Raw genomic sequence first — 166,525 nt, forward strand, 5'->3', positions numbered from 1 at the left:
GGTCACCGGGAACGAGCGGTACGCCGAGCGCGTGGCCGGGCACCTGCGGTCGTGGTGGGCGGGCAACGCGCCGTTGCGCGGGGTGCACTGGACCAGCGGCATCGAGCTGGGGATCCGGCTGCTGTCCTGGGTGTGGGTGCGCCGGCTGCTCGACGGCTGGCCGGGCGCGGCCGCCCTGTTCGAGGACAACCCGGTGGCACGGGCACAGATCTGGCACCACCAGCGCTGGCTGGCCGCCTTCCCCAGCCGGGGGTCCTCGGCGAACAACCACGTCGTCGCCGAGGCCGCCGGGCAGTTCGCCGCGGCCTGCGCGTTCGGGTGGTTCCCGTCGTCGGCGCGCTGGCGGGCCGACGCGCTGCGATCGCTGGAACGGCACCTGCGCGGCAACACCTTCCCCTCCGGTCTCAACCGCGAACTGGCCACCGAGTACCACGGACTCGTCCTGGAGCTGGGGCTGGCCGCGGTGGCCGAGGCGGACGCCGCGGGCGTGCCGGTGCCCGCGCCGGTCCGGCTGGTGCTGCTGCGGATGACCGACGCGCTCGCGGCCGTCGTGGACAGCCGGCTGCGGCCGCCGCGCCAGGGCGACGCGGACGACGGGCACGGTCTGGTCGTGGACGGCGCGGGCACCGACCGCTGGGCCTCGCTGCTGGCCACCGGGGACGCCGTGTTCGGCCGGCTCGCCTGGTGGCCGCGGGTGACCGGCACCGATGTGCGCACCCCGCTGCTGGCCGCGCTCGTCAAGCCCACGCGACCGTCCGTGACCCGCCCGGCGAGCCGGCCGGCCCACTTCGCCGACGCGGGGCTCACCATCCTGCGCGGTCCCGGCGGGATCTGGTGCCGCTGCGACGGCGGCCCGCACGGCTTCCTGTCCATCGCCGCGCACGCCCACGCGGACGCGCTGTCCCTGGAGGTCCGGCACGACGGGGTGGACGTGCTCGCCGACCCGGGGACGTACTGCTACCACGGTCAGCCCGAGTGGCGGCGGTACTTCCGGTCGACGCTCGGCCACAACACCCTGCAGCTGGACGGCGCCGACCAGTCGGTCTCCGGCGGCCCGTTCCTGTGGACCCGGCACGCCACGAGCCGCGTCCTGGCCGTGGACGCGGCCGACGAGGGCGTGGCCCGCTGGTGCGCCGAGCACGACGGTTACCCGGGCTCGGTGCACCGCCGCCGGGTGGAGCTGACGGCCGGGCGCCGGGAGCTGCGGGTGGTGGACGAGGTGCGCGGACCGCGCCGGGCCGCACGTCTGGCGTTCCACCTGGGGCCGGCGATCACCGCGGAGCTGGCGGGCCACCGGGCCGTCCTCACCTGGACCCGGGACGGCGAGGACCGCTCCGCGGTGCTCGACCTGCCGGCGCGGTTGTCCTGGCGGGCGCACCGCGGCGAGACGGATCCCCCGCTGGGCTGGTACTCGGCCGGCTTCGGGCGCAGGGAACCCGCCACCACGCTGGTCGGTACCGGTTTCACCGACGGCGCGGAGGGTTTCACCACCGTGCTCGGGTTCCGCGGCTAGGGGGGCGGGTGGGGACCAAGAGGCGGCACTGGGCGTCGGCGGCGGTACCGCTGGCGCTGGCCCTGCTGGTGGCGACCGGCTGCGAGAGCACCCCGGGGCCCCGGGCGAAGCCGGCCGCCGCGCCGACCACCGCGCCGTCCACGTCCGCGGCCCGCTCCGTGGCACGGGTGTGCGCCGAACCCGCGGCCGGGCCGGCGAAGGCGCCGGCGGGCGCGGTGACGGTCGACCCCGCGGTCGTCGGCGACCTCGCGGCGAAGACCAAGAGCCGTCCCCCGCACACCACGTTCTGGCTCCGGCCGGGCAGGCACAGGCTCGACCCGGACCGCTACGCCCAGGTCGTGCCCAAGGAGGGCGACCGCTATCTCGGGGCGCCGGGCGCGGTCCTGGACGGCCGGAGGAAGAACCAGTACGCGTTCGGCGGCACCGCCCGTGACGTCACGGTCCGCTACCTGACCGTGCAGGGTTTCGTCGCGCCGCAGAACGAGGGCGTGGTCAACCACGACTCGGCCGACGGGTGGGTGATCGAGCACGCGACGATCCAGAACAACTCCGGCGCCGGGCTGATGGCCGGCGCCCGGCAGCGGGTCCGCGCCAACTGCCTGCGCGACAACGGCCAGTACGGCATGAACGCGTACAAGGCCGGCGGCCCCCTGCGCGGCCTGGTGGTCGAGGACAACGAGATCACGGGCAACAACACCGGCGACTGGGAGCGGCGGCGGCCGGGCTGCGGCTGCACCGCGGGCGTGAAGTTCTGGGCCGTCGACGGGGCCGACGTGCGCGGCAACTGGGTGCACGACAACCGGGGCGCCGGGTTGTGGGCGGACACCAACAACAACGACTTCCGCATCGAGGACAACGTGCTGGAGGCCAACGACGGCGCCGCGCTGATCTACGAGACCAGCTACAACGCGGTCATCCGGAAGAACACGATCCGGCGGAACAACTGGGTCGAGGGCCGCAAGGCGGCCGACCGCGGCGACACCTTCCCGTTCGCGACGGTCTACCTGTCCGAGTCCGGTGGTGAACCACGGATCCGGGCCCGCACCGACCGGATCGAGATCTACGGGAACGTGCTGGAGAACAACTGGTCCGGGATCACCCTGTGGGAGAACGCCGACCGGTTCTGCAACAGCCCGGCCAACACCTCCTCCGGCGACTGCACCCTGCTGGTGAAGCACACCGGCCGTTGCAGGCAGCCGGCGATCGCCGCCGCACCGCTCTACGCGGACTGCCGGTGGAAGACCCAGCGGGTGGACATCCACGGCAACCGCTTCGTGCTGGACAAGTCCGTCGTCGGCTGCACGGTGCAGTGCGACCGGATGGCGGTGCTGGCCAACTACGGCACGTACCCGGACTGGTCGCCGTACCAGGGCGAGCGGGTGGCCGAGGCGATCACCCGCCGGCAGCACAACCGCTGGCACGACAACGTCTACGTCGGACCGTGGGAGTTCGTCGCCCACGACCCGAGCCGGACACTGGATTACGCGCAGTGGCAGAGCGCGCCGTACCGGCAGGACACGGGCAGCTCCTTCGACCCGCGGGCCGGTGGTTGAGATGCGCGAGGAGACACGGACACCGAAGGCGGTCGGGATCGTGTGGGGGCTGCTGGTCCTCAACACGCTGGGCTCCGCCGGGGCGAAGACCATCGTCCCGCTGCCCCGCTCCCTCATCCAGATGGTCACCATGGGCGCACTGGTCGCCGCGTTCGCGCTGGCGCTCGCGGTCAACCTGCGGCTGCGCGTCCGGGCCAGCGCCTACGTCTTCCTGCTGACCCTGCTGCTGGTGCCGAGCCTGATCTCCAGCGCGAACCTGGAGTCGGGGTTCGGCGCGCTGTTCCGCTGCGCCCGGCTGGCCCTCTTCGTCGGCACGCTGTGGCTGCTCAGCCGCTGGTGGGACGGCGGCCTGACGTTCGTGCGACACCACGTCCGGCTGTACTTCGCGGTGCTCGGGTCGGTGGCCGCCGGCCTGGTCGTCTCCCCGGGCGCGGCCCTGCCCGACCTCTACGGCGGGCGGCTGGTCGGCGCGTTGTGGCCGCTCACCCCGCCGCAGATCGGACAGTACGCGGCGGTGATCATCGGGCTCACCGTGCTGCTCGTCCTGGGCCGCAGGACCGACCGGACCAGCGCGGCGGTGGTCATCGTGCCGTCGCTCGTCCTGCTCGCGCTGACCCACACCCGGACGGCCACGCTGGGCCTGCTGGTCGGGCTGGCGCTGGCGATCGGCTCGCTCGTCCTGACCAGCGCCGCCGCCCGCCGGTTCTTCGCCTGGGCGGTGCTGTGCGCCACCGTGGCCGCGGTCGCGCTCGGCTCCGTGCTGCAGGCGTGGTTCCTGCGCGGGCAGAGCAAGGAGAACTTCTCCAGCCTCACCGGCCGGGCCAAGGTCTGGGACGCCCTGCTGGCAGCGCCCCGGACGCCCTCGGAGCAGTTGTTCGGCACGGGTCTGGGCGACAAGTCGTTCGGGGGGCTGCCGATCGACAACAGCTGGCTGGCCGTCTATCACGAGCAGGGTCTGACCGGTGTCGCCCTCGTGGCGGCGGTCCTCGCGGTGCTGGGGGGCGTCGCCCTGCTGCGGCCGCCGTCGCTGTCGAGGGCCTGCGCGATCTTCCTGATCAGCTACTGCGCGATCGCGTCGTACACCGAGGCCGGGCTGGGCGACGCCTCGCCGTACCTGCTGCACCTGGCGGTGGCCGCCTCGCTGCTGGCGGTGCCCGCCGCCGCTCCCCCGGCGACGCCCGGCGTGCCCCGACGGCGCGTCCCGCGCTGGGCCCGGAGATCGGAGGTGACCTGAGCATGCACGTCCTCGTGGTGCACAACCGCTACGCCTCGGCGCAGCCGAGCGGCGAGAACAAGGTCGTCGACCAGGAGGTGGAGCTGCTGCGCGGGGCCGGCCACCGGGTCGAGGTGTTCGAGCGGCGCAGCGACGACATCGCCGCCCGCTCCCTGCCGGGGAAGGCCGCGGTACCGCTCCTGGTGCCGTGGAACCCGGCGGTCCGCACGGAACTCGCCGCCCGGCTGCGCGCCGAGCGGCCCGACGTCGTGCACGTCCACAACGTCTTCCCGCTCCTGTCGCCCGCGGTCCTCGCCGCCTGTGCCGACGCCGGCGTGCCCGCCGTCGCCACGCTGCACAACTACACCCAGATCTGCCCGCCGGGCACGCTGCAGCGGGACGGCCGGCCGTGCACCGAGTGCGTCGGGTCCACACCGCTGCCCGCCGTCCGGCACGGCTGCTACCGGGGCTCCCGCCTCGCGACGGTGCCGCTCGCGGTCAGCCTGTCGGTCAACCGGCGGCGGTGGTGGTCCGGTGTGGAGCGGTTCCTGTGCATCTCCGCGGCGCAGCGCAACGTCCTGGTGCGGGCGGGCATGCCGGCCGAGCGGCTGGCGGTGAAACACAACTTCGTGCCGGATCCGGGCACGTGCCGCGCGGGCGAGGGAGAGCACCTGCTCTATCTCGGCCGCCTCGCGGAGGCCAAGGGCGTACGACTGCTCATGGCCGCGTGGGACGAGATCGCGGCGGGCGGCGGGCTGGGCGTGCCGCTCGTGATCGCCGGCGCGGGGCCGCTGGAGCGGGAGGTGACCGCGTGGGCGGCGGGCCGGGCCGACGTGCGCCCCGTCGGTCTGCTGGACCCGGCGGAGTGCCGCGAGGTCATCGCGCGCTCGGTCGCCGTGGTGGCTCCCTCGACGTGGCTGGAGGCGTTCGGCCTGGTGGTCGTGGAGGCGATGGCGGCCGGGGTCCCGGCCGTCGCCGCCGGTCACGGCGCCTTCGTCGAACTCGTCGAGGACGGCGTGACCGGGCTGCTGCACCGGCCGGGCGAGTCCGCCTCGCTCGCGTCCTGCATACGCCGGATCGCGGCCGAGCCGGCCCTGGGCCGGGAGATGGGCCAGGCGGCCCGGCGCCGTTACGAGCAGGGTTTCAGCCCGGCCGTCGGCCTGGAGCGCCTGCTGGAGGAGTACCGCACCGCGATCGCGGGACGGACGGAACCGTTGGGGGGCAGTACATGACAGGATGCCGACTCTGCGGCTCGGCGGCGCTGGCGAGCGTCGTCGACCTGGGGGCGACACCACCGTGCGAGAGCTTTCTCGCCGCGGACCGACTGGACCAGCCGGAGCCGGCGTACCCGCTGCACCTGCGGGTCTGCACCGACTGCTGGCTGGCGCAGATCCCGCCGCTGATCACGCCGGAGGACACGTTCAAGGAGTACGCGTACTTCTCCTCGTACTCGACCTCCTGGGTGGAGCACGCGCGCACGTTCGTCGACGGTGCCGTGCAGCGGCTGGGTCTGGGCCCCGACGCCTTCGTGGTCGAGGTCGCGAGCAACGACGGGTACCTGCTCCGGCACGTGGTGGACCGGGGGATCCGCTGCCTGGGCATCGAGCCGTCGGTGAACGTCGGTGCCGCGGCGCGGGACGCGGGTGTGCCCACGCTGACGGAGTTCCTGGGCCCGGACACCGGATCGGCCGTCCGCGCCGAGCACGGCCCGGCGGACCTGGTCGTCGCCAACAACGTGTACGCGCACATCCCCGACGTGGTCGGGTTCACGCGGGGGCTGCGCGCCCTGGTCGCCGACGACGGCTGGGTCTCCATCGAGGTGCAGCACCTGCTGACGCTGATCGAGGAGAACCAGTACGACACGATCTACCACGAGCACTTCCAGTACTACACGGTCGCGTCCGCGATCCGTGCCCTGGCGAGCGGCGGACTCGCGCTCGTGGACGTCGAGTTGCTGCCCACGCACGGCGGTTCCATCCGGCTGTGGGCCCGGCCGGCCGAGGCGGCCGGCGAGCCGGCGCAGCGGGTGGCCGACGTACTGGCCCGGGAGAAGGCCGCCGGACTGCAGGAGCTGTCCGGGTACACCGAGTTCTCCGCCCGGGTGGCCAAGGTGCGCCGGGACCTGCTCAGGTTCCTCGTCGAGGCGGCCGAGCGCGGCGAGACGGTCGTCGGCTACGGCGCCCCGGGCAAGGGCAACACCCTGCTCAACCACTGCGGCATCCGGCCCGACCTGCTCGCGTACACGGTCGACCGCAACCCCTACAAGCACGGCAGGTTCACCCCGGGCACCCGCATCCCGATCCTGCCGCCCGAGCAGATCGCCGCCGACAGGCCGGACTACGTGCTGGTGCTGCCGTGGAACCTGCGGGCCGAGCTGGTCGAGCAGCTGTCCTTCGTGCACGACTGGGGCGGCCGGCTGGTCTTCCCCATCCCGGAACTGAGCGTTGTCGAGGGTAGCGCCGTGAGAGAGGTCACAGCATGAAGGTCGTCCTGTTCTGCGGCGGTTACGGGATGCGGATGCGCAACGGTGCCGCGGACGACGTGCCCAAGCCGATGGCGATGGTCGGTCCCAGGCCCCTTATCTGGCATGTCATGCGCTACTACGCGCACTTCGGGCACAAGGAGTTCATCCTGTGCCTCGGCTACGGCGCGCACCACATCAAGGACTTCTTCCTCAACTACGAGGAGACGGCGTCCAACGACTTCGTGCTGCGCGGCGGACGCACCGAGCTGCTGTCCACCGACATCTCGGACTGGACGATCACGTTCGCGCAGACCGGCATCGAGTCGCCGATCGGGGAGCGGCTGCGCCGGGTACGGCACCACCTGGACGGCGACGAGATGTTCCTCGCCAACTACGCCGACGTCCTCACCGACGCCCCGCTGCCGGAGATGATCGACCGGTTCGCGCGGCGTGACGCGGGCGCGTCGATGATGGTGGTGCCGCCGCAGTCGTCGTTCCACTGCGTGGAGCTGGGCGAGGACGGCCTGGTGGGCGGCATCACCGCGGTGAGCGAGCTGCCGCTGTGGGAGAACGGCGGCTATTTCGTGCTCCGCCAGGAGGTCTTCGACCACATACCGGAGAACGGCGACCTGGTCGCCGACGGCTGTGCCCAACTGGCCAAGCGCGGACGGCTGGTGGCGCAGCGGCACCGCGGCTTCTGGAAGCCGACCGACACCGTGAAGGAGCGCGCCGCGCTCGACGCCGCCTACGCCCGGGGCGACCGCCCGTGGGCCGTGTGGGAGCACGACGCCGCCGGGGTGGGCGCGTGATCCGGCTGGGGGCGGGGCGCCCGGACCGGGTCGTCGCGGTGGGCGCGCACTGCGACGACATCGCCATCGGCGCCGGCGGCACCCTGCTGACGATGTGCCTCGCGCGGCCGGGCCTGCGCGTCGACGCGCTGGTGCTCTCCGGCGGCGGCAGCGAGCGGGAGCAGGAGGAGCAGGCCGCGCTCGCCGCCTTCTGCCCGGGCGCGGACCTGCGGCTGACCGTGCACAAGCTGCCGGACGGCCGGCTGCCCGCGCACTGGGAGGAGGCCAAGGCCACGGTCGAGGACCTGCGCGCGCAGACCGACCCGGACCTGGTCCTCGCCCCGCGCGCCGACGACGCGCACCAGGACCACCGCGGCCTGGCGCGGCTGATACCCACCGCCTTCCGCGACCACCTCGTGCTCGGCTACGAGATCGTCAAGTGGGACGGCGACCTCGGCCGCCCGGCGGCGTACCAGCCGCTGTCGCCGGAGACCGCCGAACAGAAGGTGCGGCTGCTGCAGGAGCACTACCCCTCGCAGCGGCACCGGCCCTGGTACGACCGGGAGGCCTTCCTCGGCCTCGCCCGGATCCGCGGCATCGAATGCCACGAGCGCTACGCCGAGGCGTTCGCCGTCACCAAACTCACGCTCAACCTGGGGGGTTGAACCTTGCGCGTACTGCTCACCGGACACCAGGGCTACCTGGGAACCGTCATGGCCCCGGTCCTCACGGCCGCCGGGCACGAGGTCGTCGGCCTCGACGCCGGCCTGTTCGCCGACTGTGTGCTCGGCCCGACGCCCGCGGACCCGCCGGGGCACCGGGTGGACCTGCGCGATGTCACGGCCGAGCACGTCACCGGGGTGGACGCCGTGATCCACCTGGCCGCGCTCTCCAACGACCCGCTGGGCTCGCTGGCCCCGGAACTCACCTACGACATCAACCACCGGGCGTCCGTGCGGCTCGCCCGGCTGGCGCGCGACGCCGGGGTGCGGCGCTTCCTGTACGCGTCGACCTGCTCGGTGTACGGCGCCGCCGGCGGCGAGGACCTGGTGGGCGAGGACGCTCCGCTGCGTCCGGTGACGCCGTACGCGGAGTCGAAGGTGCGGGTGGAGGACGACCTGCACGCGCTGGCCGACGGCGACTTCAGCCCGGTGTTCATGCGCAACGCCACCGCCTTCGGCTACTCGCCCCGGCTGCGCGCCGACATCGTGCTGAACAACCTGGTGGGCCACGCGTTGCTCTCCGGCGAGGTGCTGGTGCTCTCCGACGGCACCCCCTGGCGTCCGCTGGTGCACGCCGCCGACATCGCCCGGGCCTTCACGGCCGCGCTGACCGCGCCGCGGGAAGCGGTGCACGACCGGGCGTTCAACATCGGCAGCGAGGCCAATAACGTCACGGTCGCCGAGATCGCCGGGCAGGTCGCCGAGGCGGTGTCCGGCGCGAAGGTGGTGATCACCGGGGAGACGGGCGCCGATCCGCGGTCGTACCGGGTGGACTTCTCCCGGTTCCGCGCCGCCGTACCCGGCTTCGACTGCGAGTGGACGGTGAAGCGGGGCGCCCTCGAACTCGCCGACGCGTACCGGGCGTTCGGGCTGACCAGGGACGACTTCGAGCAGCGCTTCACCCGCCTCGCGGTGCTGCGCGCGGCGTCCGAGGCCGGCACCGTCGACGACACCCTGCGGTGGCGCCGGTGACCGCGGCCGGCGAACAGCCGGCGGCCACGCCGGGCGAGGAGATGTACGCGCTGGTGGAGCGGCTGTACCCGCTGTGCCGGAGCATCACGGGCGACGGGGTGCGCGCCACCCTGGACATCGTCGGCGAGTACGTCCCGCTGCAGGTGCACGAGGTGCCGACCGGGACGCAGGTGCTCGACTGGACGGTGCCGCGGGAGTGGAACATCCGGGACGCGTACATCGCCGACGGCGACGGCAACCGGGTGGTCGACTTCGCCGCGTCCAACCTGCACGTGCTCGGTTACAGCGTGCCGGTGTCGGCGACCATGCCCCTGTCCGAGCTGCGCGCGCACCTGCACACCCTGCCGGACCACCCGGCCTGGGTGCCGTACCGCACCAGCTACTACACGCCGGAGTGGGGGTTCTGCCTGGCCCAGGAGACCCTGGACGCGCTGCCGGACGGCGAGTACGAGGTGCGCATCGACTCCACGCTCGACGACGGCCACCTCACCTACGCCGAGCACGTGGTCCCCGGTCAGGTCCCCGACGAGGTCATCGTCTCCTGCCACGTCTGCCACCCGTCGCTGGCCAACGACAACCTGGCCGGCATCGCGGTGGCGACGTTCCTCGCCCGGGAGCTGGCGGAGCGGAGGCCGTACCACACCTACCGGTTCGTCTTCGCGCCCGGCACCATCGGGGCGATCACCTGGCTGGCCCGCAACGCGGAGAGGGTGGAGCGGGTCAAGCACGGACTGGTGCTGGCCTGCGCCGGCGACCCGGGCCGGCTGACGTACAAGCAGAGCAGGCGCGGCGACGCGGAGATCGACCGGGTGATGCGGCACGTGCTGGAGACCACGCAACGGCCGCACCGCATCACAGAGTTCACGCCGTACGGCTACGACGAGCGGCAGTTCTGCTCCCCCGGGTTCGACCTCGGCGTGGGCTCGCTCAGCCGGACCCCGTACGCGGGCTACCCGGAATACCACACCTCGGCGGACAACCTGGACTTCGTCTCCCCTCGCGCGATGGCGGACACGCTCGCCCTGTGCCGGGAGGCGTTCGCCGTGCTGGACCGCAACCGGCGGTACGTCAACCTCAGCCCCTACGGCGAACCGCAGCTGGGCCGACGGGGGTTGTACGACTCGCTCGGCGGGCGAAGCGACGCCAAGCAGGCCCAGATGGCCATGCTGTGGGTGCTCAGCCTCTCCGACGGCGAGCACAGTCTGCTGGACGTCGCCGAGCGCTCCGGGCTGCCGTTCGACACCGTCGCCGCCGCGGCCGACGCCCTGCACGACGCCGGGCTGATCAAGGCATGACGCCGACGACCGCCGAGGGGGAGGACCCGCGGACGACGGCACCGGCCGGATCCGCCAAGCGGGCCCTGGTCGGCCGGCTGTCCTGGGGACTGGCGGACCAGGCGGCCTCCAGCATGTCCAACTTCGCGGTGGGCATCTACGTGGCCCGCTCGCTGGGGGTGACCGCGTTCGGGGTGTTCAGCCTGGCCTGGGTGACCTACGGCGTGGTGCTCAACATCTCCCGCGGGCTGGCCACCGATCCGCTCGTGGTGCGCTTCAGCGGTGTGCCGGAGGCGTCCTGGCGCGGGGCGGTGGCCCGCTCGTCGGGTACCGCACTCGGTGTCGGTGCCGCCATCGGCGCGGTGTGCCTGGTGGCCGGGCCGGCCCTCGGCGGCGGTGTGGGGCCCGCGTTCGCCTGTCTCGGCGTCATGCTGCCGGGGCTGCTGCTCCAGGACGCCTGGCGGTTCTCGTTCTTCGCCGCCGGCGCCGGGCGCAAGGCGTTCGTCAACGACGTGGTGTGGGGCGTCGCGCTCGTCCCCGCCATGATTCTGGCGGCCCGCGTCGGCAGCGTGGCCGCCTTCGTGCTCGCCTGGGGCGCGTCCGCCACGGTGGCCGCGGGCTACGGCTACCTCCAGTCCGGTATCCGGCCCCGGGTGGCCGGGGCGCGCGGGTGGCTCCGCGAGCAGCGCGACCTCGGCTACCGGTACCTGGTCGAGAACACCTGCCTCAGCGGCGCGAGCCAGCTGCGGGCGTACGGGCTCGGCGCGATCGTCGGGGTCGGCGCGGTGGGCGCGGTGCGGGGCGCCGAGCTGCTGCTCGGCCCGTTCCTCGCCGTGCTGATGGGCCTGTCGCTGGTCACCGTGCCGGAGGCGGCACGGGTGCTGCGGCGGGCCCCGCACCGCCTCGGCTCGTTCTGTCTGCTATTGGGCGGCGGGCAGGCCGCCGGCGCGCTGCTGTGGGGCGGGGCGCTGCTGTTGCTGCCGGACCGGCTCGGCGCGCTGGTGCTCGGTGGGGTCTGGCACTCCGCCGCACAGCTCGTCGCGCCGGTCACCCTCGGCGTCGCGGGCGCGGGCCTCGGCACCGGCGCGGCGGCCGGGCTGCGCGCGCTCGGCGCGGCCCGGCGCAGCCTGCGCTCCCAGCTGTTCGCCTCCGCCGCGTACGTCGGCGGCGGGCTCGGCGGGGCGGCCGCCGCCGGCACCGTCGGCTCGGCCTGGGGCGTCGCCGCCGCGACCGTCAGCGGCTCGGCCGTGTGGTGGCTGCACCTGCGGTCCGCCCTGCGCGAGCGCCACCACGACTCCGTTCCCGAAGTGAGGACCCCATGACCGACCGCCCCAGGCTGAGCATCGGCCTGCCCGTCTACAACGGCGAGGAGTACCTGGCCGAGTCGTTCGACGCGCTGCTGGGCCAGACCTACGAGGACTTCGAGCTGGTCGTCTCCGACAACGCCTCGACCGACGGGACCGAGGACATCTGCCGCAAGTACGCCGCGCGGGACTCCCGTATCCGGTACATCCGGCTGCCCCGGAACGTCGGTGCCACGCCGAACCACAACTACGTCTTCACCGAGTGCCGCGGCGAACTGTTCAAGTGGGCCTCGCACGACGACCTGTACGCCCGCGATCTGCTGCGGCGCTGCGTCGAGGCGCTGGACGAGCGGCCGGAGGTGATCCTCGCGCACGCCGACCAGGCGGTCGTCGACGGCGACGGCCAGGTGAAGGTCCCGTACACGTACACGCTCGCCACCGCCTCGCCGCACGCCCCGGAGCGGTTCCGCAGCCTGCTGTTCGAGCCCGGCGGCGACGACTTCTACGGGGTGATCCGGGCCGACGTGCTGCGCCGGGTGAGGCCGCTGGACAGCTACCACCACGCGGACCGCACGTTCGTCGCCGAGATCGCCCTGCACGGGCGCTTCCACCAGGTGCCGGAGCTGCTGTACTTCCGCCGCGACCACCCCGCCCGCGCGGAGCGGGCGAACCCCTCCAAGCGCTCCCGGTGCGTCAACCTGGACCCGCGCCGGGCGGGCCCGCTGCACCCCACGCCCCGGCTGCTCGCCGAGTACGTCTGGGGCTTCGTCGCCGCGGTCCGGCGGGCGCCGCTGTCCGCGGCCGACCGGCGCTCCTGCTACCGCCATCTGGCCGCGTGGATGACCAGCCGGGCCCGGCCCGGCGCCGGCGAGCGGGTCGAGGACCGCGCCCCGGTCGACCCGTCCCTGCTCACCGTCTCCGTCGACGCACTCGTCGCCGGCCGTGAAGGGCGGCGGGCGTGAAGAGGGCGCTGAGTGTGGGGGTGTTCGGCCTGCTCGGCTCCGGCAACCTCGGCAACGACGGGTCGCTGGAGGCCGTGCTGGGGTACCTGCGGGCCGAGCACCCGGAGGCGGTCGTGGACGCGCTGTGCGGCGGACCCGAGGCCGTCGAGGCCCGGTTCTCGATCCCCGCGACACGGCTGCACTGGTACCGCGGGGAGTACCGGACCGCGTCACGGGCGGGTGCGATCGCGGCGAAGGGGGTCGGCAAGCTCGTCGACGTCCTCCGCACCGCCGCCTGGGTGCGCCGGCACGACGTGGTGATCGTGCCGGGCATGGGCGTCCTGGAGGCCACGCTGCCGCTGCGGCCGTGGGGGTTCCCGTACGCGCTGTTCCTGCTCTGCGCGAGCGGCCGGGTCTTCGGCACCCGGGTCGCGCTGGTCAGCGTCGGCGCCGCGCCGATCCGCGACCGGCCCACCCGGGCCCTGGTGCGCTGGTCGGCGCGGCTGGCCGCGTACCGGTCGTACCGGGACGCCCCGTCCCGAGACGCGATGCGGGCGATGGGCGTGGACACCGCGCGCGACGAGGTATACCCGGACCTCGCGTTCTGCCTGCCGACCCCGGAGCCGAGCGCGCCCTCGGGTGCGCCGGGCCCGGTCTGCGTCGGCGTCATGGACTTCCACGGCGGCAACGACGACCGTGCGCGGGCCGAGGAGATCTACCGGCGCTATCTCGACGGGACGATCCGGTTCGTGCGCGCGCTGGTCGAGGAGGGCAGGCCGGTCCGGCTGCTCACCGGCGACGAGTGCGACGCCTCGGTGGTCGCCGCGATCCTCGACGCGGTGGACTCGCCGCTGGTCACCGCCGCCGAGCCGGCCTCACTGGCCGACCTGATGAAGGAGATGGCGGCTGCCGACACCGTCGTGGCGGTCCGCTACCACAACCTGATCTGCGCGCTGAAGACCGGCACACCGGTGCTCGCCCTCTGCTATGCCGCGAAGAGCGACGCCCTCATGGAGCGGATGGGGCTGGGCGCGTACTGCCATCCGGCGCGCGAGGTCGACGCCGACCGGCTGCTGGAGCAGTTCCGTTCGCTGGAGCGGCGGTCGGCCGAGCTGCGGCAGGTCCTCGCCGAGCGGAACCAGGCAGCCGTCCGGCAGCTGGAACAGCAGTTCACCGCCTTGACCACCGCCCTGTTCCCGGCGGCCGACCACACCCACGCCCTGCGGGAGGCACCATGAAGGCGACCGAAGTCCCGGAGATCGCGGGCGCGTACCTCTTCGAGCCGACGCCGTACGCCGACGAACGCGGCTTCTTCTGCCGCACCTTCGACGCCGACGTGGTCCGCTCGGTGGGCCTGGACCCGCACGCGTTCGTCCAGGACAGCGTGTCCCGTTCGGTCCGGGGCGTGCTGCGCGGCCTGCACCTGCGCTCCGGGGCCGGCGAGGCCAAGCTGGTGCGGTGCTCGTACGGGAGGATCTTCGACGTCGTCGTGGACCTGCGCCCGGACTCGCCGACCTACCTGGGCCGCGCCTTCTTCGAACTGTCCGGCGAGACGCAGGCGACCCTGTACATCCCGGCGGGGTGCGCGCACGGCTTCCAGGCGCTGTCCGAGACCGCCGACACCTCGTACCGGATCGACCGCCCGCACGACCCGTCCGAGGACGTGACGATCGCCCACGACGACCCGGAGCTGGCCGTTCCCTGGCCGCTGCCGGTCACCTCGATGTCCCAGCGGGACCGGGAGGCGCCTAGCCTCGCCGAGGTCCTGAAGCACCAGGAAGGATGAAGTCGGCTTGGACACCGGAGAGTTCCACCTGCCCCGGTCGCGGGCGGCGAACGAACGACTGCACGACCTGGTCCCCGGGGGCGCGCACACCTACGCCAAGGGGGACGACCAGTACCCCGAGAACCTGGCCCCGGTCATCAGCCACGGCCGCGGTGCCCACGTGTGGGACATCGACGGCAACCGCTACGTCGAGTACGGCTCCGGCCTGCGGTCGGTCAGCCTCGGCCACGCCCACCCCCGCGTGGTCGAGGCGGTGCGGCGGGAACTCGACCGCGGCGGCAACTTCGTCCGGCCGTCCGTCGTGGAGCTGGAAGCCGCGGAGCGCTTCCTGGCCACGGTGCCGACCGCCGAGATGGTGAAGTTCGCGAAGAACGGCTCCGACGCCACCACCGCCGCGGTGCGCCTCGCCCGCGCCGCCACCGGGCGGCCGCGGGTGGCCCTCTGTGCCGACCACCCGTTCTTCTCCGTCGACGACTGGTTCATCGGCACCACGCCGATGTCCTCCGGCGTGCCGGCGGCGACCACCGAACTGACCGTGGCGTTCCCCTACGGGGACCTGGCCGCCACGGAGGAACTGCTCACCCGGTACGAGGGCGAGGTCGCCTGCCTGGTCCTGGAACCCGCCACCCACACGGAGCCGGAGCCCGGGTACCTCGCCGGCCTGCGCGAGCTGGCCGACCGGCACGGCTGCGTCCTCGTCTTCGACGAGATGATCACCGGCTTCCGCTGGTCCGAGGCGGGCGCCCAGGGCCTGTACGGCGTCGTCCCCGACCTCTCCACGTTCGGCAAGGCGCTGGGCAACGGATTCGCCGTCTCCGCGCTGGCGGGGCGCCGGGAGCTGATGGAGCGGGGCGGGCTGCGTCACTCGGGCGACCGGGTGTTCCTGCTGTCCACGACGCACGGTGCGGAGACGCACTCCCTGGCGGCCGCGACGGCCGTGCTCACCACGTACGTCGAGGAGGGCGTCACCGCGCGCCTGCACGCCCTCGGCGAGCGGTTGGCCGCCGGTGTCCGCGGCGCCGCGGCCGCCATGGGCGTCGGTGAGCACCTCGTGGTCCGGGGCCGGCCCAGCAACCTGGTCTTCGCCACCCTCGACGAGCGGGGGCGGCCGTCGCAGCGGTACCGCACCCTGTTCCTGCGCCGGCTGCTCACGGGCGGGGTGCTGGCGCCGTCGTTCGTGGTGAGCAGCGCGCTCAGCGACGCCGACATCGATCACACCGTGGACGTGGTGGCCGAGGCGTGTGCGGTGTACCGGAAGGCCCTGGACGCCGGCGACCCCACTCCATGGCTGGGCGGGCGACCCGTGAAGCCGGTGTTCCGCCGCTTGGCGTGACGTGACGGCGCGCCGTCAACGGCGGTCGGAGGAAGCGGAGTCGTCTCTCCGACCGCTCCTCCGGCCGGCCCCCGGACCAACCTGCCGGCCGGCCACCCGGTCGGCCATCCGATCGACCAGCCACGCGGTCGCCGGTATCACCACCAGCGCGGTGCACCAGCCGCCGAGGGCGTCGGTCGGGTAGTGGGCGCCCAGGGCGACCTCCGCCCAGCCCATGGCGGCGCCCGCCACCAGTGCCGCGGCGAGCACGAGTGAGGTGCCGCAGGCCCTGCCGAGGCCGAGCCGGCCGGCCTCGGGCAGCGCCACGGTGAGGGCGAGCGCGGTGAGGAAGGCGGTGTGCCCGCTCGGATACGACAGGTTGCCCTCGCCGTGGATGGTGCGTCCCACGAGGTGCTTGAGCAGCGTCGCCGCTCCCACGGCCGTGGCGGCGCCGGCGACGACGAGCACCGCCGCGCGCGGACGGCGAAGCAGCAGACAGCCCGTCACGACGGCCGCGACCAGCATCAGCGCTCCGGCGGGTTCCCCCAGGAAGTCCATGGCCAGAGCGACGCGCCGCCACGGCGGCCGCACACTGTCCGCCGTCGGCGGGACGATCCACCTGTCCGCTGTGCCGGGGCCGCCGTGGCCGGCGTACACCGCCCCGAGCGCGACGACCACCAGCGCGGCGAGGACCGCGACCAGTCCGAGCCACGCGCGCAACGGCCGGGGCAGCGTCGAGGATGCCGACCGGCCGCTCACACGCCCACCACGCCCGTCCGGCCCGCGGCCGGCCCCCGGAGCGCGCGCGCCTCCCGCCGTACACCGGCACAGGCCACCCGGCAGATGCGATGCACCGCGCCCTCCCGTGGGGGCTCGGCGTCCGGCCTGCCCCGCGCTCGCCCCAGTCTGTCCGCCACCCCGGCCGGGGCACGGGAGTTGGTCTCTGTTCGCCACCTTAACGAACGATTCCGCACGGCGGTTCCGAATGGCTCTTCCGGTGGTGCCGGCGTGGACGGCCGGCCACCGAGGCCGACGGACGCCCGGCGGCGACGGCGGCGTTGCGGGGCACGTTCCCGGCCGCCTCGGCCGGCCACCGCTCCGAGCGACCGGCAGCCGCCTCGTTCGGGCCCGCCGTCAGGCGCTGGAGCGGGGGACGAGACGGGTGGGGAGGATCAGCGGGGTGGGGTCCTGTCCGTCGATCAGCGCGACGAGCATCCGCGCCATCTCCCGGCCGAGAGCCGTGATGGGCTGATGGACGGTGGTGAGCGGCGGATCCGCGATCCGGGCGACGGTCAGGTCGTCGAAGCCCACCACGGCGACATCGGCGGGCACCGTTCGGCCGGCCTCCCGCAACGTGCGCAGCGCTCCCGCCCCCATGTTGTCGTTGGCGGCGAACACCCCGTCCACGTCGGGGTGGTGCGCCAGCAGTGCGGCCATGGCGGCGGCCCCGCTCGGCTCGGTGAAGTCCCCCTCCCACGGTGCGAACGGGTCGAGACCGGCCGCCAGCATGGCGTCCCGGTAGCCGCGGTAACGGGCGCGCCCGGCCTCGGTGTCCAGCCGCCCGCAGATCGCGGCCACGCGCGTCCGGCCGAGCGAGATCAGGTACTCGGTGGCCTCACGCGCCCCGCCGACGTTGTCGACGTCCACGTACCACCGGGGCGCCGGACCGACCGGGCGCCCGCCGAACACGACGGGTACCGCCGCCGCCCCGGCCATCCGCGCCAGCGGATCGTCCTCGCGCAGCGCCATCAGCATCACGCCGTCGGCCCCCCGGGACAGGAGGAGCCGCTCCACCCTCTCGCGGCCCCTGTCGGTGGCGGCCAGACACAGCATCAGGTGCAGGTCGGCCTCCTCCAGGGCGGCCGAGGCCCCCACGATCACCTGGGCGAAGAACGGATCCGCGAAGATCGAGGGGTCCTCTCCCGACACGACGAGGGCTGCCGCTCCGGTCTGGCGTGTGGCCAGTGCGCGGGCGGTCGGGTTGGGGACGTATCCGAGTTGCCGGACGGCCCGTTCGACCGCCTCCCGCTTGGCGCGGCTGACGTGCGGGGCGTTGTTGAGGGCACGTGAGGCCACGGAACGGGACACCCCCGCCAGACCGGCCACCTCGTCGAGCGTCGGGTGCCGACGCGCCGCGTCTTCCGCCATGGGCCACGAGCCTTTCCCCCTCGACCGGACGGGAAGCGTCTCACCCCGCCCCGCGCCGCCGCCACCCGTACGGTGCGGACGGCGGCCGGAACACGGCCGGTGGATCAGCACCTGGGAGCGCGACCTGGGAGCGCTTCCAGTTCCTTCCCGGGCGGTTGGGCCCCGTAACGCGCTCCGTGAGGAACGAGCCCTCGTACGCCGCCCCTTGACAGCTCTGGCGCCCCGCCACACGATACCGACCACACCCGGAAAGCCCTCCGACGATGGGAAGCGCTTCCAAGTGGGAGCGCTCCCAGGCCTCTGCCGGCCCGTGGGTGTGCCGTCCCCGGTGGAGCGATCGCCGACGCGACGGGACGTCGTACCACCGCACTTCCTCAGCGCGTCGCACGCTCGGGACCAGAGCGCGTGACGCATCCCCGCCCGGAAACCGAGGTACTCATGCGTCGCCGACTCCGCACCCTCGTCGCAGCGTTCTGCGCCCTGCCCCTCGCGCTCGCCTTCGCACCGTCCGCCCACGCCGCCGACCCGACCACCATGACCAACGGCTTCTACGTGGATCCCGACTCCAGCGCGAAGCGGTGGGTCGCCGCCCACCCCGGCGACGGCCGGGCCCCCGCGATCGACGCCTCGATCGCGGGCACCCCGGCGGCCCGCTGGTTCGGCTCCTGGAGCGGCGCCATCGGCACTGCCACGGGGGCGTACGCGGGAGCCGCGGACTCCCGGGACAAGCTGCCCGTCCTGGTCGCCTACAACATCTACAACCGCGACTACTGCGGCGGGCACTCCGCGGGCGGAGCCGCCTCGCCGTCCGCCTACGCGACCTGGATCGCCCAGTTCGCCGGCGGGATCGCGAGCCGCCCGGCCGTCGTCGTCCTCGAACCGGACTCCCTCGGGGACTACGGCTGCATGACGCCGGCCCAGATCGCCGAACGCCAGGGCATGCTCACCGGGGCCCTGGCCCAGTTCAACCGCCAGGCGCCCCACACCTGGGTGTACCTCGACGCCGGCAACCCGGGCTGGGCCGGCCCGGCGACGATGGCCCAGCGACTCCACGAAGCAGGCCTCCGACAGGCCCACGGGTTCTCGCTCAACATCTCCAACTACTTCTCCACGGCCGAGAACACCGCCTACGGCAACGCCGTCAACAGCGAACTCCAGGCCCGTTACGGCTACACCAAGCCGTTCGTCGTGGACACCAGCCGCAACGGCAACGGCTCCGACGGGCAGTGGTGCAACCCCTCCGGCCGCCGCATCGGCACGCCCAGCCGGCTGGGCGGAGGCGCCGAGATGCTCCTGTGGATCAAGACCCCGGGCGAGTCCGACGGCAACTGCGGCGTGGGAGCCGGCTCCTCGGCCGGCCAGTTCCTGCCGGAGGTCGCCTACAAGATGATCTACGGCTACTGACGGGCAGCGCACCCCATCTCCAGCGACTCCGAGGAGCAACCTTGAGAACACGCAGCTTCCGAGCCCGCGCGGCCTCCGTCCTCGCGGCGCTCGCCGCGTGCGCCGCCCTCACCACGGCACAGGCGCAGGCGCAGGCCGAACCAGCCCAGGACGGGATCACCCCGGCCACGAAGTTCTACGCGGACCCGCACAGCAAGGCGGCGAAGCAGGCGCTCGTGGACTTCGGGAACGGTGACATCGAGGACGCCACGAACATGGCCAGGCTCGCCAGCTGGCCGCAGGCCGAGTGGTTCACCGAGGGCACGCCCGCCGAGGTGCGCGTCGAGGCGAACCGACTCGTCCGCCGAGCCGGGGCCGTGAACCGGACCCCCGTCCTGGTCGCGTACAACGTCCCGGGCCGGGACTGCACGCAGTACTCCAGCGGCGGAGCGACGGACTCCGCCGCCTACCGACAGTGGATCGACGCCTTCGCGGCCGGCATCGGCGACCACAGGGCGGTGGTCGTCGTCGAACCGGACGGCGTGGCCATGCTCCCCCAGGACTGCGGTCCCGCCACCGACCCGACCGGCGAACTCACGGCCGCCCGCCTCGCCGACCTCGCCTACGCGGTCAGGACCCTGAAGGCCAACCCGCGCACCGCGGTCTACCTGGACTCGGGCAACGTCCAGTGGCGCTCCGTCGGCGACATGGCGCGGCGGCTGCTGGACGCCGGGGTCGAGTACGGCGACGGCTTCGCCCTCAACGTGTCCAACAACCACCCGACCGACCACAACGCCCGGTACGGCACCTGGACGGCCAAGTGCATGTGGTTCGCCACCGAGGGACCCGAGCAGGCACGCGGTCACACCGACTGGTGCGCCAGTCAGTACTACTCGTCCGCCGCCCCCAACGACGGCACCCCCGGCAACAGCGTCTCCTCCGCCGACCCCGCCACCTGGCGGTGGACCGACGCCTGGTTCGACCAGAACGTGGGCACCCCGCCCGCCGGCCGGCTGCGGCACTTCGTGATCGACACGAGCCGCAACGGCCGGGGCGCGTGGACCCCGGAGCCGGGCAAGTACAGCGGTGATCCGGAGGCTTGGTGCAACGCGCCGGGCCGCGGCCTCGGCCCGCGCCCCACCGCCGACACCGGCGTCCCCCTTGTCGACGCCTACCTGTGGATCAAGGTCCCCGGTGAGTCCGACGGCAGCTGCACACGGAACACCGGCGGCACGGTCGACCCGGAGTACGGCATCGTCGACCCGCCCGCCGGCGCCTGGTGGCCCGACCAGGTCCACGCGCTGGCCCGCAACGCGGCACCACGCCTGACGTTCAACCGCTGAGCCCGGTCCTTGTGCATCTGCCCTGCCCGCTGCGGCAGTTCAGGCCGTCGGCCCGCGTGGGTCGGCTCAGCCGAAGAACGTCAGCAGCTCCCGGGTCAGTTCCTCGGGCCTCTCCTGGGAGATGTAGTGGCCGGCGTCCTGGAGTTCCACGTAGCGCACGTCGGTGGCCTTGCCCTCCAGCAGGGCGGGGACGAAGGCGAAGTTCATCCCGCCCAGGGCCAGGACCGGCATGCTCAGCGGGGCGTAGGCGCGGGCGTCCTCGATGTCCTGGCCGAAGGTCTGGTACCAGGCGTTGGAGGCGCGGACCGCGCCGGGCTGTTCGTACGCGGCGGCGTAGAGGGCGCGGCTGGCCTCGTCGATCGCGTCCGGATCGAGGGCCTCCAGGCCGACGAGGTAGTCGATCAGGAGGCGGTAGCGGCCTTGGAGGAGCTGTTCGGGGAGCTCTTCGACCTGGTTGAAGGCGAACCACCACAGGTGGGGCCGGCCGGGCTGGGGCAGCATGCGGAGTTCGTTGAAGACGTCGCCGGGGTGGCCGACCTCCCACAGGGCGAGCTTGATGGTGGCCTCCGGGTGGTTGGCGGCGAAGGCGTAGGCGACCATGGCGCCGATGTCCTCGCCCGCGATGTGGGCCCGATCGTGGCCCAGGTGGCGGAGGAGCTCGTGGATGTCACGGGCCATCGTCTTCTTGTCGTACCCGCCGGCGGGCTTCGCGGAGCCGCCCATGCCTCGGTAGTCGACGGCGACGACCCGGTACCGCTCGGCCAGCGCGGGCATGATCTTGTGGAACTGCCACCAGGTCTGGGGCCAGCCCGACAGCAGGACCAGCGGTTCGCCGCTGTCTCCTGTCACGTAGTGCAGGCGGGTGCCGTTGACCTCGGCGTGGTGGTGCTCGAATCCTTCGAGGGCGGGCTCGGTGTAGGGGGGCGCGGTCATGGCGTGCGTGTCCTTGCGTGGGTCCGGTCGGTCACCGGGGGTCGGAACGTGGGGTGGGAACGTGGTCCGGGTCGGCGGGCGGGCCGACCCGGCCGGCGGGGGCAGGGCGTGCGTCGCCTTCGGGCGGAGGTGACCGGCCCGCGGGTCCGGAGCGGCCTGTCCCTCGCCCGCCCGGGGCGGCGGGCACACCCGCTGGACCGGCGAACGGTCAGGGAAGCAGGATGATCTTGCCGCGGTTGCGTCGGTGGTCGATGTCGTCCTGGGCCCGGGCCGCCTCGCTCAGGGGGTAGGTGCGCCAGATCTCGACGGTGAGACGTCCGGCGGCGGCGAGACCGGCGAGTTCGGGCAGTGCCTCGGGGGCGCGGTCGGCGGGGTCCGTGCCGGTGAAGCGCACCCCGTACCGAGCGGCGTTCATGTCGGCGATCGTGATGACGCGATCGGGTCCGCCGGCCAGCTCCACGGACTCGGGCAGGACACCGGCACCGGAGGTGTCGAACACCGCGTCCACGCCCTGCGGGGCCGCCGCGCGCACCCGCTCCGCCCAGCCCGGCCCGTACGTGACCGCCGTCGCACCGAGGCCGCTGACGCGGTCGAGGTCGCCGGCCCCCGCGGTGCCGACGACGGTGATGTCACGGGCGGCGGCGAGCTGCACGGCGATCGCGCCGACACTGCCGGCGGCGCCATGGACGAGCAGGGTCTGCCCGGAGTCGAGGCCGAGGTGCTTCAGCGCGCGGAAGGCGGTCTCCCCCACGGTCGGCAGCGCGGCGGCGACCTCCCAGGACAGTGCGGCCGGCTTGGCCACGGGGGCGGGCATCAGCGCGTACTCGGCGTAGGAGCCCGCCGGTGTGACGCCGAAGACCGCGTCGCCCACGGCGAAGCCGCTGACGTCGGATCCGACGGCGTCGACGACGCCCGCGGCGTCCACACCCGGCACGACGGGGAAGTCGACGGGGAAGAGGCCGGCCAGGTCACCCCGGCGCATCTTGTTGTCCAGGGGATTGATCCCCGCGGCCCTGACCTTGACCCGGACCTCGCCGGGCGCGGGCTCGGGCAGGGCGACCTCGGTGAGGGCGAGGACCTCGGGACCGCCGTAGCGGTCGAAGGTGACAGCGGTGGGCATGGGGGTCTCCTTACGGACAACGGTGGTGCGGAGAGAGGAACGAAAGCGCCGTGAAGTGCCGGCCCGGTGGGGCGGGCTCAGGCTGCGGCGGTGGTCTGGAAGGCGATCACGTAGGGCTGGCCGTCGCGCTGGAACTCCGGGATCACTCCCCGGCGGCTCATGGCGCCGGCGTCGGCCCGGAAGGCCTCGAACGCCTCACGGCTCGCCCACTGCGCGTAGTTGATCACCCTGGTGCCGTCCTGGCTGGTGTGCACGGTGGAGGAGACGAAACCCGGCCGGTGGCGCACCTCCTCCTCGACGAAGGTGCGGATCGCGTCCACCAGCTCCTCCCTGCGCTCGGCGGGGACGGTGAAGGACACCAGCACGGTGAAGGTGCCGGCGTCCGGATCGACGATGACGGCCACGATGGTCTCCCTTGCTCTGTCGAGACGGCCGGAGCCGACGACAATCACACAATCTGTATGAATCGAGTTAAACATACACCTCGTATGATTGTCGTGTGACTGACGCCTCCTCCGCCCGGCCCGACCTCTCCAACCCCCGGGTCCGCCGCACCCGCGACCGAGTGCTCACCGTCGCCCGCGAGCTGCTCGCGGACGTCGGGCCCACGGCACTGACCTACTCACTGCTCGCCGAGCGCGGCCAGGTCACCCGCCAGACCCTCTACCGGCACTGGCCCACCCGCGAAGCCCTTCTGGTCGACGTGATGCTCGAATCCGGCGACGGCTCCCTGTACCCCGAGCCCGGCAGCGACCCCCATGCCGTCGTCACCGCGTACCTGAAGAGCCTGCGGCACGGACTCGACGACCCCGCCACTGCCGGCGCGCTGATGGCCCTGGCCGCCCAGGCCGACCGCGACCCCGAAGCCGCACACGCCCTCGCGGGGATCAGCGAAGACCGCCACCAGGCCCTCAACCGGCTCCTCGAACCCTCCGGCACGCGGATCACCACCGCCGACTTCGCCCAGCTCGTCGGCCCCGTCATGTTCCAGCGCTTCCTCAGCCGCCGGCCCGTCACCGACGCCGACCTCGACCTCCTGGTCACCCGCTGGCTCGCCGGCGCGCGGCCACCGGGCGGCTCACCCGAACGTGCGTGAAGGTCCGGGGGCGGATGTCGTCCGCGCGGCGCCGCCCGTTCGACTGGACCGATACGTCCGCACGAACCGCCACTCGGTTCCGGTGAGGCTGATCGGCCGCACCGTGAGGGTGATGCTGCACGCCTCAGAGATCGTGGTCTACGACGGCCGCACGGAAGTCGCCCGGCACGAACGGCTGATCGCCAAGGGCCAGGCCGGGCTGGAACTGGACCACTACCGGCACTGGCCCGCAAACCCGGTGCGTTTCCCGGCGCGACCGCGCTGGAACAGGCCCGCTCCGCAGGCAAGTTCACCCCGTCCACGACGCGTGGTGGGCGGCGGCCTGCAAGGTCCACGGCGACCGCGACGGCACCCGGGCCCTGATCGAGGTCCTGCCGCTGGGTCGGCACCTTCACCACGAGCACCTGGTGGCCGGGCTCGCCGCCGCACTGCGGGCCGGGGCACTGACCTCGGATGCCGTCGCGCTGGAGGCCCGCAAGGCGGCCGAATCCGACGACACATCAGCCCCTGCCGTCGAGCCGGAGCCCGACCGGGCTGCGGTGACGTTCCTGACCGAGCGTCGCCTGGCCCACCTGCCGCCGGATACCCGGCCGCTGCCGTCGGTCGCGGCCTACGACCGATTGCTGCGACCGAGGCGGCCGGCCGACCGTTTCACTGCCGAGGGAGAGTTGCCGTGACCGTCAAACGCCACCGCGGACTGACCGAACAGGCCGCCGATGCCGAGGTCGACCAGGCATGCCGGATGCTGCGGCTGCCCACCATCCGGGCCCGGTTCCCCGACCTGGCCGAAGCCGCGGCCCGTGACCATCGATGAGCTGGGCTGCATGGAGCTGGACCGCAGGGGCGCTGAGCTGCTGTTCCAGGTTCTGACGGAACGTAAGGAGAAGAACAGCGTCGCCATCGCCTCGAACGAGAGTTTCAGCGGCTGGACCAAGACCTTCACCGACCCGAGGCTCTGCGCGGCCATCGCCGACCGGCTGACCTTCGGCGGCAACCTGATTCAGACCGGCACCGAATCCTACCGCCTCGCCATTACGCAGGCCCGTGCCGCGGCCCAGGACTCCGCCACAGGCTGAACCTTGCATGTGAATCGCCCACACCTGCCAGACTGGCCGCATGGGGAAGAACATGCCGGTGCGTCGCCTTGATCTGGGGTACTTCATCCGCCCCGCGTCGGAAACCGGCGGCCCGCAGCCGCGGGTCGAACCTGTGCTCGCCTACCTGGTGCAACACGATCACGGCCTGATCCTCTTCGATACTGGCATCGGCAAGGCGGACCCCGAGACCGAAGCCCACTACCGTCCCCGACGCCGGGGCCTGCAGGATGCCCTGTCCGCTGCCGGAGTCGCTCTTGACGACATCTCCCTCGTCGCGAACTGCCACCTCCACTTCGACCACTGCGGTGGAAACCCCCTCCTGGGCGGCAAGCCCATCCTGGTCCAGGACGTCGAGCTGGCCACTGCCCGCAGCGGCGACTACACCTTGGACGAGTTGATCGATTTCCCTGCCGCGTCCTATGAGGAACTCGCCGGTGAGGCGGAGGTCTGGCCGGGCGTCTGGATCATTCCGACACCAGGGCACACCCAAGGGCATCAGTCGCTGGTCCTCCGGCAAGCCGACGGCACGGTAGTCCTCGCCGGCCAGGCACACGACTTCGCCTCCCACTTCGCATCCGACCAGCTGGCCCGCCAAGCGGCACTTCACGGCGTGGAGCAGCCACTTCCCGCTTACCAGCACTGGCTGGAGCGACTCGCCGACTTCGACCCACGACGCGTTCTCTTCGCGCACGACTGCTCGGTCTGGGAACCGCCGCAGAGCACCCTCTAGGGCAGGTCGGACGACCCCAAACCGCATCGCCCAACCGGGCGCGGCCCCCACTGTCCACCGCTGCCAACGTCAACCGTCCCCACCGAAGTGGTGTCAGTCCTCATCGACATTTCGCGGCCCTGTGATCGGCAAGTGGTGTTCAGGCCCGTCGACAAGTGGTGTCCGTTTCCACCCACAAAGCCACGCACCCGCGCCGAGACGGGTGAGCAACGCGGCCAGACCGGCGTGCGCCACCAGGAACAGGCTGGCCTGCTCTTCCGCGGCCACCTCCAGGAGCCGTCGGTGCGCGTCCGCGGGGACGGTGAAGGCGACCGTGTCGCCGGTGGGGGGCGCCGGGCGCCCGGACGGCGCCCGCTCCACGCGGTCGGCGGGCAGCGGGATGCGTTCCGGCAGACCGTCCAAGGTCTTGTCCCAGTGGGCGAGCTGGCCGGTCCGCAGGGCGCTGGGGTCGTCGTCGGTGCCGAGCAGTTCGCGCTGCCACAGGGTGAAGTCGGCGTACTGGACGGGCAACGGGGGCCAGTCCGGGGCGTCACCACCGAGACGGGCCCGGTACGCGGTGCCGAGGTCGTCCAGCAGCCGGGGCAGCGAGGCGCGGTCGCAGGCGATGTGGTGGAGCAGCAGGAGCAAGGTCTGCACGCGCGAGGTCTCGGTGGTGAACAGGACCGCGCGAACGGGTAGTTCGCTCTCCAGGCGGAAGGGGCGGCCCGCCGCGGCGCTCAGCGCGGCCGGCAACCGGTCCGCGGTGACGGGCTCGACCGTGAGGACCGGGCGCGCGGCCGGCCGAGGAACGTCTCCTGGATCCGCGACTCCACCACCAGGGCGCCCAGATCACTGGCGTCGAGCCCCTCCTGTTCCAGGGCGCGCCGTGCGGCGCGTTCCGCGAGAGCGACGGAGTCGAGCCGGTCGTCCGCCCGGACCGTGTCGATGCCCAGGCCGTCCAGGGTGGCGCGCTCGGTCTCGTCGAACGCCTGTACACCGGAGACCGGCAGAGTGGGTTCGGGCAGGTACCAGGCGGCGCTGCGGACGGCGAGGGGTGCTGCTCCCTGCATATCGCCTCCGGGTGCGTGTGGTCGTCGGGACGTGCCCGATTCTTCCGACGGCCACTGACGCCGAACTGACGCGCCGCTGACGGCACCCGACACCGGCCTGCGTCGCGCACGGCGACCGTGGCGGGCACGTGCCTCCGGGCATGCCGGTGCGGCGGTCCCGGCGGCCACACCGGCGTGTTCAGCGCAGGGCGACGAGCGCGATGGCGGCGGCCGCGCAGACCAGTCCGGCGCCCTGGCGGCGGGTGAGCCGCTCGTGCAGGAAGGCCAGCGCCAGCAGCACCGGGACGGCCGGGTAGAGCGCGGACAGCACGGTGGCCACGGCCATCAACTGGTCGCGCGTCGCGGAGAGATACAGGATGACGGCGACCGTGCCGACCGCACCGGCCGCGGCGGCCACCGCCGCCGGCCGGCCGGGCATCCTCACCGGAGCCCGGTACAGGACGAGTACGACGGCGATCACCGCCACGGACGCGACCCGGCTGACGACGACCGGCCACAGGCCACCGTCCGCCCCCACCTGCGCCATCGCCAGGAACTGCACGCCGAACCCGGCGCTCGCCACCAGCGCCGCGGGCACTCCCGCGGTCACCGGCGGGTGGGTTCCCCGGTCCTGGCCCGGCCCGGACGCCTGCGCGACGAGCCACAACGCGGGGACGGCGGCCGCGATGCCGGCCCAGGCGACACCGGCGGGGCGTTCACCCAGGAAGGCCACGCCCACCAGGACGGGAAGGGCGACGGCACCCACGTCGCTGACCGGTACGACGACGCTCATCTGCCCCCGCGACATCGCCCGGTACAGGTACGCGACCCCGACGCCCGTACCGACGCCCGAGAGCGCCCCGAACCAGTAGTCGCCGGCCGTGCCGGGGCCTCCGGAGGACGACAGCGCCGGCAACACCGCCACGGCGGTCCCGGCGAGTTGTGCGTACAGGGCCACGGTGATTCCGTCGGCCCTGCGGGAGACGAGCCCGTTCACGAAGTGGGTGACACCGAAGCAGAGCGCGGAGGCCAGCGCCAGCGTCTCACCCACGCGAACTCCCGGCGGGCGTCGGGGTGTTCCGGGACGGCGAGGCATCGGCGCACAGAACCATACCGACGGCTCTACCCGGGATCCCGGTGACGATGACACCCGCGACGCGTCCGGGGCGTCCGGGCACCGCGCCGCCGGGCGACGACAAGCGCGAGGTAGCGCAACCCTCAGTCCGCGTCCTTCTTCCGGGCCGGCTTCTGCGGGGCCGTCTTCTGCCGGCCCGTCTTCTGCGGGGCCCCTTGAGCCTTCGGGGACTTGTGGGACCGCTTGCCGGCAGGGTTACCGGCGGAGTCCGCTCCCCTCTTGCCACGCGCTGCCGTTTCGGACGTTCGGGCGGCCTCACCGCCTGCTGCGCCCGGTGCTGCGTCGTCTGCGGGTGGGGGCGTGGTGCGGTGGACGGCTGTGCCGGTCGTCCGCTCCCGGCCGGACACGGCGGAGGCGGAGCTCGACGCTCGACCGGAGCCGGCACCGGGGCGGGGGGCATGAAGGCGTCCGGTGGGCTCGGCAGGGGCGGACCCGGCCGCGTCGCCGGGAGCGGACGCGTCCGGGGTGCCGGCTTTCCCGGAGGGGCTGCTCACCGCCCGTGCCGGCGTGTGGTGCGCGGATCCGTCGGACACGGCAGCGGACACGGCGACGGTGGCGGCCACGGCAGCCGCCAGCGCGGCGGCCGTACCGGCCACCCGGTGGCGTCCGCGCGCGGGCGGGGCCTCCGGCGCGGCCGTACCGGCAGCACGTGGCGCCTGCTGGTGCGTGCGGTCGACCCGCGCCGGTACCTGCCCGGGAAGCAGGCTCGTGACGCCGGCCGGGTGTGGGGCGGCCCTCGGACCGTTCGGCTCGGCCAGGGCGGCCAGCGCCCGGACGCAGTCGTCGGCTGACGGGCGGACCTGCGCGTCCAGCGCGGTCATGTCCCCCAGCAGGGCCGCGAACTCCTGCGGCAGGGACGCGGGCAGTTCGGGCCGCCGGTGCAGCCTCGCGATCGCGGCCTCCAGGGGAGCACCGTCGTATTCGAGTCGGCTCGTGAGGCATTCGAGGAGCACCAGCCCAAGGGCGTAGACGTCGGCGGACGGGCCGACGGGCCTCCCGAGCACCTGCTCGGGAGACAGATAGGCGGCCGTGCCGACGAGGGCGTCGGTGGCGGTACGGGTGGTGGCGTCCAGCAGCCGGGAGATGCCGAAGTCGGTCAGGTGGGGGCGGCCGGACGTGTCCAGGATGATGTTCGACGGTTTCACGTCTCGGTGCACGATCCCCGCGTCGTGCGCGTGGGCCAGGGCACGCGCGAGGCCGGCCCCGAGGGAAGCGGTCTCCCCAGGCGCCAGGGGGCCCTCGGCGATGCGCGCCTTCAACGTAGGGCCTTCGATGAGTTCCATCACCAGATAGGCACGTCCGTCGTGCCGGCCGGCGTCGTGGACGGTGACGAGGCCCGGGTGCCGCAACCGGGCGAGGATCACCGCCTCGTGGTGGAAGCCGTCCTCCCCGTCGTCCCCCGTGCCGACGTGGAAGACCTTGACGGCCACCGGTCGTCGCAGGCGCAGGTCGAAACCGCGGTGGACGTCGCCGGCGCCCCCCGAGCCGATGACCGCGTCCAGGCGGTAACGGCCGCCCAGCACGCGTGCGGAACACCGGAACGACGCCAGAGCCGACTGGCGGAGCCTCATCTGATCTCCCACTGCTTGTCCAGGTGCTGCCCAGGGGTGCGCCTGCGAGGGGGGCGCCGCACACGCGTACCCATGAGGTGCCGAAGTACCCCCGGGGTCACGTTCCGCGACTCGATCGATGAGGCTGCCGGTGCGGGTGCGCGGAATCTCGCGGTTCCCGCGCATTCCCGCTGTGCGCGATGTCGTGAGCCCTCGCACCCCGTTCCGGCGCAGGCGCTGAGGACGCGGTCGCCTACTGGTAGCAGGGAGGCGCGCACCGCACGGTGATCGTACCGTTCCCGCGGTCCGCCGTGGGGGTGCCGTGGGTGACGACCGTAGGGGTACGGCTGGTCTCCCAGGGCATGGGTACGGCCATGGCCTGCGGGCCGAGGGCGGTGAAGGCCGCGGTGGCCACGAACACCAAGGCCACCGCACGCTTGCACACGGTCATGGGAACTCCTCTACGAAATGGTGGGGTTGGGCCGCCGGAGCCTTCTCGGGGACGCTCACCCGGCCGACTGCCAGTCTCACCAGGCGCGTTCCTCCACGCCAAGGTGTCCGGCGTGGGCCTCGGCGGATCTCCCTACGATCACCGCGACCGGCGGACCCCGTTCCGCACCGGGTGGTCCGCAGCCCATCGCGTCGACGGGGCCTGACCAAGTGGCGAGAGGGGCGCCCCCGGGGCAGCCTGGGAAGGTCGATCGAACGACAGGACGGGAGACGCGCATGACCTCTGTACTCCGTCACCACTGCCTTCGCACGCTCGGCGCCGGTGCCCTCTCCGTGGCGCTGCTCTCCGGCGGGACGGCCGGAGCCCTGGCCGCATCCCCGGCCCCGGGCACCACGGCCTCGATCACCGTGAAGGCCGGGAAGACCGACGTGAAGGCCGGGGACAAAGTGACGTTCACCGGCCGCACCAAGGGCCTGAAAATCGGCTCCCCGCTCGTGCTCCAACACGAGAAGTCCGGCAAGTGGACCTCGCTCAAGGCGACCGCCAAGGTCCGGAAGGGCAGTTCGTACGCCCTGAACGCCAAGCTCAACACCAAGGGCACCGAACACCTGCGGATCGCGGGCGTGAGCGAGTCCGGGAAGGTCTTCTCGCCCACGGTCACGGTCAAGGTGAAGTAGGCCCCGCCCCGAAGGCGAGCAGTACGGCGACGAGTGTCTCCGGGACCCCCTCGGGCATGTGGTGTCCGGAGTCGACCGGAAAGCCCTCTGGTCGGCCTGCCGCCCGGTCGCTCCAGACCCCCGGCACGTCGCCGTAGAGGCCGGCATGCCGACGTGAACGGCCCACAGCACCTGCACGGGGCAGCCGATGCGCCGACCGGTCCGCCGGTCGGCGTCATCGCGTTCGCGGTCGATGCCGGGGCAGGCACGGGACTCCTCGCACAGGGTGCACGGTGGCCGGGTGGTGAACGGCGCGGCGGTAGTCGTCGTACGCGTCCGCGCCGATCTGCTCCGGCACGGGCGCGGCCGAGCAACAGCGCCAGAGCAAATGCCCTGTTTGCCCGCTTATCCTGTAGTGGTGGAGTCGTACCCAACTCCTTCGGGCAGCGACCAGGGCGACCGGACACCGCTGGTCACCGGGGTGCGCCCGGAGATCCTCGCTTCCTGGCAGCGCTCCCAGTCTCTCGGTATCGACCGCGAACGAGCGGCTCTGCCGATCGAGAGCGACCTGGATCCCGACTCCCGGCTGGTCAGGGCCGCGGCGCCGGTGCTGACCCGCTTGTACGAACGGTTCTCGGGCGTGCCGGTGACCGTGACACTGGCCGACTCGCGGGCGCACATCGTGGACCGCTGGGGCGACCCGGCGGGGCTGACTCTGATGGACGCCGCCTCCCTCGTGCCGGGCGCCAATGTCGACGAGCGGTTCATGGGCACCAGCAGCGTCAGCATGGTGCTCAGCACCAGGGCACCGTTCGTGGTCGTGGGCCACGAACACTTCCTGCACGACCTCAAGGAGCTCACCTGCATGGCCGCGCCGGTGCGCGACCCGGTCGGCGGCACCGTGCGGGGCGCCGTCAACCTCTCCGTGCCCAGGGAACTGGCCGACCCCGGCATGGCGCTGGTCCTTCAGGACGCCACCGAGCGCATCGGGGAACGCCTGCTCGAACTGGGCACGGCCCGCGAGCTCGAACTGACGCACTCGTTCCGCCGGGCCATGGAGCGTGGCGGGCACGCCGAGCTGGACCTCGACTCGGGAGAGCTGTCCCGGCGCGGCGGACCGCCGCCCCGGCTGGCCTCGCAGGAACGCCTGATCCTGCTGGAGCGTGCCGTCGAGCTGATCTCCTCGCCCGGCGAGGCATTCGCCGAGGTGCCGCTCGCGGGCAGCCGCCTGGCGGTCCTGCGCCGACGGGAACTGCACCACGGCGACGCGGAGGGGGCGGCGGTCGAGGTCACGTTCGAGGACGCCGGCGGTACGGGTCCGGCACGTCCGGCTGCCGCGACCGACTCCGGCCGTCGCGCGCCGCTTTCGAACCACCCCGCAGAGGCTGCGGGACCGCACCCCGCCGGAGCGACCGACGCGTGGCTGCTGCTCGTCGGCGAGCCGGGCGTCGGCCGGCTGGCCGCCGAGGCACGCGGACGGCTGGCCCTGCTGAACGAGGCGGGTGTCCGCCTCGGCACCGCCCTGGACCTGCGGCGTACCGCCGAGCAGCTGGCGGAGATCAGCGTGCCGCGCTTCGCCGACCTGGTCATCGTCGACCTGGTCGAAAGCGTCCTGGAGGGCGAGGAGCCGCCGCCCGGGCCACTGCGCCCCGACGTACCACTGCGCCGGGTGGCCGCCTGGGCCGGCGAGGACGCCCGCGACCTCCCGGCCGGCGGGGTGAACGAACCGACCGGCTACCCCGCCGGTACACCCCAGGCCCGGTGCCTGGAGACCGGGCAGCCGGTCACGGACTCGGTGGTGACCGCCGCCCTGGCCGGGCACCCGACCGGCGGGGCGCACCCCGTCGGCCTCCTCGGCGCGGGCGAGCACTCCTACCTGGGCGCTCCGCTGTCCGCACGGGGTTCCGTCCTCGGCCTGGCGGGGTTCTACCGCCGCGGCAGGACGAGGCCGTACGAACAGGACGACCTGACGCTCGCGGGCGAGCTGGCGGCCCGTGCCGCGATCGGCATGGACAACGCCCGCCGCTACGGCCGGGAACACCACGCCTCCCTCACCCTGCAACGCAGTCTGCTGCCGCACGCCCTGCCCCGGCTGGGCACCGTCGGCCTCGCCTCCCGCTATCTGCCCGCGGACGCCAGGTCGGGTGTGGGCGGGGACTGGTTCGACGCGATCCCGCTGTCCGGTATGCGCGTGGCGCTGGTCGTCGGTGACGTGCCCGGGAACGGGCTGCAGGCGGCGGCGACCATGGGCCGGCTGCGTACGGCGGTACGGACGCTGGCCGGTCTGGACCTGCTGCCCGAGGAGGTGCTGGCCCACCTGGACGACCTGGTCAGCCGCACCCCCGACGAGGAGGCCGACGAGGAGGACCCGGCAACGGGGACGACCTGCCTGTACGCGATCTACGACCCGGTGTCCTGCCGGTGCACGGCGGCCACGGCCGGTCATCCGCCGCCCGCCCTGCTGACGCCGGACGGGGAGGCACGGCTGATCGACCTCCCGACCGGCCCGCCCCTCGGGCTCGGCGGGATCCAGCCGTACGAGTCCGCCACCGTCGACTTGCCCGCGGGCAGTCTGCTGACGATGTACACCGACGGCCTGCTGAAGGAGAGCCGCGGTTACGAGGACACCGAAACACGCACCGCGCAACTGCTGGCCTCCCTGAAACTCGCCGGTCCGGAGCTGGAGGACACCTGCGACCGGGTCACGGGCACCCTGCTGTCCGGCGGCCCGTACGACGACGTGGCCCTGCTGATGGCCCGCGTGCACGCGCTGCCCGCGGACCGGGTGGCGTCCTGGGAATTCCCGTCCGACCCCGAGGCCGTGGCCCGGGCCAGGTCACTGACCCGGGCTCAGCTCGCCGCCTGGGGCATGTCGGAGCTGGACTTCAACACCGGGCTCGTGGTCAGCGAGCTGGTCACCAACGCCGTACGGTACGGCGGTCCGGGGCCGGTGGGCCTGCGGCTGCTGCGCGACGACTCGCTGATCTGCGAGGTCTCCGACGGCAGCAACACCTCTCCGCGTATCAGGCGCGCCGCCACGACCGAGGAGGGCGGGCGTGGCCTGTTCCTCGTGGCGCAGTTCACCAAGAGCTGGGGTGCCCGCTTCATGCCGCAGGGCAAGACGGTGTGGGCCGAGCAGATCCCGCAGCCGGAGCAGCCCGCACCCGAGACGGACGAGCAGACACTGCTGTCCCTGTTCGACGACCTCGGCTGACCGCCGGCCGGCAGGGCGAGGCCGGCGGTCGCCTCGCAGCCGCCGACGTCTGCGGCGCCGACCATGACGACTCCTGCGTCGGCCATGACGTTCCCGGCGTCGCTCACGGCGCGCGGGTACGGCCTGCTTGCGGTCGGTCAGTCGGGGACGGATTCCAGGGTGGCGTAGCTGTGCAGCACCCGGTCCGCTCCGGTCAGCGCCAGCATGCGCCGTACGCGTTCGCCGGGTGCGATCAGCGCCACGCGGGCACCGGTGCTCCGGGCCGTGCGGTAGACCGCGATCAGGCAGGTGAGCCCGGTGGAGTCCAGGAAGGGGACCTCGGACAGATCCACGAGCACGGTGTGCCCGCCGGTGAGCACCAGGGGTTGCAGAGCGTCGCCGAGGTCCGAGGCGGTGTGCAGGTCGAGGTCGCCCACGACCCTGACGAGGTGGCGGTCGGCGCTCAGACGGCGGACGTGCACCTGCAGGGTGTGCCGCCGACCGTGGAAGGCGGGCTGGTCGGTGTTCATCGCCGCTTCTTTCCGTGCGGGCCGGGGCTCACGGAGTCAGCTCCCGCTGACGGCCACCGCGCCACTCGGTGAGCAGAACGGTGGCGTCGTCGTCGAGCCGGCCCTCATGGTGTTCCATGACGGCCACCATCAGCCGGCGCAGGGTCTCGTGCAGGGTGTGCCGGCCCGAGTGATGACGGCGGATGAAGTCGACGAACCGGTCCCGGCCGAACTCCGTCCCGTCACTGCCGCGCGCCTCGACGACGCCGTCGGTGTACAGCAGCAGACGATCGCCGGGTTCGAGCTGCTCGGTGGCCACGGTGACCGACAGGGCGAGGTCGGCGCCCATGGGACCGGCCGGGGGGCAGACCAGTTGGGTGGTCCAGCGGTTGCCGCGGATCAGGAGGGGCAGGTGGTGACCGCGGTTGATCCAGGTCAGCCGGCCGCTTGTCATGTCCAGGTCGGCCAGGATGCCGGTGACGTAGCGGCTGGTGCCGAACTGCTCGATGAGCGTCTCCTCCACCAGCCGGCTGGTCTGGGCCAGCGAGGCACCCTGACGGCGCGCGTTGCGGCAGGCGGCCACGGCGACGTTCGCGGTGATGCCGGCGGTGGTGTCGTGACCCATGGCGTCGAAGACGCTCAGGTGCAGGGTGCTGCCGGCCACCGCGTAGTCGAAGGCGTCGCCGCCCACCTGATAGGCGGGCTCCATCACCGCGCCGACGGTGACGTCGTGCCCCGCGAAGGCGGGCGGCGGGGTGAGGTTCCACTGCATCTCGGCGGCCACGTTCATGGGCTCCGTACGCACCAGACGCGCGTAGGAGTCGCTGAACGACCGCTTGCTCAGCAACAGCAGGGCCGCCATCGAGGCCAGGTCGCGCACGGCGTGGCGGACGGACTCGTCGTCGGTGTCGGTGTCCGCCCGCAGCACGCCCAGCCGCTCCACACCATCGGTGATGGCCACCCACCACCGCCGGCCGCCCGGACGATCACTCGTCCCTTCCCGTCCCGGATCGGACAGCAGTTCCACGCGCCGGTAGGCCTGGCCGGGCAGACTGCCCGCAACGCTGAACTCCTGCCCGCCGTCTCCGGCACCCGGCCCCAGCCCCGTGAGCCGCCGCAGCACCGTCTCCCGGATGTCCACCACGAAGAGAGCCACGTCGTGCAGGCCCGCCACGGCGGCGTGCTCGGCGATCATCCCCGGGAGCTGTTCGAGCGTAGCCGTATGGCTGGCCTGCATCAGCCGCAGCAGCGACGCCGTGCTGCTGTCAGTCACCACCCGCACCCCCCTCGCCGCACGGCTGCGTACCCCATGAGCACACGTGCCACTTCACGCCTCTTTCCGGCCGCTGGGTCGTACCCCTCTTCGGGCACCACCCGGGTAGCACCACCCGGGTACCCCCCTCCCGAACCGCACGCGCAGCCCCGCGGCGGACATCCACCGGCAGGGCCGTCGGACCGCTGTCCTGACCCCGGCGGTGTCGGTCATGTCGTCTGCCGCTCCGGACCGCCGTCTCGCGGAGCGAGAGTGCGGGCGGCGTCATGGCGGGCCCGGGCGCGGCGGCCACGGTGCTTCACGCAGTGCCTGGTGAAGATGCGCGGCCTCGGCGGCACCGAGGACGCGGTGCTGCGGGACGCGGACCTGCTGGACCTCGTGCTCCCCTTGCTGCGTGGCGGCCAGGGTACGCCGATCTCAGGAGGCACCCCCGCACACATGCCTCCGCATCGGCCGCTTCACATCACCGTGGGACCAGGCAGGCAGCCGGCCCCACGGTGACCCCGGCACAGTTCCTCAGGGCCGGCAGGACGGCCGGACGCCGAGCAGCTCGGTCCGCAGGACGGGCGTGCCGTCGACGGGCGCCGGGTCCTGGGTGCTTGGCTCGATGCCGCCGGAAGCGATCTTGTCGAGCGTCTTCAGGCCGACGCTGCCGACCGTGCCGAACACCGTGTAGTTCGGTCGCAGCGCGGAGTCGCCATAGACGACGAAGAACTGCGAACCGTTCGTGTCGGGCCCGGCGTTGGCCATCGCCAGCAGACCGCGCCCGTAAAGGCGACGGACGCCGGACGGATCGCTCGGTGCCGGCGGCAGGTCCACCGGCAGCTCGTCCTTGTACGCGTACCCCGGACCACCCTCGCCGGTGCCGGTCGGGTCGCCGCACTGCAGGACCTTCAGCGTGGGATACGCCGTCAGACGATGGCACACCGTACGGTCGTAGAACCGGTGCCGCGCCAGGTGCAGGAAGCTCTGGACCGTGCACGGCGCCTTCGCCCGGTCCAGACGCAGGGGGAGCGGCCCCTGGCTGGTCGGGACAGCCATGTCGACCGTGCCGTGACCGGGGGTGTGCCGCGGGTCGGGCGGCAGGGGGACCGGCCGCGCCGCCGGCTCGTCCGGTGTCTGGGCGTACTGGCAGGGACCGTGCGTGGTGCGCGGCGGGGCGTCGGAAGCGTAGGCGGTGGTTCCGCCGCCGGACGCGACCAACGCTGCCGCCGCCAATGCGGTCATGAAAGCTCGGTTCATCCTGCACACCCTCCAGAAGATCGCCGGATTTCGGAGCGGTCGGAGTCTAAGGCGCGGTCCGGTGGGCGAGAACCCGCCCGCAGGCCACATCCGTCCCCACAACTTCGGCCCGCGGCCGCAGGCCACTTCCTTCGGATGCGGCACGGTACGACGACCTGTCCGGCTGGTTCTTCACGGCGGCCGGCACCGTCCTGCTCGGCTGCAGCACCCTGCGCGGCCCCGTTCCCGGGCAGGGCTTCGACACCCCGGTGGGGGCCCAGGACGGACGACCGCGAGCCCTGCGGCGCCCAGCAGGGCTGGTCCCCGCCCCGGCGCGCGGACGTCCACGATCGCGCTCCCGTGGCCCTCACCGGCCCCGGTGGGTACTCAGGGGCGGCTGGCCGGCGCCCTCGTCCGCCGGCAGGGGCGCCGGCTGCTCCGACGGCCGGGGGGCGGCGGAACCGGGGGCGGGTGTACGGGCGGTGGAGGGTCCGGTCCGGGACTCGCCCGTCCGGCGGGTTCGGTGCAGGGCCAGGTGCAGGACCGGGATCAGGACGCAGGTGACCGCGGCGCTGTGCCACAGCAGGGCATCGAGCCGGCCGGCCGTGAGGTACGCGCCCGCGGCGACCGCCGCCAGTGCGCACACCCCGCGGTCCACGATGCTCTCCACGGACAGCAGCGTGGCGCGTGGCGCGTCGGCGGGGACGGCGTCGTTGACGAGCTTGCGCTGCACCGGGTACACGAACCCGGTGATCGCGGCGAACGCGCACAGCAGCGCGACCACGGCCCACGGTGCGCCGAGGGTGGTGGCGGCGAGGGTCACGGCCAGCGCCACGCTCAGCAGGGACACCCACTGCGCGGCGGACAGCCGGCGGCTCAGCCAGCGCGGACGCGCCGACGCCACGGCCTCGGCGACCGTCATGGCCGCGAGTACGCCGCCGTGCGCACCCTCCCCGATGCCGTGGTCGAGGAGCACCGGCTGGAAGAGGTTGACCTGGCATATGCGGGCGAGCGTGAACACCGCGACGCCCTGCACCATGAGCAGCGGCAGCCACGGGGAGGCGCGCAGGGCCCGCAGGGCGGCCCCCGTGTCGTGCAGGAGGGTGCCGCGCCGCCGTCCGTTCCCGCGGGGCCCTGCGCCCGGCCGGGGGGCGAGGCGCGGCAGGGCCAGCGCGCACAGCAGCGACCCGGCGGCACAGGCGGCGCTGAGGACGTACGGGGCCGGCCGGGCCAGCGTCATCAGCGGGCCGACCAACGGCCAGCACAGGACCTTGGCGGCCAGCCCGAGGGAGCGCGCGGTGCCCTCGGCGCCCAGGTAGTGCGCGTCGGCCCCTTCGGCGCGCAGCGCGTCGTAGAGGTAGGCGCTCGCCGCGCCCGACGCGAGGGAGCGCCCGGCCGCGATGGCGAGGAAGTGCACGAGGAAGCCGGTGTAGGAGGGGGCGAGGGCGGGGGCCAGGTTGGCGGCCGTCATGACGACCGCCCCGGCGCGCAGGCAGTTGCGGGCGCCGATGCGGTCGGCGACCACGCCGGTCGGTATCTCGAAGAGGCAGAACGCGGTGTAGTAGATGCTCTGGATGCCGAAGATCTGGCCGTCGGACAGTCCGGCGTCGCGCTGGTAGGCGTAGAAGACGGGCATCCACCACAGCAGGTTGAACAGCAGCTGGAAGGCGTTGTTGAGGCGGATGACGCGGCGGGCGGCCGGGGTGGGGGCCGGGCCGGCGCGGCGGGCGGCGCGGGCGGGCACGGGACGGCTCACCGGGCGTAGGGGCGGATCTGGACCAGCCGGAAGTCCCCTTCGCCGGTCATCAGCCACTCGATGTCGAGGGCGTCGTCGGGGTCGTCGGCGCTGAAGTGGGACTGCAGCAGGCGTCCGGTGAGGGCCAGCCGGGCGAGCGCCGCGCGGGTGGGGGCGGGCAGGTCCGCGCCGGCGGTGCCGACGTCGAGCGTGCGCCCGCCGCCCTCGACGGTGTTGTACAGGTACTGCTGGGGCAGCACCGAGCCGTCCACGACGTGTTCGGGCGAGCCCGGGGCGCAGTTGACGTACACGTTGCGGAAGTCCTCGCGGCGGGTGGGGTTGCAGGTGACCAGGACGCCGCCGAGGCTCGCGGGCAGGTACTCCTGGACGATCACGCCCATGTAGGTGTCGTCCAGGCTGATGCCGACCTGGTGCCGCAGGCGCACGCTGCGCGGTGACAGCAGGGACGCCCACACCTGCCGCACCGCGTCCATGAGTTGTTCCGCTCCCCGCACGGTGGTCACGGAGTCGTAGATGCCGGCGGCGGAGAAGCCGGGCAGGTCCTCGGCGTTGGAGGAGGAGCGCACCACCATGCGGCGTCCGTCCGCGAGCAGCCGCGGCACCGCGGAGGTGATGGCGCGGGTCACGTCCGGGGGTACGGGCGTGGCCCGCACGAGCTGCTGGAGGTTCAGGCACAGGGGGTCGACGATGTCGAACGCCTCCAGTTCCAGGGCCATCTTCAGTTTGCCGATGCCTTGTTGGAGGGCGGGTGAGGAGGTGAGGAACAGGTGGTGCAGGCGGAAGGGCAGCGCCACGCCTTCGGGTGCGCGGACGGTGTCCGCCACGTACCGGGCGGCGGCCGCCCGGAGGTGCTCGCGTGCGGCGTCCCGCTCGCCGAGCCGTGCCGCCAGGTGGCCGAGGAGGTCGCGGCGCGGCGGGCGGGGCCGGGCGTGGAACACCGTCAGGTCGGCGGTACGGCTGTCGAGGACGTGGTGGAGTTCTCCCAGGTTGGCCGCCTTGGTGCCGTAACTGTCACGGTCGGAGCGCCGCAGCCGGTGCAGGGCCAGGACCGGGGCTTCTTCGAGCAGCGGTGTGTCGATGCGGATGCGCTGCTGGTGCCAGGCGGGCTTGGTCAGCGGGGGCGGCGCGGCGAGCGGCTCCAGGGTGACGGCGTCCTCGCTGACCCGGTAGCGCACCCAGGTGCCGTCCAGGCCGCCCCGCCCGTCGAGGGCGTCCGGGTCGTCCAGGGTGTCGAGGTCGCGCACGATGGCGTTCGGGATGCCCCAGCCGGAGGCGAGCACGTTGGTGTGGGACAGCGGGGTGATGGGCGTGGTGTTGATGAAGCCGGCCACCCTGGGCACGTCGTCGGGCACGCGGGGCATGGCGACGATGTCCGCCCAGCCGAGGTCGGAGGCGGCCGCCTCGTACGCCGCCGTGGTGCGGAAGTGCCGCAGACGGCCCTCGGCCTGCCCGGGGTTGAGGCAGGTACGGGTCCGCTCGCCGAACAGCTTGTGGCTGAGGACGCGGGGGACGACCGTCTCGGGGATCGAGGCGAGTTCCCCTTCCTGCCCGTGGTTGGCCGGCTTGAGCAGGAGCGGGAGGCGTCCGTCCACGCGTCCGCGCACGTAGAGGTAGAACTCCTCCAGCAGGGCGCCGTGCATGGTGTCGGCCTCGGTGGTCTCCAGGACCAGGAAGGGGCACTCCGTGCCGTCCGCCGCCCGGTCGGTGTGCAGGGACAGCACGCCCAGCAGGAAGCGGCGGTCGGGATCGGTGTACACGGAGGCGTTGAACGCGTCCAGGCGGGCGTCCAGTTCGTCCACCGTCATACCGAGGATGCGGGTGGCGATGTAGTTGACGTGGAAGGGGTGGACGCGGGTGTCGAGGAGGTGCCAGGTGCAGACGTGCCGGTCGACCACGACCTTCAGGTAGGGGTGCCCGGCGAGCACACCGGACAGGGTACGGAACAGTGGCAGCGTCAGGTTGGCGCCGACGACGGTGCGGTCCCCGCCCGTCTCGGCCGGGTCGGTGCGGTCAAGGGCGGAGGTCATGCCCGCGCTCCTTCCGTGGCGTGCAGGGGCAGGAGGTCCGGCAGGGCGTCCACGAGGGCACCGAGGTCGTGGACGACGGTCTGCGGCCGGTCCGCTGACAGCAGGCACAGCGCGGCCATGGTGTTGGCGCCCGCGGCCGGGTCGTAGACGGGGACGGGGGCGCCGTCCGGCAGCGAGCTGTCCTCCACGACGCGTAGCCTGCTGTGCGGTCCGACCGGGGCGGAGCGCACGACCGCGGTGGAGTCCCACAGGTGACGTCGCCGCCACGGCGCGCCCGCGCCGTCCACGGCGAGGACGACGAGGGAGCCGGCCGCGCTCCGGGCGTCCGCGGGGGTCAGCGCCCTGGCCGGCCAGTCGGGTGTGCCGCCGAGCAGCTGGTCGGTGAACAGGCCTATCAGGTCGAGTCCGAAGACCTCCTCGATCTGCGGCACGGTCATCGCGCCGCCGAAGCGCGCCGCCGTCTCGATCACCCACATGCGGCCGCCTGCCCCGAGCTTGATCTCCGTGTGGGTGCCGCAGTCCTCCAGGCCGAGCGCGTCCACGGCCCGCCGGGCCAGCGCCACGACCGCGTCCTGTGCCTCGCCGGTGATGGCGGCCGGTGTGATGCCGGCCCGTTCGGTGAACGGCGCGACGGTCGGCATCCGGCCGCTCACGCAGATTGGGCGGAAGACGCCCTGCGCGACCACGCCCTCGACGCTGACGTAGTCTCCCCAGCCCGGTCCCTCGAACCACTCCCCCGCGCAGCCGGTGACGATCTCCTCGACGAGGAAGTCCTCGTTGGCGCCGGCGACATGGAGTTCGGCGTATCCCAGGCCCGCCGACTCCCTCATCACCTCGCGGGAACGGGCCCACGCGGCCGGGGCGTCGGCGGAGGCCGCGATGATCTGGTGCGCGGTCGAGCCGGCGCTCCAGGCCGCCTTCAGCAGCAGGGGGCACTCCAGCTCACGCGTGGCGTTTCGCAGTCGGTCCACCGTGGCGACGGGCCGGAAGCGGGGCTGGGGGATGCCCCGGCGTTCCCAGGCCGTGCGCATGAGCCGCTTGTCGCGGGCGAGGGCCGCGGCCGGGCCCGCCCCGCGCAGCCCGAGCCGGCGGGCCGCCTCGGCGACCGCGACCACCGCGTACTCCGAGAAGGTGACCACCGCGTCGGCGCCCACCTCGCGGGCCCGGGAGGTGATGGACGTGACCAGGTCGTCCGTCCCCGCGTCTCCGGCGGTGACGGACGAGGCACACCACGAGCGGGTGCGCGCCACGCTGCCGGCGGGCAGTTCGCTCAGTGCCAGCAGGTGCACCTCGGCCCTCGCGGCCACCCTGGGCAGGGCGTACCCGACCGGGGGACCACCCTTGGCATGCACGTACAGCACCTTCGCCACGGGACTTCAACTCCTCTTCTTGGGCGGCTTGCTCGGGTGTCACTTCGCGCGGACGGACGGCGGGGCAGCGCGCGGCGACGAGGCGGCGGGGTTCCGGCGCGCCGGACTCTGTCTCCGCGCCTGACGTACGGGCCGCCGTACGGCCTGTCGTCCGTGTGCGCCGTGGGGCGCTTCCCGTCCAGCGAAGCAGTCGGGTTTCCCGGCTCTCGCCGCTTTGAGCGCGGTCGTCTCAGGCACATGCCTGAGTGGACTCGCGGCCCGGGTGCCACACGGGTAGGGGGACGACCGCATGGCTGGGCATGTACGGGACACGCATGAGATGTCACACACCGTGACACCCGTACGTGATTCAAGGAGTTGGGCTGTGGACGAGGCCGATTTCAAGACACTGCTCGCCCGTCTGCCGGTGTCCTGGTGGGAGACGGACGCCGACTCGGGGCGGGTCCACAGCGGGGGCGGCGCCTTCACCGACGCACACACGGCACACCGTTTCCTGGAAGCCCTTTCGGCGCAGGCCGGGGATCCGCCGACCGCCCGGTGGTGTGACGGCGCACGGCTCGGCGAGGGTGCCCGGCCCGGCGACGGCGCACCGTCGGGAGACGGCCCCCGCCGCACCCGGTTCGAGGGCCGCACCTTCGACGTCATCTGGTCGGCCCGGGGTGGCGACGCCCGGCGTCGTGGCAGCCGGGGCATGGCGGTGGAGGTGGGCGGCGGCGCGCCGGCGGGCGCGGACGCCTACGCGTCGTTCGCCGATCTGAGTCCGGCGGCGATGTTCGTGCGCGACGCCGCCGGGTGCTACGTGTGGGCCAACCACGCCTACGCCCACCTGTACGGCACCACCCGCGACCGCATGGTCGGCCGTCACCTCGGCGAGTTCGACGCCCCGGACGACGCTGCACGGTTCCTGGCGCTCGACGACGAGGTCCTCACCGACGGCCGCTCCGTGCGCCACACGCTCACCTACCGGCGCCCGGACGGCTCGCCCGGTTACGCGGCCGGATACCGCTTCCCCGTGTCCTGGGGGGCCCTGCGCTGTGTGGCGGGCACCTATGTGGACGTCAGCGAGTACACCCACGCGCTGGACGACAGACGCCGGGCCGAGGAGGACCTGCGTGCCCTGCGGGACCACAGCGGTCTGCCCTGCGTACGGCTGTCCGCGGACGGGGTGGTGGGTGAAGCGAGCCCCGCGGCCGCCGAGTTACTGCGTCTGCGGCTGTGCGACCTGGTGGGCTCGCCGGCCGGCGCCTTCCTGGCGGAGACCCCGGAACGCGCCGCGCTGCACGCCGTCTGGAGCGAGCTGACCGGCGGGCGGCGCAGGAACGCGCAGTCCAGTGCCGTGCTCGTCGACGGGGCCCGGCGCCTGCGCCGCGTGTGGGTCCACCTCAGCGTCGTCAACCACACCCGGGGGCGGGACGCGGGCGTGTGGGCGGTCGTCACGCGGCTCGGCCTGAGCCACGAGCCGCATCCGGCGCTCACTCCGGCCCAGGTGCGGATCCTCGCCCTGCTGGCCGCGGGCTACGACAACGCCGGTGTCGCCGCGGCGCTGCGTCTGTCGCGGCAGACGGTCGACTACCACCTCGCCCGCCTCCGGCGTCTGCTGGACGCCCCCACCCGTCCTGCGCTGGTGGCGCGCGCCTACGCGCTGGGCATCCTCTCCCCGCACTCCTGGCCGCCGCGCTCCACCACGGCGGCGCATCCGCTCAGCCCCGTCTGACCGGCCGTGTTCCCCGTACCCCTCGGGTTCCGGTCGGCCGCCCATGCGTGCCAAGACGAACCGTGAGGTCGCCGCCGCTCCGCGGGTGAGCGAGCGGTCGGTGGAGCGGTGGCGCCGGGACTGTCGCGAGCACGGCGAGGCCGGGGTCCTGTCGCAGGGCTCGGGTGCGGGGCCGGGGTTCCGGGCGGGTGTCGACGGGGGGGCATTGCCTGCCTCAAGGCGGGCCGGCGATCCCGGTACATCCATGCGATCCGCGAGCATCGGGGCCGTAAGGACGAGCCGAAGGGCTTCGGCCGGCGGGACTTCCGCGATCTGGCCGTCCGCGCCCGTACCCGGCTCGGGGGCCCGATCCTGCTGGTCCGGGACGACGTCCGCCCTCCACCTGGCCGCCCGTACAGCGGAGTTCACGCGCGAGGTTGATGACACCCCGCTAACGCAGCCTTGGCAAGTGGAGTTCCCCGGCACGATCCGCAAGGATCCCGACAGCGATGAAAGGGTCATCACCGCGTTCGTTCAGTCCTTCGACATCTGCTTCGTGCAGAGCCCCGGAACCGCGCGTTCCTTCGGTCGCGAGGTCGTGGGCGTCACCGTGAACAAAGTGCGGAGTAGAAGCGCGGATCTCACCGTCACGCTGTTCATCCGGGACGACGATGGCAATGACCCCTTCCAGGGAAACGTCACCGTCGTGGCCATGGCGGACCTGGAGCCCGTCTCTGCGCATTCCGCCTCCAACTAGTCGCGGTCGTTCGTGAGGGCCCGTCAGCGAGCTGGACGGGCCCTCACGAACGACCGTAACCAGTCGGGTCACCCGGGGTCGAGAACGGGTGATGACGTGGTCTTTGGTCAGCACCGAACCAGCACGGGAGTCAGGGCACGGCACCCCCAGACCATGCCCGCGCAGAGCAACTCGAACAGCGCTCTTCGCAGCCTCAATGCGGCCGCCTCCGAGGCCCCCGCAGCGCTTTCATGGTGTACGCGCGCACTCCGATGCCCAAAACTATGGTGTCCCACCACATACGCCCCTGACCTGCACGTTCCTACGGTGTGGCGACACGCAAACGTCCCCGTCGAACGTCAGGAAGTGCTGCCGATGTCCTCCCCTGCGACCGCTCCACCAGCCCCGTCCAGCCTCCCCCGCATCGTCGCCGCCAGCCTCATCGGCACCACCATCGAGTGGTACGACTTCTTCCTCTACGGCTCGGCCGCCGCGCTGGTGTTCAACAGGTTGTTCTTCCCCGACTCGGACCCGCTCGTCGGCACGTTGCTGTCGTTCCTGACGTACGCCGTCGGGTTCGCGGCCCGGCCGCTGGGGGCGCTCGTGTTCGGGCACTACGGTGACCGGCTGGGGCGGAAGAAGCTGCTGGTGCTGAGCCTGGTGCTGATGGGCGGGGCCACGTTCGCCATCGGGCTGCTGCCCACGCACGCCACCGTCGGGGCCGCCGCGCCGGTGCTGCTCACCGTGCTGCGGCTGGTGCAGGGCTTCGCGCTCGGCGGGGAGTGGGGCGGCGCCGTCCTGCTCGTGTCGGAGCACGGGGACGCGCGGCGGCGCGGCTTCTGGGCCTCCTGGCCGCAGACCGGCGCGCCCGCCGGGCAGTTGCTCGCGACGGGTGTGCTGTCGCTGCTCACCGCCGTACTGTCGGACGACGCCTTCGGCACCTGGGGCTGGCGGGTTCCGTTCCTGCTCTCCGGGGTGCTCGTGCTCGTCGGGCTGTGGATCCGCCTGTCCGTCGACGAGTCGCCCGTCTTCAAGGAGGCGCTGGAGCGGGCTGAGGCGCGTCGGTCGGACGCGGAGGAGAAGCTGCCGCTCGTCTCCGTGCTGCGGTACCACTGGCGGGACGTGCTGGTGGCGATGGGCGCCCGGATGGCGGAGAACATCAGCTACTACGTCATCACCGCCTTCATCCTCGTGTACGCCACCACCTCGGCCGGCGTCTCCAAGCAGACCGCGCTCAACGCCGTCCTCATCGGCTCCGCCGTGCACTTCGCCGTCATCCCGGCCTGGGGCGCGCTGTCCGACCGGGTCGGGCGTCGGCCCGTGTACCTGCTGGGTGCGGCCGGGGTCGGGCTGTGGATGTTCCCGTTCTTCGCGCTGGTGGACTCCGGCTCGTTCGGGTCCCTGATTCTGGCCGTCACCGTCGGGCTCGTGCTGCACGGCGCCATGTACGCGCCCCAGGCCGCGTTCTTCGCCGAGATGTTCGCGACCCGGATGCGGTACTCGGGCGCGTCCATCGGCGCCCAGTTCGCCTCCGTGGCGGCCGGTGCGCCCGCTCCGCTCATCGCCACCGCGCTGCTCTCGGACTACGACAGCTCCACCCCGATCGCGCTGTACGTGATCGCCGCCGCCGTGCTGACCCTGGTCGCGGTGGCCGTCTCGCGCGAGACCCGGCACCGGGACCTCGCGCAGGTCGACGGGGAGGACGCGGAGGCCTCCGGGGCGGCGGCGCCGGCCGCCGAGGCCCGGACGGTCTGACCTACGCCGTCACCCACGCCGCGCTGACCAGCCTCGGGGGGCTGGTCAGCGCCGTCCCGGCGTGGCCAACCGGTGCAGCCGCAGAGCGAGTTGGATCTCCAAGGCCCGCTCGGGCGTCTGCCAGTCCGCGCCGAGCAGGCGGCCGACGCGCTCCAGCCGCTGCGCCACCGTGTTCACGTGGACGTGCAGCGCGTCCTTGGTGCGCGCCGGGCTCATCCCGCCCTCGAAGTACGCGTCCAGCGTGCGCACCAGTTCCGTGCCGCGCCGCTCGTCGTACGTCACCACCGGGCCGATGGTGCGCTCGACGAAGCCCGCGATGTCCCGTTCGCCCGCGAGGAGCAGGCCGAGGAAGCCGAAGTCCTCGGCCGCCGCGCCGTCCCCCGCCCGGCCCAGCAGGCGCAGCGCGTCCAGGCAGCGGCGGCCCTCGGCGTACGCGGCGGCCACCGCCTCGGGGTGCACGGCGAGGTCCGTGACGGGTGCCGAGGCGCCGACCGTGACCGGCTGGTGGACGGCCGTGCCCAGATGGCGGGCGGTGCGGCGGGCCACGTCGGTGGCGGTGTCGCGGGCTGCGAGCGGCAGCAGCAGGACGGTGCCGCCGTCGCGCGCGGCGGCCAGACCGTGCCGGGTGGCCGCGAGGTGGGACGCGGCGGACCACAGCCGGCGGCGGGCCGCTGCCTCCTCCTCGGCGTCGGCCGCCGGACCGTCGAGGCGGGCGGCGAGGACGACATGGGTGGCGTCCAGGTCCGCCTGGAGGCGGCCGGCGCGTTCGCGCAGCAGACGGGGGTCGCGGTCGCGGGCGTCGAGCAGGTCGTCCAGCAGCTCGCCCCGGACGCGCTGTTCGGCCTCGGCGGCGGAACGGCGGGCGAGCAGCAGCAGGGAGGTGACCATCGCCGCGCGCTCCAGGGTGCGCTGGTCGACCGGGTCGAGGCCGGGATGGCCGCGCAGGACCAGCGCGCCGAGGAGTTCCCCGCCGGCGGCCACCGCGGCGATCCAGTCGCTGCCGTGCCGTACGGCGTGTCCCTCGACGCGGGACGCCTCCAGCGCCTCGGCCGGTGCCGCGGCGGCCTCGGCGAATCCGACGGTTCCGTCGAGGACCTGGGAGACGGCGGCGGCCACGTCGTGCACACCGCCGCCGCGCAGCACGAGTTCGGCGAGCCGGTCGTGGACCTCGGACGCGCGCTCGATGGCGGCGCTGCGGTCCCGGATGATCCCGTTGGCGCGCTCCAGGCCGGCCAGGGCGGCCCTGGTCTCGGTGAGCAGGTTGGCGGTGTCGATGGCCGCGGCGGCGAGCGCGGCGAAGGAGCCGAGCAGGGCGATCTGCTCGCGTTCGAAGACCCGCGCGCGCCGGTCCGCCGCGAAGAGGACGCCGATCACGTGCGGGCCGAGCATCAGGGGGACGCCGAGGATGGCGACCAGGCCCTCGTCGTGGACACCGGCGTCGATGGCGCGGGTGTGCTGGAAGCGGCCGTCCTGGAAGTAGTCGTCGGTGACGTACGGCCGCGCGGTCTGGGCGACGAGGCCGCCGAGCCCCTCCCCCATGCCGAGGCGCAGCTGCTGGAAGCGCGCGGAGACGGAACCCTCGGTGACCCGCATGTAGGTGTCGCCGCGCGCCGGGTCGTTGAGGCTGAGGTAGGCGACGTCGGTGCCGAGCAGGGAGCGGGCGCGCTGCACGATCGCCTGCAGGACGGCGTCGAGATCGCGGAGTCCGGCGAGGTCGTGCGCGGTCTCGAAGAGCGCCGACAGCTCCGCCTCGCGCCGTCTGCGCCCCTCCAGCTCCGCGCGTACGCGCAGGGCGCGCAGTCTGGCCTCTTCCAGCGCGGCGATCCGGCCGGCGGGCTCGCCCGCGGCCCGGGCGAGCAGGACGGGCTGCTCGTAGGCCTCCACGGAGGCGTCGCGGGCCAGCAGGTCGAGGTACGGGGCCTCGGCGCTGCCGCTGGGTGCCGACTGCAGGTGATCGCGGGACATGGTCACAGGATTCCGTATGGGCCACCCGGCCCGGCAGGCCTGTGGACAACCTCCGGAGGCGGAGCGGGGAGGACAGCCGGGGCGGGGAGGAAAGCCGGGGCGGCGGGCGGAGCCTGGGCCGGGAGGGCAGTTGCAGTGGGCACCGGGAGCGGGGCGGGCAGGGCGGCCGGGGTGAGGGCCGGCGCCGCGGCGGGGCGAGCAGCCGAAGTGCGCGCCGGGAGCGGAGCGACGAGCGGGGCCACAAGCGGAGCACCGGCGGGAGGGACCACCGGAGTCGGCGCCGGAGCCGCGGCGGGGAGAATCACCGGAGTGGGCACCGGAAGCGGGGCGGGGAGGGCGGCCGGCGTCGCCGGGCCGGTCAGTGGGCCGTCCACCCGCCGTCCAGGACGAGGGAGGTGCCGGTGACGAAGGACGCCTGCGGGCTGCACAGGTAGGCCACGGCCTCGGCGACCTCCTCCGGTTCGATGAGCCGCCGCAGGGCGCTGTCCTTCAGCAGGACCTCGGAGAGCACACGTTCCTCCGGGATGCCGTGTGCCTGTGCCTGGTCGGTGATCTGCTTCTCGACCAGTGGGGTGCGCACATAGGCCGGGTTCACACAGTTTGAGGTCACCCCATGGGCGGCGCCTTCGAGTGCTGCCGTCTTGGACAGGCCTTCGAGACCGTGTTTGGCGGCCACATAGGCGGACTTGAAGGCGGAGGCGCGCAGACCATGGACGGAGGACACGTTCACGATCCGGCCCCAGCCTTGCGCGTACATGTGCGGGAGGGCGCCGCGGATGAGGCGGAACGGAGCCTCCAGCATCACGGTGAGCACCGTGTGGAACACCTCGGGCGGGAACTCCTCGATGGGCCGCACGAGTTGCAGCCCGGCGTTGTTGACCAGCACATCGGTGCCGGCGGCGGCGCGTTCGGCGGCGTCCAGGTCGGTGAGGTCCACGACCAGCGGTACGACGGTGCCCGCGAGGCCGCCGGCCCGCTCCGCCTGCTGGGCCAGCTCGGCCAGGCCGGCCGCGTCCCGGTCGACGGCGCGCACCTCGGCCCCGGCGGCGGCCAGCCGCAGCGCGCAGGCGCGGCCGATGCCGCTGGCGGCACCGGTGACGAGCGCGGTACGGCCGCCGAGGTCGAGGGCGAGAGCCTGGGATCGGGGTTCGGGACCGGGCAGGGGGGTGGGCGAGGTCATGTGCCGACCCTAAGCCGCGCCCAAGGGTCACCACATGTGGTGACCGCCCATACTTCAGCCAGCGGTCATAGGGTCAAACCATGTGGGTGCCTCCGACATGGCTTGCTTGATCCGAAAGACGGCGAACTCGTGCAGTTCGGGCAGCGCGTCCACCGCGAACCAGCCGACGTCCAGCGACTCGTCGTCGTTGACCCGGGCCTCCCCGCCCACGGCACGGCAGCGGATGGTGATGTCCATGTACTGGCAGGTGTCGCCGTTGGGATAGGTCACCGGCTCCACTGCCTGGACCAGGACGACGCGCTCGGCGACGCAGTGCACCGCCGTCTCCTCGAAGACCTCCCGCACGGCGCAGGCCGCGGGCTGCTCGCCCGGCTCGGGGATGCCGCCGATCACCGCCCACTTGCGCGTGTCGGTCCGTCTGCCGAGCAGCACCCTGCCCTCGTCGTCGAAGACGATCGCGGTGACCCCGGGGAGCCACAGCAGCTGACGGCCGGCGGAGGCCCTGAGCGTGCGGATGAAGTCGGGAGTAGCCATGCGCCGACCCTAACGGGCCGGCGCACCGCGCCCCGCGGGGTTCGGGGGTCGTACAGCGGTCGTACGGCTACGCGTCACCGGCGCGCCGGGAGCGCAGTCCGGAGCCGACCGCCCAGCCGATCCCGCCCGCGGCGGCCAGCACCAGGGCGATCTCGGGGAGGATGCCCAGTGCGGTGGCGGGGGTGGTGGACGTCCGCAGCGGCACCTTCTGGACGAGGTAGGCGGGCACGAACATGCCGGTCTTCCGGGTGATCCGCCCGTCCGGCATGATGACCGCGCTGACGCCGCTGGTCACCGGCACGGTGACGGTGCGGCTGTGCTCGACGGCACGGATGCGGGACATGGCGAGCTGCTGGTAGGTCATCTCGCTGCGGTCGAAGGTGGCGTTGTTGCTCGGCACGGAGATCATCTCCGCCCCGTGCGTCACGGTGTCCCGCACGGCCCAGTCGAAGGCCGCCTCGTAGCAGGTGGCCAGGCCGACCTTGGCGCCGTCGATGTCGAACACGCCCGGCCTGGTGCCCCGGCTGAAGTCCTGGTGGGCCATCTCGGTCCACTGCTTGTTGATCGCCCCGACCAGCGAGCGCAGCGGGAGGAACTCGCCGAAGGGCTGGATCTGCCGCTTGTCGTAGGTCTGCGTCGGCCCCTTGACCGGGTCCCACAGGATCTGCTCGTTGAGCAGCCTGCCGTCCTTCTCCACGACTGCGCCCACGGAGACGGGCACACCGATGTCCTTGGCCGCCTCCGCGATGACCGCGGCGGCGTCCGGGTACGCGAAGGGGTCGATGTCGGAGGAGTTCTCCGGCCACAGGACGTAGTCCGGCTTGGCCACCTTGCCCGCCCTGACGTCGGCCGCGAGCTTGTGCGTCTCGCGCGCGTGGTAGTCGAGCACGGCCCGCCGCTGGGCGTTGAACTCCAGCCCGGAACGCGGCACGTTGCCCTGGACGACCGCCACGGTGGCGGTGCCGTCCTCCGCCTCGTCGCTCACCAGCGCGCGGGCCGCGACCGCGCCGATCACCGGTACGGCGAGGCTCAGCAGCGCGACGGCCGCGGCGGACCGCCGCAGGGTCCCGCTCCGGCGCCGCTCCGCGAGCAGCCGTCCGGCCTCGTACAGGCCGAACCCGCACAGGACGACCGCGAAGCCGAGCACCGGGGTGCCGCCGACCGCGGCGAGCGGCAGGAAGACGCCGTCCGCCTGGCCGAACGCGATCTTGCCCCAGGGGAAGCCGTCGAAGGGCAGGCGCGCGCGGACCGCTTCGCCCGCCACCCACACGGCGGCCGCCCACACCGGCCAGGCGGGCAGCCTGGAGACGGCGGCGACACCCACGCCGACCAGCGCGACGAAGAGCGCCTCGATGGCGACCAGGGCCAGCCAGGGGCCGGGACCGACCTCCACGCCGGTCCACACCAGCAGCGGCAGCAGGAAGCCCAGCCCGAAGAGGTAACCGAGGCCGAGGGCCGCCTTCCAGCTCCGGTCGCGCAGCACCCAGGCGAAGCCGGCGAAGGCGGGCAGGGCCAGCCACCACAGGGCGCGCGGCGGGAAGCTGACGTAGAGCAGCACTCCCCAGAGCGCGGAGGCGGCGGCCGGGACCAGGCGCAGCAGCCGGCCGGCGCGCGCCCCGGGGGCGGGGCTCGGCTGGAGCCGGTCCGGCTGGTCCACGGAAGTAGCGGTGACGGTCACCCGGGTGAGTGTACGGCGGCCGGCGTCACCCCCGACAGCACGGCCCGGCACCGGAACCTCGGCGGTTGTCGCTGGTGGGCGCCCTTTCCCCGGCACCGTCGGCCGGATGTCCGGCCGACGGTGACCGCCCCGGACGGGGACGGTGACCCCGGGTGGAAAGGCCGCCGGTATGTGCCGGAATCTCGGTGTTCCTCCGCGCCTCGTCCCCAAACCGCCCCGGAGCCGTTACGGTGTGCCCAGCCTCGGCGGCGCGGCCGGACCCGGCACGCGGCCGTGGGCTGCCACAGGTCGGGGGACCGGGGTGCGAGGGGCGACGGGTGGGGTCGACGGGGACGGGATCCGCGACCGGTGCGTACGGTGCGGACACCTACATCACGCGAAGAAACGTTTCCGACGGGACGGGCATGATCCTCTTGGGGGCCTGCGCCGGGTGGTCGCTGATCACCGCGGCGGCTCACGGCGGACGGCCCGAGGGCGTCTTGCTCGCCGTGCTCGCCGTGGCCGGCGGGTATGCCGCGGGCCGGGTCTCCGGCGCGCTGCTGCCGGTGGCGGCACCCTGCGCCGGCGCGGCCGCGGGCCTCGCCCTGGCCGTGGCGCCGCCCGGCTTCTCCCCCGGCCCCTGGTACGCCGCCCCGCCCGGGCACGCCGGTGCCACGGCCGCGCTGCTGGCGCTGGCCACCGGGGCCGCGTGCTGTGCCGCCTGGGCCACGGCCGTACCGGCCCTCCGGCTCGGGCTGCGCGCGCTGGCCTGCGCCGTCGTGGCGGCCGGGGCCGCGCTGGGGTCGGTGGCCGGGTGCGCGGCCGGCCTCGTCGTCCTGCTGTGCTCACTCGTCGCGGGCGCGGCGCGCGGCCGGGCCGTGTGGCTGGCGGCTCCGGTCGCGGCGGCGGCTCTGCTGACGGCGACGGTCTGGGCGACCGCCGCCGGGGTCCTGCCCGACGGTCTCACCGGGGCGCTCGAAGGCCGGTTCCCCGCGCCCCGGCTACGGCTGTGGCGGGACGCCCTCGCGCTGGCGGGCCGGAACAGCGGCCTGGGGGTGGGCCCCGGGCGCTTCGGCGAGCTGAGCGCCACGTCCCCGCCCCTGCCGGCCGAGGGCAGACCCCACTCCGCCCCGCTCCAGCAGGCGGCCGAACAGGGCCTGGTCGGAGTGCTCCTGCTGGTCGCGGTGTTCTGCTGGGTCCTGTACGCCCTGTGGCGCACCCCCCGCTCCACACCGATCGCCCTCACCGCTGGCACCACCCTGACCGTGCTGGCCGCCCTCGCCGCCGTGAGCAACGCCCTGAGCTTCACGTCCGTGACCGCGGGCGCGGCCCTCCTGGCCGGCTGGGCCACGGCCCGGCCGTGGGCGGGCGTCGCGGGGGGACCGTGAGCAGCGGGCGCGGGGAACGGTGGGGTGTGTGAACAGCGGGCGTCGCCACGTCAGCGCGAGCGGGCGGGCTCGCCGCGGAACCGTGAAGCGCGGATGTGCCCGTTCAGGCGGCCGTGCCGGGGCGGATCGTGCGCAGACGGTCCCTGATGGCCCGCACCGCCGCCTCGGCGTTGTCCACGGTGATGGTGAACGTGTGGCCGTCCCACAGACGCAGCACGATGCCCTCGCCACGGCGTACGACGACCGCGGTGCCCTTCTCGGGGCGCCAGCGGTAGCCCCAGCCGCCCCAGTGGCGGGGGGTGACGAGGGCGGTGAAGTCGGCGCCGGCCACGTGGGAGAGCGGGATGCGGCGGCGTGGCAGCCCCATGTGTCCGCAGCGCACCTCGACGCACTCCTTGTCGAGCTTGAGGTCGACGTGCACGAAGGCGAGCGTGCCGAAGAGGACCAGCAGACCGGCCGCGATGCAGCCCACGACGGACATCACCAGCGGGGCGATGCCGGAGCTCCAGGCCGAGTCGACGGCCAGCTGGACGCCGAGCGCCATGCAGGCGGCGCCGGCCAGCGCCAGCAGCCACTGGACCCGGTTGGTGGCGCGTCCCGTCCAGACGTCCGGGTGCGGATTGTCGTCGGCCTCGGGGTGGTGCCTCATGTTTACGAGGTTACTCAGGTTTCGCTGCGCGGGTAGTCGCTCGCACAGGGTGACTCCTCCGGGCGGCCCAGACACCGGTCCGGCCGCGCCGGACGGCCACCGCGCGGCCGGTGCCGGCCGGTGCCGGCCGCGGCCGGTGTCAGCTGCGGTCGGCGAGCGGGCCGGTGGCCGGGAGCAGCCGCCCCTCGGCGTAGTGCAGCGCGGGCGCGGGCAGCGGTCCCGGCCGGCCGCTCAGCAGGACCGTGAGCGTGCCCTCGGCGGCGGCGTCGGGCGCGGGCAGCTCGCCGAGCCGGCGCAGGGCCTGGGCGGCCACCGCTCCGGCGGATCCGTGCAGCACCAGCGGGGCGGCGCCGGGACGCTGGAGGGCGGTGCGGATACGTTCCGCCACCAGCTCGTAGTGGGTGCAGCCCAGGACGACGGTCGTGACATCGTCGGGTGTCAGTTCGGCCGCCGCGGCGACGGCCGCGTCGATGGCCGCCTCGTCCGCGTGCTCGACGGCCTCGGCGAGCCCCCAGCACGGCACCTCGGCCACCCGCACACCACCGGCGAACTCCTCGATCAGGCCGCGCTGGTAGGCGCTGCCCGTCGTGGCGGGGGTGGCCCAGATGGCGACGGGTCCGCCGCCGGCCGCGGCCGGCTTGATCGCCGGGACCGTGCCGATGACCGGGATACCGGGCTCCAGGCGGGCGCGGAGCGCGGTCAGGGAGTTCACGGTGGCGGTGTTGCAGCCGATGATCAGCGCGTCGGGCCGGTGGGCCGCGGCGGCCTCGGCGACGTCCAGCGCACGCCGGGTGACGTCCTCGGGGGTACGCGGACCCCAGGGCATGCCGTCCGGGTCCAGGGAGAGCACGAGGTCCGCGTCGGGCCGCAGGCGCCGTACCGCGGCGGTGGCCGCCAGCAGGCCGATTCCGGAGTCCATGAGCGCGATCTTCACCCGGCCACGATAGACGATGCGGCCTCGTGGCCCGGCCGGGTGGGGCAGACTGCGGCCGTGGACGCCTTCCTGTGGATCACCGTCGTATCACTGGTCTCCTGGTGCTGGCTGCTGCTCGGCCAGGGCTTCTTCTGGCGTACGGACGTCCGGCTGCCCGGACGCCGGGAGCCGGAGGAGTGGCCGTCGGTCTGTGTGGTCGTACCGGCCCGTGACGAGGCGGCCGTGCTGCCCGAGAGCCTGCCGTCGCTGCTGACGCAGGACTATCCGGGGCGCGCGGAGGTCTTCCTGGTGGACGACGGGAGCACGGACGGCACCGGGGAGCTGGCCCGGGAGCTGTCCCGGCGGCTCGGCGGGCTGCCGCTCACGGTGGGCTCGCCGGGTGAGCCGCCGGCGGGCTGGACCGGCAAGCTGTGGGCGGTGCGGTACGGCATCGGCCTGGCACGCGCGCGTGACCCCGAGTACCTGCTGCTGACCGACGCGGACATCGCGCACGCGCCGGACAGCCTGCGGGAGCTGGTGGCGGCGGCCCGCACCGGGGGCTTCGACGTGGTGTCGCAGATGGCGCGGCTGCGGGTGGCGAGCCCGTGGGAGCGGCTCGTGGTCCCGGCGTTCGTGTACTTCTTCGCGCAGCTGTATCCCTTCCGGTGGATCGGCCGGCCGGGCTCGCGCACGGCCGCGGCGGCGGGCGGCTGTGTGCTGCTGCGCGCGGAGACGGCCGAGAAGGCGCGCGTTCCGGAGGCGATCCGGCACGCCGTCATCGACGACGTGGCGCTCGCGCGCGCGGTGAAGGGCTCGGGGGGCCGGGTCTGGCTGGGGCTGGCCGACCGGGTCGACAGCGTCCGCCCCTATCCGCGGCTGGCCGACCTGTGGCGGATGGTCTCGCGCAGCGCCTACGCCCAGCTGCGGCACAACCCGCTGCTGCTGCTCGGTACGGTCGCCGGGCTGGCGCTGGTGTACCTGGTGCCGCCGGCCGCGGTGGCCGTGGGCGTGGCCGGCGGCGGGGCGGCGACCGCGCTCGTCGGTGCGGCGGCGTGGGCGGTGATGGCGGGAACGTACCTGCCGATGCTGCGCTACTACCGGCAGCCGCTGTGGCTCGCCCCGCTCCTGCCGTTCACCGCGTTCCTGTACCTGCTGATGACGGTCGACTCCGCCGTGCAGCACTACCGGGGGCGCGGGGCCGCGTGGAAGGGCCGCACCTACGCCCGCCCGGACGCCGTGCCCGACGAGGGCTGAGCGCGGTTCACTTGCGGCCGGGCGTCCAGTTCATGCCCCAGCCGTAGGCGCGGTCCATGGTCCGCTGCGGGCTCGATCCGCGCTCGGGCACCAGGTACCGCGCCTCGCGCTGGACGAGGAGGTCGCCGCCGGTGTTGGTGATCAGCGCGAGCGCGCACACCGGGGAGGCGACGGTGCACTCGTCCAGCGAGAACTCGATGGGGGCGCCGTACTGCGGCTGGAGGGTGACGGTGGCGTGCAGGTCCTCGAAGGAGCGGGCGCCCTCGTAGATGGTGACGAAGACGAGGATGCGCCGGAAGTCCCGGGCGTGGTCGAGGTTGATGGTGAGGTTCTCGCCGGTCGCCACGGCTCCGGAGCGGTCGTCGCCGTCGAGGTGGATGTACGGCGGCCGGTGCAGCGAGCCGAAGGCGTTGCCGAGGGCCTGTACGACTCCCTTGCGGCCGTCGGTGAGTTCGTACAGCGCGCACAGGTCGAGGTCGACGTTGTCGCCGCCGCCGCTCCATCGGCCCCAGCCCGTGGACGGCCTGCGCATCTGCCAGTTGAGGTTCACCCGCATCGCGCCGGAGGTACCGCCCTGCTTGGCCAGCGAGACGGACGGGGCCGCCTTGGTGAGGGTGACCTTGGACAGGCGCACCGGCTGGGCTGCGGGGGCGGGCGGGGCCGCGGGCTGCGGGGGCGGGACGGCGGCCGAGGGGGACGGCGCGGGCGGGGCGGCGGCCGACGGAGGCGGCGGGGTCGCGGCGGGCCGGGATGGTGGGGTGGCCCGGGCCGGGGCGGTGGGCGGGGCGGCGTGCTGCGGTTCGTCCACGGTGATGCCGAAGTCCGTCGCCAGGCCCTCGAGTCCGCTGCTGTAGCCCTGGCCGACGGCACGGAACTTCCAGCCGCCCTCACGGCGGTACAGCTCGCCGAGCACGAAGGCCGTCTCCACGGTCGCGCCGGGGTTGTCGAAACGGGCGACGACCTGCCCCGAGGCCGCGTCGGTCAGCTCGATGTAGAGGCCGGGGACCCGGCCGAACGTTCCGCCGTCGGCGGAGGCGGCCAGGACGATCCGCTCGACGGCGCCCTCCACGCGCGCGAGGTCGGCCAGCAGGGTGTCGGTGACGCGTTCACCGGCCGACCGCTTGCCCTCGTGACGGACCGCGCCGGAGGCGTGCGCGGGCTGGTTGTAGAAGACGAAGTCCCCGTCCGAGCGGACCTTTCCGGCGGCCAGCAGCAGTGCCGAGGCGTCGGCGTCCGGCACTCCGGGGCCGGAGCGCCAGCCGAGTTCCACCCGCAGTGCCGTCGTCGGCACCGGTGTGTTCGATCCCTTCGACATTGACATGTCCGCCCCCTCGCGTGTCGGTTTCCGGGTTCCGGTCTCCGGGTTCCGCCTCCCGGTCCGAGTCGTCCCGGCCCGTGCGATCCCTACCCGCACAACCTATTCCCGGGGACGGCGCACGCCCATGAACGGCACAGGAAGATCGCCGGTCAACCGCCGGTAACCCGAGAGGAACTCGGCTTTTACACGATCCAAACATTGATCGGCGTCCCTTTTTGCCAAGTTCGCTCGGATTGAGGATCCCAGGCACCCGCCGACACGGAAAACAACCCTCTTATCGGTCTCCCCAACCAGCACATCGTGGGCTTAACTTATGTGCCATGACCTCCCCCCGCTCCACCTATGGCGGCGGCTACTACTCCGCCTCCTTCCCGGACACCCCGATCTACGACTCGCTCGTGGCCGAGCGGGGTACCCCGCAGATCGCCCCGATCCGGGTCCCCGCCGCCTACGACACGGGCAGCAGCCTGCCCGCCCTGCCGTCGGCCCTCCCCGCCCTCCCGGCGGCCCCCGCCCAGCAGGCCGCCCCCGTCTACGGCTACCCGCAGACGCCGCAGCCCGCACCGCTGCAGCACGCGCCCACGGCGTACATCCCGCAGCAGGCGAGCGCCCCGCGCGGCTATCCCGGTCCGCAGGCGCCGCAGCCCCAGCGGCCGATGCAGGGGGGCAACGGGTACGAGGCCATGCGCCCGGCCGCGCCCCGCCCCGCCCCGGCTCCCTACCAGGACCCGTACAACAACCAGCAGTACCGCGGCTACTGACGGCCGACCCGTGCTGTCGGTGCCACCTGGCACGATGGACGGCATGGGGAACGCCGAAGTGGAGTCGATCCACGTCCACCCGGTCAAGGCTTTCCGCGGCGTGTCGCTCCGGGAGGCCGTCGTGGAGCCCTGGGGCCTGGCCGGAGACCGACGCTGGACGCTGATCGACGACGGGGGAAAGGTCGTCACACAGCGCGAGGAGCCGCGCCTCGCACTTGCCGCCGCCGAGCCTCTGCCCGGCGGCGGCGTTCGTCTGTCCGCGCCCGGGCTGGCGCCGCTGACGGTCGAGGTGCCGGAGCCCGCGCGGACCGTGCCGGCGAACGTGTTCGGCACCAAGGTGGAGGGGGTCCCGGCGGCCGCGGCCGCGCACGCCTGGTGCAGCACCTATCTGGGGGCCGAGGTCCGCCTGGTCCACATGGACGATCCGGCCACCCGCCGCCCGGTCGACCCCGACCACGCACTGCCCGGCGAGACGGTGAGCTTCGCCGACGGCTACCCCCTGCTGGTGACCACGCTCGGCTCGCTGGACGCCCTGAACTCCCTGATCGCCGAGGGCCCGCACGCCGCCGAGGGCCCGCTGCCCATGAACCGGTTCCGGCCCAACGTCGTCGTCGCCGGCACCGCGCCCTGGGCCGAGGACCGCTGGACGCGGATCTCCATCGGTGAGGTGGTCTTCCGGGCCCCGAAGCCCAGCGGACGGTGTGTCGTGACCACCACCGATCAGACCACGGCCGTACGCGGCAAGGAACCGCTCCACACCCTCGCCCGCCACCGCCGGACGGACGGAAGGCTGCTGTTCGGCCAGAACCTCGTCCCGCTCTCCCCCGGCACCGTCAGAGTCGGCGACCCGGTACGCGTCCTGGCGTGACAACCGGCGCGCGAAGCGATCCGGTGACGATCCGGGGGACGGGAACCGGGGACGCGGCCCGCACGTTGACGAAGCATGAGAAATTCGTGAGAGGCCGCGTGCGCCGGGGGATGTGACGGGGGCCGGAAGGGGGTGGGGACATGCGAGCACTCAGCGGGCTGTGGCGCTGGCGCGGCAATCCGCTGCGCCGTGGGACGGATCTGGCCGAGGCCTGGGTGGCCCTCGTGGCGCTGGTGCTGATCGCCGTGGCCGCGCCCGTGACCGGCCGGCTGGCCGGTGCCGCCGCCCAGGACTCGCTCCAGCGGTCGGCACGGCACCAGCAGCACGCCCGCCACCAGGTCACCGCCACCGTGGTACGGGCCCTGGGCGGAACCGTGCCGGAAGCCGACCCGGACACCAGCTCCGCGCGCGAGGTCCGCAGCCGCGTCCTCGCGGACTGGACCGCGCCGGACGGCACCCCGCGGCACGGCCCGGTCCTCGCCGACCTCAGGATTCCGCACCGAGGGGACCGCTTCAGGCTCTGGACCGACCCGCGCGGACGAATAACGACCCGCCCGCTGGACTCCGCCACGGCGACGACGTACGCCGTCCTCGCCGGGTTCGGCGCGGCCCTGCTGACGGCGGGCCTGGTCGAGACCGGCCGGCGCATCACCGTCTGGCGCCTGGTCCGCAGACGGTACGCGCGCTGGGACCAGGCCTGGGACCGGGCGGGCCCGGACTGGGGCAAGGCGGGCACCGGCAGCTGACGGCCTTGCGGCTCCGGTCAACCCGGCGCGCACGCACACGCTACGGTGGACCGGCCGAAGCGCTTTCGGCGACAACCCGCGGGTGCGTGAACCCCGGGGCGCGCGGATCCACCGGGGCGCGAACGCGCTCACACCGCCGAGGGCGGGCACGGTCACGGCCGGGCACCGGCGGCCGCGTCCCGACGGTCAGCGAGCCATCAGTACGACGAGGTGGGGGCACGGCAACGCCATGGCACAGGGCACGGTCCAGGTGACGCACACCGGTACGTCGCGGTGGCGGCGCCGCACGGGTGAGTACGCTTCGCTCGCCGCCGCCCTGGAGGCCGCCGCCGACGGCGACGTCCTCACCATCGCCCCGGGCACCTACCGGGAGAACCTCGTCCTCGAACGGGCGGTGACGCTCCGTGGGCCCGAGGGCTCCCCGGGTTCGGTGCGGATCGCGCCGGCGGACGGGGCTCCGCTGACCGTGCGGGCCTCGGCCGTCGTGCAGGACGTGCACGTGGAGGGGCAGGACGCGGCGGCGCCCGCGCTGCTGGTCGAGGAGGGCACACCCGAGCTGCTGGACGTGCGGATCGTCACCCGGTCCGCCGTCGGCGTCGAGGTGCGCGGCGGCGCCCGGCCCACCGTGCGCCGCTGCACCGTCGACAACCCGGCCGGCATCGGCATCGCCGTACTCGACGCCGCCGGCGGGGTGTTCGAGGAGTGCGAGGTCGTCGCCGCCGGGCAGGCGGGCGTGGCCGTCCGCGGCGGGGCCCGTCCGCGGCTGGAGCGCTGCCGGGTGCACCACGCCTCCGGCACCGGAGTGACCGTCACCGGTGAGAACTCCTCGCTGGAGGCGGTGGGCTGCGAGATCTACGAGGTACGCGGTTCCGGAGTGCAGGTCACCCAGCGGGCCGCCGCGCAGCTCACCGACTGCGATGTGCACCGCACCACCGCCGACGGCATCACCCTGGACACCGACGCGGTGCTCACGCTCGCCGACTGCCGCCTCCACGACATCCCGGAGAACGCGGTCGACCTGCGCTCCCGCTCGGTGCTCACGCTGACCCGGACGACGGTCCGTCGGTTCGGGCGCAACGGCCTGTCGGTGTGGGACCCGGGGACCCGGGTGGACGCCAACCAGTGCGAGATCTTCGACAGCACCGGCGACTATCCTGCGGTGTGGGTGAGCGACGGGGCGACCGCCGTGCTCGACTCCTGCCGGGTGCACGACGTGCCGGACGCGCTGTTCGTGCTGGACCGCGGCTCGCGCGCGGACGTCGTGGACAGCGATCTGTCGCAGGTGCGCAACACGGCCGTGTCGGTGAGCGACGGGGCGACCGCGCAGCTGGACGACTGCCGGATCAGGGAGGCGGCCACCGGTGCCTGGTTCCGCGACCACGGCAGCGGCGGCACGCTCGACAACTGCACCCTGGACGGCACCCAGACCGGGGTGATCGTCACCAAGGGCGCCGACCCCACCATCGAGCGCTGCACGGTGGACTCCCCTTCCGAGGCCGGTTTCTACGTCTCCGCGGGCGGCCGGGGCAGTTTCCTGCACTGCCGGGTCACCGGCAGCGGCGGCTACGGCTTCCATGTGATCGACGGCTGCCGTACGACGCTGCGCCGATGCCGTACGGAGCGCTGTGCGCGCGGTGGGTACGAGTTCGCCGAGGGCGGACCGGACGCGGGGTCCGGGAGCGGACCGGTCGTGGAGGACTGCACCAGCGACGAGAGCGGCGGGCTGCGGGGGCCCGCGGTGCGGGAGGCGGCCGTGGAGACGGCGACGCGGTCCGCCGGGCTGCTGGGCTCGTTCCCCGGGCAGCGGGCGGCGGAGCAGCAGCCGGTCGCCGCCGCGGAGCCGGAGCACGCGCAGCGCACCTCGAAGGACGTGCTCGGCGAACTCGACGCGCTGGTGGGCCTGGAGAGTGTCAAGCGTGAGGTGCGGGCGCTGACCGACATGATCGAGGTGGGCCGGCGCCGGCAGCGGGCGGGGCTGAAGGCGGCCTCCGTCAAACGGCACCTGGTCTTCACCGGCTCCCCGGGAACCGGCAAGACGACGGTCGCCCGCCTCTACGGCGAGATCCTCGCCTCGCTGGACGTGCTGGAGAAGGGCCACCTGGTGGAGGTGTCCCGGGTCGACCTGGTCGGCGAGCACATCGGTTCCACGGCGATCCGCACCCAGGAGGCCTTCGAACGGGCGCGCGGCGGTGTGCTGTTCATCGACGAGGCCTACGCCCTCTCCCCGGAGGACGCCGGGCGGGACTTCGGCAAGGAGGCCATCGACACGCTGGTGAAGCTGATGGAGGACCACCGGGACGCGGTGGTGGTGATCGTCGCCGGGTACACCGCGGAGATGGAACGCTTCCTGTCCGTCAACCCGGGTGTGGCGTCCCGCTTCTCCCGCACCATCACCTTCGGCGACTACGGCCCCGAGGAGCTGCTGCGGATCGTGGAGCAGCAGGCCGACGAGCACGAGTACCGGCTGGCGCCGGGGGCGTCCGAGGCGCTGCTCAAGTACTTCACCGCGATCCCGAAGGGCCCGGCGTTCGGCAACGGCCGCACCGCCCGGCAGACCTTCGAGGCGATGGTGGAGCGCCACGCGAGCCGCGTCGCCCAGCTGCCCGACCCGACCACCGACGACCTGACCCTGCTGTTCGCGGAGGATCTGCCGGAGCTGCCCTGACCGTCCCGGCGGACTCAGCCGGAGGCTCCCCGTTCCGGGCGCTGGGCCGGTACCTCCGGGCGCAGCCGGGTCAGGAGGCGGGCGCGTTCGCGGCTGAAGGCGGGGTCCGACTGGTAGTCGGAGTGGCCGAGGATCGGGGCCGGGAGCGGGTGGTCCGGAGTGCGGCCGTAGGCGAGCGGGTCCCGCAGGGGCTCGTGGTCCACGTCGGGGGCGGTGTCGTCGGCGACGCGGACGGGGCCGCCGATGGGGTCGGTGCGCCGGTACAGGTTGCGCCAGCAGGCGATGTCGTGGTGCAGGGCGGCGAGCGCGGGCGGGCCGAAGTGGGCCGGGAACCAGCGGCCGTAGAGGCGTTCCAGCGGGGAACCGTAAGTGAGCAGGGCGACCCGCCCGCGGACGGACGGCGGTAACTGCCAGGCCGCCGCGGCGGCGAGGACGCTGCCCTGGGAGTGGCCGGACAGGACCAGCTTTCCTTGGGTGCGCCGGGTCCAGGTGGCCATGCGCCAGGTGAGGTCCGGCACCGCGCGCTCGGCGTAGCACGGCGGGGCGAAGGGGTGGGCGGCGCGGGGCCAGAAGGTGCCGACGTCCCAGAGGATGCCGATGGTGCGCCGCGCGGAGGCGTCCTTGTAGGCGCGCCGGCCCCACGTCACGAACAGCAGGAAGCCGAGTCCGACCAGCCAGGAGCCCACCGCCTGCGAGGTCGCGGCCACGGCCTGGACGAGGTGGTGGGCGTGCCGGGCCGCTCCGTCGGGTGTCTTCCGGGTGGCCAGGGCCCCGGCCAGCGCCGCGCTGCCCAGCACGAGGGTGGTGGCGGTGAGCACGCCGATGAGGAGGGGTGCCCGGTCGGTGAGGCCGGCCATGGCCCGGGCGTGGGCGATGGCGCGGGTGCGGGAGGCGTCCTCGGGCTCGCCGGGGTGCTCGCCGCGGACCTGGTCGCGTTCGGCGCGGGCGAGCCGGGCCGTGCGCAGCCCGAGCCCGGCGGCCAGCAGGAGCAGGACCGCGAGGGTCGGCGGGATGGCGGAGGCCTGCCAGGTCAGCAGGACGGGCGGCCCGGTGAGCAGGGCGCGGGTACCGTCCAGCCAGTCGGCGACCCGCTGCGCGACCCCGCCGGAGACCACTCCGCCCAGCGCGCAGGCGAGCAGTGCGACGGCGGGTCCGCCGAGGCCGCGCAGCGCGGCGCGCGGATCGGGGCGGCGCCGGTACAGGTAGCGGGCGACGACGGCGAGGGCGACGACGAGCAGGCCCTGGGCCAGCATGAGGGCACCGAAGGCCGGGTCGCCGGGCAGCCGGCCCGTGGACCGCCAGCCGGGCCGGGACCAGCCGGCGTAGACCATGCCGAGCAGCAGCAGGGCCAGCGCGGCGAGCTTCAGGGAACGGACGAGGTGCCGGTCGAGCCGCTGGTCGAGCCGGTTCTCGCTGCGGCCCCGGCGGCAGACCACTCCCACCACCGCCGCCCCGCAGGCGAGCAGGGCCGCGGTCAGCAGCCAGCCGAGCAGGTCCAGGAGCGGGGGGCCGCCGGGCCGGTGGTCGAAGCGGGTCGCCGGAGTGGTGACGGCGCCGGCCACGGTGAGCAGGCCGGCCGCGGTGTGGGCCGCGCGCAGCCGGGCGACCAGACGGCGGCCGTACCAGAAGCCGGGCCGGACCAGTGCGCTGCCGTGGTCGTCGGGCCCGGGGGCACCGGAATCCGCCGCGGGGTCGGGCTCGGGGGACAGCGGCAGGTGGGACTCGTAGGCGCGCCAGGTGCGGTGCGAGAGGTACCAGAGGAGCCCGGTCAGCGCGGCGGGCAGGGTGGCGGCGAGGGCGAGGCGGCGGCCGGGGGCGCTCCACCAGCCGCCGGCGGCGGGCGACAGGAAGTCCAGCCAGGAGTGGCGGCGGACGCAGGCCTGGACGCCGGCGCACTGCCAGGCGACCAGGTCGAGGGCCACCTCGCAGGCGGCGGCCACCAGCAGCGCGGTCAGGGTGAGGGCGGCCAGGCGCACGAGGAGGCCGTAGAGCCGGACGGTGCGCGGGCGGGCGGGTGCGGCGGGGCGCATCCAGTGGGCGAGGTTGACCACCATGAACGGCAGCAGTAACAGCCACAGGGCACGGCTGCCGTCGCCGGAGGTGAGGTTGCACCAGACGTAGGCCTCCCGGACCGGTTCGCCGTGGGGGGCCCGGCCGGCCGCGGCGGCCTCGGTGTCCTCGGTCCGCCGGAAGACGGCGGCGGTGTCGTCGCCGGTGACCCGGACGGTGCGCGGGTCGCCGAGCATCTTCTCCGGGGTGGTGCCACCGACCCCGTGCACCAGCAGTTCCAGCTCGTCCCCCGGCTCCGCGGGCCGGCCCGGGCACGGCCCGGCCGTACGCTCCCCGTACTCCCCCGGTGCGGCCGTCCGGTCTCCGTGTTCCCCCGGCCCGGCCTCGCGGTCTCCGTACGTCCCCTGCCCGGCCGTGTGGTCCGTGTGCTGCCCGGTGGGGTGGTCCTGTGCACGTTCCACTGTTCTCGCACTTCCCCCGTGACGCCCTGACGTCTGTGTCGTGCGCGGTTCAGGATGTCCTCTCCGGCGGTCGCGTACACCTGCCGTCACCGAATCTCCCCCGAACCGTGTCACGGCGGACGGTCCGGCAGGTGGTGGCGCAACCGGGACCGAGCCATGAAAGGATGGGACGCCCGCGCACCGCCGGACGGATGGACTTCCTGGTCGGGGCCGGTACGCCGGGCGTCGGACGGTTGGCGGCGAAAGGACCGGAGCGTACGTGAGTGAGAATCAGAACCTCCTCGCGGAGCAGCGGCGCGCCCTGATCCTGGACGAGGTCCGGCGCCGGGGCGGGGTGCGGGTCAACGAGCTGACCCGCAAGCTCGGCGTCTCGGACATGACCGTGCGCCGCGACCTGGACGCGCTCGCCCGCCAGGGGATGCTGGAGAAGGTGCACGGCGGTGCCGTGCCGGTGGTCGAGGCGAGCACGCACGAGCCGGGGTTCGAGGCGAAGTCGGGACTGGAGCTGACCGCCAAGGAGGACATCGCGCGCGCCGCGGCCCGTCTGGTCGTCCCGGGGGCGGCGATCGCCCTGTCCGGTGGGACGACGACGTACGCGCTCGCCCAGCACCTGCTGGAGGTTCCCGATCTGACCGTGGTGACGAACTCGGTGCGGGTAGCGGACGTCTTCCACGCGGCCCAGCGCACGTCCGGGCAGCGGCAGGGCTCGGCCACGGTGGTGCTGACCGGCGGGGTGCGCACCCCCTCGGACTCGTTGGTGGGGCCGGTGGCCGACCAGGCGATCGCCGCGCTCCACTTCGATCTGCTCTTCCTCGGTGTGCACGGCATATCGGTGGAGGCGGGTCTGTCCACGCCCAACCTCGCGGAGGCCGAGACCAACCGGCGGCTGGTGCACTCGGCGCGTCGGGTGGTGGTGGTCGCGGATCACACCAAGTGGGGTGTGGTGGGCCTGAGCTCGTTCGCCGCGCTGGAGCAGGTGGACACGCTGGTGACCGATGCGGGGCTGCCGGCCGAGGCGCGGGCGGAGATCTCCGAGCACCTGCGGGTGGTGGTGGCGGGCGAGCCGGAGGACGAGGACGGCACAGACAGCTGAGAAGCCGTCAGCTATCGTGACGGTGTCCGGTCAATCGCAGTGCACGACCGTCACGAGGGGATGTCGTCCATGGCTCGTCGTCTGCGTCCGGTGGAGATCGACTTCGTCGACACCGCGCCGGTGCGCCTGGTCTTCGCGCGGAACATCGCCGCCCCTCCCGAGCAGGTCTTCCGCGCGCTCGCCGAGGACGTGCCCGGCTGGACGCAGTGGTTCTCCGCGGTGACGTACGCCCGGGCCACCGACGGCGGCGCCGGGCGGGAGATCCGGCTGCGGGGCGGGACGCGGTTCACGGAGACGGTGCTGGTGGCGAAGGCACCCGAGGTGTACGCCTACCGCGTCGACACCGCCACCGTGCCGGGCGCCCGCGCCCTGGCCGAGGAGTGGCGCCTGGCCCCGCACGGCACGGGCACACGCGTGCGGTGGACGTTCGCCGCCGACGGGACGGCGCCGTTCCGGTTCGTCCTGCTGCTGGGCCGGCCCGGGCTCAAGCGCGCCTTCCGTGACGCGGTGACCTCCTTGGACCGGCGCCTGTCCGGGCGCTGACCAGTCGTCGCCGCGGGCGTGCCGCCCTCGGTCACCGCCGCCGCCATCGGCTCCGCGTCCGGTGCGCGGACGTCGGCCGGGCGGGATGCGGCGGACAGCGAGTTGAGCAGGCCGCCGGGGGCGGCGGACGACGGGCCCGGGCCCAGTCGTCGACGGCCGCGTGCAGCTCGTGAGCGGGGACGCCCCTCTGCGGGACGGACAGGGGCCGGGCCCGCGCCGCGCCGAGGGCCCGGCCGGTGAGGACCGGTTCGCGGACCCCGGCGGCGCCGACCTCGTTGACGAGCCGGTGAGACCGGTGAGAGTGGGGTGGGGCGGGACGGTCAGGCGGGCCACACGCCCGTTGCCAGGAACGAGTCGAGCACCGCCGTGTACGGCGTGATGTCCAGGCCCTGCTCCGCGAGCCACGTGTCCGAGTAGTACTTGTCCAGGTAGCGGTCGCCCGGGTCGCACAGCAGGGTGACGACACTGCCGGTGCGCCCCGCGGCCACCATCTCGGCGACGATCTTCAGCGCGCTCCACAGGCCGGTCCCCGTGGAGCCGCCCGCCTTGCGGCCGATCGCACCCTCCAGGGCCCGTACGGCGGCGACGCTGGCCGCGTCCGGGACCTTCATCATCCGGTCGATCGCCCCGGGCACGAAGCTCGGTTCCATGCGCGGCCGGCCGATGCCCTCGATCCGGGAGCCGCAGTCGCAGGTGACGTGCGGGTCGCCGGTGGTCCAGCCCTCGAAGAAACAGGAGTTGTCCGGGTCGGCGACACAGATCCGGGTGTCGTACTGCATGTAGTGGACGTAGCGGGCGAGGGTCGCGGAGGTGCCGCCGGTGCCCGCCGTGGCGACGATCCAGGCCGGCTCCGGGAACCGCTCCAGGTGCAGCTGGCGGAAGATCGATTCGGCGATGTTGTTGTTGCCGCGCCAGTCCGTGGCCCGTTCCGCGTACGTGAACTGGTCCATGTAGTGGCCGCCGGTCTCCGCCGCCAGGCGGGCGGACTCCTCGTACATCTTCCGGGAGTCGTCCACGAAGTGGCACTGTCCGCCGTGGAACTCGATGAGGCGGATCTTCTCGGCGCTCGTCGTGCGCGGCATGACCGCGATGAAGGGCACACCGATCAGCTTCGCGAAGTACGCCTCGGACACCGCCGTCGAGCCGCTGGACGCCTCGATCACCGGGCGGTCCGGACGGATCCAGCCATTGCAGAGGCCGTAGAGGAACAGGGAGCGGGCGAGCCGGTGCTTGAGGCTGCCGGTGGGGTGGGTGGACTCGTCCTTGAGGTAGAGGTCGATGCCCCACTGCTCGGGCAGCGGGAAACGCAGCAGGTGCGTGTCGGCGGAGCGGTTGGCGTCCGCCTGCACCTTGCGGACGGCGTCTTTCAGCCATGCGCGGTAGGCGGCGTCGCTGCGGTCGACATCGAGGGTGGCGCCGGTCCTGGTCTGGGGAGTGGTGCTCACGGCAAGGCTCCTTACGCTCGTCGCCGACGGCGCCTCACGCGAGCCGGCAGATCGAGCATAGGCAGCTTTCACCCGCTTCCCACCTGCATAAACGCATCTTTGGGCGGCTCAAAGACACCCTGGGGCACACGCGTGCGAGCCATCCGGGGGCGCATGGGCGGAAGTGCTCCCGGCGGATGTCGCAGGCGCCCCGTGCGTACTGGTGCTCCACGCCGGAGCGCGGCAGACTGCACGCGACGGGACCACCGTCCCGGACGGGGGCGCACACGGAACCACGGGAAGACCGTAAGGGGGCGGCGACACATGGCGGAGCCCGAGTTCAGCGCCACAGGCGTGCGCATCGGCAAACGTCTGCGTTCGCTCACCCGGGCCGGGGAGGTCCGGATCAGCGACGGCCGGCTGCAGCTGCTGACGAGCTACGGCAGCGAGATAGACAGCGCGCCGGTGCAGGCGGTACGCGCGTCCAAGCCATGGTTCGTGCCGGACGACCGGGCGCTGGCCGACGTCAACGGCACCCGGTACCTGCTGACACTGGGCGACCAGGACCCCGCTCCGGGGCAGCCGGGGCCGCCGGCGGCGCGGCGGTTCGTCGAGGCGGTGCGCCGGGCGGCGGGACGCGGCGGCTGAGAGGCGTCCCGCCGCGTGGCGGTACAGCGGGTGCGGCGCGCCGTGCACGGCGGGCCTCGCACAGTGAGCCGCGTGGGCCGCGTACGGCACGGGCCGCGCACGCTGAGCCTTGTGGGGCCGAGTACGGTACGGGCCGCGCACGGCGAGCCGCGTGCGGCGCGCGCCGTACGGCGTGGGCCGCGTACGACGTCGGGTCCTGGACACCACGCGTCCGGGCGCCGCTCACGGCGTGCAGCGGTCGGTCGCGGCGAGTTGCGGGAGCGCATCCGCTGCGTCACGCTGGTCTCACGTCACTCTGGGTTTACCGGCGATAACGCTGCGAACCAGCCCGCCGGCCACGACAGCAGGCGGACGTTTGGACGCAAGCACCCTGCTGGATCCGTTGTTCTCCGTGTTCTTCCGGTTCCTCCGGACCTCACATCGGGGAGTCGCAGCCGTGACCAGTCATCCAAGCAGGCACTGCACGGTGGAGCTCCAAGCCCTGCCGTCGCGGATCGGCCAGGTCCGCAGAATCGTATCTGCGCAGTTGCGCTACTGGCATCTGGACCCGTTGATAGACCGGGCCGCGCTCGGTGTGACGGAGTTGCTGAGCAACGTCCACCGGCACGCCAGGCCCGACAAGTCGTGCACCGTCGAACTGGAGTTGCTGCCGGACCGGCTCACGGTCTCGGTCCGCGACCACGATCCGCGTCTCCCGGTGCCGGCCGACACCCCGGACGGCACGGACACCGGTCCGCTCGCCACCTGCGGGCGGGGCCTGGCGATGGTGGCCGCGGTGAGCGAGAGCTGGGGCGCCCGGCCGGACGGCGAGAACGGGAAGGTCGTCTGGTTCACCCTGCCGGCCACGGCCCCGCTCCGCGGCCGTCCGGAAGCAGCGCCCCGGGGGCTGACCCGGACCGCACCCGCCCCGGCGCGTACGCCGGCACCGGTCGCCGCGCCCGTCAGGGCCGGGGTCGGTGCGCCGGCGGAGGCCCGGTCCCCCGTGCCCGTGGGCGCCGGTGCGGCCCCCGTGGCCGCGAGCGGTGCGGTCGGGGCTGCGGCTCCCGGTGGCGCTGTCGCCGCGGGCGGGGGAGGCACGACCCCCGTCACCACGACGCCCTCGAACCCACGGCCGGCCGTTCACCGATGACCGGGCGGCGCCTCCACCGGAGGGCGCCTCCCGCCGAGGGGCGCCTTCCCGCGGCGAGCCCCGGGCCCCGAGCCCCCGCTCGCTCCCCCTGGCAGCCCCGCCTGTCGTGACGGCCATGACAGCCGGGGCAGGCGGGACGACCGGGCGCCCCGGATCGCCGGTACAGCACGGAACCAACTCGCCCACGCGGACCGCGGCCCCCGCCGCGGTCGTCGTCATGCCGTAACGCCGCCCCTGCCGCCGCGGCCGAACTGCTCCTCCAGGACGGACAGTCGGCGCCAGTACTCGTCCTCGTCGATCTCGCCGGAGGCGAAGCGGCGGCCGAGGACGGCGAGCGGTGAGTCGCCGGCCGGGCGTCCCGCGTCCACCGGCCGCCGGGAAGTGCCGCGTCCGCGCCAGGCGGTGCGGCGCAGGACGGTGACGGCGCCGATCACGACGGCCGCCCAGACCAGCGGGAGGAACAGGATCCAGGGGCCGGGGCCGGAGCCGCCGTCCCAGTGCGCCAGGGTCTGCATGTCGGGTCTCTCCCTCGTCGGGTCGGGTCTTTCGGTGCTGTCCCGAGGCTCGCTCCGACAGGGGGTCCCCGTCGTCGTGCGGGCGGCGGCGATTCCTGTACCACCCGGGGAGTACGGCCATACCGTCCTCCTGCTCCTCCCAGGGGCTGGCAAGCTGTAACTACTAGTATGTACAGTGGGCGCATGAGCACTTCGGAACGGCTGATCGAGTCCACCCGCGAGCTGCTGTGGGAGCGCGGGTACGTGGGCACCAGCCCCAAGGCGATCCTGGAGCGCGCGGGGGCCGGCCAGGGGAGCATGTACCACCACTTCAAGGGCAAGCCCGATCTCGCCCTGGCCGCGATCCGGCGCACCGCCGGGGAGCTGCGGGCCACCGCCGAGGCCGTGCTCGCCGGACCCGGCACGCCGTACGAGCGCATCGAGGCGTATCTGCTGCGCGAGCGTGACGTGCTGCGCGGCTGCCCGGTCGGCCGGCTGACCATGGACCCGGATGTGATGGCGAGCGAGGAACTGCGCGCTCCGGTCGACGAGACGATCGCCGCCATCCGCGAACGGATCGCCAAACTGGTCGAAGAGGGCAAGCGGCAGGGGCAGTTCGCGCCCGGACTGGACGGACAGGAGATCGCCGCCGCCGTCCTCGCGACCGTGCAGGGCGGTTACGTCCTCGCCCGCGCGTCCGGATCGCCCGCCGCCTTCGACGCGGGCGTCCGGGGACTGCTCGCCCTGCTCGCGCCCCGGACGCCCGCGCAGGAGAACTGAGTCACGTGCACGTCACCACACGCCGCCCCGACACCCGCAGGGCCCGGCGGAGACCTCCACCGGCGCCGACCGGCCGGACGAACCGGTCGCGCCGCCCGCCCCCTCCCGGCTGCGGATGTCCAACGTCCACTTCGCCCCGGGCGCGCACACCACCCGGCACGCGCAGGGCAGGTGCTGCACGTTCTGGAGGGCGTGGGGGCTGGTGCGGTGCGGGTCCGGGAGATCCATTCGGGCGGGCGACACGGTGTGGATCGAGCCGGACGGACGGCACTGGCACGGCGCCGGGCCCCGCACCTTCATGACCCACCTCGCCGCCGAGGACGGCACGACGACCGAGTGGCACGCGCACGTGTCCGACCACCCCGCCCGAGAACCGAGAAGGGAACCGCGAGAGTGCACGCCATGCAGTACGAGTTCACCCTGCCCGCCGACTACGACATGGGGGTCGTCCGTGCCCGCGTCGCCCGGGTCGGGCATCTGCTGGACGGCTGGGACGGCCTCGGTGTCAAGACGTACATGATGCGCGAGAGCGGGGTGAACGGCTCCCCGGTGAACCAGTACGGCCCGTTCTACCTCTGGAACACCATGGAGGGCATGAACCGCTTCCTGTGGGACGGGGCCTTCCAGGGGCCCGTCGACGACTTCGGGCGGCCGGCCGTCCGGCAGTGGACCGGCCTGGCGTTCCAGGAGGGCACCGCGACCGCCTCCCCGCCGGCGTTCGCCGTGCGTCGACGCCGACCAGTGCCGGAGGGCGTGGAGTTGGCGTCGTACATGGCGGACGCGGTGGCCGAGACGGAGCGGCTCGCGGCCGAGGACGGCGCGGTGCTCGCGGCCGCGGCCGTGGACACGCGCGCCTGGGAGCTGGTGCACTTCTCCCTCTGGGAACACACCGCGCCGAAAGCCGACGGCGACCTCTTCGAGGTGCTGCACCTCTCCGCGCCCGGCCGGGACCGGCTCCCCCGTGGACGGCAGTGGTGACCCGCGTCCGTACGGTCCTCGGTGACGTCCCGCCCGGCGAGCTGGGCGTGTGCGACGCCCACGACCATCTCTTCCTGCGCACCCCGCACCTTCCGGCGCTGGACGACGTCTCCGCCGCGCGGGCCGAGCTGGCGGCCTTCCGCGCGGCGGGCGGCGCGGCCGTCGTGCAGTGGACGCCGTACGGCATGGGACGGCACGCAGCGGAGCTGGGGGCGCTGTCCCGGTCGACCGGCGTACGGATCGTCTGCGCCACCGGGCTGCACCAGGCGACGCACTACGACCCCGAGGCACTCGCCCGGCTGCGGGGCGGGCGGCTCGCCGGGCTGTTCGTGGCGGAACTCACCGAGGGCATCGCCGCGACCGGGGTGCGGGCCGGACTGATCAAGGTGGCCGGCGGCTTCCACGGGCTCGACGCGCACGCCCGCTGGACGATGACGGCGGCGGCGGAGGCCCACCACGCCACCGGCGCGCCCGTCGCCGTCCACCTGGAGCAGGGCACCGGCGCCTTGGACGTACTCGACCTGCTGTGCGGTGAGTTGGGCGTGCCGGGCGAGCGGGTGGTCCTGGGCCATCTCAACCGCTTCCCCGACGCCGTGGTGCACCGGCGGGCCGCCGAGTCCGGGTGCTGGCTGGCCTTCGACGGGCCCTCCCGCGCCCATCACGCCACCGACTGGCGGATGCCGGAGGTGGTACGGGCCCTGGCGGACGGCGGGTTCGCCGACCGGCTGCTGCTCGGCGGGGACACGGTGGTGCCGGCGGCCCGGTCGGTCGACGGGGGGCCCGGGATGCCGTACCTGCTGCGCCGGGTGCGGCAGCGGCTGGCGGAGGAGCTCGGCACCGAGTTGGTGGAGCGCATCCTCACGGAGCACCCGGGGCGGGCGTTCGGGGTCGACTGGAAGAGCTGAGCGGGCCGTGGCCCGATCCGGTGGATCCGTGTCCTCGCGGGTGGTTCCGGCCGTCGGCCGGGGCCCGCAGGATGGCGGGCGACGACCGTCGACCACCGCCCGGAGGGACGAGAGCATGGCACTGGAGATGCGCGCCCGCTGCGAACGCTGCGAGACCACCGCGCTGCCGCCGGACGGCCCGGCCCGCATCTGCTCGTACGAGTGCACGTTCTGCGAGGCGTGCGCGGCGGAACTGGGGCAGGTCTGCCCCAACTGCGGGGGCGGGCTCCTGCCGCGTCCGCTCCGTGCGCCCGCGGCCCGGGCCTCGGTGGGCCGCGCCGGGATCACCGGGGTGGGCTAGGTCGTGTCCTGGTGGCGCGGTTGTGCGACGGCACCGGGGAGCCGCCGGAGGTCCTCCTCGCGCCGCGCGGGTCCCTGACGGCCGCGGAACCGGCCGGGCGCCATCCGGGCGTGCGGGTGTGTGCCGGCAACCGGGACGGGGTGGACCGCTCCGACCGGTGATCCGGCTGACCGTCGTACCGTCGGACCGGAACCCAGGGTCCGGAACCCGGGGTCCGGGGTCCGGCTAGGCTGCCCCGGCCAGTGCGCCCAGCGGGTCGTCCAGGACCGGCTGCCAGGCCAGTTCGGCCGCGCCGACCAGGCTGTTGTGGTCCAGGGTGCACGGCAGGATGGGCACGCCGCCGCTCTGGCCCCACAGGCTGCGGTCGGCGACCACCGCGCGCAGCCGGCCCGGGTCGGCGTCCAGCAGGGTGCGGTGCAGTCCGCCGAGGATGATGCGGTCGGGGTTCAGGATGTTGACCAGGCCGGCGAGGCCCAGGCCGAGGCGGTCGATGAGGGCCTCCGCGGCCGTGCGGACGTCCGGGTCGTCGTACCGGGTGCGCAGCAGGTCGTTGGCCTGCTGGAGCAGCGACATCTCCGGGCCGGGCTCCCGGCCCGCCTCGACCAGCAGCGCCAGCGGGTCCGCCTCGACGTCCAGGCAGCCGCGGCTGCCGCAGTGGCAGGGGCGGCCCTCCGGGTTGACGGTGAGGTGGCCGACCTCCAGCGCGAGACCCGAACTGCCGGTGTGCAGACGGCCGTCCAGGACGAGCGCGCCGCCGACCCCCCGGTGCCCGGTGGCCACGCACAGCAGGTCGCGTGCGCCCCGGCCGGCGCCGTGCCGGTGTTCGGCGAGCGCGGCGAGGTTGACGTCGTTGCCGGCGAAGGCCGGCCCGGTGATGCCGGCCGCGTGCACGCGCTCGGCGAAGGTCTCCCGGACGGGGGCGCCGACGGGCCAGGCCAGGTGCAGCGGGTTGAGGGCCAGGCCGGCGGGTTCGGCGACGGCGGACGGTACGGCGAGTCCGGCGCCGACGCAGTGCCGGCCGGTGGTGCGCAGCAGCTCCGCGCCCGCCTCGACCACGGAGCCGAGCACCTTCGCCGGGTCGGCGTCGACGGTCTCGCAGCCGGGTGCGGTCGCCACGATCCGTCCGCCGAGGCCGACCAGCGCGGCCCGGAAACCGTCGGCGTGGATCTGCGCGGCGAGGACGACGGGACCGTCCTCGGCCACCTCCAGCCGGTGGGACGGCCGTCCCTGGGAACCGGCCGCCGAGCCGGGCCGGGCGTCCACCCGGATCAGGCCCAGCGCCTCCAGCTCGGCGGCCACCGCGCCGGCCGTGGCCCGGGTGACGCCGAGTTCGGCGGTGAGCACGGCGCGGGTCGGCGCCCGCCCGGTGTGCACCAGCTCCAGCGCGGGCCCCAGCGCCCCGCGCCCCCGGTCCAGCCGCGCCCGTGAGGTGGTCCTCTCCCCCGCTGTCCGGGGATCCGCCTTGCCGCTCATGAGGGCGAGTCTCCCATGATCCGTACCCGGAGTGGCCTGCACCGCCGGCTACAGGCCGCTCACCCGAAGGGTGATGTTCAGCCGGCCGACGAGACCCAGCCAGGCCGGGGCCGTGCCCGGGCGGACGCGGGGCACGCCGTGGTAGGCGAGCCTGGACGGGCCGCCGAAGACGAACAGGTCCCCGCTGCGCAGCTCGACGTCGGTGTACGGCTTCGTGCGCGTCTCGGTGTTGCCGAAGCGGAACACGCAGCTGTCGCCGAGGCTCAGCGAGACCACGGGCGCGTCCGTCTTCTCGTCGGCGTCGCGGTGCATGCCCATGCGGGCGTCGCCGTCGTAGAAGTTGATCAGCGCGATGTCGTACGGCGCGGCCGGTACGGAGTCCGGGCCGAGCGCGTCGGCCACCGCTCGGCGGCCCAGCGCGCCGAGCCAGTCCGGGAAGGGCTTGACCGGGCTGCCGTCGCCGTCGACGGCGGTGCGGGCGTAGGCGTAGGGGTGCCAGTGCCAGCCGAGGCAGACCTGGCGGGCGGTCATGGTGCCGCCGCCCGGGGTGCGGACCGTGCGCAGCCCGGCGGGGGGCCTGGCCCAGTCCCGGCAGGCGGTGAGCAGGGCGCGCTGCCGCCCGGCGTCCAGCCAGTCCACGACGTGCACGGCGCCCGGAGCGACTTCCGTGCGCTCTCGGGGGAACAGCTCCTCCTCCATGCCCCCATCCTGCCCCACCGGCTCTGATCTGCGGTTCCGATAGCCTGGACGCACGATGAGCGACCGTATGACGACACCGTGGGGCGAGGTCGAGCTGACCCGTTTCCCCGACGACCCCCGCGACCGGCTGCGCGCCTGGGACGCCTCCGACGCGTATCTGCTGCGCCATCTCGCCGAGGAGAAGGTGCCGCTCACGGGCACGGTCGTGGTGCTCGGGGACCGCTGGGGCGCGCTGGTGACGGCGCTGGCGGAGCACCGTCCGACGCAGATCACCGACTCCTTCCTCGGCCAGGAGGCGACCCGGGCGAACCTGGCGCGGGCCGGCGTGGAGCCGGGTGCGGTGCGGCTGCTCACCACGCGTGACGCGCCACCGGAGCGGGTGGACGTGCTGCTGGTGCGGGTGCCGAAGAGCCTGGCGCTGCTGGAGGACCAGCTGCTGCGGCTGGCGCCGGCGGTGCACGCGGGCACGGTCGTGGTCGGCACCGGGATGGTGAAGGAGATCCACACCTCGACGCTCCGGCTGTTCGAGCGGATCCTCGGGCCGACCCGGACCTCGCCGGCCCGGCAGAAGGCCCGGCTGATCTTCTGCACCCCGGACCCGGCGCTGGAGCGGCCGGTGAACCCGTGGCCGTACAGCTACGCCCTGCCGGAGGGCGTCGGCGCGGTGTCGGGGCGGACGGTGTTCAACCACGCGGGCGTGTTCTGCGCCGACCGGCTGGACATCGGCACCCGTTTCTTCCTCCGGCACCTGCCGGGGCCGGGCGCCGGGCGCGTGGTGGACCTCGGCTGCGGCAACGGCGTGGTCGGTACGGCGGTGGCGCTGGCCGATCCGGCGGCCGAGGTGTTGTTCGTGGACGAGTCGTTCCAGGCGGTGGCCTCGGCGGAGGCGACGTACAAGGCGAACGGCGTGCCGGGGCATGCCGAGTTCCGGGTCGGGGACGGGCTGGCCGGGGTGGCGCCGGGCAGTGTGGACCTGGTGCTGAACAACCCGCCGTTCCACTCCCACCAGGCGACCACGGACGCGACGGCGTGGCGGATGTTCACGGGGGCGTTGCGCGCGCTGCGGCCGGGGGGTGAGCTGTGGGTGATCGGGAACCGGCACCTGGGGTACCACGTGAAGCTGAGGCGGTTGTTCGGCAACAGTGAACTGGTCGCCAGTGACCCGAAGTTCGTGGTGCTGAAGGCGGTCAAGAGGGGCTGAGCCCCGGGCCGCGCGGTCGGACGGTCAGGCGGGTGCGCGGGACAGGACCCCGATGATCCGGCGTACCTCCCGGGCCATCGCCTCCCGGCCCACGCTCAGGTACTTCCGGGAGTCGACGGCCTCCGGGTGGGCCGCGAGGTAGGCGCGGATCGCCCCGGTCATGGCGCTGTTCAGGGCGGTCCCGACGTTGACCTTGGCGATGCCGCCGCCGACGGCCGCGAGCAGTCCGTCGTCCGGCACCCCGGAGGAGCCGTGCAGGACGAGCGGCACGGTCAGCGCCGTGGACAGCCGCTTCAGCAGGGCGAGGTCGAGGACGGCGGTGCGGGTGGTCATGGCGTGCACGCTGCCGATGGCGACGGCCAGGGCGTCGACGTCGGTGCCGGCCACGAAGTCCCGCGCCCGGCCGGGATCGGTGCGGGCGCCGGGCGCGTGCGCGTCCAACGCGGGCTCGGCGGACGTCCCCCACCCGCCCGGTCCGCCCTTGCCGCCGATCTGTCCCAACTCCGCCTCTATCCAGAGCCCTTGGGCGTGCGCCCAGTCGGCCGCGGCCCGGGTCGAGGCGAGGTTGTCGGTGTACGGCAGGCGGGCCGCGTCGTACATCACCGAGCTGAACCCGGCGCCGGGTGCCTGGCGCAGCAGGTCGTCGCTCTGCACGTGGTCCAGGTGCAACGCGACGGGGACGGCGGCCCCTTCGGCGGCGGCGACGGCGGCACGGGCCAGCGGGAGCAACCGTCCGTAGCGGAACCTGACGGCGTTCTCGCTGACCTGGAGGACGACGGGGGAACCGGCGGCCTCGGCGCCGGCGATGACGGCCTCGATGTGTTCCAGGGTGATGACGTTGAACGCGGCGACGGCGGAGCGGGCGGCGGCGGCCCGGGTGACCAGCTCGCCGGTGGACGCGAGGGGCACGTGGGTGTCCTTCCGGGACGGGTCCGGTGGATTCCAGGGGGTTTTACGGGACTTCCAGTGGGACTTCCGGGGAACTTCCGGGGAGGGACGAGGGTCGGTTTCAGGAGGCGAGGATCACCGAGCGGGTGAGGTGCCGCGGCCGGTCGGGGTCGAGTCCCCGGGCGGCGGCGACGGCGACCGCGAGCCGCTGGACCCGGACGAGTTCGGCGAGCGGGTCGAGGCCGCCCTCGATCCACAACGCTCCGGTGGAGCGGACCTGTTCGGCGAGTCCACCGGGTGCCCTGCCGAGCATCCAGGTGGCGGTGCCCTCGGTGGTGACGCTGATCGGGCCGTGCCGGTACTCCATCGCCGGGTAGGCCTCGGTCCAGGAGAGGGAGGCCTCGCGCATCTTCAGTCCGGCCTCGCTCGCGAGACCGACGGTCCAGTCGCGGCCGAGAAAGGTGAACTGCGTGCAGTGCACGAACCCTTCGGGCAGGGGGGTGGCGAGGGCGGTGCGCGCGTCGGTGACGACGGCGTCGGTGTGCAAACCGAGGTGGGCCCTCAGGAGGGTGAAGGCGGTGGTCGCGAACCGGGTCTGGACGACGGAGCGTTCGTCGGCGAAGTCGAGGACGACGAGGTCGTCGGCGGCGGACGCGACCGGGGTGTCCGGGTCGGCGGTGACGGCGGTGGTGCGCGTGCGCCCGGCCAACGCGCCCAGCAGTTCCAGCACTTCGGTGGTGGTGCCGGAGCGGGTGAGGGCGAGGACCCGGTCGTACGAGCGGCCGTGCGGGAACTCGGAGGCGGCGAACGCGTCGGTCTCGCCCTGCCCGGCGCCCTCACGCAGCGCGGCCACCGCCTGGGCCATGAAGTACGAGGTCCCGCACCCCACGACGGCGACCCGCTCCCCCGGCTCCGGCAGCGCGCCGCGGTGCCGCCCGGCCTGCTCGGCCGCCCGTATCCAGCACTCGGGCTGACTGTTCAGCTCGTTCTCGACATGGGTCATGGCCCACACCCTCCCCTGGCTGATTGTTCCTGCAAGATATAGCCAGCTTTCGAGCACTATCAAGCATGCGGACGGCTTCAGCGGGTGCGCTAAGGTCGCCGGGAGACCGAGGACGGTCGGAGAATCGAGCACGGACGAGCGCGGCTCGCTCGCGGAACGACCACGGAACGACCGCGGAGGGATCGCGGACGGGCCGCGGAACGATCGGGGAACGGAGGCGGCGGATGTCCCGGGACGCCCGCTGGAAGGCGCTGCTGGAACTGCTCGTGGAACGGGGCCGGCTGGAGGTCGAGGAGGCGGCGGCCGAGCTGGCGGTCTCGGCGGCCACGATCCGCCGCGACTTCGACCGGCTCGCCGAGCAGCAGATGCTGGTCCGCACCCGGGGCGGCGCGGTGGTGCACGGCGTGTCCTACGAACTCCCGCTGCGCTACAAGACGGCCCGGCGCGCCTCGGAGAAGCAGCGCATCGCCAAGGCGGTGGCCGAACTGGTCGCGCCGGGCGAGGCGGTGGGACTGACCGGCGGTACGACCACGACGGAGGTGGCCCGTGCCCTGGCGGTCCGCGGTGACCTCGCCTCCGGCGCACCGGCCCTGACCGTCGTCACCAACGCCCTCAACATCGCCAACGAGCTCGCCGTCCGCCCCCAGTTCAAGATCGTGGTGACGGGCGGGGTGGCGCGTGCGCAGTCGTACGAGCTGATCGGCCCGCTCGCGGACGGTGTGCTGAGCCAGATCACGCTCGACGTGGCGGTGCTGGGCGTCGTCGGCTTCGACGTCACGCACGGGGCGGCGGCGCACGACGAGGCGGAGGCCGCGATCAACCGGTTGCTGTGCGAGCGGGCCGAGCGGGTCGTGGTGGCCGCCGACTCCAGCAAGCTGGGCCGGCGCGCGTTCGCCCGGATCTGCGGGGCCGAGCTGGTGGACACGCTGGTGACGGACACGGCGGTGGCCGAGGAGACGGTACGGCGGTTCGAGGAGGCGGGCGTGCGGGTGCTGGCGGTGTGAGCAGACGGTGGTCCCCGCTGCCGCCCGGCTCAGATACCGCCGAGGTCGGCCTTCACGAACCCCGCGCCCCGCTGGTCGTTGCAGCCCGTCACCGGCCGGTCGGCCGGGTCCGGCCACGTCTGCGGCGCCTGGAGCGCCACGCTCACCAGCGTCAGCAGCAGGTCGACGTCGCTCGCGGCGTCCAGGCGCAGGGTCACCCACTGCGAACCGGGCACGATCCTGATCGCGCCCGCGTCCCGGAGATCCTTGGCGAACCGCCGGATGGCCCGGTTGGTGAGCCGGAGATCGACATCACGCTCGGAGTGGAAGTGGACGACCTCTCCCTGGGCCGAACTCACCGCCCGTCCGAGACCGCAGCTCGGGACGGCCCGTCTCAGGTCCGGCCAGGTCGCCAGTTGCGCGAGCGCGCGCGAGGCCAACGTCATGGGCCCATCATGGCGCGCTCACCCGCCCGCAACCAGCTCGTGAGCGAGCATTAACCGACCTGTATCCACAGCGCGTTCAGGAATCCGCACACAGCTCCCCCCATCGAACAAGCCCCCTCGAGGCCGGCCCGCCCGCCCCACCTCCCGCAACGCGCCACTCCGGCCCCTCAACACGCCGCTTCAGCCCCTCAACGCGCCGCTTCGGCCGGCCCACGCCTCGCTTCGGCCCGCCCCAACGCTCCACTTCCCTCCGGCCAACCCCCACTTCCGCCAGGCCAACGCGTCACTTCGACCGAGCCGACGTCCCACTCCGCACCCGGTCACCGCCTCACCCGGTCACCGCCTCGTCACCATCACCGCCTCGCTTGGAGCCGGCCGATCGCAGCCCGGCCCCCTTGCAGGCCTCCCCGCCGCCCCCTACCCTGGTTTTGTGCCGCAAATAAACAAAACCCGTTCGCACAGTGTCGTGCCGGGTCGGAACCTCGCAACGCTGCGGGTCGCGATCACCGCCTTCTTCGCGCTGGACGGTTTCCTGTTCGCGGGATGGGTCGTGCGCATCCCCGACATCAAGCACCAGACGCACGCCTCCGCCGGGGCCCTCGGACTCGCGTTGCTCGGGGTGTCCGCGGGGGCCGTGCTCACCATGACGCTGACCGGCCGGCTGTGCCGGCGCTACGGCAGTCATCCGGTGACCGTGGTCTGCATGGTCGTGCTCGCGCTCAGTGTCGCGCTGCCTCCGCTGACCCGCTCGGCACCGGTGCTGGGCGCCGTGCTGCTGTTGTTCGGCGCGGCCTACGGCGGGGTCAACGTCGCCTTCAACAGTGCCGCCGTCGACCTGGTCGCCGCGCTGCGCAAGCCGGTCATGCCGAGTTTCCACGCGGCGTTCAGTCTGGGCGGCATGGTCGGCGCGGGGCTCGGCGGGCTGGTCGCCGGCGTCCTCTCCCCCGCCCGCCATCTGCTGGGGCTGTCCGTGATCGGACTGCTCGTCACCGCCGTCGCCGGACGGACCCTGCTGCGCCACGAACCGCCGGTACCGCCGGAGCGGGCGCCCGCGCCGGGGGCGGAGCCGGGCGTCGGGACGGCAGGGAGGCCGGGCGGACGCGGGCTGGTCGTCGTGCTCGGACTCGTCGCACTGTGCACGGCCTACGGAGAGGGCGCGATGGCCGACTGGGGCGCGCTCCACCTCCAGCAGGACCTCGCGGCCTCCGCCGGCACCGCGGCCGCAGGATACGCGTGTTTCGCACTCGCCATGACCGTCGGCCGGCTGACCGGGTCGGCGCTGCTGGGCCGCCTGGGCCGGGCCCGTACCGTGATCGCCGGCGGCACCGTCGCCGCGGCCGGCATGCTGCTCGGCTCGCTCGCGCCCTCCGTGGGGGCGGCGCTGGCCGGATTCGCGGTCACCGGGCTCGGACTCGCCAACCTCTTCCCGGTCGCCGTGGAACGGGCGGGTGCGCTGGCCGGCCCGTCCGGTGTCGCCGTCGCGTCCACCCTGGGCTACGGCGGCATGCTCCTGGGGCCGCCCGCCATCGGGTTCATGGCCGACTGGTTCTCCCTGCCCGCCGCCCTCACCAGCGTGGCCGCGCTCGCCGCCGTGGCCGCCGTCATCGGGGTGACGACGCGACGGGCGCTGGGCCGCTGACCCGCCAACCGTTCGGCCACGACGCTCCGTTGACTGCAGTGAACGGCCGTGCGACGGTGAGGGCGCGCTGCTTTGGAAACCCTGGGAACGGGAGGCGGACCGCTGTGACCTTCGGAGACGAGGACTCGCGCCAGGCCATGGAGCGAAGCCTGACGCCCGACCGGATCGAGTGGTTCGAGAAGGAGTTCGCCGCCCGGCCGGCGAACCGGCTGATGCAGAACGCGGTCACCCAGACGCCCGTGGACGACGTGGCGCTGGACCGGCGGGTGCTCACCGGCATCGACCGCTCGGTCTCCCACCACCTCGACGACTGGAAGGTCACCAACCAGCGGCAGAGCGGGCGTTGCTGGATGTTCGCCGGGCTCAACCTGCTCCGCGTCGGGGCGGCCCGGAAGCTGGGCGTGAAGGACTTCGAGTTCTCGCAGAACCACCTCCTGTGGTGGGACAAGTTCGAGCGGGCCAACCACTTCCTCGAAGCGATCCTCGAGACCTCGGACCGGGACGTGGACGACCGCACGGTGGCACACCTGCTGGCGGATCCGATCGGTGACGGCGGCCAGTGGAACATGTTCGTGGCCCTGGTCGCCAAGCACGGTCTGGTCCCGAAGTCGGCCATGCCGGAGACCGACAGCTCCTCCTCGACCCGGGCGATGAACCGCGCCCTGAAGACCCTGCTCCGCCAGGGCGCCCGCGACCTGCGCCGGCTGGCTCCCGAAGGGGCTGCGGCGCAGCGGGGGCAGAAGCGGGAGGTGCTGGCCGCCGTCCACCGGGTGCTCAGCATCCACCTCGGCACCCCTCCGCAGCGGTTCCTGTGGCAGTGGGAGGACCAGAACCGGGAGTTCCACCGCGACGGCTGGCTCACCCCGGCGGAGTTCGCCGCCTCCTATGTGCAGCTCCCTCTGGAGGAGTACGTCTGCCTCGTGCACGACCCCCGGGAGTCCAGCCCCATGGGTCGTACCTTCACCGTCGAGTACCTGGGCAACGTCGTGGACGCTCCGCCGGTGGTCTATCTCAACGCGCCGATGGAGCTGCTGAAGCGGCTGGCCATGGAGGCGGTCGTCGGCGGTGAGCCGGTGTGGTTCGGCTGCGACGTGGCCAAGATGATGCGCGCGGACGCCGGGGTCTGGGACGCCGCGCTCTACGACTACGCGGCCGTCTACGACGCCCCGTTCACCCTCGACAAGGCCGACCGGCTGCTCCACCACGACACGCAGATGACCCACGCGATGCTGTTCACCGGCGTCGACGTGGTGGACGGGAGCCCGCGCCGGTGGCGGGTGGAGAACAGCTGGGGTGAGGACAAGGCCGACAAGGGCTTCTGGACCATGAACGACTCGTGGTTCGATGAACACGTCTTCGAGATCGCGGTGCGGCGCTCCGCACTGCCGCCCGAGCCGGCTGCCGCCCTCGACGGACCGCCGATCGTCCTTCCCGCCTGGGACCCGATGGGCGCCCTCGCGCACTGAGCAGGCCCGCGGGGCCGGGGTCCCGCGGATCGACGAGGACGCCCCACCCCGGGGCACTCCCGGGTTTCCGGGTGTCAGCCCTGTTCCCGCTCCACCGGAAGCCACAGCTCGGCGTCGGCCTCGGTCCTGTCCTGCGACAGGCGGGTGCGCAGGATCTCGGGGCCGGGGCGGCTGCGGTACGGGTTGGCCGGGAACCACTCCGTGAACACGTCCCGCCACAGCTCCTGGATGGCCTGCGGAACCGGCCCGGACGTGGCGAAGACCGCCCAGGTGCCGGCCGTGACCGGGAGGACCGCGGTGCCGTCGGGGGCGGGCGCCGAGGTGACCACCGCCTGGTAGTAGTCGAGTTCGGTGCCCTCGGCGCGGCTCGGGTCCAGGTCGTCGCAGACCGCGACGATCCCCTGCGGCTCCTGGTCCGCCAGCTCCTCCAGGCCCCGCAGGACCTCCGGGTCGATCCCGCTGACGAAGTCGATGATCGCCTGGTTCGGCCCCGTGTGCACCAGGGGTACCCGGGCCTTGAGGCCGACGACGTTGAAGTCCGGCCTGTCCACGACGCGATAGCGCATGCTGCTGCTCCCTTCGACGGTGAGGCGGAAGGACAACCGGGCCTGGGAGACGAGCGCGGCACCGGTGCGCCGGGCCTCGCCCGGCCCGACCCCGTGCACGGCGCGGAACGCCCGGGCGAACGCCTCGCCCGAGCCGTAGCCGTGGCGCACCGCGATCTCCAGGAGCGACTCACGCCCCGCGAGCACCTGGGCACCCGCGACCGTGAGCCGGCGTCGTCGTATGTACTCCGACAGCGGCATCCCCGCGAGCGCGGAGAACATCCGGCGCAGGTGGTACTCCGAGGTGGCCGCGACGCGCGCCAGTTCGGCCGCGTCGATCTCCTGGTCGAGACGGTGCTCGATGTGTTCCAGCATCTGGTTGAGACGCTCCAGCACTCCCGGTCCCCTTCCTCTTTCGTGATCACCACGCTAGGGAGCGGGCCCCCAGCCCGACCCGACATCCTGTGCCCGATCGGGTCGGGTCCGGAAAACCACGCGGGCGGAAGCGCGCTCCATCCGGCACACTCACCCCATGGAGACTGCCGAGTTCCTTGAGATCCTGGACCGCGAGGGCCGGTTGCTGGCGGCCGCGGCCGGTATGGCGGGTACGGACGCCAAGGTGCCGACGTGCCCGGAGTGGCAGGTGCGGGACCTGGTCCGGCACACCGGCACGGTGCACCGGTGGGCCACCGCGCTCGTCGCCGGCGGACACACCGCACCCCGGCCCCTCGGTGACCCGCCGGAGCTGGACGGCGCCGAGCTGGTGGACTGGTACCGGGACAGCCACCGGCTGCTCGTGGACACGCTGGCCGCCGCACCCGCCGACGTGGAGTGCTGGACCTTCCACCCCGCGCCGAACCCCTCGCCGCTCGCGTTCTGGACCCGGCGGCAGGCCCACGAGACGACCGTGCACCGCTACGACGCCGAGGCGGCACGCGGCGGTACGCCGTCCCCGATCGCGCGGGACTTCGCGGTCGACGGCATCGACGAACTGCTGCGCGGCTTCCACGCCCGCTCCCGGAGCCGGCTGCGCAGCGAGGAGCCGCGCGTGCTGCGGGTGCGCGCGGTGGACGCCGGCCCGGACGCGGTGTGGACCGTACGGATCACGGCCGAGCCGCCGGTGACCGTGCGGGCGGAGGACGGGCCGGCCGAGGCCGAACTGTCCGGTCCGGCCGAGCTGGTGTACCTGGCGCTGTGGAACCGGACGGCGCCGCCACGGGTGACGGGCGATCCCGCGCTCGCCGCCCTGTGGCGGGAGCGCTCCGGGATCTGAGGCCCGGTCAGCCGGTCTCGGACAGCATCCGGGCCAGCACCGCGCGCTGCACCGGCCGTACCTCGCCGTGCAGCGCGCGTCCCTTCGCGGTGAGCGCCACCCGCACCCCGCGCCGGTCCTCCGTGCACATCGCCCGCTCGACCAGGCCGTCCTTCTCCAGCCGGCCGACGAGCCGGGACAGCGCGCTCTGGCTGAGATGGACCCGGTCGGAGATCTCCTGCACCCGGTAGGCGCAGCCGCCGTCCGCCGCCGCGCCCTCGGCGAGCAGGTCGAGGACCTCGAAGTCGCTCGCGCACAGGCCGTGCCCGTGCAGCTCCCGGTCGAGTTCGCACTGGGTGCGGGCGTGCAGGGCCAGGATGTCCCGCCACTGTTCCGCGAGTGCCTGTTCGGGCTGCTTCTTCGCCGCCATGACCGCACCGTAGCAGAGAAACCAGTTCATTGCAGCGTCATTAAATGCGCTTGCATTTCATGCATGCGCATGTAATCTCGTCGGCATGACCTCTCCGCTCACCCCCGCCACGGCCCCCTCCCCGGCGGTCCGCTGGACCGCCCGGCTGTGGGGGACCCTGCTGGTGCTGTGCGCCGCGATGTTCCTGGACGCGCTGGACGTGTCGATGGTCGGCGTCGCACTGCCGTCCATCGGCGCCGACCTCGGCATGTCGACGTCGGCCCTGCAGTGGGTCGTCAGCGGCTACATCCTGGGGTACGGCGGCCTGCTCCTCCTCGGGGGCCGCACCGCCGACCTGCTCGGCCGGCGCCGGGTGTTCCTGGCGGCGCTCGGCGTCTTCGCGCTGGCCTCGCTGCTCGGCGGGCTCGTGGACTCCGGTCCGCTGCTGATCGCCAGCCGTTTCGTCAAGGGCCTCAGCGCCGCCTTCACCGCACCGGCGGGTCTGTCGATCATCACCACGACGTTCCCGGAGGGCCCGCTGCGCAACCGGGCCCTGTCGATCTACACCACCTGCGCCGCCGCCGGATACTCCATGGGCCTGGTCTTCTCCGGCCTGCTCACCGAGGCCGGTTGGCGGTTCACCATGCTGCTGCCCGCCCCCGTCGCCCTGCTCGCGCTGCTCGTGGGCATGAAGCTGCTGCCGCGCGGCGAGCCCGAACGCGACCACGGCGGTTACGACGTCCCGGGCGCCGTCCTCGGCACCGTCTCCATGCTGCTGCTGGTGTTCACCGTCGTCCAGGCACCCGAGGCCGGCTGGGCCTCGGCCCGGACACTCCTGTCCTTCGCCGCCGTGGCCGTCATGCTGGTCGCCTTCGTGCGCGTCGAGCTGCGCAGCCCGAGCCCGCTGGTCCGGCTCGGGGTGCTGCGCTCCGGGCCGCAGGTCCGGGCCCAGCTGGGCGCGTTGACGTTCGTCGGCAGCTACACGGGGTTCCAGTTCCTGGTCACGCTCTCCATGCAGCAGGTGCTGGGCTGGTCGGCCCTGCACACGGCGCTGGCGTTCCTCCCGGCGGGCGCGCTGGTGGCGCTCTCCGCGACCAAGGTCGGGGACGTCATCGACCGGTTCGGCACCGCGCGGCTGATCGCGCTCGGCTTCGTCCTGCTGGCGGTGGGATACGTGCTGTTCCTGCGCATCGACCTGCACCCGGCCTACGCGGCCGTGATCCTGCCGACCATGCTGCTGGTCGGCTCCGGTTTCGCCCTGACCTTCCCCTCCCTCAACGTCCAGGCCACCAACGGCGTGGACGAGCGCGAACAGGGCATGGTCTCCGGTCTGCTGAACACCTCGGTGCAGCTGGGCGGCGCGCTCTTCCTGGCCGTCGTGACGGCGGTGGTGACCGCGCACGCTCCCGGGAAGGCCACCCCGCAAGCCGTCCTGGACAGCTACCGGCCCGGCCTGGCCGTGATCACGGTCGTCGCCCTGGCCGGGCTGCTGCTGTCGCTCACCGGCCTGCGCCGGTCCCGGCCGGGCCGGTCCGTCGTGGTCGCCAGGTCCACCGTGAAGGAGGCGGACGCGGACCGCGCACCGGTCCGCGACTGACGGCGAGCGAACCGAAGGGCGCGCCGGCACCGGCCGCGGCGTCCCGGAGGTGAGCCGCCGCGACCAGGGGGAACCGCCTCCACGCCTGCGCCCGGCGGGAGTTGCTTGCCCGCCGGGCGCACGTCTGTGAAACTGACGGAATGTACGCATACGGGGGCCGCCGGACCAAGGCGGAGCAGGACGCGGCGACGGTCGAGATCGGCTACGCACTGGTCAGCGCGGGGTTCGCGGCAGCGGTGCTGTTCGGGGCCGTGGCCGGCCCCGCGTTCCTCTTCGACCTGCCCGATCTCCTGTCCGAGGTCCTGCTGCGGTTCGGCACGGTCCTCGCGCCGGTGGTGTTCCTGGCCCGGGTGGTCAGCGTGCTGGTCCGTTTCCGGCAGACGGCTCAGCCCAGCCAGCCGGGCCGCACCAACCCCGACTCGTAGGCGAGGACGACGAGTTGGGCGCGGTCCCGGGCGCCCAGCTTCACCATGGTCCGGCTCACGTGGGTCTTGGCGGTGAGCGGGCTGACCACCAGCCGGCGGGCGATCTCCTCGTTGGACAGTCCGATGCCGACCAGCGCCATCACCTCCCGCTCCCGTTCGGTGAGCCGGGAGAGCGCGTCCGCCGTGGCGGGTTCCTTGGAGCGGGCCGCGAACTCGGCGATCAACCGGCGGGTCACGCCCGGTGACAGCAGTGCGTCCCCGGCGACCACCGCCCGTACGGCGCGCAGGAGTTCGTCCGGTTCGGTGTCCTTCACGAGGAAGCCGGAGGCACCCGCGCGGATCGCCTCGAAGACGTACTCGTCCAGTTCGAAGGTGGTGAGCATGACCACCTTCACCTCCGCGAGGTCCGCCGCCGAGGTGATGCGCCGGGTCGCGGCGAGACCGTCCAGGTGCGGCATGCGGATGTCCATGAGGACGACGTCCGGTTGCAGTTCCCGCACCCGGCGCAGCGCCTCCTCGCCGTCGGCGGCCTCGCCGGCCACCTCGATGTCCGGCTGGGCGTCGAGCAGGGCCCTGAAACCGGCGCGCACCAGTGACTGGTCGTCGGCGAGCAGTACCCGGATCACTGGTCCTCCCCGAGGTCCGACGGCAGGACGGCGAGCACCCGGAAGCCGCCGTCGGGGCGCGGGCCCGCCTCGATGGTGCCACCCAGCGCGGCGGCCCGCTCCCGCATGCCGGCCAGCCCGTTCCCACTGCCGCCCGCGTCCGCACCGGTCGCCGGCCCGTCGTCGTCGATCCGCAGCCGCAGCACGCCGTCGCCGTACCCGAAGCGCACGCGCGCGTGCCGCGAACCGGAGTGCCGTACGACGTTGGTGAGGGCCTCCTGGAGGATGCGGAAGGCGGCCAGGTCGGCACCGGGCGGCAGCCGGGGCGGCTCGCCTTCGGTCTCGACGGTGAGGCCGGCCGCCGCGGCCTGCTGCACCAGCTCCGGAAGCCGGGCGAGGCCGGGCGCGGGGGCGCGGGGTGCGGCGCCCGGTGCGCGCAGGGCGCCGAGGACCTGGCGCACCTCGCCGAGCGCCTCCTTGCTGGCGGACCTGATGGTGGTGAGCGCGGCCCGGGCCTGCTCCGGGTCGCTGTCGAGCAGCGCGAGGCCCATGCTCGCCTGCACGTTGATGACGGAGATGCTGTGCGCGAGGACGTCGTGCAGGTCAGCCGGGCGAGGTGATCACCCGTACTCCCGGGGGAGTACGCGGCCCGGCACCGGGTCCCCGGGGGCGCTCAGCTGACGTCCTCGCAGGGCAGTCCGACGGAGGTGTACCTGCCGTTGTCCAGTTCCCAGCCCTCCGCACAGGTCTGGCCGGTCCCCCGGCCCTTCCCCGAGACACCGGGATAGGCGCTGTCCTTGCCCTCCACCCGCATGCCGGGGCCCCACACGTTGATGTGGCCGTAGAACCGGTTGGAGCCGCTGTAGTAGCCGCTCGTGGTGTAGCCGGACGCGTTCCCGACCACGTTGACGCAGACCTTGTGGTTGCATCCGTGCGCGTCCCGGTGTTCGGGGGCCTCGCTCACCCGGAGGCACACGTCCCGCGCGCACTTCCAGGCCGCGCCTGCGGGGGCCGTCTCGGCGCCTGCGCGGGCCGTCTCGGCGGCTCCGGCGGTCGTACCTGCCGTGATCAGAACGAACGCCGCCGCGGCGACGAGCAGAGAACGCATGGGACCTCCTGTGTGACCGGCTCAGAGAGCACTCTCGTGCCGAGTTAAGCCACAGCCGCGGCCCGCGCAGGGGAGATCCACCGCCAAACCACCCTGAAGGGGGCAACACGACGGAACCGGTGAGCGGTGGCGGGGCCCGGGCGGGCAGGGGCGGAGGCGTACGCCGTCCCGCTCACCCCCGTCCGAGCCCCACCCCCTCCGCCAGGCGGCCCGCCGCGTGCCGGAAGAACGTCTCGCGGTCCTCCACCACCCGGTTGAACTGGCCGAACAGTTCGAAGCCGACCAGCCCGAAGAGCTGGGCCCAGGCCGCCACCAGGGCCGCAGCGGCCTCGGCCGGCAGGTCGGGGGCGAGGTCGGCGGCGATGCGGGTGGCCTCGGGGCGCAGGCCGGCCGGCAGGGGGAGGGCGGTGAGGCCCGGGCCCTGGTGGGCGTCCCGGACGATGCCGATGAGGACCATGCCGACCCGGGCCGCGGGCGGCACGGTGGTCTCGGGGGCGGAGTAGCCGGGCACGGGAGAGCCGTAGAGGAGCGCGTACTCGTGCGGACGGCCGAGCGCCCAGCCCCGCACCGCCTCGCACACCGCGACCCAGCGGGCCGCCGGCGCCTCGTCGGCCGCGGCGTCGCGGGCCCGCTCGGCCGCCTCGCCGAGGGAGTCGTAGGCGTCGATGATCAGGGCGGTCAGCAGGTCGTCCCGGCTGGGGAAGTAGCGGTACAGGGCCGACGAGACCATGCCCAGTTCGCGCGCCACCGCCCGCAGCGACAGCTTCGCCGCCCCCTCCGCCGCCAGCTGACTGCGCGCCGCCTCCTTGATGGCCGCGGTGACTTCCTGCCTGGCCCGTGCTCGGGCGCCCTGTGCGGTGCTCATCCCAGCAGTGTGCCACGGAGGAGAGCAGTGCACACCAATGTGAGCGCCGCACCGAAAAGAGAGCACTGCTCTTGCTTTGGAGCACTCGCCTGCCCCACACTGGAGGCAAGCGAGAGCACCGCTCTCTCACATCGTGGGGGTCTCCATGTCGACGCACGTCATCAAGCCGGGCTGGTTCACGGTCCACGTCATGAACCGGGCCGTCTCCTGGCTGACCCGGCGCGGTATCAGCGTCTGGGGCTCCCGTGTCCTCGCGGTCCGGGGCCGCAAGAGCGGGCAGTGGCGCACCACGCCGGTGAACCTGCTGACGGTGGACGGCCGGCACTACCTGGTCGCCCCGCGCGGTCACGTCCAGTGGACGCGCAACGTGCGCGCGGCCGGCGGCGGCGAACTCCGCCTCGGCGACAACGTGGACGTCTTCACGGCCACCGAGGTCGCCGACGACGACAAGGTCCCGCTGCTGCGGGCCTACCTCAAGCGCTGGAAGGCGGAGGTCGGGGCCTTCTTCGACGGCGTCGGCCCCGACTCCCCGGAGGCGGAGCTGCGCCGGATCGCCCCCGACCACCCGGTCTTCCACGTCACCGTCAGGAACTGACGGGCTCCTCCGCAGGGGCGGCCTGTCCCCGGTCCAGAGCGGTCAGGGCGCGCTGGGCGAGCGGGTGGGAACGGACGATCTCGCCCAGCGAGGTCGAGCCCCGGGTGATGTCCCGGAAGGCCCGCCAGGCCGGGCGGAAGCCGGTGAGGGCCGCGTGGAAGAGGCCGGGGCGCTTCTCGAACACCGTCAGCAACCGCTTGCCCACGGCCATCTCGACGCCGAGCCCGGCCTTGATCGCGAACGCGTAGTTCAGGGCCTGGCGCCGGGCGTCCACGGCGTCGTGCGCCTCCGCGATGCGCACCGCCCACTCCCCCGCCAGCCGGCCCGAGCGCAGCGCGAAGGAGATGCCCTCGCGGGTCCACGGCTCCAGCAGACCGGCCGCGTCACCGCAGACCAGCACCCGGCCCCGGGAGAGCGGGGAGTCCTCGGCGCGGCAGCGGGTCAGGTGCCCGGAGGAGAGGGCGGGCTCGAAGCCGGCGAGGCCGAGGCGGGCGATGAAGTCCTCCAAGTACCGCTTGGTGGCGGCGCCTTCGCCGCGCGCGGAGATCACGCCGACGGTCAGTGTGTCGCCCTTCGGGAAGACCCAGCCGTAACTGCCCGGCATCGGGCCCCAGTCGATCTGGACCCGCCCCTTCCAGTCCTCGGCGACCGTCTCCGGCACCGGGATCTCCGCCTCCAGGCCGAGGTCCACCTGGTCGAGCTTCACACCGACGTGGGCCCCTATCCGGCTGGCGCTGCCGTCGGCCCCGACGACCGCGCGGGCCAGCACCGTCTCCCCGCCCTGCAGGACGACGGCGACCGTGCGGCGGTCGGGCACCGCCGAGCCGTGCTGCTCGACGCGCTGCACCGTGACGCCCGTCCGCAGCTCGGCGCCCGCCTTCTGGGCGTGCTCGACCAGCTGCTGGTCGAACTCGGCGCGGTTGATCAGCCCGAAGAGCGTCTGCCTGGAGCGGCGGGTGCGGGTGAAGCGGCCGTTGTTCGAGAAGGTGACCGCGTGCACCCGGTCCCGGAAGGGCAGCTCGAAGCCGGGCGGCAGGGCGTCGCGGGAGGGACCGATGATGCCGCCGCCGCACGTCTTGTAGCGCGGCAGCTCGGCCTTCTCCAGCACCAGCACGCGCCGTCCCGCGACCGCCGCCGCGTAGGCGGCCGAGGCGCCCGCGGGGCCCGCGCCCACCACGACGACGTCCCAGACCCGCTGCACGTCGTCCGCCGAAGAGTTCTCGCCGCTCACGATGGTCTACCGCTCCGATCAAAGCCGCTGCCAAGTGTCCTGTCGCATCCTACGGCGGCCGTCCGCGCAGGCCACTGTGGGAGGATCGGTGTCCTCACCCCGGACAACACCGGTGTACTCACCCCGTACAACGTCGCACCCACGAGGAGCGTGCCCATGCCGTCGAATCCGGTCGCCGAGACCGTCGCCTCGCTGCTGCCCCGGGCGAAGGCGGAGCTGGCCGAACTGGTCGCCTTCAAGTCGGTGGCGGACTTCACGCAGTTCCCGAAGAGCGAGAGCGACGCCGCCGCGGCCTGGATAGCCGACGCGCTGCGCGCCGAGGGCTTCACGGACGTGGCACTGCTGGACACCCCGGACGGCACGCGGTCCGTGTACGGCCACCTGCCGGGCCCGGAGGGCGCGAAGACGGTCCTCCTCTACGCCCACTACGACGTGCAGCCCCCGCTCGACGAGGCCGGCTGGGCCACCCCGCCGTTCGAGCTGACCGAGCGCGACGGCCGCTGGTACGGCCGCGGGACCGCCGACTGCAAGGGCGGCTTCATCATGCACCTGCTCGCGCTGCGCGCCCTCAAGGCGAACGGCGGCGTCCCGGTCGGCGTGAAGGTGATCGTGGAGGGCTCCGAGGAGCAGGGCACGGGCGGCCTGGAGCGGTACGCCGAGCAGCACCCCGAGCTGCTCGCGGCGGACACGATCGTCATCGGCGACGCGGGCAACTTCCGGGTCGGCCTGCCGACGGTGACCACCACCCTGCGCGGCATGACCCTGGTCCGGGTGCGGATCGACACCCTGGCCGGCAACCTGCACTCGGGCCAGTTCGGCGGTGCCGCCCCGGACGCGCTGGCCGCGCTGATCCGGGTGCTGGACTCGCTGCGCGCCGAGGACGGCTCGACCACGGTCGACGGCCTGGACTCCACGGCCGAGTGGGACGGCCTGGAGTACACCGAGGAGCAGTTCCGCGCGGACGCCCGGGTGCTGGACGGGGTCGGTCTGGTCGGCGGCGGCTCGGTCGCCGACCGCATCTGGGCCCGACCGGCGGTCACCGTCCTCGGCATCGACTGCCCGCCGGTCGTCGGCGCCACCCCGTCCGTGCAGTCGAGCGCCCGCGCCCTGGTCAGCCTGCGGGTGCCGCCGGGCGTGGACGCCGCCGAGGCCACCAAGCTGCTCCAGGCGCACATCGAGGCGCACACCCCGTGGGGCGCCCGGGTCGGCGTCGAGCAGATCGGACAGGGCCAGGCGTTCCGCGCCGACACCTCCAGCCCCGCCTACCAGGCGATGGCCGACGCGATGGCGGTGGCGTACCCGGGCGAGACCATGCAGTACGCCGGGCAGGGCGGCTCCATCCCGCTGTGCAACACCCTCGCCGGCCTGTACCCGCAGGCGGAGATCCTGCTCATCGGGCTGAGCGAGCCGGAGGCGCAGATCCACGCGGTCAACGAGAGCGTCTCCCCGGAGGAGCTGGAGCGGCTGTCGGTCGCGGAGGCGCTGTTCCTGCGCAATTACGCGGCGGGCTGAGCCCTTCTGCCCACGGCAGAGTGCCCTCGCCCCGGGGCGGGGGCCCTCCCTACCGTCGGCGCATGGACGTCATCGAACTGCTGCCCCGGCTGCACCTGCTCCGCTTCCCCGTCGGCCAGGCCTACCTCTGGAGCGACGACAGGGAACTGACCCTGATCGACGCCGGCCCCGTCGGAGCGGGGCGGCCGATCGCCGACGCGGTCACCGCGCTGGGGCACACACCCCGTGCCGTGCGACGTGTGGTGCTCACCCACTTCCACGAGGACCACGTGGGCGGGGCGGGCGAGTTCGCCGCGCTGAGCGGGGCGGAGGTGCTGGCGCACCGCCTGGACGCCCCGTTCGTCCGCGGGGAGCGGCCGGGTCCGCCGCCACGGTTGGAGGAGTGGGAGCGGCCCCTGCACGCGGCGGCTCTGCGCCAGTTGCCCCCGGGCCCCCCGCTGCCGCCGCCCGCGCTCACCGAGCTGTCCGACGGCGACGTGCTCGGCTTCGGCGGCGGCGCCCGCGTGGTGCACATCCCCGGGCACACCGACGGCAGCATCGCGGTGTTCCTGCCCGCGCACGGCGTGCTCTTCACCGGCGACACGGTGGCGGCGGCTCCGGAGGACGGCACGCCCGTCCCGGGGGTGCTGAACCTGGACCGCGCCCGGCTCCTCTCCTCCATACGGCGGTTGGCGGAACTCGGAGCGGAGGTCGCCTGCTTCGGCCACGGCGACCCGGTACTCTCCGACGCCACCGCCGTGCTCCGCTCGCTGAGCACGGCACCGCATCAGCCGACCGGCACCCCCGCCTCCGCATAGAGCGCCCTACCCCGCCCCTGCCCCGGCGCCAGCGCCCGCGCCCGCGCCCGCGCCCGCGCCCGCAAAGCCCAGCACAGACACTCACCGCAGACCGGACGGCAACACCCCGCACACCCACCTGCCCCGACCACGGGCCACCCGGCACTGCCCGACGCCACCGCCATGCTCCGCTCCCCGAGCACCGCACCGCATCAGCCGACCGGCACCCCCGCCTCCAGATAGAGCGCACTGCCCCGCTCCCGCGCCCGCAAGGCCCAGCGCAGACGCTCGTAGCGGACCGGTGGCAGCATCCCGGCGGCCTCCTCCTCGGTGGCGAACCGCCAGGCCCGCAGTTCCGGGCCGGGCAGCAGCACCCGGGAGGCCTCGCCGGGCTCCAGCCGGCCGCCGTCGAAAAGCAGCCGCAGCCCGCCGAATCCGGGCGGGGCGGGCCGCTCCCAGTCCACGACGAGCAGCCGGGGCACCGCCTGGAGGCGTATCCCGGTCTCCTCGGCGACCTCGCGCATCCCGGCGCGGGCCGGGGCCTCCCCCCGCTCCACCACACCGCCGGGGAACTCCCAGCCGGGTTTGTAGGTGGGGTCGACCAGCAGCACCCGGTCCTGTTCGTCGAAGAGCAGCACCCCGGCGGCGAGCGTCTCGGCGGTCGGCGCGGGGGTCTGCACGATGTCGCAGGCGGGTACGGCCCCGCTGCCGACGGCCTCGGCGATGCGGACGGCGGTCTCGTACGGGGTGAGGGCGCTGGTGTCGACGGGGTGGGCGTCGGCGGCGAGCCAGGAGGCGAGGGCGGCGCGGTAGGGCTCGATGTGGTCGTACGACCACTGCCGTGTGCGTATCTCGCCGTCGGGTGCGTCGGGCGGGGCGTCCCGCCCGGCTATCCGCTCGCGCAGGATCGTTTCGGCCGGGGCGAGGAGCAGATGGTGCACGGTGATCCGGCGGGCGGCGAGAGCGCCGAAGATCTCGTCGCGGTACTCCTGGCGGAGCAGGGTCATGGGCACCACGAGGGTGCCGCCCAGTTCGGCGAGCATCGCGGCGGCGGTGTCGACCACCAGCCGGCGCCAGATCTGCAGGTCCTGGAAGTCGCCGACCTCGGCGAGGTGCTTGGGCGGCAGCAGGTGCGTGAGCGCCCCGCCGATGACCTCGGGGTCGAAGAGCGCGCTGTTCGGGATCAGTTCGATCAGTTCGCGTGCCGTGGTGGTCTTCCCCGCACCGAACGCGCCGTTGATCCAGACGACGGTCACGGACTCCCCCTCTTCTGTTGGCCCCCTGAGGCTTGCCCGCTCCACCCTGCCACGGAAACCCGCTCCCGTTGAGGGCGCCTGTCCGCGCGCAGACGGGAGTGCCGGTGCCCCGGATGGCGGGGAGCACCGGCACGCACGCCGTACGCCGTCGGGTCAGTCGTCCCCGAGTGCCCGGTGGTCGACGTCCAGGCTGTCCTGGGCGACGAGGTGGCCGGCCCCGGTGAGGGTGTCCGAGACGTCGAGGCCGCCGAGCGGCCCCTCCTCCGTCGCGTGGGAGGGGGTGACGGCGGCCACGACGAATCCGGCGGCGAGGGTGGCGATGGCGAGCATGCTGCGCTTCTTCATGCCCGGATCAACTGCGCGGACGGCCGGGAGTCACGCGGAGCACGGCGGTTCCGTCCGCGCGTCCGTCGGCGCGGCCGCCACCGTCCGCCGCGCGGCGGACGCGTGAAACCTCGTGGCCCCCATGATCAACCAGCGGATAGTCTCCGGGAAGCCCGGTGGCGCCGGGACCGTCCGAGGTGACCGCAGGAAGGCAACGGCCATGACCAGCCCCCGCCCCACCACCACGCTCTGGCGTCCGACGGGCCCCGTGGAGCTGGAACTGGTCCGCGAGCTGGGGTGGCGGGCGTGGCCGCCGCGGCTTCCGGAGCAGCCGATCTTCTATCCGGTGCTGAACGAGGACTACGCGGTCCGCATCGCCCGGGACTGGAACGTCCGGCACGACGGCGCCGGTTTCGTCACCCGCTTCGAGGTCGACAGCGCCTTCCTCGCCCGCTACCCGGTCCGGCGGGCCGGCGGCGAGACCATCCTGGAACTGTGGGTACCGGCCGAGGAACTGGACGAGTTCAACGCGCACATCGTCGGCCGCATCGAGGTCGTGCACACGTTCCGGCCGGCCGAGGAGCACGCGTGAGCGGTATCCCCGCCTCCGGCGACGCGGCCCGGGGGGTACGTCGAGTACGTCGGGGACGTCGTGCGGTCGGCCGAGCGGCTGGTGCGGAGTGCGGCCGGACTGTCCGAGGGACAGCTGCGGGCACCCTCGGGCCTGGCGGCGTGGACCCGCGGTCATGTGCTCGCGCACGTCCGCCACAGCGTGGACGCCTACGTCTGGCTGCTGCGGCTCGCGCGCACCGGCCGTGAGCCCGGGCCGCGCGCGGACGCGGCGGCGTCGGCCGCGGCGGTCGAGCGGGACGCCGCACTGCCCGCCGGCCGGCTCGCCGCCCTGCTGCGGGACGCTCTGGACCGGTTCACGGCCGAGGCCCGTACGGCGCCCGCTCCGGCCTGGGACCGGCTCGTCCCGGCCCTGGCCGGCTGGCGCCACCCGGCCTGGTACCTGCTGCTGCGCTGCCTGCGCGAGCTGGAGACGCACCACCTGGACCTGGATCTCGGGTACGGCACCGCGAACTGGCCGGAACGGTACGTCCGCTGGGCGCTGGACGACACCCTCGGCACGCTCCGCGCGCAGGGGTTCCCGCTCGTCTCCGTGGCGGCCGACGACCTCGGCCGGCGCTGGTCCCTCGCGGCGGAGGGCCCGTCGGTCACCGGGGAGGGCCACCGGCTGCTCGGCTGGCTCACCGGCCGGCTGTCCGCCGAGGGTCTGGTCGTCGACGGCCCGGCGGAGCCGCTGCCCCGCCCGCCCGCCTGGCCCCGGCCGCCGCTGCCGGGCTGGGGCCGGGTCACCGACGCGGTGGAGGCCGGGCCGGGACGGAGTCACTGACGCCGTCCGGCACCCGAAGCCAACAGACCCGCACACCTCGGCTGCCGTCCTTTCCCGCCCTCTTCCAACAGACTCCGACACGTCCTACCGTAAACGCGCATCGATGACACGTACATGTCGTACGTGCCGTCATCCGGTTTCGCGAGTCGGAGGAACGTAACGATGCGTCACCCTCACACCCGCACGACCCGCACCACCCGCCGGAGAGTGGCCGGAGCCCTCGCCGCGGGGTTGCTGTGCGCGGCGGGCCTCGGCACCCCCGCCCTGGCAGCCCCCGCCCGCACTCCCGCGGCACCGGCCGCCCCCGCCCTCGCCGACGGCCTCGCGCTCACCCCGCCGATGGGCTTCAACAACTGGAACTCCACGCACTGCCGCGCCGAGTTCGACGAGTCCATGGTCAAGGGCGTCGCGGACCTCTTCGTCCGGAAGGGGCTGAAGGACGCGGGCTACCAGTACGTCAACCTGGACGACTGCTGGGCCCTGCCGGACCGCGACGCGAACGGCAGGCTGGTGCCCGACCCGGCCCGCTTCCCGCACGGGATCAAGGCGGTCGCGGACTACGTCCACGCCAAGGGTCTCAAGCTCGGCATCTACACCAGCGCCGGCACCAGGACCTGCAACAGCGCGGGCTTCCCCGGCGCGCTCGGCCACGAGTACAGCGACGCCCGGCAGTTCGCCGACTGGGGCGTCGACTACCTGAAGTACGACAACTGCAACAACCAGGGCGTGGACGCCCGGCAGCGCTACCAAACCATGCGGGACGCGCTGAAGGCGACCGGCCGGCCGATCGTCTACAGCATCTGCGAGTGGGGCGAGAACAAGCCCTGGCAGTGGGCCTCGGACGTCGGCCACCTGTGGCGGACCACCGGGGACATCAGCGACAACTGGGGTTCGATGCTGTCGATCCTCAAGCAGAACCTCCCCCTCGCGCCGTACGCCGGACCGGGCCACTGGAACGACCCGGACATGCTGGAGGTCGGCAACGGCGGCATGACGGACACCGAGTACCGCTCGCACTTCTCGCTCTGGTCGGTGATGGCCGCGCCGCTGCTCATCGGGACCGACCTGCGCAAGGCCTCCCAGTCGACCTACGACATCCTCGGCAACAAGGAGGTCGTCGCCGTCGACCAGGATCCGCTCGGCCGACAGGGCACGGTCGTCTCCTCCGCGGGCGGGCGCTGGGTCGTCGCCAAGGAGATGAAGGACGGCAGCCGCGCGGTGGCCCTGTTCAACGAGTCCGGCACCGCCCAGCGGATCGCCACCGGCGCGAGCGCCGTCGGCCTGCCCGACGCCGACGGCTACACCCTGCGCGACCTGTGGCAGCACCGCTCGTACAACACCGCGGGCATCATCGCCGCCACCGTCCCGGCCCACGGCACCGTCCTGCTGCGCGTCTCGGCCGACCCGCGCTGGGCCACCCACCCGCCCGCCGTCGAACTGGGTGTGGACGGCAGCCCGTTGCTGGAGGCGGCCACCCCGGCCACGCTGACCAGCACCGTCACCGACCTCGGCCGCACGGCCGCGCGGCAGGTGTCCGTGGCGCTGACCGGCCCCGCCGGCTGGACCGTACGGGCCACCTCGGCGAGTTCGACGCCCGCCCTCGCCACCGGCGGCACCCTGCGCACCGGCTGGCGGGTGACCGCCCCGGCCGGCACCCCGACCGGCTCCTACGCCCTCACGCTGCGCACGAGGTACCGCTCGCCGTCCGGCACGGCGGTCACCGGCAGCGTCCCGCTGACCGCGTCCGTCGTCACGGCACCGCCCGCGGGCACGTCGTACCTCGGCGACCTGCCCCTGCTGTCGGCGACCAACGGCTGGGGACCCGTGGAGCGCGACACCAGCAACGGGGAGAGCGCGGCGGGCGACGGCGCCCCGCTCACCGTCGGCGGGACCGTGTACGCCAAGGGCCTCGGCGTCCACGCCGTCAGCGACGTCTCCTTCTACACCGGCGAGGCCTGCGAGAAGGTCACGGCCGAGGTCGGCGTGGACGACGAGAAGGGCACCAAGGGCACCGTCGCCTTCGAGATCTGGGCGGACGGTACCCGGGCCGCCGCCACGGGCGTCCTGACCAACGCGTTGCCCGCCCAGCCGCTCAGCGCGGACATCAGCGGCGCCCAGGTGGTCCGGCTCGTCGTCACCGACGGCGGGGACGGCATCGACTCCGACCACGCGGACTGGGCGGACGCCAGGCTGGTCTGCTGACCGCCGGGAGCAGGGCCGGCACGCCGCGTGCGGTTTCCCGGCGTGCCACCCCCGCGCCGCGCGGGATGGTGACCCGGTGCGCCCGACGGTCACACGACGTACCCGGAGGTCCTTCGGTGCCACGGAGGACGCAGGTGGTGAAGGGGCCCGACGGGTGGTGGCGCGCACGGTCCGGGCACCGGACCTCGTTCGCGCTCCTCGCGCGGACGGAAGGCGGGCGCTAGCGGGCGGCCGCCGGTACCTCCGGGCGGCGGGCGAGGGCTGCCGCGGCGGCGCCGACCAGGCCGGCGTCGGTGCCCGTCTGCGCGGGTACGACGGTGAGCCGCTGTACGAAGGAGAGGGTCGCGTAGTCGGTGAGGGCCTTGCGCAGCGGCGTGAACAGGACCTCGCCCGCCTTGCCGACTCCCCCGCCGATCACCGCTATGTCGATCTCGACCAGGGTCGCGGTGGCCGCGATTCCGGCGGCCAGCGCCTGCGCCGCGCGCTCGAAGGAGGACACGGCGACCGGGTCGCCCGCACGGGCGGCGGCGGCCACCGCGGCGGCCGAGGTGTCACCGTCGGGTCCCGGGAGCCAGCCCTGCTCCAGGGCCCGGCGGGCGATGTTGGGCCCGCTCGCGATGCGCTCCACACAGCCGCGCGAGCCGCACGGGCAGGGGTCGCCGTCGAGGTCGACACTGATGTGACCGATGTGCCCTGCGTTGCCGGTCGGACCGGGATGCAGTCGGCCGCCCAGCACCAGGCCGCCGCCGACGCCGGTCGAGACGACCATGCACAGCGCGTTGTCGTGGCCGCGCGCGGCGCCCTGCCAGTGTTCGGCCGCCGTGATCGCGACACCGTCGCCGATCAGCTCCACCGGCAGGCCCCCGGTGAGCTCGCGGACCCGGTCGACGAGGGGGAAGTCGCGCCAGCCCGGCACGTTCACCGGGCTGACCGTGCCGGCCGATGCGTCCACCGGGCCCGCGCTGCCGATGCCGACGGAGCCCGCGCGTCCCCACAGGGGCGACCCGGCGAGGTCGCCGAGCACCTCCGCCACGGCCTGCATGACCGTTTCGCCGTCCTGCTGGGCGGGCGTGGCGCGCTGGGCTCTGGCCAGGATCCGTCCGGCGCCGTCCACCAGCGCGCCGGCGATCTTGGTGCCGCCGATGTCCAGGGCCGCCACGAGGTCGGTGTGCATCAGAGTCAGATCTCCCCGTTGAAGCTCGAGAACCAAGGAAAGGCAGGCCGGTCAAGCGGTGGGGGCGCAGGCCGGAGACAGCGGTGGACAGTCTCTCGCGCATCTGACAACGTTGTCCAGGCTCTATGCTCGACGCCACATCCTCATACAAGCCCACGGATCCCGCACCCCCGCCCCGGAAGAAACCCCGACGCGCCCACGGCCGTACCCCGGACCGGAGGGGCGGGAGCCGTCGACGGGACGGACGAGAGGTCCCTGGGCCGCGAGGGACGAGGGACCGTCGGCGAGACGGACGAGAGACAGGACAGACGCATCGTGCCCGAGACCACCCGCCGCGCAGACCGCCTCCCCGGGAGCCAGTACGGCAACCGACCGACCATGAAGGACGTGGCGGCACGCGCCGGGGTCGGGCTCAAGACGGTCTCCCGGGTGGTCAACGGCGAGCCCGGGGTCACGCCGGACACCGAGCGCCGGGTGCAGGAGGCGATCGAGGCGCTCGGCTTCCGCCGCAACGACAGCGCCCGGGTGCTGCGCAAGGGCCGGACGGCGAGCATCGGGCTGGTCCTGGAGGATCTCGCGGACCCGTTCTACGGCCCGCTCAGCCGGGCCGTGGAGGAGGTGGCCCGCGCCCACGGCGCCCTGCTGATCAACGGCTCCAGCGCCGAGGACCCCGAGCGTGAGCAGGAGCTGGCGCTGGCGCTGTGCGCCCGCCGGGTGGACGGTCTGGTGGTGATCCCGGCCGGCGACGACCACCGCTATCTGGAACCGGAGATGAGGGCCGGCGTGGCGACCGTGTTCGTGGACCGCCCGGCCGGCCGGATCGAGGCCGACGTGGTCCTGTCCGACAACCACGGCGGCGCCCGCGACGGCGTCGCCCACCTCATCGCGCACGGCCACCGCCGGATCGGGTTCATCGGCGACATGCCCCGCATCCACACCGCGGCCGAGCGGCTGCGCGGCTACCGGGCGGCGATGGAGGACGCGGGCATAGCCGTCGAGGAGCGGTGGATGTCCCTGGGGGCGACGAACCCGGAGCGGGTGCGCCGGGCCGCGGAGGAGATGCTGTCCGGTCCGGAGCCGGTCACGGCGGTCTTCGCCGGCAACAACCGGGTGACGGTCACCGTGGTCCGGGTGCTGGCCGAGCAGTCGCGCCGGGTCGCGCTCGTGGGCTTCGACGACATCGAGCTGGCCGATCTCCTCCAGCCGGGCGTCACGGTCGTCGCCCAGGACGCGGCGGCCCTCGGCCGTACCGCCGCCGAGCGCCTCTTCCGCCAGCTGGACGGCTCCCTCGTCGCACCCGAGCGCATCGAACTGCCGACCCGCCTGATCACCCGTGGCTCGGGCGAACTGCCGCCCGCGGACTGAACGGCCCGCCCTCGCGGAGCGGGCCTCGCGCAGCCGCCTCGCGGCACCGGCGCCCCGCCTCACGGACGCCGGTCCGGCGGGGTGCGGTCCGGACCGCTACTGGGCGGCGGCCGTCAGGTTGCCGCGGCGCGGGGACGCGAAGGTCTCCAGGTCGGCGCGGGTGAGGCCGGTGAGTCGGGCGACCTCGGCGATGTCGAGGGCGCCGCAGTCCAGGCCGCGCAGCAGGTAGCCGCTGAGGGCCTTGGCGGTGGCGGGCTCGTCCATGACGTCGCCGCCGGCCCGGTTGGCGTACCGGGTGAGCCGGGCCGCCGCCTGTTCGAAGCCCTCGCGGTAGAAGGCGAAGACGGCCGCGTAGCGGGTGGGGATGTGGCCGGGGTGCATGTCCCAGCCCTGGTAGTAGGCGCGGGCGAGGGCGCGGCGGGTGAGGCCGTAGTGGAGCCGCCAGGCGTCGTGGACCTTGGCGGTCGGGCCGACGGGGAGGACGTTGGTGGAGCCGTCGGAGACGCGCACGCCGGTGCCCGCCGCCGCGACCTGCATGACCGCCTTGGCGTGGTCGGCGGCCGGGTGGTCGCTGGCCTGGTGGGCGGCGGAGACCCCGAGGCAGGCGCTGTAGTCGAAGGTGCCGTAGTGCAGCCCGGTGGCGCGGCCCTCGGCGGCCTGGATCATGCGGGCGACGGTGGCGGTGCCGTCGGCGGCGAGGATGGCCTGGCTGGTCTCGATCTGGATCTCGAAGCCCAGGCGCCCGGCGTCCAGGCCGTGCGCCTTCTCGAAGGCCTCCAGGAGCCGTACGAAGGCGCCGACCTGCTCGGGGTAGGTCACCTTGGGCAGGGTGAGGACCAGCCCTTGGGGCAGGCCGCCGGCCTCCATCAGGCCGGTGAGGAAGACGTCGAGGGTGCGGATGCCCCGGTCGCGCACGGGGGCCTCCATGCACTTCATGCGGATGCCCATGTACGGCGCCGCCGTGCCGTCCCGGTACGCCTGCGCGATCAGGCGGGCCGCGCGGGCCGCCGTCTCGTCCTCCTCGGCGTCGGGACGGGGGCCGTACCCGTCCTCGAAGTCGACGCGCAGGTCCTCGATCGGCTCGCGCTCCAGCTTGGCGCGGACGCGGGAGTGGACCGCCTCGGCCAGCTCGTCGGAGAGACCGAGGACCGACGCGAAGGAGGAGGCGTCCGGGGCGTGTTCGTCGAGCAGGGCCAGCGCCTGGTCGCCCCAGGTGCGCAGGGTGCCGGCGGTGAAGGCGTCACCGGGGACGTACACGGTGTGGACGGGCTGCCGGGTGCCGGGGTCCCCGGGGTAGCGGCGCTCCAGCTCCGCGTCGACCGGTGCGAGGGAGGCGCTGATCTCCTCGCTGACGGCGCCCGCGAGGCTTGTCGCCACCTTCTCCTGCTGACCCATCCCACACCCTCCAAGCTTTCCGCTGTACGGAATCAACAATCCGTATGGCGAAGTTATCCGGCAACCTTCCCGCTGGTCAACACCGCCTTCGGTCCATTCCGCCCGCGTACCCCGGCATGTTCACCTCTCTCCGGCACCCTTCAGGCCGCACCCTGCTCTCGCACAGCGCACCCGTAACGAGTCGCCCGGAAGCCGCCGCAGAAGGAGCACCCGTGCCGATCCCCCGTCGCGTCACGCGCCGCATGGGCGTGGTGACCGCGCTCACGGCCTCGATCTCCGTTCCCCTGTCCAGTACAGCACTCTCCGCCGGCCCCGCCCCGGCGGGCGGACGGCGCGGTGGTCCGCTGCGCGTCATGTCGTTCAACCTCCGCTTCGCGAGCACCGCCGAGCCCCACAGCTGGGCCGCTCGCAGGCCCGTGACGCGCGCCCTGCTGCACCGCGAGCGCCCCCATGTCCTCGGCACCCAGGAGGGCCTCTACCAGCAACTGCGCCACATCGAGGCCGACCTGGGAGGGCACTGCGAGTGGATCGGCACCGGACGCGCGGGCGGCAGCCACGACGAGTTCACGGCGGTCTTCTACGACACCCGCCGGCTCACCCCGCGGGAGTACGACCACTTCTGGCTCTCCGACACGCCGGACGTGATCGGGTCCAACACCTGGGGCGGCGGCTCCGTCCGGATGGTGACCTGGGTCCGCTTCCGGGACCGGCTCGACGGCGACCGCGAGTTCTACTTCCTCAACACCCACCTCGACAACCGCAGTCAGGTCGCACGCGCGCGCGCCGCCCAGCTGATCGCAGAGCGCGTCGCCGGGCTCGACCGGTCGCTGCCGCTCGTCGTCACCGGTGACTTCAACGCGGCCGCCCACGGGAACCCGGTCTACGACACGATGCTGGGCGCCGGTCTGACCGACACCTGGGACACGGCGGCCGAGCGCGGCGCGCTGTACGGGACCTTCCACGGCTACCGGCCGCTGACGCCGGACGGCGACCGCATCGACTGGATCCTCGCCACCCCGGGCGTCACGGCACACCGGGCCTCGGTCAACACCTTCTCGGTGGACGGACGGTTCCCCAGCGACCACCTGCCGGTGCAGGCCTCGCTGACGCTGGGATGAGCGAAGGCCCCCGTGACCGTCGCTCCGGTCACGGGGGCCTCGTACGCCTGGCAGCGGCAGGGGATCAGCCCTTGCGGGTCTTGATCTCCTCGGTCAGCTGCGGGACGACCTCGAAGAGGTCGCCGACCACGCCGAAGTCGACCAGCTCGAAGATCGGGGCCTCGGCGTCCTTGTTGACGGCCACGATCGTCTTCGAGGTCTGCATACCGGCGCGGTGCTGGATCGCACCGGAGATGCCGTTGGCGATGTACAGCTGCGGGGAGACCGACTTACCGGTCTGGCCGACCTGGTTGGTGTGCGGGTACCAGCCGGCGTCGACGGCGGCACGCGAGGCGCCGACGGCCGCGCCGAGCTGGTCGGCGAGGGCCTCGATGATCGAGAAGTTCTCGGCGCCGTTCACACCGCGTCCGCCGGAGACCACGATCGCGGCCTCGGTCAGCTCGGGGCGGCCCGTCGACTCACGCGGCGTACGGCCGGTGACCTTGGTGCCGGTCGCCTTGTCCGAGAAGGTCACGGACAGGGCCTCGACCGCGCCGGCGGCCGGGGCGGCCTCGACGGCGGCCGAGTTCGGCTTGACCGTGATGACCGGGGTGCCCTTGACGACGCGGGACTTGGTGGTGAAGGACGCGGCGAACACCGACTGGGTGGCCACCGGGCCCTCGTCGCCGGCCTCCAGGTCGACGGCGTCGGTGATGATGCCGGAGCCGATGCGCAGCGCCAGGCGGGCGGCGATCTCCTTGCCCTCGGCGGAGGACGGGACCAGCACGGCGGCCGGGGAGACGGCCTCGTAGGCGGCCTGCAGGGCGTCCACCTTCGGCACGACCAGGTACTCGGCGTACTCGGAAGCGTCGTGGGTGAGGACCTTCACCGCGCCGTGCTCGGCGAGCGTGGCGGCGGTGTCGGCGGCGCCGTTGCCCAGGGCGACGGCGACGGGCTCGCCGAGGCGGCGGGCCAGGGTCAGCAGCTCCAGGGTGGGCTTGCGGACGGCACCGTCCACGTGGTCGACGTAGACGAGGACTTCAGCCATGGGATTGCTCTCCTGCGAAACGAAGTTGAGGGGCGGTCAGCGGGGGCGAGCCTCAGATGAACTTCTGGCTCGCGAGGAACTCAGCGAGCTGCTTGCCGCCCTCGCCCTCGTCCTTGACGATGGTGCCGGCCGTGCGCGCCGGACGCTCGGTCGCGGTCTCGACCTTGGTGAACGCGCCGTCCAGGCCGACCTCCTCGGCCTCGATGTCCAGGTCGGACAGGTCCCAGGACTCCACCGGCTTCTTCTTGGCCGCCATGATGCCCTTGAAGGACGGGTAGCGGGCCTCGCCGGACTGGTCGGTGACGGAGACGACGGCCGGGAGCGAGGCCTCCAGCCGCTCCGAGGCGGCGTCGCCGTCGCGGCGGCCCTTGACCGTGCCGTCCTCGACGGAGACCTCGGACAGCAGGGTGACCTGCGGGACGCCGAGGCGCTCGGCGACCAGCGCCGGGACGACGCCCATGGTGCCGTCGGTGGAGGCCATGCCGGAGATCACCAGGTCGTAGCCGGCCTTCTCGATGGCCTTGGCCAGCACGAGGGAGGTGCCGATGGCGTCGGTGCCGTGCAGGTCGTCGTCCTCGACGTGGATGGCCTTGTCGGCACCCATCGAGAGGGCCTTGCGGAGCGCGTCCTTGGCGTCCTCCGGGCCGACCGTCAGGACGGTGACCTCGGCGTCGTCCGCGTTCTCCGCGATCTGGAGGGCCTGCTCGACCGCGTACTCGTCCAGTTCGGAGAGCAGACCGTCCACGTCGTCGCGGTCGACGGTCAGGTCATCGGCGAAGTGCCGGTCGCCAGTGGCGTCGGGCACGTACTTCACAGTGACAACGATCCTCAAGCTCACGCCGGCTCTCCTACTGCATCGTCATTTCGGGCTGCCTCTTGCAGGCAGCATAGGCGCCTCAAGCGGCCGATCCCGGTCGGGGCGTCCGCGCGCTCCGACCGAGATATTACTCGTCAGTACACCCAGTTCCTGCCCGCTAAGCAAGCGCTTTGAACTGTGACCTTCGCAACGCAGCGTAACCGGAACTCGACCGCTTCGCAGGAGGCCGGGGCGTGATCAATCCCGCAGGCCGTTGAAGCGGCCCTGGTGGTAGAGGAGCGGGCGGCCGGGGCCGGAGGGGTCGCCGAGGACGACCTCGGCGAGCACGATGCGGTGATCGCCGGCCGGGACCCGGCCGACGATCCGGCACACCAGCCAGGCGAGCACGTCGTCCAGCACCGGTACGCCTTCCGGGCCGTCCTGCCAGGCGGTGGCCGGGCCGAAGCGGTCGGCGCCGCTGCGGGCGAAGGTGGCGGCCAGCTCGCTCTGGTGCTCGCCGAGGAGGTGTACGCCGACGTGGTCGGCCTCGGCTATCGCGGGCCAGCTGGAGGCGCCGGTGCCGATGCCGAAGGAGATCATTGGCGGCTCGGCGGAGACGGAGGTCAGGGAGGTGGCGGTGAAGCCGACCGGGCCCCGGGCCCCACGCGCGGTGATCACCGCCACACCGGCGGCGTGCCGGCGGAAGGTGGAGCGCAGCAGTTCGGGCGAGGCGAGCCGGGGAGTGCCGAGGTCGGGCGTGGCCGTCATGGAGTTGTCCTTCTGCGAGGGAGGAGAAACAGGTCCGTGTCTGCTCAGCAGCCCGGACAGCGCGCGCTCGCAGTGCGGGCGAGGTCGACGTGGACCCGTCCGTAGAGAAGGAGTTCGATCGGCATACGGTCAGGCTGACGATAGGTGGTGCGTGCAGTCAAGCGGGTTCCGGGATCTGGAAGATGTCTCACGATTCCCTGAGACTCGCTCACACGGCCTCCCCCAGAGCGGCGATGACATCGGCCTTGCGGGGCTGTCCGGTGGCGCGCCGCACCACCCGGCCGCCGGCGTCCAGCACCAGGACGGTGGGCGTCTTCAGGATCTCCAGGTCGCGTACGAGGTCCAGGTGGGCCTCGGCGTCGATCTCGACGTGGGCCACGCCCGGGACCAGCGCGGCGACCTCGGCGAGGACACGCCGGGTGGCGCGGCAGGGTGCGCAGAAGGCGCTGGAGAACTGCACCAGCGTGGCGCGCTCCCCCAGTTCGCCGCCGAGTTCGGCCGCCCCGAGCCGCCTGTCGTCGTCGCGCTCGCGCACCGCGTCCTCCCGTTCCGCCGCCCTGTCATGTCCGGCCGTCCTCGGCACCGCCCTCGGGGCCGGCGCGCACAGGACGGCGAAGATTCCCGCCCGCCGCCCGGCATACCCTCGGGCGTAAAGGGGACTTAAAGATACGACACGGACTGTAGGCCGACGTGACGAGGATCTCGCCGCCGCGGGGCACCAGGACTGGCTCCCCGTCCGTTCTTCGGGCACGATCTGCGAGACGCCGTAAACCTACGGCTGCGTAACTTTACCGCCGGGATCCCCTTTCCCGAGCAGAGCAGAAAGGGTCCGCCCCGCCCATGGCAGAGCTGGTCTACCGTCCCGTCATCGGTTTCGCCAAGACGCTGTTCAAGGTCTGGGACCTGAAGATCGACTGCCAGGGGTCGGAGAACATCCCGCGCTCGGGCGGCGCCGTGCTGGTGAGCAATCACATCAGCTATCTGGACTTCGTCTTCAACGGCCTGGCCGCCCTGCCGCAGAAGCGCCTGGTGCGGTTCATGGCGAAGGAGTCGGTCTTCCGGCACAAGGTGTCCGGGCCGCTGATGCGCGGGATGAAGCACATCCCGGTGGACCGCGGGCAGGGCGAGACCGCGTACGCGCACGCACTGGACTCGCTGCGCTCCGGCGAGATCATCGGGGTTTTCCCGGAGGCCACGATCTCGCAGTCGTTCACGCTGAAGAGCTTCAAGTCGGGCGCGGCCCGCCTGGCCCAGGAGGCGGGCGTGCCGCTGGTCCCGATGGCGGTGTGGGGCACCCAGCGGCTGTGGACCAAGGGCCAGCCGCGCAACTTCCGGCGCGACCACCTCCCCGTCACCGTCCGTGTGGGCGAGCCGGTGGAGGCGCCCCGCGACCAGTACGCCGGTGCCATCACACGCCGGCTGCGCGAGCGCGTCCAGGAACTCCTCGACGCCGCCCAGCGCGCCTACCCGGGCCGCCCCAAGGGGCCGGAGGACTCCTGGTGGCTCCCCGCCCACCTGGGCGGCTCGGCACCGACGATGGAGGAACTGCGCACGGCGGAGGCCCACTGAGGCCCCGCCCGGCTCCCGACGTGACGCCCCGCCGACCGGGGTGACGCCGCGTCGGCCGGAAATTTCCCCGGACGGATCGGTAAGGATGCGCCGGGTCGCGGACATGTAAGAGGTGTGCAGACCCTCAGGACCCGGAGCGACGGTGAGTTGGCCGCGCGGTTCACGGCGTTGTACACCCGTGAGCACCCACGGGTGTGCGCGTTCGTGCACCGGCGGTCGGGCGACCGGGCAGCGGCGGAGGAACTGACCGCCGAGGTCTTCCGCACCGCGTGGGAGCGCATGACGGACGGCCAGGACGTGGGAACCGGGTGGCTGTTCGTCACCGCGCGCAACCTGCTGCACAACCACCACCGTTCGATGGCACGCCTGTCGGAGATCCACCGCGCCATCGCCGAGACGATGGGCCGCGCTCCGGCGCCGGACCGGGACGAAGCCGTTCTCGACGCCCTCGACCGGCTGCCCGCCGCGCACCGCGAGGTGCTGTTGCTGAGCTACTGGGACGGCTTGAGCGCGGCGGAGGCCGGGACGGTCCTCGGGTGCGGCACGTCCGCGGTGTGGGTCCGGCTGCACCGCGCGCGCAAGGCGTTCCGCGCCGTCTACGATCTGCCTCGGGAGCCAGTGTGATGCGTGTCAAGTCTCTGATCGCGAACGCCAACCCGGTCCCCGGGACGGCGGACGCGACCCTGTCGGCGCGCGCCGCCGACGAACTCTCCGCGCTGGTCGGCCCCCACGCCGCCGCTCCTCCCGCCGTCGTCCGCCGGTCGCCCCGCAGGGGCGTGCTGATGGCCGCGGTCGTCTGCGGAGCCGCCGCCGTCCTCGCCGGTGTCACCGTCCTCGGCCTCCACGACGACCCGGGCGGGCCGGACGGCCACCGGGCCGGTCCGCGGAACGGGCCGGCCGCTCCGGGTGAGGCCGAGGGCGGCGCCCTGGCCGACGAGCCCCATTTCGGGACGACGGCAGAGCTGGAGAGGGCGGCGGACGTGATCGTGCGGGCGCGGCTCGGCACCGGGCACGAGGAGCGTCTCGACGGTGTCCGCACGACGGTGGCCACGGCACAGGTGCTGGCGACCGCCAAGGGCCGGACTCCGGGCGACTCCGTCGAGGTGTCGTACACGACCCCCGGCAGCGGGCCGGAGACCGCCGGTCTCACCGCCGGGAAGGAGTACGTGCTCCTGCTCGGCAGGGGCGAGGGCGGGCGCTACGTCCTGGTGAACACCACGCAGGGCTGGTACGAGGTGGAGGGCGCGGCGGCGGTCGCCGCTCAGGGCAACCGGGTGGCCCTGAGTCCGGGAGTGCGCGAGGCGCTCCGGCTCACGGCGCGGGGCCGGTGAGACGGCGCCGGTGCGCCACGGAAGGTCCCGTGGCGCACCGGCCGGTGTGCCTACCGCGCGTTCCGGGTGATCCGGTCGGCCTTCGCGGCCAGTTGGTCGACCTTGCCCGCGTGGGTGAAGCCGCCGACCGACACGGCCTTGACTGTGCCGTCCGACGTGACCGTGTAGAGCGCCTGCTCCGGGTTGAGCAGGTCGTACGGGTTCTTGCCGTGGGCGGCGAGCATCAGCACGTACTTCTTGGCGCCCTTGGCGAGCAGGGTGGTGTCCGTCTCCTGGTACGCCACGCCCTTGTACGTGCCGCCGAGCTGGCTGACCTCGACGGTGTCGCCGACGGAGACCTTCCCGGCTAGCGTCCGGGTGACCTTCACCGTGGAGACGGTGACGATGACCGGGTTGGCCTCCGCCTCCTTCTTGGCCTCCTTGGCCTCGGCGGGCGACAGGCCGGCCTGCGGGTTGGTGGCGGGGTTGTCACCGGCGGGCGCGTCGGGCAGCACCCGCTGCACCCGGCTGCCGACCACGGTGCCCTCGACCACGGCGTCGGACTGCCTGATGACGTCGTCCAGTGAGGAGTACGCCGGGTAGTCCGCGTGGTAGGTGACGGCGTCCGGGGCGGCCCCGGACTTCGCCGCGTGGGTGGAGGTGCCGTCCGCGGAGCAGCCGACGGCGGCGAACGCGGCGAGCACCGCCGTACCGGTGACGAGGATGTTCCGTCTGACGTTCATCGGTAGATCCTCTTCACCTCGGACTTGTCGTACGGCTGCGGCTTCTGCACCTTCGAGCGGTCGCGGCTGTGCTTCATCAGCGAGACCTTGCTCGTGTTGGGGTTGTCGGCGAGGCTGAGCCCGTGCCCCAGCTCGTGGGTGCTGGTGCTGCGCACCCACTTGTCGTACTTGGGGATGTTCCCGGTGTCCCGCCACAGGGTGGTGGCGTTGACCTTGATCTGGAAGGACCGGTGCGCCCGCGTCCCGGACGGCGCGTACAGGCCGTACCAGCTCTGGCTGTAGTTGCCGGCGGTGAAGCTGGGCTTGGCGCTGGAGCTGCGCTTGATGCTCGCCCCGACACCGGCGTTGTTCCAGTTCCCGCGAGCGGTGTCGAAGTACTTCACCCACTCGCCGTTGACGCCGACGGTCTTGACGCTGAACGACCGTTTGGGCATGCCCCCGCTGTAGTACGTCGCCTGGGCGGGCGCCGAGACGGCCAGCGTGCCCGCGACGGCCAGCGCGGCGGACGTACCGATGCCGAGTGACACGCGTGCGATTCTTCGATTCAACTGTTCTCCCCGTGAATTGAGCAGGCGGCACGGCCGGGTACGAACCCGGGTCTCTCCACGGTCGGCGCAGCGCGACACCTCCACGTCCTGGATGTCAGGACGCGGAAAGGGACGCGAAAGGAAGGGGGGACGCGGAAGGTCGACGCGCCCCGAAGACTGCTGATTTCCCCCTTGTGAATCCCCCGTTGACCGGCTGCACCGTGATGCCGCCTGTGATCGGGACCTAGCCTCACAGGGGGTGCGCTTCCTCGGCATCCGTCCCAAGTAGGAGAAGCCGTCCCCTACTTGAGGATGATGTGCCCATCAGCCAGTGGTCAGAGGCGGTCGGGGAGCGTCCTCCCCGGATGCGGCCGGTCGTGGGCGGCTCGCAGGGCGGCGAGGACGAGCGGGTGCGGTGCGGCGCGGAGGAGCGGGTAGTCCCGTTCGCCGGCCGCGGGGTCGGGGATCCAGGCGAGCCGCTCGCCGTCCAGGGAGAAGTGCGCGTCGACGCCCGGCACGTTGCCACGCGGGTCCTGCCGGTGCCAGGCGCCGTGGAAGCGGACGGCGACCAGGCCGTGGACGGCGTGGCCGCCCTCGTCGTCGGTCAGGCGCTGGTAGCACAGGGCGGCCGGGATGTCCTCGGCGCGCAGCAGCGCGGCGAGGGCGTGGGACTTGGCGTGGCAGACGCCGGTGCGCAGGGCCGGCACGTCGGAGGCGCGCCAGGTGACACGGAGATCGCCGGAGTCCCGGGAGTGCGGGATGGTGTCCCGCACGAGCTCGAAGGCGGCCCGCGCATACTCATACGAGTCGGCGGCTGCCGCGGCCAGACGGGCCGCGGTCTCCCGGACCACCGGGTGGTGGTGATCGATGACCTCGTCGGCGGCCAAGTAGGCGGAGAGGTCGGGGGTGTTCTGGGTCAGCTGCATGCCCGCAGAGCATAGGAATGCGGCCATCCGGGCATCAATGGCTTTTCAGATGACCGCATACCTATGCATTACATCGGGCCGGGCCGCGGATCAGCGGGCCATCTCCTCCTTGAGCGCCGCCACGAACAGGTCGACGTCCTCCTCCGTGGTGTCGAAGGAACACATCCAGCGAACCACGCCGGCCGCCTCGTCCCAGAAGTAGAACCGGAACCTCTTCTGCAGCCGCTCGCTCACGTCGTGCGGCAGCCTGGCGAAGACACCGTTGGCCTGCACCGGGTAGAGGATCTCCACACCGTGCACCGCGCGGACGCCCTCGGCGAGCCGCTGGGCCATCTCGTTGGCGTGGCGGGCGTTGCGCAGCCACAGGTCCTTGGCGAGGAGGGCCTCCAGCTGCACCGAGACGAAGCGCATCTTGGAGGCCAGCTGCATCGACATCTTCCGCAGGTGCTTCATCTTCCGCACCGCGTCCTGGTTGATGACGACGACGGCCTCGCCGAACAGCGCGCCGTTCTTCGTCCCGCCCAGGGAGAGGATGTCGACGCCGACCGCGTTGGTGAACGTCCGCATGGGCACGTCCAGGGAGGCGGCGGCGTTCGCTATCCGGGAGCCGTCCAGGTGCACCCTCATGCCGTGCGCGTGGGCGTGCTCGCAGATCGCGCGGATCTCCTCGGGCGTGTAGAGGGTGCCCAGCTCGGTGCTCTGGGTGATCGACACGACCTGCGGCATCGCGCGGTGCTCGTCCTCCCAGCCCCAGGCCTGCCGGTCGATCAGCTCGGGTGTGAGCTTGCCGTCGGGCGTGGGCACGGTGAGCAGCTTCAGCCCGCCCATGCGCTCGGGCGCGCCGCCCTCGTCCACGTTGATGTGCGCGCTCTCGGCGCAGATCACCGCGCCCCAGCGGTCGGTGACCGCCTGGAGCGCGACGATGTTCGCGCCGGTTCCGTTGAAGACCGGGAAGGCCTCCGCCGTGGCACCGAAGTGGCTACGGATGATCCCCTGGAGGTTCTCGGTGTAGTCGTCCTCACCGTAGGCCACCTGGTGGCCGCCGTTGGCCAGGGCCACGGCGGCCAGCACCTCCGGGTGGGCTCCGGCGTAGTTGTCACTGGCGAAACCGCGCACCTGCGGGTCGTGGTGGCGACGCGCGTCGGTCTTGGCAGGGTTCACGGCTTCTCGGTCAGCCACAGACGGTTTCCGTTCACTTCCGCGGCGGGCTTGCTCCAGACGCCCTCGATGGCCTCGGCCAGGTCCTTGACGTCCGTGAAGCCCGCGAACTTCGCGTTGGGGCGTTCGGCGCGCATCGCGTCGTGCACCAGCGCCTTCACCACCAGGATGGCAGCCGCCGAACGCGGGCCCTGCTCGCCCCCCGCCTTGCGGAAGCCGTCCGCCATGGCGAGCGTCCACGCCTCGGCGGCGGCCTTGGCAGCGGAGTACGCCGCGTTGCCCGCCGTCGGCTTCGTCGCGCCGGCGGCACTGGTGAGCAGGTACCGGCCGCGGTCGCTGCGCTGCAGGGCGTCGAAGAAGGCGAGCGAGGTGTGCTGGACGGTGCGGATGAGCAGTTTCTCCAGCAGGTCCCAGTCGGCCAGGTCGGTCTCGGCGAAGGTCGCGCTGCCGCGCCAGCCGCCCACGAGGTGGACGAGGCCGTCGATCCGGCCGTGCTCCTTCTCGATGCGCGCGGCCCAGTCGCGGGTCGAGCGCAGGTCGAGCAGGTCGACGGTCTCGCCGGTGACGACGGCGCCGCCGCGGGCGTAGCGGGCGGCGTCGACGGACTCCGCGAGGCGCTCCGGGTTGTTGTCGGCGCCGACCACGACCGCGCCCGCCTCGGCGAGCCGGACCAGGGTCGCGTGCCCGGCGGGTCCGCCCGCACCGGCCACCGCGATCACCGCACCACTGAGAGACCCGTTGTTCGCCACGTTCTTCCCCTCTTGAACAGTGTTGTGGACGCGGTCGCTCACGCGGCGATCCGCTCGGCGGCGTCCGCCGTGATGCCCTTGGTGGAGGCGATCACGTTCTTCAGCTTCTTGGACAGCGCCTCATAGAACATGCTGAGCGGAAACTCGTCCGGAAGCACGTCGTCCACGAGCTTGCGCGGGGGTCGGCTCAGGTCCAGGGCGTCGGGGCCCTTGGCCCACGTGGAGCCGGGGTGCGGGGCGAGGTAGGTGCGGACCAGCTCGTAGCCGGCGAACCAGTGCACCAGCTTCGGGCGGTCGATGCCGTCCTTGTAGAGCTTCTCGATCTCGGCGCAGAGCTGGTTGGTGACCTGCGGGGCGCGCTCCCAGTCGATGGAGAGCTTGTTGTCGGTCCAGCGGACGACGTCGTGCTTGTGCAGGTAGGCGAAGAGCAGCTGGCCGCCGAGGCCGTCGTAGTTGCGGTTGCGGTCGCCGGTGACCGGGAAGCGGAACATCCGGTCGAAGAGCACCGCGTACTGCACGTCACGGGCCTGCGGGACGCCGTCCGCCTGGAGCTTCACGGCCTCCTTGAAGGCGGTGAGGTCGCAGCGCAGCTCCTCCAGGCCGTACATCCAGAACGGCTGGCGCTGCTTGATCATGAACGGGTCGAAGGGCAGGTCGCCGTGGCTGTGGGTGCGGTCGTGGACCATGTCCCACAGGACGAAGGCCTCCTCGCAGCGCTTCTGGTCGTGGACCATCGCGGCGATGTCCTCGGGCAGCTCCAGGCCCAGGATCTCCACCGCGGCCTCGGTCACCCGGCGGAAGCGGGCGGCCTCGCGGTCGCAGAAGATGCCACCCCAGGAGAAACGTTCCGGCGCCTCGCGAACGGCGATGGTCTCCGGGAAGAGCACCGCGGAGTTGGTGTCGTAGCCCGAGGTGAAGTCCTCGAAGGTGATGCCGCAGAACAGCGGGTTGTCGTAGCGGGTGCGCTCCAGCTCGGCCAGCCAGTCGGGCCAGACCATGCGCAGCACGACCGCCTCCAGGTTGCGGTCCGGGTTGCCGTTCTGCGTGTACATCGGGAAGACGACCAGGTGCTGCAGGCCGTCCGCGCGGTTCGCGGCGGGCTGGAAGGCCAGCAGGGAGTCCAGGAAGTCCGGCACCTGGAAGCCGCCCTCGGCCCAGCGGCGGAGGTCCCCCACGAGCGCCTCGTGGTAGGCGCTGTCGTGCGGCAGGAGCGGGGAGAGCTGCTCGACCGCGTCGGCGACACGCCCGACGGCCGCCACGGCGTCGGCCCGCTCGGGGGCACCCTCGGCGTCGAAGTCGATCGATCCGTCCTCCGACTGCCATGGCCGGATCTGCTCCACGGCATTCTTGAGCACAGGCCAAGCCGGGTGCTCAACCACCCTGGTCAGCGAAGGAACCCGCTCCTCCGCACCCGCCTGTACAAGAATTTCCGTCATGTCCCATCCTCCACGGGAGAACCTCGCGTATGGACACCGTATGCATACCCGGTTTCTCTCAGCAAGAGAGTCGTCCGGAAATTCTTCTGTCCAGCGCCTTGGTCACCGATGTTTTTCCTGTCGTCCAGCGTGACAACGCTCACTTCCGCTCGGCGGCTGCGCGCCTTGACGGGCAGCCGCCGGGTCGGTCAAGGGCGCGGGGACTCGCCCACGGGAGAGTGACGGCTCAGGCGGGTACCGGCCAAGGGGCGCCCGCCCCGCACCCCGAATGCCCCGCGCAGCCGCGGGTTCAACGGACGGCCCGGCCGTTAGGCTGCGGCCTTGCCGCGTGGACGACGAGGTCCGGTACGGGGGCGTCGGTCCGCGCGTCGCCGAGCCGCCGTCGACGGAAGCGAGTCGAACCTTGAACTTCCTTACCATCGGTCACCGCGGTGTCATGGGCGTCGAGCCCGAGAACACCCTCCGTTCCTTCGTCGCCGCGCAGCGGGCCGGCCTCGACCTGATCGAACTCGATCTACACCTGAGCAAGGACGGCGCCCTGGTCGTCATGCACGACGCGGAGGTGGACCGGACGACCGACGGCTCCGGGGCGATCGCCGACAAGACCCTCGCCGAGCTGCGCGCGCTGGACGCGGGCCGCGGGGAGCGGGTGCCGGTGTTCGAGGAGGTGCTGGAGGCGGTGCAGACGCCCTTGCAGGCCGAGATCAAGGACGTGGCGGCGGCCCGGGCGCTGGCCGAGGTGATGCGCGCGCGCGACCTGACCGCGCGGGTGGAGGTGTCCTCGTTCCACGACGAGGCGGTCGCCGAGATCCGGCGGCTGGTGCCGGGGGTGCGCACCGCGCTGGTCGCGAGCCGGTACGGCACCGACGTGGTGGACCGCGCCGTCGCCGTGGGTGCCGCGACCCTGTGCCTCGACATCCGCCGGCTCACCCTGGAGATCGTCGAGCACGCGCGCGCGTCCGGGCTGCGGATCATCGGCTGGGTGGTCAACACGCAGGACCATCTGCGGCTGGTGCGCGCGCTGCAGCTGGACGGGGCGACGACCGACTACCCGGAGATCAAGCGCACGGGCCGCTTCACCGCGTGACACGGCGCCCGTGCGCGCCCGGACGTCACACCAGCGGCTTGACCAGCACCTCGAACCGCAGGTCGGGGCGGAGCGGGATGCCGAAGCGCTCGTCGCCGTACGGGAAGGGCTGCGTCTCTCCCGTACGGCGGTAGCCGCGGCGCTCGTACCAGGCGATCAGGTCCTCCCGCACGGAGATCACCGTCATCCGCATCTCGGTGGCCCCCCAGGTCTCCCGGGCCAGGCGCTCCGCCTCCGCCATGACGACCCTTCCGAGCCCGCTGCCCTGGACCGCGGGGCTGACCGCGAACATGCCGAAGTAGGCGTGGTCACCGCGGTGTTCCAGCTGGCAGCAGGCGACGATACGGCCGTCCCGCTCGGCGGTGAGCATCCGGCTCGCGGAGCCCTTGATCACGTTCAGCACGCCCTGCGGGTCGGTCCGCTGCCCCTCCAGGATGTCCGCCTCGGTGGTCCATCCGGCCCGGCTGCTGTCTCCCCTGTACGCCGACTCGACCAGGGCGACGAGGGCGTCGACGTCCGCGGCGGTGGCGTCGCGGAAGGTCGGTCCGGTGGCGGGGGTGTCCATGGCGGGATCTCCGATCTCGGGTGTGGCTGAGCCACGCACGAGGGTAGCCCTGCCGCTAGGCTGCACCCGCATGGTGCATGTACTCAGCAGCCGGATCCTGCTCCGGCCCACCGACCCGGAACGCTCCCGCGCCTTCTACGGCGAACAGCTCGGGCTCGCCGTGTACCGGGAGTTCGGTACCGGCCCCGAGCGCGGCACGGTCTACTTCCTCGGCGGCGGTTTCCTGGAGCTGTCCGGCCGCTCCGAGGGTCCTGCCTCCCCGACGGCACGGTTGTGGCTCCAGGTGGCGGACGTGTCGGCCGCGCACGAGGAGCTGCGGGCCCGGGGCGTGGAGATCGTACGGCCGCCGGTGCGGGAGCCCTGGGGCCTGGTCGAGATGTGGCTCGCCGACCCGGACGGCACCCCTGTGGTCCTGGTGGAGATCCCGGCGGACCATCCGCTGCGGTACCGGCCGGGGATCTAGGGGACCGGCCGGGGTCCCCGCAGCCGGCCCCGGCTCCAAGGGGCCGGCTCGGGTGGCGCCGTGTGGAGGCGGGCGGCCCGGGGCGGTGGGCGGCGCGGCCGGTGGATGGTGGGCGGTGGGCGGTGGGCGGTGGGCGGTGGCGCAAGGCTGCGCGGCGGCTTGCCTTGGAGGGCGCTCCAGCTCCTAGCGTCGTACGCACCATCTGCTCGAAGGGGAGACACGTGCGGTACACGCTGTTCGGACGGACCGGTCTGCGCGTCAGTGAGCTGGCGCTGGGCACGATGACCATCGGCGAGGAATCGGGCTGGGGTGCCGGCAGGGACGCCGCCGCCCGGATCCTCGACACCTATGCCGACGCGGGCGGCAACTTCGTCGACACCGCGAACAACTACGCCGCGGGCAACTCCGAGCGGATCCTCGGCGAGCTGCTCGCCGGGCGCCGCGACCGGTTCGTGCTGGCGAGCAAGTACACCTGCGGCACCCGCGACGGCGACCCCAACTCCGCGGGCAATCACCGCCGGAACCTGGTGCAGTCGGTCGAGGAGAGCCTGCGGCGGCTCGGTACGGACCGGCTCGACGTGCTGTGGGTGCACGCCCGCGACAACTTCACCCCGGTGGACGAGGTGATGCGCGCCCTGGACGACGTCGTGCGCTCCGGCAAGGTCCTCTACGTGGGCGTGTCGGACTGGCCGGCCTGGGAGATCGCGCAGGCCAACACCCTCGCCGAGCTTCGCGGCTGGACGTGTTTCGCGGGGTCGCAGCTGCGCTACAGCCTGCTGGAGCGCACCCCGGAGCGCGAACTCCTGCCGCAGGCCCGGGCGTTCGACCTCGCCGTGTTCGCCTGGGCGCCGCTGGCCGCGGGCAGGCTCACCGGGAAGTACCGGCGCGGGGAGCCGGGCCGTCTCGACACGGCCGGACTCCGGCCCGGGACCTGGGAGGAGGACGTCGTCAGCGCCGTCCTCGACATCGCCGACTCCGGCGGCTGGAGCCCGGCGCAGGTGGCCCTGGCCTGGCTGCTGGGCCGGCCCGGGAACGTCGTACCGATCATCTCGGCGACGAAGCCGGAGCAGCTCGCGGACAACCTGGCCGCCACCGGGGTGCGGCTCGACGCCGACGCGGTGGCGCGGTTGGACGAGGTGAGCGCGGTCCCGCTGGGATTCCCGCACGACTTCCTGCGGGAGGCGCCCATCGTCCGGAACGTGTACGGCGACCGGTGGCCGGACATCGACGACCGCCGCTCGACGTACCGCCGGACGGTGCACGACGTGCTGTAGCGCCTCGGCGTCCCTACGCCCGCAGCGCGCCGATCCGGCCCTCCAGACGGGTGAGCAACTCGGCCAGCAGACCGGCCAGTTCCCCCTGTCCCTCCGGGTCGAGGACGGACAGCACGGCCGTCTCGTAGGCGAGTTGCTCGGGGAGGATCCCGTCGACCAGGTCGCGGCCGGCGTCGGTGAGGCGCAGGTGTGCGACGCGGCGGTCGCGGGTGTCGCCGCGCCGTTCGACCAGGCCGCGCTCGGTCAGCTGCTTGACCCGCTTGGTGACGGCGGCCCCGGAGGAGAAGGTCTCCCGGGCCAGCTCGCCCGGGGTCAGCTCGTGGCCGGTGCGGCGCAGCGCGCCGAGCAGGTCGAACTCGGCGCGGCTCAGGCCGGCCCGGCGCAGCGGGGCGTCCTCGGCCTGCTGGAGCAGGGCCGCGCAGCGGTTGATGCGGCCGATGACCTCCATGGGCCCGGTGTCCAGCTCCGGGTGGACGGCCCGCCACTGGCGGACGACGGCGGAGACGGTGTCGTCGCGCGCGGGGCCGGTGCCGGCCCCCGGCCCGGCTCCGGCCGTGTCGCTCGCGGGCGTCGGTCCGCCGTTCGTCGCCGTCATGGCCGTATGTCCTCCGTCGTCCTGCCCGGCCCCCGGTCGCCGTCGCGCGCCGGGCCCCGGTCCGTGTCCCGGTCCGACGGTACGAGTCCCTGGCGTCGTACCGTCGCCGCGAGCGTACGGTGTCCGGACTGCTCGGTGAGCACGACCCGCTCCTCGGGCAGGGCGCGCTGCCACCACTCTCCGGAGGCGGCGTCGGCCGTGGCGCGCAGGTCGACGAGGGCGGCGGCGAGGCCGCGGCGCGCGGACTCCAGGGCCTGGAGGGCCGGGTGCGGTTCGGCGAGCAGGCGGGCGGCGTTCTCCCGGGCGCGCTCGGCCGCGGTCAGCGCGTGTTCCAGGCGGTCACCGGCGCGCCGGTTGGTGACGGCGACGGCGGCGACGAAGCCGACCAGGGCGCCGAGGAGGGTGTCCACGACCCGGTCGGTGATCAGCTCGGCGGGGTCCTGGGCGCGGGCGAACTCGGTGATGAGCAGGGCCATCGGGGTGACGCAGACGCTTCCCAGCCAGTAGTTGCGGCCGATGAGCGCCTCGGCGCCGAAGTTGAGGGCGAGCGAGCACAGCACCAGGGCGGCGGGGTGCAGGTGGGCGAGCGGGGCGAGGGCGGCGAAGAGGAGAACGCCGACGAGGTTGCCGACGACCCGCTGCACGCCCCGGTTCCACGTGAGGGTGACGTTGGCCTGGTAGAGGGAGGCGGCGGTGACCAGCGCCCAGTAGGGGCGGCCGACCCCGAGCGCGAGGGCCGCGTATCCGGCGAGGGCGCAGCCGAGCGCGGTGCGTACGGCGAGGGGGACGAGGGGGGCGAGGCGGTGCCGGACCGGGAGCGCCTGGGCGGCGGCCACGCCGAGGAGTTCGTCGGCGTCCCCGCGCGGCGACTCGACGTGCGGGATCCGGCCCGTGCCGCGCAGGTCGCGGGCCCAGGCGCGCAGCCGTACGGGGTCGGCGTCGGCGGGTGCGGCGAGCGCGACCTCGGCGCGGACCAGGAGCCGTTCGAGGGCGCGCCGGGTGCGGTCGGGGCGGGCGCCGGCGGCGAGCAGCGACTGCCAGGCGGCGTGGATCGCGGCGGCGCTCGCGGCCCGGGCCCGGGCGTGGCCGTCGGCGGTGCCGCGCGTGCCGGCGTACACGGCGGTGGCGTTCAGGGCCTGGGCGGTGGCACGGCGTTCGGGGCCGTGCGGGCGGAGCAGCCCGGGCGCCATGCCGACCAGCCAGGCCCAGGCGCCGGTGGCGAGGGCCAGTCCGAGGTGTCCCGGGAGCCGGTCGAGGGTCTGCGGGGTGAACAGCGAGGCGGAGCTGATGAAGGTGAGGACCACGTTGCCGGGCGGTCCGATCCGGGTGGCGTCGCAGACGGTCTTCTGGACCGCCGCGAGGACGGCGCCGACGGTGACCAGGACGACGGCGTTCGTGGTGAGGGCCGCGGCGAGCAGGGCGACGGCGAGCCCGCCGACCATGCCGAGGACGACCCAGGCCAGGGCGCGGGCACGGGCGGCGTAGGGCCGGTTGTGGCCGTAGAGGGCGCACAGCGATCCCGCCATGGTGTACATCGCGAGGTCGAGGCGGCCGAGCGCGAGGAGGGTGAGGTTGGGCGGGGCGACCGCGGCGACCACGCTCAGCGCGGGCTTGAACCAGATGTCGGAGGGACGTCCCAGGCGGAGCACTCCGGCGAGGGGAAGACGGTGGGGGGTCGCACTGCTCATAGCATCAATTTAGCATGTGTTTTACTTGTAAAACAGTTCAGCGGTGGGCTCGGCAGCGTCACGCCAGTGGATACGGGGGGGGTTGTCACCCGCCGTGCTCCCCCGCATGCTCCCCGTGTACACCCTTGCGCTCGCGTGCGCTCCACCGGCCGTGGGCATCGCATCCTCGACCGACCGCCGAGCGTGGAGGTGCGCGTGCACGGACCGGTGTCGACAGCCTGGCTGCTGGTGGCGCTGTGCGCGCTGACCGGCGCCTATTGCCTGCTGCGCATGCGCAGCGCCGTCGAGGAGCAGCGCCGGGCCGCGGGCGGGGAGGCGCTGATGGGGTTCGGCATGGCCGCGATGGCCGTTCCGGCGGCGGTCTTCACACCGCCGCGGTGGGCGTGGCCGGTGTACGCCGCCGTGTTCGCCGCGGCCGCCCTGCGTGCTCTGTGGTCCGCGCGCGGCGACCCGCACCATCTGCACCACCTGGTGGGCAGCGCCGCGATGGTCTACATGGCGGCGGCGATGGCCGCGTCCCCGCCCGCCGCCCACCACGCGCACGGCGACGCCGGCGTACCGCTGCTGACCGGCGCGCTGCTCCTGTACTTCACGGGGTACGTCCTGCTCTCCGGTGCCCGTCTGGTGCCTGCCGGCACCCCGGCGGCCGGAGCCGGGCCGGCCCCCTGGGGCGACCGTCCGGAACTGGCCCGGGCCTGCCGGCTGTCGATGGGGATCGGCATGGTGGCGATGCTGCTGACGATGTGAGCGACGAGCCTTCTAGCTGCTGACCAGCGGCGCTGACCTGCTGCGCAAGAGACAGGCCATAGCAGAAGTTTGCAGATGGTCGTTGAAGTTAGCAGACGCTCGCATTGATCATCTCCCATCCATCTCCCATCTCACGGACTCCCTGAGTCCCACTGGCCGCCAGGTGCGTAAATAGAAGGACCGGGCCCGGGGTCGTCTTGCGCACCTTGGGGGTAGCGGTCGACTCCGGGCCCGGCCCTCTGAACAAGCAAATGCCCCGCACCGTGAAGCACGGTCAAGGGTTCACTCGTTCGAGTAGGTACGCGGTGCACGTTGCCGGTACCCGTTCCGATCCGCCAGCCGGACGCCAGTTGAGGGTACGCACCCGCGGTACGGATCGATCGGCGCCGACGGAGACCTGAACCCCGCGGAGCCGAATCCTCTCTTCACCTGTCAACGCGGCCCTGCCGCTCGCTCGGCATCCCTGGATATATCCAGCATGTGGGACCCGCCGTAGCGTCTGACTCCTCGTCAAGATCGACTAGGGGTCCGGGTGCCAGAAGCGCGTCACCGGCGAATCGCCGCTGACATCCGCCGCCGTATCGCCTCCGGATACTGGCGGCCGGGCGAGCCCCTGCCGTCGCGCACCGAGCTAGCTGCCGAACTCGGCGTGCACCCTCAAACCGTCCGCCTCGCCTACGTCTTGCTACGCCGCACTGGCGTTCTCGAAGGCGAGGAGCGTAAAGCAGTCTATGTCGCGCATCCTCCTGCTATGCGCACTCTCACCGACCCTGATGCGCCCTGGCCGTTTGCCACCGAGACCACCGACACCCGCCCGCGTCTCGCCACGGTGGAGCTGGCGGAGCGTCTTGGGGTGCGGCCCGGCGTGATGCTGCAGCACGAGACGGTGGAGTGCCTGGATCCGGGCGGCAGGTCGGCGATGCTGGTCGTCTCCTGGTGGCGGGGGCAGCGCCGGCCGCATGCTTCCTATACGGCCGAGGTAGGCTGCATGGAGCTGCCGGTGGAGCAGGCACACGCGCTGGGGCTGTTGGCGGATACCCTTGCGTTCCGCGTTGTGCGCACTCGCCTCGACCATGGTGGTCGCCCCCTGGAGACTGCCGATCTAGTACTGCCGATGGATCGCTGGCTGATCCGTCTTGCGTCGGCGCAGCCATGAGCACTTGTCAGCGGCATACCCGCTTTGGTGCCTGACCGATAGTCAATCGGTAAACCGTCGGTAGCGGAAGACTGCAGAGCGCATTTATCTGCACGCAACCTGCACACCCGGTGCGAAGATCTAACCGATTGCGCACGCCATGGCCAGGACATTCACCGACACACTTAACTCAGGGGTCCGAATCGGGCGCGTTCCCGCTCAGCCGCGAGCGCACGGTAGGCCTCGTCACACAGGTCGCGATGCAGCTTCAGTAACTGGCTGGCCGCATCGCACCGCCCGCTGCCCTTCTCGCGGCATCGGTCGCAGCTGTCGGTGTGGCGCCGGTAGTCACGCCAAGCCCGCTGCAGCGGGCTCAGCTTGCCCGGTCCGGACGACCCTGCCGCGGGGTCCGTGGGTCTACTCTCACCCATGTCGACGCTCCACTCCGTCGGCCGTGCCCCCGGGCCGTGTCCGCGGTCGCGGGGGTCTGTGCTGTCTTGATCTGAGGCTACCGCTACACACTGCTCTATACCGCTGTATGGAGCTACCTGCTGAGATGCGCCGCGGTGGGCCGCCCTAGCGTCGAAGCATGGGTGATCAATCTCCGGTGGACCCGTCACGGCCGGTGTACGTGTGGCGTCAGGTCGCCGACTGGATCGCGGCCCGCATCGACTCAGGCGAGCTGCAGCCGGGGGCCCGGCTGGAGGGTGAGCGGGAGCTGGCTGAGCAGGCCGGTGTCGCCGTCGGCACCGTGCGGCGGGCCGTCGAGGATTTGCGGGAACGCGGCCTGGTTGTGACGCTGCCGGCGAAGGGCACGTACATCGCGGACCGCCGGAACTCCTAGGCCGCTGTCAGACCCGGCCGATACAGTCGGATCATGTCCACCACTCCCCCGCCCGAGCGGGTGTCGCGGCCGGCCGCGGTCGTGCAGGCGGATATCCGCGCCCTGATGCAGGAGACGGGCGGCTGGCTATGGGGGCCGACCCGGGAGCGGTACGAGCAGCTGCGGGACGAGTGGATCGCGGCGGTGCACGGAGAGGTGACTGCCGCCGCGTAGGATCCGCACTCGTGAGCGATATCGAACTCCCCCACGACCTGATCCAGCTGGAACGCACAGCCTGGGAGGCCGTGCAGCGGGGCGAGCACACCGCCGAGCAGGCCGCCGGAGTGCAGGCCGCGATCACCGCGCACGCCGAGGCGACGGGGCTGGACCGGTACACGGTGGAGATGGCCCTCAAGCGACTCGTCCGCCACCCGGAGCCGGACGCCTGCCAGTAGTCCGCCCCGTCCGGCGCTGTACGGACGGGGCGGGGGTCAGCGCCAGAGCATGGGCTGATGGATACGAACGAGTTTAAGCGGGTCCACTGACAACGCCGGGGCGCTGCGTGAGCTGGTGGGCGTCGACGGGCGGCGCCTCGCCGTAGACGTCGCTCCACTCTTCTTCGTCCGGCCCGTCCGGCGCGGTCTGCTCATCGGTCATGCGGTCAGGATGGCAGAGGATCATGCCTCGTCCGGCCAGCTCGTCAACAGCTCGCCGCGCTCCTCGTCGGCGAGGGTGATGCGAGCGTCGGGCATGTTGCCGTACTCGCCCACCCAGCGGGCCACTTTCCGGCGTGCGGTCTCCTCACTCCCCCACCAGCCGTGCTGGATCGGCCGGCCACCGGAGGACAGCAGGTGGTAGCGGCCGGGGCCCGGGTTGCTCGTCACGCGAGCCATCCTATTATCGAACATGTGAACGACCTGCCTCCCGACCTGCCCCGGCTCCGCACCCTGGAGACCTGGCTCGCCGTGACCCTCGACCGGGTGCGGCAGCAGATCGCCGTGGCCGAGCGCCGGGAGCAGGAGCGGCAGCAGGGCGAGCAGGCCCGGCCGCCGGCGCCGGACTGGGTGCTGGAGTTGGGCATCGGCCGGGACGCCGTGCCGGTGTACGTCCACGAGGGCGGCTGCTGGAACGCGGCCAAGCGGTCGCGCGGTGTGCCCCGGGACGTGGCGCTGCGAGCGCTCACCGAGGGTGTGCCCGCCTGCCCACACTGCCGGCCCGACAGTGCGCTCGGCTACCTGGACTGATCCGCCCGCTCGTTGTACCGCCGCCGGTACTCGACCACGTCGATCTCCCCGCGCTCCAGGGCGGCAGCGTCCGCCGGCGAGTGGTGCGGGTCGGGTTCGCTGGTGACGCCGTCCCGGCTGATCGCGTACCGGTAGCCCATGACCCCATCGTGTCGGGGCGCGTGGGTGCGGTGTGCACTGTCAGTGCAGTGGGGCTGTGGCGTGGGCCACGCATGGCAGCCGCAGGGCCTCCCGTGGGGAGCCGGGAGGTGCGGCGGGCCCCGCCATCCGCAGCAGACGGCAGGGCCCTTGAGCCACCACCTGGGAGCGGGGACCCGCACACACCATGCACCATGATCCGGCCAGCGCGATAGATGGCGGCCGAAAATAGACGCCCGCCAGGACGGGGGGCCTGGCGGGCGTGGAAGCAGTGTGGCATGGAGGGCTGACAGGACGGCCGGGTTCCGCGTAGCGTGTCCGCGCGGCCTGCCTCGTTCGCAGCGACCCCCTCGGGGGCGTGGGGAGTACCCCGCAGGCAGGCCGCACCTATGTCTACAGTCCGATGTCCTCGCTGGCGGCGTCGGTCCACTTGTCGGCTTCGCGGATGTAGCCCCAGAAGGCCGGCGAGTTCTCGGCGTGCCCGGACTGTTCGCGGATCTTCTCCTCGCGTTTCCCCGCCCGCCGGCTGGTGGTGATGAACCCGGCCCGCATGCTGTGGCCGGTGAGGCGGACGGAGAGGCCGGCGCGTTCGGCGTTGCGGGCGATGATCTCGCGGACGGCTTCCGGAGAGAGGGCGCGGTCGCCGAGCCGGCCGTGGACGGTAATAGGCTGGAAGGCGGGGCCCGACGTGATGCCTGCTGCGGAGCTCCAGGTGAGCCAGGCGCGGACGGGGCAGGTGTCGGGGTTGCGGCCGTAGCCGACGACGACGTCCCGGGGCGGCCGGCCCTTGACCGCGGGGACGTGGACTTCGAGTCCCTGGCTGACGTGGACGATGCCGTCAGCGCGGAGGGCGGCGACCTCGGCGGAGCGTCCGGCGATGGCGAAGGCCATGAGCCAGAGGGCGCGGTCGCGGAGTCCGGTGAGGCCGTCGGCGACGGCGGCGTTCATCTGCCGTAGCTGCTCGGGCGTGACGGCGGCTGCCTTGCCTCGGCCGCGCGCCATCCGCTCGGGGTCGTTCTTCAGCGGTTTGAGTGCCTGCCGGGCGGCGACGGTGGCAGCCTTGGGGACTTCGATGCCGTGCTCGTTGCGGGCGGTTACGGTGACGCCGGTGATCCGTCGGTCGATGCTGTTGGGTGCGGCGAGCTTGATGGTGTCGAGCCAGACGACGAAGCCGACGAGGGTGCCCTTGGTGACGTTGGTCGACGCGATCCGATGCCCGGTGCGTTCACCCAGCCAGTCGTGGAACTCCTCCCAGAGTGCCCAGTCGTTGGCGTAGCTGCGTTTCGTGTTGTGGGGGCGGATGGCGTCGAGGTGCTTCTCCGCAGCCTCTTCCATCGCATGCAGGACGGCGAGCGTGGCGGCGTCGTAGGCGGCGGGGGTGGTGCCCGGTTGAAGCGGCGCGAGGTCGGTCACGCCGCCTCCGGGTCGATGAGGTCGGCGGCGAAGCCCATGCCGCTGAAGAAGTGGTGACCGCTCTCAAGCGAGGTGGTTCCCTTCTCGGCGCGGATCTTCTCGGCGAGAGCGTGGTCGTACTCATCGAGAACGGCGTTGGCGCGCACGGTGCTGAGACCGGCTTGACAGAGGTACGCGATGAGGCGCGCGCGGGAGTCTTCAGGCATAGCTGATTGTACCGTTTTGGCGCGCGCGATATGGCATGTTATCGAGAGTGGCCAGCCGTCAAGTCGCGTCCGAGCAGCATCGCTTGACGTCCTGGTTAGCCTCCAGTCATGACCACGTACAACGGCCCTGCCGTCCTCCTCGTCGACGACGGCCGGCAGTTCGACACCGCCGCAACCCTCACGAAAGACTCTTCCGGCAGCTGGCGCGGGACGCTCAGCTTCCGCGACCGAGAACTCGTCCCGGTGCTGCTGAACATCGACGATGGCCACCTCCTCATCGACGGGAGGCCTGGCGAGTTCGTCCGCCCCGATCGGTCGGACTGGACCATCAACGACGGCAACCCCTTCGTCATCCGCATCCTCGGCAGCGGCGACGCCCCCTTCTGACACGGCGAAGCGCCCCCGCCGCCGCCCGTGATGGGCGGTGGCGGGGGCGTTGTCACGCGGGATCGGTGCCGTCATTCCATGCGCCGCCTGGGTAGGCCGGCTCGGCGAAGACCGGCTCCGGGATGGGCGGTCGCTCCTCTCGGCCGAGCTGGACGAGGACACCGATGTCGGCGGCGCCGGGATCCTCCCGGGGCTGCACCGGGCGGGGCGGTTCGGGCATGTCACACTCCAGTTCGCTCACGCGATTCCCGCTGCGCACGCAGCAGCAGCCGGGTCCGCTGCACCATCAGCACGCCGACGGCCAGCAAGACGAGGGTGCGGAGCGACCGCAGCACAGCCAGCATGCACTCGTCGGCCTGCCACACGGTGGCCAGCACGGTGTACAGGCAGAGCAGGCCGACGGCCGCCGCGAAGGCCATCAGGTTGCGGCCCACCTCGGACCGCCACCAGGTGACGCGGACGTGGTAGGTGACGGCGAACCCAGCGCAAGCGGCGAACGCCAGCGTCGATGCGCTGGCATTCACCCACTCATCGACACCCAGGTGGTTCATTGTGCTGCTCCTCGGAATGCCTGCTCGATCCGCTCCCGGAAGTGGTTCTCCTCGCGGGCCTGGCGCAACATGGCGGCGATGGCCTCGACTGCTGGCCGGCGTGCCTCGGCGGCCCGCCGTGCCTCGCAGGCCCGGGCCAGGGCGGCTTCGGAGTCGCAGGGGTCTTGGCGGTCAGAGCCGTGTATGAGGCGTCGGATCCAGGCTGGCATCGCCACCGCTGCTCACCTCCTCCTCGTCCGCGTGCCCCGGGTGGGGCAGGGCGGTGAGGATGTGGCCGCCGAGTCGCGCCATCTCCAGTAGCTCTCCGGTCTGTTCGTGCTCCAGCTGGCGGGCCGCCTCGCTCTGCAGGAACGCCTCACGCCAGCGGTCACGGTCGGCGAGAGCGTCCTCGTGGGTCTTCCGGGGGACGAGGCGGCCGGTGAGGATGAACAGGATGACCAGGGTGAGGAGCGCGCCGAGGCCGGCGTCCCCCGGGTTGATGCCGAAGACCTCGCTCACCGCGCCCTCCCCTGCCGTCGTGGATGATGCACTGTGGTCAGACGGCCGTCGGTCCCGTCCGTGCGGGTGCCGGCGTGGGCGCGACGACCTGGGTGCGGGACCACAGTCCGATGCCGACGGTCACCAGCGACAGCCACAGTGCCTGGTGGTCGGCGTCGAGCTTGAGGCCGAAGCCGACCGCGGCGGCGACGAGGGCCTGGGCCAGGTTGAATACGGCGGCACCGACAGAGTCGTGGGCGCTGACGGCGATGAGGACGGCTACGACGCAGGCGGCGATGGTGTTGACGGTGGCCTGCTGCGTCTCCGTGGCGTGGAAGACGTAGGCGGACGCCAGCTTGACGACGACCGAGACGAAGGCCAGGACCGCCGCGGGCTCGCGACCGAAGATTCTGTAGGTGGGCATGCGGGAGCCGTTCTGTGAGTAGGGATCAGGCGACGACGGTGAACCCGTGCTTGTCACCGAGTCGCTGGAGCGAGGTCTTGCCGGGGATGCCGTCGGCGTCGGTGCCGGTGTAGCCGAGCTTGTGCTGCCAGGCCGCGTAGGCGGTGAGCGTCTTGGTGCCCCAGCTGCCGTCGACCCACTGGGAGTCGAGGAGGCCCTCGGCGTGCAGCGCCTTCTCGACGAGCAGCACCTCGCCCTTGTACGAGGTGTGGCCCTGCGCGGCGGCCGGGTCGTGCCGGGCCCCGTACACGACGTGCGCGAGAGACACCTTCGGCTTCGTCGGCGGCCGGGTGAGCGGCGACCAGCGCCAGGAGGTCACCGCCTTCCCGCCGCGGTAGTCGTTCGGATCGGCTGTAGGCGGGCAGCCGTCGGGGAACTTCGGAGCGAAGTATCCGGTGATGTAGCTGCTGCGGCGGGCGTGAGAGTGGGACCAGACTCCGTTGCCCTGCCCGTTGTCGGTGGCGCCCGTCTTCACCGAGTTGCCGCCCTTGGTGTAGACGCTGTCGGAATCGAAGCCAACGACGATCTCAGTGTGGGCGCCGTTGCCGAAGTTGGCCCAGGCGCCGACGCTGGGGTACTCGGACCATTGGCCGCGCTGCTTGGCCCAGGCCGTCATGGCGGATACCGATGCGGTCTTCGGGACGATCGCGTCGAGGTCGACGTCGTGGAACATGTCCCAGTCGAATATCGCGCACCAGGCGACGCCGTCCCAGCCGTACTGCTTGCCGAACTGGGTGTGGTTGTCCCATCCGACGGAGCTGCTCCACGTCTCGTAGATGCGTTCCGGGATGGACATGACGTGGTCAACGAGCCGCCGCCACGACGGAGTTGCAGTCATTTGTGGGCTCCATGAGGGTATAATTTGGCGATGACTCGTCATGCCAAGACTGCTGTTGAGCTGCTTTGGGAGACGGCCTCACCTGGCGAGCCGGGCGAGTGCTGGATATGGCCAGGCCGGAAGAACGACGCCGGCTACGGCATCCTCAGGACGTTCGAGAAGCTCGATGATGGGACCCATAAGCGGGTAAACCGCAGGGTTCATCGAGTGGCCTTCGCGTGGCGCCACGGAGCCATCAAGGACGGCGTTGCGCTTGATCACATCTGCCACAACGAAGACGGTGCGTGCCAAGGTGGAATCGAATGCCGCCACCGAGCTTGCTTCAATCCCGGGCACCTGCGGCCCAAGACCACCGGAGAGAATGTCCTCAGTTCTTCGCTCACGATCTCGTCGCGCAACGCGGGCAAGACGCACTGTCCGCAGGGGCACGAGTACACCCCGGAGAACACGCGGATCGAACGCGGCGGTGGCAGGAAGTGTCGAGCCTGCGACCGGGAGCGCGCGCGTGCGGCGCACGCACGGCGCAAGGAATCGGAACCTCAGAAGGTCAAGGAGCCGGGTCCGCACCCGAACTCCCTGAAGACGCACTGTCCCCAGGGGCATGAGTACACCCCGGATAACACCTACCTAACCACCAAGGGTTCACGCGTCTGCAAGGCTTGCCGAAGGGTGCGCCTACGCGAGTGGAAGCGCACGCACCGGCAGTAGCTCCGTCAGGCTCCGTTCACGTTGTTATCGATCGCCCACGCCTGCATCAGACCGTTCATCTGGAGCGCGAGAGTTGCCACCTCAACCAGGCGAGGATCCGTAGCAGGAGTGGGCGACGGAGGAGGGGTAGGCGCGACTGTCCAGGCGGGGACGGTGACGTCGCCGTCCTGGGAGAGGAGCCACTGAAGGTTGGCCTGGCTGTACCAGGCGCTGCCGCGAACGCCCCAGCTTTCGCCCCACGAGTTGTCGAGGCGGAACGCCTTGCGGTCGGTGTCGTAGGCGCTGATGTCGTACTCGTGGCCGCCCGCTACCTGGCTCTTGCGGTCGACGATGACGAAGCCGTCCGGGTCGACGTCGAACATTGACTGCAGCCAGACGGTGCCGACCATGACGGGCCCGTTCTGCAGGGCACTGGTGAGGGCGGCCAGACTGAAGGCGTGCTGGTACTTGGCTGCCAGTCCGAGCTTGACGAGCGCCTTGGCGGCACCCAGACCACTCGATCCGGTGTCGTCCGGCGGATAGGCGTCGCCCTGGAACGCGTCGAGCTGGGTAGCCAGCGAGTACACCTTGACGGCCAGCGTTTCATCGACTGGGAGGACGGCTCCGTCGAGCGTGACGGAGGTGTAGCCCGGCCGGGCCGCGCAGTCGGTGCCCAGGAGGCCGGCCGCTGCGTTGCCGGTGCATGACCCGAGATCGCCCTGGTCGAAGATCGGCGCCCGTCGGGTCCAGTCCACGCTCTTGATGGCCGACCTGGGAAGCACGCCGTGGGCGTAGTCGAGGGAGCGCGGATCATGCTGAACGTGCCGGCCCAGGCGCGGGTCGGACGGCACGAAGTGGTGCAGGCGCATCGGACTCCTCGGGCATGAAAAAGGCCCCCGAAGGGGCTGCTGGACTGCGGCGGCCGGTCAGGACGGGGTCATGGCCCGAGTGGTGTAGGAGGTGTATCCCTTGGTGCCGGTGACGCCGGCGAAGCGGGTCCTGAGGAGGTCCACGAGGGCCTGGAGGCAGGCGTCGCCCTCGTCTTCATCGGAGGGTCCTTCGACGCTGATGTGCACCTGAAAGCTGGTGACGCTGTTGGCGTTGTAGCGGCCGTTGACGACCCAGGTGACGTCGCTGGTCGATGTCTGGGGCGGGTCGAGGGGCATGCAGGCTCCTTATGCGGTGAAGGTGGTGACGATGACGATGCCGCCGGCTCCGGTTGAGCCAGCGACGGCGGCCTGGCTGGCACCGTTTGCGGGCCCGGAGGCGCCGCCGCCGTAGGGGTAGCCGTTGAAGCCTGTTGTCGTCGAGGCGGCGACGCCAGATGAGCGGCGGGCGCCGCCAAGGAAGGCGTAGCCGCCGTTGTTGTATTTGACGGGGACGCCGCCGATGACCTGTCCGTTACCGCCGTCGCCCCCTGCGACGCGGAAGTCTCCGCCGGTGCCGCCGGTGCCGCCGTTGGGGGCGCCGATGGAGGTGGCGGCTGAGGCGGTTCCGCCTGCTGATCCGCCGCCTCCGTTGCAGGTGATGAGCGATCCGAAAGCGGACTGCCCACCGTCACCACCGGCGTTCGCCCCAGCCGAGCCGGGAGTGCCTCCGGCTCCGACGATGATGGATACGCCGGCACCGGTTGCGGCCGGGGTGAACCACCCTTCGGCGTACTCGCCACCGGCGCCGCCTGGGGCGCACGCCGCCTGCCCAGACCCGGTGGCTGCCACTCCTCCTGAGCCGCCGCCTGCGGCCTGCACCTGGACGAAGATGCGGATGGCGCCGGCGGGCCGTGTCCACGTGCCGGAGCTGGTGAAGATCTGTCGGTCGATGTTGCCGAAGATGATGCCGTCGGCGGTCGTGGCGAGGGTTTGCATGTGCTCCCAGAGCCGGGTGTGGTCGGTGCTCTGGGGATAGGTGATGCCCTTGGAGGTGTTGGCGGTCATGACGAGGTGCGCCTCCAGGAGATCGTTACGGTGAAGGCGGCGGACCAGGAGCCGCGTCCGGCGAGGTGGATGTACGGGTCATCGCTGCTGATGCTGATGCCGATGCCGCCGCGGGTGCCGTCGATCAGGGCTTGGCCCCACGATGTGGGCAGCGTGAAAGTGCTGGCGTCGCCGATCTTCAGGCTGGGCCCGGATGTGGATTCGTTCAGCGTGGGGGCACCGGCTGGGCGGCTGGTCTGGGAGACGAGCCGGAGTGTCGCGGAGCGGGCTGTGTAGTCACCGGCGGACAACCGCTTGATCTTCACGGTGGCCTTGGTGCAGGTGGCGCCCGACAGGGTGTGCGGCTTGGAGCCGTAGAAGGCGACGCCCGTGTTCCGGCCGTAGGAAGAGCCGCCGTAGCGGCCCTGGTACAGGTCGAACGAGTTGACGGGGTCTCCGTCGGAGCGCCATGAGCCGTCGCGGTAGCAGGCGGTCGCCACGGGGACGCATGTCAGCGTGCCCGTGGTGGTGGTCGGTTTGGGCGGTGGCGGCTTGTCCCCGGTATCGACAGGGGGCGTGTTGTCCACGGGGGTCGGCGTCGTCGGGGTGGCCGTAGGTGCGGGCGGGATCACGTTGATGACGTAGTACGTGCTACCTAGGCGGGCGAGGAGCAGGATGTTGCCGACGGCGACGGTCAGAGTGGTGGCCACTCGGGCCGTCACCTGGATGCCACCCACCATGACCAGGCATGCGTTGCCCGTGACCGTGGACACGGCCGTGCCCCGGAGGGTGCCTGTTCCAGCGAGAGAGACGCGGGTACCGGCGAGGCTGGCCATCGCACCTCCTACAGAACGCGGATGGTCAGGGTCTGCTCGCCCGGGGAGTAGGGCAGCGTCATCGACTCGATGGCGCACAGCGCTTGGGTGAGGCCGGCGCCGGTGACGGAGACGATGTCGCCGGGGATGAGGCCGGGATGGGGCACCATGGTCACGCCGAGCCGTCGGAAGGCCTGACGACGGAGCAGCTTGAGCTGTGCCGCGGCGGCCTTGCGGCACTGGGAGACCGTGGTGAGCAGGCTGGACTGGTAGGTGTAGGGGACGGGGAGCGGGCTGAACGGGCCGCCGTACCGGTAGGGGGAGTCGCCTGCACCGTCGTAGGCGACGCCTTGGAGCTGGTTGCCGTTGGTGTCCTCGCCCTGGGCTACGACGATATTGAATGCGCCCTCGCGGCTGGTGGCTCCCTGCCAGCGGACGACGGTGCCGGTGGCCCGGTCGTCGGTGATCTCCAGGAGCGGGGGGCCGAAGTCGCTAACGGGCTCGACGAGGAGGTAGCCGTCCGCAGTGACGCTGGCCTCCGCGCCCCACGCGTTGAGGACTTCCGTGACGGCGGCGAGCCGGTCGGTGTCCCATTGCATGCCGAGTGGTACCGCCCGGTCGGTGAGCGCGCCGTCGAAGGCGACGGTGAGGGCCGGCTCGACAAGGCCGCGGATGACGGTGCTGAGTGTGTCGGTGGTGCTTGGCTGGTACGGGCTGACGAGCTTGGCTTCGTCGATGAGGGTGAGGAGTCCCTGGCAGGTGACGGAGACGGTATCGCCTTCGCTGCCGGACTCGGTGATGAGGAACCAGCCCCGGTTGATCCACTCGAATTCGCCGCCTCCGACGTCGATGCCGTAGTCGATGCGGAGCTGCTGTCCGTAGGCGGCGAGTGGGTGCGCGGGATCGGTTCCGGGGTCCCAGTCGTAGCCGGCCTCTCGCCGGGGGATGGTGAGGTTGATCTGTTCGGGGACGGCGAGGGAGCGGTCCCGGCTTTCGCCGCCGTCGGCGATGGGGATGTTGTCGGCGATGAGGGTGCCGTCGAGCCAGGATTCGGCGCGCATGGCCATCGTGTAGCTGCCCTGGACAACGGACAGCGCTGTTGTCGACATATCGAGCATGTCAGGGTCCGAAGTCGTACTGGGCGATGCTCAGGAGTGCGCCGGGGAAGGCGTTGGCGATGTCCTGGAGCGTCGAGAAGTTGTTCGCGATGTCCTGCAGCGTGAAGCCAGCGGCCTCCATCACGTCCGGCCAGTCGTCGCTCTTGACGACGTTCAGCTGGAACCACCTGTACTGGTCGTACCAGTTGGGGTCTTCGCTGTCGTCGATGAGCGCGTAGGTGCCGTCGAGGCGGGGCAGGGACGTTTGCCTGCGCAGCAGAATGGTGCCCTCGGTGGCGTTGTCGAGGATCTCGTTGAGGGCGTCGCCAGCTTCGTCGGTCTCTGTGCGGACCGTGATGGTTGCGGAGGGGGCCGACCGGGGCCGGCCCACGACCACGATGCGCCCGTTGACGTTGAAGCTGCTGCTGTCGCGGTCGCGTTTCCATCCGAGCGGGGACTCCACCTTGACGGCGGCGCCGACGCCTCGGATGGCGTCGGAGATGACGTCGCTGGTCACGGTGGAGGTGAGCGGCGTCGAGTAGATGGTCCACTGGGCGCCGTTGACGTCGGTGAGGACAGCGGTGTAGCTGAGGGGGACCCCGAAGGGCTGTTCGGCGTCGACACGCAGCAGCGACGCCTGCCCGGTGACATCGACGTTGCTGGCTGCTCGCACAGCTACGAGGTCGGTGCCGACCTGCCGGTACAGGGTGGCGGTGACGATGTCGTCACCGGTGAGTCCGGTCGCAGACACCAGGTTCCGCGGCGGGAAGACGCTCTGGGCGCTGACGGTGATGCTCGCGGACGCCTCCCGGATGCGGAGCACCCCAGCGATGCCGGTGGATGCGCTGGCCAGGGTGGCGGTGAGGGTGGGGGCAAGAGTGGCTGTGCCGGACGATACGGAGGCTGTCGCCAGGGCTACGGTGGCGCCGTTCCCGGTGGCGACCGCAGTGTCTGCCTGCTCAGTCACAGCCCCGAACGTGACGCCGCTGACGGAGATAGCTTCTGCGGTGTAGCTGTCGGCGTTCGATGCGACACCGTAGCCGATGACGGCCCAGTCTCCTGTTTTCCAGGTCAGGGCGGTGGTGCCGGTGGCGGAGAAGCCGGTGCCGCTGCTCTGGTCGTCGCCGAAGGTGGCTGCCCATCGCCAGCCGGTGCCGGCGGTCCGGGAGAGGCTGACGATGCGGCCGGTGATGAACGAGCCAGTCGACCCCGCTGGTATGGCGGTGGTGGGGTTGGCGTCTCCGCCAGCGAGGACGCGCACGAACCAGGTGAGGCGTCGGGGTCCAGCGGAGACGCCGAAGGCGCCGCCTCCGCCGGATGCGCTTCCCGTGAGAGTCCACCCGGACGGGGTTGAGGGGATGTTGTCGTTCGGGTGCCCGGAGACCACCTGCAAGACGGCCAGTTGCCCGGCTGTTCCAGCCACCGCGGGCGTGATGGTGTCCGTGTGGCTGGCCTGCGCTCCGGCGCTCCCGAACGAGATCGTCACCTCAGCCTCCTCCCCACGCGGGCCAGGTAGGCCTGCCGATCCTCGGACGCCTTGATTTTCGGTCGGACCTGAACGTCGATGAGGTCTCGCAGCCGGTCGTCGTTGAAGTTGACCTGTACGTCGCTGCCTGACCTCTCCAGGGCGGTGGCCAGCCGTGCCCAGAGTTCTTCCAGGTCGACGCACTTCCGGTCGCCGGATGTGGTCGGGCGGTAGCGATGGCGCAGGTTGACGGTGCTGGCGGTGTCGGCGAGCCGCTGGGTTGCGGCGCCGACGAGGTGGCCGTGGAGATCGATTCCCTCGGTCATGCCGAGGACGACGTTCTTTCCGACCTCATCCCGGAACACCTGCGACGGCGACTTGATCTTAAGGGCCTTCTTGATCTCCTTGATCAGGTCTTTGGCCAGCTTCGCCATCTGCTTGCCGAGCGCCTTCTCCTGCGCCTTCAGTCCGGCGAGGAAGCCCTTCCCGGCGTCCTTGCCGCTGTCGTACATCATGTCGGCCATATCCCGGCCGAAGGACGTCGCGAGCTTGCCGCCAGAGCTGATCAGCTTGTTCAGCTTGGCGATATCGCCCGTGGTGACGGACTTCTGGCCGAGGATGGTCGCGAGCTGGCTGCCCGGACCGGCATCGGACAACTGCTGGAGCAGTTCCTTCGAGGCCCCACGCGCCTTCAGTGACCTGGTGAGGGCCACGAAACTGGACGCGGTCTTCTGCTGGCTTCCCATCTGGGAGATGAGGTCGCCAACGTTCGACGCGGACGTCCCCGAGATGCCGAGAAAGTCCCGGATGTTCCCGGCCTGGTCGGCGGCGTACTGATTGGCCTCCGCGATCCGTTTCTGGATGTCGGCCCGCTTCGTAGCTAGCGACTGCAGTTTGGCGCCCTGCTTCTGAACGCGGGCCGCGGTGCGGTCGTAGCCGGCGTTCAGCAGCTTCGTGGCCAGGCTCTTGATGGCCGAGCCGATCGCCGAAGCTGTGCCGGTGGCGAGTGTCTTCTCCAATCCGGTCTTGATGCTGTTGGCGATCGTCGTCTTGGCCGAGCGCCGGGCGTTGGCGAGGGCAATCTCTGCCGCCTTCAGTTCCTTCTTCGCCGCCTCCAATCGCTTCTCGGCGGCCTGGACGCCCTTGTGCCGGCGCTTGGCCCTGGCAAGGTCGTCCTTGGCGTCCTCCACCTTCTGACGGGCCCGGCGCTGCCGGTCCGCGGCGTTGTCGATGGTGCCGGAGGCGTACCCGGGGAGCTTGATGCCGTGGGCCTTGGCGAATGCCATCGACTGCGGGTGGCTGAGGACGTCCTCGCCGCCCTTGAAGTTCACCAATTCCGGGCCGCGTTCGCCGACCCAGGCAAGGCCCGGGGCGGCACCGCTGGTGCCCTTCGCGTACCAGTGCGGTGACCGCGCCAGCCACTGCGAGTAGGCGGTGAGCGGGTTGCCGTAGCGGGACGCGATGTAAGACAGGCCCCACTTGATCTGCGTCGCCGGGTTGGTCTTCCAGTCCGCGCCGGCCGACGCCATCTTGCTCGCCGGCAGAGACTGGGGGATGCCGTAAGCGCCGCTGCTCTTGTTGAGAGCCCGCTCGTTCCAGCCGGACTCGCCGTTCCACAGTGCTCGCAGGGCGAGCCACTGCTGCCCGGACCAGCCGCGGGCGGCGGCGAGCATTTGCCCGATCTTCTGGTTGGCCGAGGAACTGCCACCGCCGCCACCGAGCCCGAGCAGGCCGAGGAAGTCCCCGCCGAGAGAGCCCAGCGCCTTGAGTGCCTTCCCAGGCAGCTCGCTGACCTTGACGAGCCCCTTCTTCACGATCGCCCCGAGAGCCTTCGGCAAGCTGCCGAAGACCTTCTTGGCGATGGCGGTGCCGCCGGTCTTGGCCATGCCCTTCATCAGGCCGGAGACCAGGTGGCCGCCGATCCCCATGAACACGCGGGAGGGAGAGCGGATACCGAAGAACTTCTTCACCGCACCCACGACCGGGTCGATCAGGTTCTTCTTGATCCACGAGCCGACGCCCTTGACGCCCGAGACGATGCCGTTCTTCAACCCGGAGATCAGGTTCTTGCCCTTGTCCCACAGCCAGGACCCGGCCTTAGAGAATCGGCTGGTCACCGGGTCGATGACGTGCCCCTTGATCCAGCCGCCGATGCCCTTGGCTCCGGAGACGACGCCGTTCTTCAGACCACCGACGAGCTGCTTGCCGCGGGACAGCAGCCAGGATCCGGCGCGGATGAACACGGTGACCTGGGGAGCCACGACGTTCCTGTACGTCCAGCCGCCGATGCCCTTGGCGCCCGCAATCACGCCGTTTTTAAGGCCACCGACCAGAGCGCGGCCCTTCGACCAGAGCCAGGACCCGGCGCCCTTGAAAGCATCGACCACAGGCCGGCCCATGGTGCGCCAGGCCCAGCCGCCGATGCCCCGGGCTGCCGCGACCGTGCCGTTCTTCAGACCGAGCACAAGGCTCCTGCCCTTGCCCCACAGCCACGACCCAGCGCTGGCGAATGGCTTGACGATCCAGCCGATGATGCGGCCGATCCACTCACCGATCCGCCCGCCGACGGAGAGGATGCCGCGGCCGAGGCCGGCGATCAGGCGCTCGCCGGCAGCGATGAAGCGGCCGGTGTAGGCGACGATCCCGACAGCGATCCTTCCGATGAGATCGCTCAGCTTGCCTGCGGCGCCGGGTAGCACCCGGGTGAAGCCGCGGACGATACCGTCCCAGACAGCCTTTCCGAACCGGCCGAGCGGTCGCAGGATCGCCTTGCCCAGACCCTTTTCGACAGCCCCGCCCAAGCCCTCGATGCCTCGGAGGATCGGCGTGAAGATCCGCAAGATGGGAATCTTGGTGAACAGCTTGCCGAGCGCTCCGGCGATGCGCCCGATGGGAATCACCGAGAAGACAGCGATGATCGTGTCCAGCCAGTGCTTCTTCCAGAAGTCCAGGCTGAACAGGGGCTTGAAGAGGTCGTTGATGAAGCCGATCGCGAACGGTATCGCCTGGCCGCCGACGCCCTTACCGACGTCGACCCAGTCGATCCGTGCGATCACGCCGGCGACCTTCTTCGTGAGGTCTGCGGCATGCTGACCGACCCAGCCGATCGCGTCGGACAGGCCCTTACCGAGGATGCTGCCGAGGTTGCCCCAGTCGATGTCCTTGAAGCCACCGGCGATGGCATCGTGGATCTGCTGGCCCACGTCCGCGGCGTGCGACTTGGGCAGCACCATCGGCGCCTTGTCGATGCTCGGTATCGCTACGTTCTTCAGCCCGTTCCCGGACAGTCCGGCGAAGAAGTCCGCGACGACGGCCTTGGCCTCACCGAACTTCCGCTTGATGTCGCCGACGGGCACGATGCCGCCCAAGTGGCGCTTGAGGCCTTGCGCCGCCGGGATCCCGCGCTCGGTGACCCAGTTCGCAAGGCCGCCGACGGCCGTGGTCACGCCAGACAAGGCTTTGGTGGCGACGGTGAGGACGCCACTGTCGCCGATGGCGATCATCAGGCCTTCCCAGGCGTTCTTCAGCCGGGTGATCTCGCCTCTCCAGCCCTTCATCTGGATCTTCGAGATGCGGTCGGCGGTGCCGCCCGAGTTCTCCAGTTGCTTCGTGAGGTCGACGAGCTTGTCCGACCCCTGCTGAATCAGCGCGGCCATACCAGGACCGGCCCGCTGACCGAAGATCGTCATGATCTGACCGGTGGTCGCCCCATGGGTCGCCAGATCCTGCACGATCTCGTTGAGCGGGCGCAGCTTGCCGTCCGCCGTCGAGACCTTGACGCCGAGGTCGTCCAGCGTCTCGGTGATCTTGTTGGTGGGTGAGAGCAGCCGCGTCACCGCGCCACGCAGCGCGGTACCTGCCATGGACGCCTTGATGCCTGCGTTGCCCATGAGGGCCATCGAGGCGACCGTCTCCTCGAACTTGAGTCCCGCGGTGTGCGCGATGGGGCCGGCGTACTTGAACGCTTCGCCGAGATCGTCCACAGAGGTGTTGGCCTTGACGGAGGCCTTCACCATGGCGTCGATGGCGTGCGGCATCTGCTTGACCGTCATGCCGTAGCCGGTCATGACCGACGTCGAGATCTCCGCCGCCCGCGTCAGGTCCAACTGCTCGCTGGACGCCAGCGCCAGCACTGACGGCATGGACCCGTAGATCTGGTTGACGTTCAGGCCGGCCGTGGCAAGCTGGGCCATGGCATCCGCAGACTGGGAGGCGCTGTACTGGGTGCTGCGTCCCAGATCTTTCGCCTGGTCGCGGAGCTTCTTCAACTGGGCCCCGGTCGCGCCGCTGAGGGCCTCGACGCGGTTCATGTTTTTCTCGAAGTCGCCCGCCATCTGCACGACGCTCGCGCCGAGTCCGGCTGTGGCGATCGCGCCGATAGTCAGGCCCTTCTTGAGGGCGGCGCCCACCCGCTCGGAGGTGGTCTGCAGACGCTGGGCGTTGCGGCCAACCGTGTTGAAGACGCGCGAGGCGTTGTCACGGGCGATGAGCCGGTAGACGACAGCAGTGGACGCCATGACGCCTCCCCTCACATTGCGGGCGGGTCAAGGCCAGTTGCGACTGTTGCGCTTCTCTTCTTCGGCCTCGGCGGCTTCGCGCTCCTCAGCCTCGATGCGGTAGAAAATCTCCCACTCGGTCAGCTCTCGGGACGAGATGCGCCTCAGTAGTTCTGCGACGGTGCATCCGAGGTCTCGGGCGAGGACGAAGTAGAAGCGGCGTCCTCGCTCGCCGTCACGGAGTTTCCCTCCAACGCCTCCGCTTCCTCATCGCTCAGCCCGGACAGGCGGGCAGCGACGTCGAAGAGCCGGTCGAGGGTTCGGCCGTTCTTCATGCCAAGCAGGCCGGCGTCCTGGTCGGTGAAGAGGCGGTCGCCGTTCTCGTCGACGAGGCACTTCACCAGCAGGGTGGCCCGCATGTTGTCGGAGAGGATGATGAGTTCCTGCTGCGGGGTGCCGGCGTTGCGGATCTGCCGCCGGGAAGCCTCGTAGGCGTCTCGTTCTTCACCGGTCAGGCCGCGGACGATGACCTCACCGCCCCACTCGGGCACGTCGACCTTCTCGGTCAGGAGGTCGTTGACGCCGAGGATGGCGTCCCGGTTGAGGGCCATGGTGCTCCTAGGAGATGTCTCGGGTGATGCCGTCGAGCACGCGGGACACGGCTCGGCGGGAGGCGGCGCCGACGGGCTGGACCACCTTGTAGAAGTAGGGGTGTGAGGTTTGGGTGACCCAGACCTCACGGTTGCCGAAGACGGGGTGTCGCCAGCGCTTCTTGCCCTCGGCCATGGACGGCAGGCTCTTCATGTGGGCGGGCATCTTGCGGCCGTCCACGCGGATCGCGACGTTGGCGTCCTTGCCGGTGGTGCGGACCTCGATGCGGACGGCCTTCGCCATCTGAGCGCGCAGCCCGTCCGCGGTGTAGCCGCGCTTGGACGGGATGTTGCGGATGGACTCCCGGACGAGCGGCACCAGCGGCTTGGCCACCGCCCTCAGCTCCTTGCGGAACCTCTTCTTGAGCTCCGGATTGTCCAGTCTCCGCAGCTGCGCGCTGATCCGTCGCAGCTCCTCCCCCGTGCGTATCTCGATCACAGCGCACCTTCCTCCGTGTACGGGATGTAGATGCGGTGCCGGGCTACGTCGTGACCATCAGACAGGCGGCGCCCCGCGTCGTTGGTGGCATGGAAGATGACGTAGAGACCGTAGGTGCTGAACTCCAGCGCCTCAACGAGCAGCGGGTCGAGTTCGAGATGCTCGCAGATGGCCGTGACGGTGTGCCGCGATACGGATGCCGGTACGTGCGGCAGGCTCACGGGATGGTGACGTTCTCGGCCGGGATCTTGGTGATGGCGAACTGGAACGTCATCGCGGCCGGGTTCTCCACGTCCCTCGACTTGGGGACACCGGTGACCTTGACGGGGAAGACGTCCATCTTCTGTCCGGTGATGTCGCCCTCCGGGAAAATCACGATGTAGCCAGCCGAGTCCCGCGGCATAAGAGACCGGGCGTCCGACGACGTCGACGACGCGTACATCGTGATGCTGGAGTCGTCGGCCGTGATGCGGCCCGGGATCTTGCCGGTGAAGCGGGAGCCGAGGTCGGGGGTGTCCTGCTGGTCCGAGTTGGTGGCGAACCCGCTGACCGCGGAGATCTCGGCCGTCAGATCGCTGCCGGCGTTGAGCTCGGACCGTGTCGGGCTGTTGTAGTTCGAGATGGACGCGACCCAGTAGTAGCGGGTCGTGCCGGGCGGGATGTACCGGCTGGTGGCGGCGATCGGCGTGGCGACCATGGTCAGTTCTCCTCGTCGTTCTTCGGGGCCGCCTTGGTGCGCGACCGCGCCGGCCTCTCGGTGGGTGCTTCCGCAGGCTGCGGCTGCTCCGGCTCGTCGGTGTTCTGCGCCGCTGCCGACTCCTCGGTTGCGGCCCTCGCCCGTGCGGCCCGCTCGTCGAGTTCCTCCTGCGGCACCAGCTGCCAGCCCGCGGCCGTGTAGTGCGGCATCGCGTCCTTGAGGACCACGATCTCCTGATCGGCGGGCAGTGACGGGTGTCGCATGGTGATCGTCTGGTTCACGGCACCCTCACCACCGCAACGGAGACGCCACTGGTCACGGAGTAGTTGATGGTGGCCAGGCCCGTCGTCGGGTCCGCGTACAGGTTGTAGATCAGCGGAATGACACCGATGCCCGTGTTCGCGGCGACGCTGAACGTCGAGTCCGCAACTGCGAGCCGGCCGTCGACCTGGCCCGGCGTCGTCAGCGTCACCGTGCAGGCGCTGGCGTTGGTGTTCTTGACGTAGAGGAACGTGCCGGAGCCGCAGGCGGCGGTGTCGCCGTTCGTGGCGGCCACGGGCAGTGAACCGATGTCGAGGCCCACGTTGGGCACGACGTTGGTGACGAGCGCGGTCATCCGCGGTCTCTCCTTCTGGCTGGCCCAACGGGCAGATGGCAGCGCCTCGGTCAGGCGCCGGAGTAGGCGTCGCAGGACACCTCAAAGACGACGACAGCCTGCGCGCCCTGCTGTGTCAGCTCCTGCGAGAGGCTGTGCGAGGCGACCGTCGCCCGCATCACCGCGCCTTGCAACCGGCGGTCCTGGGCAATAGCGGCCCCGGCCTCCGTCAGTAGCTCGTAGGCGCGCCGGCGGGCTGCCGGTAGGGCGTCCGTACCGCGGAGGACGGCCGCAGCGCAGCGGATCGTGAACTGCTCCCGGTCGACTATGCCGCCGAGTCCCTCCGTCAGCAGGGAGGACTCAGCGTCCGAATCGTCCTCGCCGCCGGTCCAGCCGACCGTCAGCACCTCCTGCAGTGTCTGCTGGGAGGTAGTCGGGCCGTCCAAGATCGTCACCTTGGCGAGGCCAGGCCACGCGGTGAACGCCGTGACGAGTCCGTCGATCGCAGCGGGAAGCTTCGAGGACCACGCCATCACGCCACCCCCGGCAGCTGCGGGCCGAGCAGCTCCAGGGCGCGGCGCGGGATCGCGAAACCTCTGCCGGCCGACCAGTTGTCGGAATCGCCGCCGAGCTGTACACCCATGGTGCCGCGCTGCGTCTCCCACAGATGCTGAATGATGATCAGCGTCGCGAGTCGGTAGCTCTCCGGGATGACAGTCTCGCCCGCCTGATACGTGAAGAGCACAGCGCCCGCGAACGACGCGCCGGACGTGACTGTCAGCAGCCCCGACTGACCGTCGACCTGGATGTTCGCTGGGTCCCACGTCACCGACCCGTCTGCTGCGACTGCAGAGGTCAAAGACAGCACAGGCACCTGCCGGAGAAGCGCCTGCCGGGCCCGACCGACCTGTTGCTGCTCCACGATGGTGCGCCGGACCACGACCCTGCCGAGCGCATGTTCCACTGCTGCGGTCGCCGCCCCGATGAAGCCGCGCAGCTCTTCATCGTCGCGGTTCTCCGTGGGGCCCATGTTCAACTGAGCGCGGGCATCCGCCAGCGACACGATCCCCGCCGGGACAGCAGGCCGCACGTCGAACACGTCGCTGTAGGCAGTCGTCGGAGCTGAAGTGACCATCCGCCACGCGTGACGGCCGACTTGCGTGGTGACGTAGTCGACCCGCAGCTGTCCCGGAGTCATCGACGGCAGCGGCACCGCCGGGGTGAGTGTGGTCCCGTCCGGGAGGGTCAGCGTGAGCGTCGCGGACTCCGGGTCTACCAGCATGCCGGACGCATCACGGACATCGACGGCCATCTGCTGCACGGCGCCGAGGTCAATCACTGGAGCCTCCCGACGCCGTAGGGATCAACACCCTGCCGCTCGACGCGCCAGGGGCACCCACCTCGCCCCTGCTTGCCCGCGGTGCTGCTGCGGCACCCGGGCCCGACGTGCCCGGAATGAGAGCTGTCGCCACCAAGCCCGACGCCGTTGCAGCGGCGCTCGCCGGAAGACCGACAGTAAGACCCGCGTTCGTGTTACCCGTACCTGACAGAGCGCCCGTCGCAGTCAGAGACGCGTCCCCGAGACGCGTCACCGAGCCCGCCGCCGACAGGCCGGCAGTCGCACTGCGGGAGACGTCACTGAACGCCGCTCGCAGACCGGCAGCCGACACGTCCACGCTTCCGGCCAGTGCTGCAACACCGACGAGACCCGCCATGCCGGCCGCGGAGAGTCCAGCGGTGGCCGCTTGCCCTGCTGCGCCCGCAGTGGCCCGCAGACCCGACGCGGACAGGGCTGCGGTGCAAGGCAGGACCGCGTCGCCAGTAGCGCCAGCGGTGACGTCTCCAGCGGAGAAGTCGTCGAAGCGGAGAGCGTTGGTGGACTCTGCTCGGATGCCGATGTTGGTGCCGGTGGCGACGACGGTGCTGACGACCGACACGCGCTCGATCCCGTTGACGAAACCCTTGATCGTCGTGCCGACGGCCTGGATCTTCGCTACATCGCCCGCGGCGGCTGCCGCAGCGTAGCTGCCGATGGAGGTGAATGAGCCGCCTACGACAGAGAAGAGGTTCCAGCTTGTGCCGTCATTGCGCCAAAGGTAGCCGCTGGTGATGTTGGTGTTGCCGCGGCACCATATTCCGTGGCTCACGGCTGCGGTGGCGGAGATCGTGACCTGAGCGAAGTGGTCGGAGGTGGCCATCGCCCCAGCGGCGCGCAGGATGACCGTGCCGCCCGCCGCGCCGGATGAGAGCTGGTTGGAGACGATCGACCAGTCGCCGGAGACTTCCACCCAACCGGCGCCGAGGTCGGTGCTATTGGCCCGGTTGAAGTCGTCGGTGAAGGTCGCCATGGGCTGACCCTTCTGTCAGGGCGTCATGCCGCCTGCGGAGTCAGGCTCACCCCGAGCGTGTTCAGAGTGAACGTGTCCCCGCTGGCCCACGTCTTCGCCGCCGTCAGTGCCACCGAGAACAAGAACGTGCCGCCGCTGGACGCCGTCCACACGGAGATGTCCGTGAGCGTCTCCGACGTGCCGCCGTTCGTCCACGGCCCCACCGAACCCGACAGGGCCAGCGCCGAACCGGACGATGAGGCCGAGAACGTCGCCTGGATTCTCGTCGTCGAACCCGCGCTGATCGCCGTTGTGCCGGCGGCGCCCGGGTTTGCGGTGTGCAGCTGGACGTAGGTCGCCACCGGTCCGAACGCGGCACCCGCCGAACGGAGCGTGTTCAGCCAGGACGACACCAGCGTGGTGCTCAGCCCCTCAGCCATCGGTCATCTCCTCCTCGGCGGGAGACTCCTCGGCCTCCGATTGCTCCCCCGCCGGCGTCACCTCGCCCGACGCCTCCACGTCCAGGACGAAAACGTGTCGCGCCACCGCTACTTGCTCTCACCCTGGGGCTTCGCCCGGGGCGTGCGTCGAGACTTCGGCTCGGCCGTGTCCTCGTCCGCCTTCTGGGCCGCCGCGTTCTCGGGGAGCGTGGACGCCAGCTTCGGCTTATCCTCGCTGCTGTCGTCCTTCTTGGAGACGTCGTGGTCGTACTGGTCCTTCAGGACCTTGGCGACGCCCTTGGCGTCATCGGTGCGCCCGGACCGCACGTAACCGTCGTGCTCCTCGATCAGGGCCGCCTTGTATCGGTCGTTGACGCTGCTCATAGCTCCCTCACCTGCTCGATCTCGGGCAGCAGTGCGTAGTAGTCCTCTTTGAGCCGCCGACGCAGAGGCGACCGCTGGCGGGTGCGATGCTCCAGACGGACATCCCACAGCGCCTCCGCCGGCTCCGCGCGGTGCTTGGTGTCGTTTCCGCACAGCACCCGCGTGCCCGCCTCGCCGGGCGCGGTCACCACGTAGTGGGCCTGCTGAACGCCGATCCCGGGAAGGGCCCGGAACAGCACCCGGATGGGAAACTGCGAGTCGAGGTCGTCGCGCTCCCACATCGTCACCTCGGCGACGTCCAGTTGCGTGGCGCCCAGAAGCGTGCGGGTGTCGTCCGGAACCTGCGTGAACACCTCGTCAGCATCGATCCGCAGGAACCAATCCCCCGGCTCAGCCGTCGTCGAGCCGAGACGGAACATGAAGTCGCGCTTCTCGACTTCATTGCCCCACCACGGCTGGCGGGAAGTGTGGACGGTGCAGCCCATCCCAGCGCCGGCCGCGACGTGTGCGATCGTCTCCGCCTGCTCGATGCCCGAGGCAGGCTTACGGACCGCCCCCGGGAACCGGGCGTATGGGCCATCCACGGCGACCAGGTGATCGCAGAGGCGTGCCGCCGAGGCGACACACTCAGCGAGCCACGAGGCGGGCTCCTCGTACCAGGACAGCAGGCCGATGATCCTCACAGATGCACCCCCAGCCAGGCACCTCGCGGATTTCTCAACAGCACGCCCGGCTGGCCAGTCGCCACGCATGCGGTGCCGATCTGCTGGTGGATCGTGTCCTCTGCGTGGCCGTTGCCCGCGTCGTGGACCAGGCACACCGATCCGCGCGCTCCTACGGCAGCCCACAGCCTGATCTCCTGCAGTCGATACACGGGATCACTGTCGAGGATGACCAGTTGGGCCGTGGCCATCTGCTCGGCGGTAGGCGTCGCCTGGTCCGGCGCAGCAGGCGGTTGACGCCAGTCCGGGTTCGACTCAAACCCCAGGTACTCGCATCGGCTGAGGTCGAGGTGGCTGGTGACGCGGGCGATCCCGACCCCGGTCTCCAGCAGCCAGGACGGTTGCAGCATCCGCTGCAGCAGGCCTGCGAAGCGGCAGAAGTCCTGCTCCGGCGACCACTCGTCCCATGACAGCCATCCCGGATCCGCGTGAGGCGTGAAGTGCTGTTCGTCCCGCATGCCACCCCCAGTAGGGGCCGAGTCGAAACCCGGCCCCTGCATGATCAGAACGTCGGGGCGACCAGGCCGGTGCCGCCGATCTCCACCACGGACGCCGGGTAGCGGGCCGCGGTGAACGCGAGGTATCCGTACACCTGCAGGCGGACGGTCAGCGTCCCGGAGCCGACCTCGGGCAGCACCCGGGAGCGGATGCCCGACTCGTACAGCAGCAGGTCGGAGGCACGGAGGACGTGGATGACGTCCTCGTTCGTGCCCGCGCCCAGGTTGGTGGCGATGTTCGGGTCGGTGACCACCGGCAGGCCGTGCATCTGTCCGACGACCTGCTGCGAGGCGACCGATCCGAGGGTGGCCACGGCGTTCTGCGGGTTCCCGGAGTCCGGCACGACCAGCGGTCGGCCGTTGGAGTCCGAGGCGGCCATCAGGTACGCCCAGCGCCGCGGATGCATCACGATCACGGTCGGGGACATGTAGCGCAGGGTGTGGACCCGCTGCACCGCGTCCGCGATCTTGCTGTAGAGCTTGGCCACGGTCGGCGTCGCGTCCGTGTACGTGATCGTCGTGATGCCGGAGGTGTTCCGCACGCCGGTGACCTGACCGGACGAGCCGGATCCGGAGATGACCTGCAGGTCGACCTTCGTGGCGTAGTCGGCGACCAGGTCCCGAAAGATGACCTCGTCGAAGGAGACCGGGGACTGGTCGAGGAGCTGGATCGCCACGTCCTGCTGGCCGGCGATCGTGCGGACCGGCGCGTTGATGAACGTGTCCGTCAGGTCCGTCTCCTGCACGGCCGCGTTGTCCGCGGTCTGCACCGCCGTGGCGGTGCCGGTGGCGACCTTCGGGATGTTGATCGAGTCGGTGCCGGACGGAAGCGGCTGGTTGTTGACCACGTTCGCGTAGGCGCGGCCGGCGCGGGCCAGTTCGACGAACTGGCTCATGAGCCACAGCGGAGGCACGAAGTAGCCGCCGTTGCCGTCCGTCCGGCTCAGGTCGCGGTACTCGCGCTCGGAGGCGACTTCCTGCGCGTGCCGCATCAGCCTCTCACGCGCGGCGCCGTCGGCGTCCATGTTCAGCTGCATCCGGGCGAGGTCCTGCAGGTACGAGCGGCCGTTGCCGCGCTCGTAGGTGCGGGCCTCGTTGACGGACTCGACGCGGGCCGCGGCCCGCTTCACCGCGAGGGCGCCCTCGGTGACGGTGCGGGACCGCTCCGCCTCTTCCGACAGCTCCTTGATCCGCTCGTCGTAGCTGCGCAGCTCATCGTCCTTGGCCTTCACCTGCGCGGTGAGCTCGCGGAACTCCGTGTCCTCCTCGGGCAGGAGGTCCTCGCGGGCCTCCTCCTCGGCGAGGTCGGTGATGGCCTTGCGCGTCGCGAGCAGCTGCTCGCGGTCCTTGGCGGCCTGCTCGCGTCGAGCAATGAGCCGCTTGAGTCGCTCATCCATGAGCGAGCCTGCCTTTCGTGGCAATGAGTTCGGGTCGCGGCCAGTGCCAGGCCGTTAAGCAGCCGCCGACGCCAGTGCCAGGCATGCGACAGCACCGCAGGTCAGTGCCAGACCGCGGGAAGTAGGTGGGGGCGCCGGCTAGTCGGCGTCGGCGAGGTGACGGCGCAGGTGCGCCTCAACCGCGGCGCGCTGGTCCTCAGGGATGTCCGAGTGCGGCAGCCGGGACAGGGCGTAGCGCACGGCACCGATATTGGCCGGGGCGCCGACACGGCCCTCGTGGTGCGCGAACCGGTAGGACCGCTTGTCCTCCGGATCGCCCTCGGGGTCGACCCATGCGTGCATGTAGCGCAGCACCACCTGGTCGTTCGGGGCGGCCTCGATCGCGGCCCGCCGGTCCATCTGCCCCTCGGAAACGCCGGTGCTGTGCGAGGGAATCGACCGTGCCAGCGGCAGCACCATGTCGGCCTCTTCCATCGCGCGGGCGTCGGCGACGGACAGCATGCGCCCCTTCGGTGACTGCGGCTTCGTTGACCGGTGCAGGGCGAGAACCGTCTCGCGGGCCTGCTCCAGTCGCTGCAAGACCTGCTCGCCGCCCGACCGAAGCTCGGAACGAGCCTGCTCCGGATCGACGCCGGCCAGCACCTCCAGCGCCGCGCTGACGCTGTTCAGCTGAGCTGAAGTTGCCGGATTGGCACCGAAGTTCACGACGCTGACGTCGCCCTTGTGGAGGGAGACCTCGGTCAAAGTCCGTTCGGTGTCGTCGTCGGACCAGCGGTCGGCCTTCACGCGGAACGCGAACGACATCTCGTCCATGTCGCCGCGCTGCATCTTCGTCTCCAGACGCTGCACGTCCGGGTCCCGGCGGTCGAGATCCGCTTCGACGAGAAGGCCCTTAGAGTCCGTCGACAGCCGCAGCGTGCCGCTCTTCGTCCTGGCGAGCGGCATGCCCTCGTGGTTGATGAGCAGGTGAAGGTCCGGCTTCGCTGCCAGCGTGGCGTCGAACGCCCGCTGGTCGACCCGCTCCGTCCACCCGTAGGGCGGGCCGCCAAGAACGTCGTAGCCGTTCCCGAACATGCTGGCGTAGCCGGTGAGGGTCAGCCCGTCGCCCTTGCCGCGCATCTCGAACTCGCTGGCCGCGATGGAGCGCCGCTCGGGCGAGTCCAGCAGCTGATGCCGGTCAACCATCGGTGCCGTCCTTTCGGATGAGGCGCAACGGCCCCGGGTCATCGCTACGGATAGCGGGGGGTGAGATCGTCGCGTTCGAGGCGATCGGAAGCGGCGTATAGTCCTGGCCGGCACCGTTCGGCAGCGGCGGCTCGTCCTCCAGGGCGCGCAGTCCGTCGATGTTGTCCCAGCCGATCAGGCGCTTCTTCTCGTGCACCTCGAAGCGCGTCAGCAGGTCGGCGCGGATCAGCACGTCCGGGTCGAACTTCACGTACTGGCCGCGCGGCAGCAGCGCACTGAGGTGCGACTCCAGCAGAGCCAGCCACGGCAGCAGAGAGAACTGCACCAGCTCGATCTGCCGCTGCTCTGGCGAGCTGTAGGACATCGTTCCGCCGGTCTCGCCGCCGATCATCTCCGGCGGAATCCCGTAGATCGAGGCGATCGTCGACGCTGTCAGCCGCATCGTCTCCACGAACTTCGCCTCGTTCGGCGAGACCGTGAACGGCTCATAGTCCCAGTCCTTGCCGTACACGATCGGCTCATGCGACCTGATCGACTGGACCACGCGACGCTTGATGACGTTGGCCTGCTGCTGGTCGACTGTCTGCGTGGTGTTCTTGAACCGGCCCGGCGGAACTCCACCCGAGCGGAACCAGTCGTCAGAAAACTTCTGCGCCGACAAGCCCGTCGACACCGTCACCGCGTAGGCGCCGATCGGCGACAGCCCCCACACCCGGCCCGGAAGCTGGAACCACGGGATATGCACGACGTCCTGAATGGGCAGCTTCTCGCCCAGGTACGAGAACTTCGGATTCGTGAACGACCCCGGCTCCCCCATCGGCGCCATGCGGTCCTCGCACAGCACGCACGACGGGTCCAGCCACTCGATCTCCGTCGGATACTCCAAGTAGTCCCTGGCCGTCACCACGCCGACGGCGTTGCCCCGGTAGGCCAGCGACGTCACCGCCCGGAACACCCAGTCATGCAGCGTGCCTTGCGCACTTGGCTGGACGAACAGCGAAGGCAGCGGCAACTCCTGCTTGCTGTCGCCCATCTGCCGGTACACACACAGTGGCATCCCCGAGATCGTCGCCGCCAGCAAGCGGCCAGCCGCCAAGACCGGGCCCAGCCGCAGGGCGCCGTCCTCGTTCAGGGCTGCGGGAGCCGACAGCGGATCCGCCGGCCACGACACCGAGGATGCGTCCAGCATCCGGCGCTCGGCACCGCCACGGCGCAGCATGCTTCGGAACGGGTTACGCACAGCCGACCCCCCCTAGAACACGCTGTCGAGTACGTCGTACTGGGATCCTTCGAGCAGGTGCGAGCGGGCCACGTAGGACCAGCGGGCCAACGTCATCGCGACCAGGGGAGAGATGTCGCCCTCCACGCCCTTCACCGTCCACGCGATCGTCTCGCCCGTCGCCCGGGTCTTCGCCGCCGCCACCGCCACATCGAGATGCCGGTTCGGGACGACCCGGAACGACTCCTCGCGCACGGCCTCCAGCAGCTGGCCGGCCGCCGCCGCCATATCCACCGCGTTCGTCACCGCCAGATCGCCCGGCTGCGGCGCTTCTGGATCCTCCGGCCGATGAAAGTCGGCGGCGTCCAGGGCCGTCTCCAGGAACGCGAACGTCCCACGGCCCATCGCTACCGAGATCGGGCCGAGAGCCTCCCGCAGCTCTGCCAACCGCGGCACCAGCCACTTTGTACCCGGTCTGTAGTCCGCCAGCTGCGTGTGCCCCAGCCCGTCCCCGCGGACCCCGTACACGCACACCGCCGAGTAATCCCGCAGCGGCGACACGTCCACGCCGATCGCCACTCCGCAGTCACGATCCCGCTCCGACTGCGGATCCGCGAGCCTCGCCCAGGCCGCCGCGTCGATGACCGCGTTACCTTCGCTCTTCCGCGGCCACACCCCGAGCCGCTCCCGCGCGAAGCCGGCGTCGCCCATCGAGCGGCGCTCCCGCAGTACCGCCTCCTCCGACAGCCGGTAGCCCAACGCCGGATTCGACGCCGCCCACAGACGTCGGTCATCGAGATCGATCGCGTCCAAGTGGTCGAGGTCACCCTCGATCCCCCAGTCCCGCCAACCGAAGCTGTCGTCGCCGCCGGCCTCTGCCCGCGCGTGGAGCGCGAACATCACCTCGCCGGAGCCGTCGTCACCGTCCAGCGGCGGCGACGAGGTGTAGACGATCTGCGGATTCGGCCGGGCCGACATCGTCGGCATCAACGCATCCTGCTGGATCGCGGTGTACGCGAACGCCTCGTCGATGATGTTGCAGTCGCCGGAAAAGCCGCGGCCCGAACCCTTCGACCGAGCAATGAACTTCACGCGCGCGCCCGTGTCGAGCCGCTCGAAGCTCTCTTCCCCGTTCGTGTTGATGACCTTGATGTGGACACCGTCGACGTCGATCAAGTTGTCCGACAGCGGCTCCCCCAAGCCCTTCAGCAAGGCCTTGAACCGGCGGAACCCCTCCATCGCCGTCTTGTACTCATGCGCCGACCACATGATCAGGCGCTCGTCGAGAAGGAACAGGCCCGCCAGCGCGCGAGCTTCGAGGATCGCGCCCTTGCCGTTCTGTCGGGCCACGATCTCGCCGTACTCGAAGCAGCTCCATTTGCCGTCCTCGCGCACGGACAGCATCAGCCGGATCGAATCCGCCTGCCACGGATCCAGCACCAGCCCGGCCCGCCGCGCTAGCTCCACCGCCTCGTCACCGAGCGAGTAGGCCGACGGCGGCACGCACTCAACCCTGGGCTTGGCCGCGCCGCGCAGCGATTCGCGCCGAGAGATCCGCGACACCCGAACCCCCCGCCTTCCCAGTCGGCTTCCCCGCGGGGGCCGCCGACCCCTTCTGTGCCTGCCGAATCTCCGCCACAAGCCCGCGAAGAGCAGTCGCCTGCTGCCGCGCCTCGGCGAGAAGCGGCCCGATCGCCGGAGAATCACCCTCGTCTTCTCCGTCGTCCGCCTTGACCGGAGAACAAGCCCGCGCCAGAATCACGTTGAGCCAATCGAGCCGGTCAGCGAGACGGCAGGCCTCCTCCAGAAGCACCAAGTGCGTCGGAGTCAGAGAGCCAGAACCCGTCATCTCCCGCCAGAGCCGAGAGCCGCGAGGACCAAGTCCCGTCGGCCGCTTTGTGGCCATAATCCCCCCGGAACCAAGATCGAAGCCCCCGAGATTTCTTCGGGGGGAGATTTTTTTGAAGGGGGCGCGGGGTCAAAGCAAGATCAAATCAAAAAACGGACATTCCTCCCGCGCTGGCGCGTATTCCCAGGTCAGAGGCTTGCCGCCTCGACCGACACCGTCGACTTCGGCCTCCGCCGAGGCTCGCGTGGCTCTGCCCGCCGGCCATTGCACCGGCGGTGCGCCAGCCGGCAGTTCGACCGGTCCAGCGGCGGCCCGCCATGCGACAGCTGCACGATGTGATCCACCGTGCGGCTCATCGGATGCGTGCGCGGCAGTTCCTGGTCCACCCACTGGCCACAGATCCAGCAGTGCGACTCCTCGGCGAACACTCGTGCCCTCATCGCCGCCCACGCAGTGCCCGAGCGTCCCTTGCTGTAGGCCATGGCACCTCCACACCGAGGCGGTGGGCAGCAGGGCAGGGGCGAGTGGGGTGGGACTGTCGGTGCGCACACCACCGAGCTGGGCTGCGGGTGGCGGGGTGGAGCTACTGCTGCACCGTGCCGTCCAAGGCCTTGGCCACCAGCGGGGCCAGGCGCTTGCTGTCCGTGCGGGCTGCTGTGCTACTGGTGGGCAGGCTGACCGCCCAGGTATCACCGGTGACAGCGATACCGCCCATGCTTTTGGACAGCTCCACCCACGACGTCAATGCTTCATGATTCGGGAACATGTTGATCCCTGCGTCGCCCGGTGCGGGCCGGCCAGCTTTGTCGGTGAGGGTGAAGTCGTAGGAACTACCGCCCACCTCGCTGATGTACGTGCCCTCGCTCTTGTGCAGCATCGACACCGTCATGCCGCGGGCCTGCAGCGCATCGGCGATCTGCTGAGCCGTGCCGTAGTGATGGCTGCCAGCGTCCGGGCTGGGTGTAGCAGTTGCCGCCATGGCCGGCTTGGCGTCGACCGTCTTCGTCTTCTCCGGGCCGATCACCGCCCAGCCGGCCGCTCCGATGACGATCCCGATAGCGCCGGCCAGAGCCGCCGTCACAGTGGTGCGCATGAATCCCCCGCAGTGGAGCCGATCGTCCGCGGATCGTCGCACTGACCCGGAGCGACAGCAACCGAAACGGCCGAAGTCCCGCCGCCCGGGACGGAGTGCAGACGGCGGGACGATCAGGTGGGATAGTGCCAGGCGAGCGACTGCACGCGCACCCCGTCGGGAGTCCGCTGAAAGATGGGTTCGACTGAGATGGCACCGTCGGGCACGTAGGGCATGTCGAGCGTGACCATGGTCGTGTAGGCGCCGTGCGGCGTCCTGGCCACCTCGGTGGCCTGCAGGAGAGCCAGCCCCTGCGGCAGCCTCGTCCAGTAACTCATTTACGACGAGCAGGTTCATGTGCGGCACGGCGTCTCCCCGCGGGCGGCGGCGTGCGCGTTGCGGCGTAGGCTGGGTGTACCGGCTGGCGACGTGCCGGTTAGTGCGTGGAAGTACGGGTTCGAGTCCCGCTGCGGGCACCCGCTTGACGCCTGCATGGTGTAACCCGACCGGGAGTTTGGGGTACCGGGAGGGGGTCGCAAGGTCGGCAGCACGCCATTGCACGTCGCACTTTCTAGGCGGCCTTAGCTCCGGCCGGCAGCGGCGGCGGGGCGCCAGGCTCCAGCAGCTCGCGCGTGTACTCGTCGCGGCGGGCCTTGGGCAGGTCGAAGACGTTGTAGCCGGCCTGCTTGCCACGGCCGGTCTTGCCGATGCGTCCTTCGGAGGCCCAGCGCCAGATGGTGCCGACGGGGACGCCCGCGTAGTAGGCGGCATCCGCAGCGGAGACGTAGCCGGGAGGCATCGTTCACCTCCCCGGAAACGCTTCAGGGCCACCGCGCGCGCGATGACCCTGGGGACACGTGTACTAGATTGAACAGAGTCTGCTTCGGCGCTGGTCAGCCTGTCAAGTGCTCAACTACCTCAGTGGTCGTCCTCGCACTCACAGTCCTCCGGCAGTTGTTGGCAGTACGGGCAGTGCCAGCAGTCGCAGCCGCATGGGTGCAGGAGGCCGACGCAGGAGCACTGGCACATGCCCTCGCCGCACGGTTGGGCCTCGGCTTCGTAGTCGTCGGTGGTGGCAATGTCCTCGATGGTGGCCATGGTTCAGTCTCCTACTGCTCGTTGTTGGTCCTGGCCCACAGGCCGGTGGTCTTGCTGTGGACGGTGCGCTGGTCGACGGGCCCGGCGTAGTGGTGGTGGTGCGTCTGGGGTGCGACGTCCCGGGCACGGCGGAGTAGCCGGGCGATGGCGAGGATCGGCACAGCGAGCGCTGCGGGGGCTGCGCAGATCATGCCGATGACGGTGGGGTCGGCGTGCTGGGATGCGACGAGGATGCCGATGGCGATGAGGCCGGGCGGCACGGTGGCCACTCCCCCGGCGATCATCATGCGGCTGATGTCGGTGGCGCGCTGTGACATCGGCGGTGTACCGGGCTGCGGCACGGGAGGGGTCGGGCCGTAGGCGGGGGGCTGGCGGTCGTCGCGGTAGCTGGTGGGGCCGTGGTAGATGGCGTCCACGGCGGCGATGAGCTGGGGGTCGGGCTGGGCGGTCACGTGGGCTCCTAGGCGGCGTCGGTGATGTCGGTGGCGTCTGCGGGGGTGTCGGCGTGGTCGGGGTGGGCCCAGATGCCACGGTCGACCTGTACAACCTGGTTCTTGTTCTTGAGGCGGGTGAGGGCGTTCTTGACGGCGCTGATCGTGAGCCCGGTCTCCTGGGAGATGGTGGTGCGGCCGGCGGGCCTGCCTCGTTCGGTGAGGTAGGTGAGCACGCGGTCGTCGGTGCCGGCGGGGGCTTCGGCTTCGATGGCGGCTGCGGCCTGGGCGATGGGGTCGGTGGACGGGGCGAGCCGTGCGATGCCGGTGGGGTTGTCGGTGTAGGCGTCGTCAGGCAGCACCGGCGTTTCCCCTCGCAGCCGGGCTGCGAGCCGGTCCAGGCGCTCGCTGTACGCCTTGCCAGCCACGGCTGCGGCGGAGCCTTCGACGGTGGGCGTGATGCCGGTGGTGGCCCAGTGGGCGGGGTCGCGGTCGAAGTAGGCGCGGAACATCGCTTGCCGGTTGTCGGGGCCCTTGATGTAGCCGAGGCCAGCGGTGGAAGTCTTGTCGGGCCAGTACATGGGCAGTTGACTGGGGTTGACGTCCCAGCCGGGCAGGCCGATGGAGTCGGTGAGACTGGACGCAGTACGGAACATGATCGTGTTGCCGGACTGGGCCTGTTCGCGGATGTCGGTGGACTCGGGGGCGTTGCCGAACATGTTGGCCTTGGGGCCCTGGAACACGAGCCGGATCTTGATGCCGCACTTGCGGGCCATCTGGATGATCTCCAGGACGAGCGCGGGAGCACCCTGGAGATTGAGGACACGGTGGGCCTCGTCGATGGTGACGGAGATCAACGGGTCAGGGTCGCCGACGACGAAGTGGTCCCGGCCGCGCAGCTTGCGGCCCTTGGCGTCGGTGAACTCCATCATCGAGTAGCGGGCCGAGCGCTCGTACATGACGTTGCGGACGGAGTGCAGCATCGCCAGGCCGCCCTTTGCGGTGTCCTCGTACCAGTCGACGGCCTCCCGCCAGCGGGGCAGGGACTGGCCGCCCTGCGGGTCGCACACCCAGGAGACGACGCCGTTGTGCCGTTCGGTGCCCAGCAACATGTCGAGGAAGCGGGACTTGCCGCCGTCGGTGGCGCCGTAGACGACGGTGTGGACCGGCCCGGACGGCTTCCAGAAGGCGTAGTGGGCGGGCTCGCCGTCGTAGAAGAGGCCGACCACGGCCTGCCCGGTGGTGGTGTTGAGGATCTGCGGGCCGGGGTGGTCGGTGGGCGTCTGCAGCGGGTTGCGGTCGAAGACGGCGATGATGGCCCGCTTGGCGGACTGGCCCGTCGCCTTCTCGATCTGCAGCATCTCCTCGGGCAGGTCGAGGGCTGCGGCGATGTCGGCGGCGGCCGAGTGAGCCTTCCGCCAGTTGCCCTTGCGGACGACGATGACGGCGTTCCAGCCGTAGTCGGTGGTCACGACGTCGACGAGCTTGGAGCCGGGCAGGGGGCCGTCCTGGCAGGCGACCTCGTCCTGCCATGCCTGCATCTGCTTGGAGAGGGACGGTGCGGGCGCAGCGGTCTTCTTGCCGCGCCGCCACCAGTAGATGCCGTGGCTCAGGCCCCAGGCGGCGACGAGGCCCGGGTAGGGGCTGTGGCCGATCTGGAGTCCGCCGGTGGCGGCCATGGCGGTGACGATGCCGCCGCCGGTGGTGACGGCGGAAGCGGTGGCGATGAGGTCGCGGCGGGCGGGCAGTCGGCGCTTGACGATGTGGCGCTTGCCGACGTTGCCCTGCCAGCGTCCCCAGGCTGCGGTGGTGACGGCTCCTGCTGCGGTTGCGGCGAGTGCGGTCTTCCAGCCGTCGGCGGGGACGGAGAGGGCGCTTCCGGCGATGGCCTGGGCGGCGGTGGCGTAGACGGGGGCCATGCCGCGGCGGGTGCGGTAGGCGGCACGCAGCGCTCGCCGGGCGGCTTTGGTGTTGCGGTTGCGGGAGGAGCGGCGCTTGCGTGTCGTCGAACGGTCGTCGGTGCCGTTGGTCTTCTCGACGGTGAGGATGGTCGGCATGGCGGCTACTACTCCTGCTGGTTGGTGAAGTTCGGGTGGGGAGCGGCCCCGGCGTGGTGGCCGGGGCCGCGGGCCGGGTCAGACGTCGGCGGTGTAGGCCTGCTTGGCGGCCATGCGCCCGCCGGTGGCGGCGACGGCTTCCTGGATGCCGCCGTGCCGGGTGTGGATGTTGCGGGAGGACTGGGCGGCGATCGCGGCGTTGTCGACGGCGGCTTTCTGCATGGCGGATGCGGCCTGCAGGGCGGCGGCGTACTGGTCGCGGAGGGCGGCGAGCTCCTGGAGGGTGCCGCCGTCGTCGCCGAACTCCAGGGCGGATGCCTGCTCGATGGCGGCTTCGATGGCGGCGAGCTGGTCAGCGGCGCGCTGGGCGATGGCGCCGGCTTCCTCGGCGGTGACGGAGGCTTCGGAGGCGAACCGGGCGACGGCCTGCTTGAGGGTGTTGACGCCGGTGATCTCGGGGATGGTGGCGAGGGCCATGGGTGCTCCTGTGGTGTCGGTGTTGGTGTCGTTCTTGATCAGGACGAGCTTTCGGGGCTCGGTCTCAACGGCCGCCGGGGCGGCCGGCGTGTCGGCCTCGGGGGCGGGCTGGGGCTCGGCCTCGGGGGCGGCTTCGCCGGTCTCGGCGTGCGGCTGGCGGCCGAACTTGACGGCGGCGCGCTCCCTGGCCTTGGGCCATTCGCGCTTCCAGCCGTCGAGGAAGCCCTTCCAGAAGGTGCCTGCCGCGGTGGCGCCGGTGGCTGCCCAGGCGGCGAGCTTGGCGCCGGTGCGGCGACCGTTCTTCTTCGCGGCCTTGGCGATGCGCTTCTTGTGCTTCTTGGAGACCTCGCTGAAGGCGCTTTCCAGGCCGCTGGCGCAGGCCCATGCGATCGCGAAGAGGAGGATGAGGCCGAGCATGTCAGCCTCCCATCAGCCACATGACGAGGGAGCCGACCTGGGTGGCGATGAAGCCGAGAGCGGTGGCGGCTCCGTCACCGAGGCTGCCGGGGATCATCACGGTCAGGGGCGGGGCGAACGCGGCCAGCAGCAGGGTGCGGGTCTGTACGCCGGTCATGAAGTCGCTGATCAGCCACAGCAGCGCTGCGAGAGCCAGCGCGAACATGATCCCGAAGCCGGTCCAGTGGCCGACGAGGTTCTGCGCGAAGCCGTCGACGGCGGTGGTGGCCCGGTTGATGAGCCGGCCGGCCGGGGTGGAGACGAGGCCGATGGATGCGGTGAGGACGAGGAGGACTTGGATCTGCGGGCTCTTGATCTTCGCGGCGAGCCGGTTGATCCAGGGGAGGCGGTCGGCGACGTACAGCACGCCGGCTGCTCCCAGGCAGGTTCCGCCGGTGGCGGCGGAGATCCCTGCGTCGATGACGGGCATTTCGGGGTACCCCCTTGCGGTTACGGTGGGTTAGTGGTTTCCTCGCGCGCGCGTGCACGCGAGCGGGCGCGTTGGGAGCCGGTGACTCGGCTCGGAACGGCTTGAGCCATCCGTTGAGCCATTACGGGCCGTTAGCTTTCGGTGAGGGACTGGCGGAGCTGATCGAGCATCTGGGTGGCGCTGCGCGCGGCGTCCGCGCGATGCGTCTCGGGCAGATGGGAGATCGCCGACCGGAGCTGGTCCATGGCCACCGCCAGGACCGCTGACGGTCCTTCCGCCTCGGCCTCCTTGCGGCGGTCGCCCAGGAACTGGGCGGATCGCGCCTGGCGCAGGGCCTTGCGGGACGGGCGGCTGGCGGTCGCCACGGCTGGTACCTCCTCCTCGGTGGGGTCTTGCGGAGCTTCCGGGTCTGCTTGCCGGGTCTGCGAGCGTTCCGCTCACCGGCGCACTCACCGGGGTTGAGCTGGGGTTTTGCGTGTCGACTGCTTCCGGCAGTCTCAGCGAGGACCAGACCGTGCGGGCTGGGCCTCACTGGCGGTGCCGGCCTGCGGTCAGGCGTGGGCGGTCGCCTCGTTCGTTTCGATCTCGCCCCAGATGCGACGCACGCGCTCCTCCCGGGCGGTGAACCCGGCGGAGCGGAACTCCTTCTGCGCCTGCCGGTAGGAGCGGGGCGGCTCCATGCCGTACCGCAGCCAGCGAAGGACGACGCGCAGCTGCTCATCGGAGAGCGTCGCGCCCGGCTGAGGGGCGTCGACTCCCTCGATCGCGGCGAGGTCGGCCAGGGTCATTCCGTCCTCTATCGGGGTCTGCTCGACGGGTGTGACCGGGGCAGCCACGGGGGCGGTCACGGGGGGCGTGGTCACGGCCTCAATCTCCGGGGTGACCTGTGTGACCACCGTGTGACCACCCAGCTCGGCGGGGGCGTCTCCCCCGGCCGTGACCGCGGGCCGGGACACAGCCAGGACGAGGTCGCGTTCGGCGAACGCGAGCGCCTTCACGCCGTGCTCCGTCTCCGACTTCTGCAGCCGCTCCTCAGCCTCAGCGCGGGCCTTGTTGATGCGCGCCTGCGCCTTGGTGAGAACGACGGCGCGGGCAATCTGCCGCTCCATCTCGCCGAGATGCGTGGCGGTCTCGGTGAGCACGTCGGTGACGGCCTCCGACCGCAGGTGTCGGGCGCCGGCCGCGGCCACGGCGCGGGCGTTTCGGTCGGCCGCCGACTGCTCGGCGATCTCGGCTGCCGTCGCGGCATCGGCGAGGACGTTCCCGGCGAACAAACGCAGCCCCATGAACAGGGCGGCGGCCACCGGCACGAACGCGAACACCTTCGCGTGACCGAGCATGAGCAGGATCGTCGATGACACCCCGACCGCCGCAGCGGAAAGGCCGAGCATCACGATGATGCCGATCTTGGACCGCTGCCGGATCGCCACCTCGGACATCCGCAGCGAGCCGATCCACAGCGCGTCGTAGACGATGGCGATCGACCAGGCGACGACAGTGCCGGCCCGGCCATGAAGGCCGAGCATGTGGTCGAGCTGTCCGCCGACCGTGATCGCAACGAGGGCGAGCGAGGCGGCGGTCAGCAGCTTCTCGATGACGGCGAACACGTCAAGCCGGCGACCGACAGAGCCAATGTGGTTGATGAGGTTCGTCATGGCTTTTTTCACTTCTCCCAGGGAAAGTTGAGAGCCTTCCGCGCGGCGGCCTCCGCCTGCTCGGCCTGTTTGATCTCGGCCTTGACGGCGGCCCGCTCCTGGGCGCGGTCGCGGTTGACGGCGGGGTCGACGCTGTAGCGGTCTTTGCGGCGGGCGGCGTCCAGGGCCTGCTTGGCCTGGCGCCAGGCGGCGTACTTCTGCTCGTAGTCGTCGGGGGTGCGGCCCACGGTGGGCTCCTCTCTCACGGCGGATGGGTGGCGGTGCGTGCCCTGGCCCGAGTCGATCGGGCACCATCACAGCCGGGCCGGGACTGGCCGGTCAGCGGTGTACGACCGGCCGGGCGATGTCTCGGTGGTGGACAGTGACGATGTGGCCGCGGCGCCGAAGCCGACGGGCGAGCTTCTCGGCGACCACGACTGAGCGGTGCCGGCCACCGGCGCAACCGGAGCCGACCACGATGCGGCCGGCAGACGGGCCAACCGCGTAGGCCTGCACCTGCCGAGTCGTAGCCCGCAGAAGCCGCCGAATCCCCGCAGTACGGAGCACAGCCAGCCGCACGATCCGGTCCCGCCCGGTCATCTCCCGCAGCCGCGGGTCGACGTGCGGGTCACGGAAGGCCCGGCGGAGGTCGAGGACGATGTCGGCGGTGGGCGGGGCGTCGTGCAGGTAGCCGAACGAGACGATCTCGACGGTGGCCATCAGGCGGCGGCCGGGAGGTGCAGGCCGTCGAGCTCGTCGACGAGGCGGGGGCCGAGCGGGGTGACGGAGTCGACGGCCGCCGCGTGATCGCGGATCAGCTTCCGCTGCTCCGGGTCGGCCTTGGCGTACTGCTCGATCAGGCGGATGCGGTCCTGGATGGACATGACGGGTCTTCCTCACTGGTCAGGTGGGACGGGGATGGGGCGGTCGCCGGGGTGCGGTCAGACCATGTCGCGGTACTCGTCGACCATCTCGCCGACGTTCTTCAGGAGCCGGTTCGCGCGGCTGATGAGGGTGCGCTGCTCGTCGGCGGGCGCGGACAGGGCCTCGGAGATGAGCGTGGCGGCGGTCTCCAGGTCCTCGGTGCCGGTGATGCCGGCGGTGTCGAGGTTGTCGGCGGCCGTCTGAAGCTGGTCGACGAAATCCTCGACGGTGGTGGCGGGCCGGTCCTCGGCGACGAAGGCGATGTCGTCGACGTACCGAGCAAGGACGAGCGGAGCGATGGCGGGCATGACGGGACTCCTCGGCTGGTCAGGCTGGGATGGGGTGGGGTGCCGCAGCCGGCATGGGCGTGGGTGGCGCCGGCCGCGGCGGTCTAGGGGGCCGCGGGTGACGGCTGGGGGATGTACCGCCACCCGCGGCGATCAGAGGGTCAGCGAGTCGGGTGCTCGCTGCGGTGATTGACCTCACGGAGGCGGCGGAGCAACTCCGCGTACTCCGCGGCGCTCACGACGCGTCCCGGACGACACGCAGACGACGGGGACCAGGCTGGGGCTGGGGCTGCGCGGTGGCCGGGACCCGCCAGTGCCCGAGACGCTGCCGGGTCACCGGGTCGATGACCGTCACCAGCACCGACGGCGACTCGCCGTCCCACGCGGGCAGACCAGCCACGATCTCCTGCGTCGCCGCCTGCAGCAGCTGCAGACGCTCCCGCTCCCCGCTCACCAGCCCCGCACCTTCAGTACGCGGCGGCGCTCGGCCGGCTCGGTGGGCAGCGGCGGCAGGTCCGGCGTCGGCTCCACCGTGCGGACGAACGTCGCCAGGTCGTGAGCAGTGCGGTCCGCCTCGGACAGGCCCGGCTGCGTCGGCGCGGGACGGACGGCGAGGGCGGTCACCGCGTCGCCGCCTTGCTGCGCGTGTCCCAGATGGAGAAGACGTGGATGTCGATGCCCCACTGCGGGTGCGTGGCGCGCACGACCCGGAGCGGCTGGCCGTCGCGGTCGACGGTCTCCCACTCGTCGATGCTGGCGCCGTCGGTGCGCGCCTCGACGATGTCCTTCTCGGTGTCCTCGACGGTCGAGAAACCGAAGATGGAGCCCCAGTGGTCGAAGTTCGCGACGGTCTGGTCGGCGAGCCTCAGCTCCAAGCTGCGCATCGCGTCGACCGCGGCCGGCGGCAGCGGGGCGGTGGGGGTGGGGGTGGGGGTGGTCTCCGAGTGCAATACAGCACGGGTAAGCTGCGGCATAGCTAGCTCCTGCCTTCATCAGGTTGCTGGCTGCCCCGGGGCCAGTGCGCTACCACTGGCCCCGGGCCCCTCGGCTCCGATCGGTGCGCTACCACCGATGCGGGGCCGTTCTTGTTGTTGCGCGGCTTGGCCGCTGCACCTAATCTAGAGCGCTAGAGAGCAGTCCCGCAACCCCACACGCAGAACGGAGACTCGATGCCGCCGAAGAGGCGCTACGACGAGATCGCCGCCCACTTCCGGCGGCAGATCCAAGATGGAGAACTGGAGGCGGGAGCCCAACTCCCGTCTCTGCGGAAGGTCTGTGACCAGTTCAGCGTCTCGATGAACACGGCGAACCGGGCCTTCCAGATGCTCAAGGCAGAGGGCCTGACCACCGCAACGCTGGAGGGCACCGTGGTGGCCGCACAGCCCGACGTCGTCATCAGCGGCCCGGATCGCCTTGACCGACTGAACAGGACCGGCCGACGCTACGGCCCCGGGGAAGACTCGACGGGACTCCGTGTCATGCGGCGCTCTACGCACGACGCTGACGTGTGCCGCGCCCTTGAGATCGAACCGGGCGAAGAGGTCGTCATCCGCATCCGGACGTTCCGGCGGGACGGTCGGCCCACGAGCGTGGGCGTCTCGGTCTATGTGCCGCGCACCGTGAACGAGGTGCCCGAGTTGGCCGAGGAAGAGCGGATGGAGCACCACTTCGGCGAGCTGTACACCGAGCGAACCGGCCGCGAAGTCACCAAGGGCCAGAGGACTGCCCATGCGCGGCAGGCATCACAGGGCGAGATCGACGCGCTGCAGCTCGATGCTCCAGCCCACACGGCTGTGGCTGTGCTGGTCACGAACGTGACCTTCCACGACGAGGAAGGCCCAGTCGCCTATTGGGAGGACGTATACGCGCCCGGCGTGAAGATCCCTGTCGCGTAAAAAGCGAACGGCCGAGCGGTTCGCACCCGCCCGGCCGGTTCGGACAGCGAGTTCGCACCTCGCTGCCCCAAGAAATCCAACCCGTCCAGATCGGAGTTCTAGGTATGACATTAGCAACCCAAGACAGCGACAGCACTGCGGTGCCCGTCACGCGACCCACTGCTGCTCACCTTCTCGACACCCCGCTCCCCCAGCTGCTCGCCGAGTACAGCGTCGAGGTATCGACGCTGGAGACGGACTCGAACTTCACCGGGGGCGCCTACGTCCGGGCGGACGGCAGTCTGCTGTTCGTGCGCCCGGCGGGCCGGCCGGAGGCGGAGTGGGAGATGATGGCCCGCGCGATGCTCGGCCGTGTGCTGCGAGTGTCGATGCCACCGTTGCCGGAGCTGTACCAGCTGAGCGAACTGTAGCCGGGCACGCGAAAGGCCCCGCCCGGGGTGAGTCCGGGCGGGGCCTTCGTCGTTCATCCGAGGTAGTTGATCTGGAGCACGGTGATCGTCTTGAGCGTCTGTCCGATGAGGAGGACGGCGAATGCCTGCCCGGTGACGATGATCCGCATGACGCCGTCGTCCTCGCCGTAGGGCTCGGTCACGGCAAACGGGTCGTGACAGGCGTCGGCTAAGGCCAGGGTGAGCCCCTCGCTGGCGTCAGCCGGCATCGCCTCGTGCACTGCTTCGGCGGCGTCGTCGTACTTCAGGCGGTACATGGGCACACTCCAGCCCTCGGTCGGTCCGTGCAGGCGGGGGGTGAAGGGCCGAGGCTCCGGGTTCGCAGCAGAGCGTAGCAGCGAGGGAACCGTCAGTGCGCCGAACGGTGGATCAGGCGGCACCGCGGGTGCGGATACGGTCGGCCGCGGCGAGGACGCGGTCGGTAGCGTCGGTCCAGTCGGCGGTCGGGTCTTCGCCGCGGGCCTGAGCTGCGGCGATCACCCGGCCCCGCTGGACGGCGGCGACGGTGTCCTTGGCGATGCGCTCCCAGCGGGCGAAGGCCTGGAGCAGCTCGTGGGCCGGCGCCCGGTTGATCTCGCTGAGGAAGCGCTGGGCGAGGGCCGGGTTGCCGAGGGCGTCGCGGATGGACTCGATGGTCCAGGTCTGCTCGCTCATACCGGCCTCCCAGCCTCCCGAACGTTAACGCGCTAACGCTTAGGCTAGCGCTATCCGGATATCGCTTTACAAGGATCCCTATCCGCGATCCGCCATCCGCTAGCTCTCTACGCCGCCCGCCGTTCCGCGAGCGGCAGCCGGAGTGCCTCGCTGTGCCCGTACTGCGTCGAGCAGGCGGGGCAGCGGACACCGGCCGTGTCGAGGGTGACGCGGAGGGTGTGCCCGCAGGCGCAGAGCACGCCTATCCGCCGGGGCGGCTTCTCGCCGGTGACGATGCGGCGCGCCTGACCGGCGATGGACTTCACCTCATCTGCCATCTCCCGAACAGCCGGATGCTCATCGCAGATCATGCCGAGGTTGAGGATCAGCACGCCGCAGGACCAGTCGACGGTGGCGATGACCGTGCCGAACTCTGGGATGTCCCACTCCTCGCGTTCGCACAGGTCGCGGGCCCAGCCGCCGACGACGCCCTCGATGCCGCCGCGGCCGAGGAGGTCGAGCGCGGACTCGTTACACGGCAGGGGCGCGGTGCGGGTCCCGGACCTGCCGTCGCCGCCTCGTCGGCCGGGAACGAGGGCGGGGCCGAGCCGCCGGTAGAGATCGGGGAGTGCGCGGAGGTCGGCGTCGATCCGTTCCCGGCAGCCGCGGTGGACACGTTCGCGGGCGAGCCTGTCGCACACGGCGCAAGGGGTGGTTTCGGGTGCGTCGTCGTAGATCACGGCGGTGCCTTTCGTGCGGGCGTGCGGGTGGGTCAGGCGGCGTCGCGCTGCTGGTCGGGGAGTTCCAGGTCGTCGAAGCGGATCAGGTCGAGGTGGAGGGCGATGACGGCGGCGTGGGTGCGGGAGCGGGCGCCGAGCTTGCCGGCAGCGGACTTGAGCCGGAGGTGAATTGCTTGCTCGGTGGTGTCGAGCCGGGTGGCGATCTGCCGGCTGGTGTAGCCGGACGCGGCGAGCCGGAGCGCGGCGAGTTCCCCGGGGCTGAGGGGATGGGCCGGGTTGCGGGGCATCAGGGCCTCCGTTGCTGGGGCGCGAGCCGTCTGCGGCCGTCGAGGATCACCGCGGAGCCCTCTTCGGGCTGCCAGCGGATTGGTGGGCGGGTCACAAATAGCTCCCCTGCAGTTGGACGGTTTCGATGCGGTGGATTTGCAGCGCGGTGAGCCCTTGGTGGCGGAGGTCGCGCCAGCGCGGGTCGTGCGGGTCGTGGAGGGCTTCGGCGCCGAGGTCGCACAGCCGGTCGAGGGCGTCGGGGTCGTCGCGCCAGGTCGGACCCCAGTCGAGGGCGAGCTGCTGGTCGCTCTGGCCGTGCGGGTCAGGCATCGGTCGGCTCCTTGATCGCGGCGTCGATTTCGCGCCGCCATTGCTCGTACTGGGCGCAGGTCTGCATGCGGTGGCCGTGGGGCCGGTCGGACGGGCAGCGGGAGACGGGGCGCGCGGGGGCGGGGGTCGGGGTGTCGGTCACGGGTTTGCTCCTGGTGGTGGGCGGGGTGCGGGCTACGGCTGGGAGTTGAGGCGTGCCTGGACCCATTCGGCGTCCGACTCGGCGACGTGCGCGCCGGCGACGCGGGCGACGATGATCTGCATCGGCTGGCCGTCGCTGTCCCGCTCGGGGCCGACGAACGCGCCCCAGGGCTGGCCGTGGTCAGGCGGGGTGTGGCCGTCGGGGCAGTGAGGGCAGCCGGGCACCAGTTCGTAGCGGGGCGCGTCCTCGATGGCACGGAGGACGGCCATCGGGTCCTGGGCGGGCTCGTCGTCCCAGACGATGCGGGTGTGACCGCCGTGGCCGTGGACGGCTTCGGCGTCCGCGAGGCTGTTCCAGGCGACGGTGGAGGGGCGTTCTCCGCGCCAGCGGATGGAGACGGTGCCGTCGGGCCACAGGACGCCGTCGGCGACGCGGCCGGTGCCGGAGACGCCGGTGATGTCGGTGGTTCGCTGGAGGTGGAAGCGGCGGGGCTGAACGTCGGTCATGGTTCTCCTCGGTGTTGGATTGGCGTGGCGGGGCCTGTGGGGCGTTGTGAGGGGCTGGACCCTCCGGGACTGCCCGCGCGGGGCGTTCGGGGCGCAGACTGGCGCTCAGGGCGTTTCTCGGGCCCCGCCGTGGGGTCGTGGACGGGCACGACCCCCGGCAGGCTGGCGGTCAGACGGACGGCGGAGCGGTGGCGCTCGGGTCGTAGCCGGGGCAGCGAACCGGGTCCATGCCGGGCTGGGGCTCCCACCGGTGCGGCCCGTGGAGGCGCTTGAGTGCCGAGGCGCTGCACTGGACGACGGCGGCCCGGGCCACGGGCTCGGGCAGCACGGCCAGCACCGCGTCGCGGGCCGCGTCCATCGCGGCTTCCAGGCCGTCGTCCCACCCGGACTGGTAGTGCGTCGAGCCGTCGGGGCTCGGGGTCTTCAGCGCGAAGATGGCACGGACGACGTGCTGCGCCACCTCCTTGGCGGCCCGCCGTCGGTCGGGGTTGGTGAGGCAGCTGCCCGGGTCGATGCCCTCGCAGTTGCCGCACGCGTGCTCGGCGGTTCGGTGGGTGGGCTGCTGCGTCGCGGGCTGGTAGTCGTGCTGGTCCTCGTCCTCGTCGCACGCGTCGCACACGCCCGGCGTCACCGGGTCCTCACCCGGCCGATGCGCGGACTGGGGGTGCGGGCAGCACACGGCGGGCCGGTCGGCGGGCGACTGCACTGCGGGGACGGCGGCGGCGCGGACGGCTTCCCCGTAGGCGTCGATAGCAGCGGCGAAGGACTGGGGGTCGACAATCGGTCCGGTGCCGGTGGCCAGGCTCAAGGCCATGCAGCGGAGTCGGTCACGGGCGTGGGTCACGAGGGCGTCGGCGGTCGGGTCGGGCTGGTTCATCGGGGCTCCTTCGGTAGGGTCGGGGCTGATGGCCGCCCGGATACGCCCCGGGCGGCCGTCGTCGTGCGGGGCCGGCTCACGCGGAGGCGGGCGGCGACTGGGCGCCGAGCGCATCGGCGACGGTCCGGCCGCGGTAGGTGAGGGTCG

The 166,525-nt window shown here is 72.2% G+C and carries 185 protein-coding genes and 4 pseudogenes (1 of these 189 running past the window's edge); 73 read left to right on the forward strand and 116 right to left on the reverse strand.

The features are described 5' to 3' along the window. The 14 genes in view from ACZ7N4_RS18210 to ACZ7N4_RS18275 are tightly spaced (at most 14 nt apart) and all read left to right on the forward strand, a layout consistent with a single transcriptional unit that may run on beyond the window. On the forward strand, window positions 1-1,513 hold the 3' portion of the coding sequence (locus tag ACZ7N4_RS18210) for an alginate lyase family protein (RefSeq protein ID WP_471359313.1). 440 nt of this gene lie to the left of the window's left edge; the window shows 1,513 of its 1,953 coding nt (coding positions 441-1,953); its start codon lies off the left edge, out of view; the stop codon is at window positions 1,511-1,513. 8 nt (window positions 1,514-1,521) lie between these two features. Then, window positions 1,522-3,066, forward strand: a complete 1,545-nt coding sequence (locus tag ACZ7N4_RS18215) for a right-handed parallel beta-helix repeat-containing protein (RefSeq protein WP_471359314.1) — start codon at window positions 1,522-1,524, stop codon at window positions 3,064-3,066. 1 nt (window position 3,067) lies between these two features. Beyond that, window positions 3,068-4,300 carry an O-antigen ligase domain-containing protein gene (locus ACZ7N4_RS18220; protein ID WP_471359315.1) on the forward strand — a complete coding sequence of 411 codons (1,233 nt, stop codon included), beginning with the start codon at window positions 3,068-3,070 and terminating at the stop codon, window positions 4,298-4,300. A gap of 2 nt (window positions 4,301-4,302) precedes the next feature. Then, entirely contained in the window at window positions 4,303-5,511 is a 1,209-nt protein-coding gene (locus tag ACZ7N4_RS18225; RefSeq protein ID WP_471359316.1) for a glycosyltransferase, read from the forward strand. After that, complete coding sequence (locus ACZ7N4_RS18230; protein ID WP_471359317.1) at window positions 5,508-6,761, forward strand: class I SAM-dependent methyltransferase; 1,254 nt, start codon at window positions 5,508-5,510, stop codon at window positions 6,759-6,761. The genes ACZ7N4_RS18225 and ACZ7N4_RS18230 overlap by 4 nt, the downstream gene beginning before the upstream one ends. Next, entirely contained in the window at window positions 6,758-7,552 is a 795-nt protein-coding gene (locus ACZ7N4_RS18235; protein WP_471359318.1) for a glycosyltransferase family protein, read from the forward strand. Before ACZ7N4_RS18230 ends, ACZ7N4_RS18235 begins: the two co-directional genes overlap by 4 nt. After that, a complete protein-coding gene (locus ACZ7N4_RS18240) occupies window positions 7,549-8,196 on the forward strand; it encodes a PIG-L deacetylase family protein (RefSeq protein WP_471359319.1) in 648 nt (215 codons plus the stop codon). Before ACZ7N4_RS18235 ends, ACZ7N4_RS18240 begins: the two co-directional genes overlap by 4 nt. A 3-nt stretch (window positions 8,197-8,199) precedes the next feature. After that, entirely contained in the window at window positions 8,200-9,225 is a 1,026-nt protein-coding gene (locus ACZ7N4_RS18245) for an NAD-dependent epimerase/dehydratase family protein (protein ID WP_471359320.1), read from the forward strand. Next, on the forward strand, window positions 9,213-10,520 hold the full coding sequence (locus ACZ7N4_RS18250; protein ID WP_471359321.1) for a DUF4910 domain-containing protein: 1,308 nt from the start codon (window positions 9,213-9,215) through the stop codon (window positions 10,518-10,520). The genes ACZ7N4_RS18245 and ACZ7N4_RS18250 overlap by 13 nt, the downstream gene beginning before the upstream one ends. Next, window positions 10,517-11,821: a hypothetical protein gene (locus tag ACZ7N4_RS18255; protein WP_471359322.1), complete on the forward strand. Its 1,305-nt coding sequence runs from the start codon at window positions 10,517-10,519 to the stop codon at window positions 11,819-11,821. Before ACZ7N4_RS18250 ends, ACZ7N4_RS18255 begins: the two co-directional genes overlap by 4 nt. Further along, on the forward strand, window positions 11,818-12,765 hold the full coding sequence (locus ACZ7N4_RS18260; protein WP_471359323.1) for a glycosyltransferase family 2 protein: 948 nt from the start codon (window positions 11,818-11,820) through the stop codon (window positions 12,763-12,765). The genes ACZ7N4_RS18255 and ACZ7N4_RS18260 overlap by 4 nt, the downstream gene beginning before the upstream one ends. A gap of 14 nt (window positions 12,766-12,779) precedes the next feature. Continuing rightward, entirely contained in the window at window positions 12,780-13,982 is a 1,203-nt protein-coding gene (locus ACZ7N4_RS18265; RefSeq protein ID WP_471359498.1) for a polysaccharide pyruvyl transferase family protein, read from the forward strand. Further along, window positions 13,979-14,530 carry a dTDP-4-dehydrorhamnose 3,5-epimerase gene (rfbC, locus tag ACZ7N4_RS18270; protein WP_471359324.1) on the forward strand — a complete coding sequence of 184 codons (552 nt, stop codon included), beginning with the start codon at window positions 13,979-13,981 and terminating at the stop codon, window positions 14,528-14,530. The genes ACZ7N4_RS18265 and rfbC overlap by 4 nt, the downstream gene beginning before the upstream one ends. A 7-nt stretch (window positions 14,531-14,537) precedes the next feature. Next, window positions 14,538-15,863, forward strand: coding sequence for a glutamate-1-semialdehyde 2,1-aminomutase (locus ACZ7N4_RS18275; RefSeq protein WP_471359325.1), 1,326 nt, complete (start codon window positions 14,538-14,540; stop codon window positions 15,861-15,863). 15 nt (window positions 15,864-15,878) lie between these two features. Here the strand turns inward: ACZ7N4_RS18275 and ACZ7N4_RS18280 are convergent, their stop codons facing one another. Both ACZ7N4_RS18280 and ACZ7N4_RS18285 read right to left on the reverse strand, forming a co-directional pair. Further along, complete coding sequence (locus tag ACZ7N4_RS18280) at window positions 15,879-16,601, reverse strand: phosphatase PAP2 family protein (RefSeq protein WP_471359326.1); 723 nt, start codon at window positions 16,599-16,601, stop codon at window positions 15,879-15,881. A 375-nt stretch (window positions 16,602-16,976) separates the two neighbouring features. Next, window positions 16,977-17,990 (reverse strand): LacI family DNA-binding transcriptional regulator, encoded by a 1,014-nt coding sequence (locus tag ACZ7N4_RS18285; RefSeq protein ID WP_471359327.1) that lies wholly within the window; start codon window positions 17,988-17,990, stop codon window positions 16,977-16,979. Window positions 17,991-18,428: 438 nt separating this feature from the next. Here ACZ7N4_RS18285 and ACZ7N4_RS18290 point away from each other — a divergent pair, with 438 nt between their 5' ends. After that, a complete protein-coding gene (locus ACZ7N4_RS18290; protein ID WP_471359328.1) occupies window positions 18,429-19,394 on the forward strand; it encodes a glycoside hydrolase family 6 protein in 966 nt (321 codons plus the stop codon). A 41-nt stretch (window positions 19,395-19,435) separates the two neighbouring features. After that, window positions 19,436-20,716: a glycoside hydrolase family 6 protein gene (locus tag ACZ7N4_RS18295; protein ID WP_471359329.1), complete on the forward strand. Its 1,281-nt coding sequence runs from the start codon at window positions 19,436-19,438 to the stop codon at window positions 20,714-20,716. Between the two features lie 66 nt (window positions 20,717-20,782). Here the strand turns inward: ACZ7N4_RS18295 and ACZ7N4_RS18300 are convergent, their stop codons facing one another. The 3 genes from ACZ7N4_RS18300 to ACZ7N4_RS18310 form a co-directional block, all read right to left on the reverse strand. Then, complete coding sequence (locus tag ACZ7N4_RS18300) at window positions 20,783-21,649, reverse strand: alpha/beta fold hydrolase (RefSeq protein ID WP_471359330.1); 867 nt, start codon at window positions 21,647-21,649, stop codon at window positions 20,783-20,785. Between the two features lie 208 nt (window positions 21,650-21,857). Continuing rightward, window positions 21,858-22,769, reverse strand: a complete 912-nt coding sequence (locus ACZ7N4_RS18305; RefSeq protein ID WP_471359331.1) for an NADP-dependent oxidoreductase — start codon at window positions 22,767-22,769, stop codon at window positions 21,858-21,860. A gap of 77 nt (window positions 22,770-22,846) precedes the next feature. Then, a complete protein-coding gene (locus ACZ7N4_RS18310) occupies window positions 22,847-23,173 on the reverse strand; it encodes a putative quinol monooxygenase (protein ID WP_471359332.1) in 327 nt (108 codons plus the stop codon). 95 nt (window positions 23,174-23,268) lie between these two features. On the opposite strand from ACZ7N4_RS18310, the gene ACZ7N4_RS18315 reads away from it, so the two are divergent. The 5 genes and pseudogenes from ACZ7N4_RS18315 to ACZ7N4_RS18335 all read left to right on the forward strand — a co-directional run bounded on the left by ACZ7N4_RS18315 (window position 23,269) and on the right by ACZ7N4_RS18335 (window position 25,692). Continuing rightward, entirely contained in the window at window positions 23,269-23,865 is a 597-nt protein-coding gene (locus ACZ7N4_RS18315) for a TetR/AcrR family transcriptional regulator (protein ID WP_471359333.1), read from the forward strand. Window positions 23,866-24,272: 407 nt separating this feature from the next. Then, window positions 24,273-24,542, forward strand: a complete 270-nt coding sequence (locus ACZ7N4_RS18320) for a hypothetical protein (RefSeq protein ID WP_471359502.1) — start codon at window positions 24,273-24,275, stop codon at window positions 24,540-24,542. Next, the gene (locus tag ACZ7N4_RS18325) at window positions 24,539-24,679 is read left to right on the forward strand and encodes a hypothetical protein (RefSeq protein WP_471359503.1); all 141 of its coding nucleotides are present in this window, start codon (window positions 24,539-24,541) and stop codon (window positions 24,677-24,679) included. The genes ACZ7N4_RS18320 and ACZ7N4_RS18325 overlap by 4 nt, the downstream gene beginning before the upstream one ends. Further along, window positions 24,672-24,941, forward strand: a pseudogene (locus tag ACZ7N4_RS18330) (ATP-binding protein); the annotation flags it as partial. The gene ACZ7N4_RS18325 and the pseudogene ACZ7N4_RS18330, both read left to right, overlap by 8 nt. A gap of 40 nt (window positions 24,942-24,981) precedes the next feature. Then, window positions 24,982-25,692 (forward strand): N-acyl homoserine lactonase family protein, encoded by a 711-nt coding sequence (locus ACZ7N4_RS18335; protein ID WP_471359334.1) that lies wholly within the window; start codon window positions 24,982-24,984, stop codon window positions 25,690-25,692. Between the two features lie 93 nt (window positions 25,693-25,785). Here the strand turns inward: ACZ7N4_RS18335 and ACZ7N4_RS18340 are convergent, their stop codons facing one another. The 5 genes from ACZ7N4_RS18340 to ACZ7N4_RS18360 form a co-directional block, all read right to left on the reverse strand. Continuing rightward, a complete protein-coding gene (locus ACZ7N4_RS18340; protein WP_471359335.1) occupies window positions 25,786-26,424 on the reverse strand; it encodes a condensation domain-containing protein in 639 nt (212 codons plus the stop codon). Further along, complete coding sequence (locus tag ACZ7N4_RS18345; RefSeq protein ID WP_471359336.1) at window positions 26,409-26,741, reverse strand: hypothetical protein; 333 nt, start codon at window positions 26,739-26,741, stop codon at window positions 26,409-26,411. The genes ACZ7N4_RS18340 and ACZ7N4_RS18345 overlap by 16 nt, the downstream gene beginning before the upstream one ends. 178 nt (window positions 26,742-26,919) lie before the next feature. Further along, window positions 26,920-27,771, reverse strand: coding sequence for an EamA family transporter (locus ACZ7N4_RS18350; protein WP_471359337.1), 852 nt, complete (start codon window positions 27,769-27,771; stop codon window positions 26,920-26,922). Window positions 27,772-27,938: 167 nt separating this feature from the next. Then, window positions 27,939-29,426, reverse strand: coding sequence for a serine/threonine-protein kinase (locus ACZ7N4_RS18355; protein ID WP_471359338.1), 1,488 nt, complete (start codon window positions 29,424-29,426; stop codon window positions 27,939-27,941). Window positions 29,427-29,658: 232 nt separating this feature from the next. Next, window positions 29,659-29,856, reverse strand: a complete 198-nt coding sequence (locus tag ACZ7N4_RS18360) for a hypothetical protein (protein WP_471359339.1) — start codon at window positions 29,854-29,856, stop codon at window positions 29,659-29,661. Window positions 29,857-30,131: 275 nt separating this feature from the next. Between ACZ7N4_RS18360 and ACZ7N4_RS18365 the strand changes: the two genes are divergently transcribed. Together ACZ7N4_RS18365 and ACZ7N4_RS18370 are read left to right on the forward strand one after the other, a co-directional pair. Continuing rightward, entirely contained in the window at window positions 30,132-30,533 is a 402-nt protein-coding gene (locus tag ACZ7N4_RS18365; protein WP_471359340.1) for a hypothetical protein, read from the forward strand. 397 nt (window positions 30,534-30,930) lie between these two features. Continuing rightward, complete coding sequence (locus ACZ7N4_RS18370; protein ID WP_471359341.1) at window positions 30,931-33,726, forward strand: SpoIIE family protein phosphatase; 2,796 nt, start codon at window positions 30,931-30,933, stop codon at window positions 33,724-33,726. 137 nt (window positions 33,727-33,863) lie between these two features. Here ACZ7N4_RS18370 and ACZ7N4_RS18375 read toward each other — a convergent pair whose 3' ends face one another. The 6 genes from ACZ7N4_RS18375 to ACZ7N4_RS18400 form a co-directional block, all read right to left on the reverse strand. After that, complete coding sequence (locus ACZ7N4_RS18375; protein WP_471359342.1) at window positions 33,864-34,235, reverse strand: STAS domain-containing protein; 372 nt, start codon at window positions 34,233-34,235, stop codon at window positions 33,864-33,866. A 28-nt stretch (window positions 34,236-34,263) separates the two neighbouring features. Further along, window positions 34,264-35,487, reverse strand: coding sequence for a PP2C family protein-serine/threonine phosphatase (locus ACZ7N4_RS18380; protein WP_471359343.1), 1,224 nt, complete (start codon window positions 35,485-35,487; stop codon window positions 34,264-34,266). 516 nt (window positions 35,488-36,003) lie between these two features. Beyond that, on the reverse strand, window positions 36,004-36,729 hold the full coding sequence (locus ACZ7N4_RS18385; protein ID WP_471359344.1) for a peptidylprolyl isomerase: 726 nt from the start codon (window positions 36,727-36,729) through the stop codon (window positions 36,004-36,006). Between the two features lie 346 nt (window positions 36,730-37,075). Continuing rightward, the gene (locus ACZ7N4_RS18390) at window positions 37,076-38,464 is read right to left on the reverse strand and encodes an MFS transporter (protein WP_471359345.1); all 1,389 of its coding nucleotides are present in this window, start codon (window positions 38,462-38,464) and stop codon (window positions 37,076-37,078) included. Then, window positions 38,461-40,491, reverse strand: a complete 2,031-nt coding sequence (locus ACZ7N4_RS18395) for a PEP/pyruvate-binding domain-containing protein (RefSeq protein ID WP_471359346.1) — start codon at window positions 40,489-40,491, stop codon at window positions 38,461-38,463. The genes ACZ7N4_RS18390 and ACZ7N4_RS18395 overlap by 4 nt, the downstream gene beginning before the upstream one ends. After that, on the reverse strand, window positions 40,488-41,861 hold the full coding sequence (locus ACZ7N4_RS18400) for an ATP-grasp domain-containing protein (RefSeq protein ID WP_471359347.1): 1,374 nt from the start codon (window positions 41,859-41,861) through the stop codon (window positions 40,488-40,490). The genes ACZ7N4_RS18395 and ACZ7N4_RS18400 overlap by 4 nt, the downstream gene beginning before the upstream one ends. Window positions 41,862-42,225: 364 nt before the next feature. Between ACZ7N4_RS18400 and ACZ7N4_RS18405 the strand changes: the two genes are divergently transcribed. The 4 genes and pseudogenes from ACZ7N4_RS18405 to ACZ7N4_RS18420 all read left to right on the forward strand — a co-directional run bounded on the left by ACZ7N4_RS18405 (window position 42,226) and on the right by ACZ7N4_RS18420 (window position 46,045). Further along, a complete protein-coding gene (locus ACZ7N4_RS18405) occupies window positions 42,226-43,575 on the forward strand; it encodes a PAS domain-containing protein (RefSeq protein WP_471359348.1) in 1,350 nt (449 codons plus the stop codon). A gap of 158 nt (window positions 43,576-43,733) precedes the next feature. Continuing rightward, window positions 43,734-43,950 (forward strand): annotated as a pseudogene (locus ACZ7N4_RS18410) (IS630 family transposase); the annotation flags it as partial. Window positions 43,951-44,023: 73 nt separating this feature from the next. After that, window positions 44,024-44,311 carry a hypothetical protein gene (locus ACZ7N4_RS18415; RefSeq protein WP_471359349.1) on the forward strand — a complete coding sequence of 96 codons (288 nt, stop codon included), beginning with the start codon at window positions 44,024-44,026 and terminating at the stop codon, window positions 44,309-44,311. Window positions 44,312-44,665: 354 nt separating this feature from the next. After that, on the forward strand, window positions 44,666-46,045 hold the full coding sequence (locus ACZ7N4_RS18420; protein WP_471359350.1) for an MFS transporter: 1,380 nt from the start codon (window positions 44,666-44,668) through the stop codon (window positions 46,043-46,045). 45 nt (window positions 46,046-46,090) lie between these two features. On the opposite strand, the gene ACZ7N4_RS18425 is transcribed toward ACZ7N4_RS18420, so the two are convergent. From ACZ7N4_RS18425 to lnt, 4 genes are all read right to left on the reverse strand, one after another. Next, window positions 46,091-48,010, reverse strand: a complete 1,920-nt coding sequence (locus ACZ7N4_RS18425) for a helix-turn-helix domain-containing protein (protein WP_471359351.1) — start codon at window positions 48,008-48,010, stop codon at window positions 46,091-46,093. Between the two features lie 358 nt (window positions 48,011-48,368). Further along, window positions 48,369-49,190 carry a 3-hydroxybutyrate dehydrogenase gene (locus ACZ7N4_RS18430; protein ID WP_471359352.1) on the reverse strand — a complete coding sequence of 274 codons (822 nt, stop codon included), beginning with the start codon at window positions 49,188-49,190 and terminating at the stop codon, window positions 48,369-48,371. Window positions 49,191-49,244: 54 nt separating this feature from the next. After that, window positions 49,245-49,724: an NUDIX hydrolase gene (locus ACZ7N4_RS18435; protein WP_471359353.1), complete on the reverse strand. Its 480-nt coding sequence runs from the start codon at window positions 49,722-49,724 to the stop codon at window positions 49,245-49,247. A gap of 67 nt (window positions 49,725-49,791) precedes the next feature. Next, a complete protein-coding gene (gene lnt, locus ACZ7N4_RS18440; protein WP_471359354.1) occupies window positions 49,792-51,402 on the reverse strand; it encodes an apolipoprotein N-acyltransferase in 1,611 nt (536 codons plus the stop codon). Between the two features lie 404 nt (window positions 51,403-51,806). On the opposite strand from lnt, the gene ACZ7N4_RS18445 reads away from it, so the two are divergent. After that, window positions 51,807-52,769, forward strand: a complete 963-nt coding sequence (locus ACZ7N4_RS18445; protein WP_471359355.1) for an O-antigen ligase family protein — start codon at window positions 51,807-51,809, stop codon at window positions 52,767-52,769. A gap of 103 nt (window positions 52,770-52,872) precedes the next feature. On the opposite strand, the gene ACZ7N4_RS18450 is transcribed toward ACZ7N4_RS18445, so the two are convergent. Together ACZ7N4_RS18450 and ACZ7N4_RS18455 are read right to left on the reverse strand one after the other, a co-directional pair. Continuing rightward, a complete protein-coding gene (locus ACZ7N4_RS18450) occupies window positions 52,873-53,418 on the reverse strand; it encodes a hypothetical protein (protein ID WP_471359356.1) in 546 nt (181 codons plus the stop codon). A 139-nt stretch (window positions 53,419-53,557) separates the two neighbouring features. After that, window positions 53,558-54,352, reverse strand: coding sequence for a glutamate racemase (locus ACZ7N4_RS18455; RefSeq protein ID WP_471359357.1), 795 nt, complete (start codon window positions 54,350-54,352; stop codon window positions 53,558-53,560). 39 nt (window positions 54,353-54,391) lie between these two features. Here ACZ7N4_RS18455 and ACZ7N4_RS18460 point away from each other — a divergent pair, with 39 nt between their 5' ends. Next, complete coding sequence (locus ACZ7N4_RS18460; RefSeq protein WP_471359358.1) at window positions 54,392-55,585, forward strand: glycosyltransferase; 1,194 nt, start codon at window positions 54,392-54,394, stop codon at window positions 55,583-55,585. 7 nt (window positions 55,586-55,592) lie between these two features. On the opposite strand, the gene ACZ7N4_RS18465 is transcribed toward ACZ7N4_RS18460, so the two are convergent. Further along, window positions 55,593-56,900, reverse strand: coding sequence for a TerD family protein (locus tag ACZ7N4_RS18465; RefSeq protein ID WP_471359499.1), 1,308 nt, complete (start codon window positions 56,898-56,900; stop codon window positions 55,593-55,595). 323 nt (window positions 56,901-57,223) lie between these two features. Between ACZ7N4_RS18465 and ACZ7N4_RS18470 the strand changes: the two genes are divergently transcribed. The 4 genes from ACZ7N4_RS18470 to ACZ7N4_RS18485 all read left to right on the forward strand — a co-directional run bounded on the left by ACZ7N4_RS18470 (window position 57,224) and on the right by ACZ7N4_RS18485 (window position 61,943). Next, window positions 57,224-57,664: a DUF6643 family protein gene (locus ACZ7N4_RS18470; protein WP_471359359.1), complete on the forward strand. Its 441-nt coding sequence runs from the start codon at window positions 57,224-57,226 to the stop codon at window positions 57,662-57,664. A gap of 43 nt (window positions 57,665-57,707) precedes the next feature. After that, window positions 57,708-58,532, forward strand: a complete 825-nt coding sequence (locus tag ACZ7N4_RS18475) for an MOSC domain-containing protein (RefSeq protein WP_471359360.1) — start codon at window positions 57,708-57,710, stop codon at window positions 58,530-58,532. A gap of 140 nt (window positions 58,533-58,672) precedes the next feature. After that, the gene (locus ACZ7N4_RS18480; RefSeq protein WP_471359361.1) at window positions 58,673-59,278 is read left to right on the forward strand and encodes an Rv1733c family protein; all 606 of its coding nucleotides are present in this window, start codon (window positions 58,673-58,675) and stop codon (window positions 59,276-59,278) included. Window positions 59,279-59,507: 229 nt separating this feature from the next. Then, entirely contained in the window at window positions 59,508-61,943 is a 2,436-nt protein-coding gene (locus tag ACZ7N4_RS18485; RefSeq protein WP_471359362.1) for a right-handed parallel beta-helix repeat-containing protein, read from the forward strand. A 14-nt stretch (window positions 61,944-61,957) separates the two neighbouring features. Here the strand turns inward: ACZ7N4_RS18485 and ACZ7N4_RS18490 are convergent, their stop codons facing one another. Further along, entirely contained in the window at window positions 61,958-64,234 is a 2,277-nt protein-coding gene (locus tag ACZ7N4_RS18490) for a hypothetical protein (RefSeq protein ID WP_471359500.1), read from the reverse strand. Window positions 64,235-64,673: 439 nt separating this feature from the next. Here ACZ7N4_RS18490 and ACZ7N4_RS18495 point away from each other — a divergent pair, with 439 nt between their 5' ends. Together ACZ7N4_RS18495 and ACZ7N4_RS18500 are read left to right on the forward strand one after the other, a co-directional pair. Beyond that, window positions 64,674-65,507 (forward strand): DeoR/GlpR family DNA-binding transcription regulator, encoded by an 834-nt coding sequence (locus ACZ7N4_RS18495; RefSeq protein ID WP_471359363.1) that lies wholly within the window; start codon window positions 64,674-64,676, stop codon window positions 65,505-65,507. 69 nt (window positions 65,508-65,576) lie between these two features. Beyond that, on the forward strand, window positions 65,577-66,050 hold the full coding sequence (locus tag ACZ7N4_RS18500) for an SRPBCC family protein (RefSeq protein ID WP_471359364.1): 474 nt from the start codon (window positions 65,577-65,579) through the stop codon (window positions 66,048-66,050). A 320-nt stretch (window positions 66,051-66,370) separates the two neighbouring features. Here ACZ7N4_RS18500 and cds1 read toward each other — a convergent pair whose 3' ends face one another. Beyond that, window positions 66,371-67,495, reverse strand: a complete 1,125-nt coding sequence (cds1, locus tag ACZ7N4_RS18505) for an L-cysteine desulfhydrase Cds1 (protein WP_471359365.1) — start codon at window positions 67,493-67,495, stop codon at window positions 66,371-66,373. A 303-nt stretch (window positions 67,496-67,798) separates the two neighbouring features. Here cds1 and ACZ7N4_RS18510 point away from each other — a divergent pair, with 303 nt between their 5' ends. Continuing rightward, window positions 67,799-68,122, forward strand: coding sequence for a hypothetical protein (locus ACZ7N4_RS18510; RefSeq protein WP_471359366.1), 324 nt, complete (start codon window positions 67,799-67,801; stop codon window positions 68,120-68,122). A gap of 436 nt (window positions 68,123-68,558) precedes the next feature. Then, window positions 68,559-69,251: an ATP-binding protein gene (locus ACZ7N4_RS18515; protein ID WP_471359367.1), complete on the forward strand. Its 693-nt coding sequence runs from the start codon at window positions 68,559-68,561 to the stop codon at window positions 69,249-69,251. A 215-nt stretch (window positions 69,252-69,466) separates the two neighbouring features. On the opposite strand, the gene ACZ7N4_RS18520 is transcribed toward ACZ7N4_RS18515, so the two are convergent. Continuing rightward, window positions 69,467-69,766, reverse strand: coding sequence for an SHOCT domain-containing protein (locus ACZ7N4_RS18520; protein ID WP_471359368.1), 300 nt, complete (start codon window positions 69,764-69,766; stop codon window positions 69,467-69,469). Between the two features lie 168 nt (window positions 69,767-69,934). On the opposite strand from ACZ7N4_RS18520, the gene ACZ7N4_RS18525 reads away from it, so the two are divergent. The 4 genes from ACZ7N4_RS18525 to ACZ7N4_RS18540 all read left to right on the forward strand — a co-directional run bounded on the left by ACZ7N4_RS18525 (window position 69,935) and on the right by ACZ7N4_RS18540 (window position 72,748). Beyond that, window positions 69,935-70,525: a TetR/AcrR family transcriptional regulator gene (locus ACZ7N4_RS18525; protein WP_471359369.1), complete on the forward strand. Its 591-nt coding sequence runs from the start codon at window positions 69,935-69,937 to the stop codon at window positions 70,523-70,525. Between the two features lie 393 nt (window positions 70,526-70,918). Beyond that, window positions 70,919-71,503: a DUF4865 family protein gene (locus ACZ7N4_RS18530; RefSeq protein ID WP_471359370.1), complete on the forward strand. Its 585-nt coding sequence runs from the start codon at window positions 70,919-70,921 to the stop codon at window positions 71,501-71,503. Further along, window positions 71,500-72,408 (forward strand): phosphotriesterase family protein, encoded by a 909-nt coding sequence (locus tag ACZ7N4_RS18535; RefSeq protein WP_471359371.1) that lies wholly within the window; start codon window positions 71,500-71,502, stop codon window positions 72,406-72,408. Before ACZ7N4_RS18530 ends, ACZ7N4_RS18535 begins: the two co-directional genes overlap by 4 nt. A gap of 115 nt (window positions 72,409-72,523) precedes the next feature. Continuing rightward, window positions 72,524-72,748: a DUF1272 domain-containing protein gene (locus ACZ7N4_RS18540; protein ID WP_471359372.1), complete on the forward strand. Its 225-nt coding sequence runs from the start codon at window positions 72,524-72,526 to the stop codon at window positions 72,746-72,748. Window positions 72,749-72,973: 225 nt separating this feature from the next. On the opposite strand, the gene ACZ7N4_RS18545 is transcribed toward ACZ7N4_RS18540, so the two are convergent. Continuing rightward, window positions 72,974-74,221: an ROK family protein gene (locus ACZ7N4_RS18545; protein WP_471359373.1), complete on the reverse strand. Its 1,248-nt coding sequence runs from the start codon at window positions 74,219-74,221 to the stop codon at window positions 72,974-72,976. A 48-nt stretch (window positions 74,222-74,269) separates the two neighbouring features. After that, window positions 74,270-74,920, reverse strand: coding sequence for an alpha-ketoglutarate-dependent dioxygenase AlkB family protein (locus ACZ7N4_RS18550; protein WP_471359374.1), 651 nt, complete (start codon window positions 74,918-74,920; stop codon window positions 74,270-74,272). A 67-nt stretch (window positions 74,921-74,987) separates the two neighbouring features. Between ACZ7N4_RS18550 and ACZ7N4_RS18555 the strand changes: the two genes are divergently transcribed. Beyond that, window positions 74,988-76,121, forward strand: a complete 1,134-nt coding sequence (locus ACZ7N4_RS18555) for a methyltransferase (protein ID WP_471359375.1) — start codon at window positions 74,988-74,990, stop codon at window positions 76,119-76,121. A 24-nt stretch (window positions 76,122-76,145) separates the two neighbouring features. Here ACZ7N4_RS18555 and ACZ7N4_RS18560 read toward each other — a convergent pair whose 3' ends face one another. Next, complete coding sequence (locus tag ACZ7N4_RS18560; protein WP_471359376.1) at window positions 76,146-77,030, reverse strand: class II fructose-bisphosphate aldolase; 885 nt, start codon at window positions 77,028-77,030, stop codon at window positions 76,146-76,148. A 100-nt stretch (window positions 77,031-77,130) separates the two neighbouring features. After that, on the reverse strand, window positions 77,131-78,012 hold the full coding sequence (locus ACZ7N4_RS18565) for an SIS domain-containing protein (RefSeq protein WP_471359377.1): 882 nt from the start codon (window positions 78,010-78,012) through the stop codon (window positions 77,131-77,133). Between the two features lie 224 nt (window positions 78,013-78,236). On the opposite strand from ACZ7N4_RS18565, the gene ACZ7N4_RS18570 reads away from it, so the two are divergent. After that, window positions 78,237-79,016 carry a DeoR/GlpR family DNA-binding transcription regulator gene (locus ACZ7N4_RS18570; RefSeq protein ID WP_471359378.1) on the forward strand — a complete coding sequence of 260 codons (780 nt, stop codon included), beginning with the start codon at window positions 78,237-78,239 and terminating at the stop codon, window positions 79,014-79,016. A 29-nt stretch (window positions 79,017-79,045) separates the two neighbouring features. Here ACZ7N4_RS18570 and ACZ7N4_RS18575 read toward each other — a convergent pair whose 3' ends face one another. Next, the gene (locus ACZ7N4_RS18575) at window positions 79,046-79,441 is read right to left on the reverse strand and encodes a luciferase domain-containing protein (RefSeq protein ID WP_471359379.1); all 396 of its coding nucleotides are present in this window, start codon (window positions 79,439-79,441) and stop codon (window positions 79,046-79,048) included. Window positions 79,442-79,871: 430 nt separating this feature from the next. Here ACZ7N4_RS18575 and ACZ7N4_RS18580 point away from each other — a divergent pair, with 430 nt between their 5' ends. Then, complete coding sequence (locus ACZ7N4_RS18580) at window positions 79,872-81,080, forward strand: MFS transporter (RefSeq protein ID WP_471359380.1); 1,209 nt, start codon at window positions 79,872-79,874, stop codon at window positions 81,078-81,080. Between the two features lie 104 nt (window positions 81,081-81,184). Then, window positions 81,185-82,546, forward strand: coding sequence for a C1 family peptidase (locus ACZ7N4_RS18585; RefSeq protein WP_471359381.1), 1,362 nt, complete (start codon window positions 81,185-81,187; stop codon window positions 82,544-82,546). A 74-nt stretch (window positions 82,547-82,620) separates the two neighbouring features. Here ACZ7N4_RS18585 and ACZ7N4_RS18590 read toward each other — a convergent pair whose 3' ends face one another. Beyond that, on the reverse strand, window positions 82,621-83,487 hold the full coding sequence (locus tag ACZ7N4_RS18590; protein WP_471359382.1) for an AraC family transcriptional regulator: 867 nt from the start codon (window positions 83,485-83,487) through the stop codon (window positions 82,621-82,623). 136 nt (window positions 83,488-83,623) lie between these two features. On the opposite strand from ACZ7N4_RS18590, the gene ACZ7N4_RS18595 reads away from it, so the two are divergent. Next, window positions 83,624-84,364, forward strand: coding sequence for a maleylpyruvate isomerase family mycothiol-dependent enzyme (locus tag ACZ7N4_RS18595; protein ID WP_471359383.1), 741 nt, complete (start codon window positions 83,624-83,626; stop codon window positions 84,362-84,364). 7 nt (window positions 84,365-84,371) lie between these two features. On the opposite strand, the gene ACZ7N4_RS18600 is transcribed toward ACZ7N4_RS18595, so the two are convergent. Continuing rightward, the gene (locus ACZ7N4_RS18600; RefSeq protein ID WP_471359384.1) at window positions 84,372-84,773 is read right to left on the reverse strand and encodes a MarR family winged helix-turn-helix transcriptional regulator; all 402 of its coding nucleotides are present in this window, start codon (window positions 84,771-84,773) and stop codon (window positions 84,372-84,374) included. 85 nt (window positions 84,774-84,858) lie between these two features. Here ACZ7N4_RS18600 and ACZ7N4_RS18605 point away from each other — a divergent pair, with 85 nt between their 5' ends. Together ACZ7N4_RS18605 and ACZ7N4_RS18610 are read left to right on the forward strand one after the other, a co-directional pair. Beyond that, entirely contained in the window at window positions 84,859-86,349 is a 1,491-nt protein-coding gene (locus ACZ7N4_RS18605; RefSeq protein ID WP_471359385.1) for an MFS transporter, read from the forward strand. A 140-nt stretch (window positions 86,350-86,489) separates the two neighbouring features. Beyond that, a complete protein-coding gene (locus ACZ7N4_RS18610) occupies window positions 86,490-86,774 on the forward strand; it encodes a DUF6332 family protein (RefSeq protein WP_471359386.1) in 285 nt (94 codons plus the stop codon). Here ACZ7N4_RS18610 and ACZ7N4_RS18615 read toward each other — a convergent pair. From ACZ7N4_RS18615 to ACZ7N4_RS18630, 4 genes and pseudogenes are all read right to left on the reverse strand, one after another. Next, complete coding sequence (locus tag ACZ7N4_RS18615) at window positions 86,735-87,400, reverse strand: response regulator transcription factor (protein WP_471359387.1); 666 nt, start codon at window positions 87,398-87,400, stop codon at window positions 86,735-86,737. The genes ACZ7N4_RS18610 and ACZ7N4_RS18615 overlap by 40 nt on opposite strands. After that, a pseudogene (locus ACZ7N4_RS18620) lies at window positions 87,397-87,984 on the reverse strand (sensor histidine kinase); the annotation flags it as partial. The pseudogene ACZ7N4_RS18620 and the gene ACZ7N4_RS18615, both read right to left, overlap by 4 nt. Window positions 87,985-88,052: 68 nt before the next feature. Further along, the gene (locus ACZ7N4_RS18625; protein ID WP_471359388.1) at window positions 88,053-88,487 is read right to left on the reverse strand and encodes a hypothetical protein; all 435 of its coding nucleotides are present in this window, start codon (window positions 88,485-88,487) and stop codon (window positions 88,053-88,055) included. Between the two features lie 172 nt (window positions 88,488-88,659). After that, window positions 88,660-89,352 (reverse strand): TetR/AcrR family transcriptional regulator, encoded by a 693-nt coding sequence (locus ACZ7N4_RS18630; protein ID WP_471359389.1) that lies wholly within the window; start codon window positions 89,350-89,352, stop codon window positions 88,660-88,662. Between the two features lie 145 nt (window positions 89,353-89,497). Here ACZ7N4_RS18630 and ACZ7N4_RS18635 point away from each other — a divergent pair, with 145 nt between their 5' ends. Then, window positions 89,498-89,947: a nitroreductase family deazaflavin-dependent oxidoreductase gene (locus tag ACZ7N4_RS18635; RefSeq protein ID WP_471359390.1), complete on the forward strand. Its 450-nt coding sequence runs from the start codon at window positions 89,498-89,500 to the stop codon at window positions 89,945-89,947. Here the strand turns inward: ACZ7N4_RS18635 and ACZ7N4_RS18640 are convergent. Beyond that, a complete protein-coding gene (locus ACZ7N4_RS18640; protein WP_471359391.1) occupies window positions 89,937-91,178 on the reverse strand; it encodes a geranylgeranyl reductase family protein in 1,242 nt (413 codons plus the stop codon). The two genes, ACZ7N4_RS18635 and ACZ7N4_RS18640, sit on opposite strands and share 11 nt — an antisense overlap. A 156-nt stretch (window positions 91,179-91,334) precedes the next feature. On the opposite strand from ACZ7N4_RS18640, the gene ACZ7N4_RS18645 reads away from it, so the two are divergent. Both ACZ7N4_RS18645 and ACZ7N4_RS18650 read left to right on the forward strand, forming a co-directional pair. Next, window positions 91,335-92,690 (forward strand): M20/M25/M40 family metallo-hydrolase, encoded by a 1,356-nt coding sequence (locus ACZ7N4_RS18645; protein WP_471359392.1) that lies wholly within the window; start codon window positions 91,335-91,337, stop codon window positions 92,688-92,690. A gap of 62 nt (window positions 92,691-92,752) precedes the next feature. After that, on the forward strand, window positions 92,753-93,487 hold the full coding sequence (locus tag ACZ7N4_RS18650; RefSeq protein ID WP_471359393.1) for an MBL fold metallo-hydrolase: 735 nt from the start codon (window positions 92,753-92,755) through the stop codon (window positions 93,485-93,487). A gap of 191 nt (window positions 93,488-93,678) precedes the next feature. On the opposite strand, the gene ACZ7N4_RS18655 is transcribed toward ACZ7N4_RS18650, so the two are convergent. After that, the gene (locus ACZ7N4_RS18655) at window positions 93,679-94,722 is read right to left on the reverse strand and encodes an NUDIX hydrolase (RefSeq protein WP_471359394.1); all 1,044 of its coding nucleotides are present in this window, start codon (window positions 94,720-94,722) and stop codon (window positions 93,679-93,681) included. A 153-nt stretch (window positions 94,723-94,875) separates the two neighbouring features. After that, a complete protein-coding gene (locus ACZ7N4_RS18660; RefSeq protein ID WP_471359395.1) occupies window positions 94,876-95,067 on the reverse strand; it encodes a hypothetical protein in 192 nt (63 codons plus the stop codon). A gap of 199 nt (window positions 95,068-95,266) precedes the next feature. Between ACZ7N4_RS18660 and ACZ7N4_RS18665 the strand changes: the two genes are divergently transcribed. The 3 genes from ACZ7N4_RS18665 to ACZ7N4_RS18675 all read left to right on the forward strand — a co-directional run bounded on the left by ACZ7N4_RS18665 (window position 95,267) and on the right by ACZ7N4_RS18675 (window position 98,644). Further along, window positions 95,267-95,638 carry a hypothetical protein gene (locus ACZ7N4_RS18665; RefSeq protein ID WP_471359396.1) on the forward strand — a complete coding sequence of 124 codons (372 nt, stop codon included), beginning with the start codon at window positions 95,267-95,269 and terminating at the stop codon, window positions 95,636-95,638. Between the two features lie 60 nt (window positions 95,639-95,698). Further along, window positions 95,699-96,442, forward strand: coding sequence for a maleylpyruvate isomerase family mycothiol-dependent enzyme (locus tag ACZ7N4_RS18670; protein ID WP_471359397.1), 744 nt, complete (start codon window positions 95,699-95,701; stop codon window positions 96,440-96,442). Window positions 96,443-96,604: 162 nt separating this feature from the next. Beyond that, on the forward strand, window positions 96,605-98,644 hold the full coding sequence (locus ACZ7N4_RS18675; RefSeq protein WP_471359398.1) for an NPCBM/NEW2 domain-containing protein: 2,040 nt from the start codon (window positions 96,605-96,607) through the stop codon (window positions 98,642-98,644). A gap of 220 nt (window positions 98,645-98,864) precedes the next feature. Here the strand turns inward: ACZ7N4_RS18675 and ACZ7N4_RS18680 are convergent, their stop codons facing one another. Then, a complete protein-coding gene (locus ACZ7N4_RS18680; protein ID WP_471359399.1) occupies window positions 98,865-99,818 on the reverse strand; it encodes an ROK family protein in 954 nt (317 codons plus the stop codon). A 315-nt stretch (window positions 99,819-100,133) separates the two neighbouring features. On the opposite strand from ACZ7N4_RS18680, the gene ACZ7N4_RS18685 reads away from it, so the two are divergent. Further along, window positions 100,134-101,183, forward strand: coding sequence for a LacI family DNA-binding transcriptional regulator (locus ACZ7N4_RS18685; protein ID WP_471359400.1), 1,050 nt, complete (start codon window positions 100,134-100,136; stop codon window positions 101,181-101,183). Window positions 101,184-101,279: 96 nt separating this feature from the next. Here ACZ7N4_RS18685 and ACZ7N4_RS18690 read toward each other — a convergent pair whose 3' ends face one another. Further along, window positions 101,280-102,578 (reverse strand): DUF6986 family protein, encoded by a 1,299-nt coding sequence (locus ACZ7N4_RS18690; RefSeq protein WP_471359401.1) that lies wholly within the window; start codon window positions 102,576-102,578, stop codon window positions 101,280-101,282. Window positions 102,579-102,790: 212 nt separating this feature from the next. On the opposite strand from ACZ7N4_RS18690, the gene ACZ7N4_RS18695 reads away from it, so the two are divergent. Continuing rightward, a complete protein-coding gene (locus ACZ7N4_RS18695; protein WP_471359402.1) occupies window positions 102,791-103,696 on the forward strand; it encodes an endonuclease/exonuclease/phosphatase family protein in 906 nt (301 codons plus the stop codon). A 64-nt stretch (window positions 103,697-103,760) separates the two neighbouring features. Here the strand turns inward: ACZ7N4_RS18695 and ACZ7N4_RS18700 are convergent, their stop codons facing one another. From ACZ7N4_RS18700 to ACZ7N4_RS18715, 4 genes are all read right to left on the reverse strand, one after another. Next, window positions 103,761-104,723 (reverse strand): electron transfer flavoprotein subunit alpha/FixB family protein, encoded by a 963-nt coding sequence (locus ACZ7N4_RS18700; protein WP_471359403.1) that lies wholly within the window; start codon window positions 104,721-104,723, stop codon window positions 103,761-103,763. Window positions 104,724-104,775: 52 nt separating this feature from the next. Beyond that, complete coding sequence (locus tag ACZ7N4_RS18705; RefSeq protein WP_471359404.1) at window positions 104,776-105,561, reverse strand: electron transfer flavoprotein subunit beta/FixA family protein; 786 nt, start codon at window positions 105,559-105,561, stop codon at window positions 104,776-104,778. A 216-nt stretch (window positions 105,562-105,777) separates the two neighbouring features. Further along, window positions 105,778-106,287, reverse strand: coding sequence for a flavin reductase family protein (locus ACZ7N4_RS18710; protein WP_471359405.1), 510 nt, complete (start codon window positions 106,285-106,287; stop codon window positions 105,778-105,780). Window positions 106,288-106,495: 208 nt separating this feature from the next. Then, window positions 106,496-106,822, reverse strand: coding sequence for a thioredoxin family protein (locus ACZ7N4_RS18715; RefSeq protein ID WP_471359406.1), 327 nt, complete (start codon window positions 106,820-106,822; stop codon window positions 106,496-106,498). 305 nt (window positions 106,823-107,127) lie between these two features. Here ACZ7N4_RS18715 and ACZ7N4_RS18720 point away from each other — a divergent pair, with 305 nt between their 5' ends. The 3 genes from ACZ7N4_RS18720 (at window position 107,128) to ACZ7N4_RS18730 (ending at window position 109,187) form a co-directional block, all read left to right on the forward strand. Continuing rightward, window positions 107,128-107,856, forward strand: a complete 729-nt coding sequence (locus ACZ7N4_RS18720; protein WP_471359407.1) for a lysophospholipid acyltransferase family protein — start codon at window positions 107,128-107,130, stop codon at window positions 107,854-107,856. A 114-nt stretch (window positions 107,857-107,970) separates the two neighbouring features. Next, complete coding sequence (locus tag ACZ7N4_RS18725) at window positions 107,971-108,480, forward strand: RNA polymerase sigma factor (protein WP_471359408.1); 510 nt, start codon at window positions 107,971-107,973, stop codon at window positions 108,478-108,480. Then, on the forward strand, window positions 108,480-109,187 hold the full coding sequence (locus ACZ7N4_RS18730) for a hypothetical protein (protein WP_471359409.1): 708 nt from the start codon (window positions 108,480-108,482) through the stop codon (window positions 109,185-109,187). The genes ACZ7N4_RS18725 and ACZ7N4_RS18730 overlap by 1 nt, the downstream gene beginning before the upstream one ends. 50 nt (window positions 109,188-109,237) lie before the next feature. Here the strand turns inward: ACZ7N4_RS18730 and ACZ7N4_RS18735 are convergent, their stop codons facing one another. From ACZ7N4_RS18735 to ACZ7N4_RS18760, 6 genes are all read right to left on the reverse strand, one after another. Continuing rightward, a complete protein-coding gene (locus tag ACZ7N4_RS18735) occupies window positions 109,238-109,909 on the reverse strand; it encodes a hypothetical protein (protein WP_471359410.1) in 672 nt (223 codons plus the stop codon). After that, window positions 109,906-110,436 (reverse strand): hypothetical protein, encoded by a 531-nt coding sequence (locus ACZ7N4_RS18740; protein ID WP_471359411.1) that lies wholly within the window; start codon window positions 110,434-110,436, stop codon window positions 109,906-109,908. Before ACZ7N4_RS18740 ends, ACZ7N4_RS18735 begins: the two co-directional genes overlap by 4 nt. A gap of 335 nt (window positions 110,437-110,771) precedes the next feature. After that, window positions 110,772-111,362, reverse strand: a complete 591-nt coding sequence (locus tag ACZ7N4_RS18745) for a transglutaminase-like domain-containing protein (RefSeq protein WP_471359412.1) — start codon at window positions 111,360-111,362, stop codon at window positions 110,772-110,774. Between the two features lie 90 nt (window positions 111,363-111,452). Next, window positions 111,453-112,523: a threonine aldolase family protein gene (locus ACZ7N4_RS18750; protein ID WP_471359413.1), complete on the reverse strand. Its 1,071-nt coding sequence runs from the start codon at window positions 112,521-112,523 to the stop codon at window positions 111,453-111,455. Continuing rightward, on the reverse strand, window positions 112,520-113,311 hold the full coding sequence (locus ACZ7N4_RS18755; protein ID WP_471359414.1) for an SDR family NAD(P)-dependent oxidoreductase: 792 nt from the start codon (window positions 113,309-113,311) through the stop codon (window positions 112,520-112,522). Before ACZ7N4_RS18755 ends, ACZ7N4_RS18750 begins: the two co-directional genes overlap by 4 nt. Then, complete coding sequence (locus ACZ7N4_RS18760; protein ID WP_471359415.1) at window positions 113,308-114,705, reverse strand: DUF6421 family protein; 1,398 nt, start codon at window positions 114,703-114,705, stop codon at window positions 113,308-113,310. The genes ACZ7N4_RS18755 and ACZ7N4_RS18760 overlap by 4 nt, the downstream gene beginning before the upstream one ends. A 403-nt stretch (window positions 114,706-115,108) precedes the next feature. Between ACZ7N4_RS18760 and ACZ7N4_RS18765 the strand changes: the two genes are divergently transcribed. Then, on the forward strand, window positions 115,109-115,792 hold the full coding sequence (locus tag ACZ7N4_RS18765) for a glycerophosphodiester phosphodiesterase (protein WP_471359416.1): 684 nt from the start codon (window positions 115,109-115,111) through the stop codon (window positions 115,790-115,792). Window positions 115,793-115,817: 25 nt separating this feature from the next. Here ACZ7N4_RS18765 and ACZ7N4_RS18770 read toward each other — a convergent pair whose 3' ends face one another. Beyond that, window positions 115,818-116,357 carry a GNAT family N-acetyltransferase gene (locus ACZ7N4_RS18770; protein ID WP_471359417.1) on the reverse strand — a complete coding sequence of 180 codons (540 nt, stop codon included), beginning with the start codon at window positions 116,355-116,357 and terminating at the stop codon, window positions 115,818-115,820. Between the two features lie 70 nt (window positions 116,358-116,427). Between ACZ7N4_RS18770 and ACZ7N4_RS18775 the strand changes: the two genes are divergently transcribed. Both ACZ7N4_RS18775 and ACZ7N4_RS18780 read left to right on the forward strand, forming a co-directional pair. Further along, window positions 116,428-116,820, forward strand: a complete 393-nt coding sequence (locus ACZ7N4_RS18775; RefSeq protein WP_471359418.1) for a VOC family protein — start codon at window positions 116,428-116,430, stop codon at window positions 116,818-116,820. A gap of 221 nt (window positions 116,821-117,041) precedes the next feature. Beyond that, window positions 117,042-118,094, forward strand: a complete 1,053-nt coding sequence (locus tag ACZ7N4_RS18780; protein WP_471359419.1) for an aldo/keto reductase — start codon at window positions 117,042-117,044, stop codon at window positions 118,092-118,094. A 13-nt stretch (window positions 118,095-118,107) separates the two neighbouring features. Here the strand turns inward: ACZ7N4_RS18780 and ACZ7N4_RS18785 are convergent, their stop codons facing one another. Both ACZ7N4_RS18785 and ACZ7N4_RS18790 read right to left on the reverse strand, forming a co-directional pair. Beyond that, entirely contained in the window at window positions 118,108-118,689 is a 582-nt protein-coding gene (locus tag ACZ7N4_RS18785; RefSeq protein WP_471359420.1) for a MarR family winged helix-turn-helix transcriptional regulator, read from the reverse strand. Continuing rightward, the gene (locus ACZ7N4_RS18790; RefSeq protein ID WP_471359421.1) at window positions 118,686-120,377 is read right to left on the reverse strand and encodes an FUSC family protein; all 1,692 of its coding nucleotides are present in this window, start codon (window positions 120,375-120,377) and stop codon (window positions 118,686-118,688) included. Before ACZ7N4_RS18790 ends, ACZ7N4_RS18785 begins: the two co-directional genes overlap by 4 nt. 195 nt (window positions 120,378-120,572) lie before the next feature. On the opposite strand from ACZ7N4_RS18790, the gene ACZ7N4_RS18795 reads away from it, so the two are divergent. The 6 genes and pseudogenes from ACZ7N4_RS18795 to ACZ7N4_RS18820 all read left to right on the forward strand — a co-directional run bounded on the left by ACZ7N4_RS18795 (window position 120,573) and on the right by ACZ7N4_RS18820 (window position 123,537). Further along, complete coding sequence (locus ACZ7N4_RS18795) at window positions 120,573-121,124, forward strand: DUF5134 domain-containing protein (protein ID WP_471359422.1); 552 nt, start codon at window positions 120,573-120,575, stop codon at window positions 121,122-121,124. 532 nt (window positions 121,125-121,656) lie between these two features. Then, window positions 121,657-121,848: pseudogene (locus ACZ7N4_RS18800) on the forward strand (GntR family transcriptional regulator); the annotation flags it as partial. Between the two features lie 27 nt (window positions 121,849-121,875). After that, complete coding sequence (locus ACZ7N4_RS18805) at window positions 121,876-122,280, forward strand: hypothetical protein (protein WP_471359504.1); 405 nt, start codon at window positions 121,876-121,878, stop codon at window positions 122,278-122,280. 568 nt (window positions 122,281-122,848) lie between these two features. Next, complete coding sequence (locus ACZ7N4_RS18810; protein WP_471359423.1) at window positions 122,849-123,103, forward strand: GntR family transcriptional regulator; 255 nt, start codon at window positions 122,849-122,851, stop codon at window positions 123,101-123,103. Between the two features lie 33 nt (window positions 123,104-123,136). Then, the gene (locus ACZ7N4_RS18815; protein ID WP_471359424.1) at window positions 123,137-123,316 is read left to right on the forward strand and encodes a hypothetical protein; all 180 of its coding nucleotides are present in this window, start codon (window positions 123,137-123,139) and stop codon (window positions 123,314-123,316) included. A gap of 11 nt (window positions 123,317-123,327) precedes the next feature. Continuing rightward, window positions 123,328-123,537: a hypothetical protein gene (locus ACZ7N4_RS18820; protein WP_471359425.1), complete on the forward strand. Its 210-nt coding sequence runs from the start codon at window positions 123,328-123,330 to the stop codon at window positions 123,535-123,537. A gap of 73 nt (window positions 123,538-123,610) precedes the next feature. On the opposite strand, the gene ACZ7N4_RS18825 is transcribed toward ACZ7N4_RS18820, so the two are convergent. Next, window positions 123,611-123,739, reverse strand: a complete 129-nt coding sequence (locus tag ACZ7N4_RS18825; RefSeq protein WP_471359426.1) for a hypothetical protein — start codon at window positions 123,737-123,739, stop codon at window positions 123,611-123,613. Window positions 123,740-123,759: 20 nt separating this feature from the next. After that, window positions 123,760-123,966 carry a hypothetical protein gene (locus tag ACZ7N4_RS18830; protein WP_471359427.1) on the reverse strand — a complete coding sequence of 69 codons (207 nt, stop codon included), beginning with the start codon at window positions 123,964-123,966 and terminating at the stop codon, window positions 123,760-123,762. Between the two features lie 24 nt (window positions 123,967-123,990). On the opposite strand from ACZ7N4_RS18830, the gene ACZ7N4_RS18835 reads away from it, so the two are divergent. Next, a complete protein-coding gene (locus tag ACZ7N4_RS18835; RefSeq protein ID WP_471359428.1) occupies window positions 123,991-124,326 on the forward strand; it encodes a DUF6233 domain-containing protein in 336 nt (111 codons plus the stop codon). On the opposite strand, the gene ACZ7N4_RS18840 is transcribed toward ACZ7N4_RS18835, so the two are convergent. The 3 genes from ACZ7N4_RS18840 to ACZ7N4_RS18850 form a co-directional block, all read right to left on the reverse strand. Beyond that, window positions 124,314-124,466 carry a hypothetical protein gene (locus tag ACZ7N4_RS18840; protein ID WP_471359429.1) on the reverse strand — a complete coding sequence of 51 codons (153 nt, stop codon included), beginning with the start codon at window positions 124,464-124,466 and terminating at the stop codon, window positions 124,314-124,316. The genes ACZ7N4_RS18835 and ACZ7N4_RS18840 overlap by 13 nt on opposite strands. Before the next feature lie 391 nt (window positions 124,467-124,857). Then, window positions 124,858-125,877: a tyrosine-type recombinase/integrase gene (locus tag ACZ7N4_RS18845; protein WP_471359430.1), complete on the reverse strand. Its 1,020-nt coding sequence runs from the start codon at window positions 125,875-125,877 to the stop codon at window positions 124,858-124,860. Continuing rightward, the gene (locus ACZ7N4_RS18850; RefSeq protein WP_471359431.1) at window positions 125,874-126,083 is read right to left on the reverse strand and encodes a hypothetical protein; all 210 of its coding nucleotides are present in this window, start codon (window positions 126,081-126,083) and stop codon (window positions 125,874-125,876) included. Before ACZ7N4_RS18850 ends, ACZ7N4_RS18845 begins: the two co-directional genes overlap by 4 nt. 108 nt (window positions 126,084-126,191) lie before the next feature. Here ACZ7N4_RS18850 and ACZ7N4_RS18855 point away from each other — a divergent pair, with 108 nt between their 5' ends. After that, complete coding sequence (locus ACZ7N4_RS18855) at window positions 126,192-126,470, forward strand: hypothetical protein (RefSeq protein WP_471359432.1); 279 nt, start codon at window positions 126,192-126,194, stop codon at window positions 126,468-126,470. Between the two features lie 52 nt (window positions 126,471-126,522). On the opposite strand, the gene ACZ7N4_RS18860 is transcribed toward ACZ7N4_RS18855, so the two are convergent. The 6 genes from ACZ7N4_RS18860 to ACZ7N4_RS18885 are packed head-to-tail and all read right to left on the reverse strand — an operon-like array spanning window position 126,523 to window position 128,799. Then, on the reverse strand, window positions 126,523-126,690 hold the full coding sequence (locus tag ACZ7N4_RS18860; protein WP_471359433.1) for a hypothetical protein: 168 nt from the start codon (window positions 126,688-126,690) through the stop codon (window positions 126,523-126,525). A 1-nt stretch (window position 126,691) separates the two neighbouring features. Further along, on the reverse strand, window positions 126,692-127,021 hold the full coding sequence (locus ACZ7N4_RS18865) for a putative phage holin (protein WP_471359434.1): 330 nt from the start codon (window positions 127,019-127,021) through the stop codon (window positions 126,692-126,694). After that, window positions 127,018-127,230, reverse strand: coding sequence for a DUF7620 family protein (locus ACZ7N4_RS18870; RefSeq protein WP_471359501.1), 213 nt, complete (start codon window positions 127,228-127,230; stop codon window positions 127,018-127,020). Before ACZ7N4_RS18870 ends, ACZ7N4_RS18865 begins: the two co-directional genes overlap by 4 nt. Then, window positions 127,193-127,519, reverse strand: a complete 327-nt coding sequence (locus ACZ7N4_RS18875) for a hypothetical protein (RefSeq protein ID WP_471359435.1) — start codon at window positions 127,517-127,519, stop codon at window positions 127,193-127,195. The genes ACZ7N4_RS18870 and ACZ7N4_RS18875 overlap by 38 nt, the downstream gene beginning before the upstream one ends. Window positions 127,520-127,556: 37 nt before the next feature. Next, window positions 127,557-127,922: a hypothetical protein gene (locus ACZ7N4_RS18880; protein ID WP_471359436.1), complete on the reverse strand. Its 366-nt coding sequence runs from the start codon at window positions 127,920-127,922 to the stop codon at window positions 127,557-127,559. 25 nt (window positions 127,923-127,947) lie between these two features. Further along, window positions 127,948-128,799 carry a hypothetical protein gene (locus ACZ7N4_RS18885; RefSeq protein WP_471359437.1) on the reverse strand — a complete coding sequence of 284 codons (852 nt, stop codon included), beginning with the start codon at window positions 128,797-128,799 and terminating at the stop codon, window positions 127,948-127,950. Window positions 128,800-128,829: 30 nt separating this feature from the next. Between ACZ7N4_RS18885 and ACZ7N4_RS18890 the strand changes: the two genes are divergently transcribed. Further along, the gene (locus ACZ7N4_RS18890) at window positions 128,830-129,507 is read left to right on the forward strand and encodes an HNH endonuclease family protein (protein WP_471359438.1); all 678 of its coding nucleotides are present in this window, start codon (window positions 128,830-128,832) and stop codon (window positions 129,505-129,507) included. A gap of 5 nt (window positions 129,508-129,512) precedes the next feature. Here ACZ7N4_RS18890 and ACZ7N4_RS18895 read toward each other — a convergent pair whose 3' ends face one another. From ACZ7N4_RS18895 to ACZ7N4_RS19100, 42 genes are all read right to left on the reverse strand, one after another. Beyond that, the gene (locus ACZ7N4_RS18895) at window positions 129,513-130,355 is read right to left on the reverse strand and encodes a hypothetical protein (protein WP_471359439.1); all 843 of its coding nucleotides are present in this window, start codon (window positions 130,353-130,355) and stop codon (window positions 129,513-129,515) included. A 57-nt stretch (window positions 130,356-130,412) separates the two neighbouring features. After that, window positions 130,413-130,652 (reverse strand): hypothetical protein, encoded by a 240-nt coding sequence (locus tag ACZ7N4_RS18900; protein ID WP_208030851.1) that lies wholly within the window; start codon window positions 130,650-130,652, stop codon window positions 130,413-130,415. Window positions 130,653-130,661: 9 nt separating this feature from the next. Next, window positions 130,662-131,420 carry a glycine-rich domain-containing protein gene (locus ACZ7N4_RS18905; RefSeq protein WP_471359440.1) on the reverse strand — a complete coding sequence of 253 codons (759 nt, stop codon included), beginning with the start codon at window positions 131,418-131,420 and terminating at the stop codon, window positions 130,662-130,664. Next, a complete protein-coding gene (locus ACZ7N4_RS18910) occupies window positions 131,417-132,235 on the reverse strand; it encodes a hypothetical protein (protein ID WP_471359441.1) in 819 nt (272 codons plus the stop codon). The genes ACZ7N4_RS18905 and ACZ7N4_RS18910 overlap by 4 nt, the downstream gene beginning before the upstream one ends. Before the next feature lie 8 nt (window positions 132,236-132,243). Then, window positions 132,244-133,323 (reverse strand): DUF5047 domain-containing protein, encoded by a 1,080-nt coding sequence (locus ACZ7N4_RS18915; protein WP_471359442.1) that lies wholly within the window; start codon window positions 133,321-133,323, stop codon window positions 132,244-132,246. A gap of 10 nt (window positions 133,324-133,333) precedes the next feature. Then, entirely contained in the window at window positions 133,334-134,797 is a 1,464-nt protein-coding gene (locus tag ACZ7N4_RS18920) for a hypothetical protein (RefSeq protein ID WP_471359443.1), read from the reverse strand. Further along, window positions 134,794-139,293 (reverse strand): phage tail tape measure protein, encoded by a 4,500-nt coding sequence (locus tag ACZ7N4_RS18925; protein WP_471359444.1) that lies wholly within the window; start codon window positions 139,291-139,293, stop codon window positions 134,794-134,796. Before ACZ7N4_RS18925 ends, ACZ7N4_RS18920 begins: the two co-directional genes overlap by 4 nt. 143 nt (window positions 139,294-139,436) lie before the next feature. Continuing rightward, the gene (locus tag ACZ7N4_RS18930) at window positions 139,437-139,883 is read right to left on the reverse strand and encodes a hypothetical protein (RefSeq protein WP_471359445.1); all 447 of its coding nucleotides are present in this window, start codon (window positions 139,881-139,883) and stop codon (window positions 139,437-139,439) included. 7 nt (window positions 139,884-139,890) lie between these two features. Beyond that, window positions 139,891-140,361: a hypothetical protein gene (locus ACZ7N4_RS18935; RefSeq protein ID WP_471359446.1), complete on the reverse strand. Its 471-nt coding sequence runs from the start codon at window positions 140,359-140,361 to the stop codon at window positions 139,891-139,893. After that, complete coding sequence (locus tag ACZ7N4_RS18940) at window positions 140,358-140,582, reverse strand: hypothetical protein (RefSeq protein ID WP_471359447.1); 225 nt, start codon at window positions 140,580-140,582, stop codon at window positions 140,358-140,360. The genes ACZ7N4_RS18935 and ACZ7N4_RS18940 overlap by 4 nt, the downstream gene beginning before the upstream one ends. Then, window positions 140,579-141,058 (reverse strand): phage tail tube protein, encoded by a 480-nt coding sequence (locus ACZ7N4_RS18945; RefSeq protein ID WP_471359448.1) that lies wholly within the window; start codon window positions 141,056-141,058, stop codon window positions 140,579-140,581. The genes ACZ7N4_RS18940 and ACZ7N4_RS18945 overlap by 4 nt, the downstream gene beginning before the upstream one ends. Before the next feature lie 2 nt (window positions 141,059-141,060). Continuing rightward, the gene (locus tag ACZ7N4_RS18950) at window positions 141,061-141,339 is read right to left on the reverse strand and encodes a hypothetical protein (RefSeq protein ID WP_471359449.1); all 279 of its coding nucleotides are present in this window, start codon (window positions 141,337-141,339) and stop codon (window positions 141,061-141,063) included. After that, window positions 141,336-141,674, reverse strand: coding sequence for a hypothetical protein (locus ACZ7N4_RS18955; RefSeq protein ID WP_471359450.1), 339 nt, complete (start codon window positions 141,672-141,674; stop codon window positions 141,336-141,338). The genes ACZ7N4_RS18950 and ACZ7N4_RS18955 overlap by 4 nt, the downstream gene beginning before the upstream one ends. Window positions 141,675-141,724: 50 nt before the next feature. Further along, complete coding sequence (locus ACZ7N4_RS18960; RefSeq protein WP_471359451.1) at window positions 141,725-142,099, reverse strand: hypothetical protein; 375 nt, start codon at window positions 142,097-142,099, stop codon at window positions 141,725-141,727. Window positions 142,100-142,185: 86 nt separating this feature from the next. After that, the gene (locus ACZ7N4_RS18965) at window positions 142,186-142,992 is read right to left on the reverse strand and encodes a head-tail connector protein (RefSeq protein WP_471359452.1); all 807 of its coding nucleotides are present in this window, start codon (window positions 142,990-142,992) and stop codon (window positions 142,186-142,188) included. Next, window positions 142,985-144,001 carry a hypothetical protein gene (locus ACZ7N4_RS18970; protein WP_471359453.1) on the reverse strand — a complete coding sequence of 339 codons (1,017 nt, stop codon included), beginning with the start codon at window positions 143,999-144,001 and terminating at the stop codon, window positions 142,985-142,987. The genes ACZ7N4_RS18965 and ACZ7N4_RS18970 overlap by 8 nt, the downstream gene beginning before the upstream one ends. 23 nt (window positions 144,002-144,024) lie before the next feature. Continuing rightward, window positions 144,025-144,420, reverse strand: a complete 396-nt coding sequence (locus tag ACZ7N4_RS18975) for a phage tail fiber protein (RefSeq protein WP_471359454.1) — start codon at window positions 144,418-144,420, stop codon at window positions 144,025-144,027. A 108-nt stretch (window positions 144,421-144,528) separates the two neighbouring features. Beyond that, the gene (locus ACZ7N4_RS18980; protein ID WP_471359455.1) at window positions 144,529-144,804 is read right to left on the reverse strand and encodes a hypothetical protein; all 276 of its coding nucleotides are present in this window, start codon (window positions 144,802-144,804) and stop codon (window positions 144,529-144,531) included. Beyond that, complete coding sequence (locus tag ACZ7N4_RS18985) at window positions 144,801-145,487, reverse strand: hypothetical protein (protein ID WP_471359456.1); 687 nt, start codon at window positions 145,485-145,487, stop codon at window positions 144,801-144,803. Before ACZ7N4_RS18985 ends, ACZ7N4_RS18980 begins: the two co-directional genes overlap by 4 nt. After that, entirely contained in the window at window positions 145,484-145,984 is a 501-nt protein-coding gene (locus ACZ7N4_RS18990) for a hypothetical protein (RefSeq protein WP_471359457.1), read from the reverse strand. Before ACZ7N4_RS18990 ends, ACZ7N4_RS18985 begins: the two co-directional genes overlap by 4 nt. A gap of 44 nt (window positions 145,985-146,028) precedes the next feature. Next, the gene (locus ACZ7N4_RS18995; protein ID WP_471359458.1) at window positions 146,029-147,420 is read right to left on the reverse strand and encodes a phage major capsid protein; all 1,392 of its coding nucleotides are present in this window, start codon (window positions 147,418-147,420) and stop codon (window positions 146,029-146,031) included. A 138-nt stretch (window positions 147,421-147,558) separates the two neighbouring features. After that, entirely contained in the window at window positions 147,559-148,605 is a 1,047-nt protein-coding gene (locus ACZ7N4_RS19000) for an HK97 family phage prohead protease (RefSeq protein ID WP_471359459.1), read from the reverse strand. Beyond that, window positions 148,598-149,845, reverse strand: coding sequence for a phage portal protein (locus tag ACZ7N4_RS19005; RefSeq protein ID WP_471359460.1), 1,248 nt, complete (start codon window positions 149,843-149,845; stop codon window positions 148,598-148,600). The genes ACZ7N4_RS19000 and ACZ7N4_RS19005 overlap by 8 nt, the downstream gene beginning before the upstream one ends. A 12-nt stretch (window positions 149,846-149,857) precedes the next feature. After that, window positions 149,858-151,387: a hypothetical protein gene (locus ACZ7N4_RS19010; RefSeq protein ID WP_471359461.1), complete on the reverse strand. Its 1,530-nt coding sequence runs from the start codon at window positions 151,385-151,387 to the stop codon at window positions 149,858-149,860. Between the two features lie 474 nt (window positions 151,388-151,861). Further along, window positions 151,862-152,155, reverse strand: a complete 294-nt coding sequence (locus ACZ7N4_RS19015) for an HNH endonuclease (protein ID WP_471359462.1) — start codon at window positions 152,153-152,155, stop codon at window positions 151,862-151,864. Between the two features lie 101 nt (window positions 152,156-152,256). Beyond that, window positions 152,257-152,766: a hypothetical protein gene (locus ACZ7N4_RS19020; protein ID WP_471359463.1), complete on the reverse strand. Its 510-nt coding sequence runs from the start codon at window positions 152,764-152,766 to the stop codon at window positions 152,257-152,259. Window positions 152,767-152,879: 113 nt separating this feature from the next. Continuing rightward, on the reverse strand, window positions 152,880-153,083 hold the full coding sequence (locus ACZ7N4_RS19025) for a hypothetical protein (RefSeq protein ID WP_471359464.1): 204 nt from the start codon (window positions 153,081-153,083) through the stop codon (window positions 152,880-152,882). 233 nt (window positions 153,084-153,316) lie between these two features. After that, the gene (locus ACZ7N4_RS19030) at window positions 153,317-153,544 is read right to left on the reverse strand and encodes a helix-turn-helix domain-containing protein (protein ID WP_471359465.1); all 228 of its coding nucleotides are present in this window, start codon (window positions 153,542-153,544) and stop codon (window positions 153,317-153,319) included. Between the two features lie 119 nt (window positions 153,545-153,663). Next, window positions 153,664-153,843 carry a hypothetical protein gene (locus ACZ7N4_RS19035; RefSeq protein ID WP_471359466.1) on the reverse strand — a complete coding sequence of 60 codons (180 nt, stop codon included), beginning with the start codon at window positions 153,841-153,843 and terminating at the stop codon, window positions 153,664-153,666. A gap of 11 nt (window positions 153,844-153,854) precedes the next feature. Continuing rightward, window positions 153,855-154,295, reverse strand: a complete 441-nt coding sequence (locus ACZ7N4_RS19040; protein WP_471359467.1) for a hypothetical protein — start codon at window positions 154,293-154,295, stop codon at window positions 153,855-153,857. A gap of 8 nt (window positions 154,296-154,303) precedes the next feature. Beyond that, on the reverse strand, window positions 154,304-156,331 hold the full coding sequence (locus ACZ7N4_RS19045) for a hypothetical protein (RefSeq protein ID WP_471359468.1): 2,028 nt from the start codon (window positions 156,329-156,331) through the stop codon (window positions 154,304-154,306). A gap of 78 nt (window positions 156,332-156,409) precedes the next feature. Next, complete coding sequence (locus ACZ7N4_RS19050; RefSeq protein ID WP_471359469.1) at window positions 156,410-157,225, reverse strand: hypothetical protein; 816 nt, start codon at window positions 157,223-157,225, stop codon at window positions 156,410-156,412. A 1-nt stretch (window position 157,226) separates the two neighbouring features. After that, entirely contained in the window at window positions 157,227-157,694 is a 468-nt protein-coding gene (locus ACZ7N4_RS19055) for a hypothetical protein (protein WP_471359470.1), read from the reverse strand. A 131-nt stretch (window positions 157,695-157,825) separates the two neighbouring features. Beyond that, window positions 157,826-158,059 (reverse strand): hypothetical protein, encoded by a 234-nt coding sequence (locus ACZ7N4_RS19060; protein ID WP_471359471.1) that lies wholly within the window; start codon window positions 158,057-158,059, stop codon window positions 157,826-157,828. Between the two features lie 186 nt (window positions 158,060-158,245). Further along, entirely contained in the window at window positions 158,246-159,349 is a 1,104-nt protein-coding gene (locus ACZ7N4_RS19065; RefSeq protein WP_471359472.1) for a hypothetical protein, read from the reverse strand. An 8-nt stretch (window positions 159,350-159,357) separates the two neighbouring features. After that, complete coding sequence (locus ACZ7N4_RS19070) at window positions 159,358-159,576, reverse strand: hypothetical protein (RefSeq protein WP_471359473.1); 219 nt, start codon at window positions 159,574-159,576, stop codon at window positions 159,358-159,360. Window positions 159,577-159,667: 91 nt separating this feature from the next. Then, the gene (locus ACZ7N4_RS19075) at window positions 159,668-160,048 is read right to left on the reverse strand and encodes a RapZ C-terminal domain-containing protein (protein WP_471359474.1); all 381 of its coding nucleotides are present in this window, start codon (window positions 160,046-160,048) and stop codon (window positions 159,668-159,670) included. Beyond that, window positions 160,048-160,212 carry a hypothetical protein gene (locus ACZ7N4_RS19080; protein ID WP_471359475.1) on the reverse strand — a complete coding sequence of 55 codons (165 nt, stop codon included), beginning with the start codon at window positions 160,210-160,212 and terminating at the stop codon, window positions 160,048-160,050. The genes ACZ7N4_RS19075 and ACZ7N4_RS19080 overlap by 1 nt, the downstream gene beginning before the upstream one ends. 57 nt (window positions 160,213-160,269) lie before the next feature. Next, window positions 160,270-160,560, reverse strand: coding sequence for a hypothetical protein (locus tag ACZ7N4_RS19085; protein ID WP_471359476.1), 291 nt, complete (start codon window positions 160,558-160,560; stop codon window positions 160,270-160,272). Window positions 160,561-160,774: 214 nt separating this feature from the next. Next, window positions 160,775-160,993 (reverse strand): hypothetical protein, encoded by a 219-nt coding sequence (locus ACZ7N4_RS19090; RefSeq protein WP_471359477.1) that lies wholly within the window; start codon window positions 160,991-160,993, stop codon window positions 160,775-160,777. Further along, on the reverse strand, window positions 160,990-161,163 hold the full coding sequence (locus tag ACZ7N4_RS19095) for a hypothetical protein (RefSeq protein WP_471359478.1): 174 nt from the start codon (window positions 161,161-161,163) through the stop codon (window positions 160,990-160,992). The genes ACZ7N4_RS19090 and ACZ7N4_RS19095 overlap by 4 nt, the downstream gene beginning before the upstream one ends. Then, window positions 161,160-161,513 carry a hypothetical protein gene (locus tag ACZ7N4_RS19100; RefSeq protein ID WP_471359479.1) on the reverse strand — a complete coding sequence of 118 codons (354 nt, stop codon included), beginning with the start codon at window positions 161,511-161,513 and terminating at the stop codon, window positions 161,160-161,162. The genes ACZ7N4_RS19095 and ACZ7N4_RS19100 overlap by 4 nt, the downstream gene beginning before the upstream one ends. Window positions 161,514-161,708: 195 nt before the next feature. On the opposite strand from ACZ7N4_RS19100, the gene ACZ7N4_RS19105 reads away from it, so the two are divergent. Next, complete coding sequence (locus ACZ7N4_RS19105) at window positions 161,709-162,434, forward strand: GntR family transcriptional regulator (RefSeq protein ID WP_471359480.1); 726 nt, start codon at window positions 161,709-161,711, stop codon at window positions 162,432-162,434. A 140-nt stretch (window positions 162,435-162,574) separates the two neighbouring features. Beyond that, complete coding sequence (locus tag ACZ7N4_RS19110) at window positions 162,575-162,844, forward strand: hypothetical protein (protein ID WP_471359481.1); 270 nt, start codon at window positions 162,575-162,577, stop codon at window positions 162,842-162,844. Between the two features lie 53 nt (window positions 162,845-162,897). On the opposite strand, the gene ACZ7N4_RS19115 is transcribed toward ACZ7N4_RS19110, so the two are convergent. The 8 genes from ACZ7N4_RS19115 to ACZ7N4_RS19150 form a co-directional block, all read right to left on the reverse strand. Continuing rightward, on the reverse strand, window positions 162,898-163,140 hold the full coding sequence (locus ACZ7N4_RS19115; protein WP_471359482.1) for a hypothetical protein: 243 nt from the start codon (window positions 163,138-163,140) through the stop codon (window positions 162,898-162,900). A 112-nt stretch (window positions 163,141-163,252) separates the two neighbouring features. Next, window positions 163,253-163,537: a hypothetical protein gene (locus ACZ7N4_RS19120; RefSeq protein WP_471359483.1), complete on the reverse strand. Its 285-nt coding sequence runs from the start codon at window positions 163,535-163,537 to the stop codon at window positions 163,253-163,255. Between the two features lie 107 nt (window positions 163,538-163,644). Next, window positions 163,645-164,256 carry a hypothetical protein gene (locus ACZ7N4_RS19125; RefSeq protein ID WP_471359484.1) on the reverse strand — a complete coding sequence of 204 codons (612 nt, stop codon included), beginning with the start codon at window positions 164,254-164,256 and terminating at the stop codon, window positions 163,645-163,647. 32 nt (window positions 164,257-164,288) lie between these two features. Then, window positions 164,289-164,543: a helix-turn-helix domain-containing protein gene (locus ACZ7N4_RS19130; protein WP_471359485.1), complete on the reverse strand. Its 255-nt coding sequence runs from the start codon at window positions 164,541-164,543 to the stop codon at window positions 164,289-164,291. A gap of 91 nt (window positions 164,544-164,634) precedes the next feature. Further along, window positions 164,635-164,853: a hypothetical protein gene (locus tag ACZ7N4_RS19135; RefSeq protein WP_471359486.1), complete on the reverse strand. Its 219-nt coding sequence runs from the start codon at window positions 164,851-164,853 to the stop codon at window positions 164,635-164,637. Beyond that, window positions 164,846-164,995: a hypothetical protein gene (locus tag ACZ7N4_RS19140; RefSeq protein WP_471359487.1), complete on the reverse strand. Its 150-nt coding sequence runs from the start codon at window positions 164,993-164,995 to the stop codon at window positions 164,846-164,848. The genes ACZ7N4_RS19135 and ACZ7N4_RS19140 overlap by 8 nt, the downstream gene beginning before the upstream one ends. Window positions 164,996-165,027: 32 nt before the next feature. Then, window positions 165,028-165,501, reverse strand: a complete 474-nt coding sequence (locus tag ACZ7N4_RS19145) for a hypothetical protein (protein ID WP_471359488.1) — start codon at window positions 165,499-165,501, stop codon at window positions 165,028-165,030. Window positions 165,502-165,670: 169 nt separating this feature from the next. Further along, complete coding sequence (locus ACZ7N4_RS19150) at window positions 165,671-166,378, reverse strand: hypothetical protein (RefSeq protein ID WP_471359489.1); 708 nt, start codon at window positions 166,376-166,378, stop codon at window positions 165,671-165,673. Window positions 166,379-166,525 lie beyond the last annotated feature (147 nt).

This window comes from Streptomyces sp. NPDC107654, from assembly GCF_055639035.1.

What these genes read in the sequence shown, in the direction of transcription:
- ACZ7N4_RS18775 (WP_471359418.1), top strand. Translation starts at nt 116,428, where the DNA reads ATGGTGCATGTACTCAGCAGCCGGATCCTGCTCCGGCCCACCGACCCG.
- ACZ7N4_RS18910 (WP_471359441.1), bottom strand. Translation starts at nt 132,235, where the DNA reads ATGGCCAGCCTCGCCGGTACCCGCGTCTCTCTCGCTGGAACAGGCACC.
- ACZ7N4_RS18925 (WP_471359444.1), bottom strand. Translation starts at nt 139,293, where the DNA reads ATGGCGTCCACTGCTGTCGTCTACCGGCTCATCGCCCGTGACAACGCC.
- ACZ7N4_RS18970 (WP_471359453.1), bottom strand. Translation starts at nt 144,001, where the DNA reads ATGGCGACCTTCACCGACGACTTCAACCGGGCCAATAGCACCGACCTC.
- ACZ7N4_RS18850 (WP_471359431.1), bottom strand. Translation starts at nt 126,083, where the DNA reads ATGCCTGAAGACTCCCGCGCGCGCCTCATCGCGTACCTCTGTCAAGCC.
- ACZ7N4_RS18815 (WP_471359424.1), top strand. Translation starts at nt 123,137, where the DNA reads ATGTCCACCACTCCCCCGCCCGAGCGGGTGTCGCGGCCGGCCGCGGTC.
- ACZ7N4_RS18625 (WP_471359388.1), bottom strand. Translation starts at nt 88,487, where the DNA reads ATGCGTTCTCTGCTCGTCGCCGCGGCGGCGTTCGTTCTGATCACGGCA.
- ACZ7N4_RS19050 (WP_471359469.1), bottom strand. Translation starts at nt 157,225, where the DNA reads ATGCTCGGCCTCATCCTCCTCTTCGCGATCGCATGGGCCTGCGCCAGC.
- ACZ7N4_RS18355 (WP_471359338.1), bottom strand. Translation starts at nt 29,426, where the DNA reads ATGAGGCTCCGCCAGTCGGCTCTGGCGTCGTTCCGGTGTTCCGCACGC.
- ACZ7N4_RS18760 (WP_471359415.1), bottom strand. Translation starts at nt 114,705, where the DNA reads ATGACGGAAATTCTTGTACAGGCGGGTGCGGAGGAGCGGGTTCCTTCG.
- ACZ7N4_RS18730 (WP_471359409.1), top strand. Translation starts at nt 108,480, where the DNA reads ATGCGTGTCAAGTCTCTGATCGCGAACGCCAACCCGGTCCCCGGGACG.
- ACZ7N4_RS18550 (WP_471359374.1), bottom strand. Translation starts at nt 74,920, where the DNA reads ATGGAGGAGGAGCTGTTCCCCCGAGAGCGCACGGAAGTCGCTCCGGGC.
- ACZ7N4_RS18720 (WP_471359407.1), top strand. Translation starts at nt 107,128, where the DNA reads ATGGCAGAGCTGGTCTACCGTCCCGTCATCGGTTTCGCCAAGACGCTG.
- ACZ7N4_RS18595 (WP_471359383.1), top strand. Translation starts at nt 83,624, where the DNA reads ATGGAGACTGCCGAGTTCCTTGAGATCCTGGACCGCGAGGGCCGGTTG.
- ACZ7N4_RS18610 (WP_471359386.1), top strand. Translation starts at nt 86,490, where the DNA reads ATGTACGCATACGGGGGCCGCCGGACCAAGGCGGAGCAGGACGCGGCG.
- ACZ7N4_RS18805 (WP_471359504.1), top strand. Translation starts at nt 121,876, where the DNA reads ATGCGCACTCTCACCGACCCTGATGCGCCCTGGCCGTTTGCCACCGAG.
- ACZ7N4_RS19080 (WP_471359475.1), bottom strand. Translation starts at nt 160,212, where the DNA reads ATGTCCATCCAGGACCGCATCCGCCTGATCGAGCAGTACGCCAAGGCC.
- ACZ7N4_RS18870 (WP_471359501.1), bottom strand. Translation starts at nt 127,230, where the DNA reads ATGCCAGCCTGGATCCGACGCCTCATACACGGCTCTGACCGCCAAGAC.
- ACZ7N4_RS18520 (WP_471359368.1), bottom strand. Translation starts at nt 69,766, where the DNA reads ATGCAGACCCTGGCGCACTGGGACGGCGGCTCCGGCCCCGGCCCCTGG.
- ACZ7N4_RS19115 (WP_471359482.1), bottom strand. Translation starts at nt 163,140, where the DNA reads ATGTACCGCCTGAAGTACGACGACGCCGCCGAAGCAGTGCACGAGGCG.
- ACZ7N4_RS19145 (WP_471359488.1), bottom strand. Translation starts at nt 165,501, where the DNA reads ATGACCGACGTTCAGCCCCGCCGCTTCCACCTCCAGCGAACCACCGAC.
- ACZ7N4_RS18660 (WP_471359395.1), bottom strand. Translation starts at nt 95,067, where the DNA reads ATGAAGAAGCGCAGCATGCTCGCCATCGCCACCCTCGCCGCCGGATTC.
- ACZ7N4_RS18575 (WP_471359379.1), bottom strand. Translation starts at nt 79,441, where the DNA reads ATGACGTTGGCCTCGCGCGCGCTCGCGCAACTGGCGACCTGGCCGGAC.
- ACZ7N4_RS18790 (WP_471359421.1), bottom strand. Translation starts at nt 120,377, where the DNA reads ATGAGCAGTGCGACCCCCCACCGTCTTCCCCTCGCCGGAGTGCTCCGC.
- ACZ7N4_RS19065 (WP_471359472.1), bottom strand. Translation starts at nt 159,349, where the DNA reads ATGACGAACCTCATCAACCACATTGGCTCTGTCGGTCGCCGGCTTGAC.
- ACZ7N4_RS18700 (WP_471359403.1), bottom strand. Translation starts at nt 104,723, where the DNA reads ATGGCTGAAGTCCTCGTCTACGTCGACCACGTGGACGGTGCCGTCCGC.
- ACZ7N4_RS18810 (WP_471359423.1), top strand. Translation starts at nt 122,849, where the DNA reads ATGGGTGATCAATCTCCGGTGGACCCGTCACGGCCGGTGTACGTGTGG.
- ACZ7N4_RS18945 (WP_471359448.1), bottom strand. Translation starts at nt 141,058, where the DNA reads ATGGTCGCCACGCCGATCGCCGCCACCAGCCGGTACATCCCGCCCGGC.
- ACZ7N4_RS18285 (WP_471359327.1), bottom strand. Translation starts at nt 17,990, where the DNA reads ATGGCGGAAGACGCGGCGCGTCGGCACCCGACGCTCGACGAGGTGGCC.
- ACZ7N4_RS18630 (WP_471359389.1), bottom strand. Translation starts at nt 89,352, where the DNA reads ATGAGCACCGCACAGGGCGCCCGAGCACGGGCCAGGCAGGAAGTCACC.
- ACZ7N4_RS18395 (WP_471359346.1), bottom strand. Translation starts at nt 40,491, where the DNA reads ATGACCTCCGCCCTTGACCGCACCGACCCGGCCGAGACGGGCGGGGAC.
- ACZ7N4_RS19120 (WP_471359483.1), bottom strand. Translation starts at nt 163,537, where the DNA reads ATGAGCGAGCAGACCTGGACCATCGAGTCCATCCGCGACGCCCTCGGC.
- ACZ7N4_RS19085 (WP_471359476.1), bottom strand. Translation starts at nt 160,560, where the DNA reads ATGCCCGCCATCGCTCCGCTCGTCCTTGCTCGGTACGTCGACGACATC.
- ACZ7N4_RS18365 (WP_471359340.1), top strand. Translation starts at nt 30,132, where the DNA reads ATGACCTCTGTACTCCGTCACCACTGCCTTCGCACGCTCGGCGCCGGT.
- ACZ7N4_RS18675 (WP_471359398.1), top strand. Translation starts at nt 96,605, where the DNA reads ATGCGTCACCCTCACACCCGCACGACCCGCACCACCCGCCGGAGAGTG.
- ACZ7N4_RS18635 (WP_471359390.1), top strand. Translation starts at nt 89,498, where the DNA reads ATGTCGACGCACGTCATCAAGCCGGGCTGGTTCACGGTCCACGTCATG.
- ACZ7N4_RS19045 (WP_471359468.1), bottom strand. Translation starts at nt 156,331, where the DNA reads ATGCCGACCATCCTCACCGTCGAGAAGACCAACGGCACCGACGACCGT.
- ACZ7N4_RS18975 (WP_471359454.1), bottom strand. Translation starts at nt 144,420, where the DNA reads ATGGCTGAGGGGCTGAGCACCACGCTGGTGTCGTCCTGGCTGAACACG.
- ACZ7N4_RS18500 (WP_471359364.1), top strand. Translation starts at nt 65,577, where the DNA reads ATGGCTCGTCGTCTGCGTCCGGTGGAGATCGACTTCGTCGACACCGCG.
- ACZ7N4_RS19030 (WP_471359465.1), bottom strand. Translation starts at nt 153,544, where the DNA reads ATGCCTCCCGGCTACGTCTCCGCTGCGGATGCCGCCTACTACGCGGGC.
- ACZ7N4_RS18930 (WP_471359445.1), bottom strand. Translation starts at nt 139,883, where the DNA reads ATGGCCCTCAACCGGGACGCCATCCTCGGCGTCAACGACCTCCTGACC.
- ACZ7N4_RS18225 (WP_471359316.1), top strand. Translation starts at nt 4,303, where the DNA reads ATGCACGTCCTCGTGGTGCACAACCGCTACGCCTCGGCGCAGCCGAGC.
- ACZ7N4_RS18825 (WP_471359426.1), bottom strand. Translation starts at nt 123,739, where the DNA reads ATGACCGATGAGCAGACCGCGCCGGACGGGCCGGACGAAGAAGAGTGG.
- ACZ7N4_RS18785 (WP_471359420.1), bottom strand. Translation starts at nt 118,689, where the DNA reads ATGACGGCGACGAACGGCGGACCGACGCCCGCGAGCGACACGGCCGGA.
- ACZ7N4_RS18690 (WP_471359401.1), bottom strand. Translation starts at nt 102,578, where the DNA reads ATGGGTCAGCAGGAGAAGGTGGCGACAAGCCTCGCGGGCGCCGTCAGC.
- ACZ7N4_RS18255 (WP_471359322.1), top strand. Translation starts at nt 10,517, where the DNA reads ATGACGCCGACGACCGCCGAGGGGGAGGACCCGCGGACGACGGCACCG.
- ACZ7N4_RS18905 (WP_471359440.1), bottom strand. Translation starts at nt 131,420, where the DNA reads ATGACCGCCAACACCTCCAAGGGCATCACCTATCCCCAGAGCACCGAC.
- ACZ7N4_RS18600 (WP_471359384.1), bottom strand. Translation starts at nt 84,773, where the DNA reads ATGGCGGCGAAGAAGCAGCCCGAACAGGCACTCGCGGAACAGTGGCGG.
- ACZ7N4_RS19105 (WP_471359480.1), top strand. Translation starts at nt 161,709, where the DNA reads ATGCCGCCGAAGAGGCGCTACGACGAGATCGCCGCCCACTTCCGGCGG.
- ACZ7N4_RS18555 (WP_471359375.1), top strand. Translation starts at nt 74,988, where the DNA reads ATGACGACACCGTGGGGCGAGGTCGAGCTGACCCGTTTCCCCGACGAC.
- ACZ7N4_RS18980 (WP_471359455.1), bottom strand. Translation starts at nt 144,804, where the DNA reads ATGAGCAGCGTCAACGACCGATACAAGGCGGCCCTGATCGAGGAGCAC.
- ACZ7N4_RS18220 (WP_471359315.1), top strand. Translation starts at nt 3,068, where the DNA reads ATGCGCGAGGAGACACGGACACCGAAGGCGGTCGGGATCGTGTGGGGG.
- ACZ7N4_RS18335 (WP_471359334.1), top strand. Translation starts at nt 24,982, where the DNA reads ATGGGGAAGAACATGCCGGTGCGTCGCCTTGATCTGGGGTACTTCATC.
- ACZ7N4_RS18570 (WP_471359378.1), top strand. Translation starts at nt 78,237, where the DNA reads ATGTCCCGGGACGCCCGCTGGAAGGCGCTGCTGGAACTGCTCGTGGAA.
- ACZ7N4_RS18895 (WP_471359439.1), bottom strand. Translation starts at nt 130,355, where the DNA reads ATGCGCCTGCACCACTTCGTGCCGTCCGACCCGCGCCTGGGCCGGCAC.
- ACZ7N4_RS18680 (WP_471359399.1), bottom strand. Translation starts at nt 99,818, where the DNA reads ATGCACACCGACCTCGTGGCGGCCCTGGACATCGGCGGCACCAAGATC.
- ACZ7N4_RS18435 (WP_471359353.1), bottom strand. Translation starts at nt 49,724, where the DNA reads ATGGCTACTCCCGACTTCATCCGCACGCTCAGGGCCTCCGCCGGCCGT.
- ACZ7N4_RS18510 (WP_471359366.1), top strand. Translation starts at nt 67,799, where the DNA reads ATGGCGGAGCCCGAGTTCAGCGCCACAGGCGTGCGCATCGGCAAACGT.
- ACZ7N4_RS18650 (WP_471359393.1), top strand. Translation starts at nt 92,753, where the DNA reads ATGGACGTCATCGAACTGCTGCCCCGGCTGCACCTGCTCCGCTTCCCC.
- ACZ7N4_RS18860 (WP_471359433.1), bottom strand. Translation starts at nt 126,690, where the DNA reads ATGCCCGAACCGCCCCGCCCGGTGCAGCCCCGGGAGGATCCCGGCGCC.
- ACZ7N4_RS18480 (WP_471359361.1), top strand. Translation starts at nt 58,673, where the DNA reads ATGCGAGCACTCAGCGGGCTGTGGCGCTGGCGCGGCAATCCGCTGCGC.
- ACZ7N4_RS18915 (WP_471359442.1), bottom strand. Translation starts at nt 133,323, where the DNA reads ATGTCGACAACAGCGCTGTCCGTTGTCCAGGGCAGCTACACGATGGCC.
- ACZ7N4_RS18880 (WP_471359436.1), bottom strand. Translation starts at nt 127,922, where the DNA reads ATGCCCACCTACAGAATCTTCGGTCGCGAGCCCGCGGCGGTCCTGGCC.
- ACZ7N4_RS18645 (WP_471359392.1), top strand. Translation starts at nt 91,335, where the DNA reads ATGCCGTCGAATCCGGTCGCCGAGACCGTCGCCTCGCTGCTGCCCCGG.
- ACZ7N4_RS18485 (WP_471359362.1), top strand. Translation starts at nt 59,508, where the DNA reads ATGGCACAGGGCACGGTCCAGGTGACGCACACCGGTACGTCGCGGTGG.
- ACZ7N4_RS18470 (WP_471359359.1), top strand. Translation starts at nt 57,224, where the DNA reads ATGACCTCCCCCCGCTCCACCTATGGCGGCGGCTACTACTCCGCCTCC.
- ACZ7N4_RS19000 (WP_471359459.1), bottom strand. Translation starts at nt 148,605, where the DNA reads ATGGTTGACCGGCATCAGCTGCTGGACTCGCCCGAGCGGCGCTCCATC.
- ACZ7N4_RS18235 (WP_471359318.1), top strand. Translation starts at nt 6,758, where the DNA reads ATGAAGGTCGTCCTGTTCTGCGGCGGTTACGGGATGCGGATGCGCAAC.
- ACZ7N4_RS19035 (WP_471359466.1), bottom strand. Translation starts at nt 153,843, where the DNA reads ATGGCCACCATCGAGGACATTGCCACCACCGACGACTACGAAGCCGAG.
- ACZ7N4_RS18900 (WP_208030851.1), bottom strand. Translation starts at nt 130,652, where the DNA reads ATGCCCCTCGACCCGCCCCAGACATCGACCAGCGACGTCACCTGGGTC.
- ACZ7N4_RS18565 (WP_471359377.1), bottom strand. Translation starts at nt 78,012, where the DNA reads ATGACCCATGTCGAGAACGAGCTGAACAGTCAGCCCGAGTGCTGGATA.
- ACZ7N4_RS18445 (WP_471359355.1), top strand. Translation starts at nt 51,807, where the DNA reads ATGATCCTCTTGGGGGCCTGCGCCGGGTGGTCGCTGATCACCGCGGCG.
- ACZ7N4_RS18385 (WP_471359344.1), bottom strand. Translation starts at nt 36,729, where the DNA reads ATGAACCGAGCTTTCATGACCGCATTGGCGGCGGCAGCGTTGGTCGCG.
- ACZ7N4_RS18885 (WP_471359437.1), bottom strand. Translation starts at nt 128,799, where the DNA reads ATGACTGCAACTCCGTCGTGGCGGCGGCTCGTTGACCACGTCATGTCC.
- ACZ7N4_RS18735 (WP_471359410.1), bottom strand. Translation starts at nt 109,909, where the DNA reads ATGAACGTCAGACGGAACATCCTCGTCACCGGTACGGCGGTGCTCGCC.
- rfbC (WP_471359324.1), top strand. Translation starts at nt 13,979, where the DNA reads ATGAAGGCGACCGAAGTCCCGGAGATCGCGGGCGCGTACCTCTTCGAG.
- ACZ7N4_RS18840 (WP_471359429.1), bottom strand. Translation starts at nt 124,466, where the DNA reads ATGGGCTACCGGTACGCGATCAGCCGGGACGGCGTCACCAGCGAACCC.
- ACZ7N4_RS18375 (WP_471359342.1), bottom strand. Translation starts at nt 34,235, where the DNA reads ATGAACACCGACCAGCCCGCCTTCCACGGTCGGCGGCACACCCTGCAG.
- ACZ7N4_RS19150 (WP_471359489.1), bottom strand. Translation starts at nt 166,378, where the DNA reads ATGAACCAGCCCGACCCGACCGCCGACGCCCTCGTGACCCACGCCCGT.
- ACZ7N4_RS18665 (WP_471359396.1), top strand. Translation starts at nt 95,267, where the DNA reads ATGACCAGCCCCCGCCCCACCACCACGCTCTGGCGTCCGACGGGCCCC.
- ACZ7N4_RS18990 (WP_471359457.1), bottom strand. Translation starts at nt 145,984, where the DNA reads ATGCGGGACGAACAGCACTTCACGCCTCACGCGGATCCGGGATGGCTG.
- ACZ7N4_RS18955 (WP_471359450.1), bottom strand. Translation starts at nt 141,674, where the DNA reads ATGACCGCGCTCGTCACCAACGTCGTGCCCAACGTGGGCCTCGACATC.
- ACZ7N4_RS19075 (WP_471359474.1), bottom strand. Translation starts at nt 160,048, where the DNA reads ATGGCCACCGTCGAGATCGTCTCGTTCGGCTACCTGCACGACGCCCCG.
- ACZ7N4_RS18995 (WP_471359458.1), bottom strand. Translation starts at nt 147,420, where the DNA reads ATGGATGAGCGACTCAAGCGGCTCATTGCTCGACGCGAGCAGGCCGCC.
- ACZ7N4_RS18605 (WP_471359385.1), top strand. Translation starts at nt 84,859, where the DNA reads ATGACCTCTCCGCTCACCCCCGCCACGGCCCCCTCCCCGGCGGTCCGC.
- ACZ7N4_RS19055 (WP_471359470.1), bottom strand. Translation starts at nt 157,694, where the DNA reads ATGCCCGTCATCGACGCAGGGATCTCCGCCGCCACCGGCGGAACCTGC.
- ACZ7N4_RS18770 (WP_471359417.1), bottom strand. Translation starts at nt 116,357, where the DNA reads ATGGACACCCCCGCCACCGGACCGACCTTCCGCGACGCCACCGCCGCG.
- ACZ7N4_RS18230 (WP_471359317.1), top strand. Translation starts at nt 5,508, where the DNA reads ATGACAGGATGCCGACTCTGCGGCTCGGCGGCGCTGGCGAGCGTCGTC.
- ACZ7N4_RS18465 (WP_471359499.1), bottom strand. Translation starts at nt 56,900, where the DNA reads ATGTCGAAGGGATCGAACACACCGGTGCCGACGACGGCACTGCGGGTG.
- ACZ7N4_RS18305 (WP_471359331.1), bottom strand. Translation starts at nt 22,769, where the DNA reads ATGCCCACCGCTGTCACCTTCGACCGCTACGGCGGTCCCGAGGTCCTC.
- ACZ7N4_RS19130 (WP_471359485.1), bottom strand. Translation starts at nt 164,543, where the DNA reads ATGCCCCGCAACCCGGCCCATCCCCTCAGCCCCGGGGAACTCGCCGCG.
- ACZ7N4_RS18475 (WP_471359360.1), top strand. Translation starts at nt 57,708, where the DNA reads ATGGGGAACGCCGAAGTGGAGTCGATCCACGTCCACCCGGTCAAGGCT.
- ACZ7N4_RS19025 (WP_471359464.1), bottom strand. Translation starts at nt 153,083, where the DNA reads ATGAGTTACTGGACGAGGCTGCCGCAGGGGCTGGCTCTCCTGCAGGCC.
- ACZ7N4_RS18300 (WP_471359330.1), bottom strand. Translation starts at nt 21,649, where the DNA reads ATGACCGCGCCCCCCTACACCGAGCCCGCCCTCGAAGGATTCGAGCAC.
- ACZ7N4_RS18855 (WP_471359432.1), top strand. Translation starts at nt 126,192, where the DNA reads ATGACCACGTACAACGGCCCTGCCGTCCTCCTCGTCGACGACGGCCGG.
- ACZ7N4_RS18290 (WP_471359328.1), top strand. Translation starts at nt 18,429, where the DNA reads ATGCGTCGCCGACTCCGCACCCTCGTCGCAGCGTTCTGCGCCCTGCCC.
- ACZ7N4_RS18545 (WP_471359373.1), bottom strand. Translation starts at nt 74,221, where the DNA reads ATGAGCGGCAAGGCGGATCCCCGGACAGCGGGGGAGAGGACCACCTCA.
- ACZ7N4_RS18540 (WP_471359372.1), top strand. Translation starts at nt 72,524, where the DNA reads ATGGCACTGGAGATGCGCGCCCGCTGCGAACGCTGCGAGACCACCGCG.
- ACZ7N4_RS18345 (WP_471359336.1), bottom strand. Translation starts at nt 26,741, where the DNA reads ATGCAGGGAGCAGCACCCCTCGCCGTCCGCAGCGCCGCCTGGTACCTG.
- ACZ7N4_RS19100 (WP_471359479.1), bottom strand. Translation starts at nt 161,513, where the DNA reads ATGCCGCAGCTTACCCGTGCTGTATTGCACTCGGAGACCACCCCCACC.
- ACZ7N4_RS18525 (WP_471359369.1), top strand. Translation starts at nt 69,935, where the DNA reads ATGTACAGTGGGCGCATGAGCACTTCGGAACGGCTGATCGAGTCCACC.
- ACZ7N4_RS18710 (WP_471359405.1), bottom strand. Translation starts at nt 106,287, where the DNA reads ATGACGGCCACGCCCGACCTCGGCACTCCCCGGCTCGCCTCGCCCGAA.
- ACZ7N4_RS18425 (WP_471359351.1), bottom strand. Translation starts at nt 48,010, where the DNA reads ATGTCCCGCGATCACCTGCAGTCGGCACCCAGCGGCAGCGCCGAGGCC.
- ACZ7N4_RS18745 (WP_471359412.1), bottom strand. Translation starts at nt 111,362, where the DNA reads ATGCAGCTGACCCAGAACACCCCCGACCTCTCCGCCTACTTGGCCGCC.
- ACZ7N4_RS19135 (WP_471359486.1), bottom strand. Translation starts at nt 164,853, where the DNA reads ATGCCTGACCCGCACGGCCAGAGCGACCAGCAGCTCGCCCTCGACTGG.
- ACZ7N4_RS18260 (WP_471359323.1), top strand. Translation starts at nt 11,818, where the DNA reads ATGACCGACCGCCCCAGGCTGAGCATCGGCCTGCCCGTCTACAACGGC.
- ACZ7N4_RS18890 (WP_471359438.1), top strand. Translation starts at nt 128,830, where the DNA reads ATGACTCGTCATGCCAAGACTGCTGTTGAGCTGCTTTGGGAGACGGCC.
- ACZ7N4_RS18420 (WP_471359350.1), top strand. Translation starts at nt 44,666, where the DNA reads ATGTCCTCCCCTGCGACCGCTCCACCAGCCCCGTCCAGCCTCCCCCGC.
- ACZ7N4_RS18430 (WP_471359352.1), bottom strand. Translation starts at nt 49,190, where the DNA reads ATGACCTCGCCCACCCCCCTGCCCGGTCCCGAACCCCGATCCCAGGCT.
- ACZ7N4_RS18450 (WP_471359356.1), bottom strand. Translation starts at nt 53,418, where the DNA reads ATGAGGCACCACCCCGAGGCCGACGACAATCCGCACCCGGACGTCTGG.
- ACZ7N4_RS19020 (WP_471359463.1), bottom strand. Translation starts at nt 152,766, where the DNA reads ATGCGCACCACTGTGACGGCGGCTCTGGCCGGCGCTATCGGGATCGTC.
- ACZ7N4_RS18360 (WP_471359339.1), bottom strand. Translation starts at nt 29,856, where the DNA reads ATGACCGTGTGCAAGCGTGCGGTGGCCTTGGTGTTCGTGGCCACCGCG.
- ACZ7N4_RS18865 (WP_471359434.1), bottom strand. Translation starts at nt 127,021, where the DNA reads ATGAACCACCTGGGTGTCGATGAGTGGGTGAATGCCAGCGCATCGACG.
- ACZ7N4_RS19015 (WP_471359462.1), bottom strand. Translation starts at nt 152,155, where the DNA reads ATGGCCTACAGCAAGGGACGCTCGGGCACTGCGTGGGCGGCGATGAGG.